The 230,686-nt window shown below is 59.8% G+C and carries 190 protein-coding genes, 2 rRNA genes and 1 riboswitch (1 of these 193 cut by a window edge); of the genes, 108 read left to right on the top strand and 84 right to left on the bottom strand.

The window, feature by feature from the left end:
• Positions 1-1,132 carry the 5' portion of a DEAD/DEAH box helicase gene (locus ACFSYH_RS07865; protein WP_377466332.1) on the bottom strand. The gene continues 2,705 nt to the left of window position 1, outside the view, so the window shows 1,132 of its 3,837 coding nt (coding positions 1-1,132); its start codon is at positions 1,130-1,132; its stop codon lies beyond the left edge, outside the window.
• A 98-nt stretch (positions 1,133-1,230) separates the two neighbouring features.
• Between ACFSYH_RS07865 and rrf (ACFSYH_RS07860) the strand changes: the two genes are divergently transcribed.
• Positions 1,231-1,347: ribosomal RNA gene (rrf, locus tag ACFSYH_RS07860) — 5S ribosomal RNA — on the top strand.
• A gap of 225 nt (positions 1,348-1,572) precedes the next feature.
• On the opposite strand, the gene ACFSYH_RS07855 is transcribed toward rrf (ACFSYH_RS07860), so the two are convergent.
• Complete coding sequence (locus ACFSYH_RS07855; protein ID WP_377466330.1) at positions 1,573-2,646, bottom strand: LacI family DNA-binding transcriptional regulator; 1,074 nt, start codon at positions 2,644-2,646, stop codon at positions 1,573-1,575.
• Between the two features lie 233 nt (positions 2,647-2,879).
• On the opposite strand from ACFSYH_RS07855, the gene ACFSYH_RS07850 reads away from it, so the two are divergent.
• The 5 genes from ACFSYH_RS07850 (at position 2,880) to ACFSYH_RS07830 (ending at position 10,450) form a co-directional block, all read left to right on the top strand.
• Positions 2,880-5,012, top strand: a complete 2,133-nt coding sequence (locus ACFSYH_RS07850) for a beta-galactosidase (RefSeq protein ID WP_377466328.1) — start codon at positions 2,880-2,882, stop codon at positions 5,010-5,012.
• Positions 5,009-5,944, top strand: a complete 936-nt coding sequence (locus ACFSYH_RS07845) for a carbohydrate ABC transporter permease (RefSeq protein WP_377466327.1) — start codon at positions 5,009-5,011, stop codon at positions 5,942-5,944. The genes ACFSYH_RS07850 and ACFSYH_RS07845 overlap by 4 nt, the downstream gene beginning before the upstream one ends.
• A complete protein-coding gene (locus ACFSYH_RS07840; RefSeq protein WP_377466326.1) occupies positions 5,944-6,852 on the top strand; it encodes a carbohydrate ABC transporter permease in 909 nt (302 codons plus the stop codon). The genes ACFSYH_RS07845 and ACFSYH_RS07840 overlap by 1 nt, the downstream gene beginning before the upstream one ends.
• 143 nt (positions 6,853-6,995) lie before the next feature.
• Positions 6,996-8,366, top strand: coding sequence for an ABC transporter substrate-binding protein (locus ACFSYH_RS07835; RefSeq protein WP_377466324.1), 1,371 nt, complete (start codon positions 6,996-6,998; stop codon positions 8,364-8,366).
• A gap of 98 nt (positions 8,367-8,464) precedes the next feature.
• On the top strand, positions 8,465-10,450 hold the full coding sequence (locus ACFSYH_RS07830) for a right-handed parallel beta-helix repeat-containing protein (protein ID WP_377466323.1): 1,986 nt from the start codon (positions 8,465-8,467) through the stop codon (positions 10,448-10,450).
• A 484-nt stretch (positions 10,451-10,934) separates the two neighbouring features.
• Here ACFSYH_RS07830 and ACFSYH_RS07825 read toward each other — a convergent pair whose 3' ends face one another.
• Complete coding sequence (locus ACFSYH_RS07825) at positions 10,935-11,465, bottom strand: TetR/AcrR family transcriptional regulator (protein WP_377466322.1); 531 nt, start codon at positions 11,463-11,465, stop codon at positions 10,935-10,937.
• 73 nt (positions 11,466-11,538) lie between these two features.
• On the opposite strand from ACFSYH_RS07825, the gene ACFSYH_RS07820 reads away from it, so the two are divergent.
• Positions 11,539-12,786: an MFS transporter gene (locus ACFSYH_RS07820; protein WP_377466321.1), complete on the top strand. Its 1,248-nt coding sequence runs from the start codon at positions 11,539-11,541 to the stop codon at positions 12,784-12,786.
• A gap of 40 nt (positions 12,787-12,826) precedes the next feature.
• Here ACFSYH_RS07820 and ACFSYH_RS07815 read toward each other — a convergent pair whose 3' ends face one another.
• Positions 12,827-13,864: a zinc-dependent alcohol dehydrogenase family protein gene (locus ACFSYH_RS07815; protein WP_377466320.1), complete on the bottom strand. Its 1,038-nt coding sequence runs from the start codon at positions 13,862-13,864 to the stop codon at positions 12,827-12,829.
• A gap of 87 nt (positions 13,865-13,951) precedes the next feature.
• Positions 13,952-14,623, bottom strand: a complete 672-nt coding sequence (locus ACFSYH_RS07810) for a helix-turn-helix domain-containing protein (RefSeq protein ID WP_377466319.1) — start codon at positions 14,621-14,623, stop codon at positions 13,952-13,954.
• Positions 14,624-14,714: 91 nt separating this feature from the next.
• On the opposite strand from ACFSYH_RS07810, the gene ACFSYH_RS07805 reads away from it, so the two are divergent.
• From ACFSYH_RS07805 to rpmF, 3 genes are all read left to right on the top strand, one after another.
• Complete coding sequence (locus ACFSYH_RS07805; RefSeq protein ID WP_377466318.1) at positions 14,715-15,641, top strand: NAD-dependent epimerase/dehydratase family protein; 927 nt, start codon at positions 14,715-14,717, stop codon at positions 15,639-15,641.
• Between the two features lie 56 nt (positions 15,642-15,697).
• Positions 15,698-15,814, top strand: a 5S ribosomal RNA gene (rrf, locus tag ACFSYH_RS07800).
• Between the two features lie 328 nt (positions 15,815-16,142).
• Positions 16,143-16,361 (top strand): 50S ribosomal protein L32, encoded by a 219-nt coding sequence (rpmF, locus tag ACFSYH_RS07795; RefSeq protein ID WP_377466317.1) that lies wholly within the window; start codon positions 16,143-16,145, stop codon positions 16,359-16,361.
• Between the two features lie 178 nt (positions 16,362-16,539).
• Here rpmF and ACFSYH_RS07790 read toward each other — a convergent pair whose 3' ends face one another.
• Positions 16,540-17,484, bottom strand: coding sequence for a GNAT family N-acetyltransferase (locus ACFSYH_RS07790; RefSeq protein ID WP_377466316.1), 945 nt, complete (start codon positions 17,482-17,484; stop codon positions 16,540-16,542).
• Between the two features lie 537 nt (positions 17,485-18,021).
• Here ACFSYH_RS07790 and ACFSYH_RS07785 point away from each other — a divergent pair.
• The 10 genes from ACFSYH_RS07785 (at position 18,022) to ACFSYH_RS07740 (ending at position 36,332) form a co-directional block, all read left to right on the top strand.
• Positions 18,022-18,639, top strand: coding sequence for a hypothetical protein (locus ACFSYH_RS07785; RefSeq protein WP_377466315.1), 618 nt, complete (start codon positions 18,022-18,024; stop codon positions 18,637-18,639).
• A 77-nt stretch (positions 18,640-18,716) separates the two neighbouring features.
• The gene (locus ACFSYH_RS07780) at positions 18,717-21,911 is read left to right on the top strand and encodes a choice-of-anchor M domain-containing protein (RefSeq protein ID WP_377466313.1); all 3,195 of its coding nucleotides are present in this window, start codon (positions 18,717-18,719) and stop codon (positions 21,909-21,911) included.
• A 263-nt stretch (positions 21,912-22,174) separates the two neighbouring features.
• Complete coding sequence (locus tag ACFSYH_RS07775) at positions 22,175-24,142, top strand: choice-of-anchor M domain-containing protein (protein ID WP_377466312.1); 1,968 nt, start codon at positions 22,175-22,177, stop codon at positions 24,140-24,142.
• A 433-nt stretch (positions 24,143-24,575) separates the two neighbouring features.
• Positions 24,576-26,213, top strand: coding sequence for an anchored repeat ABC transporter, substrate-binding protein (locus ACFSYH_RS07770; protein ID WP_377466310.1), 1,638 nt, complete (start codon positions 24,576-24,578; stop codon positions 26,211-26,213).
• Entirely contained in the window at positions 26,210-27,238 is a 1,029-nt protein-coding gene (locus tag ACFSYH_RS07765; protein ID WP_377466309.1) for a choice-of-anchor M domain-containing protein, read from the top strand. The genes ACFSYH_RS07770 and ACFSYH_RS07765 overlap by 4 nt, the downstream gene beginning before the upstream one ends.
• Positions 27,235-27,975 (top strand): anchored repeat-type ABC transporter ATP-binding subunit, encoded by a 741-nt coding sequence (locus ACFSYH_RS07760; protein ID WP_377466308.1) that lies wholly within the window; start codon positions 27,235-27,237, stop codon positions 27,973-27,975. Before ACFSYH_RS07765 ends, ACFSYH_RS07760 begins: the two co-directional genes overlap by 4 nt.
• Positions 27,976-27,980: 5 nt before the next feature.
• A complete protein-coding gene (locus ACFSYH_RS07755) occupies positions 27,981-28,973 on the top strand; it encodes an anchored repeat-type ABC transporter permease subunit (RefSeq protein ID WP_377466307.1) in 993 nt (330 codons plus the stop codon).
• On the top strand, positions 28,970-31,540 hold the full coding sequence (locus ACFSYH_RS07750; protein ID WP_377466305.1) for a choice-of-anchor M domain-containing protein: 2,571 nt from the start codon (positions 28,970-28,972) through the stop codon (positions 31,538-31,540). The genes ACFSYH_RS07755 and ACFSYH_RS07750 overlap by 4 nt, the downstream gene beginning before the upstream one ends.
• Before the next feature lie 71 nt (positions 31,541-31,611).
• A complete protein-coding gene (locus ACFSYH_RS07745; RefSeq protein ID WP_377466303.1) occupies positions 31,612-32,397 on the top strand; it encodes a lytic transglycosylase domain-containing protein in 786 nt (261 codons plus the stop codon).
• Between the two features lie 377 nt (positions 32,398-32,774).
• Entirely contained in the window at positions 32,775-36,332 is a 3,558-nt protein-coding gene (locus ACFSYH_RS07740; protein ID WP_377466302.1) for a choice-of-anchor M domain-containing protein, read from the top strand.
• A 214-nt stretch (positions 36,333-36,546) separates the two neighbouring features.
• On the opposite strand, the gene ACFSYH_RS07735 is transcribed toward ACFSYH_RS07740, so the two are convergent.
• The 5 genes from ACFSYH_RS07735 to fepB are packed head-to-tail and all read right to left on the bottom strand — an operon-like array spanning position 36,547 to position 41,401.
• Positions 36,547-37,386 carry a siderophore-interacting protein gene (locus ACFSYH_RS07735; protein WP_377466300.1) on the bottom strand — a complete coding sequence of 280 codons (840 nt, stop codon included), beginning with the start codon at positions 37,384-37,386 and terminating at the stop codon, positions 36,547-36,549.
• Positions 37,387-37,423: 37 nt separating this feature from the next.
• A complete protein-coding gene (locus tag ACFSYH_RS07730) occupies positions 37,424-38,248 on the bottom strand; it encodes an ABC transporter ATP-binding protein (protein ID WP_377466299.1) in 825 nt (274 codons plus the stop codon).
• Entirely contained in the window at positions 38,245-39,297 is a 1,053-nt protein-coding gene (locus ACFSYH_RS07725; protein ID WP_377466297.1) for a FecCD family ABC transporter permease, read from the bottom strand. The genes ACFSYH_RS07730 and ACFSYH_RS07725 overlap by 4 nt, the downstream gene beginning before the upstream one ends.
• A complete protein-coding gene (locus ACFSYH_RS07720) occupies positions 39,294-40,379 on the bottom strand; it encodes a FecCD family ABC transporter permease (protein ID WP_377466296.1) in 1,086 nt (361 codons plus the stop codon). The genes ACFSYH_RS07725 and ACFSYH_RS07720 overlap by 4 nt, the downstream gene beginning before the upstream one ends.
• 2 nt (positions 40,380-40,381) lie before the next feature.
• Entirely contained in the window at positions 40,382-41,401 is a 1,020-nt protein-coding gene (gene fepB / locus ACFSYH_RS07715; RefSeq protein ID WP_377466294.1) for a Fe2+-enterobactin ABC transporter substrate-binding protein, read from the bottom strand.
• 143 nt (positions 41,402-41,544) lie between these two features.
• On the opposite strand from fepB, the gene ACFSYH_RS07710 reads away from it, so the two are divergent.
• Positions 41,545-43,290, top strand: a complete 1,746-nt coding sequence (locus ACFSYH_RS07710) for a helix-turn-helix transcriptional regulator (protein ID WP_377466293.1) — start codon at positions 41,545-41,547, stop codon at positions 43,288-43,290.
• Here ACFSYH_RS07710 and ACFSYH_RS07705 read toward each other — a convergent pair.
• Positions 43,223-44,173, bottom strand: coding sequence for an NAD(P)/FAD-dependent oxidoreductase (locus tag ACFSYH_RS07705; RefSeq protein WP_377466291.1), 951 nt, complete (start codon positions 44,171-44,173; stop codon positions 43,223-43,225). The genes ACFSYH_RS07710 and ACFSYH_RS07705 overlap by 68 nt on opposite strands.
• Before the next feature lie 207 nt (positions 44,174-44,380).
• Here ACFSYH_RS07705 and ACFSYH_RS07700 point away from each other — a divergent pair, with 207 nt between their 5' ends.
• Complete coding sequence (locus tag ACFSYH_RS07700) at positions 44,381-44,983, top strand: YdeI/OmpD-associated family protein (RefSeq protein WP_377466290.1); 603 nt, start codon at positions 44,381-44,383, stop codon at positions 44,981-44,983.
• A gap of 132 nt (positions 44,984-45,115) precedes the next feature.
• On the opposite strand, the gene ACFSYH_RS07695 is transcribed toward ACFSYH_RS07700, so the two are convergent.
• Together ACFSYH_RS07695 and ACFSYH_RS07690 are read right to left on the bottom strand one after the other, a co-directional pair.
• The gene (locus ACFSYH_RS07695; protein ID WP_377466289.1) at positions 45,116-46,870 is read right to left on the bottom strand and encodes a class I SAM-dependent methyltransferase; all 1,755 of its coding nucleotides are present in this window, start codon (positions 46,868-46,870) and stop codon (positions 45,116-45,118) included.
• A 133-nt stretch (positions 46,871-47,003) separates the two neighbouring features.
• The gene (locus ACFSYH_RS07690) at positions 47,004-47,669 is read right to left on the bottom strand and encodes an NUDIX hydrolase (protein ID WP_377466287.1); all 666 of its coding nucleotides are present in this window, start codon (positions 47,667-47,669) and stop codon (positions 47,004-47,006) included.
• A 105-nt stretch (positions 47,670-47,774) separates the two neighbouring features.
• On the opposite strand from ACFSYH_RS07690, the gene ACFSYH_RS07685 reads away from it, so the two are divergent.
• Positions 47,775-48,791 carry an SPFH domain-containing protein gene (locus tag ACFSYH_RS07685; RefSeq protein ID WP_377466286.1) on the top strand — a complete coding sequence of 339 codons (1,017 nt, stop codon included), beginning with the start codon at positions 47,775-47,777 and terminating at the stop codon, positions 48,789-48,791.
• Complete coding sequence (locus ACFSYH_RS07680) at positions 48,788-49,666, top strand: hypothetical protein (RefSeq protein ID WP_377466285.1); 879 nt, start codon at positions 48,788-48,790, stop codon at positions 49,664-49,666. The genes ACFSYH_RS07685 and ACFSYH_RS07680 overlap by 4 nt, the downstream gene beginning before the upstream one ends.
• On the opposite strand, the gene ACFSYH_RS07675 is transcribed toward ACFSYH_RS07680, so the two are convergent.
• Positions 49,658-50,008: a hypothetical protein gene (locus ACFSYH_RS07675; protein ID WP_377466284.1), complete on the bottom strand. Its 351-nt coding sequence runs from the start codon at positions 50,006-50,008 to the stop codon at positions 49,658-49,660. The genes ACFSYH_RS07680 and ACFSYH_RS07675 overlap by 9 nt on opposite strands.
• Positions 50,009-50,448: 440 nt before the next feature.
• Positions 50,449-52,719 (bottom strand): RNA polymerase recycling motor ATPase HelR, encoded by a 2,271-nt coding sequence (helR, locus tag ACFSYH_RS07670; protein WP_377466283.1) that lies wholly within the window; start codon positions 52,717-52,719, stop codon positions 50,449-50,451.
• Positions 52,720-53,247: 528 nt separating this feature from the next.
• Here helR and ACFSYH_RS07665 point away from each other — a divergent pair.
• Positions 53,248-54,114, top strand: a complete 867-nt coding sequence (locus ACFSYH_RS07665) for a formate/nitrite transporter family protein (RefSeq protein ID WP_377466281.1) — start codon at positions 53,248-53,250, stop codon at positions 54,112-54,114.
• A 244-nt stretch (positions 54,115-54,358) separates the two neighbouring features.
• Here the strand turns inward: ACFSYH_RS07665 and ACFSYH_RS07660 are convergent, their stop codons facing one another.
• Complete coding sequence (locus tag ACFSYH_RS07660) at positions 54,359-54,979, bottom strand: chitinase (RefSeq protein ID WP_377466280.1); 621 nt, start codon at positions 54,977-54,979, stop codon at positions 54,359-54,361.
• 233 nt (positions 54,980-55,212) lie between these two features.
• Between ACFSYH_RS07660 and ACFSYH_RS07655 the strand changes: the two genes are divergently transcribed.
• Positions 55,213-55,836 carry a 1-acyl-sn-glycerol-3-phosphate acyltransferase gene (locus tag ACFSYH_RS07655; RefSeq protein ID WP_377466279.1) on the top strand — a complete coding sequence of 208 codons (624 nt, stop codon included), beginning with the start codon at positions 55,213-55,215 and terminating at the stop codon, positions 55,834-55,836.
• Between the two features lie 166 nt (positions 55,837-56,002).
• Here ACFSYH_RS07655 and ACFSYH_RS07650 read toward each other — a convergent pair whose 3' ends face one another.
• The 6 genes from ACFSYH_RS07650 to ACFSYH_RS07625 form a co-directional block, all read right to left on the bottom strand.
• On the bottom strand, positions 56,003-56,518 hold the full coding sequence (locus tag ACFSYH_RS07650) for a MarR family winged helix-turn-helix transcriptional regulator (protein WP_377466278.1): 516 nt from the start codon (positions 56,516-56,518) through the stop codon (positions 56,003-56,005).
• A 31-nt stretch (positions 56,519-56,549) separates the two neighbouring features.
• Complete coding sequence (locus ACFSYH_RS07645) at positions 56,550-57,287, bottom strand: response regulator (protein ID WP_377466277.1); 738 nt, start codon at positions 57,285-57,287, stop codon at positions 56,550-56,552.
• A complete protein-coding gene (locus ACFSYH_RS07640) occupies positions 57,284-58,255 on the bottom strand; it encodes a sensor histidine kinase (protein WP_377466276.1) in 972 nt (323 codons plus the stop codon). Before ACFSYH_RS07640 ends, ACFSYH_RS07645 begins: the two co-directional genes overlap by 4 nt.
• Before the next feature lie 381 nt (positions 58,256-58,636).
• On the bottom strand, positions 58,637-59,182 hold the full coding sequence (locus ACFSYH_RS07635) for a hypothetical protein (protein ID WP_377466275.1): 546 nt from the start codon (positions 59,180-59,182) through the stop codon (positions 58,637-58,639).
• A gap of 162 nt (positions 59,183-59,344) precedes the next feature.
• Positions 59,345-60,364, bottom strand: coding sequence for an NADP-dependent oxidoreductase (locus ACFSYH_RS07630; RefSeq protein ID WP_377466274.1), 1,020 nt, complete (start codon positions 60,362-60,364; stop codon positions 59,345-59,347).
• Between the two features lie 70 nt (positions 60,365-60,434).
• Positions 60,435-60,821 (bottom strand): DUF1304 domain-containing protein, encoded by a 387-nt coding sequence (locus ACFSYH_RS07625; RefSeq protein ID WP_377466273.1) that lies wholly within the window; start codon positions 60,819-60,821, stop codon positions 60,435-60,437.
• 80 nt (positions 60,822-60,901) lie between these two features.
• Here ACFSYH_RS07625 and ACFSYH_RS07620 point away from each other — a divergent pair, with 80 nt between their 5' ends.
• Together ACFSYH_RS07620 and ACFSYH_RS07615 are read left to right on the top strand one after the other, a co-directional pair.
• The gene (locus tag ACFSYH_RS07620) at positions 60,902-61,504 is read left to right on the top strand and encodes a TetR/AcrR family transcriptional regulator (RefSeq protein ID WP_377466272.1); all 603 of its coding nucleotides are present in this window, start codon (positions 60,902-60,904) and stop codon (positions 61,502-61,504) included.
• 38 nt (positions 61,505-61,542) lie between these two features.
• The gene (locus ACFSYH_RS07615) at positions 61,543-63,234 is read left to right on the top strand and encodes an FAD-binding dehydrogenase (protein WP_377466271.1); all 1,692 of its coding nucleotides are present in this window, start codon (positions 61,543-61,545) and stop codon (positions 63,232-63,234) included.
• Between the two features lie 43 nt (positions 63,235-63,277).
• On the opposite strand, the gene ACFSYH_RS07610 is transcribed toward ACFSYH_RS07615, so the two are convergent.
• Positions 63,278-63,415 carry a hypothetical protein gene (locus ACFSYH_RS07610; protein ID WP_377466269.1) on the bottom strand — a complete coding sequence of 46 codons (138 nt, stop codon included), beginning with the start codon at positions 63,413-63,415 and terminating at the stop codon, positions 63,278-63,280.
• Between the two features lie 321 nt (positions 63,416-63,736).
• On the opposite strand from ACFSYH_RS07610, the gene ACFSYH_RS07605 reads away from it, so the two are divergent.
• Positions 63,737-64,939, top strand: a complete 1,203-nt coding sequence (locus tag ACFSYH_RS07605; protein WP_377466268.1) for an aminotransferase class I/II-fold pyridoxal phosphate-dependent enzyme — start codon at positions 63,737-63,739, stop codon at positions 64,937-64,939.
• Positions 64,940-64,981: 42 nt separating this feature from the next.
• On the opposite strand, the gene ACFSYH_RS07600 is transcribed toward ACFSYH_RS07605, so the two are convergent.
• Positions 64,982-66,145: a class I SAM-dependent methyltransferase gene (locus tag ACFSYH_RS07600; protein ID WP_377466267.1), complete on the bottom strand. Its 1,164-nt coding sequence runs from the start codon at positions 66,143-66,145 to the stop codon at positions 64,982-64,984.
• Between the two features lie 270 nt (positions 66,146-66,415).
• Here ACFSYH_RS07600 and ACFSYH_RS07595 point away from each other — a divergent pair, with 270 nt between their 5' ends.
• Together ACFSYH_RS07595 and ACFSYH_RS07590 are read left to right on the top strand one after the other, a co-directional pair.
• On the top strand, positions 66,416-66,709 hold the full coding sequence (locus ACFSYH_RS07595; RefSeq protein ID WP_377466265.1) for an HU family DNA-binding protein: 294 nt from the start codon (positions 66,416-66,418) through the stop codon (positions 66,707-66,709).
• Between the two features lie 97 nt (positions 66,710-66,806).
• The gene (locus tag ACFSYH_RS07590; protein ID WP_377466264.1) at positions 66,807-68,210 is read left to right on the top strand and encodes a YibE/F family protein; all 1,404 of its coding nucleotides are present in this window, start codon (positions 66,807-66,809) and stop codon (positions 68,208-68,210) included.
• On the opposite strand, the gene ACFSYH_RS07585 is transcribed toward ACFSYH_RS07590, so the two are convergent.
• Positions 68,207-70,870 carry a lysylphosphatidylglycerol synthase transmembrane domain-containing protein gene (locus ACFSYH_RS07585; protein WP_377466263.1) on the bottom strand — a complete coding sequence of 888 codons (2,664 nt, stop codon included), beginning with the start codon at positions 70,868-70,870 and terminating at the stop codon, positions 68,207-68,209. The genes ACFSYH_RS07590 and ACFSYH_RS07585 overlap by 4 nt on opposite strands.
• A 127-nt stretch (positions 70,871-70,997) precedes the next feature.
• Here ACFSYH_RS07585 and ACFSYH_RS07580 point away from each other — a divergent pair, with 127 nt between their 5' ends.
• Positions 70,998-72,014, top strand: coding sequence for a DUF308 domain-containing protein (locus ACFSYH_RS07580; RefSeq protein ID WP_377466262.1), 1,017 nt, complete (start codon positions 70,998-71,000; stop codon positions 72,012-72,014).
• Positions 72,015-72,071: 57 nt separating this feature from the next.
• Here ACFSYH_RS07580 and ACFSYH_RS07575 read toward each other — a convergent pair whose 3' ends face one another.
• From ACFSYH_RS07575 to ACFSYH_RS07560, 4 genes are all read right to left on the bottom strand, one after another.
• Complete coding sequence (locus ACFSYH_RS07575; protein WP_377466261.1) at positions 72,072-72,890, bottom strand: CPBP family intramembrane glutamic endopeptidase; 819 nt, start codon at positions 72,888-72,890, stop codon at positions 72,072-72,074.
• Between the two features lie 3 nt (positions 72,891-72,893).
• Entirely contained in the window at positions 72,894-73,574 is a 681-nt protein-coding gene (locus ACFSYH_RS07570) for a copper resistance CopC family protein (RefSeq protein WP_377466260.1), read from the bottom strand.
• A gap of 64 nt (positions 73,575-73,638) precedes the next feature.
• Entirely contained in the window at positions 73,639-74,598 is a 960-nt protein-coding gene (locus ACFSYH_RS07565; protein WP_377466259.1) for a hypothetical protein, read from the bottom strand.
• Between the two features lie 137 nt (positions 74,599-74,735).
• Positions 74,736-75,152, bottom strand: a complete 417-nt coding sequence (locus tag ACFSYH_RS07560) for a DUF1801 domain-containing protein (protein WP_377466258.1) — start codon at positions 75,150-75,152, stop codon at positions 74,736-74,738.
• A gap of 113 nt (positions 75,153-75,265) precedes the next feature.
• Between ACFSYH_RS07560 and ACFSYH_RS07555 the strand changes: the two genes are divergently transcribed.
• The 3 genes from ACFSYH_RS07555 to ACFSYH_RS07545 all read left to right on the top strand — a co-directional run bounded on the left by ACFSYH_RS07555 (position 75,266) and on the right by ACFSYH_RS07545 (position 78,704).
• A complete protein-coding gene (locus tag ACFSYH_RS07555) occupies positions 75,266-76,150 on the top strand; it encodes a hypothetical protein (protein WP_377466257.1) in 885 nt (294 codons plus the stop codon).
• Complete coding sequence (locus ACFSYH_RS07550; protein ID WP_377466256.1) at positions 76,147-76,869, top strand: NUDIX domain-containing protein; 723 nt, start codon at positions 76,147-76,149, stop codon at positions 76,867-76,869. Before ACFSYH_RS07555 ends, ACFSYH_RS07550 begins: the two co-directional genes overlap by 4 nt.
• Positions 76,870-77,036: 167 nt before the next feature.
• The gene (locus ACFSYH_RS07545; RefSeq protein ID WP_377466255.1) at positions 77,037-78,704 is read left to right on the top strand and encodes a CARDB domain-containing protein; all 1,668 of its coding nucleotides are present in this window, start codon (positions 77,037-77,039) and stop codon (positions 78,702-78,704) included.
• Between the two features lie 96 nt (positions 78,705-78,800).
• Here ACFSYH_RS07545 and ACFSYH_RS07540 read toward each other — a convergent pair whose 3' ends face one another.
• The 3 genes from ACFSYH_RS07540 to ACFSYH_RS07530 all read right to left on the bottom strand — a co-directional run bounded on the left by ACFSYH_RS07540 (position 78,801) and on the right by ACFSYH_RS07530 (position 82,222).
• Entirely contained in the window at positions 78,801-81,236 is a 2,436-nt protein-coding gene (locus ACFSYH_RS07540) for a heavy metal translocating P-type ATPase (protein WP_377466253.1), read from the bottom strand.
• Positions 81,237-81,533: 297 nt separating this feature from the next.
• The gene (locus tag ACFSYH_RS07535; RefSeq protein ID WP_377466252.1) at positions 81,534-81,851 is read right to left on the bottom strand and encodes a heavy-metal-associated domain-containing protein; all 318 of its coding nucleotides are present in this window, start codon (positions 81,849-81,851) and stop codon (positions 81,534-81,536) included.
• Positions 81,852-81,940: 89 nt separating this feature from the next.
• A complete protein-coding gene (locus ACFSYH_RS07530) occupies positions 81,941-82,222 on the bottom strand; it encodes a metal-sensitive transcriptional regulator (protein ID WP_377466251.1) in 282 nt (93 codons plus the stop codon).
• Between the two features lie 195 nt (positions 82,223-82,417).
• Here ACFSYH_RS07530 and ACFSYH_RS07525 point away from each other — a divergent pair, with 195 nt between their 5' ends.
• Positions 82,418-82,657: a hypothetical protein gene (locus tag ACFSYH_RS07525; RefSeq protein WP_377466250.1), complete on the top strand. Its 240-nt coding sequence runs from the start codon at positions 82,418-82,420 to the stop codon at positions 82,655-82,657.
• Positions 82,658-82,736: 79 nt separating this feature from the next.
• Here ACFSYH_RS07525 and ACFSYH_RS07520 read toward each other — a convergent pair whose 3' ends face one another.
• Positions 82,737-83,231: a glutathione peroxidase gene (locus ACFSYH_RS07520; RefSeq protein WP_377466249.1), complete on the bottom strand. Its 495-nt coding sequence runs from the start codon at positions 83,229-83,231 to the stop codon at positions 82,737-82,739.
• A 120-nt stretch (positions 83,232-83,351) separates the two neighbouring features.
• On the opposite strand from ACFSYH_RS07520, the gene ACFSYH_RS07515 reads away from it, so the two are divergent.
• Positions 83,352-84,047, top strand: a complete 696-nt coding sequence (locus ACFSYH_RS07515) for a TetR/AcrR family transcriptional regulator (RefSeq protein ID WP_377466248.1) — start codon at positions 83,352-83,354, stop codon at positions 84,045-84,047.
• Between the two features lie 70 nt (positions 84,048-84,117).
• On the opposite strand, the gene hemL is transcribed toward ACFSYH_RS07515, so the two are convergent.
• The 7 genes from hemL to hemE form a co-directional block, all read right to left on the bottom strand.
• The gene (gene hemL, locus ACFSYH_RS07510; protein WP_377466246.1) at positions 84,118-85,437 is read right to left on the bottom strand and encodes a glutamate-1-semialdehyde 2,1-aminomutase; all 1,320 of its coding nucleotides are present in this window, start codon (positions 85,435-85,437) and stop codon (positions 84,118-84,120) included.
• A gap of 160 nt (positions 85,438-85,597) precedes the next feature.
• Positions 85,598-86,557: a porphobilinogen synthase gene (gene hemB, locus ACFSYH_RS07505; protein WP_377466245.1), complete on the bottom strand. Its 960-nt coding sequence runs from the start codon at positions 86,555-86,557 to the stop codon at positions 85,598-85,600.
• 10 nt (positions 86,558-86,567) lie between these two features.
• Positions 86,568-87,386 (bottom strand): uroporphyrinogen-III synthase, encoded by an 819-nt coding sequence (locus ACFSYH_RS07500; RefSeq protein WP_377466244.1) that lies wholly within the window; start codon positions 87,384-87,386, stop codon positions 86,568-86,570.
• A complete protein-coding gene (hemC, locus tag ACFSYH_RS07495) occupies positions 87,379-88,359 on the bottom strand; it encodes a hydroxymethylbilane synthase (RefSeq protein WP_377466242.1) in 981 nt (326 codons plus the stop codon). Before hemC ends, ACFSYH_RS07500 begins: the two co-directional genes overlap by 8 nt.
• 512 nt (positions 88,360-88,871) lie before the next feature.
• Complete coding sequence (locus ACFSYH_RS07490) at positions 88,872-90,020, bottom strand: amidase domain-containing protein (protein WP_377466241.1); 1,149 nt, start codon at positions 90,018-90,020, stop codon at positions 88,872-88,874.
• A gap of 209 nt (positions 90,021-90,229) precedes the next feature.
• Positions 90,230-91,636: a protoporphyrinogen/coproporphyrinogen oxidase gene (locus tag ACFSYH_RS07485; RefSeq protein ID WP_377466240.1), complete on the bottom strand. Its 1,407-nt coding sequence runs from the start codon at positions 91,634-91,636 to the stop codon at positions 90,230-90,232.
• 171 nt (positions 91,637-91,807) lie between these two features.
• Positions 91,808-92,869, bottom strand: coding sequence for a uroporphyrinogen decarboxylase (gene hemE / locus ACFSYH_RS07480; RefSeq protein WP_377466238.1), 1,062 nt, complete (start codon positions 92,867-92,869; stop codon positions 91,808-91,810).
• A gap of 62 nt (positions 92,870-92,931) precedes the next feature.
• Here hemE and ACFSYH_RS07475 point away from each other — a divergent pair, with 62 nt between their 5' ends.
• From ACFSYH_RS07475 to ACFSYH_RS07465, 3 genes are all read left to right on the top strand, one after another.
• Positions 92,932-94,275: a glutamyl-tRNA reductase gene (locus ACFSYH_RS07475; protein ID WP_377466236.1), complete on the top strand. Its 1,344-nt coding sequence runs from the start codon at positions 92,932-92,934 to the stop codon at positions 94,273-94,275.
• Between the two features lie 315 nt (positions 94,276-94,590).
• Complete coding sequence (locus ACFSYH_RS07470; protein ID WP_377466235.1) at positions 94,591-96,237, top strand: methyl-accepting chemotaxis protein; 1,647 nt, start codon at positions 94,591-94,593, stop codon at positions 96,235-96,237.
• Between the two features lie 150 nt (positions 96,238-96,387).
• Complete coding sequence (locus tag ACFSYH_RS07465; RefSeq protein ID WP_377466234.1) at positions 96,388-98,145, top strand: methyl-accepting chemotaxis protein; 1,758 nt, start codon at positions 96,388-96,390, stop codon at positions 98,143-98,145.
• Positions 98,146-98,262: 117 nt separating this feature from the next.
• Here the strand turns inward: ACFSYH_RS07465 and ACFSYH_RS07460 are convergent, their stop codons facing one another.
• Together ACFSYH_RS07460 and purB are read right to left on the bottom strand one after the other, a co-directional pair.
• The gene (locus ACFSYH_RS07460; protein WP_377466233.1) at positions 98,263-98,898 is read right to left on the bottom strand and encodes a hypothetical protein; all 636 of its coding nucleotides are present in this window, start codon (positions 98,896-98,898) and stop codon (positions 98,263-98,265) included.
• 1,107 nt (positions 98,899-100,005) lie between these two features.
• Positions 100,006-101,448: an adenylosuccinate lyase gene (gene purB, locus ACFSYH_RS07455; RefSeq protein WP_377466232.1), complete on the bottom strand. Its 1,443-nt coding sequence runs from the start codon at positions 101,446-101,448 to the stop codon at positions 100,006-100,008.
• Between the two features lie 218 nt (positions 101,449-101,666).
• On the opposite strand from purB, the gene ACFSYH_RS07450 reads away from it, so the two are divergent.
• The gene (locus ACFSYH_RS07450) at positions 101,667-102,479 is read left to right on the top strand and encodes a YwiC-like family protein (protein ID WP_377466231.1); all 813 of its coding nucleotides are present in this window, start codon (positions 101,667-101,669) and stop codon (positions 102,477-102,479) included.
• 141 nt (positions 102,480-102,620) lie between these two features.
• On the opposite strand, the gene ACFSYH_RS07445 is transcribed toward ACFSYH_RS07450, so the two are convergent.
• Genes ACFSYH_RS07445 through ACFSYH_RS07435 form a run of 3 tightly spaced genes read right to left on the bottom strand, consistent with a single transcriptional unit; the run spans position 102,621 to position 107,533 of the window.
• Positions 102,621-105,077 (bottom strand): glycoside hydrolase family 2 TIM barrel-domain containing protein, encoded by a 2,457-nt coding sequence (locus tag ACFSYH_RS07445; RefSeq protein ID WP_377466230.1) that lies wholly within the window; start codon positions 105,075-105,077, stop codon positions 102,621-102,623.
• A 36-nt stretch (positions 105,078-105,113) separates the two neighbouring features.
• The gene (locus ACFSYH_RS07440) at positions 105,114-106,106 is read right to left on the bottom strand and encodes a Gfo/Idh/MocA family protein (RefSeq protein ID WP_377466229.1); all 993 of its coding nucleotides are present in this window, start codon (positions 106,104-106,106) and stop codon (positions 105,114-105,116) included.
• Positions 106,103-107,533: an MFS transporter gene (locus ACFSYH_RS07435; RefSeq protein ID WP_377466228.1), complete on the bottom strand. Its 1,431-nt coding sequence runs from the start codon at positions 107,531-107,533 to the stop codon at positions 106,103-106,105. The genes ACFSYH_RS07440 and ACFSYH_RS07435 overlap by 4 nt, the downstream gene beginning before the upstream one ends.
• Positions 107,534-107,648: 115 nt before the next feature.
• Here ACFSYH_RS07435 and ACFSYH_RS07430 point away from each other — a divergent pair, with 115 nt between their 5' ends.
• The 4 genes from ACFSYH_RS07430 (at position 107,649) to ACFSYH_RS07415 (ending at position 111,697) form a co-directional block, all read left to right on the top strand.
• Positions 107,649-108,647 carry a LacI family DNA-binding transcriptional regulator gene (locus ACFSYH_RS07430; RefSeq protein ID WP_377466227.1) on the top strand — a complete coding sequence of 333 codons (999 nt, stop codon included), beginning with the start codon at positions 107,649-107,651 and terminating at the stop codon, positions 108,645-108,647.
• Between the two features lie 320 nt (positions 108,648-108,967).
• Positions 108,968-109,201 (top strand): hypothetical protein, encoded by a 234-nt coding sequence (locus ACFSYH_RS07425; RefSeq protein WP_377466226.1) that lies wholly within the window; start codon positions 108,968-108,970, stop codon positions 109,199-109,201.
• A 15-nt stretch (positions 109,202-109,216) separates the two neighbouring features.
• A complete protein-coding gene (locus ACFSYH_RS07420) occupies positions 109,217-110,686 on the top strand; it encodes a PGAP1-like alpha/beta domain-containing protein (protein ID WP_377466224.1) in 1,470 nt (489 codons plus the stop codon).
• Between the two features lie 18 nt (positions 110,687-110,704).
• The gene (locus ACFSYH_RS07415; RefSeq protein ID WP_377466222.1) at positions 110,705-111,697 is read left to right on the top strand and encodes an LLM class flavin-dependent oxidoreductase; all 993 of its coding nucleotides are present in this window, start codon (positions 110,705-110,707) and stop codon (positions 111,695-111,697) included.
• A 99-nt stretch (positions 111,698-111,796) separates the two neighbouring features.
• Here the strand turns inward: ACFSYH_RS07415 and ACFSYH_RS07410 are convergent, their stop codons facing one another.
• Together ACFSYH_RS07410 and ACFSYH_RS07405 are read right to left on the bottom strand one after the other, a co-directional pair.
• A complete protein-coding gene (locus ACFSYH_RS07410; RefSeq protein WP_377466221.1) occupies positions 111,797-112,459 on the bottom strand; it encodes a hypothetical protein in 663 nt (220 codons plus the stop codon).
• A gap of 350 nt (positions 112,460-112,809) precedes the next feature.
• Positions 112,810-113,211 carry a phage holin family protein gene (locus ACFSYH_RS07405; protein WP_377466220.1) on the bottom strand — a complete coding sequence of 134 codons (402 nt, stop codon included), beginning with the start codon at positions 113,209-113,211 and terminating at the stop codon, positions 112,810-112,812.
• A gap of 76 nt (positions 113,212-113,287) precedes the next feature.
• Between ACFSYH_RS07405 and ACFSYH_RS07400 the strand changes: the two genes are divergently transcribed.
• From ACFSYH_RS07400 to ACFSYH_RS07375, 6 genes are all read left to right on the top strand, one after another.
• The gene (locus tag ACFSYH_RS07400) at positions 113,288-114,391 is read left to right on the top strand and encodes a histidinol-phosphate transaminase (protein WP_377466219.1); all 1,104 of its coding nucleotides are present in this window, start codon (positions 113,288-113,290) and stop codon (positions 114,389-114,391) included.
• Positions 114,392-114,405: 14 nt separating this feature from the next.
• Positions 114,406-115,053 (top strand): cysteine hydrolase family protein, encoded by a 648-nt coding sequence (locus ACFSYH_RS07395; RefSeq protein WP_377466218.1) that lies wholly within the window; start codon positions 114,406-114,408, stop codon positions 115,051-115,053.
• A gap of 575 nt (positions 115,054-115,628) precedes the next feature.
• Entirely contained in the window at positions 115,629-116,783 is a 1,155-nt protein-coding gene (gene pdhA / locus ACFSYH_RS07390; protein WP_377466217.1) for a pyruvate dehydrogenase (acetyl-transferring) E1 component subunit alpha, read from the top strand.
• The gene (locus ACFSYH_RS07385) at positions 116,784-117,788 is read left to right on the top strand and encodes an alpha-ketoacid dehydrogenase subunit beta (RefSeq protein WP_377466216.1); all 1,005 of its coding nucleotides are present in this window, start codon (positions 116,784-116,786) and stop codon (positions 117,786-117,788) included. It abuts the gene before it with no gap.
• A gap of 21 nt (positions 117,789-117,809) precedes the next feature.
• Positions 117,810-119,369: a dihydrolipoamide acetyltransferase family protein gene (locus tag ACFSYH_RS07380; protein ID WP_377466215.1), complete on the top strand. Its 1,560-nt coding sequence runs from the start codon at positions 117,810-117,812 to the stop codon at positions 119,367-119,369.
• A 189-nt stretch (positions 119,370-119,558) separates the two neighbouring features.
• The gene (locus tag ACFSYH_RS07375; protein WP_377466214.1) at positions 119,559-120,407 is read left to right on the top strand and encodes an SDR family oxidoreductase; all 849 of its coding nucleotides are present in this window, start codon (positions 119,559-119,561) and stop codon (positions 120,405-120,407) included.
• Positions 120,408-120,478: 71 nt separating this feature from the next.
• On the opposite strand, the gene ACFSYH_RS07370 is transcribed toward ACFSYH_RS07375, so the two are convergent.
• On the bottom strand, positions 120,479-121,381 hold the full coding sequence (locus ACFSYH_RS07370) for an FAD:protein FMN transferase (protein WP_377466213.1): 903 nt from the start codon (positions 121,379-121,381) through the stop codon (positions 120,479-120,481).
• On the opposite strand from ACFSYH_RS07370, the gene ACFSYH_RS07365 reads away from it, so the two are divergent.
• Positions 121,369-121,803, top strand: a complete 435-nt coding sequence (locus tag ACFSYH_RS07365) for a hypothetical protein (RefSeq protein ID WP_377466212.1) — start codon at positions 121,369-121,371, stop codon at positions 121,801-121,803. The two genes, ACFSYH_RS07370 and ACFSYH_RS07365, sit on opposite strands and share 13 nt — an antisense overlap.
• 31 nt (positions 121,804-121,834) lie before the next feature.
• Here the strand turns inward: ACFSYH_RS07365 and ACFSYH_RS07360 are convergent, their stop codons facing one another.
• Complete coding sequence (locus ACFSYH_RS07360) at positions 121,835-123,190, bottom strand: ferredoxin reductase family protein (RefSeq protein ID WP_377466211.1); 1,356 nt, start codon at positions 123,188-123,190, stop codon at positions 121,835-121,837.
• A 149-nt stretch (positions 123,191-123,339) separates the two neighbouring features.
• Here ACFSYH_RS07360 and ACFSYH_RS07355 point away from each other — a divergent pair, with 149 nt between their 5' ends.
• Positions 123,340-124,539: an acyltransferase family protein gene (locus ACFSYH_RS07355; RefSeq protein WP_377466210.1), complete on the top strand. Its 1,200-nt coding sequence runs from the start codon at positions 123,340-123,342 to the stop codon at positions 124,537-124,539.
• A gap of 62 nt (positions 124,540-124,601) precedes the next feature.
• Here the strand turns inward: ACFSYH_RS07355 and ACFSYH_RS07350 are convergent, their stop codons facing one another.
• A complete protein-coding gene (locus tag ACFSYH_RS07350; RefSeq protein WP_377466209.1) occupies positions 124,602-126,653 on the bottom strand; it encodes a beta-galactosidase in 2,052 nt (683 codons plus the stop codon).
• A 423-nt stretch (positions 126,654-127,076) separates the two neighbouring features.
• Here ACFSYH_RS07350 and ACFSYH_RS07345 point away from each other — a divergent pair, with 423 nt between their 5' ends.
• Positions 127,077-127,766, top strand: a complete 690-nt coding sequence (locus ACFSYH_RS07345) for a YitT family protein (protein WP_377466207.1) — start codon at positions 127,077-127,079, stop codon at positions 127,764-127,766.
• Between the two features lie 217 nt (positions 127,767-127,983).
• On the opposite strand, the gene ACFSYH_RS07340 is transcribed toward ACFSYH_RS07345, so the two are convergent.
• Positions 127,984-130,248 carry a glycoside hydrolase family 3 C-terminal domain-containing protein gene (locus tag ACFSYH_RS07340; RefSeq protein ID WP_377466206.1) on the bottom strand — a complete coding sequence of 755 codons (2,265 nt, stop codon included), beginning with the start codon at positions 130,246-130,248 and terminating at the stop codon, positions 127,984-127,986.
• 126 nt (positions 130,249-130,374) lie between these two features.
• Between ACFSYH_RS07340 and ACFSYH_RS07335 the strand changes: the two genes are divergently transcribed.
• Positions 130,375-130,965 carry a TetR/AcrR family transcriptional regulator gene (locus tag ACFSYH_RS07335; RefSeq protein WP_377466205.1) on the top strand — a complete coding sequence of 197 codons (591 nt, stop codon included), beginning with the start codon at positions 130,375-130,377 and terminating at the stop codon, positions 130,963-130,965.
• 6 nt (positions 130,966-130,971) lie between these two features.
• Here the strand turns inward: ACFSYH_RS07335 and ACFSYH_RS07330 are convergent, their stop codons facing one another.
• Entirely contained in the window at positions 130,972-131,619 is a 648-nt protein-coding gene (locus tag ACFSYH_RS07330; protein WP_377466204.1) for a TetR/AcrR family transcriptional regulator, read from the bottom strand.
• 200 nt (positions 131,620-131,819) lie between these two features.
• On the opposite strand from ACFSYH_RS07330, the gene ACFSYH_RS07325 reads away from it, so the two are divergent.
• Together ACFSYH_RS07325 and ACFSYH_RS07320 are read left to right on the top strand one after the other, a co-directional pair.
• The gene (locus tag ACFSYH_RS07325; protein WP_377466203.1) at positions 131,820-133,121 is read left to right on the top strand and encodes an MFS transporter; all 1,302 of its coding nucleotides are present in this window, start codon (positions 131,820-131,822) and stop codon (positions 133,119-133,121) included.
• A 145-nt stretch (positions 133,122-133,266) separates the two neighbouring features.
• On the top strand, positions 133,267-134,607 hold the full coding sequence (locus tag ACFSYH_RS07320; RefSeq protein WP_377466201.1) for a glycoside hydrolase family 30 protein: 1,341 nt from the start codon (positions 133,267-133,269) through the stop codon (positions 134,605-134,607).
• An 80-nt stretch (positions 134,608-134,687) separates the two neighbouring features.
• On the opposite strand, the gene ACFSYH_RS07315 is transcribed toward ACFSYH_RS07320, so the two are convergent.
• The 4 genes from ACFSYH_RS07315 to ACFSYH_RS07300 form a co-directional block, all read right to left on the bottom strand.
• Positions 134,688-136,325: a glycoside hydrolase family 64 protein gene (locus tag ACFSYH_RS07315; RefSeq protein ID WP_377466200.1), complete on the bottom strand. Its 1,638-nt coding sequence runs from the start codon at positions 136,323-136,325 to the stop codon at positions 134,688-134,690.
• A gap of 215 nt (positions 136,326-136,540) precedes the next feature.
• The gene (locus tag ACFSYH_RS07310; protein ID WP_377466199.1) at positions 136,541-137,194 is read right to left on the bottom strand and encodes a LuxR C-terminal-related transcriptional regulator; all 654 of its coding nucleotides are present in this window, start codon (positions 137,192-137,194) and stop codon (positions 136,541-136,543) included.
• A gap of 3 nt (positions 137,195-137,197) precedes the next feature.
• Positions 137,198-138,568, bottom strand: coding sequence for a sensor histidine kinase (locus ACFSYH_RS07305; protein WP_377466198.1), 1,371 nt, complete (start codon positions 138,566-138,568; stop codon positions 137,198-137,200).
• Between the two features lie 80 nt (positions 138,569-138,648).
• Positions 138,649-139,233 carry a dienelactone hydrolase family protein gene (locus ACFSYH_RS07300; RefSeq protein ID WP_377466197.1) on the bottom strand — a complete coding sequence of 195 codons (585 nt, stop codon included), beginning with the start codon at positions 139,231-139,233 and terminating at the stop codon, positions 138,649-138,651.
• Between the two features lie 135 nt (positions 139,234-139,368).
• Between ACFSYH_RS07300 and ACFSYH_RS07295 the strand changes: the two genes are divergently transcribed.
• A complete protein-coding gene (locus ACFSYH_RS07295) occupies positions 139,369-140,937 on the top strand; it encodes an RCC1 domain-containing protein (protein WP_377466196.1) in 1,569 nt (522 codons plus the stop codon).
• On the opposite strand, the gene ACFSYH_RS07290 is transcribed toward ACFSYH_RS07295, so the two are convergent.
• The 3 genes from ACFSYH_RS07290 to ACFSYH_RS07280 all read right to left on the bottom strand — a co-directional run bounded on the left by ACFSYH_RS07290 (position 140,934) and on the right by ACFSYH_RS07280 (position 144,059).
• Positions 140,934-142,241 (bottom strand): D-arabinono-1,4-lactone oxidase, encoded by a 1,308-nt coding sequence (locus ACFSYH_RS07290; RefSeq protein ID WP_377466195.1) that lies wholly within the window; start codon positions 142,239-142,241, stop codon positions 140,934-140,936. The two genes, ACFSYH_RS07295 and ACFSYH_RS07290, sit on opposite strands and share 4 nt — an antisense overlap.
• 148 nt (positions 142,242-142,389) lie before the next feature.
• The gene (locus ACFSYH_RS07285) at positions 142,390-143,013 is read right to left on the bottom strand and encodes a hypothetical protein (protein ID WP_377466194.1); all 624 of its coding nucleotides are present in this window, start codon (positions 143,011-143,013) and stop codon (positions 142,390-142,392) included.
• Between the two features lie 230 nt (positions 143,014-143,243).
• Positions 143,244-144,059, bottom strand: a complete 816-nt coding sequence (locus ACFSYH_RS07280; RefSeq protein WP_377466193.1) for a DeoR/GlpR family DNA-binding transcription regulator — start codon at positions 144,057-144,059, stop codon at positions 143,244-143,246.
• Between the two features lie 159 nt (positions 144,060-144,218).
• On the opposite strand from ACFSYH_RS07280, the gene ACFSYH_RS07275 reads away from it, so the two are divergent.
• The 16 genes from ACFSYH_RS07275 to ACFSYH_RS07200 all read left to right on the top strand — a co-directional run bounded on the left by ACFSYH_RS07275 (position 144,219) and on the right by ACFSYH_RS07200 (position 164,492).
• The gene (locus ACFSYH_RS07275; RefSeq protein WP_377466192.1) at positions 144,219-145,508 is read left to right on the top strand and encodes an ABC transporter substrate-binding protein; all 1,290 of its coding nucleotides are present in this window, start codon (positions 144,219-144,221) and stop codon (positions 145,506-145,508) included.
• 1 nt (position 145,509) lies between these two features.
• The gene (locus ACFSYH_RS07270; RefSeq protein ID WP_377466191.1) at positions 145,510-146,511 is read left to right on the top strand and encodes a carbohydrate ABC transporter permease; all 1,002 of its coding nucleotides are present in this window, start codon (positions 145,510-145,512) and stop codon (positions 146,509-146,511) included.
• A gap of 1 nt (position 146,512) precedes the next feature.
• Entirely contained in the window at positions 146,513-147,361 is an 849-nt protein-coding gene (locus ACFSYH_RS07265; protein ID WP_377466190.1) for a carbohydrate ABC transporter permease, read from the top strand.
• 19 nt (positions 147,362-147,380) lie between these two features.
• Entirely contained in the window at positions 147,381-148,241 is an 861-nt protein-coding gene (locus ACFSYH_RS07260; RefSeq protein ID WP_377466189.1) for a ketose-bisphosphate aldolase, read from the top strand.
• Positions 148,242-148,256: 15 nt separating this feature from the next.
• Positions 148,257-149,474: an ADP-dependent glucokinase/phosphofructokinase gene (locus ACFSYH_RS07255; protein WP_377466188.1), complete on the top strand. Its 1,218-nt coding sequence runs from the start codon at positions 148,257-148,259 to the stop codon at positions 149,472-149,474.
• A complete protein-coding gene (locus ACFSYH_RS07250; protein ID WP_377466187.1) occupies positions 149,455-150,429 on the top strand; it encodes a class I mannose-6-phosphate isomerase in 975 nt (324 codons plus the stop codon). The genes ACFSYH_RS07255 and ACFSYH_RS07250 overlap by 20 nt, the downstream gene beginning before the upstream one ends.
• 12 nt (positions 150,430-150,441) lie before the next feature.
• Positions 150,442-154,146 (top strand): TM0106 family RecB-like putative nuclease, encoded by a 3,705-nt coding sequence (locus tag ACFSYH_RS07245; protein ID WP_377466702.1) that lies wholly within the window; start codon positions 150,442-150,444, stop codon positions 154,144-154,146.
• 37 nt (positions 154,147-154,183) lie between these two features.
• Positions 154,184-155,206 carry a LacI family DNA-binding transcriptional regulator gene (locus ACFSYH_RS07240; protein WP_377466186.1) on the top strand — a complete coding sequence of 341 codons (1,023 nt, stop codon included), beginning with the start codon at positions 154,184-154,186 and terminating at the stop codon, positions 155,204-155,206.
• Positions 155,203-156,741 carry a sugar ABC transporter ATP-binding protein gene (locus ACFSYH_RS07235; protein ID WP_377466184.1) on the top strand — a complete coding sequence of 513 codons (1,539 nt, stop codon included), beginning with the start codon at positions 155,203-155,205 and terminating at the stop codon, positions 156,739-156,741. Before ACFSYH_RS07240 ends, ACFSYH_RS07235 begins: the two co-directional genes overlap by 4 nt.
• A 311-nt stretch (positions 156,742-157,052) precedes the next feature.
• Positions 157,053-158,072 (top strand): ABC transporter substrate-binding protein, encoded by a 1,020-nt coding sequence (locus ACFSYH_RS07230; RefSeq protein ID WP_377466182.1) that lies wholly within the window; start codon positions 157,053-157,055, stop codon positions 158,070-158,072.
• Between the two features lie 110 nt (positions 158,073-158,182).
• The gene (locus ACFSYH_RS07225) at positions 158,183-159,757 is read left to right on the top strand and encodes a sugar ABC transporter ATP-binding protein (protein WP_377466181.1); all 1,575 of its coding nucleotides are present in this window, start codon (positions 158,183-158,185) and stop codon (positions 159,755-159,757) included.
• Positions 159,754-160,827, top strand: coding sequence for an ABC transporter permease (locus ACFSYH_RS07220; protein ID WP_377466180.1), 1,074 nt, complete (start codon positions 159,754-159,756; stop codon positions 160,825-160,827). Before ACFSYH_RS07225 ends, ACFSYH_RS07220 begins: the two co-directional genes overlap by 4 nt.
• Entirely contained in the window at positions 160,824-161,858 is a 1,035-nt protein-coding gene (locus ACFSYH_RS07215; RefSeq protein ID WP_377466179.1) for an ABC transporter permease, read from the top strand. Before ACFSYH_RS07220 ends, ACFSYH_RS07215 begins: the two co-directional genes overlap by 4 nt.
• A gap of 404 nt (positions 161,859-162,262) precedes the next feature.
• On the top strand, positions 162,263-163,105 hold the full coding sequence (locus tag ACFSYH_RS07210; protein ID WP_377466177.1) for a hypothetical protein: 843 nt from the start codon (positions 162,263-162,265) through the stop codon (positions 163,103-163,105).
• Entirely contained in the window at positions 163,102-163,266 is a 165-nt protein-coding gene (locus tag ACFSYH_RS07205; RefSeq protein ID WP_377466176.1) for a hypothetical protein, read from the top strand. Before ACFSYH_RS07210 ends, ACFSYH_RS07205 begins: the two co-directional genes overlap by 4 nt.
• 2 nt (positions 163,267-163,268) lie before the next feature.
• Entirely contained in the window at positions 163,269-164,492 is a 1,224-nt protein-coding gene (locus ACFSYH_RS07200; RefSeq protein WP_377466175.1) for a hypothetical protein, read from the top strand.
• Positions 164,493-164,573: 81 nt separating this feature from the next.
• Here the strand turns inward: ACFSYH_RS07200 and ACFSYH_RS07195 are convergent, their stop codons facing one another.
• From ACFSYH_RS07195 to ACFSYH_RS07170, 6 genes are all read right to left on the bottom strand, one after another.
• Positions 164,574-165,617, bottom strand: coding sequence for a hypothetical protein (locus tag ACFSYH_RS07195; RefSeq protein ID WP_377466174.1), 1,044 nt, complete (start codon positions 165,615-165,617; stop codon positions 164,574-164,576).
• 1 nt (position 165,618) lies between these two features.
• Positions 165,619-166,608, bottom strand: a complete 990-nt coding sequence (locus ACFSYH_RS07190) for a vWA domain-containing protein (RefSeq protein ID WP_377466173.1) — start codon at positions 166,606-166,608, stop codon at positions 165,619-165,621.
• Entirely contained in the window at positions 166,605-167,690 is a 1,086-nt protein-coding gene (locus tag ACFSYH_RS07185; protein ID WP_377466172.1) for a vWA domain-containing protein, read from the bottom strand. Before ACFSYH_RS07185 ends, ACFSYH_RS07190 begins: the two co-directional genes overlap by 4 nt.
• Positions 167,687-168,172, bottom strand: coding sequence for a hypothetical protein (locus ACFSYH_RS07180; RefSeq protein ID WP_377466171.1), 486 nt, complete (start codon positions 168,170-168,172; stop codon positions 167,687-167,689). The genes ACFSYH_RS07185 and ACFSYH_RS07180 overlap by 4 nt, the downstream gene beginning before the upstream one ends.
• Positions 168,173-168,183: 11 nt before the next feature.
• Complete coding sequence (locus tag ACFSYH_RS07175; protein ID WP_377466170.1) at positions 168,184-169,080, bottom strand: DUF58 domain-containing protein; 897 nt, start codon at positions 169,078-169,080, stop codon at positions 168,184-168,186.
• A 243-nt stretch (positions 169,081-169,323) separates the two neighbouring features.
• Positions 169,324-170,322 carry an AAA family ATPase gene (locus tag ACFSYH_RS07170; protein WP_377466169.1) on the bottom strand — a complete coding sequence of 333 codons (999 nt, stop codon included), beginning with the start codon at positions 170,320-170,322 and terminating at the stop codon, positions 169,324-169,326.
• 164 nt (positions 170,323-170,486) lie between these two features.
• On the opposite strand from ACFSYH_RS07170, the gene ACFSYH_RS07165 reads away from it, so the two are divergent.
• Positions 170,487-172,640, top strand: coding sequence for a cytochrome c oxidase assembly protein (locus ACFSYH_RS07165; RefSeq protein WP_377466168.1), 2,154 nt, complete (start codon positions 170,487-170,489; stop codon positions 172,638-172,640).
• A 148-nt stretch (positions 172,641-172,788) separates the two neighbouring features.
• Here ACFSYH_RS07165 and ACFSYH_RS07160 read toward each other — a convergent pair whose 3' ends face one another.
• From ACFSYH_RS07160 to ACFSYH_RS07150, 3 genes are all read right to left on the bottom strand, one after another.
• Positions 172,789-173,151 carry a hypothetical protein gene (locus tag ACFSYH_RS07160; RefSeq protein WP_377466167.1) on the bottom strand — a complete coding sequence of 121 codons (363 nt, stop codon included), beginning with the start codon at positions 173,149-173,151 and terminating at the stop codon, positions 172,789-172,791.
• A 197-nt stretch (positions 173,152-173,348) separates the two neighbouring features.
• Positions 173,349-174,281 carry an aminoglycoside phosphotransferase family protein gene (locus tag ACFSYH_RS07155; protein ID WP_377466166.1) on the bottom strand — a complete coding sequence of 311 codons (933 nt, stop codon included), beginning with the start codon at positions 174,279-174,281 and terminating at the stop codon, positions 173,349-173,351.
• A gap of 27 nt (positions 174,282-174,308) precedes the next feature.
• The gene (locus ACFSYH_RS07150; protein ID WP_377466165.1) at positions 174,309-175,070 is read right to left on the bottom strand and encodes an IclR family transcriptional regulator; all 762 of its coding nucleotides are present in this window, start codon (positions 175,068-175,070) and stop codon (positions 174,309-174,311) included.
• Positions 175,071-175,377: 307 nt separating this feature from the next.
• Here ACFSYH_RS07150 and eda point away from each other — a divergent pair, with 307 nt between their 5' ends.
• From eda to ACFSYH_RS07110, 8 genes are all read left to right on the top strand, one after another.
• The gene (gene eda, locus ACFSYH_RS07145; protein WP_377466164.1) at positions 175,378-175,995 is read left to right on the top strand and encodes a bifunctional 4-hydroxy-2-oxoglutarate aldolase/2-dehydro-3-deoxy-phosphogluconate aldolase; all 618 of its coding nucleotides are present in this window, start codon (positions 175,378-175,380) and stop codon (positions 175,993-175,995) included.
• A 1-nt stretch (position 175,996) separates the two neighbouring features.
• Positions 175,997-177,100 (top strand): sugar kinase, encoded by a 1,104-nt coding sequence (locus ACFSYH_RS07140; protein WP_377466163.1) that lies wholly within the window; start codon positions 175,997-175,999, stop codon positions 177,098-177,100.
• A gap of 131 nt (positions 177,101-177,231) precedes the next feature.
• Positions 177,232-178,002, top strand: a complete 771-nt coding sequence (locus ACFSYH_RS07135; protein WP_377466162.1) for a gamma-glutamyl-gamma-aminobutyrate hydrolase family protein — start codon at positions 177,232-177,234, stop codon at positions 178,000-178,002.
• On the top strand, positions 177,989-178,522 hold the full coding sequence (locus ACFSYH_RS07130; RefSeq protein WP_377466161.1) for a TetR/AcrR family transcriptional regulator: 534 nt from the start codon (positions 177,989-177,991) through the stop codon (positions 178,520-178,522). Before ACFSYH_RS07135 ends, ACFSYH_RS07130 begins: the two co-directional genes overlap by 14 nt.
• Before the next feature lie 154 nt (positions 178,523-178,676).
• On the top strand, positions 178,677-179,012 hold the full coding sequence (locus tag ACFSYH_RS07125) for a MazG-like family protein (protein WP_377466159.1): 336 nt from the start codon (positions 178,677-178,679) through the stop codon (positions 179,010-179,012).
• Between the two features lie 71 nt (positions 179,013-179,083).
• Positions 179,084-179,317 (top strand): hypothetical protein, encoded by a 234-nt coding sequence (locus ACFSYH_RS07120; RefSeq protein ID WP_377466158.1) that lies wholly within the window; start codon positions 179,084-179,086, stop codon positions 179,315-179,317.
• A gap of 180 nt (positions 179,318-179,497) precedes the next feature.
• Complete coding sequence (locus ACFSYH_RS07115) at positions 179,498-181,399, top strand: NHL domain-containing thioredoxin family protein (protein ID WP_377466157.1); 1,902 nt, start codon at positions 179,498-179,500, stop codon at positions 181,397-181,399.
• 29 nt (positions 181,400-181,428) lie between these two features.
• Complete coding sequence (locus tag ACFSYH_RS07110) at positions 181,429-182,088, top strand: HAD hydrolase-like protein (RefSeq protein WP_377466156.1); 660 nt, start codon at positions 181,429-181,431, stop codon at positions 182,086-182,088.
• 166 nt (positions 182,089-182,254) lie between these two features.
• Here the strand turns inward: ACFSYH_RS07110 and ACFSYH_RS07105 are convergent, their stop codons facing one another.
• The 6 genes from ACFSYH_RS07105 to ACFSYH_RS07080 form a co-directional block, all read right to left on the bottom strand.
• Entirely contained in the window at positions 182,255-182,929 is a 675-nt protein-coding gene (locus ACFSYH_RS07105; RefSeq protein ID WP_377466154.1) for a biliverdin-producing heme oxygenase, read from the bottom strand.
• A 251-nt stretch (positions 182,930-183,180) separates the two neighbouring features.
• A complete protein-coding gene (locus tag ACFSYH_RS07100; protein ID WP_377466153.1) occupies positions 183,181-183,795 on the bottom strand; it encodes a TetR/AcrR family transcriptional regulator in 615 nt (204 codons plus the stop codon).
• A 41-nt stretch (positions 183,796-183,836) separates the two neighbouring features.
• On the bottom strand, positions 183,837-184,964 hold the full coding sequence (locus ACFSYH_RS07095) for a VanZ family protein (protein WP_377466152.1): 1,128 nt from the start codon (positions 184,962-184,964) through the stop codon (positions 183,837-183,839).
• Between the two features lie 596 nt (positions 184,965-185,560).
• Complete coding sequence (locus ACFSYH_RS07090; protein WP_377466151.1) at positions 185,561-186,067, bottom strand: DUF4395 domain-containing protein; 507 nt, start codon at positions 186,065-186,067, stop codon at positions 185,561-185,563.
• A gap of 198 nt (positions 186,068-186,265) precedes the next feature.
• Positions 186,266-189,823, bottom strand: a complete 3,558-nt coding sequence (locus ACFSYH_RS07085) for an MMPL family transporter (RefSeq protein WP_377466149.1) — start codon at positions 189,821-189,823, stop codon at positions 186,266-186,268.
• Between the two features lie 3 nt (positions 189,824-189,826).
• Positions 189,827-190,492, bottom strand: coding sequence for a TetR/AcrR family transcriptional regulator (locus tag ACFSYH_RS07080; protein ID WP_377466148.1), 666 nt, complete (start codon positions 190,490-190,492; stop codon positions 189,827-189,829).
• 462 nt (positions 190,493-190,954) lie between these two features.
• Here ACFSYH_RS07080 and dcd point away from each other — a divergent pair, with 462 nt between their 5' ends.
• The 8 genes from dcd to mnhG all read left to right on the top strand — a co-directional run bounded on the left by dcd (position 190,955) and on the right by mnhG (position 199,785).
• Complete coding sequence (gene dcd, locus ACFSYH_RS07075) at positions 190,955-191,596, top strand: dCTP deaminase (protein ID WP_377466147.1); 642 nt, start codon at positions 190,955-190,957, stop codon at positions 191,594-191,596.
• An 11-nt stretch (positions 191,597-191,607) separates the two neighbouring features.
• Complete coding sequence (locus ACFSYH_RS07070; protein WP_377466146.1) at positions 191,608-192,828, top strand: hypothetical protein; 1,221 nt, start codon at positions 191,608-191,610, stop codon at positions 192,826-192,828.
• A 204-nt stretch (positions 192,829-193,032) separates the two neighbouring features.
• Complete coding sequence (locus ACFSYH_RS07065; RefSeq protein ID WP_377466145.1) at positions 193,033-196,071, top strand: Na+/H+ antiporter subunit A; 3,039 nt, start codon at positions 193,033-193,035, stop codon at positions 196,069-196,071.
• Complete coding sequence (locus tag ACFSYH_RS07060; RefSeq protein ID WP_377466144.1) at positions 196,068-196,769, top strand: Na(+)/H(+) antiporter subunit C; 702 nt, start codon at positions 196,068-196,070, stop codon at positions 196,767-196,769. Before ACFSYH_RS07065 ends, ACFSYH_RS07060 begins: the two co-directional genes overlap by 4 nt.
• Positions 196,762-198,351, top strand: coding sequence for a Na+/H+ antiporter subunit D (locus ACFSYH_RS07055; RefSeq protein WP_377466143.1), 1,590 nt, complete (start codon positions 196,762-196,764; stop codon positions 198,349-198,351). The genes ACFSYH_RS07060 and ACFSYH_RS07055 overlap by 8 nt, the downstream gene beginning before the upstream one ends.
• Entirely contained in the window at positions 198,351-198,980 is a 630-nt protein-coding gene (locus tag ACFSYH_RS07050; RefSeq protein WP_377466142.1) for a Na+/H+ antiporter subunit E, read from the top strand. Before ACFSYH_RS07055 ends, ACFSYH_RS07050 begins: the two co-directional genes overlap by 1 nt.
• Positions 198,977-199,324, top strand: coding sequence for a monovalent cation/H+ antiporter complex subunit F (locus ACFSYH_RS07045; RefSeq protein WP_377466140.1), 348 nt, complete (start codon positions 198,977-198,979; stop codon positions 199,322-199,324). Before ACFSYH_RS07050 ends, ACFSYH_RS07045 begins: the two co-directional genes overlap by 4 nt.
• Complete coding sequence (gene mnhG, locus ACFSYH_RS07040) at positions 199,321-199,785, top strand: monovalent cation/H(+) antiporter subunit G (RefSeq protein WP_377466139.1); 465 nt, start codon at positions 199,321-199,323, stop codon at positions 199,783-199,785. The genes ACFSYH_RS07045 and mnhG overlap by 4 nt, the downstream gene beginning before the upstream one ends.
• A 152-nt stretch (positions 199,786-199,937) precedes the next feature.
• Here the strand turns inward: mnhG and ACFSYH_RS07035 are convergent, their stop codons facing one another.
• Positions 199,938-200,921 (bottom strand): alpha/beta hydrolase, encoded by a 984-nt coding sequence (locus ACFSYH_RS07035; protein WP_377466138.1) that lies wholly within the window; start codon positions 200,919-200,921, stop codon positions 199,938-199,940.
• Entirely contained in the window at positions 200,918-201,946 is a 1,029-nt protein-coding gene (locus ACFSYH_RS07030) for an LppM family (lipo)protein (RefSeq protein WP_377466136.1), read from the bottom strand. The genes ACFSYH_RS07035 and ACFSYH_RS07030 overlap by 4 nt, the downstream gene beginning before the upstream one ends.
• Before the next feature lie 220 nt (positions 201,947-202,166).
• Between ACFSYH_RS07030 and clpB the strand changes: the two genes are divergently transcribed.
• Complete coding sequence (gene clpB / locus ACFSYH_RS07025; RefSeq protein WP_377466701.1) at positions 202,167-204,794, top strand: ATP-dependent chaperone ClpB; 2,628 nt, start codon at positions 202,167-202,169, stop codon at positions 204,792-204,794.
• Between the two features lie 297 nt (positions 204,795-205,091).
• On the opposite strand, the gene ACFSYH_RS07020 is transcribed toward clpB, so the two are convergent.
• The 3 genes from ACFSYH_RS07020 to ACFSYH_RS07010 all read right to left on the bottom strand — a co-directional run bounded on the left by ACFSYH_RS07020 (position 205,092) and on the right by ACFSYH_RS07010 (position 208,086).
• On the bottom strand, positions 205,092-206,039 hold the full coding sequence (locus tag ACFSYH_RS07020; RefSeq protein ID WP_377466135.1) for a C40 family peptidase: 948 nt from the start codon (positions 206,037-206,039) through the stop codon (positions 205,092-205,094).
• 3 nt (positions 206,040-206,042) lie between these two features.
• Positions 206,043-206,230, bottom strand: a riboswitch (cyclic di-AMP (ydaO/yuaA leader).
• 405 nt (positions 206,231-206,635) lie between these two features.
• Positions 206,636-206,797 (bottom strand): hypothetical protein, encoded by a 162-nt coding sequence (locus ACFSYH_RS07015; RefSeq protein ID WP_377466134.1) that lies wholly within the window; start codon positions 206,795-206,797, stop codon positions 206,636-206,638.
• Positions 206,798-207,291: 494 nt separating this feature from the next.
• Positions 207,292-208,086 (bottom strand): exodeoxyribonuclease III, encoded by a 795-nt coding sequence (locus ACFSYH_RS07010; RefSeq protein ID WP_377466133.1) that lies wholly within the window; start codon positions 208,084-208,086, stop codon positions 207,292-207,294.
• 52 nt (positions 208,087-208,138) lie between these two features.
• Here ACFSYH_RS07010 and ACFSYH_RS07005 point away from each other — a divergent pair, with 52 nt between their 5' ends.
• The 5 genes from ACFSYH_RS07005 (at position 208,139) to pyrE (ending at position 215,951) form a co-directional block, all read left to right on the top strand.
• Positions 208,139-208,771: a hypothetical protein gene (locus ACFSYH_RS07005; RefSeq protein ID WP_377466132.1), complete on the top strand. Its 633-nt coding sequence runs from the start codon at positions 208,139-208,141 to the stop codon at positions 208,769-208,771.
• Positions 208,772-208,780: 9 nt separating this feature from the next.
• Positions 208,781-209,560, top strand: a complete 780-nt coding sequence (locus ACFSYH_RS07000) for an SDR family NAD(P)-dependent oxidoreductase (RefSeq protein ID WP_377466131.1) — start codon at positions 208,781-208,783, stop codon at positions 209,558-209,560.
• Between the two features lie 458 nt (positions 209,561-210,018).
• Positions 210,019-212,436, top strand: coding sequence for a hypothetical protein (locus ACFSYH_RS06995; RefSeq protein ID WP_377466130.1), 2,418 nt, complete (start codon positions 210,019-210,021; stop codon positions 212,434-212,436).
• 92 nt (positions 212,437-212,528) lie between these two features.
• Positions 212,529-215,210 (top strand): HtaA domain-containing protein, encoded by a 2,682-nt coding sequence (locus ACFSYH_RS06990; RefSeq protein ID WP_377466129.1) that lies wholly within the window; start codon positions 212,529-212,531, stop codon positions 215,208-215,210.
• Positions 215,211-215,372: 162 nt separating this feature from the next.
• Positions 215,373-215,951, top strand: coding sequence for an orotate phosphoribosyltransferase (gene pyrE, locus ACFSYH_RS06985; RefSeq protein WP_377466128.1), 579 nt, complete (start codon positions 215,373-215,375; stop codon positions 215,949-215,951).
• Positions 215,952-216,065: 114 nt separating this feature from the next.
• Here the strand turns inward: pyrE and ACFSYH_RS06980 are convergent, their stop codons facing one another.
• Positions 216,066-216,839: an HAD-IIA family hydrolase gene (locus tag ACFSYH_RS06980; RefSeq protein ID WP_377466126.1), complete on the bottom strand. Its 774-nt coding sequence runs from the start codon at positions 216,837-216,839 to the stop codon at positions 216,066-216,068.
• A gap of 332 nt (positions 216,840-217,171) precedes the next feature.
• Between ACFSYH_RS06980 and ACFSYH_RS06975 the strand changes: the two genes are divergently transcribed.
• From ACFSYH_RS06975 to fbaA, 4 genes are all read left to right on the top strand, one after another.
• Complete coding sequence (locus ACFSYH_RS06975; protein ID WP_377466700.1) at positions 217,172-217,846, top strand: TrmH family RNA methyltransferase; 675 nt, start codon at positions 217,172-217,174, stop codon at positions 217,844-217,846.
• Positions 217,847-217,991: 145 nt separating this feature from the next.
• Complete coding sequence (locus tag ACFSYH_RS06970) at positions 217,992-218,759, top strand: hypothetical protein (RefSeq protein ID WP_377466125.1); 768 nt, start codon at positions 217,992-217,994, stop codon at positions 218,757-218,759.
• 119 nt (positions 218,760-218,878) lie between these two features.
• Positions 218,879-219,640: a hypothetical protein gene (locus tag ACFSYH_RS06965; protein ID WP_377466124.1), complete on the top strand. Its 762-nt coding sequence runs from the start codon at positions 218,879-218,881 to the stop codon at positions 219,638-219,640.
• Positions 219,641-220,018: 378 nt separating this feature from the next.
• The gene (gene fbaA, locus ACFSYH_RS06960; protein WP_377466123.1) at positions 220,019-221,038 is read left to right on the top strand and encodes a class II fructose-bisphosphate aldolase; all 1,020 of its coding nucleotides are present in this window, start codon (positions 220,019-220,021) and stop codon (positions 221,036-221,038) included.
• Between the two features lie 202 nt (positions 221,039-221,240).
• Here fbaA and ACFSYH_RS06955 read toward each other — a convergent pair whose 3' ends face one another.
• Entirely contained in the window at positions 221,241-221,591 is a 351-nt protein-coding gene (locus ACFSYH_RS06955) for an STAS domain-containing protein (RefSeq protein ID WP_377466122.1), read from the bottom strand.
• 413 nt (positions 221,592-222,004) lie between these two features.
• Between ACFSYH_RS06955 and ACFSYH_RS06950 the strand changes: the two genes are divergently transcribed.
• On the top strand, positions 222,005-223,291 hold the full coding sequence (locus ACFSYH_RS06950; RefSeq protein WP_377466121.1) for an adenylosuccinate synthase: 1,287 nt from the start codon (positions 222,005-222,007) through the stop codon (positions 223,289-223,291).
• 97 nt (positions 223,292-223,388) lie between these two features.
• On the opposite strand, the gene ACFSYH_RS06945 is transcribed toward ACFSYH_RS06950, so the two are convergent.
• Together ACFSYH_RS06945 and ACFSYH_RS06940 are read right to left on the bottom strand one after the other, a co-directional pair.
• Positions 223,389-224,501 carry a fatty acid desaturase family protein gene (locus ACFSYH_RS06945; protein WP_377466119.1) on the bottom strand — a complete coding sequence of 371 codons (1,113 nt, stop codon included), beginning with the start codon at positions 224,499-224,501 and terminating at the stop codon, positions 223,389-223,391.
• 171 nt (positions 224,502-224,672) lie between these two features.
• Positions 224,673-225,527 (bottom strand): DMT family transporter, encoded by an 855-nt coding sequence (locus ACFSYH_RS06940; RefSeq protein WP_377466117.1) that lies wholly within the window; start codon positions 225,525-225,527, stop codon positions 224,673-224,675.
• Positions 225,528-225,565: 38 nt separating this feature from the next.
• Between ACFSYH_RS06940 and ACFSYH_RS06935 the strand changes: the two genes are divergently transcribed.
• The 6 genes from ACFSYH_RS06935 (at position 225,566) to ACFSYH_RS06910 (ending at position 230,300) form a co-directional block, all read left to right on the top strand.
• Positions 225,566-226,078, top strand: coding sequence for a MarR family winged helix-turn-helix transcriptional regulator (locus ACFSYH_RS06935; RefSeq protein ID WP_377466116.1), 513 nt, complete (start codon positions 225,566-225,568; stop codon positions 226,076-226,078).
• Between the two features lie 81 nt (positions 226,079-226,159).
• Positions 226,160-227,461 (top strand): phosphoribosylamine--glycine ligase, encoded by a 1,302-nt coding sequence (gene purD, locus ACFSYH_RS06930; protein ID WP_377466115.1) that lies wholly within the window; start codon positions 226,160-226,162, stop codon positions 227,459-227,461.
• 110 nt (positions 227,462-227,571) lie between these two features.
• Positions 227,572-228,513, top strand: coding sequence for a phosphoribosylaminoimidazolesuccinocarboxamide synthase (locus ACFSYH_RS06925; protein WP_377466114.1), 942 nt, complete (start codon positions 227,572-227,574; stop codon positions 228,511-228,513).
• Between the two features lie 150 nt (positions 228,514-228,663).
• Positions 228,664-228,924, top strand: a complete 261-nt coding sequence (gene purS / locus ACFSYH_RS06920; protein WP_377466113.1) for a phosphoribosylformylglycinamidine synthase subunit PurS — start codon at positions 228,664-228,666, stop codon at positions 228,922-228,924.
• Complete coding sequence (gene purQ / locus ACFSYH_RS06915) at positions 228,924-229,637, top strand: phosphoribosylformylglycinamidine synthase subunit PurQ (RefSeq protein WP_377466112.1); 714 nt, start codon at positions 228,924-228,926, stop codon at positions 229,635-229,637. Before purS ends, purQ begins: the two co-directional genes overlap by 1 nt.
• A 192-nt stretch (positions 229,638-229,829) precedes the next feature.
• Positions 229,830-230,300: a GNAT family N-acetyltransferase gene (locus tag ACFSYH_RS06910; protein WP_377466111.1), complete on the top strand. Its 471-nt coding sequence runs from the start codon at positions 229,830-229,832 to the stop codon at positions 230,298-230,300.
• The last annotated feature ends 386 nt before the right edge of the window (positions 230,301-230,686 follow it).

Here is a 230,686-nt window from a genome sequence, read left to right as displayed (position 1 = left end):
TGGCATCGGGTGAGGACCAACTGACGCGCGCAATGCGGGGGAAAACCTGTTCCTCAAAGGATTTACGCGCTGTTGCAGGGACTGTTACGCCCTCAGACTGTTCTTCGAGGCGACGCCACTGCTCCGACGCCGGTTCCTCCAACTGGGCCACATGCATCGTGCCGTCCGTGCGCCACGCTAGGCCGTGGAACGGGTGGCCGATCCGCAGCGGGGTGCAGTCAGGAACAAGTGAGGGATGTTGGAGTTCGGCCTTGACCGTGAGATTCTCGGCCGCTGGATCCCGTGTGATCACGATCTCCGCGCGCGCCTTGACCTGCTCGAACGTGACAGGATTCCAGGTACCCTCCTCAAGGATGGGAATACCGGCATCGCGGATAGCATACAAAGCCGGCCACACCGTTGCGCCCCGAAACAGCCGCAGATCGACCGACTGCCCAGTGCCGGGCGTTGCGGCGCTGGCCTCATGGAGCAGAAACAGATCAACGAGCGCATGCACCTGCTTCGGATCCAATCCCTGAGCCTCACCACGAAGAAGTTTTCCCCAGGTCACGCCGGTTCTGATCCAGGTGTCCTTCTTGCCCTTGCTGACCGGACGCATACGTACGGCACCCTGTGAACCGTAGTCGCGCTGATAGCGGTTCTGCGGGTACGGCGATGGTCGGACTGTCCGGGCTGGTTCAAACTCGACAGCCAATGCGATCTGGGCAAACGGTTCAGCCGGAGCGAAGATCTTTCCAAGAGTGTCCAGCCAATCAGAACCAGCAGCCGCCTCCGGCACGGATGTTCGGGCCGTGCGACCCTCCGCGTCAAGGTGGGTCAGCAGCAGCGAAACTGCATGCTTGCAGTTGTAGCCGACCGGGCAGGTGCAATTGCCCGATACCTTCTTGATGACATCGTGCTGGCTGATCTCGTACTCAACCTCAGTGCGGTAACGGTTTCCGCCAGAGCCCCTAGACCTCCCAACAAGCCAGGTGGACGCGGGAAAGTAGGACGTCCCGTCACCGTACGGACTCTTCTGCCGGGGTGTATGTACTGCCTGCGTGACCGTTGTGCGTCCGCTTTGCGCATATTCCTTACCGCGATTGAGCGTAGGTAGACCCACGATCGCCGCTAGTTCCACTGGTACGCGCATAGGTGCAATGATATGTAGCCCGTGGGTGCGTGAGCGAAGTGATGGAGGTTACTGTCGCAGGATTGGCTTTTGGGGTGTGGGTGTAGTTAACTTAATTCTGCGGCCATCACAGCGGTGAGGAAACGCCCGGTCCCATTCCGAACCCGGTAGCTAAGCTCACCAGCGTCGATGGTACTGCACTCGGGAGGGTGTGGGAGAGTAGAACGTGGCCGCACTTAAACTTCATATAAAGAACGAGGATTCCCACTGGCGGGGGTCCTCGTTTTTGTTGTGTCCGGTTTTCACGGGTAATCCCTTATGGGGGTCTCACGGCTGAGTCATTTACTTTGCTTACTCTCGATGGGTTGAGATGGGTCCGGGTGCATAGTTTGTATGAGGGTGTCTGGGCCGATTTCGGCCCATCGGTTGTGATTGACGACGAGACGGCTAGGTGGTTCCAGTCATAACTGCTTCGTTGTGCGCGGTCCCGTAGAACCGCGTACCACGAGCGGTGCAGGCACGAGTGGAATCTCGGGGACCGGTTCGCCCTTGAGGGTCGCGAGCAGTGACAGGAAGGAGTCGTGTCCTGCCTGTTCGAAGTCAACGCGGAGAGTGGTCAGGGGCGGCGAGGTGTATGCCACATCGGGCATGTCGTCGATTCCGGTCACACTGATGTCTTCAGGAACGCGCAGGCCTCGTAGGTTCAATGCTCGGATCGCGCCAAGGGCCATGCGGTCGTTGGCGGATACCACGGCAGTGAAATCGAGTTCAGACCCCAACCCGTTGATCGCCTCGAACCCGGAGCGGGCTGTCCAGTCGCCATGCACGATGCCTGCGGAATCCAGTCCACGTGCCTCGACAGCCTGGGTGAATGCGCGAGATCGTCGGCGGGCTGCTGGCCAGGTTTCGGGGCCGGCGACGTGGAGCAGTCGTTCGTGGCCCAACTCCGCCAGGTGATCGACCACGAACGATACGCCGGCTGCGGGTGCATCTGCAATCAGTTCGTCGCTCATTCCTGCCACGGCGTCACTCATCATGAGTGGGATTGGTAAGTCTGCCTCCCGAAGGGCGCGGGCCATCTGATCGGTGTAGTCCAGCGAGAGGATCGCATCGAGGTGCTGGTGCCGGATGGATTCGAGTACCGCGTCGATCTCGTCTGCGTCCCCGGTGTCCAGCGCGATGGTGTCCAGTACGTATCCGGCTTTGCGCGCGGCGCGAATGGCGCCCTTGACCGTGCGGGCTGGCCCGGGGTCGTCGATTTCCAGGATGAACAGCCCGACGGTGTTGGTCTTGCCGGTCTTGAGAGACTGCGCGGTCTTGTTGGTTCGGTAGTTGAGTTGGTCGATGGCGGCTTTGATTCGCTCACGGGCGGGTTTCTTGACGCTCGGGTCGCCTTTGAGGAACCGGGCCACGGTCTGGTGCGAGACTCCGGCGTGCGCAGCGACATCACGAATGGTGGCTGGGCGCTCGCTGGCTGAGTTCGGGCTGATGAGTGCTGTCTTGTGGGCACGGGGGGATGCGGTCTTCTCTGACACGTCATCTACCTCTTCTCATGCTCGACGGATCACCTGCGAGTGGCGATTCCGCATGGCGTCCGGTGCGGTTGGTGCGTTCCTGCAGGTGGTTCTTCCCAAGAATGCTACCGCGAATCTTCTTCAAAAATACCCCTTGACAGAGTGAAAGTGAACGGTCACAATTTCAGTACAACGAGATTGTGAACGATCACATTCCTGTTGCGCAAGCGTCTAACGAAGGAGATAGACCACGCATGCAGTATCAAAACGCACCATCTTTGCCTTCCGAATTACTGTACGGAGTGGCCTATTATCCCGAGTACCATGTTGCTGATCGGCATATTCAAGACCTAGATCTCATGGCCGCCGCTCACCTGAACGTGATCCGAGTCGGCGAGTCCGTGTGGTCAACGTGGGAGCCACGCAACGGCGAGTTCCACCTCGACTGGCTGGAACCCGTGCTCGACGCCGCACACGAACGCGGCATCAAGGTCATCATCGGCACGCCAACCTACGCGGCCCCACCATGGCTTCAGACCGCCTATCCGGAAATCGCGGTGGAGCGAAAGACCGGACAGCGCGCGGCCTGGGGTGCTCGCCAGGAGATCGACTACTCCCACCCGGCATTCCGCTTCCACGCCGAGCGCGTGATCCGCGCGATTCTCAACCGCTACGCGCAACACCCTGCGATCATCGGCTATCAGGTCGACAACGAGCCAGGACTTGAGCTCATCCACAACCACGGCACCTTCACGGAGTTCGTGAGGCGACTCAAGGCCACCTACGGCACCACAGACAACCTCAACGCGCAGTGGGGACTGACCTATTGGTCGCACCGAATCGACGACTGGTCCGAACTGTGGCGGCCAGACGGCAACTCCGTGCCGCAATACGATCTGGCCTGGCGCCGCTATCAGGCCGACGTCACCAACGAGTTCATTGAATGGCAGGCTGGGTTGGTCGCCGAGTACCGGCGACCAGAGCAGTTCGTCACGACCTGTCTGCAGTACCCGCGTCCGGGGCTTGACGACGAGAAGTTGGGTCGGGTACTCGATGTCATCTCGGGTAATCCCTACTACGGCATGCAGGACCACCTGGAACGAGGCACCGAACTTGCCCAGCCCAACGGCTGGACCACGACGGGGATCGCCGGGCTGTTCCGTCAGGCAGACCGCATCTACTCGTCGCGCCAGGCACGCTACCTGGTGACCGAGACCAATGCACAGGCCATCGGCGACTCGCACATGAACTGTCCACCCTACCCCGGCCAACTCAGGCAGGCCGCCTACGCGTTCATCTCGCGTGGAGCGGCCATGATCGAGTACTGGCACTGGCACACCCTCCCTTACGGAGCGGAAACCTACTGGGGCGGAGTGCTGCCGCACAGTCTCGAACCGGGCCGCGTATACGACGAGGTCGCAGCCATCGGCGCTGAGCTCGCCACCCTCGGCGGCACGCTGGACGGATTCGAGCCGGACGCGGACGTGGCCATACTGTGGTCGGTGCCCAGCCGGTTCGCCATGCAGCACCTCGCGCCCCTCGCCACGCCAGACGGTGACCCCGATAGGGAGTCATACGAGAAGATAGTGGACGCCTTCCACCGCGGGGTCATCGACTCTGGGCGCCAAGCCAGGATCATCCACGCGAGCCAGGCGCTTGACCTCGGGGCCGAGAAACTCGTTGAGAAGTTCCCAGTCCTCGTCGCCGCAGCCCACTACATCGCTGCCGATGAAGACATCGAGTTGCTGCGTCGATACGTCGCACTCGGCGGGCACCTGATCCTCGGCCCACGCACCGCTTATGCAGACGAGGAAGCTCGGGCTCGCATCGCCGTGGCACCTGAGGGGCTCCACGAGGAAGCCGGTACCTGGTACGAGGAGTTCTCCAACCTCGACCAGCCCATCAAGGTCGTGGCCAACGGCAACGAAATCGCGCTGAGCGATGGCGCAGCCGGGTCACGGTGGATCGACGGACTCCACCTCAAGGGTGCCCAGGTGTTGGCCTCCTACGACCACCCGCATTTCGGCGTATTCCCGGCGGTGACCACGAACGCCTCGGGTAATGGCCGTGTCACCACGGTGGGTACCGTTCCCACGCCAGAACTGGCAACCGCAGTCATGGAATGGGCCGCCCCGCAGGCGGCAGGCGAGTTGCTGGACGGTGAGGTGCCCACCCAGGTGACCGTATCGTCGGGAAGCATGCCAGATGGAACCCGCGCCTTCTTCGTCTTCAACTGGAGTTGGGACGAACAGAAGGTTGCACTCGCAACCGACGCGCACGAACCAGCCGCTGACACCGCGCACGTGCAGGGCAGTGCCTTGAGTCTGACGGCCTGGGGCTGCCGCGTGTTCATCGCCCAGACCGAACGGACCAGGGAGGAAGCATGAGCGCCACCGCGACCGAACCCACTCTCGTATCTGCGCGTAAAGCGCCCTCCGCCGACATCCGCCGACAGAAGCGAAACTGGAGCGGGTGGATCTTCACCGGGCCGTTCGCGCTCGTGTTCGTCCTCGTGTTCATCACCCCGCTGGTCTACGCCGCCTACCTCAGCTTCTTCCAAACCAGGCTGATCGGCGGGACGGTATTCGTTGGCTTCGACAACTACATTGCACTGTTCCAGGACCCGGCGTTCTGGGAGGGATTCCAACGAGTGCTGTTGCTGCTCCTGATCCAGGTGCCCATCATGCTGGGATTGTCGATGATTGCAGCACTCGCGATCGACTCGGCCCGACTCTACCTGACCGGACTGTTCCGGATCGTCATCTTCCTGCCGTATGCGATCCCCGGCGTCGTGGCGATCCTCATGTGGGGGTTCCTGTACTCCAACAACTTCGGGCTCGCCGCGACCATCAACGACTGGATCGGCTCCAATGTGGTGCTGCCGTTCTCGCCGAAATGGATCATGGTGTCCCTTGGAAACATCGTGACCTGGCAGTTCGTCGGATACAACATGCTGATCTTCTATTCAGCGCTCAAGACCATTCCCACGGACCTCTACGAGGCCGCTGAAATCGACGGTGCGCGCGGATGGCAGGTCACCAGGGCGATCAAACTCCCGGCGCTGCGTGGATCAATCGTCATCGCGACGGTCTTCTCCATCATCGGTAGCTTTCAACACTTCACCGAACCGAGCATCCTGCAGCCTCTCGCACAGGGCACCATCACCAGTTCATTCACCCCGAACCTCTACGCGTACACGCTCGCGTTCCAGGGGCGCCAGTTCAACTACTCGGCCACCGTGGCAATCGTCATGGGCATCATCACCGCGATCATCGCCTACGTCGTCCAACTTCGCGGAACCCGAAAGGAGGACCGCTGATGTCCGCCGCCACAACCCCACGAACCATCAATCCTAGGGTCCGTCGACCGAACTTCTCGGTCAACCAACCCAAGAAGTCGGCCAGCCGCACCATCATCATGGTCGTGTTCTTGGTGTATTCGCTGCTCCCCATCGCCTGGCTGCTCATCTCGGCGACCAAGACCCAGTCCGACCTGTTCAGCACGTTTGGCTTCTCGTTCGGGAACACGTTCTCCCTGTGGGACAACATCGTGGGCACAGTGACCTACCGCGATGGAATCTTCCTGCGCTGGTTCGGCAACACCATGCTCTACGTCCTCCTCGGCGCAGGCGGGGCGACGATCCTGTCAGCACTGGCGGGATACGGTCTGGCCAAGTACCGCTTCCCCGGACGAAACGCCTACTTCGCAGTCATCCTCGGGGCAATCGCGGTACCGGGAACTGCGCTCGCTGTCCCCACGTTCCTGCTGTTCAGCCAGGTCGGCCTAACCAACACGCCGTGGGCGGTCATCATCCCGTCCCTGGTCAGCCCGTTCGGTCTCTACCTCATGTGGGTGTTCGCCAACGAAGCGGTTCCTACGGAACTTCTTGAGGCGGCACGAATCGACGGCGCCAGCGAGATGCGTACCTTCTTCTCCATCACTATCAAGTTGCTTGCCCCCGGAATCGTCACAGTGGCGCTCTTCGCAATCGTGGCCACCTGGAACAACTACTTCCTCCCACTGATCATGCTCACGGACCCCAAATGGTTCCCCCTGACAATCGGCCTCAACCAGTGGAACTCCCAGGCCCAGGGCGTCGGAGCAGACCCGATCTTCAACTTCGTCATCACCGGGTCCCTGCTCGCGATCATCCCCATCGTCGTGATCTTCCTCTTCCTCCAGCGCTACTGGCAGTCAGGCCTGGCCGCCGGAAGCGTCAAGCAGTAACCCGCAACCTGGCGCGCGAACAGTGCGCGGCAGACCGACCCGCCGACTCGTCGGCACACCGCCAGAGCAGACTGGCACCCCACAGGCAGAACCGGTTTCCCGCCGGCCCGGCCGACAACACTCACATCGAAGGAGATATGAGAATGAACAGCAAGAACCGATTGACCCGGACAAAGGCGGTGGCGGCCACCCTGGCCCTCACGCTGTCCATCGGAACGCTCGCCGCCTGCGGTGGTTCGGATGACGCGAACCCAGGGGGCAACTCCAATCCCGGGGGAGAAGCGGAGATCACCGCCGCTGACATGGAGGCGGCACTCGAAGAGGGCGGCGACCTGACCTGGTGGACCTGGGTGGGTTGGTCTGAAGTCCAGGCAAAGGCATTCACCGACAAGTACCCGAACGTCAACATTGATGTAGTCAATGTGGGTACTGGCGGTGAGGAATACACCCAGATCGAGAACGCCCTCCAGGCAGGTTCCGGAGCTCCGGACATCGCTCAGATTGAGTACTTCGCGATCCCTCAGTTCGCGCTGAGCGAGGGGTTGCTGGACCTCAAACAGTTTGGCTTCGGGGACCTCGAGGACAAGTTCACGGCCTCCACGTGGGCGCAGACCTCCGTCAACGAGGGGCTTTACGGTCTCCCACAGGACTCCGGGCCAATCGTCATGATGTACAACGCCGAACTGTTTGAGAAGCACAGCGTTGAGGTACCGACCACCTGGGACGAGTACATCGCCGCAGCGGAGACCCTCAAGAAGGCCGACTCGACGATCTACATGAACAACGAGGTCGGCGGCCCGGTCTCGTTGCCGCTCGTGTGGGCATTCGGTGGCAACCCCTTCAAGATCGAGGGCAACAACATCTCGATCAACACCAGCGACCAGGGATCCTCCGACTGGGCCGAGACCTGGAACAAGCTCGTTGACATCGATGCGGTCTCCGACATCGCCACCTGGAGCACCGACTGGTGGACCGCGCTGGGCAATGACTCAATCGCCACGGTCCTCTCGGGAGCCTGGATGCCGGGTATCTTCGAGAACTCACTGCCAGACGCCGCAGGCAAGTGGCGCGTGGCACCGTTGCCAACCATGGACGGAACGCCAATCACAGGCGAGAACGGCGGTTCGTCGATGGCGATCACCAGCCAGACCAAGAACCCGGTTCTCGCGGCGGCCTTCCTCAAGTGGCTGACCACAGAGCAGGAGTCCGTGGACCTGTTCTTGGAATCGGGTGGATTCCCGGCAACCACTGCTGATCTCAGCAACCAGGAGTTCGCTGACAAGACGTGGGACTTCTATGGTGGCCAGAAGGTCAACCAGGTGTCCATCGAGGCCTCCAACTCCGTCTCCACCAACTGGAGCTTCCTGCCCTACCAGATCTACGCCTACACCGTGTTCGGCGACACCGTGGGTCAGTCGTTCGTGAACCGCACGGACTTCAAGGAGGGCCTGGCCGCTTGGCAGGAGACACTCGTGACGTTCGGAAACCAGCAGGGATTCACCGTCAACAAGTAGTTCCCTCGGCAAGGCACCGGGGATGTTCACGGACGCCAGTGAATTTCCCCGGGCCTTGCCCTTTTCCTCCCGTTGTCACCCACAGAAAGTAGACCCAGATGCCCCGCGAGTTCTTTGTGTCCCCACATGGCAGTGACACCGCACCTGGCACGAGTGACCAACCGCTCAAGACCATCAATCGTGCGGCGCACCTGGCACACCCAGGCGATACCGTAACCGTACGAGGCGGCGAGTACCGTGAATGGGTCAAGCCCGCACGGGGCGGCATAGACGACCGGCGTCGCATCACCTACCGTGCGGCCGATGGCGAGCACGTGTCCATCAAGGGCTCCGAGCGAGTCAGGGGCTGGCAGCGGGCGTCGGGCACGACCTGGCGAGCAGAGGTGCCCAACTCCCTGTTCGGCGACTTCAACCCGTTCGCAGTCGAGCTTGGCGGCGATTGGCTGGTGGAACCGGACCCGTACCGGCCCAGCGAGCAACCGGCCAAGCACCTCGGCGAGGTCTACCTGAACGGCCGTTCGTTCTATGAGGTGGCCACCCACGACGAGGTGCTTGAGCCGGTCCGTCGGCTCACGCACGTGGACCACTGGACGGGTCTGACCGTTCCGACCCCTGTCCCTGAAGACACCGCCTACGTCTGGCACGCTCAAGTCTCGGACGACCACACCACCATCTGGGCCAACTTCCAGGGTTGTGACCCGAACGTGGAACTCGTCGAGATCAACGTACGCCGCTCCGTCTTCGCTCCCGTGGTCCACGGCATCGACTACATCACCGTCCGAGGATTCGAACTCGCACAGGCAGCACCACAGTGGGCGCCCCCCACGGCAGAACAACAGGGGATCATCGCACCCAACTGGGCCAAGGGCTGGATCATCGAGGACAACGTCATCCACGATTCCAAGTGCTCTGGGGTGTCGCTCGGCAAAGAGGCCTCCACCGGAGACAACTTCGCGCTGCTACGCGGCGACAAACCCGGCTACCAATACCAGGTGGAGTCCGTGCTGGCCGCAAGCCGCATCGGCTGGGACAAGGAGCACGTGGGCTCCCACATCGTACGCCGCAACACCATCTTCGACTGCGGGCAGACCGCGATAGTCGGGCATCTGGGCTGCATATTCTCGGTGATCGAGGACAACCACATCTACCGGATTGGGGTCAAACGCGAGTACTTTGGCCACGAAATCGCGGGGATCAAGTTGCATGCGGCCATAGACACTGCGCTCGTGCACAACAGGATCCACGACTGTTCGCTCGGAATCTGGCTCGACTGGCAGACTCAGGGCACGCAGGTCAGTCGAAACCTCATGTACGCGAACAACCGCGACCTGTTCATCGAGGTCAGCCACGGCCCCTACACCGTCGATCACAACGTGCTGGCCTCGCCCGCATCGCTCGAAGTGGTGTGCCAGGGCGGTGCGTATGTGAACAACCTGATTGGCGGCAGCGTGCGACTGGAGGTCGTGCTCGACCGTTCCACCCCCTACCATGCGCCGCACAGCACGCAGATTGCTGGGTTTGGTGTGGTCTCGGGCGGGGACGACCGCTGGATCGGGAACATCTTCCTTGGCGGAGACCTAGATCAGGCATATCTACCCGGCGGAGTGCACCATTCCACCGCTGAGTATGGGACAGCCGGATATGCGGGCTATCCGGCAGGACTGGATGAGTACCTGGCGGGCATCGATCGAACCCTACCCGATCACGTCCAGTTCCTAGACGTCCGCCAACCCGTCTACTGTGCGCAGAACGTATATCTGGGCGGGGCGCAGCCGGTGGACAGCGAGCAGGATGCCCTGGTATGCGATGCACCTGCGAGCCTGCGCGTGTTCGAGACCCCTGAGGGGGACTCGGTCACCGTGGAGCTGATTCTCCCCGAACAGGCGCTCGGTGACCGGACCACTGTGGTCACGGGCGCTGATCTGCCTCCAACGCGTCTGTCCGGCGCAGCGTTCGAGGATACTGCCGGTCAGCCCATTCGACTGGACGTTGACCTGATCGGGGAGGTGAAGACGGATGACGGCAGGTATCCGGCAGGTCCGTTGGCAGCACTTGCCCAAGGCGTGGTTGTTCGCGTGTGGTGAATAGTGCACCATAATTCTGCTGATGTACGCCTTTGTTCCGTCCGAAACTTGGTCAGGCTTCGTGTCAGATCAACGTGGCAGTTGGTTATCGCTTGGTTGGTCACTATTTGACCTCTTTATGAACCAAGTCGAATCGCACGAGTAGCCTTTGCTGTGTGAATGTTGAACTATCTATTCCAGTCCTAGAAAAACTTAGGTTCGTAGTCAGTGCAAAAGGTTGCTGAACTGGGATGCGAATTGCTTTTATCTATGCATTGGGGGCTGGGGATCGCAAATTTCTCACCAGAATACATTTCTAAGAACGAAGTGAAAAACTGGTAACTTGCGGCAGTCTTCGAACTGCTTATGGTGCCTAGGTGAGGCTATTTACTCTCCTTTTTGGCGCGAACTGGCTCGGAAATTTACATCTGACAGGTGCGCTATGCATGATTCAAAAACAATTTGATGACGCGATTGATGATTCACGCGGGCCAAATTTTCGATGTCATGGCACTGTTGCAATTTTATTTAGAGTCGCAAAAATCAACTCTTCAGTAACTTCTTCAGGCATAAAATGGCGTTGAATTGTGAGGCCTTCTTGGGCTGCGTCTAGTGCCCGAGGGGAAACTAACGGGTTTGCCTCGGCTATCACTTCATGAGCGCGTTTCATCCATTCCCTGGTTAATTCTGCGTAACGTTGTTCACGATACGAAAGGACGTATAGTTCGGCCAGTAGGATGCGGTCACGTAGGCGTTCAGATGTGGTTTCTGTGAGGATGAGTTGCGTGAGGCTGTCTACGAGATTCCTATCATTGGGAGCCGCTGCTTCTTTCATTCGTGCAAATGAGATGTGAGTGAAGCGTTGGAAAGCAGCGAAGAGGAGCTCCTCGCGAGACGAAAAGTAGTAGGTCATTGACCCTAGCGGAACTCCGGATTCGACTGCGATCGTTCTGTAGGTGGCTCCAGTTAGGCCAGATTGCGCCACCAGATCCAGTGTTGCATCGAGTATGCGTTCGCGCTTGTCAGAAGTGTCCACCTTTGAATGCTCCCACTAAAAGTTGATAGCCACAACTTTGTATTCGTACGTACGTATAGTCTAGTGTGGGGGAGTGACTTCTCAAGATCTTTACCGTCCTGACTTAAGAGACCGGCGTGCGCGGGCCGCTGCTGCGGCCTTTTTCCTTACAAATGGTGGCTTATTCGCGAGCATGGTCCCGCATTATCCTCAAATCAAGATGGATCTGGCGCTGAATAACACGATATATGGGCTGGCTGTTGCTGCTTTTCCCGCAGGAGCGATCTTGGCTGGCATGGCCGCAGCTGTGCTGATTCGTAAGTTCACTTCTGCGAAGGTTGCGCTTTTTGGAACGGTGTTGACTGCATCAATGGTGTTTCTTGTGGGGCTGGTGCCTTCCGTTCCAACGCTCATCGCTGCATTGTTGGTGGCAGGGGCTTCTGACGCCATTACGGATGTTGCTCAGAATGCACAGGGGCTGCGTGTACAACGCCGCTATGGTCGTTCAATCATTAACTCCCTGCACGCTGTGTGGTCTGCTGGAGTAGTACTGGGCGGTCTGGGCGCGGCTGGTGCAATTGCAGTGGGAATGCCTAGGTCAACGCACTTGATATTGGTTGCTATTCTCCTTGCTGCCGTAGCCGTTTTAGCGTGGCGTTACAGTTTGCATGGACCTGATGATACGAGCGTTACGGGCGTGGATACTGCAACCGTAACGAACGCTGATTCTGTTGTGGAATCCGAGGCTGTGCTTAGGAGCCGCACCCGAGTTCTTGTGGCTTTAGGCGGCATGGCGATTATCGGGATTGTTGCATGCGCTGTAGAGGATGCGGGTAGTTCGTGGGCAACGTTGTATCTATCAACCTCTCTGGGAGCGCCAGCAGGGTTGGCGGTTCTCGGCTATGTAGCGTTGGCGGCTGCTCAGTTTGTTGGTCGAGCCACTGGTGACAGGCTCGTGGATCGTTTTGGTGTGCGGCGAGTAACTCGCGCTGGAGGCTTGCTCATCACTGTAGGTCTTGGCTGTGCGCTTATGTTCCCGTCGGTGCCGGGGACGATTCTTGGCTTCGCCGCTGCTGGGTTTGGAGTTGCGACTCTTGGTCCCAACGTCATGGCAGCCTGTGATGAGCTTCCTGGGCTTCGTCCCGGTACCGGGCTAACAGTCGTGTCATGGTTGATGCGGGCAGGTTTCTTGTTCGCGCCGCCGCTCGTGGGAGCAATTGCAGACGCCGCGACGCTTCGGACGGGGCTTATAGTGTTTCCCGTTGCCGGGGCCTTGGTCGTTCTCATGGCAGGGGTAATGCCAAAATACAAGCGCGAGGAAGGTCCATTGGCTTCATCATAGTAACGGGGCCAATAAGCCAAGTCAGCCGGTTCGTACGAGATTACGGAATCAACAGTGCCTTGGTGACGTGCCGCTCATGCATGGCAGCGTAGGCGGCTGGGGTCTCCTCAAGCGCGAAGGTGCCATCAAACACGATCTCAGGATGAATGGCACCACTCAAGACGTCTGGCAGCAACTCGGCGATATACGCGCGTGCGGGGGCAACGCCGCCGCTGACCGTGATGTTTCGGGAGAACAGAGTGCTCATAGGCGCTGCCGAACCGTGCGGCACGCCCACAAAGCCGACATGACCACCCGCACGCACCCCGCCAAGTGCCGTGGACATCGACTGCTCCGTGCCGACGCACTCGAGCGCGAAGTCCACGCCCACCGAGTCAGTTGTCTCAAGGAGTGCCGCCACCGCGTCGTCGCCACGCTCGGCGATGACGTCGTCCGCACCAGCCGCACGCGCTAGTTCCTGGCGGGCGGGATTGCGCGACAGCGCGATGACCCGTGCTGCGCCAAGGCGCTTCGCGGCGATCACCGCAGACAGCCCCACAGCTCCGTCGCCAACCACGGCAACCGTGGAACCAGCAGTTACGCCAGCGCTGACCGCGGCATGATGTCCCGTGCACATGACATCTGAGAGAGTGAGTAGACCCGGCAGCAGATCCGTGTCCTGCTCGGTGATGCCGTCCACCCGGTACAGGGTGCCGTCGGCCAGGGGCACCCGAACCTGCTCTCCCTGACCGCCGTTGCTGCCCGGAGAGCCCCAGAAACCACCGTTGCGGCACACGCTCTGGAACCCATATCGGCATTCTGGGCAGGTGCCGCAACTCCACGTGAACGGCGCGATGACGAGGTCGCCCCTCTTGATGTCGGTGACCTCAGAACCGGTGTCCTCAACGACTCCGACGAACTCATGGCCGATCCCGAGCGGACCCCTACGCTTGTTCGCGCCACGATACGACCACAGGTCAGAGCCGCACACGCAGCTACGCACCACCCGGACTATCGCATCGGTCGGTACCTCGATGATCGGGTCCGGTTGATCCTCAACGCGAATGTCGCCCTCGCCGTAAAACACTGCAGCACGCATATTGCCCCTCTTGGTTGGTGTAAGACTCCCTGTGATCGTACTTCCTCACGACGATCCGGTAGGTCCCCAGCACGTCGTTGCGTTGCGCTAAGGTTTCGCAGACGTCTCGCCGCGTGGCCCGAGAATGTGCAGGATCTCGACGAACTCGCCCACGGGGCCGAACCAGTGCGGGGTCATCGCGTCGAACTCCGCGATCTCGCCTATCTGCAGTTCGCGCTCAACCACGCTCGTGTTCAGTTGGCCTGTGACTGCTTCGCCGTCCGCACCCGTCCTGCTGAGGAGTGCTGTGGCACCAGCGGGCTTGGACGAGGCATCCGACTGCTCCTCCACACGTGCCCCAGCGTCGAGAATCAGGCGGAGCCCTCCCGACAACACATACAGCCAGGCCTGCCCCTCGTGCTGTGTCAATCGCGGTTCGTTTGGCCCGAGTATGTGTTTGAAGACTTGAACGCGACTGCGATGCGGGGTCAACGGCAGCATGATGCCGCCAGAGTTCAGGCGTTGCGGCTGGATGTGGATGCGCGGGTCGCCTGTTGGCGGCATCCCCACCAAACGATCAAGCGGCACCCGGTATGTCTGGGCGAGCGGGATGAGGGCATCGAGCGTGGGCTGTCGATGACCCGTCTCCAGCCGAGACAGCAGGCTCACCGACAGCCCTGTGAGCCGCGCAAGGTCCGCCAGGGTGAACTTGCGTGCGGCGCGCAGTTCTCGGAGTCGTGGGCCGATGCCTTCCAATATCTGCGACACGTCTTGTTCCATACCCATCATTTTGCAGGATCTGCAAGAAACCTTGGGGTTGCAATGTTGTGCCTGGGAGCATCAAAGCGAAACAACTACCAAGGAAGACCACATGAAGATTCTCCTGCTTGGCGCTCGCGGAGCCGTCGGCACAGTGATCCGGCGCGAACTGGAACAGGCGGGCCACGAGGTGGATGCCGCCTCCCGTCAGGCAACGGGTGACCTTGGCGTCGATCTGCGCGGCGACCTCGAACCCTTGGCGCGGATCGCCGCCCACTACGATGCTGTGGTCAACGCCTCGGGCGTCGAACGGGCTGACATCGCGCAGATGACCACCTCAACACCACTGATAGACATATCCGCATCTGGCGCCTATCTGGAGGAGCTACACGCCAGGGCGACTGGTCCGATTGTGCTCGGCGCAGGTCTTGTACCAGGGCTCAGCACCGTTCTCGCCGCTGGCCTGGAGTCCCTGCCTGGCGACGAGTTGGACGTGTGCGTGATGCTCGGTTCCGGTGAACAGCATGGTCCGGCCGCTGTTGAGTGGACTGCTGGGTTGGTCGGCGCGGAACTGTATCGTCCGCCCGAGGGGCGGTCAGTGATGAACCTTCGTGGCGGTCTTCGTTCAGTCGGACCAGATGGCCGAGTGCGACGCTACCTGCGGGCTGACTTTCCCGATCATGTCCTGCTCAATGCTGTGCCGGGGCGTTCGCATGGGGAGGGTGGTGGGTTGAGGGTTCGCTCCTACCTCACGCTCAGTTCCTCGGCTTTGACCTGGGCTCTTGCCGTGATTGGTCGTCTTCCAGCACTTCGGGGTCTCCTCAAGATCGCGCCACACGCCGGTAACTCCAACTGGCATGTGGTCGTGCACAACAGGCGCACGGATGAGCGGCTGCAGGCAGAGGGCGTTGGACAGTCCGAGGCGACAGGTCGCCTTGCCGCATTGGCGACGATTCGTGCAGTCGACACCGCGCTGCAACTCCCAGCGACGATGGCCGACATCGTCAGTCTCGATGATGTGCGATCAGTTCTGGCGTGACGCACGTTACGCCCCGAGGATTGGCTTTTGGGGTGTGGGTGTAGTTAACTTAATTCTGCGGCCATCACAGCGGTGAGGAAACGCCCGGTCCCATTCCGAACCCGGTAGCTAAGCTCACCAGCGTCGATGGTACTGCACTCGGGAGGGTGTGGGAGAGTAGAACGTGGCCGCACTTAAACTTCATAATAAAGAACGAGGATTCCTAATGGTGGGGGTCCTCGTTTTTGTTGTGTCCGGTTTTTACTGGTAACCCCTTATCGTGGGGATCTCACCGCTGATTCATTTACTTTGCTTACCCTCGATGGGTTGAAATGGGTCCGGGGGCATAGTTTTTGTGTGTGTATCCGGGCCAATTTCGGCCCATCGAGGGGCTGGAAGCGGATCCCGTGCACACATTTATTCCACTAGACCCAACAACCCTTAATGAGAACTGTTATCATTTGGTGCGAGCACTCTTGCGCTCATGAGACAGACACATACAGCATCCTGGAAGGAACGTGCATGGCGGTACCAAAGCGAAAGCTCTCGCGGAGCAATACTCGTCACCGACGATCAGCGTGGAAGGCAACCCCGGACGCGTTGGTACCTCTTGAGATCGACGGGGTGCACTACGTGGTCCCGCGTAGGCTCGTCCGGGCGGCGCAGCAGGGTTACATCGACATCTCGGCGCTGGCTCTCGCGCCGAGGGGCCACTCGAGGAGCGCATCGCGCAAGAAGTAGGGCGCGGTGGGCGGCAAAGGGGATTCAGGTTGCTCACCAGCGAATCGGATTCCCATAGACACAAGTGCTTCGCGGGCGCGAGGCCGTCATCTCTTGGCGGCCTCGCGTACCCGCTGCGGTGATCGGATCTGAGCGCATGAACCACCGGATTGCGAAGTCGTGCTGGTGGAGCGGGCGTTCACAGGCCCTGGGGCTGCCGCCGCTGCCAGGTTGTCCAGAGTGGTCGATAGCCCTCACGCTGCCAGAAGGGCATCGACCAGGGGTTCTGGGCCGAGGCATCCAACAGCACCGTGTCAACGCCCGCCGAGGCTGCATGTGCGTGTAGGTCTGACACAAGAGCGTGACCCACTCCGCCAGCGCGAAACGCGCGCGAGACGATCGCTACCCCCAAGTACGCAGCGGGACGTGTGCTGACGCTGTCCGCCGCCCAGGTGGAGAGTTCGGGTGGCGCGATGTTCGCCCATCCGATGACCTCTCCACGGAGTTCGGCCACGACAGCCCATCCTGGATCGAGGCTGACTGCTTCATCGGCGTAGGTGTCGCTGAGGGTGGCGGTGCGCTCTCGCACCGCACCGAAAGGTATCTCGGTGCTGACGAGTTCGCGCATGAGTTCTCGCATCCTATGGCGGTCGTTCTCTATGGCGGGGCGAACTAGGACCTCAGTGCGGTGTATCGGGCGAAGGGGCGGTGAGCTCAGGCGGCGGGCAAGGGTTACGGTACTCGGGGCAAAACCGCGTTCGATCAATGGAATGATTGCCTGGGTCGTGATGACCGGGATACGTACGGAACGCGCACGATCTCCGCCAGTCTCAGAGACTGCGGGTTCCGGACTGTCCAGCCAGGCGTCAAGAACCTCGGCGATATCACGGCTTGAGCAGTGCGGCTCATGACGTAATTGCAGGGATTCGAGAGTCGAGGCGCGCCACAGTGACACGGGGGAATCCAGGGGTGTGTCTACTTGCCGAACGACGCCGACCGCACGTTTGGATGCCGCGGGTAGTACCGCGACGAGATCGTCTCCAGGCTGGGGCGTCGGTAGCTTCCCGAGAAGTGGGTCTTCATCACGCAGCGTTTCGTTCATCCGGGCAGTGAGCTCTTCAGACAATGGGCCGAGTGTGTTCATGCAAACAGTTTATCGAAAATCGTTCTCATTAGCATTGGCTGGACGGCCTGATGGCAGGGTGTTGACCTGCCCACCTCTTCTGTTTAGAATGGGAATCATTCTCAATAAAGTTAAATCCTGACGCTCTGGCACCCTATGGGTTAGAAAGGCGCGATTCATGGCGAACCGCACCGCACCACGGGTCACACCTGCGCCTGGACAAAAGGACATCTCCACACTCTGCACGCCGTGTCGGACCTCCCAGGCCCATACCCACCCTCTGGATCACCTTGAAGGGCGTCAAGTCACTTGTGCCTGCGCGGGGCACCGCGTCACGGTTCAACCAGTCGCGTTCCGTGTTGGCATACAGCCTCCGACTCCACTGGTCGGCACGCTTCCAGTCAGCGACATCCATGAACGTGGGCCACCGAAGTGGTTGCCATCTGCACCTGATTTCTTCCAAGCCTCGCTTGGCCACAACACGGTCTTGGTGTGCTCACTCAATCCGGCACATCGGACGGCAACCCTTCAGTTTTCCTATGACCGGGAGGTCAAAACATGCAGTTTTCACGCCTTGCCAAAGCTGGCGCCGCCCTTGCTGGCTCAATCACCCTCCTATTGGCAGCATCTGTGTCAGCACAGGCAGCCACCAATGTTCCAAGCGGGCACATTGACGCTGTGAACGTCGGCTGCACCTGGAACGGTGCGCAGGTTGAGTACCAGCTCGGATTCAAGATCGGATCAACCGTGTACCCGGCATCCAGCATCGGCGACTACGTGTTCCAATACGACAAGTCGAAGTTGACGTGGAACGGCGCGACATCTACCTGGAGCGCGCCAGACGGTATCTCGGGAGTGCCCGACATTGGATTCAACTATTCAAAGGGTCACGCGAACTGCGCCGATGGCATTCGGATCTATCCGGCTTCGGTGAAGCGAGTGGCCTTCAGCCCTCACAGCACCGCGAACGAAGGCTTTGACTCAGACGATTCCAGTCAGTCGCTACTCCTGGGGGACGGAGCAGCGACTCACGTCCACGGTGACTGGGAGTTCGGCGACGGCAACAACTCTGGCGGCAACTGGGCCACCAGTTTCTACGTCTACGACCACAACGACAACCTGCTGCCGGGGCTCACCAGCAACCAGGTCACGCCGTTCCAGGTATCCATCCAGTAAACCAATCCGCGAGGGTGGGCGACTGCATTCGGTTGCCCACCCTCAACCGTGTCGTTAGTCGCAAGAGAAGGAATTACATGAAATCCACAGCATCGCGAGGCTCCTTGCGCCGAGTGCTGTCCTTCGGGCTCGTTGGCGCATTCAGCCTCTCAAGCATCGTCCTGAATGAACCCGCTGCCGCAGATGAAACACCCCGGGTTCAGACTCAGGAAGTCTCCTCGGGAACCTACCAGTTCCATATCAACCCGAGCGAGGGCGGCACATTCGACTTCACGGTCAAAAATGCGCCTGAAGGCGCACCGCTCACCATGCGTGTCCCCTCCGTGCTACAGGCTGCGGAGTTACCCGAAGGTTCGGAACACTCGTGGCTCGGGGCAAGTGGTCAGCAGGCGTACGTGATTCCCACGGCTGAGACTACGCGGCCTAGGAGTGAGGGGCGCTATGGGATCAGTGTTGGCCCATTTGTAGGGGCAGGGGTTGAAGGCAAAAGCCTGAGCCTGGTCGAGGTGGTGGCTCCAGTCGGTGGCACCTACACCGGCTATGTGCCCGCCTTCAGAGCCTCGGATCTCAATGCGCCTCCGGCTGACGCTCGAGGATTTGGAACCGGAACGCAGGCAAACGGCGAACTGCAGGGAACAACCTTTCCCCTGATCCTGACGACAGAACCATTCGCGCAGCGTTTCACCGCTGAAGGTCTCTACTGCGTCACCTATCGGGCAGCGTTCACTCCGGCGGGCGGATCAGAGTCGCAGACCCTCGACCTCACCCAGCGATATGCGGTCGGTGATGACATTGCCGCAGATGCACCCTGTGGAGGTGCGCCAGAGGAATACCCCCGTGATGGCGAGCCAGAACCGGAACCGGAGCCGAGTGAGCCGACGACCGTTTCGCTTGGTGGGGTGGTGTGGAACGACGCGAACCGAAACCAGGTGAGGGATTCAGATGAATCGGGCATCGCCGGTTACCGGGTCTTCATCTGGAAGGGAGAACGCAGAGTTCAGGATGGTAGCGGACAGAGCCTGGTTGCAACGACCGACGATGCGGGGCGTTATCTGTTCGAGGGGCTGCCAGTTCTCACAGACGGCCAAGAGACATATCGCGTTGAACTGCAGAGGTTCGGAACAGATCTGGAAAACGGGCTCACCACTCCCTCGATGCGAGTCACGTCTAGCGATCTCAGCGTCCCGGGATCGAGTCAGATGAATCTTGACTTTGGTCTGGCGCACAATGGCACAACTTCACAGCGCGTGCTGTTTAGCGGCCATGCCGATCTCCTCAAGCCTCAAATTGATACGACCGGTGGTGCTCAGTCGATCCATCTCCGAGCGAAAGCCGATGACCTGGTGCCTCAGATCAACGAATGGGAAGACCTGATCGTGTTCATCGGCGACCATGAGAAGGGCCGACTACCTGGCGGGTACGAGTTCATCGGAGCCGCTGGGCAAGAGGTGTGGAACAGTCCGGTTGCAGGCGGTTCCCCGTGGATCGGAATGTCATCGGAGGACGCCTCCCTACCAACAGCCCTGGGTTCGGATGGGGTGCTGATGTTCCGGCTCGATGCGGTCACCGGACTGGGCGGTGGACAAGCCCCAGGCGAGGTGGCCCTGTGGGAGGGAAACAGCGCCGAACAGCCGCGGCTGCTCTTCAGCACCCGTGAGGGTCTACCGCGTTCGACACCCTATGGTCTACTGGGTCACACGCACTTCAACTGGACGTTCACCGCACCTGGAACGTATTGCCTCGCGTTTGGGGTTGAGGCCCGTCTTCCCGATAGTGGACAGAAACTCACGGACAACAGACAACTCACGATTGTGGTTGGAAATGACATCAACCCCAATACCGTGCAGAGCTGTGAGAACAGCGGCTCGTATCCGCAATCGGGAACCCGGAGTTTCATTGAGAACGATGAGGCGGCACCGGTCGTCCTAGAGGGAATCACGAACTCGAACCGGCAACACCCGCGCCTGATGCTGCGCGAGAGCGACGGCGTATCGATCGTGCAGAACGTCGGGGACCCAAGCGGCAAACTTGGTTTGATCCAGGTCGATGATGTGGTCCTCCATGGGGCGACGGCCCGAGTCAATCGAGGCTACTACAGTGCGGGTGTTCTCAGTTTTGATGGTGCTGAGACTCGCGCAGACGTCACGTGGCGGATCACGGATGTCAAAGGCCCGGGGGAGATTCGCACCTCCCCGAGCTATGTGCCGTTGCAGGAGTACTTCGATACCGGGCTGGGGCGCACGGATATCAACGTCTGGGCTGGTGGCTCGCTACGCCATCCGCTCATCGAAACGAGCCGCCCCGGTAAATATTGCGTTGCCATGCAGTGGGAGTCCGAAACCGCTGCCGGAGCCACGATTGTTGAGGACGCGGTCTTGACTCTTGCGGTGGACGGTCCACTGGATCCTCAGGATCTCTTCTGGGACGAGAGCGGTGAACTGGTTAGTGCGGGTGAGGTCTGGCGGGCCAGCGAACAGGGTGCATTGGATGCGACCTGCGTCCAGGACCCTGATTCGTGGACGCAGCCACACGAGGTGGAGAACCCGAACGAGGAGGTTGATGAGCCGGACAACCCAGACGATGATCTTCCTGGTGAGGGTGGGCCCGGTGGCGAGGTTCCGGGCGGCGATCACTCTGATGAAGGCAAGCCGGACAGCGGGCAGCCTGGTGATGGTTCACCGGGTGGTGATGCTCCTGGTGGCGGAGGCCAGTCAGGTGGCGATCAGCCTGGTACGGATAAGCCTGGCGACGATCCGGCAGGCAACGCTCAAACCGGAGGCCAGGTGCCTGGTAGCGGTGGCACTACGGACGGCATTTCACCGGTTCCCGATGCCCAGTTGACCGAGGGGAATCGTGGCGGGGTTCGGGTGCCCGATGCGGCGTCCGTGGGGCAGCGCATCGCGGTTGAGGTTGGTCAGGGTCACGCAGGACAGCGGGTACGGGTATGGCTGCATTCGCAACCCGTGTTGTTGGATACCGTCACGGTGGATGAGGCCGGTGCCGTGTCCGTCACGATCCCCAAGGCTGCGGTACTTGGTGCACACAAACTGGTGGTTCAGGCCCTTGATGGGCGTCTGATCGGCTGGGACGACCTTGAGATCAGGGCTCTGTCACCGAGCAGCTCGGATTCGGAACGGCTGTCGGACACTGGTGTTGGGGCGCTGCTGCCGATGATCGCAATGGCGGTGATTCTGCTCGCGCTGGGGGCTGCGGTCTATGTCGGATCAGGTGGGGATGGGCGAGGGTCTCGCCTGGGTGTCCGGCGTTCGTGACGAGCGTGGAGGCTTGGAGCAATGAACTGCTCCAAGCCTCCACCTTGCGTGTAACTGCCCCTGGTGTCGGAGACGATTCCATGCCGCGGGACGGAATCCCCCCTCAGGGTGCGCAAGGGAGCGACCGCGGCTGGTCCAGAGGGCTCCCCGGCTTTACGCCAGTTGGGAGATATCTCCTTGTGTCGCGGGTCATATTTACCAGACCAGATCACTGAGTAATAATGAGAATCGTTATCAATAACTATGTTCTGTGAAGGACTTCAATGAACCAGACCATACGCCGACGCGGTATGGCGTTAGCGACCGTGCTTGCGCTCACAGCGTTGACAGCGACAACCGCTACAGCAGCACCGGCACCAACGGTGTTGGATGACCAGATCACCCTCGATCACGGCCACATCGACGCCTTCAACCTGGTGCTGGATGCTGACGACTCAGTTCGGATCACCCTCAAAGAAGATGTCACCGGCTCGCACGTGCTTCGTGAACCCGAAACAGTGGAATTGTTTGTGAAGGACAGTGCGCTCACGTCTATTCCTGATGGTTTTGTCCCGGGGCTTAGCGGCAACGTCTATTACCTGCCACTCACTCAAGACCACACTCTCATCTGGCCCGGATGGGACACACAATCCATCGCATCCGTGTTTCCAGGCGCGGACACAGACATTGTTGTTCGTGAGATTGACGGACCGGGTGAGGTCTTTCTCTGGTCCCAGGGAAGTTTTGGGGCTGTGACCTCATTGCTCAAGAGCGGCGGGTACAAGTTGCCTGACACAATTGCCCAGCCCTATCCGGCTCACACCCACGCCAACTGGGCGTTCACTAAGTCGGGTACCTACAAGTTCACGGTCCAGGCAAACGTCACGGACAACACCGGGAAAACCGGTACAACACGAACTGCTATCTACACGTTCGTTGTGGCTGAGCGTACAGAACTGGTTCCGCCCGCCCCTGCCCAGCAGGGCAACACCGTCACTGTCCCAGCGGCGCAGTGGGTGGAGTACCGTACCTCTTCAGGCCAGGTTCTTGCCCCCGGCGCCCACAGCATCAGCGCGAATACAACGATCACGGCGCAGGCTGCGCTTGGTTTCACCATGTCGCCAGAAACCATCACTGCTTGGACGTTCGCCCATGTCCCGGATCAGGTGTTCACGTCTGTGGACGTAGCTGTCTTGGGTGACGCGAAGGTTGGTTCGACGTTGAGTGCTCAGGCGACTGCTGCACCTGCGGCGGATGGGTTCTCCTATCAGTGGTTGGTAGACGGTAAGACAATCTCCGGTGCGACTGGTGACACTTACGTAGTCGCTGCAGGTGACGCTGGCAAGAAGGTCAGCGTCACGGTCACTGCCTCCAAGACTGGGTTTGCCTCGGTCACCAAGACCAGTGCGGCTAAGACGGTTACCGTGCCAGTAGCACCGGTCAAGGACTTCACGTCCGTGACTGTCACCATCTCTGGTGACACGAAGGTGGGTTCGACCCTGACCGCGAAGGCAACGACGGCGCCACAGGCTGACAAGGTCTCCTACCAGTGGCTCGTGGACGGCAAGGCAGTTGCTGGTGCGACCAAGTCCACGTACACGGTTGCAGCCGGTGATGCGGGTAAGAAGATCAGCGTGAAGGTGACCGCGTCGGCTTCGGGATACAACGCCAAGTCCGCTACATCCACGCAGGTTTCGGTCGCCAAGGCAGCAAACAAAGCGTTCACCAAGTCTTCTGTGAAGGTAACGGGTAAGGCTCAGGTCGCCAAGACTCTGACGGCTAAGGCGACGTTCTCGCCCAAGGCGGACAAGGTCTCTTACCAGTGGCTGCGTAACGGTAAGGCCATCAAGGGCGCGACGAAGTCCAAGTACAAGGTGGTGGCCGCTGATGCCGGTAAGAAGCTCACCGTAAAGGCAACTGCGTCGAAGAGTGGCTATGCGACGAAGTCGGTGACGTCGAAGGCTACGGCCAAGGTGGCCAAGGCTAAGTTCGCTAAGGTCACTACGAAGGTCACTGGTACGGCGAAGGTGGGTAAGACTCTTAAGGTCAAGGTCACTGTTAAGCCGAAGGCTTCGAAGGTCTCCTACCAGTGGCAGAGCAATGGTAAGGCCATTAAGGGTGCGACCAAGGCGAGTTACAAGGTCAAGAGGGCTGACGTGGGTAAGAAGATCAGCGTCAAGGTCACTGTGAAGAAGTCGGGTTACTCCAACAAGTCGGTGACTTCGAAGAGGACTAAGACCATAGCGCGCTAGCGTGTGTGTGGTAACTCAACGGGGTGGTTGCCAGATCTGTAGATCTGGCAACCACCCCGTTGTTTCCTTCGGTTGCTCGTTGCATTTTGGGTGACGGGATCATGCGGGTTAGCCAACCCGATTCCAGGAGGGGTCGCGGCTGTGAAAAGTATGTGCTGGGGTGCACAGAAGTGGGCCGATGAACTCGATGGGACAACTCGTCGCCAATCCGCCCGCGATGACGAATCGCGCACCCGCACGCTTGAGGTCGAGTCCGGGGGTCTCGGCTTCAATGTCTCCCTGTGGCGTGGATCATGTTTACCACTTCCCAATGCTAGAAGATAATGGTAACTATTATCAATAACGAATCTTCTTGAAAGACAAGGTGTCCGCCGACCTGTGAAGAGGGTGGAAGCACATGTGTGTTTTCCTCCGAACTGTCTGCGCGAAAAGTATGAGTACGTATGTAACAACTAAGTGGCGCACAGGCCGCACGGCGCTCGCCCTCGCCGCATTTTTCGCACTGGGGGCGTGCGCTGCGCCAACCCATGTTGGCCACCACGCTGAATTCGCCGCCCGTGGAACTCACGATGACCCACCGATTCAGGTGCTCACCACCACCGGCATCATCGCCGACCTGGTACGCAATGTTGGCGGTGACCTGGTCAACGTCATCTCCCTGGTTCCCGAGAATGCAGACCCACACTCCTACGAACCCAATCTCCGCGATATCCGCAATATCGTCTATGCCGATCTCGCGTTCTCGAACTACCTCATGCTCGAGGAACAGAACCTGATTAAAAGCCTCGATACCAACCTGCGAACCGATGTACCGAACATCGCGTTGGCGGAGGCCGCAGTCAAGTATGCCGCTGAGATCATCCCACTGGTGGAGGACATCTCCCTGGACACTGCCTGGCTTGGGTTGCGGGTGCAGGGTGATGCGTCCAACAGAGGCGGAACCCGTGCCTCACACGTGGCAGTCACCGCGACAAACCTACGCGGACCAGGCCGTCTCGCGGCATATCTGACCGGAACCTTCGGTGAGGTGGCCCATTACTTTGACTCGGTTGACGGCTTCGATGAAACTGACGTGGCCACCCTGCCAACCGATGCACACACCCACTTGAGTTGGGCATTCACCGAACCCGGCTATTACGAGTTGGATCTTCGTGCGGACTTCCACCTAGACGACGAGGACACTGAGGGGAGCGCGGTGGCGCAGGGAACAGTGCACTTTGCGGTTGGCGTAGATCCGTATGACACTCCCAACGTCAGCGACCCATTCGTGCTGAACGCCGGACATTCGGACATCACGGTGAATCTCGACGAACAGAAGTTCCAACTGCTCCTCGATCATGAGCACTCTGGAACCCAAGAACGTCACCGCGACTACCTAGACCTCAACAAGGTCGTCGTCGAAGTGCCCACAAAGGCGCTGCACCAACTCCCCAGCGACCCCACATTCCGCTTCCTTGGCAGAGCCGGGACGCAGGTCTACCAACTCCCGCAAGCAGTGCTGGGAAAACACGTGCACGGTGACATCGATCCGCATCTGTGGCAGGACGTGGGCAACGCGATGGTCTACGCGGAGATCATTCGGGACACCCTCATAGAGGTCGACCCGAAAAATGCCGCGGAATACACGGCCAACACGAAAACCTATCTCGCTGAGCTTGAAGCCCTGGACACCGAGATCCAACGCACGATCGACACGATCCCACAGGGGCGAAGAATCCTGGTGACAACGCACGATGCGTTCGGGTACTTCGCGCACGCCTACGGGATGACTGTGGCGGGCTTTGTGACACCGAATCCAGCGAGCGAACCGTCCATCGCGGAGCGTAAACGACTTACCCAGACGATCCGCGACCTTGAGGTCCCCGCGGTGTTCCTCGAACCCAATCTTGCGAGCCGTTCGTCGACCCTCGTTGAAGTGGCGCGCGAACAGGGCGTCGCCGTGTGCCCGATCTACGGGGACGCATTCACCCCTGAGGTGCGTACCTACGTCGACATGATGCGCTTCAATGCGCAGTCGTTGACATCCTGCCTCACCGAAGGCCCCACAGCCCCAGAAGGAGACCAACAGTGAAAGCAATCAATACAAGACGGTTGATCCGCAGTGGACTGGCCAGCCTCGGGATACTTCTTCTGTTGGCGCCGCATGCTGCTGCGGCCACCGATGATGATCTCGACCAGTTGATCGACCCCAATCAGGCTCAAGGCACGGGTCAGGTGGTCCTCGACGCAGGGCACGTCGACATGGGTCCAACCCTGAACACCGGAGAGTGGCGGCTGCAAATTCACGATGACACGTCTGAGCCGCGCTACTGGCGCAACCTTGAGGACGTGGTCTTGAAGGTCAGCGACCAGTCGATCCTGGAAGTCCCGGACAACCCAAGCTTCTCTTTTCTGGGAATCACCCCGGGCAAACAGGTGTGGGTCATCCCGCAAGTCGAGAGGAATGGGGTCATCTGGGCTGGCTGGAACACCCAGGAACCGGGTGTGCTGTCCTCGGTGAGCGGCGGCGTCACACTCCGGATGCTCGATGTTGAGGGACCAGGGGACGTCACCGTGTACCTTCAGGGCGGAAACTTCAGCGAACCGAAGCCACTGTGGACCACGCGGGAACAACTACCGCAGGACGTGTGGATTGAACTGAACACCCACACCCACGCCAACTGGGTCTTCGATGCGCCAGGGGTCTACTTCATCAACTTCGAAGCAAGCGCGACTCTAACCGATGGCACTCAGGCAGTATCCACAGACGTACTGCGGATTGCAGTGGGCAACGACACCGACCCGCAAACGGCCTTCGGTCCGGTGGAACAGACCGGAACAAGCCCGCAGCCGAGCGCCAGTTCCGTTGAAGGCAACGCCGAACAGCCTGATCAAACACGAAACGCGTCGAACGACGCTACGACGCAGAACAACCCGCTTACCGAGTCGATCATCTGGATTGTCGCCGGTGTGGTGGTTGTGGTCCTTATCATCTCCGGCACGCTGATTTCCCTGAGCAATCGAAAAGTCAACCAGGCGGCGCTGGAACGGGCCCTCGCCGCGCAGGATTCTGCTGTGCCTTCAAAGGCGACCGAAGAACGGAAAAGCGAATCATGAGTGTGCTCAGCGTGCAAGGTGTCAGCGTCCGCCTTGGCGGTCGGATCGTGCTCAATCAGGTCAATCTTGAGGTCCATGGCGGCGAGTTCGTGGGGCTGCTTGGGCCAAACGGTGCCGGAAAGACAACGTTGCTGCGATCGATCCTTGGGTTGGTTCCCCTCGCATCGGGAAAAGCCATCATCAACGGCCGCTCCAAAGCCAGGGAACGGGGCTTGATCGGGTACGTCCCTCAGCGCCATGAGTTCGCATGGGACTTCCCCATCTCGGTTGAAGAGGTGGTGCTCAGCGGAAGAATCTCGCGAATCGGCTGGCTGAAGGGTGCCAGTGTTCCAGACTATGAAGCTGCTGGGCAGGCGATCGCTCGGGTAAAGATGGCTGATCTTCGCTCCCGTCCCATCAGCGAACTCTCCGGGGGACAGCGCCAGCGAGTGCTCGTGGCACGGGCGCTAGCGCTGCAACCCAGTCTGCTCCTCCTCGACGAACCGTTCACTGGCTTGGACATGCCCACTCAGGAACTGTTGACGGACCTGTTCAAGGAACTAGCAGATGAGGGTAAAGCAATCATTATGACCACTCATGATCTGGCTGGTGCCGTGCATGATTGCTCTCGCCTGTGCTTTATCAACCGCCGAGTCATTGCTGATGGCACCCCGCAGCAGACCGCACAGCGGCGCATCTGGCAGGAAACTTTCCGGGTCAGTGACAACTCTCCTCTACTAGAAGCTGTAGGTGTGTGAAGTCGATGCTTACTCCATTGGACTTTATTTCGGATCTGATGAACCCCGATTTGGCGTTCCTTCCCAAGGCTCTCGCTGTGGCCCTTATGTCGAGCATTATCTCCGGGGTGATTGGGTGCTTTGTGGTATTGCGCGGTATGGCGTTCATCGGTGACGCCGTGGCTCATGCGGTGTTTCCAGGGCTTGCCACAGCATTCGTCTTGGGTGGGAACTTGGTGCTGGGCGGCGCGGTCGCTGGGGTCGCGACGGCGATTCTGGTGGCCATCTTCTCTCAGAATCGACGGGTCAAGGAAGACTCCATTATCGGTATCTTCTTTGTCGCGGCCTTTGCACTGGGCATCGTCATTATTTCGCGAGCACCAGGATATGCGGGCTCCCTGCAACAGTTCTTGTTCGGATCAATTACCGGCATTCCCACCTCTGACATCTACGTTGTTGCCGTCACCGGTGTCGTGTTGGTCAGTGTGTTGTTGCTGGTGCGTAAGGAACTCGTGGCGATCACGCTGGACCGAGAGACGGCCCGGGCTATGGGCCTGCCGGTATTCTGGCTGGATCTCCTGCTCTACATAATGGTGGCAATCGCGGTGGTTGTGTCCACCCAAACCATCGGTAATGTGCTGGTGCTGGCTCTGCTTATTGCACCGGCTGCCACTGCCCGGCTACTCACCGACAAACTGGTGACGATGATGCTGATTGCCCCAGTAGTGGGCGGTGTTTCAGCGCTACTCGGCCTGTACTTCTCTTGGAGTCTGAACACTCCCGCGGGCGGAACCATCGTCTTGGTTGCCACGGCATTGTTCCTCCTGGCTTGGCTATGTGCCCCAAAGCACGGTGTGGCCGCTCGGCTGTGGCGGAAACAGCCACCTCACGTCACTGAACAGGACAGTGAAGACCCGTTTGACTGGAATGTGGTTGAAGCCGCGAATACTTCGAACAACCAGCAGGCCGCTCATGCCGCCGAACCAGGCGAACCAGTTACCGAAGGAGCACTTACATGATGTTCACAAGGACTGCCCCGAGAAAAGCACGGGGAGCTCAAGGGCTGTCGGCCTTGATCGCGTTACTTCTGGGTTGGGGGAGCGTTGCCGTTGGGATCAGCCCTGCGTCCGGCGATGCCGGAGCGCTGGCTAAGCCGCTGGTAACGATGACAACCACGATGCCAGCACGAGCCTCTACGACAGTGAAAACTGCCAACACGGACCCCAAACCAGGACCGGCCCCACTGCCTCGTGAGAAGCGGGTGCTCGAAAATGTTCACACTGACGCTGTTTCGGTGTATCTGGATGACGGCGTTCTTAACCTGCAAACCAAAGCGGATATTGACGCAGACGGTGATGGTTCCATCGAATTGGGACACAGATTGGTCACCGAGGAGACTATCTTCCATCTGAGTTCTGCGGCAAAAATATCGGTGCCAAACTTGCCTGCCTATTCGTTCCTGGGTAGCCCTGGTGCTGCGCTGTGGCTTGCCCCGCAAACGCAGGATTACAATCTGATTTGGCCTGGTTTTAGCACCGAGGACCCAAATCTGCGGGGGCGACTCAAAGACAATAGCGTTTCAGTGAGAATGCTCGAGGCAGAGGGGCCTGGCAACGTTGAACTCTACCTTCAGAGTGGCGCTCAACCAATCCGCCTTTTCAGTTCACGCGAATCAATGCCTGACTGGAAACTAGATGTGCCACAGCATGTGCATGTGAACTGGGCTTTCTCCGCAGCTGGAACGTATCGGCTGACATTTGAGGTTGAGGCGGTCGTGAATGGCAAGACCCAACGTGCCCGCAATGATTACGTGTTCGTGGTTGGTGATCTGGCCCAACATCAGCAGGAGACTGCATCCAGCGTAGCGCTTGTTCCGGGTACGGATGCCCCAAGCCTGCGGGCTTCGGTGACTCCTGCTGAGGCTGCTGGGGCAATGCAGTTTGTGGATCGAAGCACGGGTGCGATTCTTGGGCATGTTCCGGTCGCAGCCGGCCAGATAGCAGACTTCCCGCTCGATCAGTTGCCACCAGGCACGTACAGTCTTTCTGCTCAGTTCGTACCGAGATGGATCACTGATTTCAAGGGATCTACCTCAAGCCCGGTGGAGGTGACAATCGCGGGCGAATCTGCCCCGAAGCCTAGCCATGATGATGTGACCGCTCCGACATCGAGTCAGTTAAGCGGTCGTGTTCAAGGGGACGGCGTGAAGGTGGTGGTCGAACGTAGTCCGGCGCTACCACTGGATCCAGTCTCGGTTTCCCTCAGCAACGCAGACCATTTCGGTAAGTGGGTTTCGGTGTGGCTGCTCGGAAAGAACTCTGTGTGGCAGGGATGGCATCGGGCCGACTTGTCGGGACGTTTCGCATTAACTCTGTCTGAGAGCGTTCCTGCTGGTGATTATCAGTTTGTGGTGCGTAGTCCGGAGGGCACAGTGCTGGGATGGGACAGTCTTAAGGTTGGTGCAGGAACTTCCCCCCAGCCGACCCCAACACCCACGCCAACCCCAACACCCACGCCAACTCCAACCCCGAAACCAGGTACAACGCCAAAGCCGGACACAGATTCTACCTCGAAGCAAAAACCCAAGAAGACAACCAAGAAGAAGACCTCAGGGAAAACACAGGACACCTGTGAGCCGGCGGTCACGTTGGATCACGGACACATTGACGCCTTCTACGTGTCCGAAGCTGGTGGTGAGGCTGTCATGCAATTGATGGAGGACGTGACCGGCTATCACGTTCTACGCGCTCCGGAGACTGTTCTGATGAAGGTCAAGGAGTCCGCGAATCAGGCGGTGGCCAGCGGCATGCCGGGGGCTCCTCGTGGATACGTGCTGCCGTTGACCCAGGATCCCGCACTGGTATGGCCGGGCTGGGACACCAACAACACGAAGAGTGGCGGATACACGAACGTGGGTATTCATGTCACCAAGGTGGCGGGGCCGGGTACGGTGCATATCCACAGCCAAGGTTCATTCGGTGAGCTGTTGTCGGTGCTTGATGGGGGCCGCACTAGTTTGCCCGGCGTTATTCGTCAGGCGGTCCCGGCACATACCCATGCTCAATGGGTGTTCTCGAAGAAGGGCATCTACGAGTTAACTGCGCATGCTGTCCTGACTAATCCCGACACGGGGGCTAATGTACGGACGGCCAGTCACACCTATGTTTTCCAGGTCGGCGATGTTCCATTGGGCGATGTCTTCTGTGGCGCGAAGCCTGTTGACCGGGACACTGCGCGTAAGGTCAACGCTCAGGTGGCGGAAAGAGCCAAGACTGCTTTGGCTGCTGACCAGGCGGAGGAGGATCTTGATCAGGCGCTGGACGCCGTGGCGGCAGATCAAGCGGATGCCGTGTCCGCCTTGGGGACACAGACCGCGTCTCGCGGCGGTTCTAACGTGCAAGGTGACGAGGACGCAGGAGCGATTGCTTTGGGCCCAGAATCTCTTGAACAATCGCTTGCGGCTCTTCCTCTGTATGTCTGGATTGTCATTGGGGTGGGAGTCGTGGCGGTGATGGTGGCGACTACTTACACCGGCTTTCGTCTAGGAAAGAATCAACGGCTGAGTCTTGGCGCAGTTGCAGCGTGACGGGACGGATGCCCCTAGGTAATCTACCGGCTGTGCCCGAGACGCATCGACATCTTAGGCACAGTTGGTGGATGTGGCTTGGGCTGATCGGCCTCATATCCTTTGCCTCGTTACTGTGGTTTTGGTCTACGGGGCGCGATTCTAGCCCGGTTGATGACGCGGGAGTGCGGCTAGAGGTTGATGTTGATGCTTACAGGAATCCGCCATCGGATGAGGTGGCATCTGCGGCGGAGGAGATTGATGTCGTAGAGGATCTATCTGAACCTGTTGGCGAGGTAACTCCGGTGGCAGAGCGTGCGGACCAGGGGTGGGTTGATCGAGTCTCCACAGTGACCGGTGTCCCGTCTCGCGCGATGCATGCATATGCCGGCGCAGCGCTTTGGCTGGCGGAGGAGAACCCGTCCTGTGGCATCGGGTGGAACACCTTGGCCGCGATTGGCGAGGTCGAGTCGCATCATGGCGGCATCGATGGCAATGTCCTACTGCCCGATGGACACCCGCGCGTGAGGATCATTGGAGTGGCATTGTCCGGCGAGGGCGTGGCCCGCATCAGGGATACCGACGGTGGTGTTCTCGATGATGATCCAGAGTGGGATCGTGCGGTTGGTCCGATGCAGTTTATCCCGGCTACCTGGTCTCAGTGGGCCGCCGATGGTAACGGTGATGGGGTACGTGATCCACAGCAGATTGACGATGCGGTGCTGGCTGCTGCTCGGTATCTCTGCTTTGCTGGCGGGGATTTGAGCGTGCCGGGGAACTGGATCAGTGCGGTGACGGCGTACAACCACTCGATTGAGTACAACAATCGTGTTGCTGAGGTTGCTGATCGGTACCGGCTGCTTGCGGAGGGCCAGTAGCAGCGGGGAACGCTGCTTTTTCGTGATTGCCGACGAGTCGGCGGCAACTGCGATCCATCTGCGGTCCCAGCCAACTTGTCGGGAAGTGCGGATGGCGGCCCCGCACAAGTTGACCACATTGCCTGCGGAATCGTCGTCAAGGGTAAGCAAGCGGTTTCACGGGGTAGGCGTGAAAAATCGTGGCCTATGTGAGTCGATTTCCAGCAATCGCCGCAGCGTGTTTTACGGTGAGCGCACAGTGCTATTATCAAGAACGATAATCATTATCGTTTTGATAAGGAGTTGCGTTGACGCAGACAAAACCCGCATCGCGGGTGGTACATATACCCCGAGCGAGACTCGCCTCAAAGGGTCCGGTATTCACAAAATTGAGCGCTGTGTTGACAGCGCTGGCCGTTGCGGCCAGTGGGGTGTTCCTCAGTCCTCAGACAGCACATGCTAATGAAGGCTCAGCGCCAACTCCCCGCGAATATCGGGTGCTGGAGACCGAGCACTCCGACACTATTGCCACGTTCTGGGACGAGGGTGACTTCAACCTCGGAGCGAAGGCCGACATCGACGGGGACCTCGGGGTCCGTTTTCCTGCCGAGGGCATACTGGTGCACCTGAACGATCTGGCCCGCGACGACTCCTGGCCGGCTGGTCAGGAGCATGTCGCAGAGGCTGGCTCCACGGTGTGGCTGGCCCCGCAGGCCCGCAAAGACGGCGTGGTGTGGCCCGGGTTCTCCACCGAGTCCGTTCCGACCGGAGTGCTGAACAGCAACATCACTTTCACCCTAGACAGCATCACTGGACCCGGCGACGTTGAGGTGTGGACCAGCGATTCCTTTGGCGGCGTGCAGGAGCGCCTGTGGTCCTCCGACGAGAACGTGAAGTCGTTCTCCCGGCCGATTGGCACGCATATGCACGCGAACTGGGCCTTCACCGCTGCGGGCACCTACCAGTTCACCGTGACTGCTTCTGCGACCACCGCAGAGGGCGCAGCGGTGTTGGACACGAAGACCTACACCTTCGTCACCGGTCCTCTCGCCGAGCAGGCCACGACCAGCACCGCCCTGCACATTGAAGGCGAATCGACCGTGACCGAGGGGACCCCGATCAAGTTCCACGCGACCGTCACCCCTGCCAGCGCCGAGGGCTACGTCGAGTTCCGCAACGGGACCACCGTGCTCGGCCATGACGAGGTCGAGAACGGTGAGGCCGAGCTGGAGACCACGGGCCTCGGCATCGGCACCCACAGCATCACCGCTCACTTCGTCCCGAAGATCGCCAACCACGCCTCCGCCTCCATTTCCGACGCGGTGACGGTTACCGTGATGAACGCCGAAGGTGTGCCGTTCTCAATCGCAGGCATCCAGGAGTCCTACTCGCCGGGTGACATGCTGATGGTGACGCTTACGGGATACACACTCGGTGAAGGGGAGCAGGTCCGGTGGCGAATCCGCCCGATCGGTTCCGACAGCGCCAACGGCCTAACCTTGACAACCGCGCCAAGCTCGACCTACTCCACCGTCCTCGACATCGCCGACGACGGGTACGAGATCAGCGCACAGGTACGCCAGGGTTCCACAGCAATCGCCACTACCGGCTGGGTTCCCCTTGTCGTGACCTCGAGTGCTGTTGCGTTGCCAACGCCGGTGATCGGTGCCGCCACGCCGTTGCCGATGTACAACGGTGATCGGATGGTTCTGGATTATCCGCCGGTTCAACTCGCCGAGGGCGAGTCCGCGCAACTCGTGTTCCGGACGTCCAGCTCCCGCTGGTCGCCCGTAGCCGCAAACACCCGGTTCGCAAACGTCACGGAGAGTGCCGAACAAGCCAGCTTTCATGTGCGGAACACGGGAACCTTCAGTTTCGCGGTCCGTGTTGTCAAGGACGGGATCGGAATCCGCCAGTCGAGTGCTGTGACCGCAAACGTGGGGTTCTATGAGGCACATGTCGAAAATGTGCAGAGCCTGTATCGTGCGGGGCAGACCTTGACCGCGACGGGCCGCTACTTCCCTCTGCGGGATGGTGTGGACGACGTGTCGTACGAATGGCGTTGGTACGCCCCAGACAACACATTCATCGTGCTCGATGCAGGGCTCGGTACACCTCCACCCGTGGTTCGCGAACTGACCGCCGCGGACAACGGCAGCAGGCTCTACCTCACGATCAGTAGACCGAACTTCAACGGCTCTTCGAGTGCGAGCGCGCGGATCAACGTCACAGATACCGCAGGGCAAATCTTCCAGTTTCCGCCGGTGTCAGAGCACTACCACCAGAACGACAACGTCGACCTGCGTGCTTCCATAGACCCCGCACTTAGCGAGGACGACACCGTCGAATGGGAATGGAAGTGGCCGGGAGGCACCTGGCAGCCGTTCCCCGGCATGCCGCGACTAGGGCAGCAGATCAAGGCGGAGCAGGCCATGGATGGCGTCGAGGTCCGTGCGACGCTACGTTTGGCCGACAACACCCATGAGCCGATGGTTGCGGGTCCTCTGACTATCCATGTCGACGATCATGGCGGTGCGGCGCGTCAGCAGCCGACGATCGCCGGCCCTGCTGAGGCGGTCACCGTAGGCGATGAGGTGACGCTGACCCGTACCTTGCCGTCGAACGGCCAGACGATCCTGACCGAGCATCGCTGGGAGCGCCTGGCGGCTGGCGCAGAGGAGTGGACAGTGATCACCGGTGAGAGCAGTGCGGAATTGTCGTTCCCGGCGAGGACTGCGGATGACGGTGCGCAGTACCGGGTGTCGATCTTTAAGCCCACCGGGCAGGTCGCTTACGGCCCGTCTCCGGCGGTGACGCTCGCCGTGGAAGCAGACAATACGCCGGACCCGACTGTTCCTGCCGCGCCGATACGACCGGGCATCACCGTGGACGGTTCCACTGTGTCGGTGACCTGGCTGGCACCTACTGACGGCGGTTCAGTGATCACCGGTTACACGGTTACCCTTACCCCTGCTTCGGGTGCCTCAATCACCCAGGAAATCGTGGCGGATGCAAACTCAGCTATGTTCGCTGATGTGCCCGCTGGAACCTGGACGGCGACTGTAGCGGCGATCAATGCAATTGGCTCCTCAGAAGCATCTAGGGCCTCAGAGTCGGTAACCATTGCCGTGCCGGTAGCACCGGTCAAGGACTTCACCTCGGTGGCTGTCACCATCTCCGGTAACGCCAAGGTGGGTTCGACCCTGACGGCTAAGGCGACTGCTACACCCACGGCGGATAAGTTCTCCTACCAGTGGCTGGTAGATGGCAAGGCTGTCGCTGGTGCGACTAGGTCCACGTACGTGGTTGCGGCCGGTGATGCTGGTAAGAAACTCAGCGTGAAGGTGACCGCCTCGAAGAGTGGCTACACCGCTAAGACCGTGACGTCCACGCAGGTTTCAGTGGCTAAGGCAGCGGTTAAGGCGTTCACCAAGTCTTCTGTGACGGTGTCGGGTAAGGCTCAGGTCGCTAAGACGTTGACGGCTAAGGCGACGTTCTCGCCCAAGGCGGACAAGGTCTCTTACCAGTGGCTGCGTAACGGTAAGGCCATCAAGGGCGCGACGAAGTCCAAGTACAAGGTGGTGGCCGCTGATGCCGGTAAGAAGCTCACCGTAAAGGCAACTGCGTCGAAGAGTGGCTATGCGACGAAGTCGGTGACGTCGAAGGCTACGGCCAAGGTGGCCAAGGCTAAGTTCGCTAAGGTCACTACGAAGGTCACTGGTACGGCGAAGGTGGGTAAGACTCTTAAGGTCAAGGTCACTGTTAAGCCGAAGGCTTCGAAGGTGTCCTACCAGTGGTTGCGTAACGGTAAGGCCATTAAGGGTGCGACCAAGGCGAGTTACAAGGTCAAGAGGGCTGACGTGGGTAAGAAGATCAGCGTCAAGGTCAGCGTGAAGAAGTCGGGTTACTCCAACAAGTCGGTGACCTCGAAGAGAACTAAGACCATAGCGCGCTAGCGTGTGTGTGGTAACTCAACGGGGTGGTTGCCAGATCTGTAGATCTGGCAACCACCCCCGCTGTTTCCTTTGGCGGCTCGTGGCATTTCTGAGTAACAGGACCGTGCGGGTCAGCCAGCCCGATTCTAGGTACGGTTGTGGCGGGGAAAAGTATGTGCTGGGGTGCAGAGAAGCGGGCCGATGAACTCGATGGGACAACTCGTCGGCAATCCAACTACATGTCGATCGCCAGATCGTCGATGTCCTCCATCGACTTGCCCTCGGAAATCAGGGCCAAGTAGTTGGCCTTGCGGTGGAAGTCGATCTCCGTGTTACTCATGCCCTTCTTCCAGTAACCGAACACGGCCACATCGTCTTTGGCCAACCCGACCGTCTGACGGAAATGGCGGCGGATCGTCCGCATCTCATCGCGTTCGCCAGCCGCCCACACCACGTGATCTTCCGGTTTCTCCAGCGCGACCGCAGCCTGGGCCAGCACATGACCGTGATCGGCTGGAGTGGGCAGGTACTCGTAGTTCAGCCCGTCGAGGCGCGGCAGTTCGTTGAACACCAGTTCATCGCGGGCAGTGACCCACACGGTGCCCTGAAGCCCACCGGAATAGTTGTCGAGGATGGAATACAGTGCGGGAATCGCGGTCTCGTCAGCGAAGATCGCGACCTTGTGGTCGCCCACCTCTGGCAGGATGAAGTGAGGGCGCGGGCCGATGAGCTTGAACTGTGAACCCGGAGAAAGGGTCTTCACCCATAGCATCATCGGGCTTGTTTCCCCGTGGATCACCACATCGATGGTCAACACGTGGGTCGCGGGGTCGAAGTCCCGCACGGTGTAGATGCGGGTCGCCTCGCTGAACTCTGGGCCGAGGCAGATCCGGAAGGAAACGTTCGGGCGCTGCCATCCATTGTCCTCCCCGCTGGTCAAGAGCTTGGCCGAGAGGCGGGCCAGCGTGGATGTCGGGTAGGAGATGTCGAGTATCTCGGCGGTCTCGTACACGAGTCCTCTGTTGTGTTCTTCTGTGTCGGGTGGAGTCACCACGAGAGTTGGCGTGTTTTCCATGAGGGATCCTTTCAAGGAGCGGTCGTAAAACGATGGGTCAATGCGCTGGAGTGAGTGCCCGTGGAACGGTGAGGGGTGTTCCCGTCTCTGGGTCGGTGATGACGACGGCGTCCAGGTCGAACACCTCCTTTAACACGGGTGGGGTGAACACCTGGTCTGGGCTGCCTTGAGCGATCACCTGACCGTGGTTCATCGCGACCACATGCGTCGCATACCGGGCCGCGAGGTTGAGGTCGTGTAATACGGCGATGATGGTATGACCGGAACTCTGCAGATTGAGGCAGAGTTCCAAGACGTCGAGTTGATGGGAGATGTCAAGGAAGGTGGTTGGTTCATCCAAGAGCAGGGTCTCGGCCTCCTGCGCCAACGACATCGCGATCCATACTCGTTGACGTTGTCCGCCGGAGAGTTCGTTGACCTGGCGGTGCGCCTGATCGGTCATGCCGACAGCGGTGAGCGCGCCATCCACGGCAGCAACGTCCGTGGGACTCCATTGGCGTAGGAGTGATTGGTGGGGGAAGCGACCGCGGGCGACAAGATCCTTGACCGTGATGGCATCGGGGACCGTCGGGGCTTGGGGGAGTAGCGAGACGTGTCGAGCAAAGTCCTTGGGGCGCATCGTCTTGATGTCAGTTCCGCCAAGCAGCACCCTGCCCGCCGTTGGCGTCAGCAGTCGGCCGAGTGCTCGCAGAAGAGTCGATTTTCCGCACCCATTTGGCCCGATGATCGCTGTGAACTCGCCGTGTGGGATCTCAATGTTGAGGTTCTCAACAACGGGTACTTCGCCGTGGTATCCCACGGTTATGTTCTCTGCCTGGAAGACAGGGTCTGCGGTGGAGGCTTTGAGCGAGTCGGCTGTCACGGGTTTCTCCTGAGAAGGATCGCGATCAGATACACCCCACCGAGCAGGCTCGTGGTGAGCCCGACGGGGGTGCGTAGCGCGATGTTGACGGATTGGGAGAGCAGGTCCGCGCAGGCGAGGAGGAACGCGCCGGTCAGGAACGATGCGGGGAAGTCCACGCCGGTGGAGCGGGTGCTTCTCCGCGCGATATGCGGCGCGGCCAAGGCGATGAAGGCGATGGGTCCTGCTGCCGCGACGCCCGCCCCGGTGAGTGCGACTCCCGCGATCATCGCCCCGATGCGGGTGCGTTCGGGGCTGATGCCAAGGGAGGCACCGGAGTCATCGCCCATTTCCAAGAGCGTGAGTCGTGAGGACAGCGCGGTCAAGAGCGGTGCGGAGAGCACCACGATCAGCGCGAGGGGAATGACGTGCGGCCAACCTCGAGCGGTCAGGGAACCCGCGCTCCACAGTTGGGCGGTGGCCGCGTCGGTGATGTCTGCGCGAACCATCACGAAAGAGGTGGCCGCGTTGGCGACGGCACCGGCTCCAATGCCCACAAGGATCAGACGTAACCCGCCGCTGATCCCGTTGCGCAGCGACAGTCCGTACACCAGGGTCGCAGTGAGGAACCCGCCGGCTATGGCGGCAAGGGAGGTTGCCCACACGCCCTGTCCGAAGAACACGATCTCACAGATGGCACCCAGGGCTGCGCCCGAGGTGAATCCGATGATGTCCGGCGAACCGAGAACATTGCGCGACATGGACTGGAAGATCGCTCCGGCGACGCTCAGGCAGCCACCGACCAGAAGCGCGGTGAGGAACCGGGGCAGGCGGCGCTGTTGCACGGAGCGAACCGCCGATTCCTTGCCTACGCCAAGAAGTGCCTGCCACGCCTCGGTGGGTGATGAGGTGATGGAACTGTTCATCAGGGTGATGAATCCGACCGTACACAGCGCCATGATGGCAATGAGGCAAAAGATCACGCTGCGCTTGGAGATCAACAGCGAGTAGCCACTCACGTGTGGGGCCCAGTACGGGGTGCGGTTGAGGTCAACGCGGTTGCCGGTCATAGCGCTCCAAATGATCGCGAACGCACGAGCAGGATGAAGATCGGGCCTCCGAGTGCGGCTGCCGCTATCCCTGTCTGAATCTCACCGGGGGCCACGACAATTCGCCCAAGTACGTCCGCCAGCAGTAGGAACGCGGCACCCACGCACATGGATGCAGGTAGTAGATACGTGTGGTTCGGCCCGACAAGTTTGCGCACCACGTGAGGAGCGGCCAGTCCGGCGAAGCCAATGGGACCCACGGCAGCGGTGGCTGCACCGGCGGTCAGGACAACGCACACGGCGGCAAGCGCTCGAACGCTGCGGGTTCTGCTCCCCAGGCTGCGCGCGGTTTCCTCTCCGAGCGACAACGCGTTCAGGGAAGGCGCGAGACATAACGCGAGCACTGCCCCGGCGAGAACAAACGGGAGCACGGTCGTGCTCACGTCGAGGTCTCGGCCTTGAAGGCTGCCAACCGTCCAGTACCGGAACTTGCTGAACGTCAGTTCGTTGCTGATCAACACCATGTTCGTGACGGCGCTGATGGCGATGGTCACTGCCGATCCTGCCAGGGCGATGCGAGCGGGTCCACCGGCACCGCGCTGTGCGTTCCCGAGTGCATAGACCAGGACCGAGGCGCCTGCGGCGCCTATGAACGCAAACCAGATGTATCCGTTGATGGTGGAGACGCCCAGGTAGGCGATCGCGATGACGACCGCGGCCGATGCTCCGGCGTTGACCCCCAGGATTCCGGGGTCGGCCAAGGGGTTCCTGGTCAGCGATTGCATGATCGCACCGGAGAGGGCGAGGGAGCCACCGGCAATCAGACCGACTATCGTCCGAGGCAGGCGTGACTGGATCACGATCAGGTGTTGATTGTTGCCAGCATCGTAGTTGGTGACAGCCTCCCAGACCACCTGGGCCGGCACCTGGTGGGAGCCAAGCATGAGGCCAAGGGTCGCCGTCACGGCGATCGCTATGAGCGATAGCGCAAGCACGGCGACGAATCGGATGGGTGCTCGGGCTGCGTGGTGCCGGGGTGGCGTGGGCGAGTCGCCGCTCTGTTCCACAGCACGGCGACTCGCGTTCAGTACGGGGGTGGACACTGTTACTTGGCGAATTGCTCGACGACAGTCTCAACCGTCTGCTTGGCGCTGTAGTAGTCGAGGCGGAACGAGGTCATGCCCAGCGAGTACACGCGGTTGCCTGCCACGGCTGGCTGATTGCCAAGGAGCGGGTCCGCGCTGAAGTTAGCGACTGCCTCGGGATTACCCATCGGCACAACGAAAAGGGTGTTGGCTGCGGCGAGTCCCTCGGCCATGTTCTCGGCGGTGAGCACGGGAACCCCGGTGTCCTTTGACTCAGGGGTCACCAGGTCTTGATCTGCCTGCTCGTAGGTGAAGCCGAGCGAGATGAGCAGTTGGGCCTGCGGGGCATCCTGTCCGAATGTCCAGGCGCCGTCAGCGTTCATGTACACGAGCGCCGTCACCGGCTGTTCCGGGAGCGTGATCGTGGCCGCCTGTTCGGCGACCCAGGCGTCGAAGTCGGTCAGAAGGGTCGTGGCTGCCTCCTCCCGGCCTGTTGCCTCGGCAAGGGACTCGGTGAGTTCTTGCCACGACGGGGTGCCGTAGTCCAGGAGCACGGTCGGCGCGATGTCGCTGAGTTGGGCATATGCCTCGAGGGTGGAATCGCCGCCGTTGGCTGAACCGATGATGAGATCGGGCTCGAAGGCCTCGATCGCGTCGAGATCAAGCTCAAGGTTTGGATAGGCGATCTCGACGTTTGCGTCGGTTGCCGCCTGCGCCCACTGGGTGAAGAATCCGCGGTCATCCGTCATGGCGGACGGGGTCGTCGCCCCGGAGGCGACGACGGGGGCGCCGATGGCGAGCAGCGATCCTGTGATCGAGGTTGAGGTCGACACGATGCGCAGCGGCTCTGCCGGGATCTCCGTGGTGCCTGCGGCGTGGGTGATCGTTCGTGGCCAGCCGGTTTCCGTGGTCGATTCGGATTCGGTGGTCGCAGGGTTCGTTTCGGCGGGTTTGTCGGCATCGGCCTGCGAACATGCGGCGAGTGCTGCACTCAAGGTGAGGGCGAGGCTCGCGGCGAGGAAACGGAGTGGACGGCGCATGGTGAAACTTTCTATCCAGTCAGCCGTGAGACGGTCTTCTCACAGCACTGACTGTTAAGTTAGCCTTACCTAAATTCGAGTTGTTGACGCAAGGTGCCAAGTTGTTATCATCCACCACTGCAGCCAGGTTGGGGCCGAGTGTGATGCCGGAATCAGTCCACCCCAATCACACCATGGTGTGGGTCAAGGCCGGATCGGCCAGCGTCGTGGCCGGTGGCGCGAAGTTGACCTGCGCGGCGAGCACCGGCACGGGCAGTCGACAGATTGGCGACGAGTCGGACGGTGCCCAGCACAATCCCAGCCGTGTTGATGGCACTGGTGGTGATGTACACAACACCACCTCGGCAGTCCTGATCCCGAGCGGCACCAAGTTCTCCATCACAACGACACCAGGTGCACTGGTGTTCCCCATCGAGTTTGACGACTCGATCGAACTCACAGAACTGCGCACGGTCGAGATGGTCGCCGAACAGGCCGACTATCTGATTTATCTCTTCGCTCAAACCGTTGGCTATCTACCGCCGCGAAGTGAGCAAAGTCGACGATTCTTCGCAGAACTGGTCGAGGCATCGCAGCCCATAACCGCGCCGTTCGCGACACTCCCCAAAATGCCGATCAGCGCGGAACTGAGGCAGGTAACCCAGGCTGTGCGCGCAGAGTTGCAGGTCAACAATCCCGTCAATCACTACGCGGCCCAGGCCGGTGTGAGCGTGAGGACGCTGCAACGGCGCTTCCTTGAGGAGACCGGCCACACCTTCTCGCAGTGGCGCCGCGCCGCACGGCTGGTCGAGGCCAAGAAACTGGTGGATCGCGGAAAACCACTCGAATGGACTGCCCACCGCGTGGGCTACTCCGAAACCTCCACGCTGGTTCGCGCATTCAAGGAGCAGTCTGGCCCATCATCCACGGCACACGGCAGTGATGCCCGGGCCGATCAGAACGCCTCGCCAACCATCCCCGCCACCACGGCGGGCGGGCACGCCGAGACGCGCCATATCGTCGCCAATCAGAAAACCGGCACGCAGGCAGCCATCGAATCCATGGACTTCTCCACGTGGCCCCGCATCAATGCAGGGCACGTGACCATCTGGATGTATCGCGGCTGCGCGACCGTCGAGGCCGGAGGTCATCCGATCGAACTACGGCAAGGCGAACTGTTCATCCTGCCAGGTGGGGTCCACAATCGAGTGCTGGCCCAACCTGGCGCGATCGTACTGCCCGTTGGATACCTACGTTCCAACGAGGTGAGTATCGACCCCCAGCGGAACCGACCCATCACCGCCGCCGAACTGAGCGAAGAGGACCTGCTCCACCGATTCGTCTCAACCTACTCCCGGCTCGCACCGACGGGCCACGACCCACACCACATGATCCACCGCGTCATCGCGCAACTGAAGATCGCCGATACCCAACGCGAGAGCACCCACTGGCTGCGTGAACAGGTGCTGGAGATCATCACCCAGATAGCCCGAACACCAGAAGACCGAAAGAGCCTCGACGAGTGGGCTCACACCCTTGGCGTTCCAGCGGAGCTCATGCGCACGAGCTTCCGGGAGATCACCGGCATGACCTTCCAGAGGTGGCGTTCGCTGCAGAAGATGACCATCGCGCGCGAACTCATCGCTCGCGGGCAGCCGATCAGCAGCGTGTCACGCCAACTCGGATACGCGCACCTTCCAGCCTTCACCAGGGCATTCGTGAAGGTTCATGGATGCCCGCCACAGGAGATAGTCTCATCCTCCGTCGCGCGAGTGACCTGGCCGTTCGTGCGGGATGGCGCTCGCGGCAATGGTGTGGGGCAATCGGGCGCTGATGCTATCCCTAGGCTTGGCTCGTTGCCAGAGCGAAGTCCTCGTCCACGAGTGCCCCGTTCACAGCACCACCGGTGAAGGCTCCAGCTCCCACGGCCATGGGGACGCTCGCCATGGGGTTGACGACGTTTCCGATCGCCCAGACCCGTGGATGGCTCGTCTTGCCCGTCGGATCGACCTCGATGAATGAACCCAGGCCGAATGGCATCTCCGCGCGGGTGAGGTTCAGACTCTTCAGGAAGTTGTCGTGTGGCACTGGGGTGCCTGCGGTGAAGACCGCCTCGAGGGGGAACTCCTGCCCGTCCTGAGTGCGAACTCCCGTGACCTGATCGCCGTTGCCGAGCACTTCCACGACCGGTGACGTCACGATCTCCACATCGCGCGACCGCAGTCGAGCCACGGTTGCGGCATCCAGGTCGCCGAGGGCTGCGGAGAACAACGTTATGTGCTCACTCCACTGCCGTACCAACTGAGCTTGATGGAGCGATGCGGGCGAGGTGGCGAGAACCCCGAGCCTCTGATCCCTCACCTCCCAGCCGTGGCAGTACGGGCAATGCAGGATGCTGGTTCCCCACCGCTCCGCTAGACCCGGGATGTCGGGAAGCCGGTCGGTGATCCCAGTTGCCACGATAAGGCTCCGGGCTTCGTGCACCGTGCGATCGGTGAGGATGATACGCAGTCCCCGTTCGGTCTCGTCCACAGAGTCGACCAATCCATTGCGGAACTGCACACCGTAGGACGCGGCCTCCTCACGGCCGTTCTCCACGAAAACCTCTGGCCGGGTTCCCTCGTTTCCAAGTACGCCGTGCATGTGTGCCGCAAACCGGTTGCGCGGGCTGCCGGAGTCGATCACCAGCACCCGGCGTCGGGCACGACCCAGCAGGAGCGCGGCAGAGAGGCCCGCTGCCCCTCCGCCCACGATGACGGTGTCCCAGAATGATGCAGTTTTCTTGTTGTTCATGAGAATTATTCTCAAATGAGGGATGTTGAAATGGCAAGAAGTTTTGCTGAAATGGCAATTAGAGGTGCTCACCAACACCGGCATCATCGCCGACCTGGGACGGGCCGCAATGCGTGCCACCTCCGAGGAGCTGACTGGCCTAGGTGACCTGACATTCTTGGCCGCAGCGGTCCTCGAGATCGGGTCATGCACGCTTAATCTTGGTAGATGCCTAACGCGAATACCGGAGCCGCGCCAGAAGAGCCATTGCTGATCGAAGATGCCGCTGCGTGGCGTGCCTGGCTTGACGCCAACGAGCATGAGTCTGACGGTGTGTGGCTGTTACTCGCCAAGAAGGGCACGGTCACGCCGACATCGCTGACCTACGACCAGGCGTTGCGCGCGGCGCTGTGCAGCGGTTGGATTGATGGGCAGAAGCGATCCCACGATGCTGCGATGTTCATGCAGCGCTTCACACCGCGTCGTGCACGTTCTATGTGGTCGCAGCGCAATGTTGGGATTGTGGGTGAGCTGATCGAGGCGGGTTTGATGCGCCCCCGCGGGCATGCTGAGATCGAACGTGCACAAGAGGACGGTCGTTGGGAGCGCGCTTACGCTGGTTCTGCAACGGCCGAGATACCCGACGATTTGATTGCCGCACTGGAAAAGTCACCAGACGCTAAAGCTCGTTTTGGTGCGCTCTCTTCCGCCGAGCGCTACTCCGTGCTGTTTCCGCTGATGACCGCTACCCCGCAACAGCGTGATCTCCGGATCGAAAAGGCCGTGCAGAAACTTGAGGTTGAGCAGCGCCGCTTGGGTGACAGCGAGTAGCCGTGTTCTCTCCGCGCTCGATGGGGCCAAATTGTGCCGAGTGTGGTGTTTTAAGTTGTGCCTGCGGGCGAAAAATGCCCCATCGATTATGAGCGCGGCAAGAATCAGTTGCCCTAGTTGCATAAACTCAGGCTAGTCGTGGGGTTTTTCGGCGATGAGAAGCACGTTTGTCCAAGACCAGTCGTCTGGGACGAGATCATCCGCAACCGCTGAGCCAGCGTCCAAAGCATCAACCCGCCGGAACACCTGCGCAGCAGGGTCGAATCGGTTCTCGATCAGCCACGGGTTTCGGATGGGCCGTGAATCAGTGGTGCACACGAATCCGTGCCGCTCCAACAGCGACGTCCATTCTCTTGGCGAGAAGAAGCAGAAACGTTCGTGCGCCTCGGACAACCACGAATCCACGTAGTCTTTCTTGGCGAGGAAGTCGTACAGGTCAGCACGCCGTAGCTCCACAAGATCAGAGCCGACAAAAGCACCAGCACCGAAAACACTGGAACCCTCCGCACGCTCAGGCCCCGAAACAGCCACGGACCTGTACGTCATCCCATCACCCTCGGCCCGGCGGAAGTCATGGACAAACCGCTCGAACCGTGCCCGAGTGTTCACACGCGCCAACTCGGAAACCTCCGCCAGCCCAGACGCCGAGTCGCCATCTGCCGTGTTGAACCGCGCAAACACCAGTTCGTCGCCGCGATCAGGCCCGACTACGTCGTAGTTGATCCACACGCCACCGGGCCGCAGCATCGAGTACACGTGGGCACAAAACTCCTCAAGCGCCTCGCGGCCCAAATAGGATTCGATCTCGTGCGTCAATGCCATCGTGATCACGGTGTCGAGCGAGTTCGGCTCAAACAGTTGCGTTTGCAGGATGTTGCGCTGGTGGAAGAACACGTTGGCGTCGCCAAACTCGCCATTCGAGGCACGTTGTAGGCAGATCTCGTACAGCGGCCGCGCAACCTCAACGCCGTAGAAGTCGGACTCGAACAACTCGGGCCGTTCGCTCAACAACTTGATGGTCTGACCGGTCGCACACCCCACGTCAACGATTCGCCCGGGCCGCACGAGGTGCGCGAACTCGCCGACCTTCCGCCATGCGTTGTCCTCGAACGCCGCGCGATAGGTCGCGTAGTCCCTGGTCACGGTGATGTCGCCATCATCGGAGTCGATGAGCGGATCGCCATACACCTGCGCGATCACATCGGCCAGCCCGTACCGGCGGTAATACTCAAACGCCACGGGGTGCATAGCCGCAGCCACATCGGGATGCGAGATCCCGTTTTCAATAAGCTTCTCGACGATTTCCCAGGGCCTCTCCGCATCTTGCCGTTCCGTTTCGGTTGGTTGGGCAAAGCGTTGGTCGCCTTCCCCCACCGGCCTAGGCGCGTGCAGCGCGCCCAACCCAGCCACCTGCGAAGGTTCGGCGGAGGGAGAAGGTGAGGGCTCGTCGGCAATGGACAATGCACCCAACTCGACGGCGTCGATGCTGAATCCGAGGCGTTCGTAGTCGGCGATGACTGCGGGCGTCGAGCATGCGACGAGCGTGTTGTCCGAGGTCATCGTGACTGTTCCGCCGGTTTGCGTGCGGATTTCCTCGATGACGTAGTGCGCGAAATCGGGCTTGGGCTGGCGGTTCGCGATGAGGAACGTGAGCGATGGGAGGGCTTCGGCGGCTGCGACCGCTTCGATGAGGCCGAGCCTGCGAGTTCCGGGGATGGGGTTGCGCTGGGTGCCGCCGTGGTTGGCGCTGGTGATGGCCCAGACGACTGCGCTGCCGGGATGCTTGGCGACGAGTCGGCGCAGGTGGCGGACCTGGAATGCGGTCACGAGGTGGTGACGTCCGGGGAAGAGGATGTACCGGATTGGGCTAGTCGGTGCGGTGCTCATGAGGTTCCAAAGCGGGTGAGTGGTGGTTGTCGGTTCGAGCTTGTCAGGGTGGTTTCGCTGTTGCGGTTGCGTCGGCGGTGTTGCCAGAAATTTTGGGGACATTGCCGACGAGACCGCAACACCGGTGGGCGGGTTACGGCAGGTCTGGGTCGCGCATGATGGGCGGGTGGAGCGAGAGCGCGTCTCCGGCGCGGTAGAGCGTGGCTGGGCGGCCGCGGCCGCCTGCCCGTATGCCGTCTTCGACGACGAAACCGGGGGAGCCGAGGACTTTGCGGGAGAAGTTTCGGGCATCGAGTGGGATACCCCATGCGGCTTCGTAGACGCTGCGTAGTTCGGCCATCGTGAATGGGGGCGGGCAGAATCGGGTGGCGATTGTGGTGTATTCGAGCTTGGCTTTGGCGCGTTCGAGGCCGATTGCAGTGATGGTGTCGTGGTCGAACGCAAGTGGGGGGAGTTGGTCGATGGGATGCCAGCGCGCCCCCGAGGCATCCGATCCGGCTTGGAGCGCACCCAACTCTGCGGCGAGCACAAGGTAGGCGACGGACACGACGCGTCCGCGAGGGTCTCGGTCCACGTCTCCGAACGTGGCGAGTTGTTCGAGATGGGAGGCATTGAGGTCGAGACCAGTCTCCTCTTTGAGTTCGCGCAGCGCCGCGTCGAACACGGATTCATCGTCGAGGACGAACCCTCCGGGGAGTGCGGGGCTGCCCTTGAACGGCGGGATTCCGCGGTCCACGAGAGCGAGGTTGAGGGTGCCATCAATGATCGTGAGCACCACGAGGTCCACAGCGACTGCCATCTGGGGGAGTTTCACTCTCCAACATTATCGTCATGTTGACAAAATATCTATCTGCTGTTTATTGTCGAAGTGACACAAAAAAGAACTGGCTTCCGAGGAGGAGCAATGACCACCATCCGGCACTTCCCATTCGCTGCCCACGCAACATCCACCGCCACCCGATTCCTCATCCACGGACGCGGCGGTCGGCTCATCCCGCGCGGTGCGGGTGCGTCGTTCTGGTTCAACCCGCTCGGTGCCACAATCTCCGAGGTCCCGGTTGAAGACCTCGAATTCGGTGCGATCTTCCCGGCTGTGACCGCGGACCGCCAAGAAGTCAGCGTGCAGGCCGCGTTGACCGTACGGATCGTTGACCCTGAGGCTGCAGCGCGGCGCATGGACTTCTCCGTCAACCTAGGTGGTGGCGAATGGACGAGCCGCCCGCTCCAAATCCTGCACGACCGAATCATTGAACTGGCCAGGCAGTACGCGGCCCAAGCAGCAGGTGCTCTCACACTCGAAGCGCTACTGGCGGACGGGCTCGTCATCATGCGCGACGCAATCTCGCGCGGTCTGGCCGAAGAAACCCACCTCGCCGAAGCGGGCATCCTCGTTGCCGGAATCAGCGTGGTGGCAGTGAGGCCAGACGATGAAATCGAACGAGCGCTGCAAAACAAGGTGCGCGAGGCAATTCAAGCCGAATCCGATCGCGCCACCTACGACCGTCGCGCCCAAGCAGTGGATCGTGAGCGCGCGATCAAGGAAAACGAGCTCAACAATCGGACCGAGCTCGCCCGCCGTGAGGCCGAACTCGTTGAACTTGCCGGAGCCAACGACCGCCGTCGCACCGAACAGGAACTTGAACGCGATGAACTGCGTGCCCGGGCAACCGTGGCAAACAGCAGGCTCGGTGTTGACGCCCGCGTTGATGAGATCGCACGCGTAGCCGAGGCCGAGAACAATGCACTTGCCGCCCGGCTCAGTGAATACAACGGCGCCGATCTGCCCGCACTGCTCGCAGCAATCGCACCCGAAATCCTGACGGCGATGCCTCGCGTTGAATCCCTGACCATCACGCCCGACATGTTGGCCGGAGCCGTTCAGAAAATGATGAACAACGTACGCGAAGGTGCGGCAGCATGAGTGCCCCACGGCTCGTGCTCGTACATCGGCGCACCCAACTCGAAGAACTGCTCGCAGAACACTCAACCATCGCAGCGGTCGAGTTCTTCCTCTCCACTCGTGGGCAGGATGTTGTTCCATTGGTTGCCGCTGATGAGGCCCAGCAGCGGGCGCTCGCGGAAGCTGCCAATGCGGTTCCCCTGGAGTGGCGGCAGGCGGTGGTTGAGCGCTCGCAGCTCAGCCGGTTTTTGTTCGAGCCTGACGACGTTGTGGTTGTGGTCGGTCAGGATGGCTTGGTTGCGAACGTGGCCAAGTATCTGGGCTCGCAGGTTGTGCTTGGTATTAGTCCAGGTCGTCCGGGGTTGCTGTGTGGCCACGGGGTTGCCGATGTGAAGCGGTTCCTCTCCGGTTCGGCTGAGTTCCGGGTGGGCGAGAGGCAGATGGTGGAGGTTCGGGTGGATGATGGCCAGACCATTACCGCGCTGAACGAAATCTTCGTGGGGGATCGAAGCCACCAGTCTGCGCGCTACAGCCTCGCGGTTGCTGGGCGTGCGGAGGAGCAATCCTCATCCGGTCTCATTGTTGGTACCGGCACAGGGGCGACCGGGTGGTTGGCTTCGCTCTGGATGCAGACCCGTCCCGGCTTTGAACTTCCGGCGGTGGACTCGGCCGATCTTGCCTACTTTGTTCGTGAGGCGTGGCCGTCCCCAGTGACCGGCACCAGCTTGGTTGCCGGACTTGTAGCCCAGGATGATGAGGTGCGCGTGCGGGCCCAATCCTCGCTCGTCGCCTTTGGGGATGGAATCGAGCGCGATCACCTGCGCATCGAATGGGGCCAGGAACTCACCCTCCGTCGCGCTTCGCGCACCCTCCACCTCATCGACCGCTCAATCTAGAGGTTCATGTAGTTTCTGGAATTCAAGAGCATGTACAAGTTGTTCCGGGGTGAGTTCGGGTTCGTCTTCTGGATTTTTGTTCCAGTCCACTCCGTGCTCTAAGAGTAGTTTTCGTACATATTGCGGAGCTGTAGAGGGTACGAACCACAGGTTGATACCGTGCTGGTCGATTCGACACTGTAATGCCCGTGGGAGATCACTGTAAGAACCAAGCTCGAGGCTGACTATCGCGTGATGAGCAATCTGAGATTGGGTGATGTCACTATAAACATCGAGGTGATAGTGCTGATCGTCCTCGTCGAGGTAGATGTTGATGTCGAGGGTTCTGCTGGTACGCGGCATTTGATCTCCAACTGGTTTGGCCGAGTCGTGCACAGCAGTGTGTGCACTTGGTGATCCTATGAAGCTTCCTGTCTAACCGCAGCTACCCGCATCGTGCGGCATCCACCCTTACTGGCGCGTCGCCCAGAATTAGGCGTATAGGTTTTGTCTTGTGTGTGAGTGGTCTAGACACTCACACACAAGACAAAACCTATACACCTCATTCGCTCTCATTCGCGCGATCCAAAGACTCGCCGCCGTGCAGTGGAGCGTAGGCACATCCTTGGGCAGCGCGTGGGGTTAGGCGGTTCAACGTGAGCATGTGTGATCCTCACATTGGATCGCCCGACCTCACGCAAGCTGAGCAGGCTGGGAGGTGAGGCGGGGTTGGGAGGCGGCAGGATCGTCGGAAAACAGAAGTAGGGTTCAATGCACTTGCCTGGTGAACTCTTGCAGTGCCCTTACTCAAGGATCACGAGGCGCTGCGTCGCACGGGTCATCGCGACGTAGGTGTCCACGGCTGCCTCTACACCCGAACCGAAGGCGCTCGGCTGAACCAGCACCACCAGGTCGAACTCAAGGCCCTTGGCCAAAGTGGGCGTGAGCCAACTGATCCGATCCGTTCCACGTGAAACACCACCGCCAACCTGGGCGGAATCACGTAGCCAGGCCCCTGAGGCGATCACGCAGGCGACCCCCTCGGTGTGTGAAGCCTCCCATTGCACCAGCACCTCAGCGAGATCACCAACACTGCGCCGCTCAACGGGCTGGCCGGTCGAACGCACCGAGGTCGGCACATCAGCATCAGGAAGCACCGACAGCACAACCGGTGCGGCGACATCCATCACTTCAGATGGGGTCCGATAGTTCACGCTTAGCGTCGCCGAATGTACAGCTCCCGAACCGGGGAGACTCACCCCAACGCGGGTCAGGCGTTCCTCCCACGACTCGGCAAACCCGCCACGAGCCTGCGCACGGTCACCCACAATCGTGAAGTGCCGGGACGGGCACCGGCGTAGCAACATCTGCCACTGCATGTCGGTCAACTCTTGAGCCTCATCCACGATGACGTGCGCAAACGGGCCATCCAACACGGGTGACTCGTCCGCCCAACGTGCGGGATCGTCGACAAGCGCCTCCTGTAGATCGGACTGCTGCAACTGCGACATCAACCCACTGCCGTTGTAATTCGACGCCATGAGCGCTTCCGCAACCTCGGCGCGATATTCGCGTTCCGCCGCACGCTCAGCTTCGCGAACGCGTAAGCGCCGACTGGAGGTTTCGTCACCGAGCAGGTGCCGGGCAGCATCGAGCAGTGGCAGATCGTCTGTGGTCCACTCACTGCCGGTTCCTTCGGGGCGACGCAACACAGCGCGGTCCTCGGGATTCAGCCACGGCGCACACAGGCGCAAGAGCGCAGGAACCTCCCATAGGTCCGAGACCAAGTCCGAAGCAGACAACAGTGGCCACGCCCGATTGAGTGCCTTGCTCAACGTGATGTTCAGGGCCAACGCCCCGCGCACCTTCTCGGGCGCGCCCAGGGCCTCGGACTTCTCGGAGAGCAGATCGAGTAGCGTCTCCCAGATCTGGTCGCGTGCCTCATTATGGGGCAGCCCATGCTCAACCGAAGCGAATGCATCCTCCCAGTCGGCGGCGCTCACGTGGACTTTTCCCAACGGGGTGTCCACGGTCAGGTCTCTAGCCGGTGCTTCCTCGTAGATGCTGATGGCACGCTTGACCGCATCGATCATGCGCAGATCAGACTTGAGTGCGGAAGCATGCGCACTGGATTCACCGGGCAACTCGCCGATGCCATCCAGAACGCCCGGCACGAGATCGTCCAAAGTGCACACTGCAACCTCAGACTCACCAAGGCTCGGCAGAACGTTGGCCACGTACGAGGCATACGGTCTGTGTGGACCCACAAACAGCACTCCGCCTCGTCGGTCCTTGAGCCGCGGCTGCGAATACATCAGGTAGGCGGCGCGGTGCAGCGCGACAACAGTCTTGCCCGTGCCTGGGCCACCATTCACCACGAGTGGTACACCTGCATCCGCCCGGATGATCGCATCCTGATCGCCCTGTATGGTCGCCAGAACATCGCGCATGGCACCTGAACGGCTAGAGCCCAAACTGGCAATGAACGACGATTGATAGTCCAACGCCGCCCGTTCATTTGGATCCTCAAGTCCGTCAGCGGAGAATACCTCGTCCCAATAGTCCGTGATTCGTCCGCGCGCCCACTGATACCTGCGTCGGCTGAGTAGTCCAGCTGGGTCGGCATGGGTTGCCGCGAAGAATGGCGCGGCGGCCGGGGTGCGCCAATCCACGAGGAGAGGGCGCCCATCCTCATCCAGCAGCCCGATACGACCGATGTACACGACCTGTTCCGAACCGCTCGGTGTGCCCTCGGCATCTGAGGCGAGTACGAGCCGCCCGAGGCACAGGTCGATCCCGTAGCTCTCAAGCAGCTTGAGCCGGGCCGAGAGTCTACGTATCTCCGCGTCGCGTTCCACAATGCCCTGTCCGAGCGCCTCGTGTGTCTGTCTGCGCGCGGAAAGTCGTGTTGCCACGTCGGCGGTTTGTCGCTCAAGTGCCGCCGCCATTGCGGCGAAATGCCGCTCGTCCTCGGCAATCAGGGCTGGGTTTGCCTTCGCATTCAGCCGCTGTGGCAGTGCAAAGGCGGATTGCGCTTCGATTGACGACGATTCGGCAGTTGAACGCTCAGACATTACGTTGGCTCCGTGGCTGGTGGGGCGGGCAGAGTCCACAATTGTGCACCACCAAGGGGGCCTTGCGGCAAGACCCCCTGTGCCGTATATTCTGAAAATGCGAGAGGTTCACCGAGCCGGTGGCCTCTTTTTTATGCCCAAAACTTACGCCCCTCCCGTTGCGAGTGCGCTGCCAACTGGTTTCAACGGGGATACTGTCCTGTCGCCCGCCTGAGGTGAGATAAAAATGGGACGCGGCAGGATCGTCGTCAAGTGGCAACAAAACCGACTATGTGCGTAGTTGAGAGCACAATCAGGGTAACGGCGGTAACGTGTTTCCCGTTACCGATAACTCGCATTATGTGCACGCAACGGCGCAACTATTTGCGCCGTCGGTCTCCCTAACTGCGCAAACATGCCAACAGGGCACCGCACTATGTGCGCACGCATCCGAAATCATGTGCACAGCAGGGTGAATAATATGCCACCACGGTCAACCCGCACAGACGTCCCATGTTTCCTGTCAGATAATCTGGGAGAATAATTCCTATGGCTCCCGACCAGCAGAAACTCTTTCCCGGCACGCATTTCATCGCCACGGTCCTCGAAACCGCTGAGACCAAGGCGTCGATGTCGCGCACTATCGCGCAGGTGTACGTAATGCGTGCGGCAATGGCTGGAATCTTGATTGGTGTGTTCTACCTCGCAAACTACGCTGTGATAGCAGCTTTTGTGAGGGTCAGCCCCGACCTTGAGTCCGTGGGAAAACTGGTCGGCGCGGTCGTCTTTGGATTCGCGCTTGCGTTCATCTATTACACGAAGTCTGAGCTTTTGACCTCGAACATGATGATCACGACCATCGCGGTCTACTACAAGCGGCTCCGCGTATTGAATGCAGCGTGGGTGATGTTCCTGTGTTTCCTTGGCAACTTTTTGGGGGGCCTGCTCATCGCGGTGTTTGCGGCTGGCTCATCCCTGCTTGACGGTGCTGCCGGGGAAATCGTCAACCACTCGGTCGAAGTGAAACTCGCCTACGTCACCACAGACGCGGCAGCAGTCGGCGACCTGTTTGTGCGCGCGATCCTGTGTAACTTCCTCATCAATATCGCCATGTTGCTCGTGTACAACGGCCTCGTGAAGACGGACGGGGTCAAGGTCATCGCGATGAACGTGGCGGTCATGCTCTTTGCGTTCCTCGGATTCGAGCACTCCGTCGCGAACACCGTCCTGTTCACCGTGCAAGGTCTGCGCGATGGGATCGACGTTGCGGCTGCCGCAGCCAACGTGGGTGTGGCCCTCGTGGGTAACTTCATCGGTGGCGGAATTCTGATCGGTTGGTACTACGCGTATGCCAACGATGCCAAGCGCCGACTGCACCAGACAGAGGCGCTGACCGACTCGTCGGAAATGATGTAGCGCCACCCGCATCGTCCAACAAACGTTGAGAGTGACCAGATCCGCACTCTCACGCATCGTGAGTGCGGATCTGGTCACTCTCAACGGATGGGCGTGGTGCGAGTGCGCACCACGCCGATGCGCGGCACAGCCACATCGCAACGTCAGGCTACCACTGCACATCTGCTTCGAGACGCTGCGCAGCCAGAAAGCCTGTGCCACAGCAATCCGCAGGGCAACGGTGGCGCAGTGCGCCACAAGCGAACTAGCAGGTGAGGTTGTCGCCCGTTGTGGTACCCAGAACCTCGCAGTACTCGGTGAACAACCTGACGCGATTGTTCATCTGACGAGGATTGCCACCCTCGCACTCCAGCGGGCCGTTGATCGAACGAATCGTCTCGGCGAACCCGTGATCGCCAACGATCGCATTGTGGCAGGTGAAGTTACCTGGGCCAACCTGCGTGTTCCAGTACCAGAGCGCTGTCGCCCATGCGACCATCGGATCGGTTTCCACGAGTTCCGGGTGATTCAGCAGGTCGAACCCGAGTGCATCGCCCGCAGCCTTGTAGTTGAAGTTCCACGACAACTGAATCGGACCGCGACCGTAGTAGGCGGCCTTTCCGGCAGGACATCCGTAGGGTTGGCTTGGGTCGCAGTAGTGGTCGTAGAAGGCGGTGTTGATCTCGACCACGTGTTTGAACTGAAGGGATTCGTGTGACGTGTTCGCGAGGAAAGCCGCAGCCTCACGAAGCGCGATTTCCTGGCCGCCGGTGGTCGTGAACTCGGGATACTTTGCCGTTGCCTCGACGAGGCCCTGGTAGGTGTAGAACGGATTGCGTTCGGGGAAGAGCAGTTCGAACTGTTCTTCGGTGACAACGAATGACACGATGTTCCTTCCGGTGGTGTGGTTCGCCTGGGGGAGAGACGGTTGCGCGGGGTCCGCGCGATGGGGGAGCAAGTGCGGTTGGGGACCTCGGGAGTCCGCGTGGCGAACACCCCGGCGTGTTTGTGCACTCCAAGGCAGTCTAGGCGAGTTTTAGTCGATAAGTAGGATTTAGTTCGTTGCGGGGTCCGTGTGCTCGGTTAGGGCGCACGAGCCTGCTGTTGCACAATGGAGCAATGAGTGGATTCAAGCGCAGTGTGGCACGGCTAGGTTTCAAACTTTTCCGGTGGAATCATGTTTCAACGGTCGCGCCAGAAAAGGGGCAGCCATCAATTCTGATTGGTGCCCCGCACACGTCCAACTGGGACTTCATCATGATGCTGGGGATCGCGTGGGAGTTGGGCATCGATTTCCGATTCCTGGGCAAGGACTCGCTGTTCAAGTTCCCGCTCGGCCCGCTCATGCGTGCGCTCGGTGGCATTCCCGTGGACCGTAAGCGTCCATTTGGGCTGGTGGAGAAGTTGGTTGCCGCAGCGGAGGCCAATGACGAGTTCACTTTGGTCGTTACCCCGGAAGGCACGCGCGGGTCGGGCAAATACTGGAAGTCTGGGTTCTACCGGATTGCCACCCAGACCGGCATCCCGGTCACGCTCGGGTACGTGGACCGCGAGTCCCGCACGTGCGGCCTCGGCGTCACGTTCACGCCCACCGGTAATGTCCATGAGGACATGGATTTCGTGCGTGACTTCTATAAGGACAAGTCAGGCTATCGCCCGCAGTTTCGGACAGAGCCACGCCTGCGCGAGGAGGACCGTGCGCCTAAGATTTCCGACGATTCCCCAGCTTCTTCTGACGCCTAACCTCTGGTCCGTGGCCAGGTAGGTGGCTCATCTGGATTACTCAACCGTGGGCCAGAACTGTTCAGTCGCGGAATCTATGTCGATGGGGCATTTTTGGTCCGCATACACATCATTACTTAGTGCATGTGGACCAAAACGCCCATCGAGTTTTAGGCCTTGGGTGAGGTTACTCTTCGGTACAGTCCGTAGTTTCGGAGCAAGGGGCGATGCGCTCCTGATCAAGGTTCTCGCGAATCGCGTCAGCGATGACGTTGAGTTGCTGAACCTGTTCAGCGGTGAGTGCGTTGAACACGGTGCTACGTACCTTGCGGACGTGGCCTGGCGCGCTTGCGGTGATCTTCTCCCAGCCAGCGTCGGTCAGATGAGCGTTGGTGTGACGCTTGTCCTTCTGGCTTCGAGATCGCGTGACATATCCGGCTCGCTCAAGCCGCTTGATCACATGAGACAGTCGAGACAGGGAACCCGACGTCAACGTTGCGAGATACCCCATGCCGAGGGTACGGTCTGGTTCCTCGGAAAGCATGGCGAGAACCATGTACTCATAGAAACTGAGGTCGCTCTCGCGTTGCAGGTCAGATTCGAGTGTGGAGGGCAGTCGAAACATCAGGTCGGCGAGCGCCACCCAAGCTCCTCTTTCTGTGGGGGACAGCCAGTGCACGTCTGGGGTGAGCTCTTGGGACATGCTCTTAATTCTACCCAAATTACTTGAAGTTTCAAGTATTGAGTTTGGCTGCGGTGATGGTGAGGGCAACCTGGACCCTGTTATCCACTCCCAGTTTATCGAACACCCGTGACAGGTGGGTCTTGACCGTCGGCACCGAGAGGAACAGGTGCTCTGCGATCTGGGAATTGCTCATTCCCACCGCAACGGCTCGGGCCACATCGAGCTCTCGATCCGTGAGTTCTAGCAGGTGAGCGTAGGCGTTCTCATCCCGTCGTGCACGATCTGAAGGATGGACAACGGCGCCTGAGCCGTGTGATGGGTCTCCGGTTTTATCCGTTCCCGCGGTGTTGGAAACGCCGACACCCGGCACTTGTGCCACCAACTGGGTAATCACTGAAGGCGAGAGGGTTGCCTGACCTGCCGCCGCCACGCGGACAGAGCGGACCAACTCCGCAGGTTCAGTGTCCTTGAGCAGAAATCCGCGCGCACCAGATTTGAGTGCACGCACCACGAACTCATCGGTATCGAACGTAGTGAGGACAACGATGTTGGCCGAAGGATGTGTCCGAAGGATCTCCTCGGTTGCCGACAGCCCACTGCGCTCGGGCATGCGGATGTCCATGAGCACCACGTCGGGTAGGAGGTCACGGAACATGTGCACGGCAACCTCGCCATTCGGTGCCTCGCCCACGACCATCAGTTCAGGGTGCGCGCCCAAGATCAACTTCAGGCCAGCGCGGACCAGCGCATCATCATCCGCGATCAGTATCCGGATCGTGTCAGTCACTCGGAGTCCTCCTGCCCTATCTCGCGTTCAACCCAGGGGAGCGCTACATCAACGACAAACAAATCGCCAGATGGTCCGGCGGTGATCGTGCCTCCCGATGACCGGACTCGCTCCGTCATTCCGATCAGACCGAAGCCCTCAAGAGGTACAGTATCCTGCACAGTTCGGCCTCCAGCGAGTCGATTCACCAGCGTGATCCGCAAGAACCGAGGATCTATGCGCGACAACGATACCTGCACTGGAATCCCGGGAGCATGTTTGCGGGCATTCGTTAAGCCCTCTTGGATCACACGATATGCGTTGCGACTCGTGCTCTCCTGCAATACGTCAGCGTCCTCGGGACGCAGGCCATGCCACACAATCGATACAGGTGCGACCGCCGTGTTCGCCTCTTCCCACAGAAGCGGCAACTGCGCGAGAGTGGGCTGGGGCGCATCCGACTCGTCGGAAATCTGGTCCGCGCGTAGCGTGCCCAACACCTCGCGCAACTCGGATAACGCGAGCCGGGCGCTGTCGTTGATGAGTTGGGCGGTCTCGTGGACCTGCTCAGGCGGCATGTCATCGCGGTAGGCGAGGGCACCCGAATGGAGCGCAACCATCGAGATGCGATGGGCGAGCACATCGTGCATTTCGCGTGCTATGGATGTGCGTTCAAGTGCGCGAATCTCCTGCACCCGCGAGGACTGTACCTGCTGTTCACTGGCCTGCCACGCCGTGAACGCAGAGTTCCTTTTCCGGCGTTCGCCGATCGATACGGCCACTGCGTAGAAAATCACCGAAAGAGGCACTATCGAGACGAAGCCGATCATAAGCGGGATCCCTGGGGCAAGAATCTCCGAATACACCAGACTGGACACAATCTGAGACGTTGCGAACAGCAGAGAATTAGGCAAGATCTCTTGCCACCGTCCGCGCGTAGCCATAGAAAACATCGCGAGTAGGGCTGCGCCGGTGCTCGAACTCGACACTGCCAAACATAACGGTGCAAAGTAAGCGATTTGAAACGGCAACTCGCGTCTTCTCGCCGCTAAGTAGAGTGCTCCTGCTAACCCGATGAACTCGCCGAACAAGGCCAGTGCTGTGGGTTCGTCATATTTCCATGAAAGATCTGAAAACCGGTAGATCACAGTTGCCAAACCCACAGTAACAACGAAAATCCAGCGTAATACCTGTCCCCGGTAACTGATTGGGTAGCCAGGTAGTGAAGGCGGGAAGAAGAAGTCATGCAGTCGGCTCATGGCTCAACACTATTGTCGACGAGTTGGGTTCCGCCTCGTCCGAAAGTATTGTCTTCGCAGTGGTTGCTTGGTGGCGTCAGCCAAAGTATGAGGTGGCGGGGTGCTCGGCGGTTAGGACTGTGGCACTATGGCGGACTGTGCCAGGCGGGTTGCGAGTTCGGTTGCCTCATCAAGAAGGTACAGCAGGCGCTGCACGTCTTGGCGCGGAGCTTGCTGTAGCAGAGCGTCAAGGGAGCGGAACTGGACTGCCTCGGTCTGCGCGAGAGCGGCATGACCGTTATCGGTGACAGTAACGTCGATGATGCGGTCACCGATACGCTCCGAGACGTAGACGAATCCGCGTTCCTCCAGTGCGATCAGGATCGTGTGTACGACCTCGCGGTCCATGCCGACCCGGCGTCCAATGTGACGGGGGTGAGAGATATCCTTGGCCACCGTGCTGAGGACTGCGTGCTCGCTGGTCTTCAGGTACGTGAACTGTTCGATGCCACGGCTCATGCCTTCGGCGAAATCGCGCAGAGCGCCAAGTTGCGTGACGAATCGAGCGGTCGTTTCAGTGTCGTTGACCGTGGTGGTCGCCAACTCTCGCCGTGCTGCGGAGATCAGTTCGCGGTTATCGCTCAGCGTGATCTCTGCAATTCCGGGCTGGGTGTTCAAGACGGTACCTATCGTTTTGGTTCATGTCGTGGCGTGCTCTTTCACACTAGCCGCAGACACTGACATTCCGCAGCGTGACCCACGCCTTCTGACATGGATGAGAACGCCTTGAGCACCCAGATGGTTCCGAAATTGCGGGGTAGTTCTACACCTTGTTGTCCCTCATGGCTGAGCGATACGCGCGAGCATCTTGCCGGTGTTCGCCCCACGCATCATGTCGAGGAAAGCGTCCACGGTGTTCTCGATCCCGTCAACGATGGTCTCGTCGTAGGCAATCTTTCCTGATGCGAACCAAGGAGTCATCTTCTCCTGAAACTCTGGCGCAAGGTGCAGGTAGGCGGCCAGTGTGAAGCCCTTGAGAGTCAAGCCACGGGTGATGATGTTGGCCAGATTGCTGGGCCCAGGGGTGCGCTCGGTGGTGTTGTAGCCCGAGATGGCACCACACAGCGCGGCTCGACCGCCGTCATTAAAGGCGTCGAGAGCGGCTTCTAGGTGGTCGCCACCGACGTTGTCGAAGTAGACGTCAATGCCCTGCGGTGCGGCTTGTCTGAGTTGCTCGCGAACGTCGCTGGCCTTGTAGTTGAATGCCGCGTCGTAGCCGTATTTCTCGGTGAGGAGCTTGACCTTTTCTTCGCTGCCGGCGGAGCCGATGACTCGGTGTGCGCCGAGGAGCTTTGCGATTTGTCCGACGGCGGTTCCCACTGCTCCGGCTGCACCGGAGACGAATACGGTGTCACCTGGCTGAAGCCCTGCGATTGCCGTGAGTCCGACGTAAGCGGTCAAACCTGTCATGCCGAGAATGTGCAGGTTCAGGGAAAGCGGTACTCCCGGAATCTCGGGTATGGCGCGGAACGTCGATGCTGCCTCCTGGACCACGTCGGCCCAGCCGTGCTGGTGCAGGACAGCGGTGCCCACGGGAAGTTCCGGCGCTGCTGACTCGATGACTCGACCGACTGCCCCGCCTGTGATCGGCGCGCCGAGTGCGTAGGGAGCGACGTAACTGCGGGTGTCGTTCATGCGGCCACGCATGTATGGGTCAACTGAGATGAACTCGTTGCGCACTCGTACCTGCCCTAGTTCGAGGTCTTCGAGTTCCACGTGTGCGATCTCGAAGTTCTCGTGGCTTGGCCAACCGGTTGGGCGAGAGACGAGGCGAATCTGGGTGCTGGTGGATGAGGTCATGAAGATGGTCCCTTGGGGTGGTGTGTTGGTATGCGAATGTCGAAGCTGGGCGTGTGGAGCCTTCTGGATGTCAGAGGGCTATTCCCAGGATGAGCAGAACGATTGCGAGTAATGGGAACGTGCCCTGTTTGACGGCCGCGCCGCGCTTGTCTGGGCTGGAGAGGAACAGCACGAGCGCGGCGGCGAACATGGACCCGACTCCGGACAGGAGCAGCGCGATGCCGACGGCGTGAAGTCCGGACACATGGAGAATGATTCCCACGGCAGTCGCGATCGCGAGGAAGAGGTTGTAGAAGCCCTGATTGAACGCCATCTCCTTGGTTGCCCTGGCTTCGTCCTCGGTGGTCCCGAAGGTGGCCCGCACCTTGGCGCTAGTCCAGGCGATGGACTCCATGTAGAAGATGTAGACGTGCAGGAGCGCGGCAACTCCAGCGAGTGCGAGACCGGCGATGACCATGAGATTTCCCTTTTCCGAGTTGATTGTGTAATGGTCATTCCAATATATACTGGAATGGTCGTTACCGTAAAGGAGGGAACATGGCACGTACCCGAAGCTTCGATCCAATCGCCGCTGTTCGCGCTGCCCGCACAGTGTTCTGGGATGTGGGCTACGAGGCCGCGTCCATTCCAGATCTAGAGGCAGCCACAGGCCTGAGCCGGTCAAGTATCTACAACACGTTCGGTTCCAAACGCGGCTTGTTCGACGCCGCGGTGCAAAACTATCTCGACGAGGTCATCAGGCCACGTTTGAGTCCGCTCCAGGTGTCAGAGGTCGCCCCGGAAGCGCTCATTGACTACCTGAATGGACTACGGGAGGCGTTCACGAGCCTCGACTCGACGGCGGTTGCAAACGGCTGTCTACTCATCAATACAGCGGGTGCGCCCATCGCGCACGAGGAACCCGTCGCCAAGGTCATCGCGGAGTATCGAGCCGAACTGCACGAGGCTGTTTCGCGGGGGATCGCCGCACTCGGAGACCGCACGGATGCCAGGGTTGAGCGTGCGGCCGATATCGTGACGAACCTCGTCATCGCAGGATTCGCGTTGGTCCGCGTCGACCAGGCGCAAGCGGTCAACAGCATCGCGTGCGCGCTCCAGGTCGTTGAGGGAGCACAGGCGGACGTGCGGCAAGTAGTCTGAAGGCAAGGAAACTCATCGACAAAGGAGTCACGTTGAGCATGCCACAATCAGAATCCGCGCAATCAAAGTTATCCGCCGCACCCGGCTTTGTGCCTCATACAATTGTCATCGGTGCAGGGCTGGCAGGCCTGGTGGCCGCGTGCGAACTCCTCGACAGAGGACGAAAAGTCCTGATCATCGACCAAGAGAACGAACACAACCTTGGCGGTCAGGCCTGGTGGAGTTTCGGCGGCCTGTTCCTGGTTGACTCGCCTGAACAGCGTCGGCTCGGAGTCAAGGACTCCCTCGACCTCGCGCTGCAAGACTGGTTTGCCACAGCGGGGTTCGACCGCCCCGAGGACGAGTGGCCGCGCAAGTGGGCGCGCGCCTACGTGGAATGGGCCGCTGATGGAAAACGTGAATGGCTCGCTGACAAGGGCATACGGTTCTTCCCCATCGTGGGTTGGGCAGAGCGCGGTGCGGGTACGGCGATAGGACACGGCAACTCAGTGCCCCGCTTCCACATCACATGGGGGACCGGTCCAGGTCTGGTCGAGCCGTTTGCCGCCCAAGTCCTCGAGGCAGTCGCAACCGGACACGCACGAATACTGCACCGTCACCGCGTGGATGATCTGCTCGTCGAAAATGGTGCTGTGGTTGGCGCCAAAGGTGCCATTCTGATTCCCGACGATGCCCCACGTGGGCAGGCAAGCTCGCGGGAGGTGGCGGGCAGGTTTGAGCATCGGGCGCAGGCCGTCATCGTGGCATCTGGCGGTATCGGCGGAAACCACGAACTGGTCCGCAAGTTCTGGCCGAAGCGTTTGGGTGAAGCGCCACTGCGAATGTTGTCTGGCGTGCCGGCCCACGTGGATGGCCGGATGCTGGAGATCACGGAACGTGCTGGTGGCACCCTCATCAATCAGGACAGGATGTGGCATTACACCGAGGGCATCGAAAACTTTGCGCCCGTGTGGGACAAGCACGGGATTCGGATTCTGCCGGGACCGAGTTCGCTGTGGTTTGACGCCACCGGCAAGCGTCTGCCGACGCCACTATGGCCAGGGTTCGACACGCTGGGCACGCTTGAGCATAATGTCTCGACCGGCCATGACCATTCGTGGTTCGTGTTGACGCAGAAGATCATCGAGAAGGAGTTCGCTCTCTCCGGCTCCGAGCAGAACCCGGATCTGACCGGCAAGGATCTGCGACTTCTGGCGCAACGGCTCGGCAAGGGTGCGCCCGCACCGGTTGAGGCCTTCAAACGCGAGGGCGTGGACTTCATCGTGCGTGACACCCTGGACGAGTTGCTTGCGGAGATGACTGCGCGCTCTGGCGACGTGCCGTTTGACGCGGGTAGCGTGCGGGCGGAGGTCCGTGCCCATGACCGTCTGATCGCAAACGAGTTCGGCAAGGATGCGCAACTCAACGCCGTACGCCAAGCGCGGACGTATAGGGGCGACAAACTCATCCGGGTGGCCTCACCGCACCAGTTCCAAGACCCTGCCGCAGGACCGTTCATCGCCGTGAAACTCAACATCTTGACGCGGAAGTCCCTGGGCGGAATCCACACCGACCTCGATGGACGGGTACTCGACGAGTCGGGAACTCCGGTTCCGGGCCTGTTTGCGGCAGGCGAGGCCGCAGGCTTCGGCGGAGGAGGGGTACACGGCTACCGTTCGCTTGAGGGGACTTTCCTTGGCGGATGCCTGTTCAGTGGACGAATCGCGGGGAGCAGTGCCGCAGAGCGGTGATGATTTGAGAGTGTCCGGGCGGAGATTGTGGGTTGAGTGAGTTTCATGCGTTCGGCGAGCGATTCTCGTATCGCTCCTCGTCTTTGCGGATTTCGCGGAGTCGGTACGCCTGTTCTTGAGCATTCATCTGCGCGACGTGTTTGGCGACAGCCCGTTCATCAACCGGGCGCTTGGTGCTCACATCACTCCATGCGCTTGTTTTGCTGCTCATCTCAATTCCCCTCGCTGTTCAGCACTCGTTAAACGCGATAATTACTTAGTGTAGGTCCTGGGCGGTTGATGAGTGGCGATGATTCCTCCAGACTTCTTCCCAACATGGTGATTTTCCGGTAACAGCCACCAAGAAAAACCATCCTGATCCCGGAAAATCACCATACGGGTGGGTAACACGAAACCAAGGTTTAGCGGTTAGGTTTGTGTCATGACTTCTGATGCCCGCACGTCGGCGCCCGTACACACTGATCAAGTAGCCGGAGAGGCAACGTCGTCACCGGGAGGCACCATGACGTCCGATCCCCTTGAGGCGTACACGCTTGAGCAACTCACGGCACGCCGCTCGGTCAAATGGACTCAGTACGCTTCCGATGTTCTGCCCATGTGGGTTGCGGAGATGGACTGCTCGCCTGTGCCGCAGGTAATCGAGGTCATCCAACAGATCATGGCCGCAGGCGACACGGGATATCCGGGGATCACATACGCAGCGGAAGACATCCGCGATCTTCCCAACCGTGAGGTCGACTACCGGCAGCTTCCCTCGTATCAGGACGCCTATATCGTATTTGCACAGGATCGGTGGGGCCTCGACGTGAGTGCAGACCAGATCAGCCTGATGCCCGACGTCATGCAGGGTGTCAAGTATGCGGTGGACATGATCGGCGCGCGTGACCTCGTCATCAACACGCCCGTGTATCCACCGTTCCGGGTGTACCCGGTCGAGGCCGGTGCGCGGATCCATGAAGCAAGGCTCGCCGATGACGGTCGTCTCGATTTTGCCGAACTTGAAGCGCTGTTCGAGTCCGCTGACTCCTATCTGCTGTGTAACCCGCAGAATCCGACCGGTGTCGCGCACACTCGTGAGGAACTCATCAGGGTGTTTGAGCTTGCCAACAGACATGACGTCCGCGTCATCGTGGATGAGATCCACCTGCCCATCGCCGCGACCGGTCATTCCTGTGTCCCGGCGCTGTCCGTACCTGGAAGCGAACGCGCGATCGTCCTGTTCTCTGCGGCTAAGGCATTCCACCTCGCCGGGTTCAAAGCCGCCCTCATGATCGTCGGGTCCGACGCGAAAGAGGAACTCAAGGACGTTCCGGAAACGGTCTTCGAGGGTGCTTCGACCATCGCGATCGCCGCGCACACCGCAGCACTCGTGTATGGAGGTCAATGGCTTGATACGGTGCGGGCCGGAATCGATGCACGGCGCATACGTCTGACGGAGGGCCTCGCGAGAGTTGCTCCCGAAGCTCGTGTGCTGCCAGCAGTTTCCACCTACTTTGCGTGGGTGGACTTCTCGCGGGTGGTCGTCGACGGGAAGCCGCTCGGCAAGAATCCCGCCCACTTCCTGTACCGCAAGGCGAAGACCGCGTTCAATCCTGGCTACACGTTCGGCGCGGGTGGCGAAAACTACGTGCGGATCAACCTCGCCACGTCCAACGAGGTCATCGATGAGGCGCTACGCCGCATAGAGGAAGCTCTCAACCGGTAATGCAGCGGACGGTGAGGGATACCGCGTCTACTGAGGTGCGACTCAGGAGGGTTTGATCGACACCGTCACCGTGAACTTGCGGTTCGAGCCGACCACCACGGTGCGTCCGACGGATCGAGTCATGGCGTTACGGTACGGCAGCGGCGAATTGTACACGGTCCACAGTTGGCCACCGGGACGTAGCACGCGCCCGGCCTCACGGAACATGCGTTGTGCCACGTCGGTGTCGAGCGAGGTTCCCGCGTGAAACGGCGGGTTGCACACGATCACGTCGGCACTTGCGGTGGGTAGCCCTCGTAGGGCGTCGTCCTGCACGGCGGTGATGCGGTCGGCGAATCCGTTTGCCTGTGCGGTTTCGCGAGTGGAGAGGACGGCTGCAGCTGATACGTCAACGCCCGTAACCTGCGCTGATTCGCGTAATTGCGCGATTCGCGCGCTCAAGACCCCTGATCCACATCCGGCGTCCACGAAGTCTCGCGCGTGCGGCGCTTGTTCAAGCAGATGTTCCAGATTGTCGACGAGCAGGCGGCTTCCGATGTCCAGTTTCGTCCCAGCGAACACACCTCCGTGGGCAACGACTGTGAGCCCGAGTTCAGGTAGATGCTTGCTGCGCGGGAAGCTGGACACTGCAGAGGTTGCGGCACCCGGCAACGACTCGGATCCTAAAGGCTCAGTAGCTCGCAGTGCACGGGACTTGAACCTGCCCAGCGATGCAGTAACCGAACCGAAGTACCGTTTGAGGACCTCGTTTTGCGTGGGGGTCATGTACTTGGTGCGTTCGGCACCGAGGACAAGGGCATCGGGCTCAAGTCCAGATGCGGCTGCAGCGGCGAACTCGTCCAAGTAGTCGAGCGACTTGGGTAGTCGCAGCACAAGAACCGAAACCCCGGTAAACAACTCCGTGGGGAAACGTACAGAATCCAACGCGGCCACCCGCATATAACGGTCCACCCACTCACGCTCAGCAACCTCAGCATCATAGAGCGAAGCGTCCACGTACGAATCGTCGTACGCAACCAACTGGGCGGTGGGGAACAACCGTGCCAACTCGTCGGCAAGCAGCACAGACCCACAATCCACCAACGCAATCCGCTCTACTGGACCGGCGATCTCTGCGAGTTCAGCGAGCAGCAGTCTCTCCACCCCATCCAACTCGTCGCGCGAACTGCCAGACGACCCGACAGCCAGTTTGTGATGAAGATCCATGAATCAAGTGTCCCTGAAATGGAACACCGCTGAGGTGAGAATTGCCGTGATCATGCGCACCACTACGAGCAAAATCAGGGCAAAACGGGCAGGCCTCGGGGTGAATCGGTCCAAAAAGAGAAAACTCACCAAAAAACCTCGACAAAACCGCTAGAAATGGCGACACGCACTGGTTTTTTTGCCCTAACCTTGTGGAGGTAAGCCCGCACAACAGCGGGCACGGTTACGTCTCAGCCAGAACATTCGGCTAAGACCAATGAAGGGAAGTTCATGGCACTGAACCGCTCCGAACTCGTTTCGGCAATTGCCACCAAGTCCGGTCTCACCAAGACGGACGCAGACGCTGCAGTCTCGGCACTCCAGGATGTACTCATCGAGCAGCTTGCGCAGGGTGAAGCTGTCAAGGTGACCGGCCTTCTGTCGGTAGAGCCAGCAGCCCGCAAGGAGCGCACCGGCCGCAACCCACGCACCGGCGAAGAAATCGTCATTCCTGCTGGTTGGGGCGTTAAGATTTCGGCAGGAAGCCTGCTGAAGAAGGCAGTCGCAGACCTACCGGTCGCGTGACATCACGCTAACTCAGACAAGGTCGCCCACGTCTTGTGGGCGACCTTTCTTATATCCTCGACCCGGCAAGCCCTGTAGTTCTCGGTAAGGAGCAACCGTGACCGATCAGCCCATGCGACCGCGTGACTACGAACGCCCAGAGCCAGCGCATAGCGACGTCGAGCCGACCCAGACCCAGCCGCACGGCACCGGAGTGGAGGGTGGGGCAGGACGCCTGCCCGAGGGTGTGCACGCAGTGTTCGGTGGCGTTCCACCCACTGCTGCCGTATCGCCGAATGTCGATGCAGGAGTGCTTGATGGGTTGGCAAACGGCGGGCAGGCCCACTCGCACAGCCACGCCCATGGTCCTGCTCCGCGGGCCTCACGTGGAGTCCGCATCGTTTTGGCGGTGCTGCTGATCCCGATGCTGCTGGCCTCCGCGATTGGCATGGTTGTCTACTGGCCCAAGGATCCTCCTGAGCGCGGTGCCCTGATGACCACGGCGCCAGGGGCAACAATCATGCTGGGAACTGTGACCGGCCCACTCGAGGATGAGGGGATCCCGGTCCGGATTGACGATGAGTTCGGTGGGGGCGAGATCGTCATCCAGATCGGTGGCGAGTATGCGAGCGTCGGCATCGATGCTGGTGACCGTGTTCGCTTCCAAGAGATACCTGTCACCGACTCAGACACGGTGTATGTGTTCCAAGACTTTGAACGCCGAGCACCAATCGGCATCATGGCTGCAGGGTATGCACTGCTCGTGGTGTTGGTGGCAAGGTGGCGTGGTTTTGCCTCGATACTCGGGTTGATCGTGTCGTTCCTCGTGATTGTGAAATTCACGCTTCCGGCCCTGTGGACGGGTGCGGATGCGATTCCGATTGCCCTGGTCACCTCGATTGTGGTGATGTTCTTCGTGCTCTATGTCGCGCACGGGTTCACAACGCGTACCTCAACGGCACTGTTGGGCACGATCATCGGCCTTGCGGTGACGGTCTTGCTTGCGGCGTGGGCCGTTGAGTCCACCAACATCGTGATGCTCGATGACTATCTGGTGCAGTTGAACATGCTCGATGAGCGTGTCTCCGTGCGGTCAATCGTGCTGTGCGGCATGGTGCTTGCCGGGCTTGGCGTGCTCAACGACGTCACGATCACACAGGCCTCGGCAGTATGGGAACTCAAGACCGTGAATCCCCAACTTGGCGTGTGGGAGTTGTTCTCGCGCGGCATGCGGATCGGGCGTGACCACATCGCCTCGACCGTCTACACCATCACGTTTGCCTACCTTGGCGCGGCTCTGCCGATGCTCATGTTGGTCTCGCTCATTGACCAGGGTCTGTGGTTCACGTTGACCTCGGGCGAGATCGCAGTCGAGGTGGTGCGTACGCTCATCGGCTCGATTGGTCTGGTGCTGGCCATCCCCATCACGACCTTCCTCGGTGCCCTCGTGCTCACGCTGGGTAGACAGGAGAATGCTGCGGCTGAGGAGGAAGAGCGGGCCGAAGCCGCCCACGCGGCCTAGAGCTCGTTGTTCTTTTGCAGATAGCGCATTGCGACCCAGCCGATAGGGATACGCGCCCAGTAGGTTGCCACGCGGAACAACACGACGGCAGAGGTGGCTATGGCCGCTGGAACGCCGGCTGTGGTGGTCAGACCGGTCACGAGGGCAACCTCGATGGCACCCAGACCTCCGGGAGTCGGCGCCATGGCACCCACGGTGTTTCCGACCAGGAACACGACTGCCGCATCGATCAGGGAAACCTCGGCTCCAAACGCATTGAGCGCAGAATCGAATGCGAGGACGTAACCCATGGTCATGAGAGCGTTTCCGGCCAGCCCGAGTGCGAGCCGCCACGGGGTGCTGAGAAGTTCGGAGAGTCGTGGCCAGATCTGATTGAACGTTGGCCTGATTTTCGCCAGTAGGTACCGGCGCAGCCCTGGAATTGAGAAGGCCACGGCCCCGATAAGGACGATCGCGATGATGACGACGATGACCGATGTGGAGGGCAGCGCACGCAGCGCACCGCCATCGCCCGAGGCCACAGACAGAATCACCACGAGCACGATTGTCACCACGAACCCGGACACCTGAACCAGGGCCACTGTTGCGACGGCGAGCGAGGTTTGCACGCCCCGTCTGGTGAGCATGCGCAGGTTGAGGGCCGCGGGGCCGATCCCCGCGGGTGCCGCGAGAGCGACGAAGGAGGCGGCAGCCTGAACAATGGTTGCCTTGATGATTGGAATACGTACGGATGCGAAGCCCACGAAGGTGAGCGCTGCGCCAAGCCAGGTGAGCAGACCGAGCAGCAAGGTTGCAACGCTCCACCACGGATTCGAGGTCGTGATTGCCTCGACGATCTGGTCGAACTGGATGGTTGTGAACACCACTGCAGCCGCGATAAATGTGATGCTCCAGGTGATAACCGTTTTGATCCCGAAGCGTTGAATCTGCATCGGTTCCACGTCGGCTTCGGGAATCTGCTCAACGAGAGCGCTGCGCAACTCACTGATGAGTCTTTTTTGACCGCGTAGGGCGGAGCGCGTTGTGGACGGCATGATGACGGTTTGGAGCAGAGGACCGAGGCGGCGCAGTTCGTGGGCGGAGATGACCTCGCGGGCCACGGCTATCGCCCGATCAGGACCCGTGAGGGAGGCGAACATCGCGAGCATCTGCGCGTTATCCATGTTTCTGGCCAGGGTGGCAGAGGCGATGTCTCCGTTTTCCCAGCCGGTGAGCCATACCTTCGGCGAACTGAGCGCGGGGAAATGCGGATCGAGACTGCTTGGCTCTGAAACGAGTAGTTGGTCCGCGGAGATACCGCGGTGCGACAACCCAGCCTTGTGGGCGATCTCGAGCTGTCGCCAGGCCTCGCGCATCAGAGAGTCGCTGATCTGAACATCCGACAGCGAACTGAGCGGCACGGCGCGTTCAGGGTGGTCGAACACGAGCAGCATGGAGTCCTCGGCCTCGGAGACGCCGAGGAGTTTGTGAGTGCGCACGCCAGCGGACTGTGCGGCGTAGTTCAGGAGTGCCGCGCGTTCTGCGACTGAGCGCAGCGAGATGGCGGAGCGTCCCTCGATTCCTCGTAGGCGGAGAGAGCGCCATAGGCGTTGAAGGACACCGATGAGTTGGCGATCACCGTCGAGCACGACCACGTCCAGGCGCGGTCCATCAAGTCGGTGCATTGCGTAGACGCGGGTGCTTGAATCTGCGGTGAGAGGGTGTGCGGCGAAGTCTGGTGGAATCGTGTCGTCGAAGAGTGCGCCAGGATGTTCAACGGTGACATCACGGACACGGGCGAGCGAGATCGGCTCGAACCCCGCACGTTGGACGCCGCGAACGAGGGCGTCTCCCTGAGCGCGTTCGCTCTTGACACCGGAAACGTACCGGACGGTGAGCCCCGCCACGCGGCCGAGGAGCACGGCGATGAACGCGCCGGCGAGGGAGACCTGCCCGGCGATGAGCACGAACGCGAGTGAGAACCACAGAACGTTCCAGGAGATGGACACGCTGCGGCGGCGGGTGCGAGGGCCAGCGGCGGTCAGCAGCCCGCACAGTCCGGCGACGTATCCGGGGATCGTTAGCACCGCTCTGGACCCGACTCCCGCCGACATGCCTTGGATCAGGGTGGATGAGCCCCACTGCTGCACGCCCCAGATAAACACCACGGTCAAGGTCAGGCCCAGGGCGAGTGCGATGGCAGACTCAAGTACCTGTCGCCCTGAACGCCTGAAGGTCAGCTCGGTCAGGACCGCGACCGGTACGGCGAGGGTGATGATGGTTTCAAGCACCACAACTGGAACAAGGAAGAGCGCGCTGAGTAACGAGGAAACCGACTGGACGTCTCGTTCAACGCCCTCGGTGGTGGAGGTCAGATATGCGGAGAACAGCATGAGCGCCGCAATGCCCAGGAGCGCGGTGCCGATCCCCATGGCGTCGCGAGGTTGTCGCACACGCGGCTCGATGTCATCGAGCACAAGCACCTTGGTGGGTGGGGGATTGTCGCTTTCGTTCTCTGCCGTTGTGGATGAATTCGACCCTGCATCGGCGGAGGAATCGAGCCGAGCGCCCGCTGAACTGACACTCGCAACCTCGGCGAGATCAGGTGTCTGCGCCGATGACTCTTCGGTGTCCGGGGTCGCCTTATGCGGCGATGACGGTGAAGGATCAGGCGACAACATGATTTGAGTCTATGAGAAAACGGACCGCGACTCACCAGAATTTACGAATTTCGCACACCGAGCACCTTTGTGTCGTCTGTGCTTTTATGAGGAGAGGTACATTTTCAACGCAAATCCGGAGGGAACAGTGAAAAAGGGTAAGTCTGAGACAGTCATCGAATCGGTGAGTTCGGCGCTCAAAGCGGTGTGGTGGCTACCGTTGCTGCGTGGTATTTCCCTTGTCATTTTGGGTGTGCTGGTGACGATCGAGCCACTCAATACCTTGGTCACCCTCGTGTGGATTGCCGGTATCTTCCTTCTCGTTGACGGTGTTTTTGCGATCATCCAGGGATGGGCGAACCGTACGCAGACCGGTTGGCGCATGTGGCTTGTTCAGGGTCTCGTGGACGTGATCTTCGCGGTGCTTATTCTGGCATGGCCGGGTATGACGGTTCTGGTGTTCTTCTACCTGCTGGTGGTGTGGACGATTGCGCTCGGTGCGGTTGCAATTATCGGTTCCGCGATTGCGGCCCGTTCGAAGAACCTCAGTTCGCCGTGGATGCTTGCATTCGGTTTGCTGAGTGTTCTTTTCGGTGTGATGCTCTTGGTGCGTTCAAGCGGAAACATCGTTGCGACCCTACAGATCGTTGGTCTGGTCTTGGGTCTCTACGCATTCATCGCCGGTGCACTACAGATTGTGTCGGCGTTCTCGGTGCGTGCCGTCGCACGCGATATCGACCAGGCCCTGCGCGGCCAGTCCGAGGTGTTGAAGGCAATCAACCTGAACCAGGAACAGTACGAGGCCGAACGAGTACAGCGCGCCGCTGAGCGTGAGGAGGACCGCCGCACTCGTGCCGCTGAGCGGGAGAAAGAAAAGCAGGAACGCGCCGCTGAGCGTGAGGCAGAGAAGCTTCAACGCGAGGCTGAGAAGGAGGCGGAGAAGCGAGCAGCAGAGTTGGAACACGCGGCGCTCGAAAATCGTGCACTTGAGGAAAGCCGCAAGGCAGCTCTTGCACCAGACCTTCTCGACGAGCCAGCCCAGCCCCAGCGGCCTGATGCGCCAGGTGCGGGGAGCCCATGGGCGGGCGCCTCGGCTCTCGATGAGCCAAGCACGTCACCCAACCCAACCGAAGACGAAGGTAGGCCGGGCGGGCGGCACGTCTGATCGTCGGCAATGAATCACATAGAGTGTGGGTGGCACCTTGAAGGTGCCACCCACACTCTATGTGATGCCGAAGCGATGCAGCCAGGCCGCAGGGATCAGAGCGTAGCCAACGAATGCAACGATGTCGAGGATCGTATGGGCGATGATCAGAGGCATGACCCGACGGCCCCCGCGCCTCTCATACCAGTACGAGAACACGACACCCATCGCAACGTTGCCGATGAACGGACCGATCCCCTGATACAGGTGGTATGAACCACGCAGAATCGAACTCGCAGCGATGATCTGCCACATACCCCACCCAAGCCGACGCAGCCGGTCATGCAGGTAGCCGACCACCAGAATTTCCTCGAGCAGGCCGTTCTTGAGCGCCGCAAGGATGAGGACGGGAACAGTCCACCAGTATGTGTCGAGCGCTGCGGCTTGGACGGACACGGTAATCCCGTTTGCGCGACCCGCAGCATAGAGTGCCAGTCCAGGAATACCGATCACTGCCGCAAGCAGGAATCCGTAGCCCATATCCCGCAACGGTCGCGCAAAATCCAAACCAATCCGCCTGAGCGCACCCTTGCCGGACTGCGACAGCAGGAACAGCGCAAGCGCAACTGGCATCACCGCAAAGAACAGCGACAGCAACTGATACGTCAGATCCAGATATGGGCGGGCCGACTGGCTCGGGTTCAATGCCGTGGACTGCTCACCCAGTGGGGTCTCGGCCGTCAGCCGCGCAATGATGTTGACTACCGCGTAGACCCCCGACTTGCCCAGGCTCAAACCCAGCACGATCCAGACCTCGACGCCAAGCATCCGACGCTCGCGCCGATCGGTCACCACCTCAGAAGCCTTGGTGGGTGGTGGTTCTACAGGTGCGGACATGGATCAGTTCTCGGAACCGTCGCCACTGTTGGATCGCTTACGCGTGAAGTAGGTGAGCAGTGCACCCGCCAAAGCGCCCAAACCACCAAACACTGCGATGCGGCCCCAGTTGATGCCAGGTTGCTCGGTCGTTGCGTCAGGTGTTGGACTCACGGGTGCGTCGGATGAGGCATCAGTTGGCTCTTCCGAGGACTGTGGCGCAGCGTTGGTTGATGTCTCCGCGGGCTCAGGCTCTTCTGACGCTGACTCCTCCGGGGTGGGAGATTCTTGTGGAACGTTGTTTGGGTCATCAATCGTAAACGTCAAACCGCCCTCAATGGGGTGGGAGTCTGATGACACCACACGCCATGCAACCGTGTAGTCGCCGTTGGCCAGCGGGGCGTCAAGTTCCAGAACAGCGTCCTTGCCGCGTGCGGAGAGGTCGTATTCGCTCTCACCACCCTCATCCGAACTGACCTTGATCTTGCCGCCGATCTCCGCGATGTCATTGTTGAACGACAACACGATCGTGTCCGTGGTCTCCGTTAGCGTGGCACCGTCAGCAGGACTCGACTCGAGGAGGACATCGTGGGCGTTTGCGGGCGCTGCGGCGATAACGAACAGGCCGAACGCCACGGCAAGTGTTGCTCCGAGTGCGCGTAGGCGCCCACGGGCGGACAGGGAGTGTTGGCTGGTGCTAGTCATGGACACAACCATAGTCCGCTTGCCTAAAACTTCGCTGAATGACCTGGGTGTGAGACGTGCCCAACTACTGGTCGGCCAACGCTTCAGTGTTCACGTAGGACATCCGTACGGGTCGGAACAACAGTACGAGGAATACAGCGGTTGCGATGGCACTGAGCCACGCGGTGACCGTAGCGAACGTTCCCAGCGGATACACCCATCCCGGGATGTCTGTTCCCTCGTAACCATTGCTTGCCAGACACTTGCTGATGAAGCCGGCGGGACCGAAGAAGTCCATGAGGAAAGCCACGATCCACAGTGTGAGGCTCACCGCGAATCCTGCACACGCGGTGCTACGGACTAGAGATTGGCGCTTCAGGCCCTCCTCGTGTTGCGTGGAGATACCGTACCCTGCCGGGGTCTTGACCTGGGATCGCAGCGCCCCGAAGAGAACCGTGGCGAGAAGGAACAGCGAAGTCGCCATGGGAACGGAATAGTGCGGCCCAGGGTAGGGGCCGGTGGTACAGGTGAGCGCACCACCGGCCACCTGTAGATAACTGATGCTCGTGTCCCCGATCGCACGTCCCGATGTGAGGTACGCGAACACAAAGAGCACACCGATCAGTACGACTTCGACCGCGAGAATGCCCCACAGCCAGCGTGGGCCGTAGGCATACTGGTCACGCTGGTCAGGGGACGAGAGCGTGCTGACCGATCCCCTATCTGAGATTGGCGGCGGCGAGATCCATCGTTCGGACACCCACGCGCCAAGAATGTAGGACACGGCAACGAGGCTGGGCGACACCATAAGGATGATGTCAGTGTGATCCGTTGTCGTGATGACCGGGTAAACCAGCAGGCTCACTGCCGTGATTGCGGCAAAACCCCAGCGCACCACCTGTGCGATCCGCCATTCACGGCGAGCCTTGGACGCTACGCGCATCCCTGCAGGAGCGGCGTTAGCGCGAGCCAGCGTTGCAACGAAGATGATCGCAGCCGCGCCGCCAGCGAAAACCAGAAGCATAACAAGCGCAGCAATATCCATCACGGTCCTAGCACTAGGGGTTCTTACCCCAAGTCTGGATGCGCCTGTGAACTGCGTCAATATGAGGTGTGTGCACGTTATCGAATCGGAACGTCACGTGGAAAACACTCGCTCTTGTCGCGAGTGTCGTGGTAACCCTAGTCGTTGGGAGTGGGGTCGTTGAGGGTCGATGCCGCGATGATGAGGTCGTGAAGTGCTGCGCGATGCTCGTCGACCTTGGCTGGGTCGCACAGTTTTACGTGGCGCATCGTTGAGGTCCCGGTCAGGAGACCTAAGGGATCATCGAGTTTTGCCCCCTGCAGGAGAGTCAGGGACACCCACTTTCCAAACGGGGTGACCGCAGCCATTCCCCAGCCGTTGTATCCGTACTGGTGCGCTCCATAGCCGACGGCGTGATCGACGGTGTCAACGGAGTGCTTTACATCGGGTAGCGCTTCAAGCACGAGTTCGTGCAGTTTGACGTACACCTCCACGAGTTTCTCGGGGCGCTCGACTGCGAGTTCCGCGAGTTGCCCGGAGGTTGGTGACTCAATGTGAGGGTGCGTCTTTGCCACGTTTTAAGTGTACTGAGTCAGTTTCCCGCCAACCACATGAATCTTGTATTGACACAAGTATCATTCGGGCCTAATCTTGTATCAATGAATTGATACAAATAGAGGGGTGGGTAATGGCCCTCGGATTGATTGCACTGGTGGTAGTGCTGCTTGCAGCCTCTACGATTGTGGTCGTCATGGCACAGCGCGACCGTGCTCAGATAGTCTCATCGTCCAATCAGTGGCGTGCTGTGCTCGTCATACGTGTACTGTTCCTCATGCTGGGAATAGTCGTAGCAGGAGGTCTCATAGAGTCCGGTCTGGCGCGAAACATGATGATCGCCCCAACGGCTGTCGGGTACTTTCTTGTGCTGGGTGTCTTCCTCGGTGAGGCAGTTGTCAAGGCTCCGCGTCCCAGTGGTGTTCGTGCCGCAGGCATGAAAGCACGTTCTCTGCGGTCATATATCGATCGTGCGAGCTTGAGAAGTCTCTTGGCTCTGTTGGCTATCCACGTCACCGTCCTGGTGTTCACCACAGCTATTGCAATCCCGGATGACATGGGCCGCCCTGGTCGCGCCATCGGCTACTCGAATGATGTGGGTGGGTCGTGGAGCACCCCCTTCCCTGGTAGTTACTACACGAGCACGCAACTGGTGCTCGTCGCTGGTTTGATCGTGTTCACCGGCCTTGCCGCATTTTGGGTGGTGCGCCGACCGCGCGGGTATTCGCGTGATTTCGAGTCTGAAGAAGCCATGCGGACGAGTTCGGTCGCGACCGTTCTCGGAGCACTAGGCGTGAGTGTCGCTGTCGCCCATATAGGACTCGCAGGAGTGGCTGCGATGCACCTGATCTCGCAATCCACGACCGAGAACCTGATGCCGGATGCAGTGTTATCAGCGCCGTCATGGTTCTTGCCTGCGGGAATAATCGTCCTTATGACTGTTGTCCTCGCTCTGGTCATTGGGGTGCGGCTCGCTGCCGCCACAGTGTTCCCACGGAACGTAGGGGCTAGAGCATGAGCGAACTGGAACTTCAGATCAGCGTTGACGAGAACAATCCAACGCCACCCTATGAGCAGATCCGCAGTCAAATTGCTCAGGCAATCGCGGTTGGTGCCCTTGGGGCAGATGAGCGCCTTGCCCCGGTCCGCCAGCTTGCAGGTGATCTTGGCGTGGCGCCGGGGACGGTGGCTCGCGCCTACCGGGAACTTGAGACGTCGGGCTATGTGGTCACCAAACGGGGTGGTGGAACACGGGTTTCAACCTCTGCCCCACGCTCGGTCATCCCGATTACCGACGATCCGCTTGCACCCCAGGGGCATCCTCAGACCCAGCGAATCGCGGCCTACGGCATCGCCCTACAGGGCGATGAAGTGCTTCTTGTACGATCTTCGGACCAGTCCAAGCTGGCAGGAACCTGGTTCCTGCCAGGCGGTGGAATCGACTGGGGTGAGGCTCCTGAGGAAGCCGTGGTGCGTGAGTTCGAGGAGGAGACCGGGCTGGAAGTGAGCCTCGGGGAACTGCTGGATGTGTCGTCGGCAATCAACGTATTTACAGACGAGACTCTGCACACGGTGCGAATCATCTACCTGGTGAACGTGGTGTCAGGTGACCTACGCGTGGAGGTCGACGGCACCACTGACGCGGTCGAGTGGATGCCACTGGACCGGGTGGGTGAACTCAGACTCGCGGAGTTCGTGATCCGTGCGCTTGGAAGACTACGCGCACGAAAAGGGTGAAAATCCTGAATGGCTTAGGCTGTCATATCCATTGCCGAGCACCTCTAACGTTGGTATCTTCTGCGGTTATGAGGGGTAAAAACAAAATAGACCAAAATCTGGGTGACCGTAGCCAGCTGCGTCGGCGTCTCGCCGGCAAGACCACGGTCCTCACGGTCGCGTGTTCAATGATCTTCAGTCTGGTTCTGGCTCCCGCATCCGCGCAGTCAGGCGGTGGCAACGCAACGTCTGCGCCGAACCCAGAAATCACACTGGATGGCATCGAACAGTATTACCAGCAACAGATTTCCACATCCGCGAAACGCGACTCCGCCGGTAAGGAGTTCGCGCAACCAGCAGAGGGCGCCGAAACCTCGCCGGATACAAAGTCCACCAGACGTCTCGCTGCAGCGTACAGCTATTCGGATGGGCTCATCAGCCAATCTGGAAGAATTGCAGACGTAAATGTGAACAGTGCGCCCACCGCGCAACAACGAATCACCAAGATCGATATAACTCGCGATCTCGTAAAACGCACCGTCACGGCAAAGGCGACCTTTGCACAGACCCCGACCACGGCCAACGATTCCGCGGTCTTTGTGATCCTTGGCGAGTGGTCAGGTAATACCTGCAACGCGCGGGTACTACTCGCAGCCGCGGCAGCATCGTCAAGCACCAGTGGCGCCTTCATCAACGCGTCCGGCGCACAAACCGGAAACCTCACGGTAAAGCGGTCGCTGAAAGGCGCGGAGCTGACGCTCACGAGCGCCGCGCACAACACGATACGTTCCGCCAAATGGGACTGTGCGTACGGCTTCAACCGGAATGCGTCAGGTGATGTCATGTACACGACCTTCTACGCTGAATCCCTGAAGGACGTGTTCAAACCCAAATTCCAGATCGATCCGGGCGCTCCCGTGCAGGGAAACCTGAAGGGCAAGTACGTGAAAGTCCGCGTACAGGTCCGCAACTCCGGTAAGGGCGATGCGAAGAACGTTAAGGTCACCGCGTCTGGAAAGGGTCTGACCATCAAGAAGAAGACTCGTTCCATCAAGACTCTGAAAAACGGTCGAAGCGAATACCTCACCTTCAACGTCCGAGTGAAGAGCGGTAAGTCACGCAAACTCAAGATCAAGACCACCTCAAGTGGGGGATACACGGCATCCAAGACGGTCACGATTGCCGTCAAGCCAAAACCAGTGACGTACAGGTCCCTTTCGGACCGATATTTCTGGGGTTACGTACCCACAACGCTGAGTTCATATCGGGGTTGGGAGAGCCGTACGGTATGGTTCCTCAACTCCAAATGGGCCTATGTTGGGGTGCCAAAGAACGGTGCGAAGCCCAAATGCACCAAGACCACCTCCACCTGCAAGCGCTACACCTACAACTCCAAGACCGGGGTGGCCAAGATCGGTAAGCAGAAGTTCAAGGTCACCTCAGATGGGTTTGAGTACCGTGTGAAGGCCAAGGAGAAGAAGGCCATATTCGAGCCATTGACTCAGCCGAAGAAGGGTGCGAAGCTCGCCACCAAGCTGATCAACCAGGACTGGGTTGGCAACTGCATGCTTACCTGCACAGCGAGCACCGAGCGTATCGAGCTGGGTAAGAACGGCAAGTTCCTGTGGACCAGATCATCGGTTGGTAGCTGGCCCGGATTAGGCTCGAACTGGGCGATCATCCCACCAGACCAGCGTGGGACCTACAAGGTCATCAGCAAGGGACGAATCGAGTTCCGCTACTCTGACGGCTCCAAGAAACGCTTCCGAATCGGCGTCATGCGCGATGTGCGCGGCAAGGACTCGCCAAAGGGAGAAGGACTCGTGATCGGCGATACGAACTTCTATCGCGATTAGCATTCGCTGGTCAAGGAAAGGCCGGTGAGCGGACCTGAAGTCCGCTCACCGGCCTTCGCGCTGTCCAATCTCGTAGCAGACAGGGCGTGGAAACCTCTAGGCGGCTCGGCGCAGCCGTAGCGAGTTGCCGACCACGATGACCGAACTCGCCGCCATCGCAGCCCCGGCGATCATTGGGTTGAGCAGCCCCAAAGCGGCCAGCGGAATTGCGGCAACGTTGTAGGCGAACGCCCAGAACAGGTTCTGCTTGATGATCCTCAATGTCTGTCGCGACAGCCTGATTGCGGTTGCCGCAGAACGCAGGTCCCCGCGCACGAGCGTGATGTCACTGGCCTCGATCGCAACGTCCGTTCCTGTGCCCATCGCAAGGCCGAGGTCGGCGCTGGCGAGTGCTGCCGCGTCATTCACACCGTCACCGACCATCGCCACGATCTTGCCCTGCGACTTGAGATCGTTGACCACGGACACCTTCTGATCCGGAAGGACCTGGGCGATCACGTTGGTTTCCGCGATTCCAGCGGCGTGTGCGGCAACCTTCGCGGCACCCTCGTTGTCCCCGGTGAGCAGGATTGGGGTCAGACCGAGTTCCTTGAGCTCACGGATGGCCTGCTCGGAGGTCTCCTTGAGCGGGTCGCGGAGCACGATGATGCCCTGCAGCGAGCCGTTCCAGGCGACGGCGACTGCCGTTGCACCGGTCGATTCCGCTGCGTTGAAGATGTCCATCAGTTCAGCGTCATCCACGGTCACGCCCTGCTCGGTCAGCCAGCGTAGCCGTCCGACCAGTACTCGAGCGCCGACCTCGACGCCGGAGTGTGGCTTGCGGATCAATCCTGACACACCGCCGCCTGCGGAGTTCTGGAAGTCGGTGACCTCAAGCGACCGGTCGACGCCGTCTTCGTTCACCGAGGCAGGCAGGTTTTCTTTGCCGTATGCTGCAATCGCTTGGGCGATGGGGTGCTCGGACTTCGATTCGAGGGCAGCAGCGTAGGCGAGCGTATCGGCTGCTCCGACCACGTCCTCAACGGTCATCTTGCCCTGGGTCACGGTGCCGGTCTTGTCCAGCACGATCGTGTCGATCTTGCGGGTGGACTCCAGGATTTCAGGGCCTTTGATGAGCACGCCGAGCTGGGCGCCCCTGCCTGACCCCACCAGCAGGGCGGTTGGCGTTGCCAGTCCAAGGGCGCATGGGCATGCGATGATCAGCACGGCAACTGCCGCGGTGAACGCCGCTGAGGTTGAATCGCCCCAGATCATCCATGCCGCAAACGTAGCCAAGGCAATCACGATGACGATGGGCACGAAGACAGCGGAGATCCGGTCCGCAAGGCGCTGCACGGGAGCCTTACCCGTCTGCGCCTGCGTCACCAGCCGGCCAATTGATGCGAGGGTCGTGTCCTTTCCCACGCGGGTGGCCCGAACAACCAGGTGGCCGGAGGTGTTGACCGTGGCGCCGGTGACGTTGTGACCCGGCGCAACCTCGACTGGGATGGGTTCGCCGGTGAGTAGCGAGGTGTCGATTGCGGAGTGGCCCTCCACCACGATTCCGTCCGTGGCGATCTTCTCACCCGGGCGGACTGCGAACAGGTCGTCTACCTGAAGTGCATCGATGGGTACGAGTTCCTCGCGGCGGGCACCGGATGGGGCAGTGACCAATCGCAGTGCATCTTTGGCACCCATGTCGAGCAGCGTACGCAGGGCGTCACCGGCGCTGCGGCGTGAGTGGTGTTCTGCAAAGCGCCCCAGCAGCAGGAACGTGGTGACGACCGCGGCAACCTCAAAGTAGAGTTCCGGGGTGTCGTTGTGGCCCGACATGCGTGGCAGGAAGGACAGATGCATGACCATTCCGAGTTTGCCCGCACCGCCGAACAGCAATGCCCACAACGACCACAGGGTTGCCGCGGCGACACCGAGCGAAACGAGCGTGTCCATCGTGGAGGACAGGTGCTGGGCTGCGCGGAATGCGGCCTTGTGGAATGGCCAGGCACCCCAGGTCACCACCGGGAGCGTCAACGCCGCGATGACCCACTGCCACCCCGTGAACTGCAGAGCCGGGACCATCGAGACCAGCAGGACGGGGAGAGTCAGGATCGCGGACCAGATCAGGCGCGGTTTGAGCATGGCGCCGCGGTCGTGAGTCGGTGCGGAGGTGTCTCCGTCTCCCGTGTGGCCCTCGTGTCCTCCGAGATGAGCGAGTTTTTCCTCGGTGCTCGCAGGAGCATCACCTAGAGAGACGGAGTCGTGCTGGTGGGCGGCGGTCGAGTCGTCGGCAATGGTGTCCTCACGTCCGGTGACGTGGCCCTCGTATCCAGCGCGCTCGATTGCGGCTATCAACTCTTCATTCGACACCGGCTGCGTGAGAAGAACGCGTGCCGATTCGAGGGGAAGGTTCACCGTCGCTTGAGCGCCAGGAATCCTGTTGATGCGTTTTTCCACACGAGCCACGCACGATGCGCATGTCATTCCCGATACCGCGAGGTCAACCTCGGCGATGACTGGTCCAGGGGCGTTCTCGGTCTCTTGCGGGGTACTCATTGAGAATCACTTCTCTCATTGAAAATGCGTGTTCCACGCAAAGCGGCGAGGAACGTGTGGGGCTCATCAGCGAATGTCGCGGACAAATGCAGTGGAGCGTAGGGGCGATGCGTAGCGAGTCCCTACCGGAGCGCAACGGGTGCAGTTCGCAACCAAAGAGTAATGAGCGGGGCATGATGGGATGCGGGAACGTTCGTTCCGTCAAACCCTGTGCCGGGTGTTGTGCGTGCTGGATTGCATGGGTCCGCAGCGTCACGGTCGGTGTGGGCGGGATGTGGCCCCGCCCACACGGTATGACTACTGGCAGCCGCAGTTGCCGCAGCCACATCCGCCGCCGGTCGATCCCTTGGCGGTGAGGCCGAGTTCGGAGTTGACCTCGGTGGAGGTCTGGGTCGCGATGGATGCCACTTCGTAGCCGGCCTCATCGATGGCTCCGCGTAGTGCGTCTTCTGCGAGCGGGTTGTCTGAGAATACGGTGACCTCAGATTCTGCTTCCTTGCGCAGTTCCACGGAGACGTTTTCCACGCCTGTGACTGCCTGGAGTTCCTTGGTCACGGAGGAGACGCAGTGTCCGCAGGTCATACCTGGAACCATGAGTGTGGTGACGGTCGACATGTTGTTCCTTTGTGTTGTGTTTGATTTTCGACGAGTCCCGCCGTCACGTTCGCGTGTGCGGGTTTTGTGGTGGATTGGGTATGGGGGAGTCAGCTTCGCACGAGTCGGGCGATCGCCTCGGTTGCCTCGGTGACCTTGGCTTGGCCTTCCTCGTCCGAGGACTTGGCGGCGTTGACCACGCAGTGGCCGAGGTGGTCTTCCACCAGGCCGATGCCCACGGATTGCAGGGCTTTGGTGACTGCCGAGATCTGGGTGAGGACGTCAATGCAGTAGGTGTCCTCTTCGACCATACGCGCAATGCCGCGCACCTGTCCCTCGATGCGCTTGAGGCGTTTGGCGTAGTCCTCTTTTGTTCCGCTGTATCCCGCCATGGTCGGCTCCTTGCTGTTGGTTGCTGACCATCTCAATATACCCCCCTAGGGTATATTTGTATACCCCTAGGGGGTATCTATTGGAGCGATGCTCTCATCACCTGCGCTGTTGTTCGATCACCACGAGCGAGAGCGGGGTGCCAGCGCCGTCGTTGAGAGGTTGCCAGAGGTGTGGAGTGCGAGGAGACTTAGGGGATGGACTCAATTCGCAGGTTTCTTGGCCTTGACAGGGAGGGGCGAGGTGTCAGTTCCTCGACCTCGCTCCTGTACTCTCTGATCCTCTCCCTTCTGATCAGCGTGGGCCTACGTTTCCTGTTCCCGGCGATGGCTTACCCGGTCCGCTTCATCCTGTTCATTGTGGTCGTGTTTGCCGTGTTCTCATGGATCAACAAGAACCATCGCGACAACACTCGCGGGTGCAATGGCCCCAAATAGTTACCTGTAAAACTAATGTGCGCTGGAAATTCGAGACTCGTCGAAAATCAAGAAACCTTCCGAGTGGAAAGGCTCGCTGTCAGCGATTCGCATTCGCCAGACCGGACTCGATGGCCTCGATGATTCGGGGATCGTCCGGGGTGATGGTCGGCGCATAGCGTTTTGCGTTCCCATCAGGGAAAACAAGGAACTTTTCAAAGTTCCATCGAACTCGTCCGCTATGACCTGTTTCGTCCGAAATGCCGTGTAATGCAGCATAAACGGAATGCTTGTGCTTACCATTGACACGAACCTTCTCTGTCAGGGGAAAGGTAACGCCCCACGTCGTAGAACAGTACTCGGCGATGGTGTCCCCACTGCCCATCTCTTGCAGAAATTGGTTCGAAGGGAAGCCGATGACCGTAAATCCACGCTCACGGTACGTCTTCTGGAGTCTCTCCAGGGCCTCGTACTGTGGCGTTAGGCCACATCGGCTTGCCACATTGACCACAAGCATTACCTTGTCGCACCACTCACCCATCGTGGTTTTGCCTCCGTCAAGCATTGCGATCTCGCACCCACTGAGATCAACCATGTGCATTACCTCCGCTGTATTAAGACGATATAAACAACTATTTCAGATTACGCAGGCGAGAGGTTCGTTGAGCGCGTATAACTGTAGTAGTTAGAAAGTAAGGGGGACCTAATGGCACGAGTGTCTGATGAGGGAAATTCGGGTGAAACTGCGCACCGAGCACTCTATGTGAGTGGACGTCAAACGCGAGAAGAAATTCTGGAAGCGGCGATGGAGCTCTTTAGCGAACGGGCCTACAATGGTGTCTCAACGCGTGATATTGCTGCAGCCGCGGGCGTCACACATGCGGGTGTTCGTTATCATTTTCCGGACAAAGAGCAACTCCTGCTGGCCGTCTTAACCCGATACTCGCAAATTGGCGACCAATATTACGAGCAAGCTGTTGCTCGGATAGACCACGGGGACCCTGAGCCTTGGGGTGTCTTGCGAGACTTCACGGCCTACCTGCGTTTTACATTAAGTCAGAGGTACCGGGCCCAGTTGCTTATAATGCACGGCATCCTCGCCGCTGATAAATCACATCCAGCGCACGATTTCTTCGCGGATCGCTATCGTGATAGCACCAGGCAGTACGCGGAAGTCATGGGCCTGCTCCAGGAACTCGGATACATCGACCGAAAAGTTGATGTTGAGTTGGCGGCGATCGAACTAATCGCACTAGTCGAGGGGCTGCAAATACGTTGGCTAATCTCTGGTGACACGTCGATATATCAAACGATCATCTATCAAGCTCTTGCCCGGCTCTTAAAGCCAAAGCATTTGGAAGAATATCATCGTATAGCTCAGGATTTGGGGTTTCCGAGCAAGCGTAGCTAGAACATCATCTCCATTAGCTGCGCGAACCGTTGAGCGCATACGGGTTGCTGTGAGGCGAACATGCGATGAGTCATCGTGCTGCCGCTGCTGCAGCCCGGGCCGCTGCGGGCAGTGCCTCGATGATTCGGTTGATCACTGCGTCATCGTGCGCGGCGGAAACGAACCAGGCCTCGAACACGCTCGGTGGGAGCGAGATACCCTGCTCAAGCATTGCGTGGAAGAACGGCCCATACCGGAACGTGTCGTTGGCGAGGGTATCGGCGTAGTTGTGGCTTCCGTGCTCAGCCGCGTGCTCGCCAAACATGACGGAGAACAGTGTGGCCGCACGCTGAACCCGGTGGGGGATACCCGCTGCGGTCAGTGCCTCGGTGACAGCCTCGCCCACAGCGATGGATGCGGCCATAACTGAGTCGTACACGCCCTGATCGGCGGCCTCAAGGGTGGCCAAACCGGCGGCAACGGCTACCGGGTTTCCGGATAGGGTTCCAGCCTGATAGACCGGGCCGAGTGGCGCGAGTTGATCCATGATCTGAGCTGGACCGGCCAGCGCGGCAACGGGCATGCCACCACCGATGACTTTGCCGAACGTGAACAGGTCCGGGGTGAAGTCAGCGCCGAGCACCTCCTTCTCAAAGCCCCACCAACCCGACGGGCCGGTGCGGAATCCGGTGAGAACCTCGTCGAAAATCAGCAAAGCGCCGTGCGCGCGCGTGATCCTGCGCAACCCCTCGTTGAAGCCGCGGGACGGCGGCACGATGCCCATGTTGGCGGGTGCGGCCTCGGTGATAACCGCCGCGATCTCGCCAGAGTGGGTGGCAAAGGCTTCCTCAACGGCGGCGAGGTCGTTGTAGGGGAGCACCAGGGTTTCCGCGGCGGTCGCTGGCGTGACACCGGCTGAACCGGGCAGGGCCTGCGTTGCCACACCGGACCCGGCCTCGGCGAGCAGCGAATCGACGTGCCCGTGGTAGCAGCCAGCGAACTTGATGATCAGGTTTCGGCCCGTGACTCCGCGTGCCAAACGCACGGCGGTCATCGTCGCCTCGGTTCCGGTGGATACGAGGCGCACACGCTCGGCTGGGGCGATGCGACGCTGAATGGCCTCGGCAAGGTCGACCTCGCCAAGGGTAGGAGCGCCAAAGGACAGCCCGCGGCTCGCAGCCTCCTGAACAGCGGCGATCACCGCCGGGTGGGCGTGACCGAGCAGCGCCGGACCCCATGAGCCAACCAGGTCAACGTATTCGCGCCCGGCCACATCGGTCACGAACGCACCCTTCGCACTCTGGATGAAGCGCGGCGACCCGCCCACGCTCCGATAAGCGCGAACCGGTGAGTTTACGCCGCCCGGCAGGATGTGCTGTGCGCGGTCGAAAGCCTGTGAGTTGGTCACCATGGTGTGCTCCTTGTGTGGTTCTGGGCGACGGGTGGGATTCTCTTTGAGAGTTACCCAAAGTGCACTCTCAGTGCGTGTGGGTGCACTTTTGGTAACTCTCACATGGATGGGGCCGTTGCGAGTGCGCATGGAGCGCATCGCAACAACGGGAGTGGATGGGTTAGAGTCGCGGCGCGACTTCGAGCGCCCAGTAGGTCAGGACGATGTCAGCCCCGGCACGCTTGATCGAGGTCAGGGACTCCATGATTGCACCGGTGCGGTCGATCCATCCATTTGCGGCGGCGGCCTCAATCATCGCGTACTCGCCCGACACCTGATAGGCGGCAACCGGTACGGAACTGCGCTGCGATACGTCACGCAGCACGTCCAGGTAGCTCATCGCAGGCTTGACCATGACCATGTCCGCGCCTTCTAGCAGGTCAAAATCCGTTTCCCGCAGGCCCTCGCGCGCGTTGGCCGGGTCCATCTGATAGGTGCGGCGGTCGCCGTCGAGTTGGGATTCCACAGCCTCGCGGAACGGCCCAAAGAACGCGGAGGCATATTTGGCCGAGTACGCGAGGATGGAGACGTGTTCATATCCGGCGGCATCGAGCGCAGAACGAATCTCGGCCACCTGCCCGTCCATCATGCCCGATGGGGCGACTACGTCCACTCCGGCTTTCGCCTGTTCCACGGCCATCGCACAGTACAGGGCGTTGGTTGCGTCGTTGTCTACGGTACCGTCCGGTGTGACGATCCCGCAGTGCCCGTGCGACGTGAACTCGTCAAGACACACATCCGCCATGACCACAGTGCGCCCCTCGGCGGCCTCCTTGGCGATGCGGATCGCCCGATTAAGGATTCCGTCCGGTTCGATCGCACCCGATCCGGCTTCGTCGCGCACAAGCGGCACCCCAAACAGCATGACCCCGCCCAGCCCAGCGTCCGCGGCGGCACGCACGGCGTCCGCGAGGCTGGCCTCGCTGTGTTGCACCACGCCCGGCATCGAGGAAATCGCAATCGGCTCGCGTGCGCCCTCCTTGATGAACAACGGCAGCACGAGGTCGCGCGGGTGGATACGCGTCTCGGAAACGAGGGCGCGCATGGCCGGGGTGGTCCGAAGACGGCGTGGGCGATCCATGTCAGGTTCCTTACTGTGCGAGGGCTAGGGCGCGGGTGAGTGCGTCGAATAGTCCGCGGGTACTTGCTTGATTGGCGACGATATCCACACTCAGCCCGCACGCTTGCGCCGTGCGGGTGGTTGGTTCACCGATGGCTACGAATGTTGGGGCATGTGGCGCGAGTTGGGGGATGACGGTGAGCGGGTCGAACTGTTTGGCGAACTCACGCACGATGCTCCCCGAGGTCAGTACTACCGCGTCCACGTCGCCGTCGCGCCAAGCGGACAGCGCTTCGGGCGAGGCAGCGTGAGAGACGGTTCGGTAGACGTGCACGCGCTCGCAGTCGAAGCCGTGTACGGTCAGACCGTCTTCGAGTTGGGTTGATGCGAGGTTGCCGAGAGGGAGTAGAACGCGGGGCTGGTCTTGACCGGGTGGACTCGAAGGAACAGGCCACTGCGCGAGCATTCCCGCCGCAGAGTTCTCGCTCGCCTCAAACTCCGTCACAATCCCGTGCTTCGCCAGTGCCCGCGTCGTTGCCGGGCCTACCGTGGCCCATCGAGTCTGCTGCGCGACCGTTTGGACGGATTCATCATGGCTCCGGCCAAGCGATGCCACCAACTCGGACACCGCGTTCACGCTGGTCACCGCAACCCACTCAAACTCGCCGAGCCGGGAGGTGAGGTGGTCAAGCTGAGAGCGGGTCTCGTCGGAAATCGGCTCCCTGCTGATCAACGGCGACACAATGGCGCGCCCACCAGCGGATTCGATGAGTTCCACGAGCGGCGCGGCCCGCTCGGCGGGACGCAGAATGAGCGTGAGCGTGCCGCTCAGACTGGCGGAACTAGCCATTGAGGAACTCCGCTGCTCCCGCCTTGAAGAGACGGTCTGCGAGTTCGATTCCTGCCGCACGCGCATCATCCTCGCTTGCCACGGGGACCTCAAGTGCTCCGGTGATCGCGGGACGACGATCCTTAGGCAAGACGGTCGCGGAACGTGGATCGAGAGCCGTTGCGGTCAGTTTCAACCGTCCGCCGCTCACGTGCCCGTACGCACCAACCGGAGCCGCGCAGCCCGCCTCGAGGTGGCGCAGCAGAGCGCGCTCGGCGGCCACTGCGTAGGCGGTGGGCAGGTGATGGAGCGAATGCAGCGCGGCGAACACGCTGGGATCTTCAGCGGCGAGGTCTGCGCGCACCTCAACGGCAAGTGCACCTTGACCGGGCGCGGGAAGCATCGTGGTGAGCGGAAGAAGTTCGGAAATCTTGTGGTGCTTGTTCAGGCGGCGCAGGCCAGCGGTCGCAAGCACAACGGCGTCGAGGTCATTGGGGGTATCGGGCTTGTCCGACACGGACAGTCCGGCGCGGGCAAGGCGAGTGTCAACGTTCCCGCGAATATCCACAACCTCAAGGTCGGGGCGGGCTGCAACGAGTTGCGCGGCGCGGCGCGGTGATCCCGTGCCAACCCTCGCGCCCGGAGGGAGCAGTTCAAGTGGCTCACCGTGGCGGGAGCACAGGGCGTCCTGCGGGTTCTCGCGCTCGGGCGTGATGATGACGGTGCCCTCCTGCGGGGCAGTGGGGAGGTCCTTGAGCGAGTGGATCGCGATGTCGATCTCTCCGCGCAGCAAGGCCGCACGGATCGCGGTCACGAACACGCCCACTCCGCCCATGGCTGCAAGCGAGCCGGTGAGGACATCGCCGTCGGTCTTGATGATCACGAGTTCGGTGGGCACTCCGCACGCCTGGCTGATCTGGGTTGCGGTTGCTCCTGATTGCGCGACGGCGAGCGCGGACCCACGCGTGCCGATGCGAAGTTGGTTGGTTGTCACCTAGTCATTGTTTCATTACCCAGAGTGTTGTGGCCCTTAACTGAGTAGTAGGACCTAGTGCAGAACTCAACTAGGCGATAGCCGTTGAGCAGTGTTCTTGTGGTTGCCTACGCGCCATGACATAAACCAGATGGCCACACTCAGGGCGGTGACCGTGATTGCTGCTAATACCTGCTGCATACCCACACGCGAGCAAGCATCTTGCATTGCCAGATCATCGAACTTTGATTCCACAGAGGGCAGGGCGACCAGCCATTGTGATAGCGCTGAGCCGCAGTACACATTCCTAGCCTCGACCGGGCCGAGCGCGAGCCAAGACGCTGCGTACATGCCTACGAACAGAGCCACGAGTGCGGCCCATAAGTACCAAGGCGGTCTCGCATCAGACCGGCGATAAGAAACGACCTGCCTAATCGTGAGCGTAAGAGCCGCGATGGCCAACGCTGCGAGTATGAGTATTACAAAAACCGCGACAATATTATAATTGTACATCTAAAACACCGAGTTCCTGCCTACTTGTGACGCAATGCATACCAGACAATTTTTGTCTTTTGTGACTTGGCTCGATCGATTTGAACATTGATGGGTACATTGTGCCGGTTAGGTGACTTTTGGGAAATCATCGGATACGTTGTAGGCAACTTCTTCGAAACAACCATAACGTGATCGATGGCGCCATCGGCTTTTCCATTGGGATCCCAATCGGCGAAGATTAGGTCTCCTACGACGGTGTTATAGACATTTGAGACATTAGTCCAGCCCTGTTTGTTCTTTGCATATGAGTACAATGATTTTGCTTGAGACCACGTGCGAGATGCTCCGGCAAGTCCTGAGAGATTGTAGTGCCAATTGCTCGCGTCTTTCGGGTTGACGCCATTTTTTAATTGCCAGCCAGCAGCCCTCAATGTCTGCGAAGCGAAATTGGCACAATTGTTTCCTAGGTCTGCGTAGGAAGGATTTCCCTGGGGTACAGTTTGATACTTTTGCCCCGTGTAAAGAGTCGCATAATCGGCGAATTTTGTGGTGTTGATCTTGGGCTGAGAGAGTATCGTCATGGGGGGAAGCTCGTCGAGGGCTATTGGGACTTCGATAGACGCTTCCTCTTCGGGTTCGGGGGTCACCCACGTGTCCTGTGGGGATAGCGAACTCTCGGGAAGGTCGTTATCGATAGTGTCCGAAATAATTTGAGTCTCACCATCTATTATTGACATTTCATATCTGTGGCGGTCGGTCCATGATGATTCCACCTTTTCTCCTGTGATGGATTCAGAAATAACATTGGTTGTGATGTCTGCGATGATTACGGAATTTCCAGCGAAATCTTTGTAAAGATTGTGAATCTCGAGATCAGTTTCGGCTTGATTTATGAAAAATCCTGCATCTTCAAAATTGGTTCGAATATCAATTGCATCATTAACAATTTGAGAATTTTGCGTCAATTTAGGACGAGTGAATGCTTTTACCTTTCTTTCAGAAACGAGAGCCTCGTCGTGATATTTGATGAAATCAATGAGGGAATCTTCAATAGCTCTTGATTCTTTCTTGCCCACCGGAATGCTATGCGTGGGCGAGTGCTGATTGGCGATCGCTGCTGAAGGCATCATTGCTGTGCTTACTAATGCCAAGCTTAGGAAGAGCGAGATTCTTGCAGTTTTTTTCATTGATTTCACCTTGAGGAGTTGGGAGGCGTGAGGCAAGCATCTGGATGAAAACTATTCCGATGCAAGTTACCTGTTCAGGCTATGTGACAGGCCGTGCTCCCGTCAAGAATCTTAAGTAAAGGAGAGTTGCTAATTTTATCTGACAGAATGTCAGATAGCTGTTGTGGTGAAATGCTGGCAAAGATCGTGAGGAGTGATTTTCGCAATCCTCAGACAATTCCCAGAACTGCTTTTCGAGTGTAAGGAATCACTGCGACGACACCGGTTCCACTCATCCAGGCTCCCGTCACGGCGAGCCCGGGTAGACCATCCACCTGTTCGGCAACGGCTGTGGATAGTGCCTTCATCTGCGGTGTCACAGGGGCCAGAGCATTCGGCCAGCGCTGCACGTGAGCCGTGTGCACCGTGTATGTCAGCGGTTCGTAGATCCGCTCGAAATCGGCTCTGGCCTGGGCGATCAGTTCCTGATCTGATTGATCGGCGGGTTCTCCGTGACGCCCGTAGCTGAAGCGAATCACGTGGGTGTGCTCCGGTAGCAACTCCTGCACCCAGGGCCACTTTGAGTTCACGTGGGTCGTTCCCTTGGCGGAGATGGCGCCACCGGGGGCGATCAGTCCACCCGTGCCGCGATCAGCGAGTTGAGCCGCGTCCACAACCAGAGTGACCAGCGAGATGTCGGAACCCGGTGGGATATCCCGTGCGTTCTCAACGGCCCCGATGCCTACCTGTTCCAACAGGTAGGTGGCTTGCGCTGCAGGCAGAGCGAGAACTACGCGGGGTGTCACGATTGCCGACGAATCCCCGTGCAGGCCCTCGATCGTCACCTTCCAGCCGTTCCCGGCGCGGGCAAGCCCGGATACCGCCTTGCCGTATGCAATGTTCCCGCCAAGTCCGCTGATCTGCTCCGCGAGTGTGCTCACCAGTTGGTTCATCCCGCCCCTGATCCCCGAAACCGCGCTTCCCGCAGGCGCCGCCGCACGGATCTCACGGACCGCCTCCGTGAGCGATCCGGCACTTTCGAAGATCTCCCAAAACCTAGGGTGGAGTGCAGTGACATCCAGCTTCCCTGGATCTGCAGAGTGAACGCCCCCAGCGATAGGGCGAACCAGGCGCTCCACCACATCCTGACCCATTCGGCTTGCGACGAACGCCGCGAGGTTTGACCGATCACCAATCGCGACGTTCATCCACTCATCCGCGCGGGCCCGTTCAACACCCTCAGCGCCAAGCGCGGCTGCCAGGGCAGGGTCGGTCCAGTCAGATGGAACTCCAAGGACACTTGTCTTGGGAAGTGGAAATGGTGCTCCTGAACTGGGGAAACACCAAGCGCTACGAGGGGACGGCTGGACTACGTCGAGGCCGAGACCTGCAATGTAGTCGGCAACCTCCACATCGCGGGCGGCGAAAGACTCCGCACCGGCATCAACCGTGATTTCGTGCCCTGGATCAAGTGCGATCTTCAGCGGGCTCAAGTACCCACCCACCCGCTGCGATGCTTCGAGGACCAGCGGTTTCACACCGTGGCGTAGCAGTTCGCGGGCAGCCGTGAGACCCGCCAAGCCGCCGCCGATCACGACGGCTTCATGCTCTAACTGGACAACAGGGTCAGTAGTCACGGTCGCTTTCCTAAACTTTGCGGGGCTCGAACTCAGGCATTTACCAACGAACTCAGCCCGCTAAGGCATGATCTCGGGGGTAAATGCCTGAGTTCGCGGGTAGAGGGTGGGTGAGGTTAATGGGCTGAAGGGTGTTTGGGTGTGGTGATGTGGGTCGGGTGATGTGTGTGGCTAGAGCGAATGCACCAACTCGACGATACGCGTCAGCACGGTCGGATCGGTGGTCGGTGGGACGCCATGGCCCAGGTTCACCACATGTCCCGGCGCAGTGCGACCACGTGCAACAACGTCACGAACATGCGCTTCAATCACCGGCCACGGTGCGGTCAAGTATGCGGGGTCGAGATTGCCCTGCAATGGTACGTTCCCGCCAAGCAGCGCTGACGCCTGGTCGAGTGGTGTGCGGTAATCCACACCCATTGCAGTGGCACCGGTGTCGCGCATCGCGCCCAGGAGGTGTTCGGTCCCCGTGCCAAAGTGGATGCGTGGGACCTCCAAGTCCTTGATCTGCTCAAACACAGATGCAGAGGCAGGGGCCACGTGGACTTTGTAGGCGTCCAGCGATAGCGAACCGGCCCAGGAGTCAAACAACTGCGCTGCAGACGCACCAGCGAGGACCTGGGCTCGCAGGAACTGACCGGTCACGCGGGCACACCACTGCATCAGGCGTTCCCACAGGTCAGGATGGCTCAACATCAGCCCACGCGCCCCCAGGTGATCGCGTGACGGCTTGCCCTCAACCATGTAGGCGGCGAGTGTGAACGGCGCCCCTGCGAATCCGATGAGTGGTGTACCGCCCAACTCAGCCACAATCAGGGCGATTGCCTCGCGGATTGGGGCCAGGGACTCGTCGGAAAGCGAGAGCGACTCCAATCGCTCGATGTCGGCTGAAGTGCGGACGGGAGAACCCAAAACGGGGCCTACACTTGGCTTGATGTCCACGTCGACGCCAGCCAGCCGTAGCGGGATGACGATGTCGGAGAAGAAAATCGCGGCGTCCACGCCATGTCGTCGCACAGGCTGCAACGTGATCTCGGCGGTCAACTCGGGGCGCAGGCAGGAGTCGAGCATCCCGACCCCTTCGCGCACCTTGAGGTATTCGGGCAGTGACCTGCCCGCTTGCCGCATAAACCAGACGGGAATATGGGATGCGGTCTCGCCGCGCAGGGCGCGAATAAGTGGCGAGGAGGCGGTCTCGGAGGAAATTAACGGGTGCGTTGATGGAATGCTCACCCCTCGATTCTGCCTTTTAATGCACTCAATGGTTAAATCGAATTGTTGTGGCACTAATTTCGATGACCGCCAGCCATCACGAATTGGATCTCGAGTCACTTGAGCAACTGACTCGGGGTACCCATGCAATGGGTGAATCCATCGTGGCGGACTGCCCCCGCGTGAATGGTTCCGTTGTACTCGCTACGTGCAACCGATTCGAGGTCTACCTGGACGTGGACCTCGATATTGTCATGCCCGAGGATGTCTCGCGCGGCGTGGCTGATCTGGTTGCCTATATCGCTCGTACCGTTGAGGTGGATGTTTCGGCCGCTGCGCGGGCGTTCACGATCCGGATCGGCAATGAGGTTGTAGACCACCTGTTCGCGGTTGCCGCGGGCCTTGACTCGCTGGTTGTCGGCGAACGTGAGATCGCTGGGCAGGTGCGCCGCGCACTGCGTGAGGCGCAGGAGAAACGCACGACCACGGGCGTCCTTGAACGCCTGTTCCAGCACGCGCTGCGCACTTCCAAGTATGTTGCCTCGCGCACCCAGTTGGGCGCGGATGGTCGTTCGGTCGTGTCGGTTGGGCTCACCTTGGCTGAGCAGTGGCTGGCCGCCTGGGGCACCACCAGCGCGCTCGTGGTGGGAACAGGCGCCTACGCCGGAGCAACGGTTGCCGCGCTTCGGGCGCGCGGTGTGCGGGACATCTCCGTGTATTCCGGTTCGGGCAGGGCAGAGGTTTTCGCACAGTCACACCGCTTGACCCCCGTGCTCGAACTTGAGTCCGCTGTGGCGGACGCCGACATTGTGTTGTGCTGTTCCGGTACCGGCGGTGGTCGTGAGGTTGTGCTTGGCGACGAGTCTGGTTCCGTCAGCGCGCCTGTTCCAGTCCGGTCCTCGGTCAGTTTTGTGTTGGATTCCGCTGCTGTTGTTGCTGCACGCCGGGTTCGGGAGCAGCAGGCTGAGTCCGTGCAGGAAGCGGTTCTGCCACAGGTCATTGTCGATCTCGCGCTGCACCGGGATACGGATCCGCGCATTGCCGATATCGACTCGGTTCGTCTTGTGGATCTGTCGACCATTCGCGCTCACGTGCCGGTCGCCGATACTCAAGCCGTTGAACACGCGGTTGAGTTGCTGGGGCAGAGCGTCGAGTTGTGGGGTCTGCGCGAACTCGTCCGTTCCGCTGATCGGTTCATCGCGCCGCTCGCTGTGGAACTGGAGGAGCACAAGGCGGCGCTGGCGCAGACCCTGCGTATCGAAGGAGTCCCAGAGAAGCAGGTATGGCCACGCGTGGTACGTGAGTTGAGTGCTCCGTTCCATAGCCGGGTGGCGCAGTTCCGTGATCTGGTCAGGAACGGCGTTTCGGTTGAAGAGGCCGCTATGGCCGTCGGCTTCGCCAATGTTTTGGAGTTAGCGGGACGCTGAGCGGATCTGTCTTGTTGTTTGAGACATATTCCCTGTTCATGAGAACTTCTTTGGCGATCGGGGCTATGAGTTCAAATTACCCATTTGGCCGCTTCGACCTGCGAGTTTACCTACTCCACATTGCGTTCGTGCTGCGCGGAGCACTATTCCGCAGATTCTTTGCAGGTAAATTACTCCAATTATCCTTATGAATTTCACCCGCTCTTCGATCTTTTGGGTGTGAACAGGAGCGTTCGCACCCCCCCACGTACCCGCGTCCTGGGCAAGCGGGAACTCGTACCGCAGCCCTACGCGGTAAAGAAGGACGGACCACGGATGGCACCCTCTAACGAACCTGAAGTCGACCTCATGGAAGAGACGACCACGGAAGAAACCAGCGCGCCGAAGCGCTCAATTACCCTGCAGCAGCGTCTGTATGGGTTGCTCGCCACCGCAGTGGTTGGCGCGATCATTCTCGGGGCTGCTGGCCTTATCTCGGTATCCCGGCTCTCCGCCGAAACGAAGGAACTGGTTGACATCAACCAGAACATCTCAGCGCGTATTCACGAGATACAGGAACTGCAACTTCAAAACCGCGTCTACATCGGACAGATGGCCGCAGCGGACAACCAACTGGCTCGTAACACCTGGCACTCACGAATGCTCGAACTCGACGTGGAGATCGAACGAGTGCAGACGGAGATCAGCGAATACCTTGGCGGCACGTCCGACACTTTCAGGGCCTTCGAGGAAAACTACGCGCTGTTCCTCGACGCGCGCGAGAACAAGCTGGTTCCACGCTTGGGAGTCCACGACTCAGTGACCGGTTTCTCCGCATATTTTTCCAGCGCAATCCAGCCGTTCATCGACACCTACGCTGAAGACCTCGAAGCCGCCCAAGCCGAGGTCGACCTGATGTACGAGGACGCGATCGCAAGCGCGAACCAGGTCCAACACATTACGGTGGTTATCATCGTGATTGCCTGGGCCTTTGCGATCACACTGTCCATCGTCATCGGCCTACAGGTGATCCGGAAGGTTCGTGCAGCAGTAGCGGCACTCACCGAATCAATCACTGCGATGGCCGACGGTGATATCACCGTGCCCGCTCAGGTCTACGGAAACGATGAACTTGGCAGGCTCTCCATGCTTCTGAATGTTGCTCGTGAAGCGATCATCAACACCCTACGCGGCGTGAGTGACAACTCGGAAGCCGTGAACCTAGCCTCTCAGGCACTCGGCACTTCTGGCGGCCAGGTGGCTGCTGTGGCGCAGGAGACCTCATCGCAGGCCGAGGTCGTGGCAACGGCCTCGGAGCAGGTGTCGCTCTCAGTGCAGACTGTTGCTGCTGGTGCAGAGCAAATGGGTGCCTCAATCCGTGAGATCGCAGAGAACGCATCTGAGGCGGCTCGAGTCGCCACCCGTGCAACCACCGTGGCCGCTGAAACCAACCAGACCGTTGAAAAACTTGGCGACTCCTCCAAAGAGATCGGCACGGTCGTTCGCGCCATCACGTCCATCGCGGAGCAGACAAACCTGCTCGCACTCAATGCGACCATCGAAGCCGCACGCGCGGGCGAGGCCGGTAAGGGATTCGCTGTCGTGGCAGGTGAGGTCAAGGACCTCGCGCAGGAAACCGCGAAGGCGACCGAGGACATCGCACGTCGAGTAGAAGCCATCCAGGTTGATACACAAAGCGCTGTCTCTGCAATCACCGAGATTTCCGAGATCATCGCGACAATCAACGACTACCAGGGCACGATCGCGTCTTCCGTGGAGGAGCAGACCGCTACCACCACCGAGATGAGCAGGTCCGTGGTTGAGGCAGCGGCAGGTATCAACGACATCGCCACGAACATTGCCGGTGTTGCGACCGCAGCGGCGCAATCGAGCACGACGGTTGCTGAAATGAGCGTTGCAAGCAACGAATTGGCTGAACTCTCCTCCGAACTGCAGGAGAAAGTCGGCCAGTTCAGGTTCTAGCCTTACCTCCTGGAGGGCGCGTATTCAGGCACGCGCTCTCCTTCTTCCCCGATATACGGCGGTTAACCCCAGGGAACATGCACCACCCACCTGGGAACATCCGCTCATAGACCGGGTGAAATGACCGATGAGTGAACTGAAAACGACAACATGGCGCAGCGATGGATCGAGCGCCGGATCATGGTTGGATCAATGATGACTGACGTAGCACTTCGAGAGCGTGAGGACGCCTCCGCATCGACGCTCGACGAGGAGCCCGGCACTGCCCTGCTGGAAATGGTCGGAGCCGCTCCACACACTGCTGGCCACTGGGAGATCAACGTCAAGCGCAGGCAGACGATCAAGGCTCGGATGACGGCTCTCATCGGAACCGGGATCATCGGGGTGCTCGTGATTGGCGTGCTTGCGGCCGTCCTGTTGCAAACGCTCACGAACGCCTCGAAAGAGGTCAACCGAGCGAACCTCGAGGTGAGCGCACCACTCAGCAGCCTGCGTGAGAATCTTGCCAACGGACAAGTGATCCTGGGGCACGTAGGCTCCGCAACAACCAACGGCGACCGTGACCGGTGGCTCGGACACCTCACGGAAAACGATGCACTCATCGAGCAAAGTCTCGAGAGCCTCAGAGCGGGTATGCAGGACCCAGATCATGCCGCATACGTGAGCTTCCTGAGTAACTATGACAACTTCAAGACCGCCCGCGATGACACGCTTATTCCAACCGCACAGCCGGACAAGAACAGCACGGGTCAGTTCAACCGCCTACGTGAGGTTCTGATTCAGGGCAAGGTCGACAGCTATACGGCGGACCTGGACCAACTTGGTGCTGATATCGACGCGTACACGGCCAATATCGTCAAGGAAGCCGAGGGCAGGGCTACTACCTCGCTCATTCTCCTTATCGCCGTGCTCGTGGTGATATCCACGATCATGTGGTTCTCTGGGAGGCAGATATCCACCTCGATTCGCACGTCCATAGGAGCTCTGGTGGAAACTGCCAGGGCACTTGGCTCCGGCGACTTGACCGCTGATCACAGCGAGACCGGTCAAGACGAAATCGGCGAGGTCGTACGCCTGCTTGATTCTGCTCGTCATTCGATGGCGGAAACCCTTCGGGGCGTTGCCGGCACCAGCCAGGTTGTCTCTGGTGCAGCCCGGAACCTCGGCGAATCCTCAACTGAGGTGTCTGCAATGGCGCAGGAGACTTCTGCCCAAGCCGGAGTTGTTGCGGCTGCTGCCGAGCAGGTGTCTCGAAACATCGAGTTTGTTGCCACCGGAGCGGAGGAAATGGGAGCCTCGATCCGGGAGATCGCCTCCAATGCAACTGAGGCTGCTCAGGTTGCATCTCGCGCAACCGATGTAGCGCAGCAGACCAGCCAGACCGTGGCGAAACTTGGTGAGTCGTCGGAACAGATCGGCACGGTTGTTCGCGCCATCACCTCGATTGCAGAGCAGACAAACCTACTCGCACTCAATGCGACCATCGAGGCAGCCCGCGCCGGTGACGCCGGTAAGGGTTTCGCTGTGGTTGCGAGCGAGGTTAAGGAACTCGCTCAGGAAACCGCACGCGCCACTGAGGACATTGCCCAGCGGGTTGAAGCCATCCAGCAGGATACCGCTGGTGCCGTTGCCGCAATTGCAGAGATCACCGAGATCGTAGAGTCGATCAACACGTTCCAAGGGACCATTGCCTCGGCGGTTGAAGAACAGACCGCGACCACCGCAGAGATTGGGCGTTCGGTCACGGAGGCTGCGAGTGGAGCACAGGAGATTGCCACGAACATTGCGGGTGTCGCGCAATCTGCTGCGCAGTCCGCAGAGACGGTCAGTGCGATGGGTGGGGAAACCCACGAACTGGCTGCTCAATCTACGGAACTACAGGAGCGCTTGGCTGCATTCAAGTTCTGACCTCACCGTCAGCCGTGAGTCTATTCTGACGAGACTCAGGGCCGTCCCCCCAATATGCGGGAGGCTCGGGCACACGACGTGCGCCCGAGCCTCCCGCATATTTGTCCATGGACTGGCTTATCCGAGGCCTAGCGCCTTTGCGATCTCAGTCTGGGCAGAGATGGTGTCAGCTACCGTTGGTGCGTCGGTCGAGGTTTCGTCTGCCGTGATAACAGTTGTGATCGTGACACCATCGAACACGCTGATGACGCCGGATTTTGGCGTGGTGTCCGTTGCGGTCAGTGTCTCCTCAACTCCAAAACTCGCGCCCCCGAGTGCATCGGCGGCACCTTCGATTACCCGATCCGTCGCGCCATCGGTGTTTGCTAAATAGGCATCTTTGGTGATTTGCGCAGTCTGGATAGTGACCCCGATAGTGGTTTTCCCATCGCCGCGAGCAACATAGGCATCATTAACCCAGTTGCAGCGAGCATTTTCGAGACCGCTGGAGAACCCACGACGGTCAAAGTCATTCGTCTTGGGCTGAAATCCCTCAATGATGGAACTCAGCGACGCTGCGAGGTCCGTACACGTTGGGATCGTGCCGCTGAAAGGTTCAAGGTCGGAGGTATCCACCGTTTCAGCAGCAACACCTTGTGGAGTTGTGTTTGATCCAGGTAGAGCGTCCTGGTCGGTGGGGATTGGTGCGCAGGCTGCGGTGAGAGCGATGAGTGCCGCTGAACCTAGCGCGGTGATAGAGAATCTTTTGCCCATGGCATACTCCATTTCTTTGGTGAGTTGCTTCACAGCGTAGAGCACGTTTGGGCTTCAGTGCGCATGGAAGTGTGGGAATTTGCGCTCCCGTAACAAAACCGCTTAACTTGTCCGGATGTTGAGATTGGCTCGGGTGTGAGGTGGTGCCCTGCGGGCTATACCGCTTACCGACGATCTGGTTGTGGTAGCCGATAGGTCAGGTTCATGGATGTTCGCGTCACGTCACCTGACTTTGGCCTGCCTGGTGACCCACGTACCGCGAACTCAACTGTGTGTGCCACATCTAGGGTGCACAACCCTTAGTAAGCCACTCACGTGTTTAGTGTTTCCACGATTTCTTGGACTTCGGATGGAATCTTAGGGACCGCAGTCATCACACCGGAAGCCGTGAGTGTTAGGTGTATAGGTTTTTTCTTGTGTGTGAGTGGTTCGCCCACTCACACACAAGAAAAAACCTACTACGCCTAATCGGGCCTGGTGGTGGGTGCTGGGTTCACGGGCGTGCAGATGTTCCAGCTACGATTGTTGGTGTCGTTGCCGTACCTGAGATGGTCGTGATCGTATGTAGAAACGGGGGCTGTTATCGCGCCATAATCAGCGATCTTGGTGACCCAAAAAGACGACTCGAAACACTGTGAACAGCATAAATGCTCGCGAAACCCGCGAAAATCACCCAAGGTGGTCCAACTTAGGTCCGATAAGGCGGGTTTGCGAGTGGTCGCCTCACGCCAAAAGAGCCCACGCCAAAAGAAAAATGAGAGGCAGAAGGTCAGGTAAGAGCAGCAGTCCGAGCCCAACGACAATGACAAGAACCATAGAGGCAGTTGTGAATGCCAGCACCATCAAGCAATGAAGTATGGTCTCCACTTGATACTCATTTCGTTGACGATGAGCGGCCAGTTCCACCTCGTCTAGCGTATCGACGCACTGTGCTTTTCTTGTGGGAGCTCTTAGGCGAATGTGTAGGAGATTATTGCACTGTGAGCACGGGTAACGTGCACAGTGAAGCAATTTCCTATACGTTTAACTGTTTAGTCGATACGGCACCGCAACGACAACGAGCCTGTCGCAGGAAGTGCGGCAGGCTCGTCGGCAATATGAAGCGGGTCAGGCGAGGTGCTCGTCCACCAACTGCTCGGCCAAGCCAACGTAGGTTGCCGGGGTGAGCGCCGCAAGGCGCTCAGTCTCCGCAGCAGGCAAACCAAGGCCGTGCACGAACTCGATCATCTCCGCAGAACCAATCCGGTGCCCGCGCGTGAGGTCCTTGAGGCGCTCGTACGGGTTCTCCATGCCGGGAACGCCAGCGACGCCAGCGGCACGCATTGCGGACTGGATTGGTTCGCCCAGAACCTCCCAGTTGGAGTCCAAGTCAGCGAGTAGAACGTTCTCGTCAACGGCCAGACGGGTCAGACCCTTGGCAACGTTGTCGATTGCGAGCAGTGAATGACCGAACGCGGAACCGATGTTGCGCTGGGACGAGGAGTCGGTCAGGTCGCGTTGCATACGGCTCGTGACCAGAGTCGAGCCCAGCACGTCGAACAAAGCGCAGGAAATCTCGAGGTTCGCCTCGGCGTTCTCGAACCGGATCGGGTTGACCTTGTGCGGCATGGTCGAGGAGCCTGTAGCACCTGGAACCGGGATCTGCTTGAAGAAACCGAGTGAAATGTACGTCCACACATCGGTCGCAAGGTTGTGCAGGATGCGGTTGAAGCGGGCAACGTCGGCGTAAACCTCGGCCTGCCAGTCGTGCGACTCGATCTGCGTGGTCAGTGGGTTCCACGTCAGGCCAAGGTGCTCCACGAACTCGCGCGAAACGGCTGGCCAGTTAGCGCTTGGAACAGCGGCAACGTGTGCGCCAAACGTTCCGGTTGCGCCGTTGAGCTTGCCCAGATACTCTGCACCGGAAACCCGGCGTACCTGACGGCCCAAACGGTGGGCGAGCACCGCGAGTTCCTTACCGATGGTTGAAGGCGTCGCGGGCTGGCCGTGCGTGCGCGACAGCATCGGAACGCTCTTGTGCTCGCGAGCCATCCCGGCAACCTGCTCAACTAGAGCGGAAGCCGCAGGCAGCCACACGTTCTCAACCGCGCCCTTGACCATCAGCGCGTACGACAGGTTGTTGATGTCCTCGGACGTGCAGCAGAAGTGCACGAGTTCGGAAACCGCTGGGAGGTTGGTGTCAGCGCCAAGCTTCTCCGGGGCAACGGCGATACGGCGCTTGATGTAGTACTCGACAGCCTTCACATCGTGCACGGTCTCGCGTTCGATCTCCGCAAGTTCGGCGATGCCAGCACCGTCAAAGTCGGTCACGATTGCGCGCAGGTATGCCTTCTCAGCATCCGTGAGTTGAGCGGCACCGGGAACAACCTGGCCGTCCGTCAGCGCGATGAGCCATTCAACCTCAACGTGGATGCGCTCGCGGTTCAGCGCGGCTTCCGAGAGGTGATCCACCAGCGGGGCAACGGCTCCACGGTATCGGCCGTCAAGTGCGCCGAGTGCGATCGAGGGGGTCAGTTCAGCAAAACTTACGCGTGCATCAGTATTGGCCATGACTGTTATTCTTTCATGCCCGCGTTACCGTGCGGCGAGCCGTCCGTCACTCAAGAACTATTCGATGATAGCTCGCGTTACTGTCACCTGTTCCTCCAAAACGGATGCGATGAGCGTCTGGGTTTCGTTTACGCCATCAAGTCCGGTCCAAACCGAAATGAGCGTAGGTGGGACTCCCGACTCAATTGGCCGAATCGTCGACAAGGGACAATATTGATATGCGAGCAACCCAACCTAGTCCTGCTACCCGCCCGCGAAAGCGCAAGCGCCGGTCGCCGGGATGGGCGCCAGATCAGCATGGTGCGTGGGCGATGCTCGCGGTACCTCTGCTGGTAGGCGTGGTTCTAGGCGGGCCAACATGGACGCACCTTACCCTCGCTGTGACATGGTTCGCGGGGTACTTTGCCTTCTTTGCGGCGGGCCTGTGGTTTAAGTCCCGCTTCAAAGCCAAATACCTGCCACCAGTGCGCGCCTATGCGCTCATCGCCGGATCCCTTGGCGTGCTACTGCTTGTGTCTGCACCCCACCTCATGTGGTGGGCGCCCATATTCGCACCGCTGCTCACCGTGTCGCTGTGGCTGTCCTACCGGCGTAACGAGCGCGGCCTCCTCAACGATTTCGTAACGGTGGTGGCGGCCTGCTTGATGGTTTCCGTCGCAGCCTCGGCTGGGTCTGAAGCGGCCCTCGGCCCGCTCGTCTGGTGCGCTGCCCTCGTACTGTTCGCCTACTTCTTTGGTACGGTCCTCTACGTCAAAACGATGATCCGCGAGCGTGGATCACGCGCCTACCTGCTTGCGTCCGTTGGATACCACTTGGCGACGAGCCTGCTGCCTTTCGCCCTGTATCTCACGGTTCCAGCATGGCGGGTTCAGGTGGGAGTGTTGGGGAGCGCAATGTTGACAGCGTTCTTTGGTGCGCTCGCGGTTCGCGCTGTGTGGGTGCCTCGGACATCGGTTACACCCAAGCAGATCGGCGTGGGTGAGATCGTCGCTTCGGCGGTGTTGACCGTGGCGCTGCTGGTGCTTTTGTAGGAGTGGTGTTCGAACCGCCTCCACATGGTGTGTGGCGCGGCTGTTTACCGGGGGTGTGCCTTTTCGGGGGAACTGTTTCGATGCAGCGGTGAGGGGCGGAACCAATGTGTGGTCCCGCCCCTCATCGTATTTCGGGTCCGGTCAGTCGCTCTCTTCGCGGACCTGAAGTGTTGACACCACCGTGGCTAGACCCGGCGCACTCACCGAGATCTGTACTTCCCCGGCACGTTCAGGCCGGACGGCAGCGAGGACCCTGCCGTCATAGGTGCCGTGGCTTGACTGGTTGAAGCTCTCAGTGGTGGCGGGACGCCCACTACCAAACGCTGCGAGCGAGCCAGCCCCGGTGACCTCGACGGTGACAGCGCGTTCCGCGTCGTTGACTAGGTTTCCATCCGTGTCGCGCAGTTCAATTTCGACGAAGCAGAGCGCACCGTCACGAAGCGTCAGTTCGGACTTGTCCGGGCGCACATCGAGACGCACGTCATCGCTTGCGGACGTCAACTCGGAACGGCTGACTTCGACACCGTTCTTGAACGCGATTGCCGTCAATGTGCCATGCTCAAACTCGATCTCGAAGTCCGCAACGAATGCTTTGCGGACACCGACCGGCTGGCGGGCAACCGAACGCCCGTTCAGGTGCAGTTCGATCTCGTGTGCGTCCGAATACACCTCAAGGATCATGGGGAATCCTTGCTCAACGTTCCAGCTCCAACTAGAAACCGCATCGGTCCAGCTCCACTGACCCAAAGTGAACTCCCGACCGTGGTTCGACGGCCGACGCACGGTGATGTGCGGGGTGGTCCGCAAGCCGAACGCCGTTTCGCGGTAGTAGGACATTGGGCGGCGGTGCCCCGTGAGGTCAAGGTCTGCGGACCACGAGGTCAGCCAAGGGTAGTCGCCATCAAAGTCCATGGACTCACCCTCATACTTGACTCGCCCAACGCCGACCTCGCCGATGTAGTCCCAGCCAGACCATGTGAAATCACCGATCACGTGTGGGTTTTCGGTGACGAGCTTCCAGTTCGCATCGATCCGTGACGGGAAGGTCTCGGTTCCAACTATTATCCGGTTCGGGTGTTCACGGGCTTCGAGTTCGTAGCGGACATCACCGTAGTTCAGGCCAACGATGTCGAGCATCGCGAACGATTCGGCGGTAGCCTCCGTCACCACAGGCGAACCCACGATCTGGTCCATGAAGTCGTCCGCGCTACCCATGAGGGCGTTGACTCCACCGTCTGCGTTTTCCTCAGTTGGAGGTTCTTCTGCAGCTTGCGCGATGAGTGCGCTGACCTGTGCCAGCGCGGAAACAAAGCCGTTGATGCCGTTCGTGACGAACCGGGTTTCGTCGAGGCTGCGGATCTTTTCCGCGAGTTGCCGCCCCAACTGGCTGCCAATGGGATTACCGGTTTCCGGGATCTCGTTTCCGATGGAGTAGATCACGACGCTGGGGTGGTTGAAGTCGTTTTCGATCATGGCCTCAACATCCCGCTCCCACCATTCAGGGAAGGCCAGCGAATAGTCGAAGGGGTTCTTCGACTCTGCCCACATGTCGAAGGTCTCATCCATCACCAGCACGCCGTGCCGATCGCAGGCATCGAGCATCGCTGCGGTCATGGGGTTGTGGCTGCTGCGAATTGCGTTGAAGCCTGCTTCCTTGAGCAGTACAACACGCCGCTCCTCAGCGTCTGCGAAGGTCGCCGCCCCCAAGATTCCGTTGTCGTGGTGGATGCAGGCACCACGAAGCTTCACCGTCTCACCGTTGATTCGCAGTCCGTGCGCAGGATCAAGTTGAAGGGTACGGATACCGAAGCTCGTGGACCTGGCCTCCATCGTGCCAGTGTCGCTTGTAAGTTCGCTCGTGGCAGCATAGAGCGTAGGGGAATCGACACTCCAACGCTGCGGTGAGGTCACGTAGATGCGTTGCCTGACCACACCTTCGCTCTGCGGAAGCACCGTGATCCGGCTTTCCTCGTGGCCAACCTCAAGCCCGTTAGGGTCAAGGATCGCGGTTTTCACCTGAACGGTTTTCGTGGCGGTGCCCGTGTTCTTCACCTTCGTTGCAACGGCAACAACCGCGCGCTCATCCTCAACATCAGGGGTGGTGATGCGGATACCGCCGCGTTCGGCAATGTGTACATGATCGAGAACCCACAGGTGCACCTCCCGGTAGATGCCTGCGCCGGTGTACCACCGCGAGTCATCGTGCGCACGCGCATCAACGCGTATCGTGTTCTCTTCGCCGTATCGCAGATACCCATCAAGCGACACAATAAAACCTGCATAGCCGTTCGGGCGCTGGGCAACAAAAGCGCCGTTGACGTAAATCATGGCGTCACGGTAAACGCCCTCAAACTCCAGCGCTACGTGCTTGTCGCTCCATTCCGCCGGGACCTCGAAGGTACGGCGGTACTCAAAAGCTCCCGTAGGGAAGAACGCCCCCGCTGCTCCGCTGGGTGCGTCAGCGCGACGTTCCAAAGAGATGATCGCATCATGGGGAAGGTGAACCGGGGTACCGGCCTCAGCCTGGCCGCGAACATCAGCGAAGATGCTGGTTTTCGGGCGGTAGAACCAATTGGTGTTAAAGGAGGTACGAGACATTTTTCTTCCTAGGTGGTGATGTTCAATGTGGGTAGTTCATGAGGTAGTGGCAGGCCACGAGTCACGGATCTGGTCAAGGATGTCCATCACTGCGATGGACTCTGAGAGCGGGTGAAGCCGGTGTTCTCGCTCACCCGTGAGGATTGATTCCTGAACGCCGCGAAGCATCGGAACGTATCCGTTCCCCTCGGTGGGAAGCACGCGCTCATCCGGTGCACCGAACGCCGTGGCGAAATCGCCCGAATGCGTTGTGTACCGGTCGGTAGCCCAAAACGGTGCTGCAAGTGTTGACCAGCCGTTCGTGCCGCTCACGCTGGCCGACGGCTCAAGATAGGTCACCATCGACGCAGCAAGCTGAGCGAACCTACCGCCCGGATACTCAAGTGTTGCGTGAAGCGTAAGATCAACATCGTCGCCGCGGACCGAAGCCCGACTCAGTATGCACTCCGGATCACCGAGCACATCCCTAGCGAACGTCACCGCATAGATCGCCTGGTCAAGCAGCGTGCTGCTGCGGCGCTCAGATGACCACCGCTCAGAATCAGATGCCCCGAACGGCAAACCAAAAGTGGCCCGCACAGCCTGCGGCTGCCCGATAACACCCGCAGTAACGTCCGCTCGCAAGCTCCGATAGGTGGGGTTGAAACGCATCCACATGGCCTCCATAGCGAAACGATCGTGGGTCTTTGCCGCCGCCGCGATCTCTCGCGCCTCAGCCGCATTCACCCCGATCGGCTTCTCAACCAGCACATGCTTGCCAGCCCGCAACGCCGCCAACGCAAACTCGGCGTGCGTTGCGTGAGGGGTGGCAATGTACACGAGGTCCACCTCGGAATCGCCCAGCACCTCATCAAGTGAACTCGACGACCGCTCAAAGTGGTGCATACCGGCGAACCGCTGCGCATTCTCCCCCGTCCGCGACCACACCGATACCTGCTTCGCGCCAGAAACAAGTGCCAAGTCGGACGCTACCGAGTGTGAAACACTTCCCGTACCCAATAGCGCCCAACCAAGTGAGACTGAACTCATGCGGACTCGTCAGCCGACTGTGTGCGCTGCGCAAGGTGTGCCTCAACCTCAGGGCGGTGGCGCTCAATGCGGAAGAACCAAATGACCACGATCAGCAGGACACTCAACACCACTGGGATCCAAATGTAGATTGTCAGCAGCATGTTTTGCGCAGCCTCAGACTGAGCAGACACGCCCGCCACGTAACCCGACATGCTCAACAGCCAACCCACAGCCGCCGCAGCCACACCGCCTCCGACCTTCTGACCGAAAATGACAACGCTGAAAATAAGACCATCCGCGCGCACACCGTTCTTCCACTCGCTGTAGTCGACCACGTCAGCCACCAAAGCGAAGGCCCCAGCAGTCAACGGGACAAGCCCGAAACCGCGAACCACGCCACCCGTCAGAACAAGCGCAAGGTTCGACGGACCGAACGCCGGAATCAACACGCCGATCAAGGCCAGAATCATGCCAAACAGGAAGACACGGCGCTTACCAAAGCGCCCCATCAGCCACGGCATGAACGGAATCCCGATAACCATCGGCAAAATACCCGTCGCGCTCACCAAACCGAACAGGTTCGCATCGCCAAGAATGACCGTTGTGAAGTAGATACCCGAGGCCTGGCTCAAACCGTTGAGGAAATAGAACAGCAGGAACATCGCCGCAGCAAGCAGGAAGTAACGGTTGCGGAAAAGCTGCCCAAGAGTCTTACCAATCGGTTGCTTAGCTTCACCCTCCTTGCCGCTCATTGGGTCGATGCGCTCGCGGGTACCCACGAACACAAGAAGCAGCGAGATGACTGCGATGATCGCGTAGATGATTGCGATGGCTACCCAGCCGCCTTGGCCACCGCCGAGCGCCTCAACCGCCGGCAAGGTTACAGCCGTCACCACGAGCGTGGTGATCACCGCGAAGAAGAATCTCATACTAGTGAGCGTGACTCGGACCTTCGAGTCCGGGGTGATCAGTGAGAGCAGGGCGCTATAGGCCAGGTTGGATGCTGTGAAGAAAACTGCCATCACGAGCGTGTAGAAGATGAGGGCCCACGCTGCCTTGCCGTTGTCGCTCAGGCCCGAGGGGACCGCAAAGATGGCGATGAATGCGAGGCCCATGGGCACCGAGGTCCACAGGATCCACGGGCGGGTTTTACCCCAGCGCGAGCGGGTCTTGTCGATCAGGTATCCAAGGACAAGGTCAGTAATTCCGTTAAGAATCTGGCCGAGGAGCAGAATCGTACCTGCGATAGCTGCACCCACACCGGCAACGTCGGTGAGGAAGAAGAGTGCGAATGCGGACAGCGTTGCAAAGATCAGGTTTGAGCCGATGTCGCCGGAAGCATAGGCGAGCCGTTCCTTGACCTTGATCTTGTCGTTTGGTGTTCCTTGAAGCTGCCCGCTCGATGCCGAGGTCGACGCAGCGTGGTCAATAGTTGCTTCACTCATCTTTGAGTGACCCTTTCGTTATGGCGCCGCGGATCGGCGATTAATGCCACTCTAGGTTACATATGTAACCTGCGCAAGAGGATGGTCGGGAAAAGAGGTATGAAATGATTGAACGATGGACACTAAACGCGCGCGACGCCCCGCAACGACTACGGAAGTCGCCCGGCTGGCAGGCGTTTCCCGAGCAACAGTCAGTCACATCCTCAACGGGCATGATGGCAAGTACTCAGCGGCAACCGAAGCGAAAGTGCGCGACGCGGCCGCCAAACTCAACTACACGCCAACCGTGGCACGCATCCTCTCAAAAGGGCACAGCGACATCGTGATCATTCTGTTGCCACCCGCCACGCTCGGACCACCACTCCAAGAAGCGCTCGAATCAATCAATGACACCGCCCGCGAACTCGGCCTGAACGTACTGACCTGGTTCGCAATGGGCCAAGAAGAAACCCCACTCGATGTGCTGCGATACCTCCGCCCCGTAGCAGTCATCGACCTAGCAGACCTGAGTGCTCAGCAGCGTGAAGTCATCGCCGCCTCCAACGTTCCACTCATCCCAAGCCAGCAGTGGGAACAAGTCCAAGTCAGCCCAGACCTACACACCCTGATCGGTGATGCACAGGTCGAACTCCTTGAAGGGCGCCGAGTAGCCTACGCCCACCAGACAGACCCACACGAATGGTCGGCACTGTCACTGAGGCGCGAACGCGCGGTTCGTGCAGCCTGCGCTGGGCGCAAAATGGAAGCTCCCACAGTGGTCGAACTAGACCTCACCCTCGACAACGCTGCGCACGTCCTGTCTCAACTAAGCGCAGATAGTCCCCTAGGATTTGCCTGCTACAACGATGAGGTGGCCACGGCGCTCCTAGCCGGTGCACGAAAACTAGGATTACGGGTACCCGAAGACGTAGCGGTCGTGGGAGTGGACGCAACACCGCTCGGGCAACTCCTCGACCCACCACTGACTTCCGTTGCGATCGACTCCACAAGCGGAGTAGAGAGCATCCTCCTCGAACTACGAGCTTCAGTGCAAGGAAAAACCGTCACACCCACCGACACCATTCACTCAATCAAGGTCGTTGAAGGTGGAACCACCCCTCAACTAAAAGAGTGAACCGATTAGCCTGAGGCCCCGATTTCGTCAGGGTCGCTCACACAACCACCAACCGGACGGCCCCTCGCACTGAGCCTCGCCTAAGTGGTCCTGTCTCAGCCCCGCTGGGACAGGACCTGTAGAACTACTGGCCGACTCGTCGAAAAGCCGCCAATTTCACCTACCCCATACGCGCAATGCCGCGCGTCAAACTGTTTCCACAGGCCTTCCTTGAACGCGCACGGCGGCTGTTATCCACCGCGCAACACGGCAGGTAAGACGCGACTGATCGCGACATGGTCTCCTTAGATGCCAACGACAGAACCTAAGGAGACAGCTTCATGTCCGGCCCGTACAAAAGCATCACGTCCCTCAACATCATCAGCGACCTGTTCGAACAGGTCGTGGAGGAGATCCAGGTGGCAATCCTGGAGTCTGAGGTGTGGGAGTCCGAGAACGCCGAGACCTATCGGGAGATGCTGTGCGAACTCTCCCGCCAGATCAGCGGCCTTTCGCACGCCGTTCGAGGCCAAAGCCAGAGCCTCGAACAACTGTTCAGCGCGATTCCCGCGTGACAGGCGTGTTGGGCAATGAGTGATGCGTCGGGAAATAGTGTGGATGGGGTTGCGCCTCGCGCTGAGCAACAAACCGTGCGCCCCAGTACTCCGGGGACCTGGTTTCACGTCAGGGGAGTATCGACCAAACTCGCAGCAGACATCGATGCGCTTGAGGCATCGGCTCGTCACGTCCAGACCACGGACACACTGATTCAAGATGCCATGGCGCAATTCAACGCAGCCGATCACCTGCTGACTGATGACTGGAATTATCTGTGTTTTGACGCGCGCAGATACGCCGAGCAGCGTGCTGAACTTGACGGCGTGGAACTTGTGCAACGCCCTACCTGGGATGAGCAGAGGCAGTTTTCGGTGCGGCTGGCAGACATTGAGGAGCTGCGCAGACGAGCGGTAGGGCTTGCCCCGCAACTGCGAGAACTCGTTGCCGTGGCGTTCCAGGCCGCAGTCGAATATCAAAGGGCTGAACGGGACACAAAGAGGTACCAGAGGTTTGTCGAGACCCCGTTCTTTCGACAACCACGGATTTCCCTTATCGACTCATTGGTGTGGGGCGCTATCGAAACTGCTGCACGGTCCAAGGTCCACGGGACCGAGATGCACCTCTCTGAACGCGCGCAGTCCGGCTTGTTGTTCTCAGATGCGGAAAACCGGAAGAGTCTTGCGTTTGGGGCCTTGGCCCTCACCGGCACCGCCGCGAGAGCCGTAGCGGATGACAAGGGAATCACATACAGTTCCGAGGAAAAGGACCTGATCGTGTCCGAGATCGAACCCCAAGACGTTTCGAGCGTGGACAGTTCGATTGCCTCGTTGCGCGATGTGAAGGCAGAGAATGAAAGTGCCATTCAGATCACCAAAGCCATGAGGGATGGCAAGCCCCTGTACACGATCAACATCCCGGGAACGGTGTCGTGGTCGCCCACCGGGTGGGAACATCCGATTGACCTTACCTCGAACGTCGTTGCCATGTACGGCGGGCAGTCCAAGGGCATGACCTATGTTGAAGAGGCGATGAAACGCGCAGGTGTCGAACCAGGTGCCGACATCGTGATGATGGGGCACTCTCAAGGCGGTATCATCGCCTCGGCCTTGGCATCCAAAACGGCTTTCACACATAGATACAACGTGCGCGGAGTCGTCACGATGAACTCGCCGACCGCGAACAACAAAATCAAGGCGGAAATCCCGGCCCTGCATCTTGAAAACTGGAAAGATCCGGTGTCAACCCTAGACAACACTTCAATGCCCGTGTCACGCGACCGGATACAAGTCGTCGGAACAGTGGACCAAAGCGATGGGATAGGAGACCACGATGTCGAAACCTCTCGCCGCCTACTGCGCAACGCCATGAGCGAAAGCCCTGAGGTGCGGGAGATGGTTGACCGCATCGAAGAATGGCTGCCAAACAGAAATGAGGTCACGGAAAGCAAAACCTATGATGTGAACCGCACCGTCCCCGCTGATCGGGAAATAAAAACGGGTTGAGTGAGGTTGAGTAGAACTATGCTGCCTTACTCAATGCTTGACCTTGCGACAATCGCCCCGTCCCAGACGATCAGGGAGGCACTCGAAGCAACTGTGGTGACCGCGCAAACCGCAGAACGCAGCGGCTACAAGCGAGTATGGTACGCCGAACACCACAACATGAAGTCCATCGCCTCCTCTGCGACGAGCGTGCTCATCGCGCACGTTGCCGCTCACACACAGACGATCAGACTGGGATCGGGCGGCGTCATGTTGCCCAACCATTCGCCGCTGACGATCGCTGAGCACTATGGAACGCTCGGGGAACTGCACCCTGACCGCATTGATCTCGGTGTGGGGCGGGCACCCGGCGGCGACCAGAACACGTTGTACGCGCTGCGCCGCTCGCGCACCGAGCAGGACAACTTCCCTCAAGACGTCCGCGAACTGAGGGCTTACCTGCGAGGACAGACAATCGTTCCCAACGTTGAGGCGATTCCAGGCTCGGGAACCAACGTTCCGATCTTTGTCCTCGGGTCCTCGCTCTATGGGGCCGAACTCGCCGCGACCTTGGGACTGCCATACGCCTTCGCCTCGCACTTCGCACCCAATGCCCTGCACGATGCGCTGCGGGTGTACCGCGACAAGTTCGAGCCATCACATGACTTGGCGCAACCGTACGCGATGGTGGCGTTCAACGTCATCGCCGCGCCAACCACCGAGCGTGCGCAGGAACTACACCGGGAAACGCTGCGTCAGCGTTTGAAGTTCATGATCCGTGACGGCGCAGCGCTCAGGCTGTCAGATGAGGATCTCGACCGTTTGCTCGACGGTCCGCACGGAAACCAGGTGCGGAACATGATGAAGTGCACTGCGGTTGGCACGCCTGAGCAGACTCAAGAGTGGGCGGCCCAGTTCGCTGAACTCACCCAAGCTGACGAAATCATCGTGACGCACCCAGGTGGCGAACTCGAAGACCGCTTGTGGTCGGTTGAACACTTCGGCGCTGCTCTGCAAGCTGCCGCTAACTAACTCTGGGGCTCAGCCGGGCCTCGGCAAGAAAAACCTCCCGCAGTGCATTGTTCGCACTGCGGGAGGTTTTTACGTTGGATCAGGTTGACGCAGATGTGTCTACTTGTTGCGGCGTGACTCGTGCCGCCAAATGATGTTGTCGAAGACCGACAGGTTTATATCGCGGAATGACTCGTGCTGATGGAGCGCGACTATCGTTTCCCTGATGTTCGCGGACGACAATTCATCAGGTTTGGGCAGGTCGAGTGTCCTATTCACGAACCGAGAGATGAGGGTGTCTGCCTTTACACCGGGTGTGCCTAAGAGCATCGCAAAGTACTCATACGTGACGGGTCCAAGGCCTTTGACGGATATATAAGCTTTTTTGTGGGCGGAGCTTTTTGCATCTAGATCTGCAGCAGCGCGGACTTCAAGATTGAGGTAGTTCTGGGCTGCATGGATGACGCATCCGGCTTTAGACTGTTGGCCTGACTTGGAATCACCCATGATTTCGATCAGTTTTGGTGCGCCGAGTTCCACTAATTTGGATAGGTCATCGGCTATCTCAGGGTGTGAAGCTTTGAGTTGGCGCAACCTCTTTAGTAAACCAGTAGGATTTTCGTTATCTCCGCTGGGGTTGTAGCGTGCGCGGATAGAGAACACTGCGTCCACAAGTGCCATTGAGATCTGGTTCGGCCACCCATAGGATGCCGGAATCGTCGAGGCTTCTATGATCGGGGCAACTTCTTTTCGGAGGATTTCAAATTGTTCATTGGTGAGCATTTTGACTCCATATTTTCAGGTAGAGATGCTTTGGCAGTTGGAAAAGTCAAAGAACCGAGTGTGCACACGCCGGAGTATTGATTCTCTAGAGTACAGGGAGTCTATCCACCGACCAGCCAGGCTGTCACGTTCTCACCTCGCGACTCAGCCTGGCTGGGGCAGGCTGGGTGTGCGTGACGTAGCCGGATCGTCGCCAATCTTGCTCCTGCGAGTGGGAAAAATCCCACTCGCGCGGATGGTAGTGGGAGTGCAACCAGAGTGCGCTGACTGTCGCCAAACTTTCTCGTCCTGCATGAAGCAGAGAGCACCCCAAAAGGGCCAGAGCATTGCGAGCGCTGTTTGTGGCGCTGTTACTGCTTGTCTACTCGCAGCAGCGCGCGGCCAACGGCGGAGAGCACGGAGATGACGATTGCCGCGAGAACGGCCCACCAGAACCCGTTGACCTCGAGACCCCAGTCAGCCGACTGCGTGAACCAGCCCACGAGCAGAATCATCGCGGCGTTGATGATGAGGGAGAACAATCCGAGCGTCAGCACGATGATCGGGAACGACACGACAGTTGCGACCGGCTTGATGATCGCGTTCACGACTGCGAAGATCAAGGCGACCACGAGGAACACGGCACTGCGGTTCACGAATTCGGAGCCCTCAGTGACGTTGAACTGCCCGACCACTTGGAAGTTATCTCCGAACAGGAGAGTGGTCAGCCAGAACGCGACAGCGGTAACGAGTAACCTCTTCAAAAAGTCCATGGTTCCATCCTGCCAGTCATCGCCCAGAAGTCGAACAGTTTATTCAGAAGACTTGTGTCAATGAGAGACTGATTTTGTGAACGACTCTCGAGTGCAACTTCGATCAGCAATCAGTGCGCTGCCCTCCTATGTACCGGGTGCCCGTATTCCGGTGGGGGCCTCGGCGTATAAGGTCTCCTCGAACGAGAATCCGTATCCGCCGCTTCCATCGGTCGTTTCGGTGATCGCGGATGCCGCCAATGACATCAACCGCTACCCGGACATGTCCAATGCGGACATCTCTGAAGCGGTCGCCCGGTTCTTGAACGACACTGCGAGCGAGGCTGGATTGGCCAAGGGGGAGTGGACTTCAGAGCATGTTGCCTTTGGCACCGGGTCTGTCGCGTTGCTTGGCCATATCCTGCAACTGGTCGTTGAACCGGGGGACGAGGTGGTCTTCCCATGGCGTTCCTTTGAGGCCTACCCGATTCTCACTTCGGTGGCTGGTGGAACGAGCGTGCAGGTTCCTCTTGCGGCGCACGGACGTCTTGACCTGGACGCGATGCGTGAGGCGATGACCGAGCGCACGAGGGCTGTGCTCGTATGCACTCCGAACAATCCCACAGGGCCTGCGATCACGCACACTGAGGCACTCGATTTTGTGCAGTCGGTTCCGAGCAATGTGCTGGTTGTGCTGGACGAGGCATATCTTGAGTTCGTGCGGATGGATGATGCCCTTGATGCACTTGCCATCTTGGCCGGATTTCCGAACGTGGTTGTTCTGCGTACCTTCTCCAAGGCGTATGGTCTTGCAGGGCTTCGCGTAGGCTACGCTGTTGCTCGGCCGCGCTTGGCCTCGGCTCTGCGTGCCACGGCAACACCGTTTGGTATCAACCTGATCGCACAGCATGCGGTCGTGGCGTCCCTTGCGGCTCGCGATGAACTGCTCGCCCGCGTGGACACACTTGTTTCAGAACGCGAGCGGATGATTACCGGATTGCGAGAACAGGGGTGGGATGTCCCGCAATCGCAGGGAAACTTTGTATGGCTGGATCTCGGCGAGCGGACCACTGCGATCGCGGCTCAGTGCACCGCGCGTGGACTGCTCGTGCGTCCCTTCGCGGGTGAGGGGATTCGCGCTAGTGTTGGAGAGCCGGAAGCTACTGACCTGCTCCTTGAGCTTTCTCAAGGCTGGGTATAGAAAGGCCTGTTGGATTGAGCGACCTCACCACTCTCGATAAGCACATTGCGCCCCACTTCGATTCGTCGGCGCTCCTGGTTATCGATGTGCAGAACGACTTCTTGGATGATCGGCCATCGGGTGTGGCGGGAACCAAAGAGCGTTTAGGCGAACTTGAGCGCCTGACAAAGTTGTATCGACGTGCGGGCCGTCCGATTTTCCATGTGATTCGCCTGTACACCGAGGGCGATATCGACAATGTGCGCCGCAGCGAGTTCGCGGCGGGCGTGCGGTTGGTGGAGCCCCACACGAGCGGCGCAGACATTCCGGTGCAACTGCTCCCTCATGAGGTGACGCTGAAACCGGAGCAGTTGATGACGGGGGATGTGCAGCGGCTCAGCGATAAGGAGTTCGTGGTGTGGAAGCCGCGCTGGAGTGCCTTCCATCGCACGAATCTTGATGCACTTCTGAGGGTGCTGGGTGTGGACACCGTGGTCGTTGCGGGCTGCAACTTCCCAAACTGTCCGCGCGCAACCCTGTTCGACGCGACGGAGCTCGACTACCGTGCAGCCGTGGTCACGGATGCCACCTCGGGCGTTTCCGAGGAGCGTATCGCGGACATTGAACCCATTGGTGTTGTTCCACTCGAACTCGCGGACGTTGAGGCTGCCTTTTACGGCTGAGCTCGCTGAGGTCTGGGTTTGTAGCGAAGGCGGGTAGCTCACCTAGACGCTTCGATGGGGCCACATTGGTCCGAGTGCGCAACCTTGTACTGTGCACCCGGACCAATGTGGCCCCATCGGCTGAAATTGCTGAGCAGTGGGTCGGTGGTGAGAATGGTGGCTGATCGCTGCCGACGCATCCGCATGCTGGTACCGAGGTGTTGTAGGTTTCCACTCATGGTCATTCATTCCTAAAACAAGCTCTCTGTGTGTTCCCTACAACAGTAGGACCTATATCCTAGGCAAACTTGGCGCATTAGGCGGCCTGTCAGCAGCATCATCTCGGGCATATGGAGCAGTATTTGTAGCCTTTGTACAAAAACGCGCGCGAACGTTTTAGATGCGAAACCCTTCCAACCCTACGCAACCGTAAGTTACGCTGGCGTAAGCTACGGTGTCGTAGGCTCCGCCGTGGCGGGCAGGTCAAGCACTGCGCAAGCAGGCGCGCACCACCTTGCCGGTTCTCTGTACGACGGGCAGTATCGAAGTAAAGGTACCGCCCAGGGAACACTGGAGCCCAGAACGAAGGAGATCGCATGACGGACGTTCTCGCGCACACAGCATCAGCCGCAACGGACCAACATGCACCGCTTCAGTTCCTCTCACCGGAAGGGGCGCGCGTATACACGCCCGAGAATGAGGCGTTTCGCGGGTACCTGACTCATCTGACCCTTGAGGAGTTGCGGACGTTCTACCGCGATATGTCCCTCATCCGCCGGTTCGACACGGAGGCCACCGCGCTCCAACGACAGGGCGAACTGGCACTCTATGCTCCGCTTCTTGGCCAGGAGGCGGCCCAGATCGGTTCGGCGCACGCGGTGCGTAAGACCGACATGGTGTTCCCCTCCTACCGTGAGCACGGGGTTGCTCACGTGCGCGGGTTGGACGTGGCCAAAATTCTCCGGCTGTTCCGTGGCATCGACCAGGGCGGCTGGGATTCGTTTGAGCACAACTTCCACCTGTACACCCTGGTGATTGGTTCGCATGCGCTGCATGCAACCGGTTATGCGATGGGACTGCAGCGTGACGCCAAGGCTGGGCGTGCGAATGGCGACGAGGCTGTTCTCGTGTACTTCGGCGATGGCGCGACCTCGCAGGGCGACGTGTCTGAGGCGCTAGGCTTCGCTGCGGTCAACAACGCTCCGATCGTGTTCTTTGTGCAGAACAACCAGTGGGCGATCTCGGTTCCGAACGAGAAGCAGTTCAAGGCTCCGCTCCACACTCGCGGCGAGGGTTTCGGGGTTCCGGGTATCCGCATTGACGGTAACGACGTGCTGGCGAGTTACGCGGCAACGCAGTGGGCTCTGGAACACGCGCGCAGCGGCAAGGGTCCGGTTCTGATCGAGGCGCAGACCTACCGCATGGGTGCGCACACCACCTCCGATGACCCAACCAAGTACCGCACCCGCGAGGAGGAGAACTTCTGGCGGGAACGCGACCCGATCGACCGGGTCAAGGCGCTCCTGATCAACGAGGGTGCATGGCGTGAGGCCGATCAAGCTGCCTTAGACGCTGAGCTTGAGGGCTTCGGCGAGTACATTCGCGGATACGTGAAGGGCATGGAGACGCCACTGCCTTCCAGCATGTTTGACCACGTGTACGCCACGGAAAACGCTCTGGTTTCGCAGGACAAGGCGTGGTTTGAACAGTATGAGGCGTCGTTCTTGGACAACGTCACGAAAGGCAACTAAGTGAGTGTAGCAACCAGCGAGAACGTCAAAACCCTGCCTTTCGCCAAGGCGATCAACGCGGGTCTGCGTAAGGCGATGCAGGAGAATGATCGGGTTCTGCTGATGGGTGAGGACATCGGCCCACTGGGTGGCGTGTTCCGCGTGACGGAGGGCCTGCAGGCGGAATTCGGCGAGGACCGCGTGGTGGACACCCCGCTTGCCGAGTCGGGCATTGTGGGCACTGCGATTGGTCTTGCGATGCGCGGTTACCGGCCGGTGTGCGAGATCCAGTTCGACGGATTCATCTTCCCCGCATTCGACCAGATCACCACACAGTTGGCGAAGATGAACTACCGTTCGCGTGGTCGGGTGAACCTGCCGGTTGTCATCCGGGTTCCGTATGGTGGCGGTATCGGCGCTATCGAGCACCACTCGGAGAGCCCGGAGGCGCTGTTCGCGCACACTCCTGGCCTGCGCGTTGTGACGCCGGGGTCGGCGCAGGACGCGTACACGATGATTCAGGAGGCCATTGCAAGCCCTGATCCGGTGCTGTTCTTCGAGCCGAAGGGCCGCTACTGGGAGAAGGGCCAGGTCGACCTGGACGCGCAGATTGGCGCGGCAACCCTGAACAAAGCCGTCATTGCGCGCACGGGCACGGATGTGACCGTGGTGGCGTATGGCCCGACTGTCGCGACCGCCCTGCGCGCCGCCGAGGCGGCGAAGTCCGAGGGCAAGAGCATCGAGGTCGTTGACCTGCGTGCGGTTTCCCCGATTGACTTTGCAACCGTCACGGCGTCGGTCCGCAAGACCGGTCGCCTTGTGGTCGCCCACGAAGCCGCGACCTACATGGGCCCAGGCGCAGAAATCGCGGCACGGGTTGCAGAGGAGTGCTTCTTTGATTTGCAGGCCCCGATCCTTCGTGTGGGTGGTTTCCACACGCCGTATCCTGTGGCAAAGGTTGAGCACGAGTATCTGCCCAACCTGGACCGTATTCTTGACGCGGTGGACCGCGTTCTCGCGCACTGACTGTAAGGATTTAGGAACGACATGCCAACGTTCGAACGTTTTTTGATGCCCGACGCGGGCGAAGGCCTGACCGAAGCTGAGATTGTCGAGTGGAAGGTCAAGGTCGGCGACACCGTCAAGGTCAACGATGTGGTCCTCGAGGTCGAGACCGCCAAGTCGCTCGTTGAGCTCCCATCGCCGTTCTCGGGTATCGTCACCGAAATCCTCGGACAAGAGGGCGACCTGGTTGATGTGGGTGCGCCGATCATGGTGGTCGACACCGACCCTAACGGGTCGCCTGCACCGGCCCCGATTGCCGACGATACGGCGGCTTCCAGCCCCACGCCGATTCCCGTTGTGGAGACTCCCGTCGAAGCCCCCGCAACTTTGTCGCAGCCGGATGTTTCCGCACCCGCTGCTTCGGCCCCTGCAACCTCGACTCCAGTAAGTTCGACCCCAACGGCTTCCGCCCCCAGCACGCAGGGGCAGCAGTCATCGGCGCCTAACGCTGCAGAGGTTCCCGCAGCACAGCCGCCATCAACTCAGAGCGAGAGCAGCGCTGGAAGTGGGGCCTCGTCGGAAAGCGAAAGCGCCTCGGGCGCGGTACTCGTTGGCTACGGAGTGTCACACGGCAGCACCACGCGCCGTCCACGGCGCGTGCCGGACGTGCTGACTGTTGAACGCCCCGCAGGAAACGAAGCGGTTCGGACCAAGCCACCCGTGCGGAAACTTGCCCGTGAACTGGGTGTTGACCTGAATGCCATAGCGCCCACCGGGCCGGGCGGACTCATCACCCGTGAGGACGTGCTGGCCGCGCAGGCCGCAACCGAGCCACGCACGCTCGCCACCTACGAGGGCGACGATGCGCCGTGGCTTGCCTCGGGAACCGTCTCCGCTGATGGCCGCAAGACCCGCGTGCCCGTGAAGTCCGTGCGCCGACGCACCGCCGAGGCGATGGTGCGCTCCGCGTTCACCGCACCGCACGTGACGGTGTTCCACACGGTTGACGTCACCAAGACGATGCGCCTGGTGCATAAGCTACGTGAGGACCGCGAGTTCTCCGACGTTCGCGTCACCCCGCTTCTGATCGCCGCGAAGGCGCTGCTGCTTGCAGTGCGCCGCCACCCCGAGATCAACGCAAGCTGGGACGATGAGGCGCAGGAGATCGAGTACAAGCACTACGTGAACCTCGGTATTGCCGCCGCGACCCCGCGGGGCCTGATCGTACCGAACATCAAAGACGCCCACCGACTAGGCCTCAAGGGCCTTGCGCAGGGCATCTCCGAACTGACCGCCACTGCCCGCGCGGGCAAGACCACCCCCGCGGACATGAGCGACGGCACCATCACCATCACGAACGTCGGTGTGTTCGGAATCGATTCCGGCACCCCGATCCTGAACCCCGGTGAGTCCGCTATCCTCGCATTTGGTGCGATCCGGGAGCAGCCGTGGGTGCACAAGGGCAAGATCAAGAAGCGTTGGGTCACTCAACTGGCGCTGAGCTTCGACCACCGTCTTGTTGATGGCGAACTCGGCGCGCGCACCCTTTCCGATGTGGCCGCCGTCCTTGAGGAACCCGCACGCGGACTCGTCTGGGGTTAAGGCTGCAGTAGTACGGAAGCGCACGTATCGGCGATATGTGGCATGAACTGACTCAGATCGCTGATGTGAGATATCGATGATCATCTCTCATGCTTCGAGATGCGAAATCTCTGTTCGGCGAGCAGAGTTGAAACGGTAGGCGGCTGCACTATGCGGCGCCGGATACGCCGAACAGATTTGGAGATCGACATGTCCTTCATCGTCACCGGAGCCACGGGCCACCTCGGTGCATTGATCGTGGAGTCGCTGCTCGCACGCGGAGTTGCACCCGATGTCATCGTCGCGACCGGTAGAAACAGCGACCGGCTCGCGGAACTCTCCGCGTCGGGCGTGCGTACGGAGGTCTTCGATTTCAACAACCCGACGCCCCAGGTCTTCGACGAGGCGGACACCCTCATCCTCGTATCCAGTTCCGAGGTGGGCCAGCGGGTCCCGCAGCATCAGGCTGTCATCGAGATTGCTCAGCGGGCTCACGTGGGACGGATCATTTATACCTCTGCGCCGCGCGCCAACAGCACGCCGCTTCCGCTTGCCGCGGAGCACCGGGCGACCGAGGAGATCCTGATCGGGTCCGGGGTTCCGTACACGATTCTGCGCAACGGTTGGTACAACGAAAACTACGAGGGTGCATTCAACGAGGCCCGCGAGACCGGCACGATCGTGGGCAGTGCGGGTTCCGGTAAGGTCTCATCGGCTGCACGCAGGGATTACGCCGAGGCCGCTGCCGTGGTTGCGACGACCGAGGGACACCTCAACCAGACCTATGAACTTGGCGGCGACACCGCATGGACATTCGCGGAGTTGGCGCAGACCTTCTCGGCGTTACTTGGTACGACCGTTGACTATCACAACGTCAGCGCCGAGGAACAGCGGGAACTCCTCGAATCCCGAGGGCTTCCCGACGGCCTGATAGATTTCCTCGTCACGATGGACACCAACATCGAGCAGGATGTCCTCCACGTAGAGGGCTACGCGCTATCGAGCCTCATCGGACGAGCCACCACGCCGATGATCGAGACAGCGAAAACCTGGCTTTAGCGGTTCTGCCTACGGCAGGTGCGAGAATGCGAGTAGCCTCGCCTGGCATGCTCGATGGTGTTGGAAGAACTCTAGTCGCGCGGCCAACCGGCTAGAATCGTGGACTTCCCCGACTGGTCAACCAAACGAGCCGCTCGAGGTTGAGGGCGTCGCATGAGCCACTCGACTGCACCATCGGCCGCGACAATCGCCGCGGTGCTCAGTAGGTTCGCTTCCACACAGGTTGGTGCCACCGCACTGACGCTGTTCCAGATATCCGGTGCTGGCATCCCCGTTGAGGGGTCAAGAATATGGTGGAGAGGCGAGTCATCGCGCATCCATCGGCGTCTGCGCGTGCTCGATGTCGCGATAGACCAGCCGCCAGCCAAGGTGACCTGCTGCGACGGGGCGTCTGAGTCTCCCTGGACCAGAATCTGCCATCCTTGGGTGGGTGCCTCACCGACCGTCGCGATGTCACCGCCGAGCGATACGAGAACGCCTGCCCCGGTCCGATCATGGCAGGTTGTGGCGATGAGATCTGCTGCGTAGGCCTTGGCGGTTGCCCCGAGATCCAACATCACCCCCGCAGGAATGGTGAGAACGTGATCCTTCAGGACGATGTCCCGCCAATCCGCGCGCCGTTCGGTGTGGATTGAGAGCGCAACGGAACCAGAGGTGTCGAAAGCAGAATCGTAGCCGAGAGCCATCATGTGGCGACCCAGAGTGGGATCGACCAACCCATCAGAGAGCCGAGCAGCCTCAAGTGCGGTGCTCACGAGTGCTTCAAGCATGGGGGAGGGTTCCGCTCCGCGCGCGAACTCGGGGGCGCGGGCCATGAGTTCGCTGTCGTCTCGGAACCTTGAACATGCCAGATCGACCTGGGATGAGAGTTCGTGGGCGATTGCGACCGCCATGTCACGTGCGGTCGGGTCGTTGGAGTCAACAGATAGCGAGCACTCAGTGGTCCATTGGTTCCACGTGTATGTCAACGTCATGGGTCCTCAACTCTCAAGAGCCGCGTGAGGTGGCATCAGATGATGAACTGCGTGATCCCGACGAAACCCCGGAATCCGATGAACTACTCGAGTCACTGGAACTCGAACTGTCACTAGAGGTAGTCGAGTCGTTGGAACTGGAACTGGTTCCTCCGCTGGAAGTCGCCGACTCGTCGGAACTGGAGTTGTCGGACGAATCCGACGATGTCGAACTGCTCGACGAACTTGAGGAGGACGTGGCATCGGCGACAACCGAATCGGAGTCATTCGCGATTCCGGTCTGGCCAACCAGGTATGTGCCGAGCGCGAGAGCGCCGCCGACTACCAGCAGGCTGGAACCGACCAGGGAGCCGATCATCGTGCGATTCCATGCGTGGTGTTCGGTGTTCATGGGTGTTACCTCCACGTTGATGATGAACTGAGGGAGTGGTGGGCGTGGTTGAGCTGGGCCAACTACCAGGAGAAACTGTCGAGGTGCAGGTTCTTGGGTGACAGGCCAGCCGCGATTGCATCCACGGCGACGGTGTTCGACCAGTCCGCGGGGCCACACACGTACAGGTCGGAGTGGGCGAGGTGCGGGAAGACCGTGCCTGCCTGCACGCCGCGCTCACTGTCAGCGAGAGACAACCACCCGGTCTGCCCCGAACCGCGTGGCCCCAGCGACTCATACACCGTGTGCCCGTGGGCGGACGCCCACTGCGTGATCTCGGGCCACAGGTACCGTGAGTCCTCGTCGCGGCCACGCAGCAATATGGTCACGCTTCCCGCTGGGACCTGAAGCGACTCGACAAACGAACGAACAGCGGTGACACCGATTCCTGATGCCGCAACAGCGATAAACGGCTGTGTGTTGGCCTTCTTGGTGAACACCCCGTACGGTCCGGCAAACGATACCGGCGTACCCGGGGTGAGTTGGGCTATGCGGCGGGACGCATCGCCTGTGGTTTTGATCGTCAACCGCAGCAGGTCCTCGCTCGGCAAAGCAGAGAGCGAGAACGGGTGTGCATGCGACCACAGCCCAGGTGCCCAAAACCGCCACATGAAGAACTGTCCACCCTGGGAGTCGAGCGCTCGCAGATTGCGTCCCCTGATGTAGATGGAGACTGCGTCCGGTGCGATGTGCTCCACCCCGGCAACCACCATTCGATGGCGCAGACTGCGTGAGATCGGAAGAAGGAATCGGAACAAGGCTATCGAGCCAAACGCGAGTAGGTAGAGTCCCAGCCAGTAGAACCGTTGCCAGTTTCCCTCGGCAAGTACGTTCCCGATGGACAACTGGTGCGGGATCGACACCAATACGCTCACGTAGGTCAGCATGTGGATGATGTGCCAGCCCTCGTAGGGGAGTAGTTTGCGCACCGCGATTATCGACGAGACGATCACCACCGTGATCCCGGCCAGTCCCAGCACTGCCAGGAGGACATCGGGGGTCGCAAGCAGTTCCCCGATGGTCGTGGACACTGAGACATTGGAGTCGATCGCATATCCCAGAGTGAGGAAGACACCATGCAGGATGAGCAGATAGAACGCGGGCTTACCGAGTCGTGCATGAACGGCCAGCGCCTGATCGTGTCCGAACGTCTTGTCGATGACGGGGATGCGGGCCGCGAGTAGCAGCATCATCAAGATCAGGTTGGTGCCGACCAGCCCTGTCACGATGCCAACGTTGATGACATGTTGGCCTAGGGAGTCCGCGGATATCTCGGAACTGAACACCCACAGGAGAATCGCGATGAGCGACGTGACGACCACTCCGCGCAACAGTGTGCGCTGGTGGGCGCGAGCAACTGGTGGGAGTTGTGCGCTCATCGCGATCTCCTTCGACCGCGGCGTGGTCGACGAGCGTGACTGTGTGTTGGTGTTCATACCTACATTGAGCCTTCTCGACCTTTGTCTTCCCTGTGAGGAAAATTTGTGGTGCCAATGGATTGACCCGCCACATCAGGCGGAGACTGCGTATGTTTAAGGCAGTACACCCACGCAACATGGACGGTGCGATGCCTCAGCCAGACCACACCCTGCCGGACTCACCCCAGCCGCGCCCCACGCCATCCGAACCAGACACGGTGCATGCCACAGAAAGGCCGGAACAGCGGAAACGAGATCGTTTCCCTGACCTGCTGCGCTCCGTCGCGCTCGGTGCTGTCATCCTCGGACACTGGACCATGGGCGCTGTGAGCATTGACGGCGCGGGCATGATGCACGTGGACAATGTCCTCAACATCAACCGCCAGCTGTGGCCCGCAACCTGGGTGCTCGTGCTCATCCCGCTGTTCTTCTTCGTGGGCGGATTCTCCAATGCAACCTCCCTGGACCGCGCACTCGAACGAGGCATGAGCGCTCCCCAGTGGATAGGGAAGCGCCTGAGGGGACTGTTCGTTCCCGTCGTGCCGTTTGTTCTACTCGTGGTTGCGGTCGCGCTGCTCGCCCTGCGACTCGGAGCGCCACAGGTACTCACGCTGACCATCGCGGTGGTGGTGCTCATGCCGCTGTGGTTCGTTGCCGTGTACGCGGTGCTGGCAGCTCTCACGCCGCTCATGCTCGGGCTGCATCGCCGGTTTGGAGTGCGAGTGGTTGTGGCGCTCGTGATTCTCGCGTTCATCGCCGATGGATTGCGTACCGCGTTGGATGCGCCATACATCGGCTGGCTCAACTACGTGTTCGTGCACGGCACGATGCAGCAGATCGGGTTCTTCTACCGGGATGGGCGACTGCAAAAGCTTAAGTCACGCCAACTCGGCCTGTGGGCTGCCGGCGCGTTTGCTCTGCTCTGCGTGCTTGTGGCGACACCCGTGTGGGCGGAATCGATGGTGGGGCTGTCCGGTGAGCGGTCCAACATGAGTCCGCCGAGTGCACCGTCACTGATGCATGGACTGTGGTTGATTCCCATGGCGATGCTGGCCTACCCGTGGTTGAGCTCCCGCCTTGACCGTCCGCGGGTGGCGCACGTACTTGATGTCGCGGCAACTGAATCGATGCGGGCGTTCCTGTGGCATCTACCTGTCATGGTGATCGTGCTCGGTGTGCTGTGGCTTGTTGGGGTTCCGTTCGCGACGCCGGGGACTGCCGTGTGGTGGCTACTCAAACCCCTCTACCTGACTGGTTTCGCCGTGGTGTTGTGGGGCTGGCTTGCACTGACGAATCGTCATCGAACATAGTCACTGCGGGTGGCCCTCACCTGGGTGAGGGCCACCCGCAGTCTTGACGTGACGCCAGCGAATCAGCCCACGATGACTGCCAGGTCCCACTTGCCAATGGTGAGCGGATCACCTACCGCGACCGACTCGTCGCCAAGCAGCGACGTTCCGGCCACAGGGCTGGAAATGGTGACTGGCTCGCCGGTGTAGTTGAGCAGATAGGTGACATCACGCCCTGCCTGGTTGGTACCGCGACGAACGGAAACCTGCCCGTTCAGGTCGTTGGCCCAATCCCAGATTCCCGCCGCACGCAGCTCGCGCTCAAGGATCGCCTTCAGTAGCCCGGTTGAGGTCATCGTGCCGATGTGCAGTGCGGAGCCGTCTCCGACCGTGTTCCGGGTGACCGCCGCATACTCGCCCCAGGCGTCATGATCGTAACGCACCAGCGTGTGCGCGGTTGTCGGTGTGAGCAGTTCCAAGACCAGGTCAGCCTGCTGGCTGCCCAGATTGTCGACGAGTCCCTGAGTCCTCGAGAACTCCTCTGTGAGTGCAAGTCCGGTCGAGTCTGGAAGGGTGAACTGGTTGAACGATGCGCCAATCACATCGGTCAGTCCGTGTGGTTGATCGTCAGTGAACACCTTGACGTACTCATCCGCGATTCCGGTGCGGAACGTGGTGATGAGATGACCGCCGTCGTGTACGAACTGGCGTAGGCGTGCGAAGGTCGCATCGGGTGCGCTGTAGAGCACCGGTGCGACGAGGACATCGTACCGGCCGAGGTCGCAGTCGTCAGGGGACACAAAGTCGACCTCGACGTTGAGTTCGAAGAGCGCGTCGTACATCCACCGGAGCACGTCGTTGTATCCGCGAGATGTTCCGAACACCCCGTTGATGAATCCGGTCTCCAATGCAAACCAGTTCAGCGCGGTCAGGGCCTCGTTGGACACCATGATCGCCACCTTGTTGGCCTTGCGCAGGTTCACGAGTTCGGCGCTATGACGTGCTGTCTCTTCCCCGAACACGCCCGCCTCGAGGTAGGTCGGGTTCTCGCCCAAGTCGTGGCTCAGCAGGCCCTTCCAGTAGGTTTCAAAGGAGTTGTGGATCGAATGCCAGTGCCAGTACATGACACCGTTGGAGCCGCTGGCGAGGTGACTGTAGGCCTGAAGGCGCAACTGACCGGGGTAGGGGAGCCAGCCCGGCTGACCCTGGGCTTGGGTTTCAACGACGATGTAGTTGGCGCCGCCCTTGATCGAGCGGGTCATGTCTCCGCCGAACGCGATCTCCTTTCCGGTCAGACGCGACTGGGTGGGGTGGTAGATGTCGACACCGGCGATGTCCACTGTCTTGGCCGACTTGAAATGGTCAACTGCTGGCTGCAGTCCGTAGGACCAACCGGGAGCCCAGTCGAAGTCGAAGTTCTGGGTGACCCACTGATCCTCTCTCGCGTACTCGCGTACGATGTTGCTCTGCCACTGCAGGAAATCCGTGACGAGCGTCCGGCGGAACTTATCCCACTCCGCCCCCAGGGAACCGTTGATAGTTCCGCGAACATCGGGGAAGTCCTCCCACGCATCAATGCGGTTGGACCAGTAGTCCAGGCCAAAGTGGTGGTTGAGTGCATCCAGGTCGTTGTTGAACTCCGTGCGTAGGTACTTGATGAACGCGCGTTGCGCCCCGCGCGATGCGGTGTTGTAGTACTTGGTCTCGTTGTCTACCTGGAAACCGATGACCGCAGGGTGCTGTGCGGTGTGTTCCATCAACTTGCGGATGATCCGCTCCGCGTGGAACAGATAGGCGGGATTGGTGATGTCCATGATCTGGCGCGCACCGTAGCGTGGTTCACCGGCGGCGGTCTCGGCAAGAACGTCAGGGTGGCTTTGGACCAGCCAGGTGGGGACGGCGTAGGTGGGGGTGCCTACGATTACCTTGATTCCGGCCTTGTGCATGGCATCGAGAGCGCGATCGATGTGCGTGAAGTTGTAAGTCCCAGGCTGGGGTTCGAGTGTGCTCCACGTTGATTCAGCGATGCGCACGACGTTGATGTTGGCGGCCTTCATCATGTCAACGTCTTTGTCGATGCGATCGGTGGGCATGTACTCGTCATAGTAGGCGGCACCGAACAGGATCTTGTCCACGGGATCTCCTTCGTTGTGAGAGCGTCGCCGTGAGTGTTGATGGACCTGTTGAGGAATGGCGACGGTGGCAGTCATCAATCATCTTACCTACTAGTTAGTAGATAAGGAACCATTGGAGTTGAACTGATCATCAATGAGTCTGAAAAGGTCACATTGCGGTACCGACTGTGCCACCAGGTGGCCGTGTTAGCAACATCCCACTGTGGCGGTTCTCTGGCGTACTCGCTGATCTGGGCGGGATTTTGGAGTGGGAAACGAAGAATCAGCCGACTTGAGGCGCGCTGCCTGTGTGTCTGGCTACATGCCGTTAACACAACGGGACCTCTGACGAACCCACGTGCCTTATTGTGAACGAACCCGACTGCACAGGGCGCCACCCATGCCTTCATGCAGTGACCGCCAAGAGTGAGTTCAGGAATCATCATGACGACCAGTTCTGCCAAACTTGCGAGAGTCGGCCCTTCCGTGACGCCACCCGACGTGGCGACGGAGCGTTCCGCGCGGCCTGCGCGACAGGGAGAACTGGCACACACCGCGATCGAAGATGTGTTTGGCATTGCCAGCGGGATACTCGTGGTCGGTTTCGCCCTCTACCTGCTTCGAGCAACGGGTGCCGTGACGGGTGGAATCGCCGGACTCGCACTGGCTGTCGAGTATTGGTCGGGCGTCTCCGTCACCATTCTGATCGTCGTGCTCAACATTCCATTTGTCTTTATAGCCTGGTGGCAAAAAGGCTGGAGGTTCACGCTACGCACGCTGATCTGCATTGCGGGCATCGCCGTGACCACGCAGATCATGGGACATGTGCTCCTGCTGGAGAGCATCAACCCCGTCTTTGGTGCGTTGACTGGAAATCTCCTGGCGGGCCTGGGGATGCTGATGCTGTTCCGACACAACTCAAGTCTCGGTGGGGTGTCCATCACGGGTCTGGTCATCCAAGAGCGCACAGGCTTCAAAGCGGGTTACACGCAACTGATCTTTGACTGCGTTGTCGTTGCCATATCCTGCGTGAGCATCTCGGGTTGGATGGTGCTCCTCTCCGTGTGCGGTGCCGTCATCTTGAACCTGGTGATTGTCCTCAACCACCGACCAGATCGATATATCGGCTACTAGCGTCCTGCGCCGTTGGTTCGGCGAAGAGCCGTACCCCCTTATCTTCCGCAAACTCAACCGTTTGTGCCCCAACTCAACCGGAACACGGCCCCGTTGGGGCACAAACGGTTGAGTTCGAAGATGACGCCAGTGTCTGAGACGACTTACGACAACGGGCAGCACCGCGCGACCAATGGTTGCACTGTGCCGCCCGTTGTAGCTGTCACTATCTGGTCAACTAGACGGTGACCCCGTTCTCGGTGTTGACCTGAGCAATAACCGCCTGGACTTTCTCAGTGGTCAACGACCCGGGTGCCATGGCCACCAGTCGAGACAACGGCAACGAGGCAAGCATCTTCATCATGTCCACGCCCAGTGCATCGTCCCCGTCGCCGTCGGCAACGAATGGGCTGTCCTGGAGAACTGGGATGACGAGACGTGCCGCCACGGGATCAGCCATGACCTCGCCGAAGGAGGAGTCCAGGTGCAGTGGCAGAGGGGTCTCGGTGCCACTGATCTCGACCGTGCCAGTCAAGCGGATGTCCGCGCTGGAGGCGCCGACCTGCACCGTGTAGGTTCCGCCCTCAACGATCCAGGAGTCACGCCGTACATCCCACACCTCCAGATCGGTGACGGCAACCGTCAGGGCTGCAGTGGCACTTCCCCCTGCGGGCACATCCACGACAGCGAACGCCTTGAGTTCCTTGACCGGTCGTTCGAATGCGGAGTCGGTGACGGAGGTGTACAACTGAACCACCTCGCGCCCGTCGCGGGCACCGGTGTTGTGCACCTGGACCGTTGCGGTCAGGCTGTCCCCAGCCGCAGTTGGCTGAACTCTCAGGTCTGTGTACTCGAATGTCGTGTAGGACAGGCCGTGACCAAATGGGTAGGATACGGCGATGTCACGCGACTCGTACCAGCGGTAGCCGACATATTGGCCCTCGCCGTAGTTGACGTTGCCGTGTTCCCCTGGGAAGTTCCCCCATGCTGGAACATCTTCCAGGCGAACGGGCACGGTTTCCGCCAGCTTGCCCGACGGGTTGACGGCACCCGACAACACCGACGCGACAGCGTGACCGCCACCCTGACCGAGAAGCGCCGCGTCAAGGATCGCGGTTGCATTCTCGATGACCGGCGTCAACCGAAGTACCGCGCCGTGGGTGAGTACGACAACCACGTTCTCCTGCTTTTCTGCCACCGCCTTGAGCAATTCGATCTGATCAACGGGGAGCTCAATGTGCGTACGATCAAATCCTTCGGATTCCTGGCTGTTTCCAAGACCGAGGAACAGGATCGCGACATCGGCGGCGGCTGCCGATGCAATCGCCTCGGTGGCAAGATCACTGTCGGTCCCGTCAGTCTCCGCGCTGAAACCCTGCGCGTAGCTGACGTTCTCAGCGCCGAACTGGGCGCGTAGTTCCTCCAGCGGGACATCGAGACGCTGGTTGTTGACGCGTGACGATCCCGCTCCCTGAATGCGTGGAGTGGCTGCGAACTCACCGATCACCGTGATGCGTTGGCCTGTTGTGAGCGGCAGGATGTCGCCCTCGTTCTTCAATAGCACGATGGCGCGCGCCGCAGCCTCGCGGGCGATGCCGTGGTGGGCGTCAACGTCGTAGGCGAATCCCTCTCGACGGCTTTCCGCGACGCGGTCCGCTACCCGTGCGACACGTTCAGCCGCCTGCTGTGCGGTTGCCCGATCAATCTCGCCGGAATCAAGTGCTGCGGTGAGCTCTTGGTCCGCGGTTCCGCCGTCATACGGCATTTGCAGGTCAAGGCCCGCCTTCACCGCATTGACCCTGTTTGCCACTGCACCCCAGTCGGATACGACGAAACCCTCGAAGCCCCACTCGTCGCGCAGAACCTTGGTGAGGAGCCACGGATTCTCGGATGCGTAGGTGCCGTTGACCTTGTTGTACGAGCACATGACGGTCCACGGCTGAGCCTGGGTGACAACCTTCTGGAAGGGGCGTAGGTAGATCTCGCGCAGCGTACGTTCGTCGACGTTGGAACTGACGCGCATGCGGTCGTCCTCTTGGTTGTTCGCAGCGAAGTGCTTGAGCGAGGTGCCGACTCCCTGGCTTTGGACGCCCTTGACCCATGCGGTGCCGAGTTCTCCGGCCAAGACGGGGTCCTCCGAGAAATACTCGAAGTTGCGACCGCAGCGCGGATCGCGCTTGATGTTGATTCCCGGCCCCAGCAGCACTCCGACGCCTTCCGCCTGACCTTCCTCTCCGAGGGCGGTGCCGACGCGCTCGATGAGGTCCGCGTCCCAGGTCTGGCTGAGCGCGACTGCGGGTGGGAAGCACGTTGCAGGTACGGAGGGCGCCATGCCGAGGTGGTCCTCGGACGTGCCTTGTTTGCGAAGGCCGTGCGGGCCATCGCTCAGATTGAAACTTGGTACCTCGCCAACACGCTTGCTGTACCAGAATCCGTTGCCGGAGCTCAGCGAGGCGATCTCGGCATTGGATAGTTCGGAAAGATATGTCGACCGATCAGTCATGGGTTAACTCCTTTGTTGGTCCCGGTGTGTGCGGTGCTCCGAGCGCAGGACTCTCATCGCAGTGCAAAAACCTTACGATATAAAGTTTTCAGTGCATCGAGATTTTGTCAAGGCTAGAGTTGGAGCATGGCTAAACGTGGAACGTATGCAAAAGGTGTGGCCAGGAGAGAGGAAATCCTCAACACCGCACTGACCGTCATAGCTCGAAATGGATACAGCAAGGCCACGTTGAAGCAGATCGCAGAGGCCGTGGGGCTGAGCCAAATGGGGTTGCTGCACTACTTCGACACCAAGGAGGAATTGTTCACGCAGGTGCTGAGGCGTAGGGATCAACTCGACACCGCGAACTTCTCACTGGGCAAGGGTGGCCTCATATCACGGGGTGAGTCCTCGACCCTCCATGCGCTGGTGAAGCACAACTCGATGGTTCCAGGACTCGTGCAACTCTACTCGCGGTTGTCCATCGAGGCATCAGAACCGTCTCACCCAGCGCATGAGTATTTTCGGGAACGTATTGCCAATCTGCGGGTCAGCTTCGCCAAAGAGATCGCCGCCGCGCAAGAATCCGGAGAGGTTCCAGCGGACCTGGATCCGGAGAATGTGGCGATAACCCTGATCTCATTGCTGGATGGACTGCAAATCGCGTGGCTCTACGACTCGAGCATCAACATGGCTGAACACGTTGATCTTCTGATGGATCGCCTGCTGCGCCGTTAGCGTGGGTTACTTGTAGCCGTCCCATATGGGCGACGGGAACAGAACGTCTTCAAAGCGTGTCCAGGATGCCACCAGTTCGATCTGTGGAGAGCGGAAGAAGCGTAACTGGAGACCGTCCATCGCCTCGATCGACATCTCCACCAGATCGCGCATGTCTTCCCAGGTGCCCACCTCGGGAGGAATGCGCCACCGCGTCTGCGAATAGAGCTCCCAGACGCCCGTCGGGCGTTCGTTGAAGTATTCGTGCGCCGGATGGTCGGGTGAAACCGCCTCGGTTCCGAGCACAATGTAAAGCCGCATGAGCTGCTCGTTCTTTGCGTTGTTCCGCACAAGGTATCTCAGATAGGCGGGGTATGAGGCGCCATCGGGATGCGTGGCCAGCGGATCTCCGGTGGCGATGAAGTCATCGGGATCGAAGCGCCGGTCATAGCGTTGCTCGATGATGAGTTTCAGCAGGCCCTCTTTGGAGTGGACGTAGTGCAGCAGGCCTGCCTGTGTGATGCCGACCTCATCCGCCACCTGCTGCAGTGAGAAACCGTAGAAACCGTTCTCGCTGACCAGGCGTGTGCTGGCCTCGATGATCTGATCTAGGCGTTCCTCTCGTGACAAGCGGATACGGGGGCGCCGGTTCGCGGTGACGGGGTCTTGGGCCATTTCACAATCGTAGTCGATCATCAATGCGGCAGACCCGTCGCAATGCCCCTGGTGCATTCTTAAGTGGGACTTTCGGTTCGTTGACATTTTTGCGACACGGGTCTTAGATTGTTCTTGCTACCTACTGAATGGTCAGTAGGTAGCGGGAGTAGATCAGGTATCAGTGTGGAGCCAAACTCCAATGACCAAAGAAGGTACATATGGAAACGCGAGCCTTCGCCTCGCAGAATGACGCCCAGGACGAACTGGGCGTAGAGAACATCGCACCAGACACCGGACAGCCGCTGGACAAGGCTCGTGGAGTCCGGTTCGGCGCGGGATTCTTCGTCTACGGCGTGCTGTGGATCGTCGGACTCATGATCGTGGCAAGCGTGCTCTTGCCCCAGCGCCTCGTGGACATCGGGGTGTCAAATCCGACAGCGACAATGGGAACCATCAACGCGATCACCGCGATCGTCTCACTGGCCTCCAACCTCATCTTCGGTAACCTCTCAGACCGCACCCGCAGCCGGTTCGGACGCCGCACCCCGTGGATTCTCGCCGGTGGTGTCATCGGTGGCGTCTCGCTCTACCTGGTTGGCGTACTGCCGTCAGTGGGCGCTCTGACGCTCGCCTACTGCGTCTCGATGGTCGGCCTGAACATGATGCTCGCACCAGCGGTTGCAGTCCTCTCCGACCGGGTGCCGCAACGATTGCGCGGCACGATGTCAGCCTTCTATGGTGCGGGACTCACCGCAGGAGCTCCTATCGGTACCCTGATCGGTGCAAAGTTCATCACCAACGCCGTGCCCGGGTTCGTACTCGGTGGCCTACTGATGGCAATCTCCGCAATCGTCGCGCTGATCGTGTGGCCCCGTGAGCGCTCGGCCCAGCATCTTCCCGCGGCAAGCCACTCGCTGAAGGACATCCTGGTGTCCTTCCGACCGCCACGTAATGCCCCGGACTTCTACTACGCGTTCGCTGGACGACTGTTCATGCTGGTCAGCTATCAGATGATCATGGCCTACCAGTTGTACATCGTGCAGAACTACCTTGGGCAGGACACCAAGACCTCAGGCGAGACCATCGCCACGATGGCCATCATCACGCTGGTTGTCGGCCTGTTCGGTTCAGTGATCGCAGGACCGATCTCCGACAAGATCCGGATGCGAAAGCTCCCGGTCATCCTCTCCTCGATCTTGTTTGCCGTGGGTATCGCACTGCCTTGGATCATGCCGACGACGATGGGAATGTTCCTCTTCGCCGGAGTCGCTGGCTTCGGCTATGGCGTTTACACCTCGGTCGATCAAGCTCTCAATGTCGACGTTCTGCCCAGCCAGGAGGAAGCAGGCAAGGACCTCGGAATCCTCAACCTCTCCACCACGATCGGTCAGACCGTTGGCCCACTCATCACCTCGGCTGTCGTCACCGCAACCGGTGGATTCGGGTTCGCCTTCCCCATCGCGATCGCGATGGCGCTCATCGGTGCGATCTGCATCATCAAGATCAAATCCGTTAAATAAGCCCGCACGACACGACCCAGTCCTGGCGGGTGTGTGGGTGGCATCCCGCACACCCGCCAGGAAACACCATAGGCGAGTGCCCTCTCAACGCACCTCGTGGACCAAACCGGCCAACTCGTCGTCAATCCCCTGAAAGAAGATGGACATGGCAATCACCTGGACAGTATCGACTGAAACCGAGAAATGGCGTGACGCCGGAACACCAACCCCGGGCGCGACATCCGGGAACGGGCTGCAACTCACTGGGCAAGAGGGTCAGGTGATCAAGGGGTTCGGCGGTACCTTCAACGAACTCGGACAGCGTGCCATCCAGTCCCTCTCAGTTGCGGATCAAGAGACCATCTACCGGGAACTGTTCGCCACGGACGAACTCAACTTCCGCGTCAACCGCTCCGCGGTGGGAGCCAACGATTTCTCCACCTCCTGGTACTCCTACGATGAGACTCCCGGAGACTACGCCCTGGAGCATTTCTCCGTGGCCCGGGATGAGGAACGCGTCATCCCGTTCATCCGCGAGGCGCAGAGGTATCAGGATGACATGATCCTGCACTGCTCGCCGTGGAGCCCACCCACCTGGATGAAGAACCCACCGGTTTACAACTTCGGCCGACTCGTCATGACGCCGGAGAACCAAACCGCCTACGCCAACTACTTCGTGAAGTTCGTGCAGGCGTATGCCGAACGCGGCATTACCGTCAGCCAGATTCACGTGCAGAACGAGGTTTTCGCAGACCAGAAGTTCCCGTCCTGCCTGTGGTCGTCCGAGCAACTGCGCGAGTTCATCCGCGACTACCTCGGGCCGGCCTTCGAAGCCGCTGGACTCGACACCAAGATCTACCTTGGAACCCTCAACGGCCCCGAGGACATGGCCTTCACCGCGACCGGCCAGAAACTCACCAACTACTCACGGTTCGTCGACAACATCCTGTTCGACGACGAGGCGCGCAAGTACCTGGGTGGCATCGGCTATCAGTGGGCTGGGCAGCACGCCATCGCCCGCACCCACAGGGATTGGCCGGAACTCGACATCATCCAGACCGAATCGGAGTGTGGGTTCGGATCAAATGCGTGGGAAGACGCCGAATACGTGTTCCACCTGGTGCGCCACTACCTGGAGAACGGCGCCAGCGCGTACACGTACTGGAACATGGTGCTTGAGCCAGGTGGTCTCTCCACCTGGGGATGGCCGCAGAACTCTCTGTTCACGGTCGATCCCGAAAGCCGCACCTTCACGCGAAACCACGAGTACTACGTGCTCAAGCACTATTCGAGTGCGATCAGACCGGGTGCGGTACAGCTTGGAGTCACTGGCAGGTACGGTTCACAGGGATCCGCGTACCTGAACCAGGACGGCTCGGTTGTGGTGGTCGTCCAAAACGCATTGGATCGCGCTGAGGAGTTCTCGTTCGTTGACCCGTCCGCAGATTCACGCACCTTCACCGCTGTCCTGGAACCGCGCTCGCTGAACACCTTTGTCATCTCCTGAACGCCATCTGGCGAGGGTTGCTCCCCGGTCGATGGAACGCACCATCGCCGGGGAGCAACTGTGTGTCTAGGCGGTCAGAACTACCGGATACTCCACTTCTGATTGGGCAGACCGGAGCACTCCCTTATCTGTAGTTCAGTCGCGCTGTTGAGCACGCCGTTTCCTGAAACGTCCAGACACTTGTTGGCCTGCGGATTCACCAGGTCGCCGGCGTCTGAGAGTATCCACTGCTGCGCCAGGTTCCCCGAGCAGTGCGCGATTTGCACGGGGGTACCGTCCGTCGTCGCACCCCAGGCGACGTCAAGGCACAGGTCGTTTTCGGTGCGAATCGTTCCCTCTGCCATCTGCCAGTCCTGGTTGGATGAGCCGACGCAGTCGAGCACCGTCACCTTCTGACCGTCATTGAAAGCCCAGGATGGCACGCCACCGCCGGTGGATGGGACGCTGAGGCACTTGCCGTTCAACGCGTTGACGAGTCGCACGGAACCATCGTTGTGTGACCCACCATCGCCAGGTTGAGTTCCGCTCGAGTCGAACGGGGAGAGTTCAATGCGCGCTGACACCGGATCGCCACTGTGCACCAGGGATTCAAACGCTCCGACATCGTCGAAGGCAAAGGCATACGCGCGCCCATCCTTCATGGCTGCATGAACTGCCTTGGCGTACTTGTTGACAGGCTGCGTCGTGTAGAACTTCGAGGCATCGGTGATGGGCTCCGCAGTGCTGTCACCCAGCGTGCCGCGGATCAGTGCCGCGCACAGGGTACGGGCGATCGGACCCACAACGCTGTCGTTCGGTGCGTGCAGTGCACCATCGCAACCCCACACATCAGCCGAGGTGGGCCGCTCGAATGACGCGACCGTTGCTCCACTGGAATCGGTGAAAGACATCCTCGTGCCACTGGTGCGGCCCGTGTAGGTGAGTTCAGGCCGATCGCTGAACGGGGTGACCTTCAAGTCCTTGCTTCCGTACGCAGCCCACGCCTGTGCGATGTATGAGTCGAGATAGTTGGGGTTCAGCAGCCCGGCTTCGGCTGCCTTCCCCGGAGCGAGTACGCGCAGAACGTTTCCGTCACCGCCGGTCACCACAGTCTGTGCCCACTCCGGATCGCTTCGCAGCGTCTCGATCACGGCTTCGCGTCCGCCCGGAACGGTTTCCCCAGTGGTTGATGTCTGGCCCGCAGAATCGGTCACCGACACCGAGTGAGGGACCGCGAACATGTCGACCTGTGAACTGTTGATCCACAGTCCGGCATCGTTGTACGTGAACTCAGTCCAGTCGAACAGGATGTCTGCGGTGGGATCGTTTGCCGCCCACGGAGCAGGCTGTACGAGTCCGTCCTGGGTGAGCGCGAAGGGGAGCTTCTCACCGAAGGAGAAGTACACGCGGCCCGAGAACCCGCGAGGCACCTTCACCGTTGTGGAACCTCCTGAGGGTTCCAGACTCAGGGATGCATCGGGGGCTGCTGAGGGTGGGTTGCTTCCGGCTGGCCAGGCTTGGAATGTGCCGGAACTGTCAATCCAGCCGAGTCGCCCAGAGGCTAGGTCTGTTCCCAGCACGTAGAGGTGAACCGTATCGTTGAGGCCGGATTCATTGGCGATTGTGATGGGGAGATGGTCAGGCCCTGCGGCCTGGGCGGGAAGCGTGGACCCCATGCCTCCCAGAGCGGTGAGGGCGCCAGCGGTTACCAGCGCCGCCCATCTGTTGGTCTTGTGCATTGTTCGTCTCCTTCGATCCTGTTGCGGGCACAGATGTGCTCCGCATGAGTTCGCCGAGCGGAAGACCATCCTTGGTGAGCTAGCGGCGACGCGCCGATCGATCAGCACGCATGATATGCAGCCCCAACATAACGGAATGATCACGAACGATGTGGTGAGAGATTTGGGGACCGGTCGTACTACCCACGGTCCTCATACTCAACACAATCTGCAGACTAGACGCCGAGATACTTCAATACCGCGAGTACCCTGCGATGGTCGTGCGGTGCCTGAGGGAGTTCGAGCTTGGTGAAGATCGCAGACACATACTTCTCCACGGTCCCGAGCGACACGTGCAGGAGTTCGCAGATCGCAGTGTTGGAACGCCCCTGCGCCATCAGGTCCAGAACCTCGCGCTCGCGCACGGTCAACGACTCGATATGGTTGCGCGAGGTGGAGACGCCGATCAACTGCGAGACGACCTCGGGATCGAGCACCGTCTCGCCGGCATGAATACGCTCAAGCGCCAAGACGAACTGGGACACCTCCGCCACCCGGTCCTTGAGCAGATATCCCACACCGGCCGGGTGACCGGAGAACAGTTGGGTGGCATAGGTCGTCTCAACATACTGCGAGAACACGAGCACACCCACGTTCGGGTGCGACGAGCGCAGTCGCAGTGCCGCGGTGATGCCCTCGTTGGTGAAGGTGGGAGGCATTCGCACATCCATGATCACCACGTCCACGCCCTCCGGGCCGATGGCGGCGAGCCCTGCGAAGAGTTCGGGATCGCTCGCGGCCTGCACCACGACATCGTGCCCACGCCCCGTCAGGAGTTCGGCCAGTGTCACGCGTAGGATCGCGGAATCCTCGGCAAGTGCGAGTCTCATTCCTCAACTTTCTAAGGACAGCGGAAGACGCACCTCGGCAATCGTTGGACCACCCGTGGGCGAAGAGAGCGTGAGGGTTCCGCCCACGCTCGCGACTCGATCCGCAACCCCATCAAGGCCGGTGGCAAGGACCGAAGCGCCTCGTAGCATGGCACCCCCGCGTCCGTGATCGACCACGGACAGGTTCAACCTATCAGCATCTGTTCGCGCAATGACGAGGACCGAGTCAACGCCCGAGTGTTTGGCGGCATTGGTCAGCAGTTCCGAGACCGAATAATAGGCAACCTGCTCAACGGCTGGGGAAACAGGACGGGTCAGTTGTGCGTCAAGACGCACCGAGATTGCCGATGAGGAGGCGAGTGTGTAGAGCGCGGTGGCCAGTCCGTCGTTCAGCGAGGCGGGGTGAATCCCCTGGACCAGACCGCGCAGGTCAGTCAATGCGTCCTTGGAGGTGGCGTGCGCGGAGTCAAGGGTCGCAAGCACTGCCTCGGGAGACTCGCCAGCGGCCAGACGTTCCTTCGCATCGCCCACCTTCATGGCAATCGCAACCAGTTGAGCCTGCGTCACATCGTGGAGATCTCGCTCGATGCTGCGCATCTTCAAGGCCGTGGACTCGGCGGAGCGAGCCTGCCGTTTCAGGAGTTCGTGGCGCTCGACGCTCGCCTGGGTCGGGCCAAGGAGCGTTGCCGCAAGCATGGCCTGCATCTTCGCCAGACCATTGTTGATGGCTGGCCACACGAACAACAGGATGAACGCGCAGATGACCGAGTACACGAAAACACGTGCAGGGGTATCGATGAAGTAGCCGTCGGCGAACTGGGCGCCCCTGTGCAGTTCTCCGTCTGGCCCCATTTGCTCCGGCAACCAGCGACGCCAGACGCCATAGGTCGCACCACCGAGACCGACGGCAAGGAACGACGCACTCACGGTCAGGGAAAAGATGCTGGTCATGAACGTGACGAACATGTACGACATGGCCCGCCAGCCAGCCCCGTCCGTCAAACCCGACCGCAGGAACCCACCAAAGCCGGGTGCTCGTCGAAAAGCCACGGGAGAGGGGATCGACGTACCCAACAGCAGGTTGGTGACCCCGCGATTCGCCGCTCCAAGGGCGCGTGCACCGAGCACGAGAGCCGCACCGAGGAATAGCCCGATGATCAGCGCTGCGAGCGACAACCCAAGTGACACGGCTGTGACCACATAGACGAACCCAAGCGCACCCAGTGGCACGTTCACGAGGTGGTAGACAAACGCACGCCATGTCGACGGAGCAAACGCCCGTAACGGTAGGGACGCCGTGTTGGTTGGGGTGAACAACGGAGACGTGCTGAGTGAACGAGCGGTGAAATCGAAGGATTGAGTAGTTGAGGTCATGACTCAATCCTTTCGCGTTACGGCCCATGTGGTGAGCCGGTGGCCACCCGAATCACACTGGGGGATAACCCCCATACGATTCACTGCCCGATCATCTCGGCAAGGGCAGCCTCCACATCCTGCAGCACCTGGGCGGACGTGTCCGCATCGAAGTCAGGGGTCGTGGGGTCAAGGAAGAGGTGCCCCTTGCCCGGGTACTGGTGGATATGCAGGTTCTTGTGGTTCACCTGCCATTTCAGAGCTGCCTCCAAGTCTCCCTCCGCCACAAAGAACGGGTCATGATCCATCGCAAACACATGCACGGGAACGGCGTCTGGCCACTGACCCGGCAAATACCCAGGGTCGATGAAGGAATGGAAGAACAACGCCCCACGCGCTCCGGGCCGAGTGTGGAGTAGATACTGCGCGGACATGACCCCGAGCGAGAACCCACCCAGAACCACATCCCGTGGAAGCCCGGAGCAGGCCTGCTCCGCGCGTCGATACAACTCGGGAAACCCGATCGACTCCACATATGCGAATCCGGAATCAATATCGGGGAAGGACCGCCCCTTAAACAGGTCTGGCGTGTGAACCTCGTGGCCCTGCCTCCGCAGAGACTCCGCAACGTCGCGGACTCCATCCGTCAGACCGAGGACGTGGTGGAAAAGCAGGATTGTTGTCATGTCCTCATCTTAGGACGGCCCACTGACAACGCGCCGGATGGAGTACGGCGGGCGCGACTTCCACACTGCGTGCGAAGGCGATCGAAACAAAACTAATCCTTGACCACTCATAAAGACAGTCATTAAGTTTCGAAGATGGACACACCAACCCGTCGAACCAGGCCTCGCTCCGACACGCGTATTCTCGCCGTTATCTCTGCCCTCGCCGTAGCTCTCTCGATAGTGCTGGCGGCTCCGCCAGCGAACGCGGCCAGCAAACCGGTGAAATTCACGCAGGTGTCTGCCGCGTATAGTCATGCGCTTGCCCTGAGTAGTGACGGGGCCGTCTACGAGTGGGGAGTCAGCGGTTTCTCTGCGTCTTATGGCTCCACACAGGCCCTCAGGCCAACCCGTGTCCAGGCCCCACTGAGCGTCAGATTCAAGGCGATCGCTGCGGGCGACGATGTGAACGCTGCCTTGACGACCAGCGGCGATGTCTACACCTGGGGACAGAACTACGCCGGACAACTGGGGAATGGGAAGAAAAGCAAGGCATACTCGACCCCTCCAATGAAACCGGTCAAGGTGAAACGGCCGAAGGGCGTGAAGTTCACGGCGATCGCGGTGGGATACAAGCACGTACTCGCGCTGGCCAACAACGGCGCGGTGTACGCCTGGGGAGGCAACGACCACGGACAGCTTGGAGACGGTACCAAGAAGGACCGCTCACAACCCGTAAAGGTCAAACTCCCAAAGGGATTCAAGGCAGCGCGAATCAGTACGACCCAGTATGCGACATCATTCGCAGTGGCCAAGAACGGTACCGCCTACGCCTGGGGCTCCAATGCCAACGCCGAACACGGCAACGGCAAGATCGACCCATTCCGCTCGGACTACAGTATCCGCGCGCACACGAAACCAGTGAAGATGGCTCCGCCGAAGGGCGTGAACTACACAAGCGTGGCGCAGGGCTCCTACCTGGCAACAGGCTCGGACGGGGCAGTCTATGCCTGGGGACGCAACGACAGTGGAAACCTGGGTACCGGCACCTGGGATAAATACGATTGCGGCATGTGCCGCGTGGATTTCCATACGGAACCAGTGAGGGTTCTCTTGCCCAAGAGCGTCAAGGTCAAGCAACTCGAAAGTTCGACGGACAACCGATACGCGCTCGCCACGAACGGCACGCTGTACGCGTGGGGCAATGGCTACGACGGCCTGAACGGCAATGGTTCACGTAAGCGCCAGACCAAACCCGTCAAGGTCAAGATGCCCAAGAACGTCAAGGTCAAGCAGGTATCAGCCAGTACCAACTATGCGCTTGCCGTGGGTTCCAATGGCACGGTCTACGCATGGGGAACCAACGTTTTCGGCACCTTCGCCAATGGCAAGGTAACCAAGACCTCCGCAAAGCCACGCGTGAAACCCGTGGCGGTGAAATCGCCAGCACTTGCAAAACTCAGTGCAACGTCCACGCCAAGGATCACGGGAACCGCGCAGGCGGGTAAGGTGCTCAAAGCCGTGCCCGGAACGTGGAAACCCACGGGAGTCAAGCGCACGTACCAGTGGTTCCGAAACGGAAAGAAGATTCCCAACGCCACCACGTCGACCTATAGGCTCACGTCCCAGGATAGAGGCAAGAAGATCACGGTCAAGGTATCGGGTAAGGCTCCGGGGTATGCACAGGTCACCAAGACGTCATCCACCGTGACGGTACGACGCTAGTAACCCAGTACCCGCATCGAATACTCATTGCGGAGGCGGCCTTCGGGGTCGCATTCACGCGCAAGATCGAGAAAGTTCCCCAGGTTGGGGTACAGCGGGGCGATCTGCGCCACCGAGAGTGTGTGCAGCTTGCCCCAGTGTGGTCGTGCATCATATGGCGCGAGCGCCTGCTCGAGCGTGGGCAGGAATTCGACCACCTCAGGCTGCAATGGCCTCCAGGTGAAGTGGAATCCGACGCTGTCCCTTGGAGTCGGGGACAGCCACGAGGACTCACCCTGCATTGTGCGGATCTCGCTGACAAAGAGCAGGTGGCGGAATTGGTCCCCGAGTTCGAGTAGTGTCTCGACAACGTTGGGTGCGTGTTCCCTCGGTACGAGGTATTCAGATTGGAGTTCTTCGCCCTTGGAGGGAGTGAAGCCCATCTTGAAGTGCGGCAGCCTGTCATAGGACGGGCCTGGCACCCCGAGTTGGTCGGTGCAGTGGATTGGATCGGTGTCGGGGAGTGGGTGTAGTTTCCTCGCGGCTCGATGTGCTCCGTAGAACTCGTCACCAAGTTCCATGAGACCGGGTGAGACACGCGATTTGAGCCAGAGCTGCTCTGCTGTGTCCCGGTTCCAGTGGGAGAAGATGGAGACGGAGTAGGCGGCTCCCGTGATGGCGGCAAAGTTGTCGAGAACGGCGTGCCACGGCAGGTCCTGATAGAGATCCTGACGCACCTCGAACGCTGGTTGAACCTCTATTTCCACGAACGTGAGTGCTCCGAGCAGCCCGAGGTGCACGCCCGACTCGAAAGGCAGGTCACCCGAACCGTCTCGTACTGCTCGCCGTGCATCTCCGAGGGGCGTCACGAGTTCGAACGCCCAGATGGCATCAATCAGCGGTGGGTTGTCGTCTCCTGACCCGTGGGTTCCCGTCGCGATTGCTCCGGCAATGGTGATGTGGGGCAGTGAGGCGAAGTTGGCTAGTGCGAGGTCCTGAGCGGCAAGCACCTGGGCCAACTGGCCGTATGGCGTTGAGGCGGGCACCCGTACGCGGGTGGGGCCACCGTCAGAGATGACGTTGAGGGGATCGGTGCCCAGAGGCTCGAAACGAGACATCGAGATCATCGTGCCGACGGTATCCGCGATGTCGTTGAAGCAGTGCCGCGAACCGAGGAACTTGACTGGGCCGGATGTCACCGACAGGGCCGCCTGGAGTTCGCCAGTGGATCGTGGCTCTGCCATCATCAGAGCGGAATAGGTGAGGTTGCCCGCCCAGTTTGTTCCGGCGGGAAAGGGCATACTGGAGTCGTTGTGTTCGGCCACGTGCTCTCCTTAGACGTTGCATCGTTGCACCATCCATCATGTCACCGTGGGCACGTAACCGCGAACATCCGCCAGGGCCGGACGATGATCATGCGGTGAGGATGAGCCCGGCACTGAACCGCCGACCCTGGTCGGCGCAACCATCCACTCAGGTGAGCTGGAGAACGCTGCGCGACCCGCTCGTCGTAAATCCGAGAGCCTCATAGTAGCTTGACGTCTGCTTGTCAGCGGGAGCTGGAGCGGACACGTGGGTGAACCCGCGTGAGCGGAGTAGACCAGAGTCGCGGAACAGGTACTTACCAGGGGTGAAATCGCGGAAGCGCGGAGTTACGTAGTCAAGTACAACGCGTGCGACCCCAGAGCCATCGTTGTGGATGAGGACCATGCCAACGGTTTCATCATTGTGCAAGACCAGGTGTGCTTCGGTGGCGGGAGTCTCGGCAGAGTCCTGATCGAAGTTAGGGTTGGTGGCGTTGATGTCCGCGCGATGTTTGTCGAGCAGGAACTCAAGATAGGCATCGTCGGGCTGGACGGTGACCACTGCGTATGCCCGCTCGGTCTCCTCTGCGGCGGTGAGTTTGCGCAGGTGCACGATGTTAATGAGCGCGAGAACCGCATTGAGTCCGAGGACCGGCCAGACGCTTCCCAGCAGAGCGTATACAACTGAGACGGAGCATCCGATCAGGTTCAGTACGCGCAGGCGCAGAATTCGCGTTTGCAGGAGGGAGACCACCACGATCGCTGAGCCGATCCAGCCCAGGGCTTCAAGCATCCAGTTCATTGTTGTCCTTGCGTGTGCGCTGCGGCTTCGGAGCGCCGTCTGTTGATGTCTTGGTCAAGGTGCCGGGTGCCTTGATTGGTGAGAATCGTTGCAATCCAGCGAGTCAAGCGTTTAACTCAATGACTTGATTCTAATTCATGCGCGTGTGCGTAGCGCAAGGGGCTCGGTGGAATTGATGCCATCCGGTGATCTTTCGCGCTCTCGTTCTGAGGAGAGGTCGACTAGTCGCTGATGATGAGTGTGGTGCCCACCTCTGTGAGTGCCTGTTGGAGTTCCTCGCTGGGCGGAGCGTTGGTGATGAGATAGTCGGCGGCAGAGAGGTCGCTGACGCGCGAAAACAGGGTGCGGTCGAGTTTGGAGGAATCCGCGAGGACGGCCACCTGGTCCGATTTCTCCATCATGGAGCGCATCATGGTGGCCTCGCCAGCATTGGTGGTGGAGTAGCCGTGGGTTGCCGAGACCGCACCGACCGCAATGAACGCGAGGTCGGCGTGCACCTCGGTTGGCCCCGTGGTGTCTGCGAGATGGAGGGCGACCGGTCCAGTGGTGGACTGGGTGAGGTAACGTACCGATCCCCCAAACAGATACAGATCCTTGAGGCACGAGTGTGCGACGGTCTGTGGGATGAGGAGGTTGTTGGTCGCTATCGTGAGGTCGCGGGCATCTTGCAGTCTCTGCGCCAGGGCAAGCGTGGTGGTGCCTGCGTTCATGAGCAACACCGAGCCGTCTTTGATGAGGGTGCGAGCGGCCCGGGCGATGGACTGCTTCTCGTCGTGGTTGATCTTCAGGCGGAAGTCAACGTCCCGATCCGTGAACTGACCGGCGTGCATGCTGATGGCCCCGCCGTGGGTGCGGATGAGTAGGCCATCGTGGTCAAGGGAGTCAAGGTCGCGGCGAATCGTGTCAATGGATACGCCGAAGGTCTCTGCGAGCGCCGCGACCGTAACCTCACCGACGTTGTTCACCTGTGCGAGTAGCAGTGCCTTGCGGCCGGCAGGAAGTTTGCGCACGTGTTCGCCTTTCGCTGTTGAGGGCATGTCGTTCCATTCTTTTCGGCAGTTTAGCAGCGTTCATGCAACTCTTTGCGGTTTTTTTGCCGAAATTCGTTGACGTGGCGGCATAATTCAGCATAGGATCCCATATAACCGCAAGAAACTGTATAAACTTGCGTAAAACAGCACTAATGGAGGTGTCTTGTGAGCAAAGAAGCTCTCAACCGTCGTCCGTGGCTTATGCGTTCAGTAGCTTTCCTTGGGATCGGAAGCGTACTGCTGACCAGCGCATGTAGTTCCAGTGACGAAAAGTCATCCGATGGTGACGTGACAATTGAGTTCGCCCAATGGTGGGAACCCGAACTCCCCAGTGGCGAGTTTCGCGCCCTCATCGACGAATTCGAAACACAGAACCCCGGAATCAAGGTCGAGTTGATCTCCGGACCGTACGCTTCAACCAAGGAACAACTCTTCGCAAGTGCCGCAACCGGTGAAATGCCAGACGTGGTGGGGCTCGACGGAGCCTGGGTGAGCGATTTCGCCACCCAAGGAGCAATCGCCGACCTCACAGATCTTATGGCAGCCCAGGGTTACGACGACTCCCAGATAGCCAGCCAAATCCAAGTCGACGGCGCCACGTACATGATTCCCGTGGTCAACTTCGTGTATCCACTCTTCACAAACGACAAGTTGCTCCAGGACGCCGGCGTCGATGCCGTCCCGTCAACGCGCTCCGAATTCCAGGATGCTGCGGTGAAGATCTCAGCGCTTGCCGACACCACCTATGGTTGGGTGGCGCCACTCTCACTTGAGGCACCGAACGGCGTGCAGAACGACATCATGTCGTGGCTCTGGGCCTCAGGCGGATCCATGCTCGCCAACGGGCAACCAGACCTCACCAACACCGGTGTCACCGCGACCTTCGAGTACATCAAGGGTCTTTGGGACGCGGGTGTCGTCGCACCCGGAGCCTTCACGATGAAGGAGCAGGACAAGGTCGAGGAGTTCACCAACGAGCGAGTGGGAATGATGATCGACTCGCTTGCACACATCCAACTCATCAAGGAAAGCAACCCCGATCTGGACTTCACCATCTCAGCCCTGCCCGCCGATGACGGCTACACGGGCGAGCGCGGCATTCCCTACGCATCGTGGGGAATCGGGGTGGCAGACAGCTCTGACAACAAGGAGGCCGCATGGAAACTCGTTGAGTTCCTGATGTCCGCGGACACCAACTCCGAGTTGTCCTCCATGGCTCGTGCCTTTCCGGGGAACACCGAATCGGTGCCTGACTATCTCGGTGAGGATGAGCTCTTCCAGACAGCCTTCGAGATATACCAGAGTGGATTCCCGGCAAACGAATTCACCGGACTACCCGTATCCGAACAGCTCATGCGCCTATTGGACGAGCAACTACAGCGCTACCTCAACGGTGAGATCGACGTGACCGAGGCGCTACAGACAGCACAGGACGCCTGGGCTGAAAAGTTCTGACATGACCACGTTCCACAAACCTGCGGCGCCGATGCCAACGACCGACTCGTCGGAAAGCACCCGACGGATTGCGCGGCGCGCACCGGCGCCCGCAGGGCAACATCCACCTCACGATCCGCCGCACGGCGGTTATCGCAGACGAAGTGAACTCATCATGAGACGCGCACAACCATACTTCTACGTGGCGCCGACAGTGGTTCTGCTGTTCGTGCTCCTCGTGGTTCCCGTGGTCTTGGTCATCGGGTACTCGTTCATGGACAACGTCATCATGAACAAGAACCCACAGTCCGTTGGCCTTGCAAACTATGTGACCGTGCTGACGGACACCAACTTCCACCGCGCGGTGACCAACACGCTCTTCTTCACCATCGTGAGCGTGATCGCCCACCTCGTCCTTGGTCTCCTGTTCGCATCGCTGCTGAACTCACCGCTGCTCGGACGCACCAGCATGACGCTATTTCGCATGGTGTACGTGCTGCCGTGGCTGTTCACCACGGCGGTCATCGCCATCCTGTGGCGCATGCTTCTGAACCCGAATGGCGTCATCAACTACCTGCTCGGAACAAACATCGAATGGCTGTCAGACCTCAACCTGGCGCTACCGGCAGTCACGTTCATCAATGTGTGGGCCGGATATCCCTTCTTCATGATCAGCCTACTGGCCGGCTTGCAGGGCGTTCCGGCAGACCTCTACGAGGCGGCAAAGATCGATGGGGCCTCGTTCTGGCAGCGCTTCACCAATGTGACGCTGCCGCAACTCAAACCAATCATCATCTCGATGACGCTGCTCGACCTGATCTGGACGTCCCAGCAGTTTGCGCTGATCTGGATGACGACTGGTGGTGGCCCCATCAATGTCACCGAGATGCTCAGTACCTACACGTACAAGCAGGCCTTCAGCAACTATGAGTTCGCACTGGCCTCGACAGCGGCGGTCATCACGCTCGTCCTGTCGATGATCCTTGGCATCCTGTACGTTCGTCATCAGAAGGCGCGTGATTAACATGGCTCAACTCACCAGGGTGCAACGTCGAGTCGTCCAAAAGACCGGGCTGATCATCGCGTTGACCGCAGGTGCCCTCTTCGCAGGGCTCCCCGTGCTGTGGATGCTCTCCTCGTCGTTCAAGTCCAACCGAGAGATCTTTGCCTCGCCGCCCCAACTCATCACGAGTTCGTTCTCGTTTGATGCCTACACGGCGATCCTCGGATCACCGGACAAACTACGGTTCTTTGCCAACAGCTACCTTGTCTCGTTGTCCGTCGTGGCATTGACGCTGGTGGTGGCTATCCTGTGCGCCTACGCCTTCTCCCGATACGAGTTCCCGGGGAAACGCGTCATCAACGTGGTCGTGATCGCGATACAGGCGGTGCCGCCGATCACCTTGCTGATTCCCTTCTTCGGGCTGGTCGTGGCCCTCAGGCTGTACAACACCTATCAGGGTCTGATCCTGACCTACATGGTGTTCACCCTGCCCTACGCAATCATCATGCTCACGGGTTACTTCAATACCCTGCCGCGGGAACTCGATGAAGCCGTGAAACTCGATGGTGCCAGTTCCATGACGTTGCTGTGGCGCATTCTGGTTCCCATCGCGATCCCCGGACTCATCTCGGTGGGCATCTACACGTTCATGATCGCGTGGAATGAGTATCTCTTCGCGCTCACCCTGACCCGTACGGAAGAAATGCGGACCGTTCCCATCGGTATCCAACTGCTGATGGGACAGCACTCGTATCAATGGAACGAGATCATGGCGATGAGCGTCCTTGGCTCCATTCCAGTCCTGCTGCTCTTTGCAGTGTTCCAGCGATATTTCATCGGCGGACTCACCGCCGGCTCGGTCAAGAGTTAACTCAAGAAAGGCAACACCCATGCTCACGCAAGGCACTCAACTACTGGACGTGGCCAACAGCCACAACTTCGCGGTTCCCGCTTTCAACATCTCGGACTACGCGATGTTCAAGGGAGTCATGGAGATCTCCGAGGAATTGGACGCACCGGTCATCATTGCGATCCACCCGGACGAGTACTCGCATGTGGGGCGGGCTTTCATGTACGCCGTACGGCAGCGAGCGTACGAGTCATCCGTCCCGGTGACGATCCACTGGGACCATGGCGCTGACCATGACCAGTTCCTCACCGCGGCACAGGTGGGGTTCACCTCAATGATGATCGACGCCTCCCTGGAGGAGTTCGATCGGAATGTCGAGATCACCTCGCAGGTTGTCCGCAGCGCGCATGTGCTCGGTATTCCAGTCGAGGGAGAACTCGGAACCATAGGAAAGTTGGACGAGGAGGCAGAGCAAGGCGCATCGGAGATCATCTACACGCGCCCGGAGGATGCCGTTAGGTTCGTGGAACTCACGCAGGTCGATTCCCTTGCCATCGCGATCGGCACCTCGCACGGGCTGTATCCATCCTCGTTGCGTCCTGAACTCAAGCAGGAACTGCTCAGCCAGATCAAGGAGGCGCTGCGCATCCCATTGGTACTGCATGGCGGGTCGAACAACCCCGATGAGGAAATCGCTGAGGCGGTGCGCCGCGGGGTGAACAAGATCAACATCTCATCGGATATCAAGGCCGCCTATCACCAGAGGATGCGCGAGGTCCTCGCGGACCCCAAGGTACGTGAGCCCAACACCATTCAGCCGGCATCTCTTGACGCGATGAAAGAGGTGGCAGCCCACAAGATCGATCTGTTCCAGGCTGCGGGCAAGGCAAAGCTCTACTAGAGAGTGGGGAACACGATGGCTTTGTCGTATCTGCTGGGGCTGGGCGGCACCGTTGACTACGAGATGGAGTGGGACGCCGAACTGTTGACGAGAAGGCTCCTGTCCGAGGGGATCACCCAGATTCCCGCGAGCGCTCCCCACGAGATCGTTGACGAGAGAGATCTGCTGCAAGCCATCGTGTTCCATCTGTCCACCGGTAGCGGCGGAGAGTACTTCGTGCGAGATGACCTGGTGATTGAGCGATTCGTGGCGAATGCCGCCTACCGGGTCACGCTGGGCGGCACGGGAGTGCGTGCCGCCCGTGCGCTCGACGCCTGGGGTATGCGGAGCACGGTCCACCTGGTCAGCGAGAATCGCTACTTTGAGCAACTGTTGCCAACTCGTGTTGAATCAGTGTCCAGCGCGACCCAACCCAGCGTTGACCCGCATCTGATCATCCAGTTCGCCGCACAGGACACTGTCACCGTGGGAGATGTCAGGCTGATCGCCTCCCGGGCCAACCGGATCATTTTCACTGCGGATGAACCCAACCGGATGCTCAGGCTGGTGCCAGATCTGCCCGAACAGGTCGCAGCGCATGACGTGTTTCTGATCTCTGGTTTGAACTCGATCCGCCAACGCACGGTTCTGGACGGTAGGGTCGCCGAACTGCGTGACGCCTGCATGCCGGATATGGCGCGACCATCTGCAGCGCGAACGCTCGTCATCGCTGAACATGCGGCCTACCATGTCCGTGGGTTCTCTCGAGTCGCCCTCGAACAGGTCTCGGTGCTGTGCGATGTATATGGCCTCAACGAGGACGAACTCAGTGAGCTTGTGGGCCGCCCGGTTGATGTTCGCGACCCCGGGGACGTGATACCTGCGCTGCACGAGTGCGTGGAGATCGTCGCCGCGCGCCACGTTCTCGTGCATACCCATGCCTGGGCCGCGGTGGTTGGCCCGCAGGCTGGCCGTTATGCCACTGCGTTGCGTCGGGCCAACATCACCGCTGCGGCTCGATACCGGTGGGGTGACGAGGCCACACGCGACTCCTTTGAACAGGTCGGCAGGTTGCCGCGCAACGAGGAAGGCAGCAGGATAGCTGGCGCGATTGAGCGGGCATTCCCTGGTGCCCAGGCGGACCCCGGATACGTCGTCGAAACGCGTACCCCGACGACCATTGGTCTGGGGGACTGCTTTGTCGGCGGCTTCTTGGCAGGCCTTGAGGAATCACATGTTCCAACTCGACCGTAACTGTCCACCTGACCGGTTTTACCGAGGTGGTTCTCGCATCACAGCGTTCCGCCACCTGGACTCTGCTCCCGAGCGTGAACCTGAGGATTGGGTTGGTTCCACCGTTTCCCTGTTCGGTGAGGACCGTGTGGGATTGAGTGCGCTTCCCAACGGTTCACTCATCCGCGATGTGCTGTCAGCCGACCCCGAACATTGGTTCGGTCCCGAGCATCTCGCCCAGTTCGGCAACGATCCCATGATCCTCACGAAACTGTTGGATGCAGGCCAGCGCCTTCCCGTGCACGCCCATCCGCACAGAGAGTTCGCCCAGGCGCATCTCGGCTCCTCGCATGGGAAGGCGGAGGCCTGGTACATTCTCACGCCTGGAGAGGTGTGGTTGGGTGTCGCGCGGGAACTTCCGCGCGAGACCTTCAATGGGCTGGTCGCGCAGCAGCAGGTTGACGAACTCCGCGACCATCTGCACAGATTGTCGGTCTCCACGGGAGACATCGTGTATGTGCCACCCGGTACCCTGCATGCGATCGGTGCGGGAGTCTTCCTGGTGGAGGTGCAGGAACCAACCGACTTCTCAATACTGGCTGAGTGGAACGGGTATGCGCTTGACGGGGCCGCGGATGGGCATCTCAACATAGGATTCGACGCGGCTTTGCAGGCAGTGGACCTCACCGTGAGATCGGGTGACGAGATGCGTCGGCTGGTGTCCACAACGGGCACGTTGTCCACGGAGTACTTCCGCGTCCAGCACCTCACGGTGGCTGGCACAGTACGGATTCCGGCTTCCTACGCGGTCGTCGTCGTGCTCGATGGTGAGATACGAGTGGCCGGTGCCATCGCGGCCCAGACCTGGTGTGGCGGGACCACATGGCTTGTGGCCCATGCGGACGGGCCCTTGACGCTAACCGGTGCCGGAGACGTGGTCTTCTGCCTGCCACCCGACCCATTGTCGGAGGCATAGGGTAAGACGGTGATGACCGTTCGGGTCATCCACGTACCCAACCGGGAGATCATCGCCGTGACCACCTACGCAGTTACTGACCTCGTCTCCGCCTCGGCCTGCGAGTTCGCCGCTGTGCGCGCACTTGAACTGCGTAGCGGTTGGCGTCAGGCGGCCTGTGGGTTCCCTGGAGGCCGCGAGTGCACCCTAGAGCAGTGCCCCGAACACGCCACAGATCAGATGACGGAGCGATTGGCGCGACTCGGCGAGGCGCATGAGCAGGCGATGCTCGCCACCTACGTCGAGCAGTACGGTGAGTGGTCGCCCGGCTGTGCTGGTGGCGTGTTTCGGGCGGATCTGTGCGATCCCGAGATTGCCGACGAGATGGTGCGGCAGGCCTTCGCCGACGGTGCCAGCGTGCTCTTTCAGGTGGACATCCGTGACGGTCAGTTGCGCGGGCGGGCGGACTTCGTGGTGCGTGGAGCAGACGGCGAATACGCCGTCTACGACACGAAGCTCGCACGGTCTGCGCGGGCCTCGGCGGTTTTGCAGGTGGCCGCATACGCCGAGGCGTTCCGGGAACTCGGTGTGCCGATGAGCAGGTACGGTTATCTCGTGCTGGGCTCCGGCGAGGTCACACGCCACTCCGTTGTCGACACCGCGCCCGTGTACCGTAGGCTGCGCGCTCGGTATGAGACCCTTATCGGCTCCCGCTTCAGAGAGGAACTCGCGCAGTGGGGCGCGATAGAGCGTGGCGGCAGCGGACTGGCGTCGTGTGGTCGGTGCGATGAGTGCGAGCGGCATCTTGCCGATGCGCGCGACGTGCTCTTGGTGATGGGCTGTTCGACAGCACACCGCACACGCCTGAACGCCGCAGGAATTCATACAGTTGAGGAACTTGCTGCGTTGGCTCCCGTGGACGATTCTGGTGTGGTCCGCCTAGCGAGGGCGGATCTGGAACGGGTCGGCTTGGAACTGCCCGTCAGTGCGACCACCAAGCTGGTCGCGCAGGCGCAACTGTTCCTTGAGGGGGAGGCGCATGGTGCTGATGTGTATCGCGTCGTTGACACCAAGCCGTTCGGGCTATTGCATCCGATCAGCCCTGACGACATCTTCTTCGATTTCGAGGGTGATCCGCTCTACGCCGAGGCCGGATCGAGTGACTGGGGCATCGAGTACCTGTTCGGCTGGTGCACACGCTATCGATCCGATGGCGAACATCTGGATTTCCATGCACTGTGGGCGCATGATCGCCGTGAAGAGAAACGTGCATTTGAGCGGTTCATCGACTACCTCACGGAACGTGCCGCGTTGGGAACGAACATGCACGTGTATCACTACGCACCATATGAGACGGCTGCGCTGAAACGTCTGGCCCTGCGGCATGGCACCCGCGAGGAGGAACTCGACCAACTGCTGCGGCGCGGACTGTTCGTGGACCTGTACTCGGTCGTCCGGGGAGCATTGCGAACCTCGGGGAGGTCGCTGTCGATCAAGAAACTCGAACCGTTCTACATTGATGCGCTCGGTGAAGCGCGCGAGGGCGTAACCAACGCCGCCGATTCGATCACCGAGTACGCCACCGCGATGCAGTTGCGGGCCTCTGGTGACCTAGGCGGATTCGCTCGCAGACTCGCGGAGATCGAGGACTACAATCGGTACGACTGCGAGTCCACGTATCACCTGCTCAACTGGATCGGCGATATCGCAGAGCGTCACGGCGTGCACTGGCGCCAAGCACCGCACGTTGAGTCACTGGTCGAGGTTGAGGAAGCCCTTGACTCTGAGGAGACCGAGGCCACGCGCGTCGGTGCGCGGTTGCGCGAGCACGTGGACCGGCTCACCGAACGGTGGCATCACGAGATCGCTGAGGCCGAAGCGCACGGGCGTCCAGAATTACCAGAGCCCGAGGCCCGCATGATCGCTCGCATGGCGTGGGCCGCGATCGACTACAACAAACGCGAGAACAAGCAGTTCTGGTGGGCGCACTTTGCCCGGCTGTCGGACCCGCTTGAGGACTGGTCCGGCTCTGACGTCTTCCGTCCCACGCGGGTCCACGTGCTTGAGGACTGGCACGTTCCTCCGAAAGCGCGCACACAGCAACGAATCGTGCAGATGTACGGGGAACTCGAACCCGGCAACAAACTGCGTTCCGGCACGAGTGCGTATGCCATCTACGACGAACCGGTCCCGTTGCCGCTGTCAAAGTCCGCCAACGGCATCCGCGGCTGGGGTGGCGCATCCATCAGCGATGTCGAGGAAGTGCCGGGTGAACCAGGTCATGCGCTCATCACCCTCGTGGAGAAGACCGCGAGGACCAACGAAACCTGGTCCTCGGTTCCACTGGGGCTTGGCCCTGGTGCGCCGATCTCCACGAAGATCATCGACGAACGATTACTGGATTTCGGGCGCGAGATACTCGCCGCCCTTGACGCCAATCCGGACGAGCCCTCGTTCAGCGACAGCGCCCAAGTACACCTGCTGTGCCGGGAAGGAACCGCCGTTCGGATGCCCGAGAGCGAGGCGCGAGAGGGACTCGAACGGATCGACAACATCCTGGCATCGCTCACCTCGATCGATTCGGGAGTGGTTGCGGTGCAGGGGCCACCGGGAGCCGGAAAGACGTTTGTGGCCTCACACGTGATCACCACCCTCGCGAAGAAGCACGGATGGAATATTGGCGTGGTCGCCCAATCGCACGCCGTGGTGGAAAACGTGCTGAGCGCTGTGGTCGCGCGCGGTATGAACCCCGAAGCCATAGGCAAGAGGCCAAGCAGCACACACAGCAAAGACTCCGAGTGGCCCTACCAGCCCATCGATGCGAAGAATGCAGCCGCGTTTTTCGCAGAGGCCCACACGGGAACCGTGACGGGCGGGACCGCCTGGACCTACTCGTCGCCAGATTTCAGTCCCGCCGAGGGGTACGACCTCATCGTGATTGACGAGGCCGGACAGTACGCGATGGCCAACTCCCTCGCCGTCACCCACGCAGCTCGGCGAGTGCTACTCCTCGGCGACCCGCAACAACTGCCGCAGGTCAGCCAAGGAGTGCATCCTGAGCCCGTCGATGAGTCCGCGCTTGCCTGGCTCGTCGGAGACGACCCCACCATTGCCGAGGACCGAGGATTCTTCCTTGACGAGACGTGGCGCATGCACCCCAACCTGACCAGGGCCGTGTCCGAACTTTCCTATGAGGGCAAACTACATTCTGTGAAGGTCACCGAGCAGCGTCACCTGGAGGGGAGTGAGCCCGGACTGCACACAGTGTTGGTGAACCACCGTGGAAACACGGCAAGCGCACCCGAGGAAGCAGCTGAGATGATCGCCCGGATGAGAGAACTGGTGGGTAAAGAATGGCGTGAGGACTCCGCAACGCGGCCGCGCCCACTGGAACCGAGCGACTTCATAGTGGTCGCCCCATTCAACGCTCAAGTGCAACTGCTTCGCGAACGCCTCAACGCGGAGGGCTTCGAGGACACCAGCGTGGGCACCGTGGACAAGTTCCAGGGCCGAGAAGCCCCGGTCGCCTTTGTGTCGCTCGCGGTATCCGACGCTGAGAGCGCACCGCGTGGCCTCGAGTTCGTGCGCAACCGAAACCGACTCAACGTGTCTATCTCACGCGGACAACACTCCGCATACCTGATCCACTCGGCAGCGCTGCTCGATGCACTCGAGACACACCCGAAGGGAATAGAGGAACACGGGGCATTCATTCGCCTTTCGGAGGCTGGGCTATAGGATTTACCGCAGACGACGACGCTAAAGGACACAACTGATGAACGACACGACACCGGGTGGCAAGCCCAACATCCGGCAGGTTGCCGCTGTCGCCGGCGTATCGCACATGACCGTGTCCCGAGTGCTCAACGACCACCCGAACATCAAGGAATCGACCCGGAAAAAGGTGCTTGAGGTCATCGAGCAGCTCAATTACCGGCCAAACACCGCCGCACGGGCGCTTGCAACGCAAAAGAACCGGCGCATCGGGGTCATGATAGAAAGCGCGCGTGAGTTCGGTCCCCTGTACACGCTACGGGCCGTCGAGGACGCTGCCCGCAACGCAGGCTACGGAGTCACCTCGGTGCCCCTCTCCGAACATGGAGCGCTCGCAGCCCAGGACGCGGTGGACTATCTGATCAGCCAGGGCATAGATGCCGTATGCGTCATCGCGCCGCGCTCCTCCTCCGTGGCCGCCCTCCGCAAGATCTCACTGGGTGTCCCAACCCTGGTCATCAAGGGGAGTTCCGATCCGAACTTCCTGACGGTGAGTGTGGACCAGCAACTCGGCGCGGAACTCGTGGTCGATCACCTTGCGCAACGTGGGCACCGCGATGTTCTCCACCTGGCAGGGCCGCTTGACTGGCTGGATGCGCGTACCCGTGAACGAGCCTTCCACGCCCGTGCCCGTCAGTGGGGTTTCAAAGAGCGCCCCATCGTCGTTGGAGACTGGAGCGCGGACTTCGGCTACGACTTCGTGAGGAGCATGAAGCGAAAACCCGAGTACACCGCCATCTTCGCGGCAAACGACTCGATGGCACTCGGGTTGCTGCACGGCTTTCACGATCTCGGATACGAGGTTCCCAAGGACATCTCCGTGGTCGGATTCGATGACATCCCCACCTCGCGGCACACCATCCCTCCGTTGACCACGGTGCGTCAGGACTTTGACGCGCTCGGAGCCAAGACCGTCGAGGTGCTGACCGCAGCGGCGGAGGGACACGAGATCCCCCAGCGGACGACCGTCGGGATCGAGTTGATCGTCCGCGAGTCCACGGCACCGGTTGGAGGGATATCGTGAACGCTGACCCTCGAGTCCCACTTGTCCAACTGCGTTCGATCACGGTGTCGTTCGACGGGCAGCGAGCACTGTGCAACGTAGATCTTGATCTGCATCCAGGTGAGGTGCACGCGATCATGGGTCAAAACGGGGCGGGGAAATCGACCCTCATAAAGGTGTTGAACGGTGTGGTTCAACCGGATAGTGGCACGCTCACGGTCGATGGCGTGAACCAGGTGTTCAAATCGCCGGTGGAGGCACTGGCTGCCGGAATCGCGGTGGTGTTCCAAGACATCCACCTCGGTCCGACCCTGACCGTGGCTGAGAACGTCATGCTGGGACGTGAGATCCGCGGCCCCCTCGGGATCGACTGGAAGGCAACCAAGGCCCGCGCCCTGGAACAGTTGGGTGAGTTGGGCCTCGCGGAGCTTGACCTGGACACCCGCCTGTCGAGACTGGCTCCACCCACGCAGCAACTCGTCGCCATTGCCCGGGCGATGGTGGCTCAGCCTCGCGTGCTGCTCCTTGACGAACCTACCTCCAGCCTTGAGGTAGAGGACGTGAAACGTCTGTTCACCGTTATTCGGGCACTGCGCGAAAAGGGCGTGGCAATCGTCTTCATCTCGCATTTCCTTGAACAGGCGTATGCCATCTCAGACCGGATGACCGTGTTGCGCGACGGCATGAACGTGGGGGATTTCCCAACGAGGGAACTCGACCGAACCGACCTCATCTCGATGATGCTCGGCGAGGACATTGAAAGCCTGAAACTACTTGGCGCAGAGCGCCGGGAACATCAGCATGATCCAGAGGGCGAAGTCGCCCTTGAGGCGGTCAGCCTTGGGTTGACTGGAGTGGTGGAACCGACTGACTTCTCAATTCACGAGGGTGAGATCGTCGGTTTCGCAGGGTTGCGGGGATCCGGGCGCACGGAACTCGCGAACCTACTCGCCGGTGTCTACAGTGCAGACACCGGGGTCGTGGTACTCGATGGGCAGAGGGTTCGCTATCACGGACCGGGGACAGGCATTCGGCACCGGATCGCCATGTCAACTGAGTCACGGATGGACGATGGCATCATCGCGGACATGGACGTTCGCGACAACATGTTGCTTGCACTTCAGGCGTTACGGGGATGGCGAGCCCCGATCTCGAAAGCGGAGGCCGAGGACTCGCTACAGCACTACCTTGAGATGCTGAACATGTCCGAGATCGATCCGCACACTCCGGCGCGTGCGCTGTCCGGTGGCACGCAGCAGAAGATCCTCCTGGCACGATGGCTTGCCACGCAGCCGCGCGTGTTGATTCTCGATGAGCCGACGAAGGGTATCGATATCTCGACCAAGGTCGAGATTCAACGTCGAATCGCCAAGCTCGCCGATGAGGGTATGGCGGTCGTGTTCATCTCGTCTGATCTTGAAGAGGTCGTGCGCATCTGCGACCGGATCGTGGTCTTGAAGGATCGAGGAAAGATAGGGGAGTTGCGCAACGGTCCGGGGGTCACCGTGGACACCGTTGTGGAACTGATCGCTGCCGCGAATGAGGACGGGTTCTGAACTCCGGGGTGAATCGCGGGCATGTTCCAAGAAACTTTTTCGTTGTTCCAAGGTTTCCGCACCGCGAACTTCAGGCCCGTTCACCACGGCTGTTCCATAAAACATCCCCTGACCTGCGGAACAATTCTCTATGCCGAGACCAAACCTTAATCTTTGACCTCTTGCAGTTCAAAAAATGTTCCCGGTAACATTCAGGACATGCGCTCGACGGAACCCGCACTGAAGCGGTCCTACCCGAACACATGCGCGACCTGTACGGCGCACTTACACGTACAACCCACAACAGATTCAGCACATCTCGAGGAGGAGATATGACTGCACGTACCCGATTCACCAAATTCCTCAGCCTGGCGGCTGCAGGAGCACTGGCGCTCAGCCTGACGGCATGCTCCGGTGACGACACCACAGGCACGGATGACACCAACACCAGCGCCGGAGGCAACAGTGGAGAACTCATCACGGTCGGCTTTGTCGCCGTTGGCCCAGAGGGAGCCTGGCGTCAGGCGAACGAGGGAAACATCCAGGACTCGTTTAGCAAGGATGCCGGTTTCGACCTGAAGTACGCTCCCGCTGTCAGCCTTGACCAGAAGTCACAGATCGACGCGTTCACCTCATTCGTGGACGAGGACGTTGACGTGATCCTGCTGTCCGCGACCGAGGGATCAGGTTGGGAGGACTCCCTCAAACGCGCTCAGGAAGCAGAGATCCCGGTCATCCTGATCGACCGCGGAATCGAACCAGACAACACCGATCTGTACGTGACCCGCATCGCGCCGGACAACATTGCGGTGTCCACGTCCGTTGCAGAATGGGCCAAGTCGGCACTACCAGACGGCGGTAACTACTTCGTGCTTGAAGGTCCAGCAGGTGTCTCCGTGGTCAACGAACGCAACAAGGGTTGGGACGCAGTCATCGGCGGTGAGTCACAGTTCAACAAGATTGGCGCGCAGACCGCCAACTGGTCCACGGAAGAAGCGAAGAGCGTCTTCGAAACGGTCCTGAAGTCCAACAACAACGACGTCCAACTCGTCTTTGCACAGAACGACGAGATGGGGCTTGGCGCGGCACAGGCCGTTGAGGAAGCAGGCCTGAAGCCAGGAGAGGACGTCAAGATCGCCACGATCGACGGCACCACGGGTGCGCTCCAGGCCCTGGCGGATGGACGCCTGAGCTTTGTCGCCGAGTACAACCCAATGTTCGGTGACGTGGCTGTCAACGCGGTGAAGAAGGTCCTCAACGGTGAGCAGGTTGACTCCTACATCATCGCCGAGTCAGCAACCTTCGACTCCCCGGAGATCGCCGCTGAGGTACTTCCAGACCGTAAGTTCTAGCGGTTAGTCGTTCCACACAACACACGGTGGGGCCTTGCGCGCGTGTAAGGCCCCACACCCATATTTCGAGCGAGTGGATCTGATCCACCGTACGAAGGTAGGAGCGTACGATGTCACAATCGTCCCCAATCGTGGAGATGAAGGGTATCTCCATCACTTTCCCGGGCGTGAAAGCGCTCGACGCCGTCGACTTCCGGTTGTTTCCCGGGGAGGTACACACTCTCATGGGCGAGAACGGCGCGGGAAAGTCCACGCTGATCAAGGCTCTCACCGGTGTGTACCGAATCGATGCGGGCGCGGTCTTCCTTGAGGGTAACCAGATCAGGTTGAACGGCACCGCCGATGCGCAATCCGCTGGGATCTCAACCGTTTACCAAGAGGTCAACCTGTGCACGAACCTGACAATCGGTGAGAACGTCATGTTGGGCAACGAGGTGCGCGGAGCCACAGGTATCAACTGGAAGGCCACGAACACCGCTGCGGTGGAGAACCTGAAGAAGCTCGGACTGGGCGACCTCAACCCGCGGGCGCCACTGTCGTCGCTGTCGATCGCGCTGCAGCAATTGGTCGCGATCTCCCGTGCGATGGTCACGGACACGAGGGTGCTCATCCTGGATGAGCCGACATCGTCGCTTGACTCGGTTGAGGTCGAGCAGTTGTTCTCGGTGATCCGCAGGCTGCGAGATGATGGCGTTGCAATCTTATTTGTGTCGCACTTCCTGGACCAGGTGTATGCGATCAGCGACCGATTGACGGTGCTACGCAACGGAACCTTCGTGGGCGAGTATCTCACCCACGAACTTGACCGCACGGAGCTGATCGCGAAGATGATCGGCAAGGACCTGGAGACACTGCGGTCGTTGGACAAGCAGTCTGCCGTGCGTAACCACGAGCATGGGGGAAAGCCCATCTACAGTGCGAAAGGCCTGTCCAAGCAGGGTGCTGTTGAACCAGTCGACCTTGACCTGTTCCCTGGTGAGGTAGTTGGGCTCGCAGGGCTCCTGGGTTCGGGCCGAACCGAGTTGGCGCGGCTGCTCTACGGTGCTGATAAGCCGGAGGCCGGTGAGGTCGAGATCAAGGGCCAGGCCACGGAGGTGTACTCGCCATCCCAGGCGTTGCGCAAGCGCCTCGCATTCTCAAGTGAGAACCGGCGCGATGAGGGCATCATTCGGGATCTCAGCGTGCGCGAGAATCTGATCCTTGCGGTGCAGGCCAAGCGTGGTTGGGCCAAACCGTTGTCCAAGCGCGAGTCGGATGAGATCGTGAACAAGTACCTACACGAACTCAGGGTGCGTCCAGCGGACCCTGACCGGGCCATCAAGAACCTGTCGGGCGGTAACCAGCAGAAGGTACTTCTGGGACGGTGGCTTGCTACGAGGCCGGAGATCCTTATCCTCGATGAGCCAACCCGAGGCATCGATGTCGGGGCCAAGGCGGAGATCCAGGAGCGCGTCATTGAGCTGGCTGATGACGGGGTCACGGTCGTGTTCATCTCATCCGAACTCGAAGAGGTGGTTCGCCTGAGTGACCGTATCGTGGTGCTCAAGGACCATAGGAAGATCGCGGAACTCACTAATGATGAGTCGGTGACGGCAGAGTCGATTGTCACGACCATCGCACGTGAGGGCGAAGTCAAGCAGGATGCGGTTGAAGCCCCTGTACCTGGCGAGGAGGCCAGAAGATGAGTGACGTAATGTCCAAGATCGGCCAAGGCATATCGAACTTGGTGCGGAAGCAGTACTTTTGGGGCATCATCGCCATTGTTCTGCTGCTGGGGATCAATGTACTGAAGGACCCCACCTATTTGAGCATCACTGTGAGCGAGGCAAACGGGAATCTGGTGGGTAACCTGATCGACATTCTGCGTGCTGCGGCCCCGATCATGATGATCGCTGTCGGCATGTGCCTGGTCATTGCCACCTCCGGTATCGACCTCTCAGTGGGCTCGCTCATGGTGGTTGCTGGTGCGGTCTCGATGGAGACGTTGAAGAGCGCGGACAACACGCTTGGAGCCGCCCTCGGCGCTCTCATATTGGCTCTGGTCATTGCAGCGTTCTTGGGTGCATTCAACGGATTCTTGGTCTCCATAGTGGGCCTGCAGCCGTTTATCTCAACGCTCGTCATGATGCTTGCTGGTCGCGGTATCGCAAAGGTGATCACCGGTGGCCAGAACACCGCGGCCACCAATGGCTCGTTTCGCTGGATTGCGAACGGCTACGTGTTTGGGTTGCCGGTTGTGTTCCTGATCGCGGTTCTCGTGGTGATTGCGGTCGGTATTCTGGTGCGGCGTTCGGCGTTGGGCCTGATGATCGAGGCGATCGGGATGGACCCGAGGGCAGCCCGGCTTGCGGGTGTGAACCGGAAGGGCCTGCTGTTGATGGTGTACTCGACTTCGGGTGTGCTTGCCGGGATAGCGGGCGTGTTTGCGACCGCCTCGGTGATGACGGTGGATGTGTCGCGGACCGGCTATCAGATGGAATTGGATGCGATCCTCGCAGTCGTCATCGGCGGCACCTCGTTGGCGGGTGGAAAGTTCAGCCTCTCCGGTGCCTTTGTCGGTTCGCTGCTGATTGCGACACTCGACAAGACGGTTGTGTTCCTGGGTATCTCGTCCTCTGCGACCCCGGCATTCAAGGCGATCGTGATTGTGGCGCTGTGTCTGTTGCAATCCGAGCGGGTAAGGGCTTTGTTCCGTGGCCGCGGTCTGGCACAGGGACAGAATAAAACTGAGAAGAAGGAGTTGGTGGCAGCATGAGCACTTCAATTGCTCCGGCTCAAGAGCGGGTGACGACACGGAGTTCCCTGGCTCAGTGGGTCCGCACGCGCGTCGATCTACTGCCCACGCTGGCGGCGGTTGTGATCTTCACTGCGATGGTGATCTACGGACAGGCGGCCTATGGCCGTATCTTGCATATGAGCACGATCTCGAATCTACTCATCAACAATGCGCCACTCATCATCATCGCGGTGGGGATGACGTTCGTGATCATCACAGGTGGGATTGACCTGTCCGTGGGCGCGGTGATCGCGTTTTCCTCCGTTTCCGGCGTGATGCTCATCAATTCTGGTTGGAATGACTGGGTCGTCGCGGTCCTCATGGTGCTGATTGGGGCCACGTTCGGTCTGGTCTCGGGTGTTCTGGTGCAGTATTTCAATGTGCAACCGTTCATCGCGACACTCGCGATGATGTTCCTTGCACGTGGTCTGGCCTCGATGCTGAGTACGGTCCCCGAGCGCCTGGACGATGACGCTCCAATTCGTTTGCTGGCTTCCAACTTCAAGATTATCGACGGCCCCAAGGTGAACGACCTGACCGTCACGCCGGGCGTGATTATCGCGGTTCTCGTGGTTGTGGCTGCGTTCTTCGTGCTGCATCGCACTCGCACGGGCCGTACGGTCTATGCGATTGGCGGTTCGGAGCAGTCGGCACAGTTGATGGGGTTGCCCGTGCATCGCACCAAGATGTGGGTGTACGTGATCAGTGGCTCGCTGTCTGGGCTTGCTGCGGTCGTGTACACCTCACGTTTGGGTATCGCGCAGAACATCACGGGTATCGGGTGGGAGCTTGACGCGATTGCCGCAACCGTCATTGGCGGCACGCTGTTGACCGGTGGTGTGGGTTACGTGCTTGGTTCGGTGATCGGTGCTCTCGTATTGGGCCTGATGAACGTCCTGATCACACGAGACGGCGGGGTCGATCCGGCCGCCACGACGATCATCACCGGGGGTATCCTGTTGATTTTCGTGCTGCTCCAGCGCGCGGTGTATGCGCGTCAACGTGAGTAGCCGTTGAGTCCGCAGGGGGCGAGGGCTGGGCAGTCGAGGACTTCGACTGCCCAGCCCGTTTTTATTGCCGACGATCCGGCAACCTTCAGCGTTAGGGCACGGTTTGGTGCACTTTGGTTAACCGAAAAGCAGATAAGAGGGCGCGTTTATGTGGCCATTACCAGACAAAATGTCCCAGATTTGCACTACAGTGTCTTGCCGTGTGGGATGGGTGGAATCTGACGCCACGGTTTTCATAATGCCTGATTGTGCCTTGTGGCCGCTAGATGCTCTAGATTGTGTGCTACCGGGATATGACAATGAAGCACGAGCTTAGGTGGGTCCCTTGTGCCAGTTTTTGACCTGTGCGTACGATCGGGATACTTGCTGTGAACAGCACCCTTTTTCAAATCCAGGACAAAAACTTGCGTTCTCTTTCCAATCATCGCGCTGCCGCAATTGCAGCAGCCGGTATTCTTCTGAACATTCTCGCGGCTCCGAGTGCCACTGCGGCGCCGAATGTGGATGATCTTTTTGTGTGTGAGACCATCGGTGGCGAGAATTTCTGCACCGATATGGGCTTCATCGACCCTGAAACCGAGAAGATCGTACGCGCCGAGTTTGCGGACGCCGTGGGGAAGCCCATCCCGAATTCGGGAGGTGACACCAGCGTGGAAGCCATGGTCACCGAATTGCTTGCAATGAGTCCAGCCGAACTTAAAACTCATCAGAACGCTCAACTGGTAGATGCTCGTGAGAGCATCGGGCCAGAAGAACTCCTAGTTGACGTTGAAGAGCCGGCAGCCAAAGGACTCATCTCACCACAAAACGTTGTTAAAACCCCACCAGTCTTGAGAACTGAGGTGTCAGGTTTGACGGGCTTGAAGGCATCATCCTATAAGCAGACCAAGGACTATTACTGCGGACCAGCATCGCTCGCGTTGATTGCCGGGGCTAACGGGGTCACCAAGAAGCAGGCTACGTGGGCCAATGCGTTGGGCACCACCGAATTCTCAGGGACGGGTCTGTCCAACATTGTTGCCGAGATCAACAAGAACAAGTCATGGTTAAAGTCAGGCTCGAAGTACAAAGTGCTCAACGTCAGCAAGATGTCGGAGAGTGACTTCAAAGTCCACTACAAAACGCGTATCAAGGGTAACCGCGCGATCGTTTTGCACCCCAAGCTTCACAAGAAGTTCTTTGTTACCTCAAGTTTGACCACGGAGGTCACTTCCAAGTCGGCTACGGCTACACCAATACACACGTGAAGTTTATCGAAGTGTACAACGAGGCTGACTTCATGGGTAAGGACTCAAAGGGTAACCCTAAGGGCGCGAACAGCGCTGGCTACAAAACCATCAAGTGGAAGCAAGCATTGGAATCGACGACAGTCGGAACCACCACCGCACTGCACACGATCGGGTACTGACCATGAAGAAGAGTCCTGCCGGTCTAGGGGCCCTCGGTGTTGTGGTGATGTTGATGCTTTCAGGCTGCACTTCGGGTGGGTCAGGGCCTGTTGCTGCACAGCCACCGACTTCTTCCGACCCGAGGGTATCCTCATCACTTTCAGAAGAGCCGTCTTCGTCGCAGTCTCCCGTAGTTGCAGAGCCTACGTTGGTGGAGGCGGGCTGGAAGTCGGTGTTGCGGGTGGAAAACCCGGATACGGATTTTGCCGTTAAAACCTATGGTGATACGGCAATGGTGACACAGACTGTGACCGCTGACGGTGAAGTTTCTTTGACGCACACAACTGCTGATGGGAAGGTTTCAACGCTTGAGCGCGGTAACCAACGCTTGGTGCAAGAGACCACCTTGTGGGGTGGCGATGTTCTTATTTTCGCTTCGATTGAGGGAGGGCTGGAACCTCCTTATCAGTTGGAGGTGTGGACACCGGGAGAGAAAACGGCTCGCGTGCTTGCAGTGACTACCGGAAGCGAATGGGTTGCTGAGGCAGTGGTTGCCGGTGACGCGTTGTACTTCATCACCAGAGATGACACGGATGCTATGTGTCTGTACCGTGGCGTGCGCTCCGGTGGTGATCTAGAACGTCACCAGATCACATGCCTCAAGGATGACGAGGCAGGTTTGGCGTGGCTGTTTGCTGACGGGTCGACTGTCTCGTGGATGACAACAGATTTTCGGATTGCTCCGAATCAAGATGAGTTTCGATGCAATAAGCTCTATCGGTTAGTGGACGGGTCTGATACTCCTGAAGCGGTTCCGGGTGCTGATTGTGTGATGCGGGGGCTTGCCAGCGCGAATACAGCGGTGTGGTCAGACATGGAAACCCCTGACGAGGACGGTGCCCTTAGTTACACGGAGAATCAGATGCACGCTACGATTGCTGAGGTAACTGGCGATGCCGGTATCGGGTCGACGGGTACTGAAAAGACCTGCGGCGGTATGGTGTTTTGGGCCAGTGAACACGCCGGTTCGGGTATCGACTACGAGTTGGAGAATTTCCGTACGTGGGACCCGGAACATGGGGTGCGGATGCTGTCTCAGCCACCTGGAATTGACATCATGAGAGGTACCTTTGACAAACTCGTGTGCGTCAATGACACCACCATCGGGGTTGAGCGGGTGATGGTTGGACAGCATCGCCAGGTTGAGTATTTCATTGCTGATATCAGCACACTTAAAGCGTCCTGATAGGGCGTAATATGGACAGTGGGTGCGCATCCAATTGGGTGCGCACCCACTCGCATTCTGTGCTCGCTTAATGCCCGAATGTCACCACTGCTTGGTTGATGGCGGTTCTGGGTTGGCGCTTCCTTCGGCCTCTTCGCGCTGCACGGTGCCGTTCTTGTTGCGCTCTTGAAGTTGCTGTTGGCGGTCCAGCTCTTCAGGGGTGTAGTTGTTCTGCTCGGGCCGCTCACTGTCGCCTTCGCCCGGTTCATCAGATGGTTCCTCATCATCGGGCGACTGCGATGGTTCATCGGAGGGCTCGTCCGAGGGGTCGTCGTCTGCCGGTGGATTCGACGGGTCATCCGTGGGGTTGTCTGGGTCCGTGGGCTGGTCAGGGTCTTGTGGGGTGTTGCGTGGGCGCCATTCTGGCTCTTGGAGTTCCTCGGCGATGGAGATCCGGTTGTCTACGAAATCTTTCTGTTCGCGGAGGTCTTCAACCAGCGCTGGGTCTGTGCACTGATACTCGTCCAAGAGCATGGCCGCCTTGCCAAATGCTTCTGATGCGGATGTGTAGTACTCGACGGCCTGCTCAAGGTGCTCACGCGCTGCTTTCATGAGTTCCTCGAACTTTTCTCTGGAACTTGCCCGCTGGCCAGTGTCATGGTTGGCATTGACGACATCCCAGAACAGGTTTGCTTCTTTGCGCGCGGCTTCGGCTTGGTGGTAGTACACGGCTGCGTGGTTGACCCGGATCTTACACATGGGGGGAAGCATGGATGCCGGATAGTCAACGAAAGACTCGTTCGGATCGAGCGCGGGGGCAAGTGCTTCGGCGCGTTCGAAGTTGGAGGCGGCACCTCTGTAAGCGCCCTGACGTGTCTGCGCTGTGGCGATGTTGTACGGGTGTACCCATCGTTCGGCGGGGAGCCACGTATCGGTGTGCTGGAAACTCCAGATGGAGTTCCTGAGGTCGTCTTCCTGATACTTTTCGAGTCCGTAGGCATTCCACTGGATGATGTAGGAAACGTAGGCGATGGCACCAAGGATGAGCAGTCCCGGCAGTATCGACCACAGGTACCAGCGTCTGCGCATCTTCCGCAGCGCAACCTGTCCTTCTGTACGCACCCGTTTGGTTCGTCTTCCTGTCATGTCACCCCACCACCCTGGACATCCGTGAGGTTGCTGCGGTCAGTTCCCACAGCATGAGGAGGCACGTAAGTACGGCGAATGGCCACACGACCAGTTGCGGGATCATGATGGCCCGTGAACCCTGGGTTGCGACGAGTTCGGATTCGAGGCCTGCGGTGACGGAGCTGAGGGCACCGGGTTCGGTGCGATGCAGGTATTCAATACCGAGTTCGGAGGCGAGAGCCTCTAGCTCGGCCTCGTCAATCTTGGAGATCGCAACGGTAGGCGAGGAACCGGAATGGTCCAGGATGTAACTGTCGTCATCGAGCAGTGGATCGTAGCGTTTCATCCGGGCACCCTCAGCGGTTCCGTAGCCGAGAACCGCACCTCCATCGATGAGCGGTGCAAGGTGCTTGAAGTCGGTGCGTGGTTCATCCGAGGTGTTCTCTCCATCGGACATGATGAACACGAGCTGCTTGTTGAGGGGGTTGTTCTCGCGTCCTCGTTCCAACAGGATCGTGAGGTCACCGAGTACCCGGTTCAGGTTGGAGCCGGAGGAGTAGATCGTGATCTCTTGGTTCATGGTGTGCGCCCAATCGCGCAGTGCCCCGACGTCGGTGGTGAGGGGGAGTTGACGGCTTGCGGTGGAGTCAAACGATACGACTGAGAATCGTGCCCCACCCAGCTCTTCCGTCAGCGTCGCAATGTCTGCGCGCACTCCCTCCAGGCGTGGTTGTTCGTCCTGGTAGTCCTCGGCGGCCATGGAACCGGTGCGGTCGACCACCAGATACACGTCAAGGTTGATACGCACAGACTCCGAGGTCTCCTCCAGGACCGCTGGACCGAACCCGATCAGCGCGATAAGCGCAAAGATCGCACCGCGCCGTAGCCAGGCTCCACGTCCGAGATCGCTCGTGCGCACCTGCCGGACCGCGTACACGATGAACGCCACGGCAAGAATGCCAACGACGATGGCGTAGGGGAGCAGTGGGAAGAGCGGGTCAAAGATCATTCGCCCAACCTCCACGCGACAGCGAGGAAGCCCGCAAACCCGGCGATCATGACGATCAACCAGGGACCAACGGTGTTGGTCCGGGTAATAACGGGTGCAGCATCGTGTTCCACGGCCTGACGCGACTGTATGTCCGTGACGATTGAGTCGATCATGATCGGGTCGTTTGAGTAGAAGTACATGCCTCCGGCCTCGGTGAATACCTGATCGAACTCCTCTTCGCCGGCGAGGTCGGTACTTCCCGAACCATAGATCCCGATGAGTGAGATATCGAGCTCGGAGGCAAGATCAGCCGCGTCCTTGAGGGAATACACTGGTTCGCCTTCGAGGTCGTTGTCGGTTGCGAAGATGATTGACCGTGACCGCGGTTCTCCGGTGGAACCGGACAGGCCGGTGTCGGCGGTCTCGAACTGTAGTGCGCAACTTGCAAGACCATCTCCGATGAGGGATGACCCGACTCCGAGGTTGGCGTTGGCCCCGGCCGTGAAGTACTCGTATTTGGCGAGGGCCTGCGGGTTTCCCGTGAGCGCTCGCGGGTGGAGCGCATCGTATGCCTCGGATAGCTGCTCTTTGACCATTCCGTAGTCGTCGGTCAACGGAAACACGGTGCGCGAGGTGGTGTTGAAGATCGACAATGCGATGCGTTCACCGACAAAGGAGTCCACGAGCGTGGAGAACACGTTCACGAGTTCGCGGTCGTACGAGAGCATGGACCCGGAGATGTCCAGGCACAGCACGATGTCGCGGTTGGCCATACGCGGGTCGGAGACAGTCACGGTGACGGGCCGTGCCACGAGGAACGAACCGCCCACGAGCGCAACGGTCAGGCTGAGCGCGCCAAGAGCCTGGAACAGACGATATTTGCGCAGTTGGCGCTTGAACTGGGGGAGGTCCCTGACATATGAGGAGTTGGCGACCCAGATCGCATCCGCCGCGCCGAGCTTCGCTGAGGTGTCCGCACGGCGCCGAGAGCCCCGCCGCGACATGACCGCCACCGTCAGACAGGCCGCGAGGGCGCACCCAAGGATGACGGCAATGGCCCACGGCCAGGACAGAATGTGGGAAACGGATGACTGATTCACAGGTGATCCACCACCAACAGCGCGTTGCGAAGCGTGATCGGTTGGGGTTCCTCGGCGGGGTTCCAGTCTTCGAGGGAGCCGGAACTCGAGAAGGCGGGGTGGTAGAACTGCGCGATGACGAAGGCAACCTTCTCGGTGCGTTCGTCTGCGACCAGATCTGAATACGTCATGGTCTTCGCGGTGATGCCGGTGCGTGCGGTGACGAACTCGCGCACGAGTTCGGACAGTTGCAGGTGCATCTCGCGTTCGGTGATCTCCTGGGCGGTGAGTGAGTCGCCCAGTGCCAGAATCCGGTCGCGATAGATATCCTGCAGGGTGCGAGGTGGCTCCCGTGGCACGAGCAGTTCGTTGTAGTTGCGGGCGGCTCGCCCACGTGTCAGGAAGGGAATGGCCACGAGCCAGCCGAGGAACAGCGCCACGAGCACGCCAATGGCAACCCACCACAGTGGGCTGTAGGCTGTCGGGTCGATGAGCGGAAGCATGTCGTGACCGCCTAACTCAGGTGCTGCTGTCTGCGGACGGCGAGGGCGAACCGTTGGATGGCGTCTGCGGTTGAGTCGACCACGACATTCACGATTCCGTTGCGTTTCAGCATGGCTTCAGTTTCCTCGCGTTGGGCACGCACATGCTGACCAGCTTCGCGTTGCACGCGGGAGTTCTTTCCCATGAACTTGGGCAGGTTGATCGAGCGGTCCACATCGGCAACGCGCGGGTTTCCTTCGAGCCTGGCCCCGACGAACGGTGAGGCGTCGGATACGTTCAACACGAGGACCTCGTGCTTGACCCGCAATCTGCGCAGGAGCGTTTCGTGTTCGGCGGATGGCCGCACCTCGTCGGTGATGACGATGATCAACGACCGACGCTTGATGAACGTCAGCGCCCTGGCCAACGGGATGTTCAGGGAACTCGGCGGAGCGTCAATCGAGTACATCGAGTCCAGGATCGTCAGCATGACCTCAAGGTCCTGCGTGCTGGCTCGCGGTGGTAGTTGCGTGACCCGCCCCTTGTCTCCGGCCACCAGGGCAACGCGGTCGCCACGGTCCCTGGCCACATACGCGGCAATGCTTGCGAGGTACATCGCGACCTCGTTCTTGGGCATGCCGCCCGAGGACATCGCACCCATGTTGCGGCCGGTGTCCGCAACGAGAACGACCGTCAGGTTCGAGTGCTGCGCGAAACGGCGGATGATCGGGCGCCCCGCCCGCGCCGACGACTTCCAGTCGATGTCGCCCACGTCGTCGCCGGGGCTATACAGCGACAGATCGTCAAAGTCCTGGCCGTGCCCTTTGAAGATCGAGCGGTGATACCCCTCAAGGAGACCTGCCGCACGCTTGAGCACGGGCAGTTCAATGTGCGCGCGCAGATGCGCGAGCCGCGCCACATCGGCCATCGGCGGTCTCCTCTCCTGGGTTCTGTTACTGACAAAATAGTGAAGTGAAGTGTAGGGGTCTCGTGGAGCAGACACCTACCGGAACGACAACGGACGAAAGTTCGTAACACGTCAAGTTTAGTTTGGCGACGATCCGGTCAGTCCCAGCAGCCCTCACGTTCTGTGGGCTGGGCCTGGGCCGAGGGTCTGCCAGCGCGTGATGCGCTGGAACGGCCCGACTCGTCGGCAATCGAGGCAACGGTGTTATGGGGCTGGAACCGCGTTGAACACGGCGTCGATGATCTCCTCCGGTGCGACATTGTTTGCAAGGGCGTCAAAAGTGCGCACGATGCGGTGCCGCAGCACGCGGTGCCGCACCAACTTGATGTCATCGGGGACCACGAACGCGCGGCCGGACTGGACAGCGAGTGCCTGCGCGACCCGCATGAGCGCGATCGAGCCGCGAGGGGAGGCCCCAACACGCACCTGCTCGGTCAGCCCCGGCACCTCAACGGACCCAAGCCCACGCGTCGTGTTGATGAGGTCAACAATGTACTGCTTGATCGAATCGTCCACATACACGCGGTCAACTAGGCATTGCAGGTATTTGACGTCCTTGATGGACACGCGGCTCGCAGTGATGGGGGCATCCTGGGCGCCAGTGGCGACCCGGCCCAAAATCTCGACCTCGTCCGTGGAACTCGGGTAGGTCAGGATCTGCTTCATGAGGAACCGGTCCATCTGCGCCTCGGGCAGAACGTACGTGCCCTCTTCCTCGATGGGGTTCTGGGTGGCGAGCACCATGAACGGATCAGGCAGACGATACTCCGTACCACCGATCGTGGTCTGCCGTTCCTGCATCGCCTCGAGCATCGCGGACTGGGTCTTCGCGGAGGAACGGTTGATCTCATCGAGGAGCACGACGTTGGCGTGAACCGGACCAAGCTGAGTCGTGAATGAACCTGTGCCGTAGTTGTAGATCTGAGTACCCACGATGTCATTGGGCATCAGGTCCGGGGTGCACTGGATGCGGTGGAACGAACCATTCACAGCCTGAGCGAGCGTTTCCGCGGCAGTCGTCTTGGCGAGACCGGGAACAGATTCGAGCAGGATGTGCCCGCCCGCAAGCAGCGTGGAGATGAGGGAGACCCGCAACTCGGTCTGGCCCACAACCTTCGAGTCGAAGATCGTGTTGATGTGGTCGATGAGAGTTTTCGCGTGGGCGAGCTCGTTCGTCGTGATGTTGCCTTGGCCTCGTGACACGTCGCTGCCTTCCGGATTGGCTGGTGCCTGCGGATTGGGGTGGACCCGCACGGCGCATGTGAACTGTAGCCAGTATGCCAGTTTTCTTGCTGCGTTATGAGAGGTGACACATGCCGAAATGCGGGGAATTCGTGTCTATCAGGTAGGGGCAATACAGTAAAGGAGTGAACGTTTCCGCGCCCGCTCGCCCCTCTGGTTCCACTGCCTCACGTTTTGTGGTGACGGCTCTCGGTGGGTTCGTTGTGGTCGCATTGCTCGCGCTCGTGGCAGCGGCAGCCTACTCCGCAGCATTTGCCGAGCCGGGGTTTGCCGACCCCGGTGCGGTCGTACGCTACGGGGTCGGCGTCTCGACCCTCCTGACCGAGGCCTTCATCGCTGTGACTGCCGGTGCGCTTGTCCTGGCGGTTTTTGTGGTCCCTGGCGGCGGCCGTGCCAAAGCGATTCGCCCGCCAAGGAAGTCTCGCATTGAACTAAGCGAAGCCGGAGGCACACCTCGGACACCTGAGCGCGTGACTGCCCGGAGGAACGTAGCGCCTGCCTCTACAACCTTCCGCAACACGATGCTGATTGCCGGCTGCGGCGCGGCCGGATGGACCCTGGCCATGCTCGCACGCCTGCTGTTCGTGGGCGCAAACATGGTGGGAATCCCCCTGAGCGATCCGCAGTTCGGCGAGCAGTGGTTCGTGTTCGTCTCGCGGATTCCGGCGGGCCAGGTGCTGCTGACGATCCTCCTGATCGCCGCAGTGGTGACAACCCTGTGTTTCCTGGTGACGCGCCCCATCGGTGCCATGTGGACCCTCGCGCTCACCGCCTCCGCGTTCGCGTTCCTCGCCTCCATGGGGCACGCCTCAGGCGGTGCAAACCACGTGCAAGCAGTCTCCGGCATGTTCATGCATCTTGCCGCCGCCGCGGTGTGGATCGGCGCGCTCGCCACGATCGCACTCCTCTACCTGATGCCAACCACGCCAGCATCCCATCTGGCAACCATCACCGCACGGTATTCCGCAATCGCCGGATGGGCATTCGTGCTGGTCGCCGTCTCAGGATTCGTGAGCGCCGTCATCCGCGTGGGCGGGTTTGACGGGCTGAACACCCAGTACGGGGGCCTCATCCTGGCAAAGACCGGCCTGTTTGTTGTGCTGGGAATCTTTGGGTGGCTGCACCGCCGTCACGTTGTGGCTCAGTTGGGGTTGTCGCCGAAGGGCGCTCGCGGAATGTTGCCCGCAGCCTTCTGGCGTCTGGCTGGTGCGGAGATACTACTGATGGGAGCCGTTTCCGGTGTGGCCGTGGCGCTCGGAGGAACCGCTCCACCCGAGTCCGACGAACTGCCACCCGATGCCTCGCCAGCCTACCTGCTGACAGGCTCCGAGCTGCCACCCGAACCGACCTTTACGCGCTGGTTCACCGAATGGAACTTCGACGTGCTGTTCGGATTCCTGTGCATCGCAGGACTCGTTGTGTACTGGCGCTGGGTACTGCGGCTGCGAGCGCGCGGCGACTCGTGGTCGTGGTTGCGTACCGCCTCCTGGACGCTCGGCATGATCATCATGTTCTGGGTGACCTCAGGTGGTCCAGCCGTGTACGGTGCCGTCCTGTTCTCCGCACACATGCTCATGCACATGCTGCTTGCGATGGTGATCCCCATCCTGCTGACCCTTGCTGCTCCGGTCACCTTGGTGATGCGTGCTGTGCCCGCCCGCAAGGATGACTCGCGTGGTGGACGCGAGTGGCTGCTCGGCATCATCCACTCCCGCTATGGCCAGTTCTTCTCCCACCCGGTCGTTGCCGCAGTGAACTTCGCGGGTTCGATGATCCTGTTCTACTACACGCCGGCGTTCGAGTTCGCGATGGAAACCCACCTTGGGCACATGGCGATGATCGTGCACTTCACGCTTGCAGGCTACTTCTTCGCCAATGCACTGATCGGCATCGATCCAGGCCCGAATCGGCCCGGATACGCTCAACGTCTCGTGCTCCTGCTATCCACGATGGTGTTCCACGCCTTCTTCGGTGTGACCATGATGGCCTCCGAAACCCTGCTCGCCGCCGACTGGTTCGGGCTCATGGGGAGGCCGTGGGGCGAGAGCGCCATCGCAGATCAACAGCGCGGTGGAGCCATCGCATGGGGCATCGGTGAAATCCCGACCCTCTCGTTGGCGATCATCGTGGCCGTCAGTTGGGCCACATCCGATGAGCGTGCTGCCCGGCGCCGAGACCGTCAGGTCGAGCAGTACGGGGACACCGAACTCGAGGAATACAACCGTCAACTCGCGCAGTTGGCGCAGTCTGATGCGCGCCAGGCGGAACGCGACAACTAGGGCGCACATTGCCGGGACTGCTCGGCGACCGAGCAGTCCCAGGTTTCTTCACCTTCGCCAATCTGTGGGTTTTCGCGCCGACCCGTGCCTACCAGCGGCACAGATCGCCGAGCAAAACCACAGAGTGGTTTCCGTTATCGAGCCTGGTTCAGGCATCAACGTCCAGGTGATGGAACAGAGAGTCTGGGTCAGTCACAGATTGTTCGCGAGTCGTGGGCGTGACTTCCTGTGAGTCCTGCGACGTGCTCGAATCGCTTTCCTGTTGCTGAAGTTCGCTCAGGCGCTGCATGGCCATGGTGACGGATGCGGATGCAACAGAGACGGCTGCGGCATCAGCAGCAAGGGTTTCTTCGCTTTCCTGGTTCGCGGTATCCTCGACCAGTTTTTGCTGCGCATCCTGAAGTTCCTTCTGGGCGAGTTTGAGGGCTCGCTGCGCTGATGCGATCTGGGAGGCATTGGACGAAGCTGAGGTTCCAGTTGAGGTTCCCGTCGATGTGACCGGCTGAATCATGATGGTTCTCCTACCGTTTTCGTTGATGTACGCCCTACACATCGACGCGCTATTGCCCTTTGTCTGGAAAAACCTCAGATACACAGTGTCTACACAGTTAAGTGATCTTGCCGACCTGTGGGTTTCCGCGCTGTTCCGTGCTCACCAGAGGCACGGATTGACGAACAAAACCACAGATTGGCCGCTGATCCCTCCACTCAGGCGATATGGGCATCGGCAACGGCGGCAATCCTCAAGGTTGCCGCCGCTGCCCTGTGTGAACGGTCTTCGAGATGCCACGATGCTGACAGGCAGCCATAGGCACGCACCCAGCGGAGGAAACGTTCGCTCAGGTCAAACCCGTAGCGTCCATGGAGGTGCTGTCCGATGGTTTGGATGCGTTCGGGGAAGCGTTCAACTGTTTGCGGATCAAGCACGTCTGGATTGAAAACGATGTTCGCGTAATCGAACAGCGATTCGCCAAGCACGCCCTTGGGATCGATGAACAGCCAGGGTTGCGGCTCGCCGGAAAAGTGGAGCAGATTTCCGTGATGCACATCCCCGTGTAGGCCAACCCGGTCCATAGGGAACGCGAACAATTCGGCAGCATCGACGCGTGCGCGAGAAACAACTGCCGCGCTGTTGGGTATATTGGTTGCCCGTTCAACCTCGCGTGGGTCGTAGTTGCGCAGGGCGCGGAACCGGTCTTCCAAGGACTCAAGCCCGGCGCCCTCGTCTGATGTTGAACTATGTAGCCGTGCCACTGCATCGCACAACCGCCTCACGGTAGATGACTGGAATGACATCTGATCCAGCGGTTCGCCGACAGGCATGAGGGCAACCCGTGGCCCATCGTCCCACCGGGTGTCGCAGAGGAGAACAATCGGAGCCATCCCATGTGCCCAGCGGGATTGAACCTCAAGCCCGGCGCGTTCCTCCGGCCCAAACGCACACTTCAACATCCACGTCCGGCCAGATGGCTGCCGCTCAGCCCGACCATCCACCACAGGGGAGATGCTGGATGGGAGTGGGGAATCGTCGGCAATAAAAACCGGGACCAACATGCTCGACGGCGTTTCGATGACTGCTCCGGCGCTGCGCGCGCCGAGGGCGTCTAGGCACAGATCGAGGTGTTCACGCCGAGAGATCATGCCAGTCTCCTTCCCAAACCCAAGGGCTCACACACTACGTAGCAGCAGATGAAGGCCCTGCGGTAGGAGCGGCGGAATCTCGCGGGTGATGATCTCGGCGAGTTCGGTCTCGCGTTCAGGGGTCATACGCGTTGCCAGAGTGGTGATCGATAGCGCACCAACGGGGGAGTCGCCGTGCATGATGGCGGTGCCGAGGCAGGCCACGTCTGGTTCGTTCTCGCCGTGTTCGAGCGCGTAGTTGCGCTCGCGGGCCCGATGCACGGCTGCCTGAAGAGCGTTCGCGCTGGTCGGACTATCCTGACCCACGTAGCTGTCGAGCAGATGGTCTGGCACGTTACGTGCCGCGAGCAATGCGCGGCCCATCGCAGTTGTTGCAACGGGCATGCGTTGGCCGACAGCCGACCACACGCGAATGGCACGCTCGGGTTCTACCTTGTCCAGATACAGGATGCGATCGCCTGTCAGCACGCCAAAGTGGACGAGTTCATTGGTTTCGCGGGCAAGGGCGACGAGTGCCGGATGCATGGCTGTTGCCAGATTACGGGGGCCAAAACTGCGTTCGGTTAGTTCAAAGGTCGCTGGACCGATTCGATAGCTTCCCTGGTCGCCGTCCTGTTCGGCGAAGCCACGTAGACGCATCGTGGAAAGCAGACGGTAGGCGGTGGACTTGTTGATTCCCGTTGCCTGTGCGAGATCCGCGAGCGGAGCGCCTTCGGGTCCGGCGTCCGCAAGCGTCATGAGCAGTTGCAGAGCGCGGTCCACAGACTCGATGCGCGGTGACTCGGCCATGAGGGTCCTTCCTATCTGTTTCCACAGCAATTGTGTCACTGTCCTGGTGGCCAAGTGGACTCTGTGGATCAGAACGGCTGTTGAGTGAGGGCTTAGGGCGGGCGGTGCTTGGACGCGAAGGTGAGCACCGGTGGGCTGTTTTTGGTCCGGGTGCGCAAATTAATTTCGAGCACCCGGACCAAAAACAGCCCACCGAGATTGGGGGAGTTTTCGCATGGCCCTTGCACTTGCTCCGGTGCTGTGGGACTCTATTTGTGAATAATGAAACTGTACGTTTCACACAGTGAAATCTATCAGAAGGTGTCTCATGGAGTTGGGGAACAACCGGATTGTTCCGGTCGTCGTTATTGAGCAGGCCGAGCGTGCTGCAGCGCTGGGCGAAGCACTCGTGGCCGGTGGAATCCCGGTCGCCGAGGTCACCCTGCGCACCGCAGCAGGGCTCGATTCGATTGCCGAGATGGCCAAGAACCCAGACCTAATCGTGGGTGCAGGAACCGTGATCACCGCAGATCAGGTTGACCGGGTAGTGGAGGTTGGGGCACGCTTCATCGTCAGCCCGGGACTCAACCCGCGCGTGGTTGAACGCGCGCTGGAACACGGAATCGACGTCGTTCCAGGTGCCGTCACCCCAAGCGAGATCATGACTGCGCTCGAACTCGGTCTGACCACCCTGAAGTTCTTCCCCGCCAACGTCTACGGTGGCCCGTCAGCGCTTAAGGCCCTCGGGGCGCCGTTCGGCAACGTATCGTTCATCCCCACCGGAGGCGTCTCCACCACAAACATCGCCGAATACCTCGCACTCAAGAACGTTGTCGCGGTCGGTGGCTCATGGATGGTCCCAGCCAACCTGATCAATGACGGGGAATTCGACACTATTCGCCAACTATGCACCGACGCCGTTGCAGCTATTCAAGGAGACAACTGACATGAGCGTGCTTGAACTTCGGGATTCCCAAGACTGCCGTTACGAGGCGGTTGGCCTCGGCGAGGTCATGCTGCGCCTTGATCCAGGCGACTTCCGCGTCCGCACGGCACGATCCTTCACGGCATGGGAGGGTGGCGGCGAATACAACGTTGTCCGTGGCCTGTCCCGCGTTTTTGGCCTTCCCGCCGCAGTGCTCAGTTCTTTCGTGGATGATGAGGTGGGCCGCCTCATCGAAGGCTTCATTCTGGCTGGAGGCGTGGACAACCGCTGGATTCACTGGGCCAAGAGCGACGGCGTTGGGCGTAACGCCTACAACGGCTTGAACTTCACCGAACGCGGGTTTGGGGTGCGTGGTGCAAAAGGCGTGTCCTACCGCGGCCAGACCGCGATCTCGCAGGTTCGCCCACAGGACTTCGATCTGGACGAACTGTTTGGTCGACAGGGTGTGCGCTGGCTGCACACCGGTGGTATCTTCGCGGCGTTGTCGGAGCAGAGCGCGGAAACAGCGTTGGCTGTGATGAAGGCAGCGAAGGCCAACGGAACTCGTATCTCGTATGACCTGAACTACCGTCCGAGCCTGTGGAGTTCGATTGGTGGTCAAGACCGTGCCCGCGAGGTCAACCGTGAGCTCGCCAAGTACGTGGACGTCATGATCGGCAACGAAGAGGACTTCACCGCTGCACTTGGGTTCGAGGTCGAGGGCGTCGACGAAAACCTCACCACGCTCCCCATCGAGGGTTTCCGCAACATGATCAACCAGGTTGCGCAGGAGTTCCCAAACTTCTCCGTGATCGGAACGACCCTGCGCACCGTTCACTCCGCATCGAACAACGACTGGGGCGCCGTTGCCTGGTCCCGCGAAACCGGACTCGTGCAGGCGACCCATCGAGTTGGGCTCGAAATCATGGACCGCGTCGGTGGTGGGGATTCGTTTGCCTCCGGTCTGGTGTATGGCCTGCTCACAGGGCAAGGGCTCCAACAGGCGGTCGAGTTGGGCGCCGCGCACGGCGCGTTGGCGATGACCACACCGGGTGACACGTCGATGGTGACAGGAGCCGAGGTCGCCAAGCTCGCGGGCGGCGGTAGCGCCCGCGTGGACCGTTAAGGCGCTGTGAATGCCCTGAAAGAACAGAAATTTCCTGCTCTGACTCGCCGCTGAAACAGTTCGGTAACTTCACCGTCAGTAAAGTAACTGGTGCTGCCATTTGTTTCCCTCGCGACCGCGCAAGGAGCACCATGAAGATCGCACTCCTCCACCTTCGCAACGAGCGCCCGCACGATCCGCAGTTCCAAACTGAACTGGACATCCTCAACAACGCTGCGGTCGCGGCTGTCGAATCCCTTGGCTGGGAGGCGGAATTGCTCGCCAACGGCGAGCTCCCGGTGGCTGAGGCGGTTGCGGCGGTCTCGCGCGCGGACGCGGTCGTGGTCCTTGGCGGTGAGGACGTCATGCCGCAACTTTACGGGGGTCCGGTCGAGTATCCGGGCGGTGGATATCACGATGCCTTGGCCGATACCGCCCAGATTGCAGCGATTCACGCAGCGGTTCTGACCGATACCCCGCTGCTGGGTATTTGCCGTGGGCTGCAGTTGATCAACGTGGCGTTCGGCGGCACGCTCGTGCAGCACATTGAATCCAACGAGCATCGGGGCGAGGGTAGTTGGCCAGACTCATTCACCACCACGAGCGTTGAGGTGGCGAATGCGACTGATCGATCCGGCGACATCGCGGCACCTGACCTCGACGAACTGCGCCAAGATATCGGAACCGAACCGGTGTTCTGTACCCACCATCAGGCAGTTGATCGCTTGGGGCAGGGTTTGCAGGCGGTCGCACGAGCAGCAGACGGAATCGTCGAGGCCGTGGTCCATGAGACCTCTCCCGTGACAGGCGTGCAGTGGCATCCAGAACACCCAGAGACTGCGGCCTTTCAACTGACACGGCTCTTGCAACGGCTCGGACGTCAAGCCCGCGCACGTTCCGCACAGTGCGATGCGTCCGAGTAACCGCACCAAGATCATCGCTGCCGCATTGAAGATGGGGGCAGATACCCCAGACGCGACGCTACAGCAGATCGCACACGCCGCCGGGGTGACAAAACAGGGTCTCCTCTACCACTTCCCCGACCGCGTGGCGCTGCAACAGGCGCTGATCCAGCACGTGTTCTCATGCTGGGAACACGAAATGAGCCAGATTCTCGGGCGCCCACTGGAACAGGCTGACGTTGCTGAACGTGTCCGCGCCTATGCGCAGGTCGCGGCTCGGGGACATAGCGTGGAGGGTGGGGCCAGAATCTATGCGGAACTCGTCTACCGGGTGGGCGACCTTAGTTGGTATCAGGACTGGGCGCGGCGGTGGTTCCTCGAATCTCCCACGGGTGTTTCGCAAGACCCGCGCCTGCTCACTGCCTGGCTCGCAGCGAACGGGCTGTGGTCGGTCCTCACCTCGCGCAAGATTGCGCTGAGCGCGCAGGACGTTGAAGGTGTGCTTGAACAGATCGCGGCGCTGACAGCGCCGCACGCCTAGCGCGGTTGCCGCGCTGGTGGTCGCTTGACGACGAGTTGGCTGGGTCGGGCCTGCATCTCCTGAACCAGCCGACTCGTCGTCAATGCATACACACCAACCTCCCACTCCATCCCCGTGAGAGTGACGCGTTGAGAGTGCGCACTAGGATGGGGACATGGACGTGAACGCAGTTGCTCAAAACCTGGCTGGGATCAGCCAATGGATAGACGAGGGCAACGCCGCCCGTGATCCCGAAGCGGCGACATGGGCGCGTCTTGCGAAGATCACGGAGGAAGCCGGCGAAGTCGTTGCCGCATACATCGGAGCGACCGGACAGAACCCGCGCAAGGGCGTCACACATACTATGGACGATGTTGAAGCGGAACTGCTCGACGTGGCTGCGACTGCTTTGACCGCTCTTGAACACCTGCGCGGAAACGACGGCACATCCCTCGGACTCTTTGCAGCGAAGGTCCAAAAAATCGCAGATCGCGCAGGAATCTCAGAATGACGTTCGAAGTTCTCTGCCCGAGATACTGCGTGATCGCGTCATCCGGCGGAGAATAGAAGAGGGGGATTCCAATGGGAATTTTCAAGAAAAAGAAGCACGACACCACAGACACCCGTACCCGCGGCATGCGCATCACGGAGACGTTCATTCTTCCGATATACGGCCCTGCGCAGATAGGCGACTCCACCAAGCCAATTCGTCCGGTCAACGACGAAGAAGCTGCACGCGAGGCAGACATGCAGGAACGCCTCGAACGTAAGGTCGCTGCTGACGGGACCGTCTATTTCGTGGAGCGCGAGAACTAGACAGCACACGCCGTTGGGGATTGACGACGACTCGGATGGGACACGAGCACATCTCGCGTTCCAGCCAGGTCGCCCGAATGGTTGTGCGTTATTCCTCGTAGGCGGGGATTGCAGTGACAACCGGATGTCGTCCCGGGCTTAGGTCATCAGGTGTTCACAATGCCTCGATAGACTTAAGCGGTGAGCAACACCCCGAACACTGCCGACAGCGGCACCGCAAGCACTCAACGCCAATCCCTGTTCAAGTCCAACCTTCCCAAAGTGCGCGCAAGCGAACTGGCTGGCCGAGGCTGGCTCAACACCGGTGGTAAGGACATCAAGCTCGCGGACCTGCGCGGCAAGATCGTGCTCCTGGACTTCTGGACATTCTGCTGCATCAACTGCCTCCACGTCATTGATGAGTTGCGCGAGCTAGAGGCCAAATACTCCGACACGGTTGTGGTGATTGGCGTGCACAGCCCCAAGTTCGTGCATGAGGCGGACCCTGTGGCGCTCGCGGCTGCCGTGGAACGCTACGACGTGCACCACCCGGTGCTTGACGATCCAGAGTTGAAGATGTGGCGCGAATACACTGCCCGCGCCTGGCCAACCCTGGTGATCGTGGACCCGGAAGGCTACATCGTCGCGCACATGGCGGGCGAGGGGCACAAGGCCAACATCGACGCGCTGATCGCCGAGTTGATTGAACAGCATGAGGTGCAGGGGACGTTGCACCGGGGTTCTGGCCCGTTCGTGATGCCCGAGGCTCAGCCACGCACCCTGCGGTTCCCCTCCAAGGCAGTTGCCCTGGAAAATGGCAATCTGCTCGTTGCGGATGCCGGACATCACTCGCTTGCAGAGCTCGCCCCGGATGGGGAGACCCTTATCCGCCGCATCGGAACCGGCCAGCGCGGCCTCACGGATGGTCTGGCCGATACCGCCCAGTTCTCCGAGCCCAACGGTCTTGCGCTCGTACCCGAAGACCTCAGGGATGCAGCCGGCTATGACGTGATCGTCGCGGACACGGTGAACCACTGCCTGCGCGGTGTCACCCTGGCTACGGGGCAGGTCACGACCCTCGCGGGCACCGGCCAGCAGTATCTGGTGGGTGGCCCGGACAACGACGGCAGGCTCACCTCGCCGTGGGATATCGTGTGGTCGCCAGCCGCGAGTAAGTTCCTCATTGCAATGGCTGGAAACCACACGATCTGGTCCTTCGACCCGCACACGGGCGAGGCTGCTTGGTATTCGGGCACCATGAACGAGGGGCTCCAAAACGGTGGCCCCGATGAATCCTGGTATGCGCAACCCTCTGGCCTCGCGGTCAGCGGCGAGGACGCCGACGAGCGCGTGTGGATCGCTGATTCCGAGACGTCCGCTCTGCGCTGGCTCGATGCCAACGGCACCGCTCACAGCGCAATCGGCCAAGGACTCTTCGACTTCGGCCTGCGCGACGGTGCTGCCGATCAAGCGCTCATGCAGCACCCGCTCGGTGTGGCAGCATTGCCCGATGGCAGTGTCGCCATCGCCGACACCTACAACGGCGCGATCCGCCGCTACGACCCTGCAACCACGCAGGTCACCACGCTCGCCACGGGCTTGAGCGAGCCGTCGGGAATCCTGGCCGTATCGTCGCCAAGCGGATTGGAACTGCTTGTCATCGAATCGGCGGCGCACCGCCTCACCCGCATTCAGATTTCCGACGAGTTGGCCGGGCAGATCCTCAACGCCGGGGCGCACAGGACGCAGCGTCCCGTCACGGAGATCGCCTCCGGCGATCTCGAACTCCGCGTGGTGTTCACCCCCGCACCCGGCCAAAAATACGATGATCGGTGGGGGCCGTCAACGAAACTGACCGTCTCGGCATCGCCCGAGAACCTGCTGCTCGATGGCTCTGGAACGACGGTCGAACTCGACCGCACACTACGGATCAACCCGGACGTTCCTGAAGGCGTACTGCACGTGACCGCGCAGGCCGCGAGCTGCGATGACGATCCAGGCATCGAATATCCCGCCTGCCATCTCGCCCAACAAGACTGGGGCATCCCCGTGCGGGTGACCAGCGGAGCAGCAGCCGAACTGACCCTGCCGCTCCTGGGTTAAGCCGCAGCATCGACCGCAAAGAAAGCTATATGACTACGCGAGAACTCGTCTTGTTCGACCTCGACGGAACCCTGACCGACTCGGCTCCGGGGATCATGGAGTCCGTGCAGTACGCCTACGCCCAACTGGGAATCGAAGCGCCCGACACGGATACGCTGCGGGCGTTTGTGGGGCCACCCCTGCACGTCAGTTCCGCTCGTCACGGGGTTCCTGCCTCGCAGTATGAGGAGTTCCTACGCCAATACCGCGTAAAGTTCACCGATGGCGGGATGCTCAACAACTCCGTCTATCCGGGGATCGTGGAACTGCTCGATACGCTCACCGCACGTGGCATGCCGATGGCCGTTGCCACGTCCAAGCCTGAGAAGTACGCCCGGCAGATTCTGGAGCACTTCGAGTTGGCGCACTACTTCCGATTCATCGCCGGAGCGACCATGGACGGCACTCGTTCGGCGAAGGCTGACGTGATCGAACACTGCCTCGCCTCGCTCACTCCGCTGTCGGGACAGTTGCCGGGTGCTGGTCGGATCCTGATGGTTGGGGACCGCGAACATGACGTGAACGGCGCACGGTTGCATGGTATCGACACCGTGGGAGTCTCGTGGGGCTATGCGCTTCCCGGGGAACTGCTTGAGCATGGTGCTCTCGCGGTCATTGATAAGCCGCAGGAGCTGCTGGATCTGGTCTGAGCTGGAGTTCAAAGCCAAGTGCCCAATCTAGACCGGGCACACTGATCTGATTGCGCAGCCTGATCTGAATCAGTCCCTATGCATCGATGGGCGGTTTTTCGTCCGAGTCCCCGAAAAATTTCCAGGGATGCGGACGAAAAACCGCCCATCGAAAAACGATGACTGCTCAGTTGCAGTGAATCGCACCGAGTTCGGCGAACATCTTCTGGTTGAGCTCGAACGCGACGAGTGCTTCGGCAACGGCCTCTTCGATCTCTGTCTCGGTGAGCTGCAGCCCGTTGAGGCGCTCACGGTACAGGTCCTTGAATGGCTTGGCCTTCACGATCTCCTTGAAGTCGTAGAAGTTCAGTCCGTCCTGGCCCATGCCGTAGTGGCGCTGCATCATGACCTTTATGACCTGACCGCCGGAGAGATCCCCAAGGTAGCGGGTCCAGGCGTGTGCGGCGTAGCGTGCGAGCGAACCGGATGACTGACGTAGGCGCTCAACGTAGACGAGCGTTGCCGGGAGTGGCTGGATCTGTTCCGCCCAGTCCGGTCCCACCAGGAACTCGAGGTCCTGTGCAATGGACGGGGAACGGGTCAATTCCGCGAAGGTCAGGGTGTCTGCTTGAGGCATGCCCGCAATATCCTCGGTTGCCTGCTCAAGTGCCGCGTAGATGTAGTGCTGTTGAATCGCTAGGTCACGGTAGGCGGCGACGTTAAGTTTTCCGCCCATGAGTTCGGAAATGAAGCGCATGTTCTCGGCATCGGAGTGGATCTGGCGGGTGCCTTCTTTGAGGCGGGTGGCCAGAGGGGTCGTCTCGATGGTGTCGGTGCTGATGTCGCTGACTGTTGCGGTCACGATTCACCTCGGGTGTGCGAAAGAGTGGAGTCGTCTTGCGAATCACGCGGTGCGGCAACTCAAGCAAGATCTGACGGTTTGTCAGAAACAATGATATTGCTCAAAATTAGGCTTGCCTACCCTAATGATGCGAATCTTTCGGACAAAGTGTCAGAAAAAATGTCAGAAACAGCCCGGCACGTGGGATTGTGGACGCTTGTGGAAATTTGGTGTGTCGCCACAGAGTGAGACGGCGTCTTGCTGATCAGGTGTCAGTAAATGCGAGTTGTCTGGCTGGTGCGAGCGCCCACTGCGCGCAAGATGAACTCCTCCGCCGCAGCCGCGGCGCGTTCCCGCTCGGGACCGGATTCCGGTATTGCACGACCCGACAGGCAGGCGTTGATGAGTGCCACGGTTGTCGGGATGTCCTGCGGTGGGAAATCACCCGAGGAGATACCCGCTCCCAGAATCGTGTAGAGGAGTTCCTCGATGACGGTGACATGCTCGCGTAGGCGTTGTGCGGCGCTCTTGGACAGGATAGTGCGCAACTCTGCGCCCGGAGTCACATGAAAGACGCGGTTCAGGCGCGCCTGAGCGCGAACGTATGCGCGCAACCGCTCCACGGGGTCGTTGATGTCTGCGAGCGAGCGCTGCAGGTTCTCAACGTACTTTGAGGTCTCGTGTTGAATGTAGCCAAGGAGCAGCGCTTCCTTGTCGGGGAAGTGGTTGTAGACAGCCGTACGGCCCACCCCCGCTGCCGCCGCGATCTCGGCAAAGGAGATGACATCGAAACCGCGCTCTTCCATAAGGGTTGCAAGTGCTGTGAAAAGGCGCTGACGTGTCTGCTCCCTGTGTTCATGCAGGGAACCTCCGATGATCTTTGGCATTCTGACATTATTCCACAATTAGTCATGACGGATGCCGGGGCCTAAGTCCCTGGCGCGTCGTTGTCAGCACGTGCATCAACCACCTTGCCAGAGGTCAATCGGAAACTCAGACCGCGTGCGGACGGCGTAAACAGCACAAACACGGCCGAAATCAACACAAAGACAGTCAGAGCGGTTCCGGGTATCTCTGCCCACTCGCCAGAGCCATAGGTGCTTGTCAGATCAAGCAGCACATATCCACCGAAGCCCACGAACATGCGCGTCAGCGCAAGCAGCCGGTGCCGCGCACTACCTTCCGCAACCTGCCACTGCCCGCGTAACCATACCGCCCTTTGTCCCCACGATGCACCGGAACCATACAGGGCGGGCAGCAGACTCGTCGTCAAGAAGACAACCGCACACAGCGCCCAGGTCGCCGTTGTGGATAGTTGATACTCGTCTCCATGCACCATCAAGCCTGTGATCGTCGCAGTGGCCACCAGGCCAGTCGACACGACGAGGTACACGAAATAGTCGATCGCGATCGCCAGCAGGCGGCGGCGCTTCGTCACGGGCTTGGCGACGAGTCGGTTGCGCTCCAGCCTGCCCTTGCGCGGAATGAAGGCCAGCAGGAGCGGCGCACACAGTGCACCGATCAACGCGCCGGTCGTGTTGGTGATGACATCGTCCACGTCTGCGACCCGATAGGCGCAGTCGTAGATCCACCACAGGCCCGTGTACTGGGTCGTCTCAATGCCCACAGAGAGAAGGAAGCCCAGCAGCGTGGTCGTGATGATTGAGCGTTCGAAGAACCGGCGCATAATCACGCCGAACGGGATGAACAGCAGCACGTTGAACACAACCTGCAGGATCACCGGATTCGTGAGCGCTGCCCGTCGGCCCTGCTCTCGCACCACCTGCGCGATGTCATCAAGCGATGCCCCCGGTTGGAGTTGAAGGAGCGTGTGCGATGCCGCGCAGTTGAGCGTGTCTGGATCGGGGAGCGGGAGCAGCGTGTAGGAAACCAGTGCAACGGCATAGATGGAAGCCGCTGCCGCTACGAGGAACCTCGAGAAACTGAAGCCGCCAAACCTGCGGTACTGCAAGACCAGAATCGGGATGAGGAAGAGGGCGAAGAGCAAGGCACCCAGGAGTACCGCTATGTAGGCGGGCCAAACCCACTGGTGCATGTTCATACCTTTCCAATGCGCCTGATGGCGCGTGTTTCCCGCACTGTTGGGCGGTGTTTGCTGTTCTACCCCTTGCGCGAGCGTGTCTTTACTGCTGTGCAGGTGGGTCCACGCGGGTTATGAGGCCGTGCCAAGTTTATCCACAAAGCCGGTTGCGTATTGGGGATAACTCGTGGACGGTCCACGCCCACCTGTGGACGAATGTGTGCATAAGTTGTTAATGCTTGTGGAAACCGCTTGATTATGCGGAAGGGAGAGGGTGCCTTATCCACAGGGTTATTCACCGATATGGGAGTTTTCCACTGACCACACTGTGGAAAAGAATGTGGGTTGGGCGTCCAAAAGTTGAGTTTTCCACGGGTCGGTGGACGAAGTTGTGGGTAACGAGGACTGTGAACCCAACATGTAGGTCAAGGGGCTTTCCGGTTAATTCGCCCACGGATCGATGGTGGTGAACTCCCCATCCACTCAACAAGGGTGTGGATAACTCTCTCCAGTCACTTATACCCAGTTCACGCTGCCCTGTGTGCGGTCACCCACCCCAAGAGTTACCAAAAGTGCACTCTCAGTGCGTGAGAGTGCAGATATCTGCACTCTCAAAGAGAGGAAGGTGTAGATCCAGAAGGCTGCGAGCGCTGCGAGATGTTGTTGCACGCCTCGCACACGCTTGCAGGGATGACACCCCAGTTTTGAAGGTGTCCAAAGATATAGCAGCCAAGGCAGAAACCAACGAATGCCTCAAGGCTCGCGGCCACCAGAAGAATCAGAAGCACAACCCAAGCGGCTGTCTCCGCACCAGAGAAGTACAGGATCGTTGCGGTGGTGGTGAACACGGTTCCGATTCCCTGGGCGAATCGCTTGGGCGGTCCTGGAACGAAGTTGGGCAGACCGAAACGTGGTGCGATGACGCGCTGCGCCAGCCAGCCGAGGGGAGAAAGTCGTGGACCGGCCAGAACTCGTCCCCAGAAACCCAGCGTCAACAGCACAAGAGGGATTGGGTGTGATGTGATCAGCGTGATGACTGTCAGCGCAACGACTCCAGCGGCGACCGTGCGCGCCGCCTTTTCGTTGACGGGATTGGGGAACGAGAAGAAACCTGCCATGCCTTGAGTGTGCGCCTCGATCCTTGAACCTTCAACAGACAACTCAATATGTGAGTGATTGTTAATCCGAGTAACTGCGTGAGATGCGCATCCTGAGTGCACTCGCAATCTGTCACTTCATTTGAGAGTTACCAAAAGTGCACTCGCACGCATTGAGAGTGCGGATATCCGCACTCTCAAAGGTGAGGGTTAGTGCTTCTACCGGGCGTCGCCCGCTGTGACTGGTTCCGATGGAACGTTCTCAGTGGAGTCAGCAGGAGGAACGGAATCCTCAAGCTTTGCGCCCTCAACGTCCACGTCTGGAAGGATCCGCTCAAGCCACGCTGGCAGATACCACGCCTTGTCGCCGAGCAGGTGCATGATCGCAGGGGTGAGGGTCATGCGGACCACGAAGGCATCGAACAGCACGCCTATAGCGAGCGCAAACCCGATCGGACGGATCATGGTCAGGTGCGAGAACGTGAAGCCTGCGAACACGGACACCATGATGAGTGCCGCAGCCACAACGACCGGAGCAGCCAGGTTGAAGCCCTGTTTGACGGCGTCACGGGCGGATGAACCATGAGCGTAGGCCTCGCGCATCGCTGTTACGAGGAAGACCTGATAGTCCATAGCCAGGCCGAACAGGATACCGGTGAGCAGGATCGGCAGGAAACTCATGATCGGTGCCGGGTTGTGCACGTCGAAGAGAGGCCCAAACCAACCCCACTGGTAGACGGCCACGGTGGAACCGAATGCGGCTGCGAGCGAGAGCAGGAACCCGAGTGTCGCGAGGAGAGGCACCACAACGGACCGGAACACGAGCAGCATGAGGATCAGCGAGAGCCCAACCACGATGATGAGGTATGGGGGCAGGGCGGCGTTGATCTTTTCGCTGACATCGATCTGTGCGGCAACCTGACCCGTGATGTGCGCCGTCACGCCGGTCTCAGCCTTGATAGTGTCGGTCATGCCGCGTAGTTCGTGCACGATCTCCTCGGTGGCCGGGTCTGCTGGACCACTCGCAGGGACGATCTGGATCGCGCCGAAGGTCAACTCCTCGTTGGTTACGGCAGGGACAGCGGCGAACACGCCATCTGTCGTGGAGATGCGTTCGGCTACCTCGAGAAGCTGCTCTGTTGCCGCATTCTCATCCTCGGGGTTGTCGAGCTCGGCGAGCAGGATCAGTTGGCCGTTGAATCCAGGACCGAACTGCTGAGAGGTGATCTCGTATGCTCGCTGGGCGTCGGACCCGTATGGCTCAGATCCGCCATCCGGTAGCGCGGTCTTCATGGACGCCACAGGAATCGCGATAACGCCGAGCACGATGATGCTTGCGAGGGCTGCCAGCCACGGTGCGGAGGTGAGGGTCTTGACCCACCATAGGCTCGCAGAGGGTTTGGAACCGTGGGCATGGGCCACGGTGGAGGACCCGGCAGTCACCGAAATGGCGGCAACGGCTTCAGCGCGAGCTGCACGGCCCTTCTTGGTCAGGACCTTCTCGCCCATGACTGCGAGTAGCGCGGGAGTGAGCGTGATCGAGAGCAGCACGGACATGAGCACCGTGAACGCTGCGGACAGACCGAGGATCGCGATGAACGGGAGTCCAGAGACCACGAGCGCGGACAGCGCGATGATCACTGTGAGACCTGCGAACACGACTGCGTTTCCGCTCGTACCGATGGAACGGCCAATTGACTCGCGCAGTGGCATCCCGGTGAGCAATTGTGTGCGGTGTCGATGGACGATGAACAGGGTGTAGTCGATTCCCACGGCGAGCCCAAGCATGAGGGCGAGTGCCGGGGTAATGGATTGCATGTCAATCAGGGAGGATAACGCGAGTGTTCCACCCACACCGGCTGCAACACCGGATAGCGCCATGAGGAGTGGTAGTCCCACGGCGAGGAAGGTTCCGAACATCACGAACAGGACGATCCCCGCGATGATGAGTCCGATGACCTCGGTGATGCCGAAGATGGAGTTGAGGTCGGAGAGTATCTCCTTTGAGAACAGGGTGGTGACCCCGGCAGCCTCGACACTGTCGGCGATCGACTGGATGTCGGCGCGCTCATCAGCGGTCAACGACTCGGGCTGTCCGTAGAACATGACCTGAGAGATCGCGGTGTCGTCGTTCTTGTTGATGAAGGACATCGGCTCGGTGAGCGCGACCGTTCGCAGGCCGAGGGCTAGCGCTATTCTGCCGTCCTCGAGCTGTTTCTTTCCGTCGGCGATCTGAATGCGAGCGTCTTCGAGCTTTTGCTTGTTTTCCTCAATCTGGGTGCGGCCATCTTCGAGTTGCTTGCGCCCCTCGGCAAGTTGGCGTTCTCCGTCTTCGAGTTGCTTTTCGCTGCGGGAGATCTCGGCGACGCCTGCGTTGTACTGTGCAAGCCCTGCCTCGTATTGGGCGCGTCCGTCAGCCAGTTCTTTTTCGCCGTCTGTGAGTTGCTGTTCGGCGGCGTCGAGTTCCTTCTTGCCGGCTGACAACTGCTTTTCAGCGGCTTTGAGTTCTTTCTCTGCCGCGTCGAGTTCCTTCTTTGCGGCGGTCAGTTGTTTCTCGGCGGTCTTGAGTTCCTTGCGCCCAGCTTCGAGTTTTGCACTTTCCTCGGCAATGGTCTTATTGCCCTGCTCTAGCTCTGCGGCAGCCTTGGGTAGTTCCACCGAGGCAGCCACGAGCTGGCTGAGTTGTTCCTGCTGTGCTTCGAGTGTGGTACGGGTTTCGATTGCCGTGATGACATTGGCATAGTCAGGGGTGTCCTGCATGCCCAGTTGTTCAAGCTGTGCCTTGCTGTCCTGGAGGTCTTTGAGGGACGGAATCTGGGAGAGCGCACCGGAGATCTGTTGCAGTGCGCCCTTGGCAGCGGCGATGGTTGCCCGTTCTCCGCTGGTGCCGAGTTGCGTGGCAGCCTGGGCGATGCCAGCGTCGTATTGTTTCTTTCCGGCTTCGTACTCTTTCTTGCCGGCGGCTAATTGTTTCTTGGCCGCTGCGATCTGCTTCTCGCCGTCTGCGATCTGCTTTTTCCCAGCCTCATATTCTTTGACGCCTTGGTTGTATTCTTTCTTGCCGGCGTTGAACTGTTTTTCTCCGGCCTTGAACTCTTTGAGTCCTGCTTCGTATTCTGCTCGCCCGTCGTTGAGTTGTTTGCGCCCGTCAGCCAGTTCCTTCTCTCCGTCTGTGAGCTGCTGCTCTGCTTCGTCGAGTTGTTTCCTGGCGTCTTCGAGTTCTCTCTCTCCTGCGAGGAGGAGTGCTCGACCTTCAACGAGTTTGGCCTCGTTGTCGAAGATTTCCTTTTCTCCGGCGGCCAGTTCTTCCTCTGCCTCGAGGAGTTGTTGGGCACCATCGGAGACCTCGGCTTGGGCATCCTCTAGTTTCTTCTCGTTTTCGGCGATTTCCGCTTCGCCGTCGGCGACGTTTTGTGCGCTGTTGTCGAGTTGGTCTTGCATCTCGAATGGGTTCAGGACTGAACGCACAGGCGTTTGCCCCTCTAGGCCTTCGAGGGCAGTGACAATTGCTGTGCGTTGTGCGTCGCTGAAGGGTTCACCGTCGTTGGTTTGGAAGACGATGGTGCCGTTTCCACCGGAGAGTTCGGGTAGTTCCTCGTGCATGAGGTTGAGCACGCGTTCGGTTTCGGTGCCTGGCAGTGAGAACGTGTTGGACAGGGTGCCCATGAAGGTTCCGGCTAGGACTCCGATGAGCGTGAGGATCGCGACCCAGGCGGCAATGAACTTCTTGCGGTGGTCGTGTGTGGCAAGACCGATTTTGTACAGGAATTGTGCCATGGGTCAGGCGTCTTTCTGTGCGGGCGTTGGGGTGGGGTTGATGGAGGCGATTGTGGGGAAACCGTCTTTGATGATTTCGATTGCCTGGGTCAGGGTGTCTTTGAGGCGTGCGGTATCGGCCTCGGTTGGGATGCCGTCAACGGTGTCGAACCAGTGTTGGAACGCGGCGTTGCAGGCGCCGAGCACGGAGTGGCTGAAGACGGAGATCGCGAATGGGTCCGCATTGGGTAGCCGTTGCCCGAGTTTGCGGGTCATTTCGGTGATTGCCTCTTCCCAGGCGATGAGCCGGTTGGCGTGTAGCGATGGGTTGGTGCAGCCCTGTGAGTACAGCAATGCGACGGAACTGAGGAAGTCCTGGTCTGCGATGGAATGCAGGGCGTGAATGGTGGCGTCGACGATGGGCATGGTGAAGGCGTGATCGTCGAGCGCTTCGATCGCGCGGTCGAGGGCGCGGGTCACCTGAATGTTGAGGGCTTCATCGAGGGACGAGAAGTAGTTGAAGAACGTGCGTCGGGAGATGTCAGCGCGGGCCGCGACCATCTCGATCGTGATGTTCTCGTAGCCAACCTCGGCCACCAGGTCGAGCGCGGCCTGCGCGATGGCTGCCCTGGTCGCGACTTTGTTGCGTTCTCGTCGCGAGAGCGTGGTGTCGGAAGCCTTTGAAGTCACCTGTTTACACTACGTGCAATTTTGCACGCAGTGCAATTGGCGACGATATGGTTCCGATCACACCCCATCTCAACTTCCAGCACTGTCGGCCATGCCCTGCGGTTCGGCCTGGCACCGTGACGGCCGGGTGTCGCGCTACTGTCGCTGGGGGCTAAACCGTTGGGGCCAAAATTGCCCGGGTGCGCGGAAAAGATGTGTGTACTTGGATCAAAAACGCCCCATCGGCGTTAGGAGGTGGCGGGGCGCGATGAGCAAGGTGAGATGGCGAAGGGAATGTGGGGAACCACTGGAAATGGACACTGGGGAGAAGGCCCGTGGAACCTCTCCCCGAAAGCCAAGAAGCCCCACTGGGATTGCAGGTGGCGCTGCTAATCTAGGAGGCGGAACCTGCGAACCGGCCGCCCACGCGGCCGCACCCAGCGAAGAAACGCATCCGGCTCGTCGAAAAGGAATGGTCACACAGTGCTCCTCTCAGACCGCGATATCAAAGCCCACATCGAAGCGGGCACGGTGGCTCTCGAACCGTTCGACCCAACCCTGATCCAGCCCTCAAGCGTGGACGTGCGCCTCGATCGGTTCTTCCGCCTGTTCGACAACCACAAGTACCCCTACATCGATCCGGCCACAGAACAGCCGGAGTTGACGCGACTCGTTGAGGTGGAAGCGGACACCCCGTTTATCCTGCATCCAGGTGAGTTCGTTCTCGCGGCCACATACGAGCAGGTCACCCTGCCCAACAATGTGGCTGCGCGCCTCGAGGGGAAATCCTCGCTCGGACGACTCGGCTTGCTGACCCACTCGACCGCGGGTTTCATCGACCCAGGCTTCACCGGGCACGTGACCCTTGAGCTGAGCAACGTCGCGACTCTGCCAATCCTGTTGTGGCCGGGCATGAAGATCGGTCAGATGTGCTTCTTCCAGCTCACCTCTGAAACTGAGAACCCGTACGGTTCGCACGTGTATGGGTCGCGCTACCAGGGGCAGCGTGGACCGACAGCATCACGCTCGTACCTGAACTTCTACCGCAGCGACGTCACCGACGTGTCAGGAACCGATGCACCCGTGGCAGACGAATCTGTCTCCGGTGAGCCTGACGCGCACTAGTACGACCTCCAATGACCCAACTACGGCTCTCACCGACACCGCTGCCAGACCTTCCTTCCCGCAGCGCTGGGACGGGCGCACAGGTCACGCACTTCCTGACCCTGCCCGACTACCTGGACCCCTCCGACATGGAGTTTCTGTTCCAGTGCCGCGAACCACGCGCAACCTGGGAAACCCTGCCGCGAGAGATCGTGGACGGTGACATCGTCGAGATCCTGCCGGGAACGATCAGGCTCTCCCCCCGGGCCGTAGTGCACGGGCCATACTCGCCGCGCATACTCGCACCGGAATCGCAGTCGAAGGTCATCTCGCTCGAAACCGGTGCCGTGAGCATGGGGGATACGGGCGTCATCCTCGACACGGGAGTCCTGCACCTCGACCTGGGTGCCCTCGACAAAGACCCCGAAACGCAGCCGCACCCCGCGCAGTTTCCCCCACAGGCAACGCTTGTGTGGGCGCTCACGTGCGTACGCGAACGCGGCGAGGCACCCATGCGGGATGTGGGTGACCGGGACGGATTGGCACGCATCTTCGCGGAGGGCATGCCGGTGCGCGAGGAGTTCCGGCAGGTGACCTCTCTGGTCTCGATTGCGCGTTTCTTGGAGGGCACGGCACACTTCGATGCGGTCCTGGGCGGTGGTGCCGAGCGTTATCGCTCCGTCGCCCCTGACCCCGCTGCCAATGTGGAACTGACCGTCTACAGCGACGTATGGCTCGACCCCCAGGCAACCCTGCGTCTTGCCCAACTCGTTGCGCCAACCATGCAGTACATGCCCACCGAGGTGGAATGGGACGGTCCAAACCTCGAGGCGGCGCAGGAAGTACGTGATGAACTCGTTGCCCTCGCCCCAGACTTTCTTGAGAAGTTGCACCGCACCGCAGACGAGTTCGATGCACAGACGCTTGCCGAACCCGAGGCGGTTACCGCCTATGGGCTCGTGTACGAGGCATCCAAGGGCGATCTGGTCACGGTGGAAGTGGCCGGAACACAATGGCTGCCACCGATCCTGGAGAACATTGAATGGGCCAAGAACGGGGTGATCGAATACCGGATCTCATGGATTCCAGATGACCTTGAGGACTGGCATCGTGAACTTCCCAGCTTTGAACTGCGTCAGCGACGCACCCGTATCACGCCGCTTGTGCGCAGCCTTACCCGGTCGCTGTATTCGGCGACCGCAGGAGAGGTTGTGGACCAGGACGGGTTTCTACGTGACCCGGCCTCTCTATAAATTTCGCGAACTTTTACCTCCTAAATACGTCACATCGGGACTTAGGTCGGTGTGCGCTTGGTAAAATCAACTCGTCGTATACCGTGTCTCGGTATGCGTTTTGTGAAGGTTATCGCACTCCCACACTGGAACTTGACGCGGGCTTGCCCCGTTCTTGGTGCGTAACTGTGTTCTTGTTACCGCCCACTACAGGACGGAGCGGACGTGCTGATTTTGCTCGTTGCCCATGCGATCATGGCTCTCATTGCGCCCGCATTAGTAACGTGGTTTGGCCGTAAGGCTTTCCTCGTTGTTGCTGCTGCCCCTGCAGGCGCCGCCGTGTACGCGCTCACCATGACCTCGCGTGTGCTTGAGGGGAACTATCCCGCTGAGAGCTATTCGTGGATACCGGCGCTCGGTATCAATATCGCCTTCAGGTTGGACACGCTGTCGTGGCTGATGCTGCTCATCGTCGGTGGTATTGGTGCTGGCGTACTGATCTATTGTTCTGCATACTTCTCGCCCACGGCCCAAGGCCTGAGGCGTTTTTGTGGCGTTCTCACGGCATTCGCCGGTGTCATGGTGGGCCTGGTGCTCGCCGATGACCTGATGCTGCTGTTCATGTTCTGGGAACTCACCACGGTGTTCTCCTACCTGCTCATCGGCCACTACTTTGAGAAGAAGGCTTCTCGACGAGCCGCCATGCAGGCGATCATCGTCACCACCGCAGGCGGCTTGGCAATGCTCGTGGGCGTTGTGATCCTTGGCGTGAGTGCGGAGACCGGTTTCTCGCTGTCCGGCATGATCGCGAACCCGCCGCAGAGCGCGGCAGTCACCGCTGGCGTCGTGTGCCTGCTGATCGGTGCGGCCTCAAAGGCCGCGTTGATCCCGACGCACTTCTGGCTTCCCGGTGCCATGGCCGCTCCGACTCCGGTGTCGGCCTACCTGCATGCTGCTGCGATGGTGAAGGCTGGCGTGTATCTGGTTGCGCGCTTCGCTCCCGCCTACTCCCACCTTGAGGTGTGGGTGTGGATGATCGTGATCATGGGTTGCGGAACCCTGCTCCTGGGCGGGTATCGTGCGCTGCGCCAACATGATCTGAAACTTATTCTGGCGTACGGAACGGTCTCGCAGCTCGGGTTGATCGTGCTGATGGTGGGACTGGGTTCGCAGAGCGCTGCGCTCGCGGGCCTCGCGATGATCGCATCGCACGCGATGTTCAAGGCCGCACTGTTCTTGACCACCGGTGTGGTCGACGCTGCGACGGGAACTCGCGATATGCGACGACTCACGGGCGTGGGTCGTGCGATGCCGATGGTCGCGTTCACGGGAATCGTGGCCACGCTGTCGATGATCGGCGTGCCACCGCTGGCAGGATACGTCGCGAAGGAAGCAGCACTTGAGGCGCTTCTGCACGACGGTGTTCCCGCGCTGGCACCGTGGGTGAGCACCGTCGTCCTGGTCTCCGTCGTCATCGGTTCGATGCTGACCGTTGCCTACGGTGCCCGTTTCTGCTGGGGGGCATTCGCGGACAAGAAGGGTGCCCCGGCAATCGCGATTCCGAAACTCACCTCCGAGGGCAAGCCATCCGTCACCGACATGGTGGACCCAGCCGAGTTCAAGCGTCAGGGTCCACGCTTGACCGTTCCGGGACTCGTGCTCGCCGTGCTCTCGCTGATTGTTGGCCTGTTCCCAGTCCAGTTCGAGAAATACATCGTCGCGCACGCCGATACCTACCAGGCCGGACACGCGGGGCACCTGACGTTGTGGGCTGGCTTTGGCACCAGCTTCTGGTTGACCGTTTCGGTGTTGACCGTCGGCGCACTGATGTTCGTGGCACGACGTCCGCTCGAACTCCTGCAGGCCAAGATGCCACATGGTGCGGACGCTGAGCTCGTCTACCGTCGGTTCATGCGTCTACTGGACAACTTTGCCGCAGACCTCACCGCTATCACTCAGCGCGGTTCGCTGCCGTACTACCTCTCAGCGATTCTTGTCGTGCTGGCGCTTGGTCCGGGGTCGCTACTGTTCTTCGGCAATGACCTGCCGTCCGCATCCGAAGTACGCCTGTGGGACACCCCAGCGCAGTTGTTCGCCGTGATCATCATCATTCCAGCCGTCGTGCTGGCCGCGCGTTCACGCCGCCGTATCAAGGCGGTTCTTCTTGTCGGGTTTGCCGGATACTCCACGGCGATGCTGTTCCTGTTGCAGGGCGCTCCTGACCTGGCGCTCACCCAGGTTCTGGTTGAAACGATCACCCTCGTCGTCATGCTGCTTGCGCTGCGCCGTCTACCCGCCTACTTCTCCGACCGGCCACTCAAGGCCTCGCGCTGGCTCCGTCTGAGCGTCGCGCTCGTCATTGGTGCGCTGGCTATGGGGCTGGCCGCAATCGTCCCTGGAGCGCGTATCCACCAGCGGGCGTCGATAGACTTCCCACAGGAGGCTTACGAGTTCGGTGGCGGAAAGAACATTGTCAATGTGGCCCTCGTCGATATGCGTGCCTGGGACACGATGGGTGAGATCTCCGTGCTCCTGGTTGCCGCAACGGGCGTTGCCTCGCTGATCTTCCTGAGCCGCAGGTCCGGTGAGATCCTGCGTGTGGACAACGCTCCCAAGAAGGTTGGCTCTGGAGCTGTCTGGTCCAACCACGATGAGACCGACAAGAACGCTTCCCTTCGGAAGAAGGGTGTCGTGAGCGCAGGCCTCAAGGCCACTCCCGCTCAGGTCAAGACCACGCAGCGCTTCCGCAAGTGGCTGCGTGCTGGCTCGACGCTGGCCCCGCAACGACGATCCGTCATCTTCGAGGTCGTAGCACGCCTCGTGTTCCACTCGATGATCGTGTTTGGCCTGTTCCTGTTGTTCTCGGGACACAACGCTCCAGGTGGTGGATTCGCGGCTGGCCTGGTTGTGGGCATCGCCCTGATCGTGCGCTACCTGGCCGGTGGTCGATATGAACTGGGCGAGGCGGCCCCTGTACACCCGGGTTTGCTGCTTGGAACGGGTCTGTTCCTCTCCGCAGGTGTCGGACTGCTGTCCCTGATCTTGAGCGGAAGCGTGCTACAGAGTTTCATCTGGGAGTTCACGCTGCCGTTGATTGGTGACGTCAAACTGATCTCCACCCTGTTCTTCGACATAGGCGTGTTCCTCGTCGTGCTCGGCGTCGTGCTCGACATTCTCCGCTCACTCGGTGCCGAGATCGACAAACAGATGGACACCGCTGCCACAACCGAACGCGAACGCATCGAGGAAGGAGCCCACCGATGACCACGGCACACCTTCCATTCGCTGTGTTCGCAGAAGGAACGGCAGCAAGCGACCCAGGCATGATCGACATGTCCCCCTCGATCATGTTGATCATCGCAATCGGTGCGTTCGTCGCCGCAGGAGTCTACCTGCTCCTTGAACGCTCTTTGACCCGAGTCTTGCTCGGATTCATCTTGATCGGCAACGGCGTCAACCTCATGTTCATGGTTGCTGGCGGACGTGCGGGCGGTGCCCCTATCACCGGTGTGACCCCTGAATCCGAGATGAGCGACCCACTGCCACAGGCGATGGTCCTCACCGCAATCGTGATTACTCTCGGTCTGACCGCATTCGTCGTCGCGATGGCCTATCGCTCGTGGCAGTTGCTCGGCCACGATGAGGTCCAGGACGACCTTGAAGATCGCCGTATCGCACGTATTGCCGCGCGCAACGCCCCGTCGATCGTCGGTGCGGATGACTCCGATGCCTCCGATGACGATGTCAACACTGAGATAGTCGCGGCGGATGTCCGCGATGAGACTTCCGATACCTCGGAGCTCGACGATCCGGCGATGGCTGCCGCCTACGCCGCCTACTACAGTGAGCGCGCAGCAAAGGAACCCGATCCCGATCGGGCATCAGAACTTGCGACAAAGGCCGAGTGGTGGGGCGAGGTCCACCGTAGACAACAGGAAGAGGGAGGAACCAAGAATGACTGAGTTCGCTTGGCTCGTGCCGCTTCCTGTCGTTATCCCGCTCACCGCTGCGGGACTTGCCCTGGCCATGTACCGTCATGCAAAGGTGCAGCAGTTCATCACGGTCACTGCGCTTGCACTCATGGTCATCGTGTCCGGCAGCATGATGATTGCCGCGGACAAAGGGCCGCTGGTTGTCAATGTCGGTGAATGGGCCGCCCCTGTCGGCATCATCCTCATGGGTGACCGGCTCTCTGCCCTTATGCTCACGGTCTCCTCGACCGTTCTGCTCTGCGTGCTGCTGTACTCACTGGGTCAGGGGATCGCGGATTCCCGTAAATCGCCAATCTCGATCTACCACCCCACATATCTGGTCCTTGCGGCGGGTGTCTCGAACGCGTTCCTCGCAGGCGACCTGTTCAACATGTACGTTGGCTTCGAGATCCTCCTTGCGGCCTCGTACGTGTTGCTCACGCTCGGTGGAACCTTTGAACGTATTCGTGCGGGTGCGATCTACGTGGTCGTGGCGCTGTTGTCGTCGCTGATCTTCTTGATCGCGTTGGCCATGATCTATGCAGCGACCGGTACCGTGAATCTCGCGCAACTTGGTGAACGGTTGGCCGAAATCGACCCGAGCGTCTCGATCGTCATCCAGTCGCTCTTGCTGCTTGCCTTTGGGATCAAGGCTGCGATCTTCCCGCTGTCGAGTTGGCTACCTGACTCCTACCCAACGGCTCCGGCACCGGTTACCGCCGTCTTCGCAGGCTTGTTGACCAAGGTGGGTGTCTACGCGATCATCCGCACGCAGACTCTGCTGTTCCCGGATGGGCGCCTCGATAACGTGCTGATGGTCTTGGCGCTGCTCACGATGCTTGTGGGAATCCTGGGTGCGGTTGCGCAGGACGACATTAAACGTCTGCTCAGTTTCACGCTGGTCAGCCATATCGGTTACATGATCTTCGGTATCGCGCTCGGCTCGAAGATCGGGCTTGGGGCGGCAATCTTCTACGTGGCCCACCACATCACGGTGCAGACCACGCTGTTCCTGATCGTGGGGCTTATCGAACGCCGCGGTGGATCGACCTCGCTGTCCAAACTGGGCGGTCTGGCCAAGTCGGCCCCGTTCCTGGCAATCCTGTTCTTCATCCCCGCGATGAATCTTGCGGGTATCCCACCGTTCTCTGGATTCCTTGGAAAGGTGGGGCTCCTCGAGGCCGGTGTGGACCAGGGCACGGGCCTCGCCTACGTGCTCGTGATCGGATCGGTTGTGGCTTCTCTGCTGACCCTCTACGCGATCGTCAAGGCATGGAACAAGGCCTTCTGGCAGCCGGCGACAGAACCGCTGCCAGATGCTGACCTCCCCAAGGCGATGACTGGGCCGGCAACCGTCATGGTGGTTCTTGGTCTGCTGATCACAGTGTTCGCTGGTCCGCTCTACGACTACTCGGATCGTGCAGCCGCAACGCTTATGGACAACGACCGATATATCTCCGCTGTTCTTGGATCTGACGGGCGTGGTCAGGGTGAGTCCACCACGCTCGACGGCCCTGAACCGGTCGATGAGTCAGATCTCCTGGACGCTGATGTGGAAGGGGCGGTGAACTGATGAGCTTCAAAGACCGCGTAAAGAACATCCAGTGGGGAACCGTTGCGTGGCTCGTTGTGGTGTGGGTGCTCCTGTGGGGCGACCTGTCGTGGGGTAACGTGATCGGCGGTTTCATTCTTGGCGTTGTCGTCGTCATCATCATGCCACTGCCGCAGATCGAGTTCCACGGTCGTATTCGGCTAGGATTCTTCTTGATCCTCATTGGGCGATTCCTGTATGACCTCGTATCGTCCTCATTCCAAGTGGCGATGCAGGCATTCCAGTTCGGGAAGACGCCGCATGGTGCGATTGTGCGCGTGAAGTTGCGTTCAGATTCTGATCTGTACATGACGCTGACGTCTCAACTGTCCTGTCTGGTGCCGGGTTCGCTGGTGATTGAGGCTCACCCGATCACGCAGACACTGTATGTACATGTGCTCGACCTTGAAGGCTATGGTGGCGCGGACAAGGTTCGCAATGATGTTCGAGCCCTTGAAGCGCGCGTGATGAGAGCATTCGCATCACGTGACGAACTTGAGCGGGCGGGCGTCTCGCTTCGCCATCTGACCACGTCGTCTGTAGCCGAGGATGCTTCTGTGAGCACTTCTGGTGCAGGGGACACCCTCCACACGAAGGGATCTGACAAGTGACTGTCGTTGGAGTGATTTGCGCGATCATGCTGGTGATCGCCGGTATTCTCGCTCTTATCCGCGCTGAACGTGGGCCCACGAGCTTGAACCGCACGATCGCGCTCGATGTGTTTGCAACCGTCGTTATCGGTGGTATCGCCCTTGAGGCCGCGCTGTCCAAGCGCACGGACACCCTTCCGATCCTCGTGGTGCTTTCCCTCGTTGGCTTTGTTGGTTCGGTGACGATGTCGCGTTTCGCCGCCCACGAGCCATCGGATGGACGCCGGGTGCGCACCCCTGAGGAGATCGCACACGATGAGGAAGTTCGTCGCCGTGCGGAGGAGAAGAAGGGGGGACAACTGTGAACTGGGATAACTTTGCCGATGTTGTTGCTGCGATCTTCCTGCTGGCGGGTTCGTTTCTGACTCTCGCCGCCGGTGTGGGCATCCTGCGCTTTCCTGACTTGTTGGCGCGTATGCACGCCGCAACGAAGCCGCAGGCGCTTGGTCTGATCCTCATGGTGAGCGCCGAGGCGCTGAGGGTTCGCAGTTGGTCGGTATTCGGCCTGTTGCTGCTGGTTGTCATCTTCCAGTTGTTCACTGCTCCGGTCGGCGCGCACATGGTTGGCCGCGCGGGCGCGCGCACCGATCAGATGCGTAAGGAACTGCTCGTGATGGATGAGTTGACTGCGGATCAGCAGCAAGCCGATCATGAGCGGCTACGCGCGTTGGAGCACAACCCTGAGATCGAGCAGGAGCTTGCGCGCAAGATTGAGGAACGCATAGCGGCGATGCGTGAGCAAGAGGGTAAGCCGCCTGCCGAGTAGTGGCTAGACACGTTGGTCCGGCATACTTTCGCTGCGAGTGGGATTTCCCCACTCGTCAGCGCGCAAGTGGGGAAAATCCCACTCGCGCGGGGAGGGGAGTGGCTATTGGCGACGAGTCGGCAGCAACCGTCTCAGCTCGCGCCCCGGCGTGGCTAGTGGGTGGCCAACCAGGTCTTCATGGCTTCGAAGTATTCGCTGCGTGCGGGTTCGGGGGACAGCGATAGATCGTGTGAGCCATGCGGGATGGGGATGATCGTCGTGTCGTCTGCGAGGTTGGCGGCGCCGGCCCAGATGTGCTCGACGTTGAGTACGGAGTCAGTGGTGAGGAGCTCGGAGTGGTGGTTATCGGCGTCACCGCTGCGGTCAGAGGTGAGCACCAGAACGGGGCAGTGGATGTCCAGTCCAGCAGCGATCCGTGCGTGTCCTCGGCGGATGGCCCGGAACCAGATAGCCCGGACGGGGAAGCCGTCAATGGGTTTGAACGCGAGGTCGTAGTCCCACTCGCCGCCGCTTGAGGCATGCAACGCCCGCCCATAGTGCGGGGCAAGGCCTCCGATGACGGTTCGTGGTGCGACGCGCGCGAGCTGGGCAATGAGGCGGGTGCCGATTGTGCGCAGGAACCAGGGCTTGTTGAGATCGAACCAGGGTGAGTTGAGGATCAATGCCGTGATCTCAAGTCCTAGAGCCTCGCGGGTGGAGTGGGAATCGTTGAGATTCTGCCGGGCGTCAACCCATAGGCTCGCGATGAGTCCTCCGGTCGAGTGCCCAAGCACCACGAGTTCCTCGTGGCCTTCGGACGCAATGATGCGAGCCGCATGGTCTAGTTCGGCGCGATAGTCGGCGAGGTCTTCGACAAAGTTTGGGGTCTGGTCATCCCGTAGAGATCGGCCGTATTTGCGTAGGTCGAGTGCATAGAAATCGAATCCGAGTTCCTCGAAGAACTCGGCCTGATGGGTTTGGAAGAAGTAGTCGACGAACCCATGTACGTAGAGCACTGCACGGGTACGCCGAGGCCCGGCCGCCGCACGCACGAGCGTTGCGGTGACCGGGCCTTCAGTGTCGCTTCCCAGGGGTATGGTGCGTGCCGCCCAGTCGGGTCCGAGGATGTCTTGGTTCCACTGGGCGACGTTGCTCATTGCTGTGGGTTCTCCGGGTTCTGCGGGTCGGTTGGGTGCTGGTTGTACTGCTGCGGCGCCGCTGGTGGGCTGTACGGGGCTGGGGCGGACTGGCCCTCAGGAGCGTACGGTTGGGGCGCCGGTGGCTGCTGTTGAGTGTAACCCGATTCTGGCGACTGTGGTTCTGGAACCACTGGGTTCGAGTGAACCGGGTCTACTGGTTGGCCAGGCTGTAGCGGCTGGCCGGTGAAGACGGTGTTCGGTGCGGCGCCTGGTGCCATGCCGGGTACAGCTGCCCCGCCGGGTACAACTCCGCCTGCTGGTGGGTAGGATGCTCCGCCAGCGGTGTAGTCAAGGCCATCGGGTCCGTTGCCGCCGCGCTTACGTGATCCCGCGACGACGATTGCAACGATCACCAGTACGAGAACGGCTCCGACGATGCCGAGGATGAGTGGGAGACTCAGTCCACCGCCACCGATTCCGCCAGAGGCGACCGCGCTGCCACGGGCGCTGAGCGTGAGGTTCTCGCCAGGCTTTGGTGTCCAGGTGACGGTCTGTCCGGTGATTTCGCCGTTGGACTCCTTGACCTCGCCGGGGAAGGTGATCTTGAGGGCGACATCGAAGCCTTGCAACATGGCTTCGGCCATGGGATCGCTTTCCATTGATCCTTCGTCGCCCATGTCGAACTTGCCCGTAACGACGTAGTCGTCTCCGTCACGGGTGATGGTGAGGTCCTCACCGCCACCAACGTTGGCGTCAATGGGTTGAGAATCGAAGGTCCATTTGGTGCCGGTATAGCCGTCTTCTGCGTAAGGTTCGGCCGTGCCGTCTTCGGGGGCAATCTCCTCGGAATCCTGCATCATCATGTCGAACAGGGCTTGGGGTTCCATTTGCACCGATTGTGCTGTCTCATCTGAGATGGCGAAGATCATGCTGCCCGATGCCTTGTCGTCTTCCTCGAGGACTAGGTCGATGTGCATACGCATACAGCCTGACAGGACTACCGCGAGGAGGGCGGTGAACGCTACGGCAAGAGTTTTTTTCATGGCTCAACAGTAAAGGATGAGCAAAGAAATCACACCTTATTACCGGGTGAGAAAAGCCTTAAATTTCGCTGAATTCTGCCTTTGTCTGGGAAAACCTGTGACGATGAGAACAGCGGAAAATGTCCGCAGGCTGAGCAAGATCAAAGTTGAGTGGAATAGACTCAACTTTGAGGGTGTTGTTGTAGGCAACGAACAGAGCTTCACGACCATTGGAGGAAGAGTGGAACAAAAGTACACCCCAATGTCGCAGCAGGCACTCAGCGAAGCAATTCAGAGTGCTACCGCGGCACTCAACCCGCAGGTTGAGCCGATTCACCTACTCGGCGCGCTCGTAGGACAGCAGGACTCACTTGCAGTCGAGTTGCTGCGCCTCGCAGGTGCTGACACGCAGGCAATCGCAAGCGACACCCGCAGAGCGCTCGTTGCGCTGCCCAGCGCGGCAGGATCGTCGACAAACGGCCCGAACGCCGCCCGCGAACTGGGCCTTGTGCTCCAGGAAGCCGCGCAACGCGCTGAACGGGACGGCGACACCTATATCTCCGCCGAACACCTGCTACTCGCGATTGCGACGACGCGCACAAACGCGCAGGATATCCTGAACCGCCACGGCGCAGGCGCGGAAAGCCTCGAAAAGGTCCTTCCTGACCTGCGCGCCAACAAGAAGCCAGACAGTCAGAACCCAGAAGGCGCGTACAAGTCCCTCGAAAAGTACGGCCGAGACCTGACCGAGGCCGCACGCGAGGCGAAACTCGACCCCGTCATCGGGCGCGACGAGGAAATCCGCCGCGTCATCCAGGTGCTCTCCCGCCGCACCAAGAACAACCCGGTCCTGATCGGTGAGCCCGGTGTGGGCAAGACCGCCGTGGTCGAAGGGCTGGCCCAGCGTATCGTCGCGGCAGACGTGCCGCAGTCGCTCCGCAACAAACGCCTCATCGCGCTCGACCTGACCGCTATGGTTGCCGGTGCGAAGTACCGCGGTGACTTCGAGGAACGACTCAAGTCTGTGCTGGACGAGATCAAGAACTCTGATGGCGAGATCATCACGTTCATTGACGAGTTGCACACCGTTGTGGGCGCAGGTGCTGGCGGCGAAGGCGCGATGGACGCAGGCAACATGCTCAAGCCGATGCTTGCGCGCGGCGAACTGCGACTGGTCGGTGCGACCACGCTCGATGAGTACCGTGAGCACATCGAGAAGGACCCGGCCCTTGAGCGCCGTTTCCAACAGGTGCTGGTGGAGGAACCATCGGTTGAGGACACGATTGCGATCCTGCGTGGGCTGAAGCCACGCTACGAGGCACACCACGAGGTCGAGATCTCCGATGGTGCGGTCGTCGCTGCGGCAACGCTGTCCAACCGTTACATCACTGGCCGACGCATGCCGGACAAGGCAATCGACCTGATCGACGAGGCTGCGTCCCGGCTGCGGATGGAGATGGACTCCTCGCCGGTTGAGATCGACACCCTCGAACGCACGATCCAGCGTCTGAAACTTGAGGAGATCGCGCTCCAGGACTCCGATGCCTCTGGTGCCGCAGATCGCCTGGAGGAGGTGAAGGAGGCACTCGCCGCGAACCAGGAACAACTTGCCGCGCTCAACGCGAGGTGGGAACGCGAACGCGGTGGCCTGAACCGTGCCGGTGAGCTCCGCAAGAAACTCGATGAGTTGAATGCGAAGGCTGAGCGCGCTCGCATCGACGGTGACCTCGAACAGATGTCCCGGATCATCTACGGCGAGATACCTCGGCTTCAGCGTGAGCTTGAGGAAGCGGTCAACGCCGAGAAGGAGCAGCAGACCGATAGCGAGCAGAAGCTCGTGGGCGACAAGGTCGACGCAAACGAAATCGCCGAGGTGGTTTCCGCGTGGACCGGTGTGCCCGTGGGACGACTGCTCCAAGGTGAGAGCGAGAAGCTCCTGACCATGGAGGATCAGATCGGTACCCGCCTGATTGGCCAGCAGCAGGCTGTGATGGCTGTTTCCGATGCGGTGCGTCGTTCCCGTGCTGGCGTTTCAGACCCGAACCGGCCAACTGGTTCGTTCCTGTTCCTTGGCCCAACGGGTGTGGGCAAGACCGAGCTCGCGAAGGCGCTTGCGGAATTCCTCTTCGACGACGAGCGAGCCATGGTCCGCATCGACATGTCCGAGTATGGCGAGAAGCACTCCGTCTCACGTCTGGTGGGTGCGCCTCCGGGATACGTCGGTTACGACGAGGGTGGTCAACTCACCGAAGCCGTGCGGCGACGTCCGTATTCGGTTGTGCTGCTCGACGAGGTGGAGAAGGCCCACCCTGAAGTGTTCGACATCCTGCTGCAGGTTCTCGACGATGGCCGCCTGACCGATGGGCAGGGTCGCACCGTGGACTTCCGCAACACCATCCTGGTGTTGACCTCCAACCTTGGTTCCCAGTTCCTCATTGACCCGATGCTGGATGGCGAGGCTCGTAGGGAAGCAGTCATGGGCGCGGTGCGCGGGCATTTCAAGCCCGAGTTCCTCAACCGTCTTGATGACACGGTCGTGTTCGAGCCGCTCACTCTGGCTGAACTCAGCAGGATCGTGGATCTTCAGGTTGCCGAGATCGCACATCGGGTTGCTGACCGCAGCATGTCCGTCGAGGTCACGTCTGCGGCTCGCGAATGGCTCGCAAACACCGGATTCGATCCGATCTATGGTGCTCGACCGCTGCGTAGGCTTGTGCAGCGCGAGATTGGGGATCAGATGGCCCGGCTCATCCTGGCGGGTTCCGTCGCCGATGGCGACACGGTCCGCGTGGACTACAACGCGGATGCACAGCCGGTCACATCGCAGGGCTATCACCTGGTCGTTACGGCTGAGAACGCGGTGGCGTAGCGGAGCGTAGGAGCACTGCGTGGCGAGTCCTTACCGGAGCGGTAGTGGACGTGGTTCCCAGCCAAACCGCACAGTTGCACGTGGCCGCGTGGCTATGCGCCCCGCGGGGCGCATATAGATTGACGACGAGCCCGCACCTTCCAGCCGAAGGTGCGGGCTCGTCGTCAATTGCTTTCCGTAACAGTGCCTATTTATATCTCCCGCGAACTCAACCGTTTGTGCCCCAACTCAACCGGAACACGGTTGAGTTCGCAGATCGGCTCTACAACTTCCTGAACGAACTTAAGGAGCAGGACACTAGAGGCGGATGAACGTGGGGTTCTTCTGGTACATCTTGCGTACCTGAATGGTCTTGCCTGGGCGAGGTGCGTCGATGATCTTGTCGTTGCCGAGGTAGATCGCGACGTGCCCCGGAGTCCATACGATGTCACCAGGCTGGGCGTTCTTCTTGGAGATCTTCTTGCCTGCCGTACGCTGTGCGGACGAGGTGCGCGGAAGATTCTTTCCCACGGCCTTCTTGTAGACGTAGGTGGTGAAGCCTGAGCAGTCGAACCCGCTCTTTGGAGAACTGCCACCGGAACGGTAACGGACGCCAACGTGCTTCTTCGCCTCCGCCACGATTTTCTGCGACTTCGACTGCTTGACCCTGATGGCCGACTTGACCGCGGTGGTCTTGGCGACCTTCTTGGATGCGCCGGACGGAATGTACTTCACCGTGAGCGTGTGCCTTTTGGCGGTGAGCTTCTTGGAGAACGTGTAGGAAGCTTTGCCGTTCTTGAGCGTGAGAGTCTTGAGACGCTTCTTGCCCGAGAACACCCGGATCTTACCCGTGGCAGCCTTGCCGTCAGCCTTAACGTTGACCGTTAGCTTGCCGGGCTTGGTGCCTTTCGTCCAGATTTTCTTGGAGAATTTGAGCTTGACGCTCGCCTTCTTCTTGGTCTTCTTGACCTGAGTCGCCGTTGCGCTTGTGGCGGCAGCGGTTGCGCCGCTGGTGTTTACCGGGGTTGTCTTGTCTGCGGCTCCCGATACTTCTACCGCGGCGGCGGAGGAGGTTTGAAGTATCGCTGGGGCTGCTACGAGAGTTGATGCTGCAACCGACGCTGCGATTGCAATGGAAGAGATCCTGCGACCAAAGCCAGTTTTATGTGCTCTAGGGGTTGGACTGTTCGCGTTGTGAGCGGAGTCAGTCAGGGACGCAGGTGCATTTTGGGCGCGCGAAGGCGCGTCAATGCGAGTGCTTGGCATACGTAATTACCTCAATTACGCCTGTGAAGTGAGCTGTCGGATTCGGAGCGAGGTATGCCCCGGCCGTGTGCGCTGTGCGCGTTACGGCTTCACCCCAAGGCCGCGTTGTTGTTGCTGCGCGGCCACAAGTGGTTCCCCCACCGCTACCGGTTTGAGTCCAGGACCCAGGATGCCGGTAGCGTTAGGCGATCATCCTGGCATCTCGACGCTTACTTAGGTGTTGCAAAGGGTTATCGAGACGTTACAACAGTAGACGCACGACAATGTAATGTCACGGCTTGATAACGGCGGAATATGTGAAGGTTCACGTATTGCCCGGTCAGAGGATTGCCTACTCAGGGGAATGTGGGGTGTTTCACTGCCATGTCAAGCGTTTGAAGTCCCCATGTGATGTGAGCGCTCATCCTGAAGCAGAACTAGGTGGCCTTGGCACTTCAGTAAGTACCAAGGCCACCTAGATGCCAGTTACTCTTTGGTGTTCTTCGGCGAAGCGATGATTCGGTAGACGAATCCACCAGTTGCTGCCGCTACGACAATGAACACGATTGTCCCGATGGCGTCGTAGAACATACTTCTCTACTTTCGTCGATGGTTTGTCAGAGGTTGGTGGAGGCCTTGGCCCCACCATCTATGACCTTCAAGTCAAGATTAATGGTGCGTGATGTGATGTTGATTCCGAGCGCCTGTGCGTTTGCAAGGAATGTCATACGTGCTTGTGCGGCAGTGTTTCCGCTTTGGTTTGAGCGTACTATTTTCACGGATATGTCAGAAATGTTGTGTCCGATGGATCGGTGAATCTTAGGGCCGCGCGCGGCGGTGATCTTTGCCTTGCGCTTTGTTTTTGTTGAAGGGTCAAAGACTGCCCGATAGGAGAGCGATGACCTACGAGGCAAACCTCTTCATCATGGACCTCCTAAAGTTCCTTATGCGTACGAAAGCCGTACGAATAAGGAACTTTAAGGGAATAGCAAAGCGGAGATATGGGGCTTATGTCCGATTTGGCAGAAGTCGCTGTAAATGATTTGGGCCCAAGCGCACTTAAATGGCCCGTAGTGATCGTATGAATAAAGACGATCTCGTGGAGTGTCTGAGTTGAGCAGAACGGGACACCCAACTTTCTAATCAACCCAATAACTTTACCTCGGTCGGCCAAGCACCTCGTTGGAAAATGGGCGAGATTGCGAGTGCGTGACTTGGCTAGGGCCTCTTATTGGTGGCAGTTGCTGGTTTTCAGTTCGGCTGTAGGTTCCGGTTAACTGATCGCAATCTCAAGGATGACGGGCACGTGATCCGAAGCGCCCTTGCCCTTGCGTTCGTTCCGATCAATCGTCACCCCGGTCACCGCGGAGGTGAGAGCAGGTGAGGTGTACGCGAAGTCAATGCGCATGCCCTGGTTCTTTGGGAAGCGAAGTTGCGTGTAGTCCCAGTAGGTATAGGTGTTCTCCGCTGGAATGAACTTTCGGGAGATCTCCGTGTATCCGGTGGCCTCGAAGGCCTGGAACGCACTGCGCTCAGGTTCAGTCACATGAGTCTTGCCATCGAAGAAACCGATATCCCACACGTCGGTGTCGAGGGGAGCGACGTTCCAGTCGCCGACCAGCGCGACCTTCGCCTCGGGGTTCTCGGTGATCCACTGACCGGCGTTCCGATTGAGTTCCGCAAGCCACTCAAGCTTGTACGCATAGTGCGGGTGGTCGATTTCGCGGCCATTTGGGATATAGAGCGACCACACGCGCACGCCGCCACACGTGGCACCGACCGCACGAGGCTCAGTGACGGGCTCCTCGCCGAACTGCGGCTGCCCTGGGAAGCCGATCTCCACGTCCTCCAGGCCAACACGCGAAATGATCGCGACACCGTTCCACTGGTTCAACCCGAAGTGGGCAACCTGGTATCCGGCCGCCTCAAATGCCTCAAACGGGAACTGGGCGTCCTTGCACTTCGTTTCTTGGAGGGCTAGGACGTCGATGTTCTCCCGTTCCAGAAAAGCGATCGCACGATCGACGCGGGCACGGATTGAGTTGATGTTCCAGGTTGCAAGGCGCATGATCTAAGCCTACCTAAGAGCCCCGAACGCACGAACCACATCACACGGCGATATGAGACCCCTGACTAATACAACAATCATCTACATCCCAGGCCTGTTCGACCATATGCACTGGGTGAACCGACTGCAACGTGCAGCGCTGAAGACCTGGACCAAGTTTGGCGGACAACCCGAGGTGTTCACCGTGCGGTGGGCCGATGACGCCGAGTTTGATCCCCGGCTAGATGCGCTATGCGACCGCGTGCTTGAACTGCGCGCGCAGGGTCGTCAGGTGGCGCTGGTGGGTGCCTCTGCTGGTGGCAGCGCAGTGGTGGCTGCGCTCGCGAGAGTAGGTGAGCAGGTGCGTGGTTCCGTGCTGATCTGCGGTAAGATCCATCGACCCCAGATCATCCCCGACCTGGTCATGGACCGCAACGAGGTGTTCGAGGACGCCTTGGAAGAGACTGACTCCGCATTGAGCCAACTCGATGCAGACGTCCTCGCCCGACTCGTATCCCTGCGCAGCATCCACGATGCGATCGTTCCACCGCAGGACTCAATCATCAAAGGCGCGCACAACATTCGCATGCCCATCATCGGACACCTCGCCGGAATAGGCTATGCCCTGCTGAGATATGGCCGCTTTGTTGTTAAGTTCTGTGAAAAGTTGGAGCCACGGCCCCCACACCAGCCAGTTGGCGACTAGCCTTAAAGCATGGCTACCGCTCTTATCACCGGTGCATCCGCCGGGCTTGGTCTGGAATTCGCGTGGCAGTTGGCTTCCGCGCGGCACAACTTGGTTCTCGTTGCCCGTAACCGTGAGCGACTCGAGGGCATCGCACAGCAGATCGAGTCAGTCGCAGGTGTGCATGTTGAGGTTCTTCCCGCCGATCTGTCGCAACGCGACCAGGTCGAGGTCGTTGCAAAACGACTGCGCTCACAGGACAACCCAGTGGGTTTGCTGGTGAACAACGCCGGATATGCGGTTCACAAGCGGTTCCTGGCCTCTGACATCGGCGAGCAGGAGAAACTGCTTGCAGTCATGGTGAACTCGGTGATGGTGCTATCGCAGGCCGCCGCGCAGCAGATGATTGAGCGTGGTCGTGGCGCGATCCTGAATGTATCGTCTGTCGCCGCGTTGACCGCTTCGGGTACGTATTCGGCGCACAAGGCGTGGGTGCGTTCCTTCACGGAGGGCCTCGCGGTTGAGTTGAACGGCACGGGAGTCACTGCTACCGCTCTGTGCCCAGGGTTCGTGCACACCGAGTTCCACGAGCGGGCCGGCATCGACTATTCCGGTTTCCCAGAAATCGCATGGTTGAACGCCGATCAGGTTGTTGCGACGGCATTGCAGGATGTTCGCCGCGGTGCCGTCATCTCTACCCCATCCCTGCGCTATCAGTTGGCATCCGGCTTATTGCGCACGCTTCCGCGGGCGGCTGTGCGTGCTCTTCAGTCGAATGGCGGCGCTGGTCGAATCGGCTCCGAGAAATAGCCTGCTTTCCGACGAGTCCCTCGTTCCAGTATCACGTTGAGTTCTGTGGGGATGGGCCCGGGCTGCCTGTCGCGGCTTGATCGTGCCTCGGGCGGAGGGATGGGCCTTTAGTCCAACTGGTGGATGAGGTTGTATGACTTCGGTCACGCGACAAAGTTGATGGATCGACGAGAGTTGAGTTCGAAAGCGGTACATGCCTGCGATTTACGCAACACGAAAGTGATGAAAAGGCGCAGAACTTCGCGCTTTCCGGCGCCATCCGCGTGATTCTGCGTTTTGTTGCGCCATGTTAGGTGCGGGCACTCATTCGTTTTCCGCGCCTGGCGGGGACGCGAACTGCCCCTTGTTTTAGGTTAGGCGTGCCTTATATCCTCCACATGGATATTTTTTGCGGCTGTCACTGGACTGTCGTGTTCGTTCGCACCCCTGGGTGCCATCCCCCACATGGAGAACAAATAGTGTTCACCCGATTTAAGGCGCGCGTGACGCGTGCGGTGGCGAGCCTGACAGCCGTCACCCTGCTGGCGGGGACCGCCGCAGTTGGCTTCGCTGCCCCTGCCTCCGCCGATGAAGAGACCCCTACCGTATGGACTCCGCAGATTGAGCTTTTCGCGGCTGACGGCGTTACTCCACTCGGTGACACCGAAGTGCAGGAAGGCGACTCGATCGTTGTCAAGGGAACCGGTTTTGCCCCTGACGCGAATGTTGGCGGACGCGGAATGCCAATCCCAAACACCCTTCCACAGGGTAACTACGTGGTCTTTGGCAACTTTGCAGAGAACTGGCGTCCATCCGCAGGTGCAGCCAGCTCGGTTCGTAAGGTGAGCGACCAGCGCTGGGCGCTCACCGAGGCCACCGTTGAGCAGATTCCCTCGAACTTTAAGCAGACAGTTCTGAACCAGTGGGCTGAGCTTGAATCGGACGGGACGTTCGAGACTGAACTCGCCATTACCAACAAGGAAGGCGGGGTTCCTACGGGAAAGTGGGGTGTCTACACCTACGCTGGTAGTGGAGTGAACAACGCTGATCAGGAACTGTTCGTTCCGGTTAACTTCACGCCGGAAGACCGCACAGTATCGGTCTCTGGTACGGGTTACACGAATCTTCCACCCGCAACTGCTTTCTCCGGCGGTGCATACGTCGCGGTTGTTCCAAAGGGAACCGAACTTGAGAACATTAGCCAGGGTGGGTCTCTTCCAAGCATCCTGATCGCTACTGCTGCAATCCAAAACGGTGCTTTCGGACCTCGAGCCTTGAAGATTCCGGGTGAGCTGCGTTACGAGGAATACGAGTTGGTGGCATGGGTCGCACACGGATTCGCCAATGCCGACACGGTACTTGCTCGCCAGGCCCTGCCCGCCACCGGCGATGCGGTAGACCTTCCACGCACCCTCAACTTCCTCCCAGAGGTCAGCGGTCAGGTTTCCTCCGCAAATGGTGCTGATTACTATGTCTCCGTTCAGGCTCAACACTTCGAGGAAGGACAGGGCGTATATGTAGCCTTCATCGAAAAGGGAACTGAGAGCGACATTCAGGTCGGTGGTGGCGGACTTCCCGTTGCCTTCCTTGCCAATGGCGCCGATTCGAGTGGGGAATTCACAGCCATCCTCAAGGGAGACTCGGCTGCGGTTGACTTCGACAAGCAGTACGAAGTGCTGGTGTGGCAGAAGCACACGATGCCAACGGCTCAGACGATCTACGCACGCAGCGATGTGTCGTTCAGCGCAGACCAAAAGGTCGCGATGCGCACGATCGGAGATGCTGTTGAATCACCGGTTGTGAGTGGCTCCGCGAAGGTGGGCGGCACGTTGAGTGTCTCCAATGGTTTGTGGAACGTACGTGACGGAGCCTACGAATATCAGTGGTTCCGCGATGGTGTTGCAGTTCCTGGCGCGACCAACGCTACGTATGCCGTGGTAGCAGTAGACCACGGAAAGAAACTATCGGCCCGAGTCACCGTGTCTAAGGCCGAATATACAACTGGAACAGCCACCGCAAAAGCCGTGACGGTTTCAGCGGGTGAGGCACCAAAGGCGACGGCCGCTCCAGTCGTGACCGGTTCCGCCAAGGTGGGTGGCACATTGACCGTGTCAAACGGTACATGGAATGAATCGGGCGTGACCTACGCATATCAGTGGCTACGTGATGGCGCTGCGATCTCTGGGGCAACCTCGAACAAGTACACGATTGCTGTCTCAGACAGCGGCAGGAAGATCTCTGTTCGGGTCACCGCGACCAAGGTCGGATACAACTCCGGTGTCGCCACCTCAAACGTGCACACTGCGGGTCAAGCTGACGCTGCGAAGGCAACGACAAAGCCCAGCGTCACCGGTACTGCCAAGTTCAACTCGACCCTTCGCGTGAAGCAGGGCACTTGGAACGTCTCCGGCGTAAAGTACAACTACCAATGGCTTCGCAACGGTAAAGCCATCAAGGGCGCTACCAAGTCCACCTACAAAGTAAAGTCGGCAGACGTGGGTAAGAGACTTTCCGTCAAGGTCACGGCGACGAAGACCGGACACGCGAACGGCTCATCGACAACGTCCGCAACCAAGAAGATTGCGAAGGCATCGCCAACTGTCACCGTAAAGGCCAAGAAGAGCACGATTAAGCGCTCCCAGAAGACCACCGTGACAGTAACCGTCAAAGCGGCGGGCGTCGCTAAGCCTACCGGAAAGGTCACGGTGAAGGTCGGCAAGAAGTCCTTCACCAAGACCTTGAAGGCATCCAACAAGGGCAAGGTCACCATCACGGTGAGCAAATTGAACAAAGGTAAGAACCAGAAGGTGACTGCCAAGTTCACTCCTTCAGGTTCTGCCAAGTCAGTCCTGACTGCAAAGACCAGCACGGCCAAAAAGAAATTGACCGTTCGCTGATCGCAGCATGACAACAGCCGCATGTGGAAGTCTAGACTTCCACATGCGGCTTGTTCGCTATCTACACAAAACCATCAACGGGAGACTCAGTAATGAATCACCGGCACCGCAGAGCAAGACTCACCAGCGCACTACTTGCAGCAACGCTCGTATTGACTGGAATGAGTGGCGCCGTCGCAGCCGAAGCCCCAGAGGCCGTTCCAACAACCGCGACAACGAACACAATCGAGGAAGCGGCGGACCTCACCCAGGAACAGGAACCAGTGGAGGAACCTGAGGTCATTGACGTCGAACCTTCATCTGAGGAGTCTCCCGCACCGCAACCAACCACAGAACCTCAACCAACAGAGGAGTCAAAGGCTCCCGAGACAACGGAACCTCAGCAGGAATTACCTGTTGAGCAACCGGTTGAGACGAAAGAGGACACTTCTGTCGTGGTGGAGCAGGATTCCACTGACATCTCTCAGAAGCAACAAACTCAAGAAGCGCCTGCAACTACGAAGCCCGACGTTGCTGAGGCAAAGACCCAGGAAACCGCACTCCAAGCGACCGCTCAATCCCTGGGTGGCACGCTTGACTGGGGTGTGCGTGAGTCGTTCCGGGATTATCTCGGCAATGCGTTTGTCGGAGGTGAGATCACGGTTGCGGACGGCGCCACCGATAACGGCACCTCCTACCGATTCACCACTGACAGCTATGCGGGATCTACCGTCAAATTCACTGGTTCGGTGCATTTCACTGGGCATCATGGCGTTCTAGACGTGAAGTACAGTGCTCCGCACATCCGATTCACGAGCACGACAACTGCAGTTTTGTCGGTGCAGGCAAGCGCCACGGGCTTCGACGGCGAGACTGCCGTCAACAACGAGCGCCTCGATTTCGCCACTCTGACGTTTGCGCAGGCCCTGAAAGTCGTCGACGGTGAACTCAACGCGACCTCACAAAGCGCCAAACTCACCACTGATGGAGCGCGGGCATTCGCTGGCTTCTATGAGGTTGGCGACGACCTTGACAACATTGGGCTTCATTTGACTGGGGTCGCGGATCTGAAATTTGATGGTTCTGGCGCGGGGGATGGCAACGGCACGGGGACGCCAAAACCAGATCCAGGAGAACCAAACGTTCCGCAGCCAGACAATGGCAGCAAAGACGACGATGCAACACCGGGACAGAACCAAGACGACGCCAAGCAGCGGGTTGGCTCGCTTTCATGGGGCTTCAAGGAATCCTTCCGCAAGTACATTCAAGGCCCAATCGCCAAGGGGCAGGTCGATGTAGCCGATGGTGCTGTCGACAACGGTGACAACTATCTGTTCCAGCAGAGCGAGAGCACGATCAAGAGCGGTACTGGAACGGTGGACTTCGCCGGTTCCGTGCGTTTCACGGGACACCATGGGGAACTTGACTCGAAATTCAGCAACCCGCAGATCAAACTGACCTCTAAGACATCTGGACAGATTTCGTTCGATGCCAACACACTGCACTACACCGACACGAACAAGAAGTTCACGGGACAGCGCGTTGTCGTCGCAGAGTTCACGGGTGCGAAACTGACCACCAACAAAGACAAGTCAGTCACCTATACCGTCAGCAACGTTACTCTGACGTCCGGTGGGAACCGTGCCTTCTCGGACTTCTATCAGGCTGGTGATGCACTTGACGCAATCACTTTCACCGTTGGCGCGGACAAAGACGCCAAAACCGGTGAAGAGAACCCCAAGGACACTACGAAACCGAAGACCAAGAAAGTGGCTGCTAAGAAGGCTGGCACCTACAAGCAGGCCAAGGTAGACGAGAAAACTTTGTTGCCAGGTGGACGCTTCACGATCACTGCTGATGGGTTTGGATCGAACACCAAGAGAATTCGACTCTATGTGTACTCCGAGCCTGTTCTGCTCAAGAGAGGTATCACTGCGGACGGCAACGGTCAGGTCTCCGTAACTGCGACGCTCCCAGAGAATCTTGCTGCAGGTAACCATACTCTGTCACTTGAAGCTCCTAACGGAGTCAAGCAACAGGTATCCATCAAGGTACTGCCATTCGACAAGGTCGATGAGGAGGCCAACACCCAGGCAGATCAAGGACCAACCTGTGTGGCCCGCACCGTGAGTGGAGCAACCCTCAGTTGGGGGTTCAAGCAGTCGTACATCAACTATGTGGGCCGCCTTTCAGATGGCAGCATAACCACCAGCGGCGTCAGCCAGAGTGGCAGTACGTTTAACTGGAGTGGCGGCACCGGCAAATACAACGAGGATGGTTCCAAGGGCGTTGTGAGTTACGGCGGGGCGCTGCGCTTCACCGGGCACAAGGGCATCATGGATTCGAACTTCAAGAACATCCGCGTTCAGTTCAACGGTCCAAACAGCGCCTCGATCATTGCCGACGTAGTTGCCAACAACATGGCGGGCGAGACCTCAACCGCCTACAGCGTGTATATGGCCACGATCTCCCTCGTAGGTAACAAGTCATCATCAGGCAACACGGTCACTTGGTCTAATGCCCCGGTAAGTTTGACGGCTGCTGGTGCCACCGCATTTGGTGGGTTCTACGAAGCCGGTCAGGCAATGGACGCTGCAACACTGAGTATCACGCTCGGCGCTGAGACCAATTGTGACCAGGCGAGCGGAACCGCAGGCACAGTGAGTGGCTCTGGTGTTCTGAGCAAGACCGGTGTGGAAGGTATTCAAACGGGCCTCGCTGCGGCGCTCTTCCTGCTTCTTGCCGGAACTGTGGCAGTGATCGCAAACCGTCGCCACACGGTGCAACAGCGCTAGAGAATCTAGCCTGCGCCAGCCAACATTGAAAGGCTGCGGTAGATCTCAATGGTATGAAAACCAGAGCGTCCACCGCAGCCTTTTGCGTTCTCTCGTTTTCTACGATGTCTCTAGGTTGAGAGACCACATATCCTTTGTGCGCCAACAGGTACGCTTAGAAGCGTGACTGATACTGTGCTTTCTCCAACGCCCCGCGAACAACTCCGCGACCTCATCAAGGAACTCTCTGTTGTCCACGGAAAGGTGACTCTGTCTTCCGGCAAGGAAGCCGACTACTACGTTGATCTGCGTCGTGCGACTCTGCACCACCGTGCAGCGCCACTGATCGGACATGTCCTGCTAGATGCCCTTGAAGAGGCTGGGCTTGGCCCTGGTGAAATTGACGCTGTTGGTGGACTGACGCTTGGCGCTGACCCGATCGCAACCGCGTTGCTACATGCGGCGGCATCGCGTGGTCTCGATCTCGATGCGTTCGTTGTGCGTAAGGCAGCGAAGGCACACGGTATGCAGCGTCAGATCGAAGGGCCAGATATCAATGGACGCCGCGTAGTGGTTCTCGAAGACACCACAACCACCGGTGGCTCGCCAATCGCCGCAATCGAAGCCTGCCGTGAAGCGGGCGCAGAGGTTGTCGCCGTGGCGACGATCGTTGACCGCGACACCGGCGCCCGCGAGAAAATCGAAGCCTACGATGTCTCGTACCACTACCTGTTCGACCTCGCGGACCTCGATCTGTTCTGACGAACCACCCCATAACGTAAAACAACGCGAGCCCCTGTCCTCCTGCGCACGATGCGCTGGAAGGCAGGGGCTCGTCGTCAGTAATGCGGTATCCGCTGCGAGAGCAGCGACAGGTCAGATGAGGTCGATCAGGTCAGCGATTGAGTCCTTGATCGAGGATGGACGGAACGGATACTTGTCCACGTCCTCCGCTTTTGTGGAGCCGGTCATGACGAGGAAGGTTTGCAGGCCCGCCTCAATGCCCGCAACCACATCGGTGTCCATGCGGTCACCGATCATGGCTGTGACCTCGGAATGTGCATCGATGCGGTTGAGTGCGGAGCGGAACATCATGGGGTTTGGCTTGCCCACAAAGTATGGTTTGCGTCCCGTCGCCTTCGTGATCATCGCCGCGACCGCACCGGTGGCAGGAAGAGGCCCCTCTTGGGAAGGTCCCGTGGCATCTGGGTTGGTGCAGATGAAGCGTGCGCCGTCGTTGATGAGTCGCACTGCCTTGGTGATCGCCTCGAACGAGTACGTGCGGGTTTCACCGAGGACAACGTAGTCGGGGTTGGATTCGGTCATGGTGTAGCCGACCTCGTAGAGCGCGGTGGTGAGGCCTGCCTCGCCGATGACGTAGGCGGAACCGTCAGGGTTCTGATCCGCACAGAACGATGCCGTTGCGAGTGCTGAGGTCCAGATGGCCTCCTCGGGTACGTCGATTCCCGAGGCTGCAAGGCGTGCGCGCAGGTCGCGCGGTGTGAAGATCGAGTTGTTGGTCAGGATGAGGAATGGACGATCCTTCTCGCGCAGTTTCGCGATGAACTCGGGCGCGCCGGGGATCGCATACCCCTCGTGCACGAGAACGCCGTCCATATCGGTCAGCCAGGATTCGATGACTCGAGTCATTGTGCTGCCTCCCTTTCTTGTGGGGTTGTCTGAATCCAGTTTCGCAGGTCTGGTCGGGTAAGTCACACGTTTGCCGATTGGCGACGACACGGATGGTTTTGGCAACACGCTCCATTTGGCCGGGCGTTACCCACCTGCTTCGCGACGATACGGACGCTTCCAGCAGCGCACCTGCCTCGGTGGGCTATTTTTGATCCGGGTGCGTGGACAAAGCATGCGTATGCGGACTGTTTTGCCCCATCGAGCCGTGGCGGGACACGGACGTGTACGGGTCAAGGGTGCATCCTTGGCACAATGGATGGGTGGTGGATGCAAATAGTGCTCAGTCGTCATTGGAAATACCCGGGGAGGCCCAAGGCGAGGACCGTGATGATCATGTGGTTGGTGTCGGACCGTGGCCCGGAGGAGAACCTGAATGGCCCCGTGACGACGAGGGCGAGCTAGACGCGCGTTTCGACCCTGAGTTGTTGCGTGATGGCGACCGCCGTAACGTGATCGACCAGTACCGATACTGGACCATGGAAGCGATCATCGCTGACCTGGATGAGCACCGCCATCCGTTGCACATCGCAATCGAGAACTGGGGTCATGATCTCAACATCGGTTCGGTCGTTCGCACGGCCAACGCGTTCGCCGTCAAAGAGGTTCACATCATCGGGCGGCGCCGTTGGAATAGGCGTGGAGCGATGGTGACCGATCGCTACCAGCACGTACGGCATCATGAATCAGCCGAGGAGTTTGCACAGTACGCGGACAATGCTGGACTGCAGGTCATTGGAATCGACAATATTGATGGCTCGATCCCCATCGAGGGATACCAGTTTCCAGAAAACGCCGTGCTCGTCTTTGGGCAGGAGAAGTCAGGGTTGACGTCTGAAGCGCAGGCGATCTCGACCGATATCCTGCACATCACGCAGTTCGGTTCAACTCGATCAATCAATGCTGGTGCTGCTGCCGCGATTGCCATGCACTCGTGGATTGTTCAGAACGCCGATATTCCGCGCTAATCTCCAGCGGATAGATGTGCCCATCCTTCTGGCGGGCGAAAGAACGCAAAACAGCCAGTTTCAGCCCAATCTCACGGATATCGTAGGGAACTGGTGGCACCCTTGCCAGGGCCTGCCTGAGATACACACAGAGAATTGAGGGGCTATGACTGTGCGTAGAATCCTTGCCGCGACTATCGCGGCAACCGTAATGTCGATAGGGCTTATCGCCACACCAGCTTCGGCAGCACCGCGAACCTACACGCTTCCCAAAGCGTGCCAGGCATCCATGGGAAGCACAGCGTCAGCATCTGACTTTAGTCGATGGGGCGTGACCGTAAAGCCTGCAGACCTTCATCCGCGTTCGGGAACGGAGTACGCCTACGTACTCAACTGCACCGACGGACGTAGCAAGAAGCCTCGGCCCGTGGTCGTCATCGCGAGTGCGAGTGGTAAGGCGCTTACGGCTGATGTCCTGACTGGAGCGGACCACGCGGAACTCAAGAGCGTATCCACATCGGGCGGTATCAAGATTCGGGTATTCGACCAGTACAAGAAGGTCTCCTACGATCGTCCGTACGTCATCAAATGGAATGCCAAGGCCAAGAACACCGTGGTCACAAAAGAGGCTATCCCCGGATATGTGAAAGCCACCCACAGTCTGTCCGCACAGATGAGGGCGAATGCGAAGATCACGGCGGTTACCGGATCGAAGGCCAACCTCTCGAAGCTGAAGTCGCACGGTAAGAAGTTCGCGGCAGCCAAACAGCAGAACGTGTATTGCGACTACGTCTCGAAAACCAAGGGCAAGTGTGCGGTCGTTTTCTACAAGGGAAACAAGGGGCATTACGCGCTGTTCAATCTGACCAAGAGCGGGTCCAAGTACAAGGCAACCTCTGTCCGGGTGGTTGTTGCGGATGCCTTCGGTGGCTAGCGGTGGGTGAACTCATCCCCGCTCGGCTGGAAAACAGCGCTCCATGTCAGAAAACACAAGGTGCGTATTCGCTAGGAATCAACTAGGAACTATCTGTGAAACATGGTTTATTTAATCTCATGAAGAAAATTACGTCGCTCGTCATCACGGGCGTTCTCGCTGCCGCAACGGTTGTTGCCGCACCAGTAGCAGCACAGGCTGCGCCAAAGTCCTTTGATCTTCCAAAGAACTGTTCAAGCATCTATGGGGGAAAGAAGCTCACTGCGAAAGAGGCCCAAGCAAAACAGGGAAACGTTCACCCGAACAAGGGTAAGGAGTATGTTTACTCCGTTCACTGCTTCAATGAGGACTACACCACGACAAACCATCTCGTGGTCGCGAACTCAAAGGGAAAGCTTCTGTCCTCTTCGGTTATCGGGAAGGATGTCTTCTCGGGTGTTCTGAGCGTCTCCAAGAAGGGCGTTGTCGAACTCGGTACGCTGCTCCAGTACAAGGGCAACACCTCGGAGTACCGCACCATGACAGCCACGTGGAACAAAAAGTCCAAGAAGCTCAAGATCAACAAGGGTAAGACTGCTGGCTACGTGAAGGCAGTCCATAACCTCGGCGCTCAACTTGCCAAGGGCAAGAAGGCAACCGCCGTCACGGGTTCCAAGGCAAACCTGAAGAAGATCAACAACTTCGGCAAGAAATACAAGAAGGCAAAGGCAAATGTCCGCGCGATTTCCTGTGCGGAGATCACCAGTAAGAAGGGCGCCTGCAGTTTGACGTACCTCAAGGGCTCCAAGGTCTATGGTCTTACCTTCGAGGTTTCCAAGTCCGGTAAGAAGTACAAGGTCAGCAAGCTCAAGACCACTTCAGTCAAGGCTGGACAGGGCTGACAAAGCCCCACCCAAAGTCAAATGAAGGCTCCCGCGCGTCGCGCGCGGGAGCCTTCTCGCGTCGTGGGGTCGGCTCAGTGCCGACAGCCGCGAATAGTTCACAACCGCCTGCTTTCGCTGGGAAGATGAACCTAGGCTTGGCTCAGACAGCGCAGAGTCGAAACCCAGCGCAACCCATGCTCTGCACAGAATGGCCGAGTGCGATCAATTGGCCGAATCGTCGGTGATCAGCAAAAAGCAGGCAACGCCTGCGGCAACGCAACTCAACCGGACAGCGACTAGTGCTCACGGGTCGAACGGCCTACGATTGAAGATGAATGTTTGTGACAAAATGGTTGCGAACATTCGTTTCAATCCCCTTCTTTCAGGAGTTTTTCGATGCCTATCGCAACCCCAGAGGTTTATGCAGAGATGATCGACCGCGCGAAGGCAGGCAAGTTCGCCTACCCAGCGGTTAACATCACCTCTTCCCAGACCGTCACCGCAGCCATCCAGGGCTTCGCGGAGGCAGAGTCGGACGGTATCATCCAGGTTTCCGTTGGTGGTGCTGAATACGCATCGGGCTCGACCATCAAGGACCGCGTTGCAGGTTCGCTCGCACTCGCTGCATACGCAACCGAGGTGGCAAAGAACTACAACGTCAACATTGCGCTCCACACCGACCACTGCACCAAGCAGAACCTCGACTCGTGGGTACGTCCACTCCTCGCGCTTGAGGCAGAGCAGGTCAAGGCTGGCAAGAACCCAACCTTCCAGTCCCACATGTTCGACGGCTCCAACATCCCGTTGGACGAGAACCTCGTCATCGCTGAGGAGCTCCTCGCTCTCTCAGTAGCAGCACGCACCATCCTCGAGATCGAGGTTGGCGTTGTTGGTGGAGAAGAAGACGGCCACGAGGCTGAAATCAACGAGAAGCTCTTCACCACCACCGAAGACGGTCTTGCAACCATCAAGGCACTCGGTGCAGGCGAAAAGGGCCGCTACCTGACCGCTCTCACCTTCGGTAACGTGCACGGTGTGTACAAGCCAGGTGCAGTTAAGCTCCGCCCATCGTTGCTTGCAACCATCCAGTCTGAGGTTGGCGCAGCAATCGGCAAGGAAAACCCATTCGACCTCGTGTTCCACGGTGGCTCCGGTTCAACTGCAGAGGAAATCTCTGAGGCTGTTGACAACGGTGTTATCAAGATGAACATCGACACCGACACCCAGTACGCATTCTCGCGTCCGGTTGCCGACCACTTCTTCACCAACTATGCAGGCGTCCTCAAGGTTGACGGCGAAGTTGGAAACAAGAAGCAGTACGACCCACGTGCATGGGGCAAGCTTGCAGAAGCAGGCATGGCTCAGCGCATCGTTGAGGCAGCACAGCAGCTTCGTTCAGCTGGTAACAAGATGTGATGACATCCTAAACGGGTTTCTAACTCAAAGACAGGAGGCATCCCCTCAATTGGGGGATGCCTCCTGTTTTGTCTTGGGGGACTCTGCGTTGCCGCGCAGGCGTGTGGTAACAGCCCGTCGGGGTCTAAGGTGAGGGAAGTAGGCAGTGACGGTTCAGTTAGTTTGCGTTAGATGCGCCCGGGCGTTCAGGTCGCCGAGGGGGTCAGTGAGCTAGGTGTGCCGGTTCGATGGTCACGAAGTCGATGAGGGTGCTGATCTGTAGGATCAACAGCATGGACGGGGTCACGTTTCGCAGCGTCACCTCGTGGGAGTGTGCGCGAGCGAAAGCACCGAGCGTCATGATCCCTGATGAGGAAATGAACGTGAGGTCTTGCGCATCAACGGTGATGGGCTTTCTGATTGGGCGAAGCTGCCGTAGCGCGTATTCCAGACAGGACTGCACTTCTGGGCCAAATTCGCCGGAGAGGACGACCGTGGCGGAGTCCGTGGCGAGCCGCACCTGAACCTGAGGGCAGGTGGGGGTGGCGGTATCGTGCACGTGATCTTCGGGCATGTTGTTCCTTACCGAACGCATGGAGGAGATACTGCAAGTCTACGCCCAGTTTGTCCGATTCTTGGGTGAAATCTCAAGAGGGGTGTGTCGGTGGTGCTGGGTGAATCCGCACGTAGAGGTTACTGTAGCCCATTTCGTGCATCGTTGAGTAGTGCCTGGGTGGGTGGTTCCAGTGGCGGGACTTGTTGAACCATGCGTATGCATCTTTCCCATGCATCGTGGGCCTCTGGTGACAGGCCCGTGAAACGCAGAAACTTAGTCAATGTCACCCTGACTAATCGGCAAAAGACCGGTAAACTCGTATGGGAAATCGGGGATGTCTGCCGCCCGGCTTTCCAAGAGGGATGGCCCAGACTCCGAAGGCTGCCTTTTCTTCATGCATACGCAGCGGCAGCCGAAAGTGGGTACATCCAATGCCAGCCGTAGTAGTCATCGGTTCCCAGTGGGGAGACGAAGGCAAGGGCAAAGCAACCGACCAACTCGGATCGCAGGTTGACTACGTCGTGAAGTTCAACGGCGGTAACAACGCCGGGCACACCGTGGTCATTGACGGTGAAAAGTACGCGCTGCACCTGCTTCCCTCTGGAATTCTCTCCCCGGGCGTCATCCCGGTCATCGGTAACGGGGTTGTCATCGACATTGAGGTTCTCTATGAGGAACTCGATGCACTCGAAGCCCGTGGTGTAGACACCTCGAAGCTGTTGATTTCCGGCTCCGCCCATGTGATCCCGTCGTACAACCGCACCATGGACAAGGTCTCCGAACGATTCCTGGGTAAGCGTCGCATCGGTACGACTGGTCGTGGAATCGGTCCAACCTACTCCGACAAGATCAACCGCGTGGGTATCCGCGTGTGGGACCTGTTCGATGAGAAGATCCTCCGCGCAAAGGTCGAGGGTGCCCTGGAGCAGAAGAACCAACTGCTGGTGAAGGTGTACAACCGCCGCGAGGTCCTCATCGAGGAGATCGTTCAGGAACTGCTGGGCTTGGCTGAGCGTCTACGCCCCATGGTGTGCGACACGTCGCTTGTGCTCAACACGGCCCTCGATGAGGGAAAGACCGTCCTGTTCGAGGGCGGACAGGCCACGATGCTGGACGTTGACCACGGTACTTACCCCTTCGTCACCTCGTCCAACGCCACCGCTGGTGGCGTGTGCACGGGTGCCGGGGTCGGGCCAACCCGCATCGACCGCGTCATCGGCGTCATCAAGGCGTACACTACCCGCGTTGGTGAGGGTCCGTTCCCAACCGAGCTTTTCGACGAGATGGGTATCTACCTGCAGAAGACCGGCGGCGAGTTCGGGGTGACGACGGGCCGTGCCCGCCGTTGTGGCTGGTACGACGCCGTTGTCGCCCGCTATTCGTCCCGCGTAAACGGTTTGACCGACATCGTGTTGACCAAGCTTGACGTGCTGACCGGTATCGAACAGATCCCAGTGTGTGTTGCCTATGACGTAGACGGCGTCCGATACAACGAGATGCCAACCGATCAGTCGGCATACCACCACGCAAAGCCCATCTACGAGTACTTCCCAGGCTGGACTGAGGACATCTTCGGGGTCCAGAAGTTTGAGGATCTTCCGGTGAACGCACAGAAGTACGTTCTCGCGCTTGAGGACATGTCTGGTGCACGAATCTCGTCGATCGGCACCGGACCTGGTCGTGAGCACACGATCATCCGTCACCAGCTGGTTGACTGATACTCCCGATTGTGGCGTTCACTGTCTTTGGCAGTGGGTGAATGCATACGTCAAAGGGCTGGAACCACATGGTTCCAGCCCTTTGCGCTTAGGTGGTTTAGAAGTTGGGGCGGAGTTGCGTCACCATGGGACATTCAAACGGATCGCGACCGGAGAGCCCCACCTTGTTGAGGTAGGTGATGACCTGAGCGTAGGACTCTCGCATCGTGGCGACTGTATAGGGCACCTTGAACTCCTCACAGTACTGGCGTACGAGTTTGCTCGCCGCCGCTAGGTGCGGGCGCGGCATGGACGGGAACAGGTGGTGCTCGACCTGGTAGTTCAGCCCACCGTAGAACATCGCGAGGAACCAGTTCCCAGTGGTTGTGCGTGCTCCGATATTGCGCGAGGTCAGCACCTGCCTGCTGAAGAAGTCAACGGTGGTGAGCCTGTCGATGAGCGGCATTCCCTTGTGGTTGGGCGCGAACGATCCGCCCATGTATACCCCGAAGACGGCGAGTTGAACCGCAAGGAACGCGATGGCTAAACCAAGGGGAAGGAACCAGAAGACCACTGCGGTATATACGGTCAGACGGATCATGATCGTGGTGATCTCGCGCCCGCGGTTCTTTACCTTTTCGCCGGTGAGGAGGTAGGCAAGTGACTGCTTGTGCAGGTTGAGGCCCTCGAGTGTCAAGAGGGGGAAGAACAGGTAGCCTTGGCGGCGGGTCAGCCAGCCGGAGAAGCCCTTCTGCTTGACCGCGTCCTCTACCTGGAACGAGATGGTGTCACGTTCGATGTCGGGGTCTTTACCCACTGTGTTGGGGTTTGCGTGGTGCTTGGTGTGCTTGTTCATCCACCACTGGTAACTGATGCCGACGAACGCGTTGGCGAGAATGCGGCCTGCACGGTCATTTGCGGGGCCAGAGCTGAAGACCTGCCGGTGTGCGGCCTCGTGGGTGATGAACGAGATCTGCGTGAGCACGACTCCCAACCCGGCAGCTATCAGCAATTGGAACCAACTGTCACCGAGTAGAAAGAACCCGGCGATGAGGCCGCTGAGGGAAACCATCAAGACGATGAACAGGGTGATGTAGAAACCCTTGGTGCGATTGAGCAGGCCGGCTTGTTTGATCTCCGCGATGACACGGGTGTAGTTTGCGGTTCCTGCTGTGCCGCGGCGGCGCGTGCCTGATTTTGGGTGCGCAGGGAGAAGGGTGGTTGTGGTCATATGGTTCTCCGTCGAACGTGGAAGCTGCATGGAATTGTGCTGGTGTTGCCGGAGAAAGCATGAAATACAACCCCTGACGCTCCTTACCCTACGGTACCGTAGGTTAGCCGTCTAGGGTTGTCCACAGAACGGCGTGTGGAGGGTCGGTGAACTTCTTGTGCAAGGCCTGCGCTAGGTTCTGGTCTTGGCTGGCCTGCTCGAAAGGTAGGTTGCAGCAAGCACAACGACGATGCCTGCCATCTGTGCGAAAACGAGGGTCTCGTGAGCGATCAGGGTTCCGCCAAGTACGCCCGCAACGGGATTGAGAAGGCCGATGATGCCCACGGTTGAGGCAGGGATCCGCGCGAGTGCCCCGAACCAGCAGACGTATGCGACCCCTGTTGCGAGGATGCTCGTGTAGAAGTAGCCAGTGAGGGTTTGCGCGGTCAGTGGTGGGAACGGTTCGAAAAATGCCGCAATGATGGTCAATGCGAGTCCGGCCCACACGAGTTGCCACGCGGTCGTTGCAAGGAGGGGCTGTCCGGCGGTCCATCGCTTGTTGAGCAGGGAGCCAAATGCGGTGAGCGTGACGGCAAGCAGCGATGACGCGATACCCCATGGGTTTACCTCGCCCTGCGCTCCGCCGATGATCAGGAGCGCGCCAATGATTCCAAGGATCGCTAGGCCAAACTTGTAGGCTGTCGGCTTCTCTCCGCTCATGGGCCAGGCCAGGAACAGGAAGGCGACGGGGCTGAGTGCCATGACCGATGCCGCGATGTTGCTTGGCAGGAGTTGTGCCGACAGGTAGATCAGGATGAAGAATCCTGCCATGTTGATCATCCCGAGGAGTGCTGACTTCCACCACATGTCACCATGCGGTAGTCGACGGGCGATGACCAGAAGGAAAAGGCCTGCGGGCAGGGCGCGTAGCGCGGCCCCCCACAGGAAGAAGTCGGCTGGTAAGAACTGTTTGATCACCAGGTAGTTGAGGCCCCACGTGACCGGCGCCACGGCTGCGATCAACGCCCATCGTAATTTACCTTCCATGGAAGATATATTACGGTGCGAGGCGATAAAATGGCACCGTGAAACAAGATCTCGTAGATCACATTCAACGACAGTGGTTGTCAGAGCGCCCCGACCTCGACACCTCGCCGATTGGCGTCATCGGTCGTATCAGCCGACTGGGAAACTATCTTCGTCATGAGATCGTGGCGGTTTACAGGGAATACGGACTGGGCGAGGGCGAGTTCGATATTCTCGCAACCCTGCGCCGGAATGGTGCGCCATTCACAATGCTTCCCACTGAACTGTCCAGGCAGACAATGGTCACCTCGGGGGCAATCAGTAAGCAGCTAGACCGTCTTGAGGCAGCGAATCTTGTGGTGCGTGAAGCCTCGACGACTGATGGTCGAAGCCGCACGGTTCGTCTGACTCCTGACGGGCTAAAACTCATCAACCGTGCCTTCGAGCAGCACATGGCAAATGAAGCCCGCTTGCTGGAAGGCCTGTCAGCAACTGATCGGGCTACGCTGGAGTCGATCCTCTCTGGATGGCTCAAAAGCGTTGAGAACGGCCAAGCGGACTTCAGCGCATGAGTCCGCCACCGTGCGCATGGTGGTCGCCCGCGAAGTGGAACGGCTAGGGGAGAGAGGTGAGCATCACGGTAGAATCGCGGTGTGAAAATCCTCGTACTCGGTTCCGGTGCCCGCGAGCACGCCATTGTCCATTCACTGAGCTCAGAGCAGACTGCGCAGGGCACCCTGGTCCACGAGATCCACGCGGCCCCGGGTAATCCCGGCATCGGCGAGGTGGCCACCTTGCATGCGATTGACGTCAACGATCCTGAAACGGTCGTGGGGCTCGCACAGGAACTGGTCGCGGACTTGATCATGATCGGTCCCGAGGCTCCGCTGGTTGCCGGAGTTGCGGACGCGACTCGTGCCGCGGGTTTCCCTACGTTTGGCCCGTCCAAGGAGGGTGCTCGACTTGAGGGTTCCAAGGCTTTCGCCAAGGAGGTCATGGAAGCAGCCGGTGTTCCAACCGCCAAGCCGTATGTCTGCACGAATCTTGATGAAGTGAACGTTGCATTTGATGACTTCGGTGCGCCGTATGTGGTCAAGGACGATGGCTTGGCCGCAGGCAAGGGCGTTGTGGTCACCTCGGATCGTGAGGCGGCTTTGGAGCATGCCCGTGAATGCTTCGACAACCGTGGCGAGGGTGGCCGGGTTGTCATCGAGGAGTATCTCGACGGCCCGGAAGTGTCGCTGTTTGTCGTGTCGGATGGCGAGAACGTTCGCCCACTCGCTCCCGCCCAGGACTTCAAGCGCGCGCTTAACAACGACGAAGGCCCGAACACCGGTGGCATGGGCGCTTATTCGCCGCTTCCGTGGGCGCCGGAGGGATTGACCCAGGAGGTCATCGACACGATTGCGCAACCCACGATCGATGAGATGCGTCGCCGCGGTACCCCGTTCGCTGGAATCTTGTACGTTGGTCTCGCACTGACCAGCAAGGGTACGCGCGTGGTTGAGTTTAACGCCCGGTTCGGTGACCCTGAGACGCAGGTCGTGTTGGCTCGCCTCAAGACCCCACTTTCGGCGCTACTGCTCGCTGCCGCACGCGGCGAACTCGCGGATTTCCCTGAACTCGAATGGCATCCGCAAACCGCGATCACAGTGGTCGTCGCCTCCGAGAACTACCCCGGCACCCCTGTCACCGGCGACCCAATCACGGGCATCGCCGAGGCGAATGCCCTGCAGGACGTTCACGTCCTTCACGCAGGAACCAAGATTGCCGACGACACCCTCGTATCCAGCGGCGGTCGCGTTCTGTCGGTGGTTGCGTTGGGCGATGACTTGGACGCTGCCCGAGCAAGCGTCTACGCCGGTGTTGAGCAGATCAACCTGCGCGGTTCACATCACCGCACCGACATCGCACTGAAGGCTGCGCGCGGCGAGATCACACCTGCGAACGCGTAACCCAGCGCGGCTGGGTGCTCCCAGCCGCACGCACACACAACGTATGTGGCCGACGGGACGCAACCGACTCGTCGGCAATGAACCTCACCGTAATACACAAGGAGAAGCCGATGTCCGGACTGAACGTGACCACCGCTGACCTGCCTGGATGGAAGCACACGTATTCGGGCAAGGTGCGTGACCTGTACGTGCCGGACACTGAGACGCTCGGTGGAGCACACCCGCTGGGCGATGTGGTGCTGGTGGTCGCATCGGATCGGGTCAGCGCGTTCGACTATGTTCTCAGCCCCGGGATTCCGGGCAAGGGCAAGGTCCTCACCCAGCTGAGTTTGTGGTGGTTTGACCAGTTCTCCGACATCGTGGGCAACCACGTTGTGTCTACTGAGGTGTCGTCATCGCCAACCGACGGGCTGGTCCCCGCCGAGGTCGATGGGCGGGCGATGATCTGCCGCCGCCTCGAGATGTTCCCCGTCGAATGCGTCGTACGCGGCTACCTGACCGGGTCCGGGCTTGTCGAGTACACCGCCGACGGAACCGTGTGCGGGGTTCCGCTGCCCGAAGGGCTTGAAGATGGATCGCGCCTTGAGGCGCCAATCTTCACTCCCGCCGCAAAGGCCGAGGTCGGCGAACACGATGAGAACATAACCTATGAGCAGGTCGCGGAACGTTTGGGTATGGCCGCTGCCGAGATCCTGCGAGATCTCACCGTGCAGGTGTACGGTCGGGCGGAGGAAATCGCGCGAAATCGTGGGGTTATCCTTGCTGACACGAAGTTCGAGTTCGGGTCCGACCCTGAAACCGGTCAGATCCTACTTGGGGACGAAGTGCTGACACCTGACTCGTCGCGGTTCTGGGATCTGAAACTCTGGAAGCCGGGCGGTGCGCAAGCCAGCTTCGACAAACAGTACATTCGCGACTGGTTGGCCTCGCCGGAATCCGGCTGGAACCGCACCGGAGAGCCGCCAGCACTACCTGCCGAGGTCATCGTGACAACCCAAGAGCGTTACATTGAGGCCTATACTCGCCTGACCGGTCAGGTCATCGAACTCTAGTTGCCGCACTCTACGTGACCGACTCGTCGCCAATCGGAAGAGTCTTAACGATCCGTATCATGGGCGTGGCTTAGAACCAGAGCGCATCACAGATAGACTGGGGTCGCTACCCCTTTTCTAAAGGATTTCCTCGTACCAACAGGAGTGCCCGTGGGACGCGTAGTCGTCGACGTAATGCCAAAGCCCGAGATTCTGGACCCGCAGGGAAAGGCCGTTGCAAACGCCCTCCCACGTCTCGGATTCGAAGGCTTTGTTTCAGTCCGCCAAGGTAAGCGTTTCGAGCTCGAGGTCGAGGGTGACGTCACCCCGGAAATCCTCGAAACCGCACGTAAAGCTGCAGAGACCGTCCTCTCAAACCCAGTCATTGAGGATGTTGTGTCAGTAAAGGACGCATCCGGAGAGGTTGCCTGATGTCCGCAATAGCACAGGCCCGCATCGGTGTGATCACGTTCCCCGGAACGCTCGATGATCGTGATGCTGCCCGCGCTGTGCGCCTGGCTGGGGCGGAGGCAGTCTCGCTCTGGCATGCAGAAGCCGACCTCAAGAACGTTGACGCCGTGGTGCTCCCCGGTGGGTTCTCCTACGGTGACTATCTACGTGCAGGAGCCATTGCCCGCTTCGCGCCAGTCATGGAGAAGGTTGTAGACGCAGCAAACGGCGGGCTTCCGGTACTCGGAATCTGCAACGGCTTCCAAGTCCTTACTGAGGTTCACCTGCTGCCAGGCTCAATGATCAAGAACGATCACCGTTCCTTCATCTGCCGTGAGCAGACCCTGGTTGTGGAAAACAATGAAACAGCGTGGACCCGCAACTACGCAAAGGACCAGGAGATCATCATCCCGCTCAAGAACCAGGACGGCCAGTACGTCGCTGATGAGCACACCCTCGATGAACTTGAGGCCGAAGGCCGCGTTGCCTTCCGGTACAAAGGGTGGAACCCCAACGGATCGCGCCGCAACATCGCCGGAATTACCAACGAACGCGGCAACGTCGTTGGCCTGATGCCGCACCCTGAGCATGCTGTCGAAGCAGGTTTCGGAGTGGATGACGGTGCGAGTGCCCGCGGCGGAGTCGACGGACTCGGTTTCTTCACCTCCGTACTGAGTGGACTCGTAAACGCTTGAGTTTCGCTTGATCACTGGCCGGTACCGCCCTGCTGCGGTACCGGCCAGTTTTCTCGGGCTTAGGTTGGGTTGGTCGGGTCACAGTGGTTTTGTCTACTGCGCGGGCAGGAAGTGTCCGTAAAATCTGTTGATGGCTTATGTATGGTCCTGCGGGGTGCGGACTACCGTCATCTTGGACAAGAGGAGTGTTCTGTGAAGATTCAAGAGGTCGAATGGGAGAACCCTGATGCGGTTCAACTGCGCAACGAGCAAAGTGCCGATCTCTCCGCTCGCTATGACTCCCCGTTAACCTTGAACGAACCTGCTCCTGAAGGCCTCGTTTCCTTCTCTGTCATGCACGATGAGGAAGGCACTCCGGTTGGATGTGTGGCGTTGGTTGATCAGACTGGTGTCGAGGAGGTGTTTGGCCCCGGTCGGACAGTCGAGATGCGCAAGGTGTTCGTACGCCCCGAGTTCCGTGGTCGCGGACTTTCGCATCTGCTTGTCGACGAGGCCCACAGGATCGCGGTAGCGCATGGTTTTGACCAGGTGGTCTTGGTGTCAGGGAGCGGTCAACCAGAGTCGGTAGGTCTGTATAGGTCGCGTGGATATCAGGAACTCCCGCCGTACGGTATCTACCAGCAGTTCGAGACGTCGCTGTTCTTCGTCTATCCGCTGGTCTAGATCCTCCGGTAGCTTTGTTGTCGCCACCGGACCGTGAAATTGCATGAAATCACGGAGTGGGGCAGCGAAAAGGTGTGTGCACGGTCACCGTTTTCGCGTTTGAAAAACTCGGTATAAAGCGCGTAGTATTTTAGATGTCGGCGAGACGCTCCAGAAAATGGAAAGTCTCGCCTAAATCTTCTCTAGATTCCCCGTTAAATTGTGGTTCAGATCGCAGTGGTGTGGTTTGCTTCGATAAGACGGTATGGAATAGGGTTGAGAGGTTGCCCCGGTTTGGGTTCCTGCTGTTGTGGGGGTTTGGGTTGGTGTGTGGTTGTTGTTTGATATCTCAATAGTGTGTTTGATTGTTAATGCCAAGTAGGGTGCACCTGGTTGTGTCTCATACC

The organism is Populibacterium corticicola, from assembly GCF_042683685.1.
Taxonomy (GTDB): domain Bacteria; phylum Actinomycetota; class Actinomycetes; order Actinomycetales; family Cellulomonadaceae; genus Timonella; species Timonella corticicola.
This window is presented reverse-complemented; position numbering and strand designations above follow the sequence as displayed.

Coding starts and splice junctions, on each gene's coding strand:
- ACFSYH_RS07840 (WP_377466326.1), top strand. CDS start 5,944: ATGTCCGCCGCCACAACCCCACGAACCATCAATCCTAGGGTCCGTCGA.
- ACFSYH_RS06980 (WP_377466126.1), bottom strand. CDS start 216,839: ATGACTCGAGTCATCGAATCCTGGCTGACCGATATGGACGGCGTTCTC.
- ACFSYH_RS07615 (WP_377466271.1), top strand. CDS start 61,543: ATGCCACAATCAGAATCCGCGCAATCAAAGTTATCCGCCGCACCCGGC.
- ACFSYH_RS07090 (WP_377466151.1), bottom strand. CDS start 186,067: ATGGCAGGTTTCTTCTCGTTCCCCAATCCCGTCAACGAAAAGGCGGCG.
- fbaA (WP_377466123.1), top strand. CDS start 220,019: ATGCCTATCGCAACCCCAGAGGTTTATGCAGAGATGATCGACCGCGCG.
- ACFSYH_RS07020 (WP_377466135.1), bottom strand. CDS start 206,039: ATGCCAAGCACTCGCATTGACGCGCCTTCGCGCGCCCAAAATGCACCT.
- ACFSYH_RS07775 (WP_377466312.1), top strand. CDS start 22,175: ATGAACCAGACCATACGCCGACGCGGTATGGCGTTAGCGACCGTGCTT.
- fepB (WP_377466294.1), bottom strand. CDS start 41,401: ATGCGCCGTCCACTCCGTTTCCTCGCCGCGAGCCTCGCCCTCACCTTG.
- ACFSYH_RS07755 (WP_377466307.1), top strand. CDS start 27,981: ATGCTTACTCCATTGGACTTTATTTCGGATCTGATGAACCCCGATTTG.
- ACFSYH_RS06925 (WP_377466114.1), top strand. CDS start 227,572: ATGTCCGGACTGAACGTGACCACCGCTGACCTGCCTGGATGGAAGCAC.
- ACFSYH_RS07555 (WP_377466257.1), top strand. CDS start 75,266: ATGGCCCTCGGATTGATTGCACTGGTGGTAGTGCTGCTTGCAGCCTCT.
- ACFSYH_RS07465 (WP_377466234.1), top strand. CDS start 96,388: ATGGCGCAGCGATGGATCGAGCGCCGGATCATGGTTGGATCAATGATG.
- ACFSYH_RS07095 (WP_377466152.1), bottom strand. CDS start 184,964: ATGCACCAGTGGGTTTGGCCCGCCTACATAGCGGTACTCCTGGGTGCC.
- ACFSYH_RS07655 (WP_377466279.1), top strand. CDS start 55,213: ATGAGTGGATTCAAGCGCAGTGTGGCACGGCTAGGTTTCAAACTTTTC.
- rpmF (WP_377466317.1), top strand. CDS start 16,143: ATGGCGGTACCAAAGCGAAAGCTCTCGCGGAGCAATACTCGTCACCGA.
- ACFSYH_RS07575 (WP_377466261.1), bottom strand. CDS start 72,890: ATGTCCGCACCTGTAGAACCACCACCCACCAAGGCTTCTGAGGTGGTG.
- ACFSYH_RS07445 (WP_377466230.1), bottom strand. CDS start 105,077: ATGTCTCGTACCTCCTTTAACACCAATTGGTTCTACCGCCCGAAAACC.
- ACFSYH_RS07420 (WP_377466224.1), top strand. CDS start 109,217: ATGAGTGATGCGTCGGGAAATAGTGTGGATGGGGTTGCGCCTCGCGCT.
- ACFSYH_RS07750 (WP_377466305.1), top strand. CDS start 28,970: ATGATGTTCACAAGGACTGCCCCGAGAAAAGCACGGGGAGCTCAAGGG.
- ACFSYH_RS07130 (WP_377466161.1), top strand. CDS start 177,989: ATGCGTCCGAGTAACCGCACCAAGATCATCGCTGCCGCATTGAAGATG.
- ACFSYH_RS07780 (WP_377466313.1), top strand. CDS start 18,717: ATGAAATCCACAGCATCGCGAGGCTCCTTGCGCCGAGTGCTGTCCTTC.
- ACFSYH_RS07310 (WP_377466199.1), bottom strand. CDS start 137,194: ATGAGACTCGCACTTGCCGAGGATTCCGCGATCCTACGCGTGACACTG.
- ACFSYH_RS07650 (WP_377466278.1), bottom strand. CDS start 56,518: ATGTCCCAAGAGCTCACCCCAGACGTGCACTGGCTGTCCCCCACAGAA.
- ACFSYH_RS07690 (WP_377466287.1), bottom strand. CDS start 47,669: ATGGCAGTCGCTGTGGACCTCGTGGTGCTCACGATCATTGATGGCACC.
- helR (WP_377466283.1), bottom strand. CDS start 52,719: ATGTCTGAGCGTTCAACTGCCGAATCGTCGTCAATCGAAGCGCAATCC.
- ACFSYH_RS07270 (WP_377466191.1), top strand. CDS start 145,510: ATGACCACGTTCCACAAACCTGCGGCGCCGATGCCAACGACCGACTCG.
- purQ (WP_377466112.1), top strand. CDS start 228,924: ATGTCCGCAATAGCACAGGCCCGCATCGGTGTGATCACGTTCCCCGGA.
- ACFSYH_RS07600 (WP_377466267.1), bottom strand. CDS start 66,145: ATGGATCTTCATCACAAACTGGCTGTCGGGTCGTCTGGCAGTTCGCGC.
- ACFSYH_RS07325 (WP_377466203.1), top strand. CDS start 131,820: ATGGAAACGCGAGCCTTCGCCTCGCAGAATGACGCCCAGGACGAACTG.
- ACFSYH_RS07000 (WP_377466131.1), top strand. CDS start 208,781: ATGGCTACCGCTCTTATCACCGGTGCATCCGCCGGGCTTGGTCTGGAA.
- ACFSYH_RS07355 (WP_377466210.1), top strand. CDS start 123,340: ATGTTTAAGGCAGTACACCCACGCAACATGGACGGTGCGATGCCTCAG.
- ACFSYH_RS07250 (WP_377466187.1), top strand. CDS start 149,455: ATGTTCCAACTCGACCGTAACTGTCCACCTGACCGGTTTTACCGAGGT.
- ACFSYH_RS07595 (WP_377466265.1), top strand. CDS start 66,416: ATGGCACTGAACCGCTCCGAACTCGTTTCGGCAATTGCCACCAAGTCC.
- ACFSYH_RS07225 (WP_377466181.1), top strand. CDS start 158,183: ATGTCACAATCGTCCCCAATCGTGGAGATGAAGGGTATCTCCATCACT.
- ACFSYH_RS07695 (WP_377466289.1), bottom strand. CDS start 46,870: ATGAGCACCGCACCGACTAGCCCAATCCGGTACATCCTCTTCCCCGGA.
- ACFSYH_RS07175 (WP_377466170.1), bottom strand. CDS start 169,080: ATGGCCGATGTGGCGCGGCTCGCGCATCTGCGCGCGCACATTGAACTG.
- eda (WP_377466164.1), top strand. CDS start 175,378: ATGGAGTTGGGGAACAACCGGATTGTTCCGGTCGTCGTTATTGAGCAG.
- ACFSYH_RS07100 (WP_377466153.1), bottom strand. CDS start 183,795: ATGCCAAAGATCATCGGAGGTTCCCTGCATGAACACAGGGAGCAGACA.
- ACFSYH_RS07050 (WP_377466142.1), top strand. CDS start 198,351: ATGAGCTTCAAAGACCGCGTAAAGAACATCCAGTGGGGAACCGTTGCG.
- ACFSYH_RS07300 (WP_377466197.1), bottom strand. CDS start 139,233: ATGACAACAATCCTGCTTTTCCACCACGTCCTCGGTCTGACGGATGGA.
- ACFSYH_RS07375 (WP_377466214.1), top strand. CDS start 119,559: ATGTCCTTCATCGTCACCGGAGCCACGGGCCACCTCGGTGCATTGATC.
- ACFSYH_RS07155 (WP_377466166.1), bottom strand. CDS start 174,281: ATGATCTCTCGGCGTGAACACCTCGATCTGTGCCTAGACGCCCTCGGC.
- ACFSYH_RS07410 (WP_377466221.1), bottom strand. CDS start 112,459: ATGCTCACCAATGAACAATTTGAAATCCTCCGAAAAGAAGTTGCCCCG.
- ACFSYH_RS07260 (WP_377466189.1), top strand. CDS start 147,381: ATGCTCACGCAAGGCACTCAACTACTGGACGTGGCCAACAGCCACAAC.
- ACFSYH_RS07680 (WP_377466285.1), top strand. CDS start 48,788: ATGAGTGCCCCACGGCTCGTGCTCGTACATCGGCGCACCCAACTCGAA.
- ACFSYH_RS07140 (WP_377466163.1), top strand. CDS start 175,997: ATGAGCGTGCTTGAACTTCGGGATTCCCAAGACTGCCGTTACGAGGCG.
- ACFSYH_RS07490 (WP_377466241.1), bottom strand. CDS start 90,020: ATGAAAAAAACTGCAAGAATCTCGCTCTTCCTAAGCTTGGCATTAGTA.
- ACFSYH_RS06990 (WP_377466129.1), top strand. CDS start 212,529: ATGAATCACCGGCACCGCAGAGCAAGACTCACCAGCGCACTACTTGCA.
- ACFSYH_RS07085 (WP_377466149.1), bottom strand. CDS start 189,823: ATGGCACAATTCCTGTACAAAATCGGTCTTGCCACACACGACCACCGC.
- ACFSYH_RS07255 (WP_377466188.1), top strand. CDS start 148,257: ATGGCTTTGTCGTATCTGCTGGGGCTGGGCGGCACCGTTGACTACGAG.
- ACFSYH_RS07760 (WP_377466308.1), top strand. CDS start 27,235: ATGAGTGTGCTCAGCGTGCAAGGTGTCAGCGTCCGCCTTGGCGGTCGG.
- ACFSYH_RS07190 (WP_377466173.1), bottom strand. CDS start 166,608: ATGATCTTTGACCCGCTCTTCCCACTGCTCCCCTACGCCATCGTCGTT.
- ACFSYH_RS07070 (WP_377466146.1), top strand. CDS start 191,608: ATGACCCAACTACGGCTCTCACCGACACCGCTGCCAGACCTTCCTTCC.
- ACFSYH_RS07285 (WP_377466194.1), bottom strand. CDS start 143,013: ATGCTTGAAGCCCTGGGCTGGATCGGCTCAGCGATCGTGGTGGTCTCC.
- ACFSYH_RS07315 (WP_377466200.1), bottom strand. CDS start 136,325: ATGCACAAGACCAACAGATGGGCGGCGCTGGTAACCGCTGGCGCCCTC.
- ACFSYH_RS07710 (WP_377466293.1), top strand. CDS start 41,545: ATGCCGGAATCAGTCCACCCCAATCACACCATGGTGTGGGTCAAGGCC.
- ACFSYH_RS07470 (WP_377466235.1), top strand. CDS start 94,591: ATGGCACCCTCTAACGAACCTGAAGTCGACCTCATGGAAGAGACGACC.
- ACFSYH_RS07785 (WP_377466315.1), top strand. CDS start 18,022: ATGCAGTTTTCACGCCTTGCCAAAGCTGGCGCCGCCCTTGCTGGCTCA.
- ACFSYH_RS07665 (WP_377466281.1), top strand. CDS start 53,248: ATGGCTCCCGACCAGCAGAAACTCTTTCCCGGCACGCATTTCATCGCC.
- ACFSYH_RS07240 (WP_377466186.1), top strand. CDS start 154,184: ATGAACGACACGACACCGGGTGGCAAGCCCAACATCCGGCAGGTTGCC.
- ACFSYH_RS07810 (WP_377466319.1), bottom strand. CDS start 14,623: ATGGAACAAGACGTGTCGCAGATATTGGAAGGCATCGGCCCACGACTC.
- ACFSYH_RS06950 (WP_377466121.1), top strand. CDS start 222,005: ATGCCAGCCGTAGTAGTCATCGGTTCCCAGTGGGGAGACGAAGGCAAG.
- ACFSYH_RS07460 (WP_377466233.1), bottom strand. CDS start 98,898: ATGGGCAAAAGATTCTCTATCACCGCGCTAGGTTCAGCGGCACTCATC.
- ACFSYH_RS07450 (WP_377466231.1), top strand. CDS start 101,667: ATGCGAGCAACCCAACCTAGTCCTGCTACCCGCCCGCGAAAGCGCAAG.
- ACFSYH_RS07675 (WP_377466284.1), bottom strand. CDS start 50,008: ATGCCGCGTACCAGCAGAACCCTCGACATCAACATCTACCTCGACGAG.
- ACFSYH_RS07215 (WP_377466179.1), top strand. CDS start 160,824: ATGAGCACTTCAATTGCTCCGGCTCAAGAGCGGGTGACGACACGGAGT.
- hemL (WP_377466246.1), bottom strand. CDS start 85,437: ATGGTGACCAACTCACAGGCTTTCGACCGCGCACAGCACATCCTGCCG.
- ACFSYH_RS07605 (WP_377466268.1), top strand. CDS start 63,737: ATGACGTCCGATCCCCTTGAGGCGTACACGCTTGAGCAACTCACGGCA.
- ACFSYH_RS07195 (WP_377466174.1), bottom strand. CDS start 165,617: ATGACAGGAAGACGAACCAAACGGGTGCGTACAGAAGGACAGGTTGCG.
- ACFSYH_RS07135 (WP_377466162.1), top strand. CDS start 177,232: ATGAAGATCGCACTCCTCCACCTTCGCAACGAGCGCCCGCACGATCCG.
- ACFSYH_RS07430 (WP_377466227.1), top strand. CDS start 107,649: ATGGACACTAAACGCGCGCGACGCCCCGCAACGACTACGGAAGTCGCC.
- pdhA (WP_377466217.1), top strand. CDS start 115,629: ATGACGGACGTTCTCGCGCACACAGCATCAGCCGCAACGGACCAACAT.
- ACFSYH_RS07120 (WP_377466158.1), top strand. CDS start 179,084: ATGGGAATTTTCAAGAAAAAGAAGCACGACACCACAGACACCCGTACC.
- ACFSYH_RS07565 (WP_377466259.1), bottom strand. CDS start 74,598: ATGGATATTGCTGCGCTTGTTATGCTTCTGGTTTTCGCTGGCGGCGCG.
- ACFSYH_RS07845 (WP_377466327.1), top strand. CDS start 5,009: ATGAGCGCCACCGCGACCGAACCCACTCTCGTATCTGCGCGTAAAGCG.
- ACFSYH_RS07150 (WP_377466165.1), bottom strand. CDS start 175,070: ATGGCCGAGTCACCGCGCATCGAGTCTGTGGACCGCGCTCTGCAACTG.
- ACFSYH_RS07440 (WP_377466229.1), bottom strand. CDS start 106,106: ATGAGTTCAGTCTCACTTGGTTGGGCGCTATTGGGTACGGGAAGTGTT.
- ACFSYH_RS07745 (WP_377466303.1), top strand. CDS start 31,612: ATGTGGCTTGGGCTGATCGGCCTCATATCCTTTGCCTCGTTACTGTGG.
- ACFSYH_RS07060 (WP_377466144.1), top strand. CDS start 196,068: ATGACCACGGCACACCTTCCATTCGCTGTGTTCGCAGAAGGAACGGCA.
- ACFSYH_RS07345 (WP_377466207.1), top strand. CDS start 127,077: ATGACGACCAGTTCTGCCAAACTTGCGAGAGTCGGCCCTTCCGTGACG.
- ACFSYH_RS07850 (WP_377466328.1), top strand. CDS start 2,880: ATGCAGTATCAAAACGCACCATCTTTGCCTTCCGAATTACTGTACGGA.
- ACFSYH_RS07435 (WP_377466228.1), bottom strand. CDS start 107,533: ATGAGTGAAGCAACTATTGACCACGCTGCGTCGACCTCGGCATCGAGC.
- ACFSYH_RS07815 (WP_377466320.1), bottom strand. CDS start 13,864: ATGCGTGCTGCAGTGTTTTACGGCGAGGGCGACATTCGCGTTGAGGAT.
- ACFSYH_RS07330 (WP_377466204.1), bottom strand. CDS start 131,619: ATGGCCCAAGACCCCGTCACCGCGAACCGGCGCCCCCGTATCCGCTTG.
- ACFSYH_RS07030 (WP_377466136.1), bottom strand. CDS start 201,946: ATGAAAAAAACTCTTGCCGTAGCGTTCACCGCCCTCCTCGCGGTAGTC.
- ACFSYH_RS07540 (WP_377466253.1), bottom strand. CDS start 81,236: ATGAGTACCCCGCAAGAGACCGAGAACGCCCCTGGACCAGTCATCGCC.
- ACFSYH_RS07230 (WP_377466182.1), top strand. CDS start 157,053: ATGACTGCACGTACCCGATTCACCAAATTCCTCAGCCTGGCGGCTGCA.
- ACFSYH_RS07830 (WP_377466323.1), top strand. CDS start 8,465: ATGCCCCGCGAGTTCTTTGTGTCCCCACATGGCAGTGACACCGCACCT.
- ACFSYH_RS07405 (WP_377466220.1), bottom strand. CDS start 113,211: ATGGACTTTTTGAAGAGGTTACTCGTTACCGCTGTCGCGTTCTGGCTG.
- ACFSYH_RS07520 (WP_377466249.1), bottom strand. CDS start 83,231: ATGGTTGATCTCAGTGGGTGCGAGATCGCAATGCTTGACGGAGGCAAA.
- ACFSYH_RS07180 (WP_377466171.1), bottom strand. CDS start 168,172: ATGCTTCCGCTCATCGACCCGACAGCCTACAGCCCACTGTGGTGGGTT.
- ACFSYH_RS07475 (WP_377466236.1), top strand. CDS start 92,932: ATGACCGCCAGCCATCACGAATTGGATCTCGAGTCACTTGAGCAACTG.
- ACFSYH_RS07735 (WP_377466300.1), bottom strand. CDS start 37,386: ATGGAAAACACGCCAACTCTCGTGGTGACTCCACCCGACACAGAAGAA.
- ACFSYH_RS07425 (WP_377466226.1), top strand. CDS start 108,968: ATGTCCGGCCCGTACAAAAGCATCACGTCCCTCAACATCATCAGCGAC.
- ACFSYH_RS07055 (WP_377466143.1), top strand. CDS start 196,762: ATGACTGAGTTCGCTTGGCTCGTGCCGCTTCCTGTCGTTATCCCGCTC.
- ACFSYH_RS07125 (WP_377466159.1), top strand. CDS start 178,677: ATGGACGTGAACGCAGTTGCTCAAAACCTGGCTGGGATCAGCCAATGG.
- ACFSYH_RS07220 (WP_377466180.1), top strand. CDS start 159,754: ATGAGTGACGTAATGTCCAAGATCGGCCAAGGCATATCGAACTTGGTG.
- ACFSYH_RS07415 (WP_377466222.1), top strand. CDS start 110,705: ATGCTGCCTTACTCAATGCTTGACCTTGCGACAATCGCCCCGTCCCAG.
- ACFSYH_RS07725 (WP_377466297.1), bottom strand. CDS start 39,297: ATGACCGGCAACCGCGTTGACCTCAACCGCACCCCGTACTGGGCCCCA.
- ACFSYH_RS07700 (WP_377466290.1), top strand. CDS start 44,381: ATGCCTAACGCGAATACCGGAGCCGCGCCAGAAGAGCCATTGCTGATC.
- ACFSYH_RS07535 (WP_377466252.1), bottom strand. CDS start 81,851: ATGTCGACCGTCACCACACTCATGGTTCCAGGTATGACCTGCGGACAC.
- ACFSYH_RS07010 (WP_377466133.1), bottom strand. CDS start 208,086: ATGCGCCTTGCAACCTGGAACATCAACTCAATCCGTGCCCGCGTCGAT.
- ACFSYH_RS06945 (WP_377466119.1), bottom strand. CDS start 224,501: ATGACCACAACCACCCTTCTCCCTGCGCACCCAAAATCAGGCACGCGC.
- ACFSYH_RS07005 (WP_377466132.1), top strand. CDS start 208,139: ATGAGACCCCTGACTAATACAACAATCATCTACATCCCAGGCCTGTTC.
- ACFSYH_RS07790 (WP_377466316.1), bottom strand. CDS start 17,484: ATGAACACACTCGGCCCATTGTCTGAAGAGCTCACTGCCCGGATGAAC.
- ACFSYH_RS07685 (WP_377466286.1), top strand. CDS start 47,775: ATGACCACCATCCGGCACTTCCCATTCGCTGCCCACGCAACATCCACC.
- ACFSYH_RS07625 (WP_377466273.1), bottom strand. CDS start 60,821: ATGGTCATCGCCGGTCTCGCACTCGCTGGAGTTGCCGCGCTCCTGCAC.
- ACFSYH_RS07160 (WP_377466167.1), bottom strand. CDS start 173,151: ATGATTCAGCCGGTCACATCGACGGGAACCTCAACTGGAACCTCAGCT.
- ACFSYH_RS07705 (WP_377466291.1), bottom strand. CDS start 44,173: ATGAACAACAAGAAAACTGCATCATTCTGGGACACCGTCATCGTGGGC.
- ACFSYH_RS07805 (WP_377466318.1), top strand. CDS start 14,715: ATGAAGATTCTCCTGCTTGGCGCTCGCGGAGCCGTCGGCACAGTGATC.
- ACFSYH_RS06955 (WP_377466122.1), bottom strand. CDS start 221,591: ATGCCCGAAGATCACGTGCACGATACCGCCACCCCCACCTGCCCTCAG.
- ACFSYH_RS07340 (WP_377466206.1), bottom strand. CDS start 130,248: ATGACTGATCGGTCGACATATCTTTCCGAACTATCCAATGCCGAGATC.
- ACFSYH_RS07380 (WP_377466215.1), top strand. CDS start 117,810: ATGCCAACGTTCGAACGTTTTTTGATGCCCGACGCGGGCGAAGGCCTG.
- ACFSYH_RS06940 (WP_377466117.1), bottom strand. CDS start 225,527: ATGGAAGGTAAATTACGATGGGCGTTGATCGCAGCCGTGGCGCCGGTC.
- ACFSYH_RS07295 (WP_377466196.1), top strand. CDS start 139,369: ATGGACACACCAACCCGTCGAACCAGGCCTCGCTCCGACACGCGTATT.
- ACFSYH_RS07550 (WP_377466256.1), top strand. CDS start 76,147: ATGAGCGAACTGGAACTTCAGATCAGCGTTGACGAGAACAATCCAACG.
- ACFSYH_RS07835 (WP_377466324.1), top strand. CDS start 6,996: ATGAACAGCAAGAACCGATTGACCCGGACAAAGGCGGTGGCGGCCACC.
- ACFSYH_RS07770 (WP_377466310.1), top strand. CDS start 24,576: ATGAGTACGTATGTAACAACTAAGTGGCGCACAGGCCGCACGGCGCTC.
- ACFSYH_RS07630 (WP_377466274.1), bottom strand. CDS start 60,364: ATGACCTCATCCACCAGCACCCAGATTCGCCTCGTCTCTCGCCCAACC.
- ACFSYH_RS07335 (WP_377466205.1), top strand. CDS start 130,375: ATGGCTAAACGTGGAACGTATGCAAAAGGTGTGGCCAGGAGAGAGGAA.
- ACFSYH_RS07545 (WP_377466255.1), top strand. CDS start 77,037: ATGATCTTCAGTCTGGTTCTGGCTCCCGCATCCGCGCAGTCAGGCGGT.
- ACFSYH_RS07365 (WP_377466212.1), top strand. CDS start 121,369: ATGTCAACGTCATGGGTCCTCAACTCTCAAGAGCCGCGTGAGGTGGCA.
- ACFSYH_RS07525 (WP_377466250.1), top strand. CDS start 82,418: ATGGACTCAATTCGCAGGTTTCTTGGCCTTGACAGGGAGGGGCGAGGT.
- ACFSYH_RS07280 (WP_377466193.1), bottom strand. CDS start 144,059: ATGCCCTCAACAGCGAAAGGCGAACACGTGCGCAAACTTCCTGCCGGC.
- ACFSYH_RS07110 (WP_377466156.1), top strand. CDS start 181,429: ATGACTACGCGAGAACTCGTCTTGTTCGACCTCGACGGAACCCTGACC.
- ACFSYH_RS07570 (WP_377466260.1), bottom strand. CDS start 73,574: ATGACTAGCACCAGCCAACACTCCCTGTCCGCCCGTGGGCGCCTACGC.
- hemB (WP_377466245.1), bottom strand. CDS start 86,557: ATGGATCGCCCACGCCGTCTTCGGACCACCCCGGCCATGCGCGCCCTC.
- ACFSYH_RS06970 (WP_377466125.1), top strand. CDS start 217,992: ATGACTGTGCGTAGAATCCTTGCCGCGACTATCGCGGCAACCGTAATG.
- ACFSYH_RS07320 (WP_377466201.1), top strand. CDS start 133,267: ATGGCAATCACCTGGACAGTATCGACTGAAACCGAGAAATGGCGTGAC.
- ACFSYH_RS07585 (WP_377466263.1), bottom strand. CDS start 70,870: ATGTTGTCGCCTGATCCTTCACCGTCATCGCCGCATAAGGCGACCCCG.
- ACFSYH_RS07530 (WP_377466251.1), bottom strand. CDS start 82,222: ATGGCGGGATACAGCGGAACAAAAGAGGACTACGCCAAACGCCTCAAG.
- purB (WP_377466232.1), bottom strand. CDS start 101,448: ATGGCCAATACTGATGCACGCGTAAGTTTTGCTGAACTGACCCCCTCG.
- ACFSYH_RS07245 (WP_377466702.1), top strand. CDS start 150,442: ATGACCGTTCGGGTCATCCACGTACCCAACCGGGAGATCATCGCCGTG.
- ACFSYH_RS07620 (WP_377466272.1), top strand. CDS start 60,902: ATGGCACGTACCCGAAGCTTCGATCCAATCGCCGCTGTTCGCGCTGCC.
- ACFSYH_RS07200 (WP_377466175.1), top strand. CDS start 163,269: ATGAAGAAGAGTCCTGCCGGTCTAGGGGCCCTCGGTGTTGTGGTGATG.
- ACFSYH_RS07265 (WP_377466190.1), top strand. CDS start 146,513: ATGGCTCAACTCACCAGGGTGCAACGTCGAGTCGTCCAAAAGACCGGG.
- ACFSYH_RS07035 (WP_377466138.1), bottom strand. CDS start 200,921: ATGAGCAACGTCGCCCAGTGGAACCAAGACATCCTCGGACCCGACTGG.
- ACFSYH_RS07360 (WP_377466211.1), bottom strand. CDS start 123,190: ATGAGCGCACAACTCCCACCAGTTGCTCGCGCCCACCAGCGCACACTG.
- ACFSYH_RS07500 (WP_377466244.1), bottom strand. CDS start 87,386: ATGGCTAGTTCCGCCAGTCTGAGCGGCACGCTCACGCTCATTCTGCGT.
- ACFSYH_RS06965 (WP_377466124.1), top strand. CDS start 218,879: ATGAAGAAAATTACGTCGCTCGTCATCACGGGCGTTCTCGCTGCCGCA.
- ACFSYH_RS07305 (WP_377466198.1), bottom strand. CDS start 138,568: ATGACCTCAACTACTCAATCCTTCGATTTCACCGCTCGTTCACTCAGC.
- ACFSYH_RS07370 (WP_377466213.1), bottom strand. CDS start 121,381: ATGACGTTGACATACACGTGGAACCAATGGACCACTGAGTGCTCGCTA.